This is a genomic window from Nitrosomonas sp. Is24, assembly GCF_033063335.1.
Lineage (GTDB): Bacteria > Pseudomonadota > Gammaproteobacteria > Burkholderiales > Nitrosomonadaceae > Nitrosomonas.
Genome location: NZ_JAWJZG010000001.1, coordinates 403700 through 634385 on the forward strand (window position 1 = coordinate 403700; position 230686 = coordinate 634385).

Annotated in this window: 204 protein-coding genes, 8 tRNA genes and 3 rRNA genes (1 of these 215 only partly in view); 134 read left to right on the forward strand and 81 right to left on the reverse strand. The window is 48.8% G+C overall.

All coding sequences use genetic code 11. The features are described from left to right. The first annotated feature begins 46 nt into the window (after positions 1 to 46). From R2103_RS01755 to R2103_RS01855, 21 genes are all read left to right on the forward strand, one after another. Positions 47 to 751: a flagellar assembly protein FliH gene (locus tag R2103_RS01755; protein WP_317529850.1), complete on the forward strand. Its 705-nt coding sequence runs from the start codon at positions 47 to 49 to the stop codon at positions 749 to 751. 1 nt (position 752) lies between these two features. Beyond that, complete coding sequence (gene fliI, locus R2103_RS01760) at positions 753 to 2159, forward strand: flagellar protein export ATPase FliI (protein ID WP_317532040.1); 1407 nt, start codon at positions 753 to 755, stop codon at positions 2157 to 2159. A gap of 16 nt (positions 2160 to 2175) precedes the next feature. Next, the gene (gene fliJ / locus R2103_RS01765; RefSeq protein ID WP_317529851.1) at positions 2176 to 2634 is read left to right on the forward strand and encodes a flagellar export protein FliJ; all 459 of its coding nucleotides are present in this window, start codon (positions 2176 to 2178) and stop codon (positions 2632 to 2634) included. An 83-nt stretch (positions 2635 to 2717) separates the two neighbouring features. Next, positions 2718 to 3893: a flagellar hook-length control protein FliK gene (locus tag R2103_RS01770; protein ID WP_317529852.1), complete on the forward strand. Its 1176-nt coding sequence runs from the start codon at positions 2718 to 2720 to the stop codon at positions 3891 to 3893. 326 nt (positions 3894 to 4219) lie between these two features. Further along, positions 4220 to 4705 carry a flagellar basal body-associated protein FliL gene (fliL, locus tag R2103_RS01775; protein WP_317529853.1) on the forward strand — a complete coding sequence of 162 codons (486 nt, stop codon included), beginning with the start codon at positions 4220 to 4222 and terminating at the stop codon, positions 4703 to 4705. A 7-nt stretch (positions 4706 to 4712) separates the two neighbouring features. Beyond that, positions 4713 to 5690: a flagellar motor switch protein FliM gene (fliM, locus tag R2103_RS01780; protein ID WP_292983577.1), complete on the forward strand. Its 978-nt coding sequence runs from the start codon at positions 4713 to 4715 to the stop codon at positions 5688 to 5690. Positions 5691 to 5709: 19 nt separating this feature from the next. Further along, complete coding sequence (fliN, locus tag R2103_RS01785; RefSeq protein ID WP_317529854.1) at positions 5710 to 6237, forward strand: flagellar motor switch protein FliN; 528 nt, start codon at positions 5710 to 5712, stop codon at positions 6235 to 6237. Positions 6238 to 6246: 9 nt separating this feature from the next. Continuing rightward, positions 6247 to 6684 (forward strand): flagellar biosynthetic protein FliO, encoded by a 438-nt coding sequence (gene fliO, locus R2103_RS01790; RefSeq protein WP_317529855.1) that lies wholly within the window; start codon positions 6247 to 6249, stop codon positions 6682 to 6684. An 82-nt stretch (positions 6685 to 6766) separates the two neighbouring features. Then, complete coding sequence (gene fliP / locus R2103_RS01795; RefSeq protein ID WP_317532041.1) at positions 6767 to 7513, forward strand: flagellar type III secretion system pore protein FliP; 747 nt, start codon at positions 6767 to 6769, stop codon at positions 7511 to 7513. Between the two features lie 13 nt (positions 7514 to 7526). Then, a complete protein-coding gene (gene fliQ / locus R2103_RS01800) occupies positions 7527 to 7799 on the forward strand; it encodes a flagellar biosynthesis protein FliQ (RefSeq protein ID WP_292668825.1) in 273 nt (90 codons plus the stop codon). 74 nt (positions 7800 to 7873) lie between these two features. Then, a complete protein-coding gene (gene fliR, locus R2103_RS01805) occupies positions 7874 to 8671 on the forward strand; it encodes a flagellar biosynthetic protein FliR (RefSeq protein ID WP_317529856.1) in 798 nt (265 codons plus the stop codon). Between the two features lie 210 nt (positions 8672 to 8881). Continuing rightward, complete coding sequence (locus tag R2103_RS01810; protein ID WP_317529857.1) at positions 8882 to 10795, forward strand: hypothetical protein; 1914 nt, start codon at positions 8882 to 8884, stop codon at positions 10793 to 10795. 416 nt (positions 10796 to 11211) lie between these two features. Continuing rightward, positions 11212 to 13035: a fatty acyl-AMP ligase gene (locus R2103_RS01815; protein ID WP_317529858.1), complete on the forward strand. Its 1824-nt coding sequence runs from the start codon at positions 11212 to 11214 to the stop codon at positions 13033 to 13035. Further along, positions 13025 to 13954, forward strand: a complete 930-nt coding sequence (locus tag R2103_RS01820; protein WP_317529859.1) for an NAD(P)-dependent oxidoreductase — start codon at positions 13025 to 13027, stop codon at positions 13952 to 13954. Before R2103_RS01815 ends, R2103_RS01820 begins: the two co-directional genes overlap by 11 nt. Positions 13955 to 13985: 31 nt before the next feature. Then, positions 13986 to 14240, forward strand: a complete 255-nt coding sequence (locus R2103_RS01825) for an acyl carrier protein (protein ID WP_090315398.1) — start codon at positions 13986 to 13988, stop codon at positions 14238 to 14240. Further along, entirely contained in the window at positions 14240 to 15424 is a 1185-nt protein-coding gene (gene spt, locus R2103_RS01830; protein ID WP_317529860.1) for a serine palmitoyltransferase, read from the forward strand. Before R2103_RS01825 ends, spt begins: the two co-directional genes overlap by 1 nt. 129 nt (positions 15425 to 15553) lie before the next feature. Beyond that, a complete protein-coding gene (locus R2103_RS01835; RefSeq protein WP_317529861.1) occupies positions 15554 to 16207 on the forward strand; it encodes a hypothetical protein in 654 nt (217 codons plus the stop codon). A 415-nt stretch (positions 16208 to 16622) separates the two neighbouring features. Then, entirely contained in the window at positions 16623 to 17138 is a 516-nt protein-coding gene (locus R2103_RS01840) for a peptidoglycan-binding domain-containing protein (RefSeq protein ID WP_317529862.1), read from the forward strand. Positions 17139 to 17587: 449 nt separating this feature from the next. Then, on the forward strand, positions 17588 to 18706 hold the full coding sequence (gene hpnH, locus R2103_RS01845) for an adenosyl-hopene transferase HpnH (RefSeq protein ID WP_317529863.1): 1119 nt from the start codon (positions 17588 to 17590) through the stop codon (positions 18704 to 18706). Between the two features lie 98 nt (positions 18707 to 18804). Next, a complete protein-coding gene (locus R2103_RS01850; RefSeq protein ID WP_317529864.1) occupies positions 18805 to 19884 on the forward strand; it encodes a glycosyltransferase in 1080 nt (359 codons plus the stop codon). After that, positions 19862 to 20500 carry an ABC transporter substrate-binding protein gene (locus R2103_RS01855; RefSeq protein WP_317529865.1) on the forward strand — a complete coding sequence of 213 codons (639 nt, stop codon included), beginning with the start codon at positions 19862 to 19864 and terminating at the stop codon, positions 20498 to 20500. The genes R2103_RS01850 and R2103_RS01855 overlap by 23 nt, the downstream gene beginning before the upstream one ends. Positions 20501 to 20507: 7 nt before the next feature. Here the strand turns inward: R2103_RS01855 and R2103_RS01860 are convergent, their stop codons facing one another. From R2103_RS01860 to purM, 4 genes are read right to left on the reverse strand one after another with little or no spacing between them, the layout of a single operon-like run. Further along, positions 20508 to 21815 (reverse strand): RsmB/NOP family class I SAM-dependent RNA methyltransferase, encoded by a 1308-nt coding sequence (locus tag R2103_RS01860; RefSeq protein WP_317529866.1) that lies wholly within the window; start codon positions 21813 to 21815, stop codon positions 20508 to 20510. 38 nt (positions 21816 to 21853) lie between these two features. Beyond that, the gene (locus R2103_RS01865; RefSeq protein ID WP_317529867.1) at positions 21854 to 22570 is read right to left on the reverse strand and encodes a DUF3108 domain-containing protein; all 717 of its coding nucleotides are present in this window, start codon (positions 22568 to 22570) and stop codon (positions 21854 to 21856) included. Further along, on the reverse strand, positions 22567 to 23205 hold the full coding sequence (gene purN, locus R2103_RS01870) for a phosphoribosylglycinamide formyltransferase (protein WP_317529868.1): 639 nt from the start codon (positions 23203 to 23205) through the stop codon (positions 22567 to 22569). Before purN ends, R2103_RS01865 begins: the two co-directional genes overlap by 4 nt. Before the next feature lie 25 nt (positions 23206 to 23230). Then, entirely contained in the window at positions 23231 to 24289 is a 1059-nt protein-coding gene (purM, locus tag R2103_RS01875) for a phosphoribosylformylglycinamidine cyclo-ligase (RefSeq protein ID WP_317529869.1), read from the reverse strand. Between the two features lie 70 nt (positions 24290 to 24359). On the opposite strand from purM, the gene R2103_RS01880 reads away from it, so the two are divergent. From R2103_RS01880 to R2103_RS01905, 6 genes are all read left to right on the forward strand, one after another. Beyond that, complete coding sequence (locus R2103_RS01880; protein WP_317529870.1) at positions 24360 to 24518, forward strand: hypothetical protein; 159 nt, start codon at positions 24360 to 24362, stop codon at positions 24516 to 24518. A gap of 27 nt (positions 24519 to 24545) precedes the next feature. After that, a complete protein-coding gene (locus tag R2103_RS01885; protein WP_317529871.1) occupies positions 24546 to 25400 on the forward strand; it encodes a C1 family peptidase in 855 nt (284 codons plus the stop codon). Between the two features lie 782 nt (positions 25401 to 26182). Beyond that, on the forward strand, positions 26183 to 27577 hold the full coding sequence (locus R2103_RS01890; protein WP_317529872.1) for an aspartate aminotransferase family protein: 1395 nt from the start codon (positions 26183 to 26185) through the stop codon (positions 27575 to 27577). Positions 27578 to 27584: 7 nt separating this feature from the next. Beyond that, the gene (locus R2103_RS01895; RefSeq protein ID WP_317529873.1) at positions 27585 to 28649 is read left to right on the forward strand and encodes an AI-2E family transporter; all 1065 of its coding nucleotides are present in this window, start codon (positions 27585 to 27587) and stop codon (positions 28647 to 28649) included. Between the two features lie 42 nt (positions 28650 to 28691). Further along, entirely contained in the window at positions 28692 to 29369 is a 678-nt protein-coding gene (gene hda, locus R2103_RS01900) for a DnaA regulatory inactivator Hda (protein WP_411172639.1), read from the forward strand. Continuing rightward, positions 29366 to 30028 carry an HAD family hydrolase gene (locus R2103_RS01905; RefSeq protein ID WP_317529875.1) on the forward strand — a complete coding sequence of 221 codons (663 nt, stop codon included), beginning with the start codon at positions 29366 to 29368 and terminating at the stop codon, positions 30026 to 30028. The genes hda and R2103_RS01905 overlap by 4 nt, the downstream gene beginning before the upstream one ends. A gap of 49 nt (positions 30029 to 30077) precedes the next feature. On the opposite strand, the gene R2103_RS01910 is transcribed toward R2103_RS01905, so the two are convergent. After that, positions 30078 to 33917, reverse strand: a complete 3840-nt coding sequence (locus R2103_RS01910; RefSeq protein ID WP_317529876.1) for a translocation/assembly module TamB domain-containing protein — start codon at positions 33915 to 33917, stop codon at positions 30078 to 30080. 17 nt (positions 33918 to 33934) lie between these two features. Next, positions 33935 to 35662 carry an autotransporter assembly complex family protein gene (locus R2103_RS01915; RefSeq protein WP_317529877.1) on the reverse strand — a complete coding sequence of 576 codons (1728 nt, stop codon included), beginning with the start codon at positions 35660 to 35662 and terminating at the stop codon, positions 33935 to 33937. A gap of 666 nt (positions 35663 to 36328) precedes the next feature. Between R2103_RS01915 and R2103_RS01920 the strand changes: the two genes are divergently transcribed. The 3 genes from R2103_RS01920 to R2103_RS01930 all read left to right on the forward strand — a co-directional run bounded on the left by R2103_RS01920 (position 36329) and on the right by R2103_RS01930 (position 38391). Then, positions 36329 to 36649 carry a helix-turn-helix transcriptional regulator gene (locus R2103_RS01920; protein WP_317529878.1) on the forward strand — a complete coding sequence of 107 codons (321 nt, stop codon included), beginning with the start codon at positions 36329 to 36331 and terminating at the stop codon, positions 36647 to 36649. Continuing rightward, the gene (locus tag R2103_RS01925) at positions 36639 to 37895 is read left to right on the forward strand and encodes a type II toxin-antitoxin system HipA family toxin (protein ID WP_317529879.1); all 1257 of its coding nucleotides are present in this window, start codon (positions 36639 to 36641) and stop codon (positions 37893 to 37895) included. Before R2103_RS01920 ends, R2103_RS01925 begins: the two co-directional genes overlap by 11 nt. Positions 37896 to 38139: 244 nt before the next feature. Further along, positions 38140 to 38391 (forward strand): helix-turn-helix transcriptional regulator, encoded by a 252-nt coding sequence (locus R2103_RS01930; protein WP_317529880.1) that lies wholly within the window; start codon positions 38140 to 38142, stop codon positions 38389 to 38391. A gap of 60 nt (positions 38392 to 38451) precedes the next feature. On the opposite strand, the gene R2103_RS01935 is transcribed toward R2103_RS01930, so the two are convergent. From R2103_RS01935 to lysS, 4 genes are all read right to left on the reverse strand, one after another. Then, positions 38452 to 38751 (reverse strand): type II toxin-antitoxin system RelE/ParE family toxin, encoded by a 300-nt coding sequence (locus tag R2103_RS01935; RefSeq protein WP_317529881.1) that lies wholly within the window; start codon positions 38749 to 38751, stop codon positions 38452 to 38454. Continuing rightward, entirely contained in the window at positions 38748 to 38975 is a 228-nt protein-coding gene (locus R2103_RS01940) for an addiction module protein (protein WP_317529882.1), read from the reverse strand. The genes R2103_RS01935 and R2103_RS01940 overlap by 4 nt, the downstream gene beginning before the upstream one ends. Before the next feature lie 118 nt (positions 38976 to 39093). Further along, positions 39094 to 39804 (reverse strand): hypothetical protein, encoded by a 711-nt coding sequence (locus R2103_RS01945; RefSeq protein ID WP_317529883.1) that lies wholly within the window; start codon positions 39802 to 39804, stop codon positions 39094 to 39096. Positions 39805 to 39895: 91 nt separating this feature from the next. After that, entirely contained in the window at positions 39896 to 41404 is a 1509-nt protein-coding gene (gene lysS / locus R2103_RS01950) for a lysine--tRNA ligase (RefSeq protein WP_317529884.1), read from the reverse strand. Positions 41405 to 41838: 434 nt separating this feature from the next. Here lysS and R2103_RS01955 point away from each other — a divergent pair, with 434 nt between their 5' ends. After that, positions 41839 to 42786 carry a response regulator transcription factor gene (locus R2103_RS01955; protein WP_317529885.1) on the forward strand — a complete coding sequence of 316 codons (948 nt, stop codon included), beginning with the start codon at positions 41839 to 41841 and terminating at the stop codon, positions 42784 to 42786. A gap of 115 nt (positions 42787 to 42901) precedes the next feature. Here the strand turns inward: R2103_RS01955 and R2103_RS01960 are convergent, their stop codons facing one another. Further along, on the reverse strand, positions 42902 to 44116 hold the full coding sequence (locus R2103_RS01960) for a diguanylate cyclase (protein WP_317529886.1): 1215 nt from the start codon (positions 44114 to 44116) through the stop codon (positions 42902 to 42904). A gap of 285 nt (positions 44117 to 44401) precedes the next feature. On the opposite strand from R2103_RS01960, the gene R2103_RS01965 reads away from it, so the two are divergent. The 5 genes from R2103_RS01965 (at position 44402) to metW (ending at position 48649) form a co-directional block, all read left to right on the forward strand. Beyond that, positions 44402 to 44806, forward strand: a complete 405-nt coding sequence (locus tag R2103_RS01965) for a PTS fructose transporter subunit IIA (RefSeq protein WP_317529887.1) — start codon at positions 44402 to 44404, stop codon at positions 44804 to 44806. After that, the gene (locus R2103_RS01970; protein WP_317529888.1) at positions 44796 to 45065 is read left to right on the forward strand and encodes an HPr family phosphocarrier protein; all 270 of its coding nucleotides are present in this window, start codon (positions 44796 to 44798) and stop codon (positions 45063 to 45065) included. The genes R2103_RS01965 and R2103_RS01970 overlap by 11 nt, the downstream gene beginning before the upstream one ends. Beyond that, complete coding sequence (gene ptsP / locus R2103_RS01975; protein WP_317529889.1) at positions 45062 to 46789, forward strand: phosphoenolpyruvate--protein phosphotransferase; 1728 nt, start codon at positions 45062 to 45064, stop codon at positions 46787 to 46789. Before R2103_RS01970 ends, ptsP begins: the two co-directional genes overlap by 4 nt. A 103-nt stretch (positions 46790 to 46892) precedes the next feature. Then, complete coding sequence (locus R2103_RS01980) at positions 46893 to 48020, forward strand: homoserine O-succinyltransferase MetX (protein WP_317529890.1); 1128 nt, start codon at positions 46893 to 46895, stop codon at positions 48018 to 48020. 8 nt (positions 48021 to 48028) lie between these two features. Next, the gene (gene metW, locus R2103_RS01985; protein WP_317529891.1) at positions 48029 to 48649 is read left to right on the forward strand and encodes a methionine biosynthesis protein MetW; all 621 of its coding nucleotides are present in this window, start codon (positions 48029 to 48031) and stop codon (positions 48647 to 48649) included. A 35-nt stretch (positions 48650 to 48684) separates the two neighbouring features. Here metW and R2103_RS01990 read toward each other — a convergent pair whose 3' ends face one another. Beyond that, positions 48685 to 49515, reverse strand: coding sequence for a ferritin-like domain-containing protein (locus tag R2103_RS01990; protein WP_317529892.1), 831 nt, complete (start codon positions 49513 to 49515; stop codon positions 48685 to 48687). 177 nt (positions 49516 to 49692) lie between these two features. Here R2103_RS01990 and R2103_RS01995 point away from each other — a divergent pair, with 177 nt between their 5' ends. Next, a complete protein-coding gene (locus R2103_RS01995) occupies positions 49693 to 50115 on the forward strand; it encodes an acyl-CoA thioesterase (protein ID WP_317529893.1) in 423 nt (140 codons plus the stop codon). A gap of 84 nt (positions 50116 to 50199) precedes the next feature. Here the strand turns inward: R2103_RS01995 and R2103_RS02000 are convergent, their stop codons facing one another. Continuing rightward, a complete protein-coding gene (locus tag R2103_RS02000; protein WP_317529894.1) occupies positions 50200 to 51912 on the reverse strand; it encodes a phospholipase D-like domain-containing protein in 1713 nt (570 codons plus the stop codon). Beyond that, the gene (locus tag R2103_RS02005; RefSeq protein ID WP_317529895.1) at positions 51902 to 52123 is read right to left on the reverse strand and encodes a hypothetical protein; all 222 of its coding nucleotides are present in this window, start codon (positions 52121 to 52123) and stop codon (positions 51902 to 51904) included. Before R2103_RS02005 ends, R2103_RS02000 begins: the two co-directional genes overlap by 11 nt. Before the next feature lie 98 nt (positions 52124 to 52221). Here R2103_RS02005 and R2103_RS02010 point away from each other — a divergent pair, with 98 nt between their 5' ends. Then, positions 52222 to 52614, forward strand: a complete 393-nt coding sequence (locus R2103_RS02010; RefSeq protein ID WP_317529896.1) for a hypothetical protein — start codon at positions 52222 to 52224, stop codon at positions 52612 to 52614. 68 nt (positions 52615 to 52682) lie between these two features. Here the strand turns inward: R2103_RS02010 and R2103_RS02015 are convergent, their stop codons facing one another. The 7 genes from R2103_RS02015 to R2103_RS02045 all read right to left on the reverse strand — a co-directional run bounded on the left by R2103_RS02015 (position 52683) and on the right by R2103_RS02045 (position 59208). Then, complete coding sequence (locus R2103_RS02015) at positions 52683 to 54377, reverse strand: AIPR family protein (RefSeq protein WP_317529897.1); 1695 nt, start codon at positions 54375 to 54377, stop codon at positions 52683 to 52685. 97 nt (positions 54378 to 54474) lie between these two features. Beyond that, a complete protein-coding gene (pgl, locus tag R2103_RS02020; RefSeq protein ID WP_317529898.1) occupies positions 54475 to 55149 on the reverse strand; it encodes a 6-phosphogluconolactonase in 675 nt (224 codons plus the stop codon). Between the two features lie 17 nt (positions 55150 to 55166). Continuing rightward, on the reverse strand, positions 55167 to 55808 hold the full coding sequence (locus R2103_RS02025) for an HAD-IA family hydrolase (protein WP_317529899.1): 642 nt from the start codon (positions 55806 to 55808) through the stop codon (positions 55167 to 55169). A gap of 2 nt (positions 55809 to 55810) precedes the next feature. Continuing rightward, positions 55811 to 56740, reverse strand: a complete 930-nt coding sequence (locus R2103_RS02030) for an NAD-dependent epimerase/dehydratase family protein (RefSeq protein WP_108697432.1) — start codon at positions 56738 to 56740, stop codon at positions 55811 to 55813. Between the two features lie 4 nt (positions 56741 to 56744). Further along, positions 56745 to 57683 carry a phosphoglycerate dehydrogenase gene (locus R2103_RS02035; protein ID WP_317529900.1) on the reverse strand — a complete coding sequence of 313 codons (939 nt, stop codon included), beginning with the start codon at positions 57681 to 57683 and terminating at the stop codon, positions 56745 to 56747. Beyond that, positions 57680 to 58450: an HpcH/HpaI aldolase family protein gene (locus R2103_RS02040; RefSeq protein ID WP_317529901.1), complete on the reverse strand. Its 771-nt coding sequence runs from the start codon at positions 58448 to 58450 to the stop codon at positions 57680 to 57682. Before R2103_RS02040 ends, R2103_RS02035 begins: the two co-directional genes overlap by 4 nt. Before the next feature lie 8 nt (positions 58451 to 58458). Then, a complete protein-coding gene (locus tag R2103_RS02045) occupies positions 58459 to 59208 on the reverse strand; it encodes a 3-deoxy-manno-octulosonate cytidylyltransferase (protein ID WP_317529902.1) in 750 nt (249 codons plus the stop codon). Between the two features lie 271 nt (positions 59209 to 59479). On the opposite strand from R2103_RS02045, the gene R2103_RS02050 reads away from it, so the two are divergent. The 9 genes from R2103_RS02050 (at position 59480) to R2103_RS02090 (ending at position 67088) form a co-directional block, all read left to right on the forward strand. Further along, on the forward strand, positions 59480 to 60745 hold the full coding sequence (locus tag R2103_RS02050) for a hypothetical protein (protein WP_317529903.1): 1266 nt from the start codon (positions 59480 to 59482) through the stop codon (positions 60743 to 60745). A gap of 94 nt (positions 60746 to 60839) precedes the next feature. After that, positions 60840 to 61571, forward strand: a complete 732-nt coding sequence (locus R2103_RS02055) for an FkbM family methyltransferase (RefSeq protein ID WP_317529904.1) — start codon at positions 60840 to 60842, stop codon at positions 61569 to 61571. A gap of 25 nt (positions 61572 to 61596) precedes the next feature. Then, positions 61597 to 62670 carry a glycosyltransferase family 2 protein gene (locus tag R2103_RS02060; RefSeq protein ID WP_317529905.1) on the forward strand — a complete coding sequence of 358 codons (1074 nt, stop codon included), beginning with the start codon at positions 61597 to 61599 and terminating at the stop codon, positions 62668 to 62670. Between the two features lie 65 nt (positions 62671 to 62735). Then, complete coding sequence (locus R2103_RS02065) at positions 62736 to 63929, forward strand: O-antigen ligase family protein (protein ID WP_317529906.1); 1194 nt, start codon at positions 62736 to 62738, stop codon at positions 63927 to 63929. Next, positions 63930 to 64916: a class I SAM-dependent methyltransferase gene (locus R2103_RS02070; protein WP_317529907.1), complete on the forward strand. Its 987-nt coding sequence runs from the start codon at positions 63930 to 63932 to the stop codon at positions 64914 to 64916. A gap of 24 nt (positions 64917 to 64940) precedes the next feature. After that, on the forward strand, positions 64941 to 65624 hold the full coding sequence (locus R2103_RS02075) for an O-methyltransferase (protein WP_317529908.1): 684 nt from the start codon (positions 64941 to 64943) through the stop codon (positions 65622 to 65624). A 182-nt stretch (positions 65625 to 65806) separates the two neighbouring features. After that, on the forward strand, positions 65807 to 66061 hold the full coding sequence (locus R2103_RS02080; protein ID WP_317529909.1) for a DUF2024 family protein: 255 nt from the start codon (positions 65807 to 65809) through the stop codon (positions 66059 to 66061). Between the two features lie 103 nt (positions 66062 to 66164). After that, positions 66165 to 66680, forward strand: coding sequence for an invasion associated locus B family protein (locus tag R2103_RS02085; RefSeq protein ID WP_317529910.1), 516 nt, complete (start codon positions 66165 to 66167; stop codon positions 66678 to 66680). 51 nt (positions 66681 to 66731) lie between these two features. Further along, positions 66732 to 67088 carry an arsenate reductase family protein gene (locus tag R2103_RS02090; protein ID WP_317529911.1) on the forward strand — a complete coding sequence of 119 codons (357 nt, stop codon included), beginning with the start codon at positions 66732 to 66734 and terminating at the stop codon, positions 67086 to 67088. A 111-nt stretch (positions 67089 to 67199) separates the two neighbouring features. Here R2103_RS02090 and rplS read toward each other — a convergent pair whose 3' ends face one another. The 4 genes from rplS to rpsP are packed head-to-tail and all read right to left on the reverse strand — an operon-like array spanning position 67200 to position 69201. Then, positions 67200 to 67598, reverse strand: a complete 399-nt coding sequence (gene rplS, locus R2103_RS02095) for a 50S ribosomal protein L19 (RefSeq protein WP_317529912.1) — start codon at positions 67596 to 67598, stop codon at positions 67200 to 67202. A 16-nt stretch (positions 67599 to 67614) separates the two neighbouring features. After that, positions 67615 to 68385 (reverse strand): tRNA (guanosine(37)-N1)-methyltransferase TrmD, encoded by a 771-nt coding sequence (gene trmD, locus R2103_RS02100; protein WP_317529913.1) that lies wholly within the window; start codon positions 68383 to 68385, stop codon positions 67615 to 67617. Positions 68386 to 68399: 14 nt separating this feature from the next. Further along, complete coding sequence (gene rimM, locus R2103_RS02105; protein WP_317529914.1) at positions 68400 to 68903, reverse strand: ribosome maturation factor RimM; 504 nt, start codon at positions 68901 to 68903, stop codon at positions 68400 to 68402. A gap of 31 nt (positions 68904 to 68934) precedes the next feature. Beyond that, on the reverse strand, positions 68935 to 69201 hold the full coding sequence (gene rpsP / locus R2103_RS02110; protein ID WP_317529915.1) for a 30S ribosomal protein S16: 267 nt from the start codon (positions 69199 to 69201) through the stop codon (positions 68935 to 68937). 130 nt (positions 69202 to 69331) lie between these two features. Here rpsP and R2103_RS02115 point away from each other — a divergent pair, with 130 nt between their 5' ends. The 13 genes from R2103_RS02115 to R2103_RS02175 all read left to right on the forward strand — a co-directional run bounded on the left by R2103_RS02115 (position 69332) and on the right by R2103_RS02175 (position 81727). Further along, the gene (locus R2103_RS02115; protein ID WP_317529916.1) at positions 69332 to 70666 is read left to right on the forward strand and encodes a (Fe-S)-binding protein; all 1335 of its coding nucleotides are present in this window, start codon (positions 69332 to 69334) and stop codon (positions 70664 to 70666) included. 85 nt (positions 70667 to 70751) lie between these two features. Beyond that, positions 70752 to 71378, forward strand: a complete 627-nt coding sequence (coq7, locus tag R2103_RS02120; protein WP_132424613.1) for a 2-polyprenyl-3-methyl-6-methoxy-1,4-benzoquinone monooxygenase — start codon at positions 70752 to 70754, stop codon at positions 71376 to 71378. 77 nt (positions 71379 to 71455) lie between these two features. After that, positions 71456 to 72016, forward strand: a complete 561-nt coding sequence (locus R2103_RS02125; RefSeq protein ID WP_121165895.1) for a YqgE/AlgH family protein — start codon at positions 71456 to 71458, stop codon at positions 72014 to 72016. Positions 72017 to 72029: 13 nt separating this feature from the next. Next, entirely contained in the window at positions 72030 to 72515 is a 486-nt protein-coding gene (gene ruvX / locus R2103_RS02130; protein WP_317529917.1) for a Holliday junction resolvase RuvX, read from the forward strand. Beyond that, positions 72496 to 73002 (forward strand): bifunctional pyr operon transcriptional regulator/uracil phosphoribosyltransferase PyrR, encoded by a 507-nt coding sequence (gene pyrR / locus R2103_RS02135; RefSeq protein ID WP_317529918.1) that lies wholly within the window; start codon positions 72496 to 72498, stop codon positions 73000 to 73002. The genes ruvX and pyrR overlap by 20 nt, the downstream gene beginning before the upstream one ends. After that, complete coding sequence (locus R2103_RS02140) at positions 72999 to 73958, forward strand: aspartate carbamoyltransferase catalytic subunit (RefSeq protein ID WP_317529919.1); 960 nt, start codon at positions 72999 to 73001, stop codon at positions 73956 to 73958. Before pyrR ends, R2103_RS02140 begins: the two co-directional genes overlap by 4 nt. Positions 73959 to 73968: 10 nt before the next feature. Next, positions 73969 to 75243, forward strand: a complete 1275-nt coding sequence (locus tag R2103_RS02145) for a dihydroorotase (RefSeq protein WP_317529920.1) — start codon at positions 73969 to 73971, stop codon at positions 75241 to 75243. Positions 75244 to 75298: 55 nt separating this feature from the next. Beyond that, on the forward strand, positions 75299 to 77392 hold the full coding sequence (locus tag R2103_RS02150; RefSeq protein WP_317529921.1) for a M3 family metallopeptidase: 2094 nt from the start codon (positions 75299 to 75301) through the stop codon (positions 77390 to 77392). 238 nt (positions 77393 to 77630) lie between these two features. Then, positions 77631 to 78413, forward strand: a complete 783-nt coding sequence (locus R2103_RS02155) for a VacJ family lipoprotein (protein ID WP_317529922.1) — start codon at positions 77631 to 77633, stop codon at positions 78411 to 78413. 225 nt (positions 78414 to 78638) lie between these two features. Then, the gene (locus R2103_RS02160) at positions 78639 to 79790 is read left to right on the forward strand and encodes an NAD(P)/FAD-dependent oxidoreductase (protein WP_317529923.1); all 1152 of its coding nucleotides are present in this window, start codon (positions 78639 to 78641) and stop codon (positions 79788 to 79790) included. 69 nt (positions 79791 to 79859) lie between these two features. After that, positions 79860 to 80474, forward strand: a complete 615-nt coding sequence (locus R2103_RS02165) for a septation protein A (RefSeq protein ID WP_317529924.1) — start codon at positions 79860 to 79862, stop codon at positions 80472 to 80474. Further along, entirely contained in the window at positions 80474 to 80776 is a 303-nt protein-coding gene (locus R2103_RS02170) for a YciI family protein (protein WP_132424640.1), read from the forward strand. The genes R2103_RS02165 and R2103_RS02170 overlap by 1 nt, the downstream gene beginning before the upstream one ends. Before the next feature lie 156 nt (positions 80777 to 80932). Then, on the forward strand, positions 80933 to 81727 hold the full coding sequence (locus R2103_RS02175; protein ID WP_317529925.1) for a peptidylprolyl isomerase: 795 nt from the start codon (positions 80933 to 80935) through the stop codon (positions 81725 to 81727). A gap of 51 nt (positions 81728 to 81778) precedes the next feature. Here R2103_RS02175 and alr read toward each other — a convergent pair whose 3' ends face one another. Continuing rightward, entirely contained in the window at positions 81779 to 82858 is a 1080-nt protein-coding gene (gene alr, locus R2103_RS02180) for an alanine racemase (protein ID WP_317529926.1), read from the reverse strand. A 266-nt stretch (positions 82859 to 83124) separates the two neighbouring features. On the opposite strand from alr, the gene lplT reads away from it, so the two are divergent. Further along, complete coding sequence (lplT, locus tag R2103_RS02185) at positions 83125 to 84399, forward strand: lysophospholipid transporter LplT (protein ID WP_317529927.1); 1275 nt, start codon at positions 83125 to 83127, stop codon at positions 84397 to 84399. A 16-nt stretch (positions 84400 to 84415) separates the two neighbouring features. Here the strand turns inward: lplT and R2103_RS02190 are convergent, their stop codons facing one another. From R2103_RS02190 to ispD, 6 genes are all read right to left on the reverse strand, one after another. After that, positions 84416 to 85144 (reverse strand): uracil-DNA glycosylase, encoded by a 729-nt coding sequence (locus R2103_RS02190; protein ID WP_317529928.1) that lies wholly within the window; start codon positions 85142 to 85144, stop codon positions 84416 to 84418. Beyond that, on the reverse strand, positions 85141 to 85596 hold the full coding sequence (gene rimI, locus R2103_RS02195) for a ribosomal protein S18-alanine N-acetyltransferase (RefSeq protein WP_317529929.1): 456 nt from the start codon (positions 85594 to 85596) through the stop codon (positions 85141 to 85143). Before rimI ends, R2103_RS02190 begins: the two co-directional genes overlap by 4 nt. Before the next feature lie 2 nt (positions 85597 to 85598). Further along, on the reverse strand, positions 85599 to 86270 hold the full coding sequence (tsaB, locus tag R2103_RS02200; protein WP_317529930.1) for a tRNA (adenosine(37)-N6)-threonylcarbamoyltransferase complex dimerization subunit type 1 TsaB: 672 nt from the start codon (positions 86268 to 86270) through the stop codon (positions 85599 to 85601). 88 nt (positions 86271 to 86358) lie between these two features. Next, on the reverse strand, positions 86359 to 86907 hold the full coding sequence (gene thpR / locus R2103_RS02205; RefSeq protein ID WP_317529931.1) for an RNA 2',3'-cyclic phosphodiesterase: 549 nt from the start codon (positions 86905 to 86907) through the stop codon (positions 86359 to 86361). Beyond that, positions 86900 to 87397, reverse strand: a complete 498-nt coding sequence (ispF, locus tag R2103_RS02210) for a 2-C-methyl-D-erythritol 2,4-cyclodiphosphate synthase (protein WP_317529932.1) — start codon at positions 87395 to 87397, stop codon at positions 86900 to 86902. The genes thpR and ispF overlap by 8 nt, the downstream gene beginning before the upstream one ends. After that, complete coding sequence (ispD, locus tag R2103_RS02215; protein WP_317529933.1) at positions 87394 to 88098, reverse strand: 2-C-methyl-D-erythritol 4-phosphate cytidylyltransferase; 705 nt, start codon at positions 88096 to 88098, stop codon at positions 87394 to 87396. The genes ispF and ispD overlap by 4 nt, the downstream gene beginning before the upstream one ends. 241 nt (positions 88099 to 88339) lie before the next feature. Here ispD and prfB point away from each other — a divergent pair. The 7 genes from prfB to R2103_RS02250 all read left to right on the forward strand — a co-directional run bounded on the left by prfB (position 88340) and on the right by R2103_RS02250 (position 96104). After that, positions 88340 to 89447 (forward strand): peptide chain release factor 2 gene (gene prfB / locus R2103_RS02220; protein ID WP_317529934.1). Its coding sequence is split into 2 segments (ribosomal slippage): positions 88340 to 88420 and positions 88422 to 89447, totalling 1107 coding nucleotides; the frame shifts between segments, so codons are not numbered across the junction. 329 nt (positions 89448 to 89776) lie between these two features. After that, positions 89777 to 91314 (forward strand): 16S ribosomal RNA (locus tag R2103_RS02225). A 105-nt stretch (positions 91315 to 91419) separates the two neighbouring features. Beyond that, a tRNA-Ile gene (locus tag R2103_RS02230) sits at positions 91420 to 91496 on the forward strand. Positions 91497 to 91503: 7 nt separating this feature from the next. Further along, positions 91504 to 91579, forward strand: a tRNA-Ala gene (locus tag R2103_RS02235). A 248-nt stretch (positions 91580 to 91827) separates the two neighbouring features. Then, a 23S ribosomal RNA gene (locus R2103_RS02240) occupies positions 91828 to 94751 on the forward strand. A 97-nt stretch (positions 94752 to 94848) separates the two neighbouring features. Further along, positions 94849 to 94961: ribosomal RNA gene (rrf, locus tag R2103_RS02245) — 5S ribosomal RNA — on the forward strand. Together the 16S, 23S and 5S rRNA genes with 2 tRNA genes alongside form the textbook arrangement of a ribosomal RNA operon. A gap of 198 nt (positions 94962 to 95159) precedes the next feature. Next, the gene (locus R2103_RS02250) at positions 95160 to 96104 is read left to right on the forward strand and encodes a S49 family peptidase (RefSeq protein ID WP_317529935.1); all 945 of its coding nucleotides are present in this window, start codon (positions 95160 to 95162) and stop codon (positions 96102 to 96104) included. A gap of 32 nt (positions 96105 to 96136) precedes the next feature. On the opposite strand, the gene rfbD is transcribed toward R2103_RS02250, so the two are convergent. Genes rfbD through R2103_RS02270 form a run of 4 tightly spaced genes read right to left on the reverse strand, consistent with a single transcriptional unit; the run spans position 96137 to position 100424 of the window. Continuing rightward, positions 96137 to 97033 (reverse strand): dTDP-4-dehydrorhamnose reductase, encoded by an 897-nt coding sequence (gene rfbD, locus R2103_RS02255; RefSeq protein ID WP_317529936.1) that lies wholly within the window; start codon positions 97031 to 97033, stop codon positions 96137 to 96139. After that, positions 97030 to 98088: a dTDP-glucose 4,6-dehydratase gene (gene rfbB / locus R2103_RS02260; protein ID WP_317529937.1), complete on the reverse strand. Its 1059-nt coding sequence runs from the start codon at positions 98086 to 98088 to the stop codon at positions 97030 to 97032. Before rfbB ends, rfbD begins: the two co-directional genes overlap by 4 nt. A 46-nt stretch (positions 98089 to 98134) precedes the next feature. Then, positions 98135 to 99529 (reverse strand): tRNA lysidine(34) synthetase TilS, encoded by a 1395-nt coding sequence (tilS, locus tag R2103_RS02265; protein WP_317529938.1) that lies wholly within the window; start codon positions 99527 to 99529, stop codon positions 98135 to 98137. Beyond that, the gene (locus tag R2103_RS02270) at positions 99456 to 100424 is read right to left on the reverse strand and encodes an acetyl-CoA carboxylase carboxyltransferase subunit alpha (protein WP_317529939.1); all 969 of its coding nucleotides are present in this window, start codon (positions 100422 to 100424) and stop codon (positions 99456 to 99458) included. The genes tilS and R2103_RS02270 overlap by 74 nt, the downstream gene beginning before the upstream one ends. Positions 100425 to 100617: 193 nt before the next feature. On the opposite strand from R2103_RS02270, the gene msrB reads away from it, so the two are divergent. The 3 genes from msrB to R2103_RS02285 all read left to right on the forward strand — a co-directional run bounded on the left by msrB (position 100618) and on the right by R2103_RS02285 (position 103174). Beyond that, positions 100618 to 101139, forward strand: a complete 522-nt coding sequence (msrB, locus tag R2103_RS02275) for a peptide-methionine (R)-S-oxide reductase MsrB (RefSeq protein WP_317529940.1) — start codon at positions 100618 to 100620, stop codon at positions 101137 to 101139. Between the two features lie 15 nt (positions 101140 to 101154). Then, positions 101155 to 102291, forward strand: a complete 1137-nt coding sequence (locus R2103_RS02280) for a cupin domain-containing protein (protein WP_317529941.1) — start codon at positions 101155 to 101157, stop codon at positions 102289 to 102291. Positions 102292 to 102961: 670 nt separating this feature from the next. Next, complete coding sequence (locus R2103_RS02285) at positions 102962 to 103174, forward strand: hypothetical protein (protein ID WP_292985480.1); 213 nt, start codon at positions 102962 to 102964, stop codon at positions 103172 to 103174. Between the two features lie 145 nt (positions 103175 to 103319). Here R2103_RS02285 and bamC read toward each other — a convergent pair whose 3' ends face one another. The 5 genes from bamC to R2103_RS02310 all read right to left on the reverse strand — a co-directional run bounded on the left by bamC (position 103320) and on the right by R2103_RS02310 (position 112941). Continuing rightward, positions 103320 to 104468: an outer membrane protein assembly factor BamC gene (gene bamC / locus R2103_RS02290; RefSeq protein ID WP_411172536.1), complete on the reverse strand. Its 1149-nt coding sequence runs from the start codon at positions 104466 to 104468 to the stop codon at positions 103320 to 103322. A 10-nt stretch (positions 104469 to 104478) separates the two neighbouring features. Continuing rightward, complete coding sequence (gene dapA, locus R2103_RS02295) at positions 104479 to 105366, reverse strand: 4-hydroxy-tetrahydrodipicolinate synthase (protein WP_317529943.1); 888 nt, start codon at positions 105364 to 105366, stop codon at positions 104479 to 104481. Positions 105367 to 105500: 134 nt separating this feature from the next. Further along, positions 105501 to 108092, reverse strand: a complete 2592-nt coding sequence (clpB, locus tag R2103_RS02300; protein ID WP_317529944.1) for an ATP-dependent chaperone ClpB — start codon at positions 108090 to 108092, stop codon at positions 105501 to 105503. Positions 108093 to 108157: 65 nt separating this feature from the next. Beyond that, positions 108158 to 111256 carry an EAL domain-containing protein gene (locus R2103_RS02305; RefSeq protein ID WP_317529945.1) on the reverse strand — a complete coding sequence of 1033 codons (3099 nt, stop codon included), beginning with the start codon at positions 111254 to 111256 and terminating at the stop codon, positions 108158 to 108160. A gap of 197 nt (positions 111257 to 111453) precedes the next feature. Beyond that, on the reverse strand, positions 111454 to 112941 hold the full coding sequence (locus tag R2103_RS02310) for an FMN-binding glutamate synthase family protein (RefSeq protein WP_317529946.1): 1488 nt from the start codon (positions 112939 to 112941) through the stop codon (positions 111454 to 111456). Positions 112942 to 113014: 73 nt separating this feature from the next. Here R2103_RS02310 and nadC point away from each other — a divergent pair, with 73 nt between their 5' ends. After that, positions 113015 to 113950: a carboxylating nicotinate-nucleotide diphosphorylase gene (gene nadC, locus R2103_RS02315; RefSeq protein WP_317529947.1), complete on the forward strand. Its 936-nt coding sequence runs from the start codon at positions 113015 to 113017 to the stop codon at positions 113948 to 113950. A 24-nt stretch (positions 113951 to 113974) separates the two neighbouring features. On the opposite strand, the gene cysG is transcribed toward nadC, so the two are convergent. The 6 genes from cysG to R2103_RS02345 all read right to left on the reverse strand — a co-directional run bounded on the left by cysG (position 113975) and on the right by R2103_RS02345 (position 121783). Continuing rightward, a complete protein-coding gene (cysG, locus tag R2103_RS02320; RefSeq protein ID WP_317529948.1) occupies positions 113975 to 115426 on the reverse strand; it encodes a siroheme synthase CysG in 1452 nt (483 codons plus the stop codon). Positions 115427 to 115574: 148 nt separating this feature from the next. Beyond that, the gene (locus R2103_RS02325; RefSeq protein ID WP_317529949.1) at positions 115575 to 116570 is read right to left on the reverse strand and encodes a PstS family phosphate ABC transporter substrate-binding protein; all 996 of its coding nucleotides are present in this window, start codon (positions 116568 to 116570) and stop codon (positions 115575 to 115577) included. A 179-nt stretch (positions 116571 to 116749) separates the two neighbouring features. Continuing rightward, entirely contained in the window at positions 116750 to 118111 is a 1362-nt protein-coding gene (gene glmM / locus R2103_RS02330) for a phosphoglucosamine mutase (protein WP_317529950.1), read from the reverse strand. A gap of 42 nt (positions 118112 to 118153) precedes the next feature. Continuing rightward, the gene (folP, locus tag R2103_RS02335; protein ID WP_317532042.1) at positions 118154 to 118939 is read right to left on the reverse strand and encodes a dihydropteroate synthase; all 786 of its coding nucleotides are present in this window, start codon (positions 118937 to 118939) and stop codon (positions 118154 to 118156) included. Between the two features lie 130 nt (positions 118940 to 119069). Then, complete coding sequence (ftsH, locus tag R2103_RS02340; RefSeq protein ID WP_317529951.1) at positions 119070 to 120992, reverse strand: ATP-dependent zinc metalloprotease FtsH; 1923 nt, start codon at positions 120990 to 120992, stop codon at positions 119070 to 119072. A 173-nt stretch (positions 120993 to 121165) separates the two neighbouring features. Continuing rightward, complete coding sequence (locus R2103_RS02345) at positions 121166 to 121783, reverse strand: RlmE family RNA methyltransferase (RefSeq protein ID WP_317529952.1); 618 nt, start codon at positions 121781 to 121783, stop codon at positions 121166 to 121168. A gap of 30 nt (positions 121784 to 121813) precedes the next feature. On the opposite strand from R2103_RS02345, the gene yhbY reads away from it, so the two are divergent. Continuing rightward, complete coding sequence (yhbY, locus tag R2103_RS02350; RefSeq protein ID WP_317529953.1) at positions 121814 to 122167, forward strand: ribosome assembly RNA-binding protein YhbY; 354 nt, start codon at positions 121814 to 121816, stop codon at positions 122165 to 122167. A gap of 12 nt (positions 122168 to 122179) precedes the next feature. On the opposite strand, the gene greA is transcribed toward yhbY, so the two are convergent. The 3 genes from greA to carA form a co-directional block, all read right to left on the reverse strand. Beyond that, positions 122180 to 122656, reverse strand: coding sequence for a transcription elongation factor GreA (greA, locus tag R2103_RS02355; protein ID WP_292982538.1), 477 nt, complete (start codon positions 122654 to 122656; stop codon positions 122180 to 122182). A 76-nt stretch (positions 122657 to 122732) separates the two neighbouring features. Further along, positions 122733 to 125942, reverse strand: a complete 3210-nt coding sequence (gene carB / locus R2103_RS02360) for a carbamoyl-phosphate synthase large subunit (protein WP_317529954.1) — start codon at positions 125940 to 125942, stop codon at positions 122733 to 122735. 27 nt (positions 125943 to 125969) lie between these two features. Continuing rightward, on the reverse strand, positions 125970 to 127124 hold the full coding sequence (carA, locus tag R2103_RS02365) for a glutamine-hydrolyzing carbamoyl-phosphate synthase small subunit (RefSeq protein ID WP_317529955.1): 1155 nt from the start codon (positions 127122 to 127124) through the stop codon (positions 125970 to 125972). Between the two features lie 421 nt (positions 127125 to 127545). On the opposite strand from carA, the gene R2103_RS02370 reads away from it, so the two are divergent. The 6 genes from R2103_RS02370 (at position 127546) to R2103_RS02390 (ending at position 133109) form a co-directional block, all read left to right on the forward strand. Further along, positions 127546 to 128022, forward strand: a complete 477-nt coding sequence (locus tag R2103_RS02370) for a PH domain-containing protein (protein WP_317529956.1) — start codon at positions 127546 to 127548, stop codon at positions 128020 to 128022. A gap of 156 nt (positions 128023 to 128178) precedes the next feature. Then, entirely contained in the window at positions 128179 to 130497 is a 2319-nt protein-coding gene (locus R2103_RS02375) for an EAL domain-containing protein (RefSeq protein ID WP_317529957.1), read from the forward strand. Between the two features lie 145 nt (positions 130498 to 130642). Beyond that, positions 130643 to 131308, forward strand: coding sequence for a hypothetical protein (locus R2103_RS02380; protein WP_317529958.1), 666 nt, complete (start codon positions 130643 to 130645; stop codon positions 131306 to 131308). Between the two features lie 115 nt (positions 131309 to 131423). After that, positions 131424 to 131564, forward strand: coding sequence for a hypothetical protein (locus tag R2103_RS14330; RefSeq protein WP_411172581.1), 141 nt, complete (start codon positions 131424 to 131426; stop codon positions 131562 to 131564). Beyond that, on the forward strand, positions 131545 to 131775 hold the full coding sequence (locus R2103_RS02385) for an EAL domain-containing protein (protein WP_317532043.1): 231 nt from the start codon (positions 131545 to 131547) through the stop codon (positions 131773 to 131775). Before R2103_RS14330 ends, R2103_RS02385 begins: the two co-directional genes overlap by 20 nt. 104 nt (positions 131776 to 131879) lie before the next feature. After that, positions 131880 to 133109 carry an IS256 family transposase gene (locus R2103_RS02390; RefSeq protein WP_317529959.1) on the forward strand — a complete coding sequence of 410 codons (1230 nt, stop codon included), beginning with the start codon at positions 131880 to 131882 and terminating at the stop codon, positions 133107 to 133109. On the opposite strand, the gene R2103_RS02395 is transcribed toward R2103_RS02390, so the two are convergent. The 5 genes from R2103_RS02395 to R2103_RS02415 all read right to left on the reverse strand — a co-directional run bounded on the left by R2103_RS02395 (position 133106) and on the right by R2103_RS02415 (position 141618). Then, positions 133106 to 135100, reverse strand: a complete 1995-nt coding sequence (locus R2103_RS02395) for a KAP family NTPase (protein WP_317529960.1) — start codon at positions 135098 to 135100, stop codon at positions 133106 to 133108. The genes R2103_RS02390 and R2103_RS02395 overlap by 4 nt on opposite strands. A 55-nt stretch (positions 135101 to 135155) precedes the next feature. After that, positions 135156 to 136982 carry a sodium-extruding oxaloacetate decarboxylase subunit alpha gene (gene oadA, locus R2103_RS02400; protein WP_317529961.1) on the reverse strand — a complete coding sequence of 609 codons (1827 nt, stop codon included), beginning with the start codon at positions 136980 to 136982 and terminating at the stop codon, positions 135156 to 135158. Positions 136983 to 137010: 28 nt separating this feature from the next. Beyond that, positions 137011 to 138429 carry an acetyl-CoA carboxylase biotin carboxylase subunit gene (locus R2103_RS02405; protein ID WP_317532044.1) on the reverse strand — a complete coding sequence of 473 codons (1419 nt, stop codon included), beginning with the start codon at positions 138427 to 138429 and terminating at the stop codon, positions 137011 to 137013. A gap of 157 nt (positions 138430 to 138586) precedes the next feature. After that, a complete protein-coding gene (locus R2103_RS02410; protein WP_317529962.1) occupies positions 138587 to 139897 on the reverse strand; it encodes a porin in 1311 nt (436 codons plus the stop codon). A 227-nt stretch (positions 139898 to 140124) separates the two neighbouring features. Beyond that, positions 140125 to 141618 carry a bifunctional metallophosphatase/5'-nucleotidase gene (locus R2103_RS02415; RefSeq protein ID WP_317529963.1) on the reverse strand — a complete coding sequence of 498 codons (1494 nt, stop codon included), beginning with the start codon at positions 141616 to 141618 and terminating at the stop codon, positions 140125 to 140127. Here R2103_RS02415 and R2103_RS02420 point away from each other — a divergent pair. The 3 genes from R2103_RS02420 to R2103_RS02430 all read left to right on the forward strand — a co-directional run bounded on the left by R2103_RS02420 (position 141617) and on the right by R2103_RS02430 (position 145462). Further along, entirely contained in the window at positions 141617 to 141766 is a 150-nt protein-coding gene (locus tag R2103_RS02420; protein WP_317529964.1) for a hypothetical protein, read from the forward strand. The genes R2103_RS02415 and R2103_RS02420 overlap by 2 nt on opposite strands. A gap of 290 nt (positions 141767 to 142056) precedes the next feature. Then, positions 142057 to 144114, forward strand: coding sequence for a di-heme-cytochrome C peroxidase (locus tag R2103_RS02425; RefSeq protein ID WP_317529965.1), 2058 nt, complete (start codon positions 142057 to 142059; stop codon positions 144112 to 144114). 73 nt (positions 144115 to 144187) lie between these two features. Next, positions 144188 to 145462, forward strand: coding sequence for a cytochrome P450 (locus tag R2103_RS02430; RefSeq protein ID WP_317529966.1), 1275 nt, complete (start codon positions 144188 to 144190; stop codon positions 145460 to 145462). Positions 145463 to 145659: 197 nt separating this feature from the next. Here R2103_RS02430 and R2103_RS02435 read toward each other — a convergent pair whose 3' ends face one another. After that, on the reverse strand, positions 145660 to 145851 hold the full coding sequence (locus R2103_RS02435) for a hypothetical protein (RefSeq protein WP_132424773.1): 192 nt from the start codon (positions 145849 to 145851) through the stop codon (positions 145660 to 145662). Positions 145852 to 146021: 170 nt separating this feature from the next. Here R2103_RS02435 and R2103_RS02440 point away from each other — a divergent pair, with 170 nt between their 5' ends. After that, complete coding sequence (locus R2103_RS02440) at positions 146022 to 146768, forward strand: Mut7-C RNAse domain-containing protein (protein ID WP_317529967.1); 747 nt, start codon at positions 146022 to 146024, stop codon at positions 146766 to 146768. Between the two features lie 191 nt (positions 146769 to 146959). After that, positions 146960 to 148123 carry a hypothetical protein gene (locus R2103_RS02445; protein WP_317529968.1) on the forward strand — a complete coding sequence of 388 codons (1164 nt, stop codon included), beginning with the start codon at positions 146960 to 146962 and terminating at the stop codon, positions 148121 to 148123. A 107-nt stretch (positions 148124 to 148230) separates the two neighbouring features. Here the strand turns inward: R2103_RS02445 and R2103_RS02450 are convergent, their stop codons facing one another. Further along, on the reverse strand, positions 148231 to 149958 hold the full coding sequence (locus R2103_RS02450; protein WP_317529969.1) for a methyl-accepting chemotaxis protein: 1728 nt from the start codon (positions 149956 to 149958) through the stop codon (positions 148231 to 148233). A gap of 39 nt (positions 149959 to 149997) precedes the next feature. Next, entirely contained in the window at positions 149998 to 150513 is a 516-nt protein-coding gene (locus tag R2103_RS02455; RefSeq protein ID WP_411172405.1) for a chemotaxis protein CheW, read from the reverse strand. Between the two features lie 601 nt (positions 150514 to 151114). On the opposite strand from R2103_RS02455, the gene R2103_RS02460 reads away from it, so the two are divergent. Then, positions 151115 to 151288, forward strand: a complete 174-nt coding sequence (locus R2103_RS02460; protein WP_317529970.1) for a hypothetical protein — start codon at positions 151115 to 151117, stop codon at positions 151286 to 151288. Between the two features lie 7 nt (positions 151289 to 151295). Here the strand turns inward: R2103_RS02460 and lspA are convergent, their stop codons facing one another. From lspA to R2103_RS02475, 3 genes are read right to left on the reverse strand one after another with little or no spacing between them, the layout of a single operon-like run. After that, a complete protein-coding gene (gene lspA / locus R2103_RS02465) occupies positions 151296 to 151787 on the reverse strand; it encodes a signal peptidase II (protein ID WP_317529971.1) in 492 nt (163 codons plus the stop codon). 39 nt (positions 151788 to 151826) lie between these two features. Continuing rightward, on the reverse strand, positions 151827 to 154622 hold the full coding sequence (gene ileS, locus R2103_RS02470) for an isoleucine--tRNA ligase (RefSeq protein ID WP_317529972.1): 2796 nt from the start codon (positions 154620 to 154622) through the stop codon (positions 151827 to 151829). Positions 154623 to 154640: 18 nt separating this feature from the next. Further along, complete coding sequence (locus R2103_RS02475) at positions 154641 to 155612, reverse strand: bifunctional riboflavin kinase/FAD synthetase (protein WP_317529973.1); 972 nt, start codon at positions 155610 to 155612, stop codon at positions 154641 to 154643. A gap of 216 nt (positions 155613 to 155828) precedes the next feature. On the opposite strand from R2103_RS02475, the gene slmA reads away from it, so the two are divergent. Further along, on the forward strand, positions 155829 to 156431 hold the full coding sequence (slmA, locus tag R2103_RS02480; protein WP_317529974.1) for a nucleoid occlusion factor SlmA: 603 nt from the start codon (positions 155829 to 155831) through the stop codon (positions 156429 to 156431). A gap of 35 nt (positions 156432 to 156466) precedes the next feature. Here slmA and R2103_RS02485 read toward each other — a convergent pair whose 3' ends face one another. From R2103_RS02485 to gpmA, 4 genes are all read right to left on the reverse strand, one after another. Next, a complete protein-coding gene (locus R2103_RS02485) occupies positions 156467 to 157222 on the reverse strand; it encodes a molybdopterin-synthase adenylyltransferase MoeB (RefSeq protein ID WP_317529975.1) in 756 nt (251 codons plus the stop codon). An 11-nt stretch (positions 157223 to 157233) separates the two neighbouring features. Continuing rightward, positions 157234 to 158667: a S41 family peptidase gene (locus tag R2103_RS02490; RefSeq protein WP_317529976.1), complete on the reverse strand. Its 1434-nt coding sequence runs from the start codon at positions 158665 to 158667 to the stop codon at positions 157234 to 157236. Between the two features lie 47 nt (positions 158668 to 158714). Beyond that, positions 158715 to 159794, reverse strand: a complete 1080-nt coding sequence (locus R2103_RS02495; protein ID WP_317529977.1) for a murein hydrolase activator EnvC family protein — start codon at positions 159792 to 159794, stop codon at positions 158715 to 158717. A gap of 178 nt (positions 159795 to 159972) precedes the next feature. After that, complete coding sequence (gene gpmA / locus R2103_RS02500; protein ID WP_317529978.1) at positions 159973 to 160722, reverse strand: 2,3-diphosphoglycerate-dependent phosphoglycerate mutase; 750 nt, start codon at positions 160720 to 160722, stop codon at positions 159973 to 159975. A 390-nt stretch (positions 160723 to 161112) separates the two neighbouring features. Between gpmA and R2103_RS02505 the strand changes: the two genes are divergently transcribed. The 9 genes from R2103_RS02505 to R2103_RS02545 all read left to right on the forward strand — a co-directional run bounded on the left by R2103_RS02505 (position 161113) and on the right by R2103_RS02545 (position 166449). Beyond that, positions 161113 to 161496 carry a rhodanese-like domain-containing protein gene (locus R2103_RS02505; RefSeq protein ID WP_308811223.1) on the forward strand — a complete coding sequence of 128 codons (384 nt, stop codon included), beginning with the start codon at positions 161113 to 161115 and terminating at the stop codon, positions 161494 to 161496. Positions 161497 to 161511: 15 nt separating this feature from the next. Further along, positions 161512 to 161769 (forward strand): glutaredoxin 3, encoded by a 258-nt coding sequence (grxC, locus tag R2103_RS02510; RefSeq protein ID WP_317529979.1) that lies wholly within the window; start codon positions 161512 to 161514, stop codon positions 161767 to 161769. A gap of 80 nt (positions 161770 to 161849) precedes the next feature. After that, a complete protein-coding gene (gene secB / locus R2103_RS02515; RefSeq protein ID WP_317529980.1) occupies positions 161850 to 162287 on the forward strand; it encodes a protein-export chaperone SecB in 438 nt (145 codons plus the stop codon). A gap of 31 nt (positions 162288 to 162318) precedes the next feature. Beyond that, on the forward strand, positions 162319 to 162801 hold the full coding sequence (locus tag R2103_RS02520) for an SH3 domain-containing protein (RefSeq protein WP_317529981.1): 483 nt from the start codon (positions 162319 to 162321) through the stop codon (positions 162799 to 162801). Then, entirely contained in the window at positions 162798 to 163790 is a 993-nt protein-coding gene (locus tag R2103_RS02525; RefSeq protein WP_317529982.1) for an NAD(P)H-dependent glycerol-3-phosphate dehydrogenase, read from the forward strand. Before R2103_RS02520 ends, R2103_RS02525 begins: the two co-directional genes overlap by 4 nt. A 237-nt stretch (positions 163791 to 164027) precedes the next feature. Further along, positions 164028 to 164300, forward strand: coding sequence for an HU family DNA-binding protein (locus R2103_RS02530; RefSeq protein ID WP_090315671.1), 273 nt, complete (start codon positions 164028 to 164030; stop codon positions 164298 to 164300). A gap of 15 nt (positions 164301 to 164315) precedes the next feature. Further along, positions 164316 to 164391, forward strand: a tRNA-Val gene (locus R2103_RS02535). Between the two features lie 19 nt (positions 164392 to 164410). Then, positions 164411 to 164487, forward strand: a tRNA-Asp gene (locus tag R2103_RS02540). 78 nt (positions 164488 to 164565) lie between these two features. Then, positions 164566 to 166449, forward strand: coding sequence for a SurA N-terminal domain-containing protein (locus R2103_RS02545; protein ID WP_317529983.1), 1884 nt, complete (start codon positions 164566 to 164568; stop codon positions 166447 to 166449). 33 nt (positions 166450 to 166482) lie between these two features. On the opposite strand, the gene fabI is transcribed toward R2103_RS02545, so the two are convergent. Further along, positions 166483 to 167268 carry an enoyl-ACP reductase FabI gene (gene fabI / locus R2103_RS02550; protein ID WP_107802711.1) on the reverse strand — a complete coding sequence of 262 codons (786 nt, stop codon included), beginning with the start codon at positions 167266 to 167268 and terminating at the stop codon, positions 166483 to 166485. Positions 167269 to 167406: 138 nt separating this feature from the next. On the opposite strand from fabI, the gene R2103_RS02555 reads away from it, so the two are divergent. The 27 genes from R2103_RS02555 (at position 167407) to R2103_RS02685 (ending at position 200029) form a co-directional block, all read left to right on the forward strand. Beyond that, positions 167407 to 169608, forward strand: a complete 2202-nt coding sequence (locus R2103_RS02555; protein ID WP_317529984.1) for an ABC transporter substrate-binding protein — start codon at positions 167407 to 167409, stop codon at positions 169606 to 169608. 5 nt (positions 169609 to 169613) lie between these two features. Further along, complete coding sequence (locus tag R2103_RS02560) at positions 169614 to 170591, forward strand: ABC transporter permease (RefSeq protein ID WP_317529985.1); 978 nt, start codon at positions 169614 to 169616, stop codon at positions 170589 to 170591. Positions 170592 to 170780: 189 nt separating this feature from the next. After that, a tRNA-Tyr gene (locus R2103_RS02565) sits at positions 170781 to 170865 on the forward strand. Positions 170866 to 170949: 84 nt separating this feature from the next. Further along, a tRNA-Gly gene (locus R2103_RS02570) sits at positions 170950 to 171023 on the forward strand. Positions 171024 to 171069: 46 nt separating this feature from the next. Beyond that, positions 171070 to 171144 (forward strand) — tRNA-Thr (locus tag R2103_RS02575). 51 nt (positions 171145 to 171195) lie between these two features. Next, positions 171196 to 172386 (forward strand): elongation factor Tu, encoded by a 1191-nt coding sequence (gene tuf, locus R2103_RS02580; protein ID WP_317529986.1) that lies wholly within the window; start codon positions 171196 to 171198, stop codon positions 172384 to 172386. A gap of 70 nt (positions 172387 to 172456) precedes the next feature. Next, positions 172457 to 172532: transfer RNA gene (locus R2103_RS02585), tRNA-Trp, on the forward strand. 146 nt (positions 172533 to 172678) lie between these two features. Further along, positions 172679 to 173023, forward strand: a complete 345-nt coding sequence (gene secE, locus R2103_RS02590) for a preprotein translocase subunit SecE (RefSeq protein ID WP_317529987.1) — start codon at positions 172679 to 172681, stop codon at positions 173021 to 173023. 21 nt (positions 173024 to 173044) lie between these two features. Further along, positions 173045 to 173578 (forward strand): transcription termination/antitermination protein NusG, encoded by a 534-nt coding sequence (nusG, locus tag R2103_RS02595; RefSeq protein ID WP_090322718.1) that lies wholly within the window; start codon positions 173045 to 173047, stop codon positions 173576 to 173578. A 92-nt stretch (positions 173579 to 173670) separates the two neighbouring features. Beyond that, complete coding sequence (gene rplK / locus R2103_RS02600) at positions 173671 to 174102, forward strand: 50S ribosomal protein L11 (protein WP_132429245.1); 432 nt, start codon at positions 173671 to 173673, stop codon at positions 174100 to 174102. Position 174103: 1 nt separating this feature from the next. Continuing rightward, positions 174104 to 174796 carry a 50S ribosomal protein L1 gene (gene rplA, locus R2103_RS02605; RefSeq protein WP_317529988.1) on the forward strand — a complete coding sequence of 231 codons (693 nt, stop codon included), beginning with the start codon at positions 174104 to 174106 and terminating at the stop codon, positions 174794 to 174796. A gap of 294 nt (positions 174797 to 175090) precedes the next feature. Then, positions 175091 to 175606, forward strand: coding sequence for a 50S ribosomal protein L10 (rplJ, locus tag R2103_RS02610; RefSeq protein ID WP_317529989.1), 516 nt, complete (start codon positions 175091 to 175093; stop codon positions 175604 to 175606). A 51-nt stretch (positions 175607 to 175657) separates the two neighbouring features. Next, on the forward strand, positions 175658 to 176041 hold the full coding sequence (gene rplL / locus R2103_RS02615) for a 50S ribosomal protein L7/L12 (protein ID WP_317529990.1): 384 nt from the start codon (positions 175658 to 175660) through the stop codon (positions 176039 to 176041). Between the two features lie 153 nt (positions 176042 to 176194). After that, entirely contained in the window at positions 176195 to 180268 is a 4074-nt protein-coding gene (gene rpoB, locus R2103_RS02620) for a DNA-directed RNA polymerase subunit beta (protein WP_317529991.1), read from the forward strand. A gap of 98 nt (positions 180269 to 180366) precedes the next feature. Further along, complete coding sequence (rpoC, locus tag R2103_RS02625; RefSeq protein ID WP_317529992.1) at positions 180367 to 184569, forward strand: DNA-directed RNA polymerase subunit beta'; 4203 nt, start codon at positions 180367 to 180369, stop codon at positions 184567 to 184569. A gap of 247 nt (positions 184570 to 184816) precedes the next feature. Next, positions 184817 to 186529, forward strand: a complete 1713-nt coding sequence (locus R2103_RS02630) for a multiheme c-type cytochrome (RefSeq protein ID WP_317529993.1) — start codon at positions 184817 to 184819, stop codon at positions 186527 to 186529. A 35-nt stretch (positions 186530 to 186564) separates the two neighbouring features. Beyond that, positions 186565 to 187557: a hydroxylamine oxidation protein HaoB gene (gene haoB, locus R2103_RS02635; protein WP_317532046.1), complete on the forward strand. Its 993-nt coding sequence runs from the start codon at positions 186565 to 186567 to the stop codon at positions 187555 to 187557. A 97-nt stretch (positions 187558 to 187654) separates the two neighbouring features. Next, positions 187655 to 188374 carry a cytochrome c-550 CycA gene (gene cycA / locus R2103_RS02640; protein WP_317529994.1) on the forward strand — a complete coding sequence of 240 codons (720 nt, stop codon included), beginning with the start codon at positions 187655 to 187657 and terminating at the stop codon, positions 188372 to 188374. Further along, on the forward strand, positions 188374 to 189066 hold the full coding sequence (locus tag R2103_RS02645; RefSeq protein WP_317529995.1) for a NapC/NirT family cytochrome c: 693 nt from the start codon (positions 188374 to 188376) through the stop codon (positions 189064 to 189066). Before cycA ends, R2103_RS02645 begins: the two co-directional genes overlap by 1 nt. 229 nt (positions 189067 to 189295) lie before the next feature. Further along, the gene (locus R2103_RS02650) at positions 189296 to 190774 is read left to right on the forward strand and encodes a DEAD/DEAH box helicase (RefSeq protein WP_317529996.1); all 1479 of its coding nucleotides are present in this window, start codon (positions 189296 to 189298) and stop codon (positions 190772 to 190774) included. A 204-nt stretch (positions 190775 to 190978) separates the two neighbouring features. Further along, the gene (locus R2103_RS02655) at positions 190979 to 192205 is read left to right on the forward strand and encodes a pyridoxal phosphate-dependent aminotransferase (RefSeq protein WP_317529997.1); all 1227 of its coding nucleotides are present in this window, start codon (positions 190979 to 190981) and stop codon (positions 192203 to 192205) included. A 94-nt stretch (positions 192206 to 192299) separates the two neighbouring features. Then, entirely contained in the window at positions 192300 to 193613 is a 1314-nt protein-coding gene (locus R2103_RS02660) for a homoserine dehydrogenase (protein WP_317529998.1), read from the forward strand. A 91-nt stretch (positions 193614 to 193704) separates the two neighbouring features. Further along, complete coding sequence (gene thrC / locus R2103_RS02665; protein WP_317532047.1) at positions 193705 to 195123, forward strand: threonine synthase; 1419 nt, start codon at positions 193705 to 193707, stop codon at positions 195121 to 195123. A gap of 98 nt (positions 195124 to 195221) precedes the next feature. Continuing rightward, a complete protein-coding gene (locus R2103_RS02670) occupies positions 195222 to 195800 on the forward strand; it encodes a hypothetical protein (protein ID WP_317529999.1) in 579 nt (192 codons plus the stop codon). Positions 195801 to 195883: 83 nt separating this feature from the next. Then, positions 195884 to 196603 (forward strand): DUF2971 domain-containing protein, encoded by a 720-nt coding sequence (locus tag R2103_RS02675; RefSeq protein ID WP_317530000.1) that lies wholly within the window; start codon positions 195884 to 195886, stop codon positions 196601 to 196603. 258 nt (positions 196604 to 196861) lie between these two features. Then, the gene (locus R2103_RS02680) at positions 196862 to 197731 is read left to right on the forward strand and encodes a hypothetical protein (RefSeq protein WP_317530001.1); all 870 of its coding nucleotides are present in this window, start codon (positions 196862 to 196864) and stop codon (positions 197729 to 197731) included. A gap of 150 nt (positions 197732 to 197881) precedes the next feature. Beyond that, the gene (locus R2103_RS02685) at positions 197882 to 200029 is read left to right on the forward strand and encodes a hypothetical protein (protein WP_317530002.1); all 2148 of its coding nucleotides are present in this window, start codon (positions 197882 to 197884) and stop codon (positions 200027 to 200029) included. Here the strand turns inward: R2103_RS02685 and R2103_RS14335 are convergent. Beyond that, positions 199981 to 200442 carry a transposase gene (locus R2103_RS14335; RefSeq protein WP_411172640.1) on the reverse strand — a complete coding sequence of 154 codons (462 nt, stop codon included), beginning with the start codon at positions 200440 to 200442 and terminating at the stop codon, positions 199981 to 199983. The two genes, R2103_RS02685 and R2103_RS14335, sit on opposite strands and share 49 nt — an antisense overlap. Further along, entirely contained in the window at positions 200373 to 200780 is a 408-nt protein-coding gene (locus R2103_RS14340) for a transposase (RefSeq protein ID WP_411172582.1), read from the reverse strand. Before R2103_RS14340 ends, R2103_RS14335 begins: the two co-directional genes overlap by 70 nt. Before the next feature lie 95 nt (positions 200781 to 200875). Between R2103_RS14340 and R2103_RS02695 the strand changes: the two genes are divergently transcribed. The 6 genes from R2103_RS02695 to odhB all read left to right on the forward strand — a co-directional run bounded on the left by R2103_RS02695 (position 200876) and on the right by odhB (position 207995). After that, positions 200876 to 201097 (forward strand): hypothetical protein, encoded by a 222-nt coding sequence (locus R2103_RS02695; RefSeq protein WP_317530003.1) that lies wholly within the window; start codon positions 200876 to 200878, stop codon positions 201095 to 201097. Between the two features lie 450 nt (positions 201098 to 201547). Then, positions 201548 to 202243, forward strand: coding sequence for a succinate dehydrogenase iron-sulfur subunit (locus tag R2103_RS02700; RefSeq protein WP_317530004.1), 696 nt, complete (start codon positions 201548 to 201550; stop codon positions 202241 to 202243). Further along, on the forward strand, positions 202240 to 202473 hold the full coding sequence (locus R2103_RS02705; protein ID WP_317530005.1) for a succinate dehydrogenase assembly factor 2: 234 nt from the start codon (positions 202240 to 202242) through the stop codon (positions 202471 to 202473). The genes R2103_RS02700 and R2103_RS02705 overlap by 4 nt, the downstream gene beginning before the upstream one ends. Positions 202474 to 202557: 84 nt before the next feature. Then, positions 202558 to 203859, forward strand: a complete 1302-nt coding sequence (gene gltA / locus R2103_RS02710; RefSeq protein WP_108697253.1) for a citrate synthase — start codon at positions 202558 to 202560, stop codon at positions 203857 to 203859. Positions 203860 to 203888: 29 nt separating this feature from the next. Further along, positions 203889 to 206732 (forward strand): 2-oxoglutarate dehydrogenase E1 component, encoded by a 2844-nt coding sequence (locus tag R2103_RS02715; RefSeq protein ID WP_317530006.1) that lies wholly within the window; start codon positions 203889 to 203891, stop codon positions 206730 to 206732. A gap of 12 nt (positions 206733 to 206744) precedes the next feature. Further along, positions 206745 to 207995, forward strand: a complete 1251-nt coding sequence (odhB, locus tag R2103_RS02720; protein WP_317530007.1) for a 2-oxoglutarate dehydrogenase complex dihydrolipoyllysine-residue succinyltransferase — start codon at positions 206745 to 206747, stop codon at positions 207993 to 207995. Between the two features lie 33 nt (positions 207996 to 208028). On the opposite strand, the gene R2103_RS02725 is transcribed toward odhB, so the two are convergent. Further along, on the reverse strand, positions 208029 to 208970 hold the full coding sequence (locus tag R2103_RS02725) for a hypothetical protein (RefSeq protein ID WP_317530008.1): 942 nt from the start codon (positions 208968 to 208970) through the stop codon (positions 208029 to 208031). After that, positions 208951 to 212439, reverse strand: a complete 3489-nt coding sequence (dnaE, locus tag R2103_RS02730) for a DNA polymerase III subunit alpha (RefSeq protein WP_317530009.1) — start codon at positions 212437 to 212439, stop codon at positions 208951 to 208953. The genes R2103_RS02725 and dnaE overlap by 20 nt, the downstream gene beginning before the upstream one ends. A 62-nt stretch (positions 212440 to 212501) precedes the next feature. Here dnaE and yegQ point away from each other — a divergent pair, with 62 nt between their 5' ends. Then, on the forward strand, positions 212502 to 213869 hold the full coding sequence (yegQ, locus tag R2103_RS02735) for a tRNA 5-hydroxyuridine modification protein YegQ (protein ID WP_411172583.1): 1368 nt from the start codon (positions 212502 to 212504) through the stop codon (positions 213867 to 213869). On the opposite strand, the gene R2103_RS02740 is transcribed toward yegQ, so the two are convergent. Next, positions 213825 to 214874 (reverse strand): hydrolase, encoded by a 1050-nt coding sequence (locus R2103_RS02740; protein WP_317530010.1) that lies wholly within the window; start codon positions 214872 to 214874, stop codon positions 213825 to 213827. The two genes, yegQ and R2103_RS02740, sit on opposite strands and share 45 nt — an antisense overlap. Positions 214875 to 215033: 159 nt before the next feature. Next, positions 215034 to 216779 carry a methyl-accepting chemotaxis protein gene (locus R2103_RS02745; protein ID WP_317530011.1) on the reverse strand — a complete coding sequence of 582 codons (1746 nt, stop codon included), beginning with the start codon at positions 216777 to 216779 and terminating at the stop codon, positions 215034 to 215036. Positions 216780 to 217332: 553 nt separating this feature from the next. On the opposite strand from R2103_RS02745, the gene R2103_RS02750 reads away from it, so the two are divergent. From R2103_RS02750 to R2103_RS02765, 4 genes are read left to right on the forward strand one after another with little or no spacing between them, the layout of a single operon-like run. Beyond that, positions 217333 to 218976, forward strand: a complete 1644-nt coding sequence (locus tag R2103_RS02750; protein ID WP_317530012.1) for an ATP-binding protein — start codon at positions 217333 to 217335, stop codon at positions 218974 to 218976. A 40-nt stretch (positions 218977 to 219016) separates the two neighbouring features. After that, positions 219017 to 219424, forward strand: a complete 408-nt coding sequence (locus tag R2103_RS02755; protein WP_317530013.1) for a response regulator — start codon at positions 219017 to 219019, stop codon at positions 219422 to 219424. 6 nt (positions 219425 to 219430) lie between these two features. Further along, positions 219431 to 220888, forward strand: coding sequence for a response regulator (locus R2103_RS02760; RefSeq protein ID WP_317530014.1), 1458 nt, complete (start codon positions 219431 to 219433; stop codon positions 220886 to 220888). Further along, positions 220881 to 221513: a response regulator transcription factor gene (locus R2103_RS02765; RefSeq protein WP_317530015.1), complete on the forward strand. Its 633-nt coding sequence runs from the start codon at positions 220881 to 220883 to the stop codon at positions 221511 to 221513. Before R2103_RS02760 ends, R2103_RS02765 begins: the two co-directional genes overlap by 8 nt. Positions 221514 to 221531: 18 nt before the next feature. On the opposite strand, the gene R2103_RS02770 is transcribed toward R2103_RS02765, so the two are convergent. The 5 genes from R2103_RS02770 to R2103_RS02790 are packed head-to-tail and all read right to left on the reverse strand — an operon-like array spanning position 221532 to position 225367. Next, on the reverse strand, positions 221532 to 222167 hold the full coding sequence (locus R2103_RS02770; RefSeq protein WP_317530016.1) for an alpha/beta hydrolase: 636 nt from the start codon (positions 222165 to 222167) through the stop codon (positions 221532 to 221534). Positions 222168 to 222200: 33 nt separating this feature from the next. Further along, a complete protein-coding gene (locus R2103_RS02775; protein ID WP_317530017.1) occupies positions 222201 to 222509 on the reverse strand; it encodes a (2Fe-2S) ferredoxin domain-containing protein in 309 nt (102 codons plus the stop codon). Between the two features lie 35 nt (positions 222510 to 222544). Next, positions 222545 to 223657: a spermidine/putrescine ABC transporter substrate-binding protein gene (locus R2103_RS02780; RefSeq protein WP_317530018.1), complete on the reverse strand. Its 1113-nt coding sequence runs from the start codon at positions 223655 to 223657 to the stop codon at positions 222545 to 222547. Positions 223658 to 223662: 5 nt separating this feature from the next. After that, positions 223663 to 224466: an ABC transporter permease gene (locus R2103_RS02785; protein WP_317530019.1), complete on the reverse strand. Its 804-nt coding sequence runs from the start codon at positions 224464 to 224466 to the stop codon at positions 223663 to 223665. A 4-nt stretch (positions 224467 to 224470) separates the two neighbouring features. Then, the gene (locus tag R2103_RS02790; protein WP_317530020.1) at positions 224471 to 225367 is read right to left on the reverse strand and encodes an ABC transporter permease; all 897 of its coding nucleotides are present in this window, start codon (positions 225365 to 225367) and stop codon (positions 224471 to 224473) included. A 227-nt stretch (positions 225368 to 225594) separates the two neighbouring features. Here R2103_RS02790 and R2103_RS02795 point away from each other — a divergent pair, with 227 nt between their 5' ends. Next, entirely contained in the window at positions 225595 to 226170 is a 576-nt protein-coding gene (locus R2103_RS02795) for a class I SAM-dependent methyltransferase (protein ID WP_317530021.1), read from the forward strand. A 74-nt stretch (positions 226171 to 226244) separates the two neighbouring features. Here the strand turns inward: R2103_RS02795 and R2103_RS02800 are convergent, their stop codons facing one another. From R2103_RS02800 to R2103_RS02815, 4 genes are all read right to left on the reverse strand, one after another. After that, positions 226245 to 227330 carry an ABC transporter ATP-binding protein gene (locus R2103_RS02800; RefSeq protein ID WP_317530022.1) on the reverse strand — a complete coding sequence of 362 codons (1086 nt, stop codon included), beginning with the start codon at positions 227328 to 227330 and terminating at the stop codon, positions 226245 to 226247. A gap of 164 nt (positions 227331 to 227494) precedes the next feature. Further along, complete coding sequence (locus R2103_RS02805; RefSeq protein WP_317530023.1) at positions 227495 to 228475, reverse strand: fatty acid desaturase family protein; 981 nt, start codon at positions 228473 to 228475, stop codon at positions 227495 to 227497. A gap of 284 nt (positions 228476 to 228759) precedes the next feature. Continuing rightward, entirely contained in the window at positions 228760 to 230274 is a 1515-nt protein-coding gene (ubiB, locus tag R2103_RS02810) for a ubiquinone biosynthesis regulatory protein kinase UbiB (protein WP_317530024.1), read from the reverse strand. A 135-nt stretch (positions 230275 to 230409) separates the two neighbouring features. Continuing rightward, positions 230410 to 230686 carry the end of an SCP2 domain-containing protein gene (locus R2103_RS02815; protein WP_317530025.1) on the reverse strand. 311 nt of this gene lie beyond the right edge of the window, so the window shows 277 of its 588 coding nt (coding positions 312-588); its start codon lies off the right edge, out of view — the gene reads right to left on this strand; the stop codon is at positions 230410 to 230412.

The following is a 230686-nucleotide window of genomic DNA, read 5'->3' on the forward strand; positions in this document are numbered from 1 at the left end:
CCAATGCGCAACAGCCCATGTTTATTACTGAATCGCAGGTATATCGATGATTGCAAGTAACTTTGTTCCCAAGGAAAAGCTCAGTGCTTATCAACGCTGGGAAATGGATTCCTTTGAAGCGGCGGATATGCCGCAAGAAACCCGGGAGATTGACGCTGAACCGGGCTTGCAGCCGGATGATGAGCCACAAGTTGCGCTGCTTGCCGAAGAAGTTGCGGCGGTTTTTCAGAATGCCAAAGATGAGGGTTATGCGGCGGGTTTGCAAGAAGGCCATGCGGCCGGGTATGCGGAAGGCAGAAGCATAGCGGAAGCTGAAGTTAAAACGGAAGTGGCGCATATTCAAGCGCTACTGCACAAGCTGGATCAGGATCTTCATGACATGGATCAGCATGTGGCGAATGACCTTCTGGAACTGGCCCTTGCGCTGGCAAAAAAAATAGTAACGGAGGCATTGAAATTACAGCCCGAGCTGATCATACCGATCGTGCAGGAAGCCATCCGTAACTTGCCCAGCACCATGCAGAATCCACGCCTTTTCTTACACCCGGAGGACGCCAAATTGGTGCTTGCGCATTTGAGCGGCCAACTGGAGCAGGATCATTGGAGCATCCGTGAAGACGAACAATTATCCCGGGGCGGTTGCCGCATTGAAGCCAGCGGCAGTGAAGTCAACGGAAGTCTGGAAGTACGCTGGCAACGAGTATTGTCAGCAATCGGGCAGCAAGACGCCTGGCTCGATAGGAAGAATTAATATGTCGCGCCATGAGCAATGGGGTGGTTTTTTAAAGAACTGCACACAACTGGTTCATCCCTCCAGCCCATTCCTATTAAGCGGAACCATTACGCGCGTTTCCGGACTGGTCATGGAAGCGGTCGGGTTGAAACTGGCCGTCGGTAGCAGTTGCACTATTTTCCTCTCGAATGGCCATAGCGTTTCAGCTGAGGTTGTGGGATTTTCCGGAGAACGTTTGTTTCTCATGCCATCCAGTGATGTGTATGGTTTGTCACCCGGCGCGAAAGTGGTGCCTGCCGAACTGATGGGTGAATTGCCTCGCCTCGGTAGTCTCCAGCATCCGCGCCGGCGCGCGGCGGATCGCGCCAAACATGTGTCCGTCGGCCCTGAGCTGTTGGGACGTGTGCTGAACGGTGTCGGTGAACCGCTGGATCGTCTCGGCCCTACCCATGCGGAACACAGCGTGCCGCTCTACAGCCGTCCCTATAATCCGTTGGAGCGCGTGCCTGTGACTGAGCCGTTGGATGTCGGCGTGCGAGCGATTAACACACTGCTGACGGTCGGGCGCGGGCAGCGGATGGGATTGTTTGCCGGTAGTGGCGTGGGTAAGAGCGTATTGCTGGGCATGATGGCGCGTTACACCACAGCCGATGTCATTGTGGTTGGTCTCATTGGTGAGCGGGGACGCGAGGTTAAGGAATTTATCGAGAATATTCTCGGAGAAGAAGGGCTTGCACGTTCCGTGGTGGTTGCCGCGCCTGCCGATACTTCGCCGTTGCTTCGCCTGCAAGGTGCGGCCTATGCAACGGCTATTGCCGAGTATTTTCGCGATAGCGGTAAGCATGTGTTGCTCATTATGGATTCATTGACTCGTTATGCCATGGCGCAGCGGGAAATTTCTCTGGCGATTGGTGAACCTCCGGCGACTAAAGGTTATCCGCCATCGGTATTTGCCAAATTACCGCAATTGGTTGAGCGGGCCGGTAACGGCAATCAGAATAGCGGTTCGATCACGGCCTTTTATACCGTGTTGGCAGAAGGAGACGATCAGAACGATCCGATCGCCGATAGCGCTCGCGCCATTCTGGATGGCCATATCGTGCTTACGCGGCGGCTGGCTGAAGCGGGACATTACCCGGCCATCGATATCGAAGCTTCGATCAGCCGGGTTATGACCAGCGTGGTGCCGCAAAAACAGACGGATATGGCGCGGCAATTCAAGAGTCTTTATTCGCGTTATCAGCGCAGCCATGACCTGATCAGCGTTGGCGCTTATGTCGCGGGCACGGATCCGGAATTGGACCGGGCTATCCGGCTTTACCCGTCAATGGAAAAGTTTTTACTGCAAAATATGCTTCAGCACGACAACTTTGCCGATAGTCTTGAAAAACTATCCAAATTGTTCGAGAGCGAAGGAATCCGCTAACCAAGGATAAATGATCATGCCAACAACGTCGTCGCTGAAACTGCTGCTGGAATTGGCTCAACAACAAACGGATGCTTCCGCCAGGCACTTGGGGAAGTTAAATTTTCAACAGCAGGAAGCGGAAAAGAAATTGAATTTACTTTTGCAATACCGCCATAGTTATCAATCGCATTTTCAGAATTTCACAAAAACGGGGATTGATCATATTGAATGGCTTAATTTTATTGCATTCATGGATAAGCTGGATGCTGCCATCACGGAACAACGTCAAGCGGTTTTACATGCGCAGAATAAAAGAAGCGTGGGTAACGATGAGTTTTTATCCTGCCAGCGTAAATTAAAATCCTTCGATACCTTATCTCAGCGTCAACAAAGTGCTGAGAATCAAAAGCAAATAAAACAAGAACAAAAGATGCTGGATGAATTCGCTCTGAATTCATTTCATCGTAATGCCTCTTCTGTCAAGGAAAGTTGATTACAACCATGGCAATAGCTGGATTGGTATAGATATTGCTTATTCATTCGTAGCATTAATTAATCGAACGAGACCATAAGCCTATGTTAAACATATCGGTTGCACCTCAAATCAAATCGTCGGGCGAAAGTACAGCAGCGCTGATAAGTGGTGGTTCATCAGGGACTAACACTAACGATGCGGTGACGGAAGACTTCGGTAAAGTCCTCGATCGTCAAGTATCGGAAGCAACAGACAAACAAGATAAGCATAAGCAGAATGATGCAACGAATGCTGCTGCTCAAGAGCGTTCGGATAATACTATTCCTGAAAAAGATAAGGATACGGATTCCGCTGCGGATGTTCCCGCGGATGGCACTAACAGTTTTATTCAAAGCTTGTTGACTGATGCGACTACGGCATACAAAACGACGCCGTCATTACAGGCTATGGGAACCGTAGTCAATCCGGATGCAATGATGGCGGCATCCACGTTGCCGCAGGGCGTAACCTCATTACCGGTCAATACAGCATTGCCTCAAGAAGGTGAACAAATTGCCCATGCCGTGACTCCGGCTGTCAATCAATTGCTGCAGCAAGGACAAAGCCAGGCAAATTCAGTCGCGGGCAACTCGGCTTCGTTACCCAATAATTATTGGCAATATTTGGGAACGGCAGATTCTGCCGCTTACGGCAAATTCTTGCCCCCTTCAGAAATGAAGGAAGATATTCAACTCGACAGTGCAACACCGATATTTAAGACCCAGGAAGAACCGATTACAACACAATCATTCGGCTTAAATAGCATCACAGCTGCAACTTCCCAGACTGCGGTTTCAATGGATGTCAAAGTCGATGCACCCGTAGGTCAGCACAGATGGGGCGGTGAATTTGCGCAAAAAGTTGTCTGGTTGACAACGCAACAGCACCAGGTTGCTGAAATTCGCCTGAACCCGGCTCATCTCGGACCGGTTGAAGTGATGTTGAGTATTACGCAAGATCAAGCGACGGCGCAATTCATATCGCCTCACTCAGCGGTGCGTGATGCTATTCAGGAAGCTTTGCCGAGACTGCGGGAGATGATGGCGGAGAGTGGGATTCAATTGGGTAATGTAATGGTTGGCGCTGATTCATTTCAACAGGAAAGTAAACAGCAACAAGCGCAGTATGCTGCAAAAGACACGGGCAGTATGAGTGGTGTGAGACAGGAAGTTACCGGCCAAATTCAAACGGCTGCCGTGCCAATCAGACATCAAGGTCTCGTCAATACTTATGCGTGAAGATCAATCCAGTCAGTTTTTTGTTACAAAGTATTAATTCCATATGTATCACCGGTCACGCTGATCAGTCTTGTATCAGTGTGACCGGTCTGGTTTCGATCAATTCATCTGGATTCCCGTGTCTGTGCGATTCAAACACGAACTGATCGTTTGCTTTAAACTCATCAATATTTCTTTGTTTTCAAGCCAAAAATCAGCGCATATGCGTTGAATTCCCCGCCAGCTTCCCTAGCTGAAAATAGCGACATTATTTCAGTGTTATTTGTGACATCGGTTTATGGTCATCTCGCCCATAATGGATTTCATTCAATGAGGAGTTGCGAAAAATGGCAAAAACGATGGAAGCACCAGCTGCAGAAGGTAAAAAGAGCAAGAAGGGACTGATTATTATCATCTTGATAGCAATCATTGCGATCGGTGCAGGCGCCGGTGGCGCATGGTACTTCATGAAGATGTCAGGCGGTGAAGAAGCCGAACCGGAAAAACCAAAAACTAAGCCGACTAAATTCATGGAGCTAGATATTTTCACGGTTAATTTGCAACCGGAAGATAACAGTCAATATCTCCAGGTCGGATTAACAGTCAAGGTTCGTGAAACCGAAGTCGTGCAAGAGATTACCAAACAAATGCCGGATATCCGCAACCGGATTCTGATGTTGCTGTCCAGCAAAAAAGCGACCGATATTGCAGGTATTCAAGGGAAACAATTGTTAAGCCAGCAGATCGTTGAAGAAATCAAGCAATCGCTGGGTTCGGAAGATCTGCAAGAAGATGTACGGGAAGTGTTATTCACATCATTCGTAATTCAGTAATCATTCCATGGCTGAAGATTTTCTTTCACAAGACGAGGTCGATGCACTTCTCAAAGGCGCCACGGGCGAGAGCGATGAAGTGCAGGAGGAAGAGGATCGTGGCGGGGTCCGGCCTTATAACCTCGCAACGCAGGAACGCATTGTTCGTGGCCGGATGCCGACCTACGAGATTATCAATGAACGTTTTGCGCGCTTCTTCCGCATCGGCTTGTTCAATTTCATGCGTCGCACAGTGGACATTGCAGTGGGTCCGGTCAAGGTGATCAAGTTTAGCGAATTCGTGCGTAACTTGGTGGTGCCGACCAATCTCAACATGGTACATATGAAACCATTACGCGGTACGGCGTTGTTTGTTTTTGATCCCAACCTGATTTTCCTGATTGTGGATAACTTGTTTGGCGGCGACGGCAGATATCACACGCGCGTGGAAGGAAGAGACTTTACCCAGACAGAGCAACGCATTATTCATCGTTTGCTCGAAGTGGTATTTGAAGATTATGAAAAATCGTGGAAATCAGTGTATCCGGTGAAATTTGAATACATCCGATCGGAAGTGAACCCTCAGTTTGCCACGATTGCCACACCGAACGAAGTCGTCGTGACCGTTACTTTTGATATCGATATGGGTAACCAAGGTGGTGAATTCCATGTCTGCATTCCTTATTCGATGATTGAACCCATCCGCGATACTTTGTATAGCGCGCTGCAAGGCGATCACCTGGAAGTTGACAAACGTTGGATCAAATTATTGTCACAACAAGTACAAGGGGCGGAAGTGGAATTGGTTGCTAATCTCGGGCAGACGAAAGTGACTTTTGAGCAGATTCTCAGCATGCAAACCGGGGATATCATCCCGTTGGAGATTCCTAAGTCCATTACCGCGCACATCGACGGGGTGCCGGTTATGGATTGCCGCTATGGCACCATGAATGGGCGTTATGCGCTGAGAGTCAACAATATGATTGCGCCGTCCGAGTCCGAATAATTTATTGGAGAGCAGTGAAATGTCTGAGACTACAGCAAACGATCAAACCGAAACCGACGACTGGGCTGCTGCGATGGCGGAACAGGCGGCGTCTTCGCACAATGATTCTGCAGGACAAGAAACGGAAGTAGACGATTGGGCTGCTGCGATGGCGGAACAAGCAGCATCCGATCAAGGTTCACCCGTTGCCGCGGAGAAACATGGTACCCCCATCATGGGTGCGCAGCCGGCATCCGCATCGGTTTTTCAGGAATTCTCAAAAGACGGTGTAGCGAATAATACTCGTCATGATATCGACTTGATTCTCGATATTCCCGTGCAGATGACGGTTGAGTTGGGCCGTACCAAGATTGCCATCAAAAATTTGCTGCAACTGGCTCAGGGTTCGGTGGTGGAGTTGGACGGCATGGCCGGTGAACCGATGGATGTATTGGTCAACGGGTGCCTGATCGCACAAGGTGAGGTCGTGGTGGTGAATGATAAGTTCGGTATCCGCCTGACCGACATCATCACGCCCAGTGAACGTATTCGCAAACTTAACCGCTAGAGTGCAGCCATGCTAATTCGCTATGGAATGTTCTTGCTACTGACACTGTCATTTTCCGCCCTTGCGGAAACCGGCAAACCCAGTTATGTGCCGCCTGCTCCGGTGATATCCACTGAAAGCACGGTGCAAATGATCGGTGCGTTATTGCTGGTATTGGCCGTAATCGTGGGAGGCACGTGGCTGCTCAAGCGCTTCTCATTGATACCCACAGCGGCATCGGGCGTTGTCAAGGTTGTCGCAGCTGCCGGAGTGGGTCAGAGAGAGCGGGTTGTTGTGGTCGAAATCGATCAAACCTGGCTGGTGCTCGGTGTGGCGCCAGGCCGTGTCAATAAGCTCCACACGATGACTAAGCCGGCATCCGATGCGCCCGGCACGAAGCCGGATCATCCTCCGGTGGAAACATTCGCCACGCAGCTTAATCAGAGTATGGAAAAAGAAAATGCATAACCGGTGTGTATCCGTCATTCGTTCCTTATTTCAATGGCATGGATTCAGAGCAGTTTTTGAGCGCGGCTGGCGTAACTTGAACATGCGTAACGCATTACGGGCCGTGTTGTTTTTGGCCGGTTTGATCGCTGTGCCTGCTTTCGCGCAGAAATCTGGTTTTCCGGCATTCACCAGCTCACCGAACGCGGACGGAAGCGCTACTTATTCGCTCAGCCTGCAAACGCTGATCCTGCTGACTTCGCTGACGTTTTTACCCGCGGTGATATTAATGATGTCGAGTTTCACCCGTATCATCATCGTATTATCGCTGCTCAGGTTGGCCCTGGGCACGCAATCTTCCCCTCCTAACCAGGTGCTGCTTGGTTTGGCGTTGTTTCTGACCTTTTTTATCATGTCGCCGGTTATAGACCGGGTATACAACGAAGCGTATTTGCCGTTTTCGCAAGACAAAATCAATATCATGGAGGCGGCCGATAAAGCCAGCGTGCCGCTGAAGGAATTCATGCTGCATCAAACCAGGGAAACGGATTTGGCGCTGTTTGTGCAGATCTCCGGCAGTGAAGAAATTGAAAGCCGCGACAAGGTGCCGTTGAAAATACTGGTGCCCGCATACATCACCAGCGAGTTGAAAACCGCATTTCAGATCGGTTTCGTTATCTTCATTCCCTTCCTGATCATCGATCTGGTGGTGTCAAGCGTGTTGATGGCGATGGGTATGATGATGTTGTCGCCGATGATTATTTCACTGCCGTTCAAATTAATGCTTTTTGTGCTGGTCGACGGCTGGCATTTAATTATCGGTTCGCTGACACAAAGCTTCTATACCTGAAAGGAAATTCATCATGACTCCAGAAAGTGCAATGACAATCGGGCGGCAAGCACTGGAAATTACCTTTATGATTTCTGCGCCACTGTTGCTTGCAGCGCTGGCAACCGGTTTGCTGGTGAGTATCTTCCAAGCGGCGACGCAGATCAATGAAATGACTTTGTCATTCATCCCTAAATTGCTGGTTATGTTTTTGGTCATCGTATTGGCCGGACCTTGGATGATTACCCTCATGACGGATTATATGCAGCGTCTTTTTACCAGCATTCCCTGGCTGGCGGTCGGTTGATCTTGAAAAAATCTCCGGTACTGTGTTTGCCAGGAAGCGGTCGTGCCGATCTCATTCATGAGTGATCGATTGCCATGATCAGTATTACCACTGCGGAATTAAACACGTTGCTGGCGGCATTCCTTTGGCCGCTCAGCAGAATCCTGGCATTGGTCGCAACCGCCCCGCTTTTGGGCAATCCCAGTGTTCCGGTGCGGGTCAAATTGGGGCTGGCAGTGATGATTACTGTGCTGGTTATGCCGCTGGTGGAAAAGTCATTGCCGCAGATTGATCCCGCTTCAGGCGTCGGTTTTGCCATTTTATTGCAGCAAATATTGATCGGCATTGCCATGGGTTTGGTCATGCGGATTGTTTTTGTTGCGGTGGAAATGGCGGGCGAATTGATCGGTTTGCAGATGGGGCTTGGTTTTGCAGTTTTCTTTGATCCGCAGAATTCCGGCCAGATCGATATCGTCGGCCGCTTTCTGGGTGTGATTGCCAGTTTGGCGTTTCTTGCCATCGATGGACACCTGATAATGATCGCGTTGATTTCGCAGAGCTTCAGCACCCTGCCCATTGGGTTGGAGGGAATGACGAACGCGACATTTACGACGCTTGCTAACTGGGGCAGTGAGATTTTTAAATCCGGCCTGCAATTATCGCTTCCCGTTCTCACTGCATTGTTGATCACTAACTTGGCTTTGGGTGTTTTGACACGCGTGGCGCCACAGTTGAATATTTTTGCGGTGGGTTTTCCCCTGACACTGTCCATCGGTTTGCTTGTGATGGCGCTGAGTATGCCTTTTTATGCGCCGATTCTGGAGCAGTTGGTACAGGACGGTTTGAATCTGATGATGGGGATTCTAAATGTCAATAAAATCAATATGCCATAGCTGTTTATACAATTTTCACAGCAGCAATGATCTGTAGATCTTTAAGTAAGCTGATTTTTTGCATATCGCCATATAAACAGACAATTTTCCCCTTCTTTTTCAATGCAAGCTATTTATTCAAAGCTGCTAAAGTGAGTATCTATAGTTCAAGAAAAGCTGTTGATTAATATATGAGCGTGTTCCAATAATTGCTGGTTTGGTTAATCATTTATGACATTTAAGTCGCGTTTATTCAATTCGTTGCGCAAGCTATCGACATCACCGGAGTCTCAATCGGGTGACGAGATTGTCGCATCTGATGATGAGTCGCAGCCCGATCACGTGGCTGATTCCAATCAACAATTTGCATCGGCCGATGAGATCAAGCAGCTGCTTGATTCCGCCTACCGTAACCGGTTGAGCGCGGAGGATCAGGCCATCAAAGAAGCTCATAAACGGATTGAGGCGGAAAATATTGCAAAAGTGGCCGCTGAAGCGCGGGCGAGAGCGGAAGCTAATGCCAGAATTGCAGCTGAAACCAGAATTCAAGCTGAAGCGATTGCTACCGATCAAGCCCGGGCCAGGGCCAAGCTGGAAACCCTGGCTATCAGAGAAGCCAATGCACGTCGTGAATTGGAGCTGAAAGGTAAGCTGCTGGCGGAAGAAAAAATCAAAGCCGAAAAAGCGTTGAGTGCTTTACTGGAAGCCAAAATCAGAGCGGAAGCTTCGATTGTGGAGAAAATGCAAAGGTGTGTTGAGCAAGAAGCGGCTGCTTTGGATCAAGCGCATGCCGCGGCATTAAAGGAAAGCGAAGCTGCGGAAGCTGCGCTGAATCGAAGCAAAGTGGCGGAGGAAGCGCAGCTTGCTGCGCAGGCCGCGATTGAAGCAGAAACCGGTGCAGCGGTACTGGCACAAGCGAGGATTCAGGAAGCGCAAAAACTGACGGCATTGGCTAAAGCGCGTGAGGAGATTGAGAAGCAGGCTATTGAAGATATGCAGGCCCGTTTGCAACTGGAAACGCAAGCGCTGGCGGAAGCCGACTGCCGTTTACATGAAGAAAGAAAAGCAAAAGAGAGAGAAGAAGACAGACTGAAAGCGGAGACTGCCGCGGTACAAGCGGCGCTAGAAAAAGCCGAAGCCGAGGCGATTGCAGCCGAGCAAGCCGGAAAAAGAGCCGGATTGGATGCGCAAGCCGCTATAGCGGCGCGTGATAGGGCCGATGCGGATAAAGTGGCTGCTGAAATGGCCGAATCGATCCTGGCAAAAGAGCAGGCCGCCGCCGATGCTGTGAAAGCCCGCTTGGCTGCCGAATCCGAGTTACTGGAACAAGCCAATCAGCGGATGCAAATTGAAGCCGATGCGCTCGCAGCAGCGGAAACGGCTTTGCGTGCTGAGAAAGAAGCTAAAGCAATGGCCAACGAGAGAAAGAAAGCGGAGGCCGCCGCAGCGAAAGAATATCAAAAACGAATCAAGGTGGATGAAGAGGCAATGAAAGAAGCTGAGGCTCGTGCTGAAGCGGAGAAAGCCGCAAGGAATGCAGCAAAAAGCAGGCTGTCAGCCGAATTGCGATTGAAAGCCGCTGCGGAGGCAAAGGCGCAGATGGATATGCTTGCGACTGAGGAAGCGAGCAGTAAAGCGGATTTGGAGCAACGTTTGCAGGAAGATGCGGAGATACGCACGAAGACGATAACCGATGCAAAACGGGCAGTGGCTGAGCGCCTTGAGATTGAGCAAAAAATTACAGGATTGGCAATTACCAGAGCGCAAGCGAAGATCATTGCAACGAATAAAGCCAGAGCGCAGCTCGAAGCCGAAAAGAATGCAACAAGAATCGCTTTGGAAAAAGCCAGAAAAGAATCCGCTGCGTTAGTTGCTATGCAAGAACGTGTTGCACTGGAATCAAAAGCCCTGGAAGCGGCGACGGCAAGAGAAGCCGTTGAAGTCATGGCGAAAGAAGCGCTATTTGTGCGTTCCCAGGCGGATAAGGAAGCAACTGCGGCTGCAACTGCGCGGATTCGAGCTGAGATTGCTGCTGCGGAACATTCCCGTAACCGGATTGCTTCTGCTCTGAAGAAGCAGCAATCAGATGATTTGTTACCCAAAATAGCAGTAAATGGTTCATCTTCCTATCGATCAAAGCGCTAAAAGAAGTTTGTTTTAGCGTGTCAGTAAATTGAGGTATTTTACTCAATCCAAGCTTCACTGAAGTTCTGTACCACGGTCATTCTCTTCTGTAAAAACATCTGCAAAAGGTGTTATCCGTTATAATCCGGAAACTATTTGATGTGCTGAAAATTGGTGATTAAACCGGTTGTTGTTTTGGTGCAACACCAGCTTAATATTGCCTTGACAGGGAAAAGCACCTTATATAAGCTGCGGATTGGTCAAATATGACACACTTATATTCATTAAGCAATGTCAGCGGTAAGCGTTTGAATGAAAATTTTCCAGCCAACAAAATGTGCATTATTTAAGATTAATAATCAGAGTTGGCACGCTCAACCAGAATTTCTTGCTAGTCAAAGCGAGATGACAAGTACTATTACTTCGAGGGGAAGATCTTGAGTTCGACAATAACCAAGTTGAACGCTCCGTTAACGCAAGCGTTTGATTTTCAACCTTCAAGCGAATTACAGTTAATGCCGACGCCGACGCTCAATACGCTAACACAGCAATTGGCTGGTTTTAATACTTTAACGAGTGCATTAGAGTATGCAGCGGAAGGGGTAACGGGGTATAACTTTTATGATGCGAGAGGCAACTTACGTTCGGTTTTGCCTTACAGCGCACTTCGGCATAACGCCCATACATTGGCTCGGCGTTTGTCGGGTTTTCATTTGCCGCGTGGCAGTCGAGTGGCAATCGTTGCTGATACTTCGCCTGAGTTTGTCGAGTTGTTTTTCGCATGCCGTTATGCCGGTTTAGTTCCTTTTGCGATGCCGATTCCAGTGAATCTTGGCAGCCATGCAATTTACGTTCAGCAGCTGAGAGGTATGCTTGAAAGTAGTCAGGCGAGTATCGCATTGGCGAATATTGATTATTTTGGTTTTCTGGAAGAAGCCGTTGCAGGAGTGACTCATATACAGTGGGCGGGTACTCCGGGAAAATTAAGTGAGTTGCCGACATTGGATGTCGAGTTACAATCCAATCATCCTGATGAAACTGCTTACTTGCAATTTACTTCAGGTAGTACGCGTACACCTAGAGGTGTAATTATCACCGAGCGGGCCTTGATGTGTAACTTGCAAGGTATAGTGCGCAATGGTTTGGAAATAAAACCTGATGATCGATCTGCATCGTGGTTGCCTTTTTATCATGATATGGGATTGGTTGGTTTGGTTCTGGCGCCTATGGTTACACAAATTTCTGTCGACTATTTGGCGACACGGGATTTTGCTATTAGGCCATTGCAATGGTTACGCTTAATCAGCCGTAACCGTTGTACCGTAGCTTTTAGTCAACCATTCGGACTTAAGCTTTGTACTCTCCGGGTAAGGGAATCGGATCTCAAAGAATTGGATCTGAGTTCTTGGCGAGCCGCTGGTATTGGAGCAGAAATGATTCGTCCTGAAACTTTGAGAAACTTTGCGGAAAAGTTTGCATCAGCAGGTTTTGATGGGAATGCTTTTTTACCTTGCTATGGTCTTGCAGAATCAACCCTCGCGGTTACTTTTTCAAAGATTGGTGAAGGGTGCAAAAGCATACAAGTTGATAGTAAAACACTGATTGATAAAAGAATGGCTGTGAGATTGCAAGCTGATGGGCGTAAGCAAAATGAGTTTGTGAATTGTGGGCAGCCGCTGCCTGGGCATATCGTGAAGATAGTCGATGAAGATGGCCAGCAATTATCAGAAATGATGGTTGGTAGTGTTCTAGTGCATGGTGATAGTGTGATGACCGGCTATTACAATAATCCGGAAGAAACTAATAAAGCACTGAAGTCTGGTAACTGGCTGGATACTGGTGATATTGGGTTTCTGTTTGAAGGTGATTTGTACATTACTGGACGTCGTACCGATGTCATCATCGTGAATGGCCGGAATATTCGCGCGCAAGATATAGAAGAGCTAGCGGAACAGCAACCGGAAGTTAGGTCACGTGAAGCCTCTGCATTTGGGGTGAATGATGAAGATGGCACAACAACTATTGTGCTTGTTATTGAATGCAGACTCACCTCTGTAGCAGAACGTCAGTCATTGACAACTAGACTGCAACAGCTTGTTTATATGGCATTTGGAGTTAATTGTGTTGTGGAATTGGTTCCGCCGCATACCTTGCCACGCACTTCTTCTGGAAAACTGTCACGTTTCGCAGCAAGACAAGGCTACATACAGAGGACAAACTTAACGGGTCAATTGTCTTTTGTAGAATCGGGTGATAGATAACGCGCGTACCAAAATAGTAGCCGTAACCGGTGCTACTGGCTTTATTGGTGGTGTATTAGTAAAAAAACTGATTCAGAGCGGATGGAGTATTCGTGCGCTCACCCGGAAAAATCAATCTTCAAGTCATGAGTCCATTCAATGGATTCAAGGCGACTTAGATAATTTGACAGCGCTGCATCATTTAGTCGATGATGCAGCGTTTGTTATTCACTGCGCTGCAACTGTAAGGGGCGGTTCTTTTCGTGAATTTTCACATATCAATATCACGGGCACCCAGAATCTCTTACGTGTTATTGCTCATAATAAACAATCCCCTCGGTTCTTACTAATCTCATCTCTAGCAGCACGCCAACCAGAACTATCCTGGTATGCGCAAAGTAAGCACTTGTCGGAGCAAGCACTCGTTACGAATTCAGAGTCATTGCGGTGGACAATATTCCGGCCAACGGCTGTTTATGGTCCCGGCGATAAAGAGTTAAAGCCCCTGTTTCAAGCAATGCATCGTGGGATATTTCCGGTTGTAGGAAAACTCAGCAACAGAGTCGGGTTAATTCATGTATATGATTTGGTTTCCGCTGTGGAAGCCTGGTTAGCCTCTGAGAATAACCACAATGGAATTTTTGAGCTGGATGATGGTACACCGGGAGGCTACAGCTATGAGGGTTTGGCTGTAATAGCGCAACGAGTATGGAAGCGTCCGGTGCATTGTATTACGATACCCAATATGCTTATTCGAAGCATCGCTTCAGCGAACCTTTGGCTTGCTCGATTGCTTCGGTATTCCCCCATGCTGACCCCAGGAAAAGTGAATGAGCTACAACATCCTGATTGGGTATGTGATAATGCGCCGTTAATCCATGCACTTCCCGCGTGGCGGCCGAGTATTCGTTTACAAGATGTATTATCTGAAGTAATCTAACTTCAAAATTTAACCACGCTGAATTTAATCTATGACTGAAAGTAATTACGATGAGATCATGCAAGTGCTCTGTGATCGCCTAAGTAGTTTAACCAATTCCAATGTGCAAATTACTCCCGAGACAAATCTGATAAGCCAATTATCCATTGACTCAATTAAACTTCTTAATCTGATCATGGAAATTGAAGATACTTTTGATGTTTCAATTCCGATCAACGCGCTAACAGATGTGCAAACTGTCCGTGAATTGGTCGACCTGGTCTATAAAATTAAATCAGCTTCATAATGAATCTACTCGAGAAAATTGATGCAGCGGCCGCTGCGAGAATAGCGCTTCTGCCTAATGGTGTGGGAGCTTTTGGCATTCCGATCGAAGAAGTGTATTCTGCAACAGAAGCCAGAATCGGAGATCGTCGTGTACTCCTGTTAGGTACAAATAACTATCTCGGTTTGACTTTTGCTCCGGAGTGTATCCAAGCCGCGCACGAAGCTATTGATAAGGAAGGTACCGGCACCACGGGGTCGCGAATGGCGAATGGCAGCTATTTCGGCCATCGTGCTTTAGAAAGGGAATTTGCCGATTTTTATCAATGCAGATCCAGCATCGTTTTTACAACAGGCTATCAAGCAAACCTGGGTACGATTTCCGGCTTGGTCGGGCCGGGAGATACGGTATTAATCGATGGCGACTCCCATGCGAGTATTTATGATGGCTGTATTCTCAGCGGGGCGGATATCATTCGCTTCAAGCACAATGATGCGGCTGACATGGAGAAACGCTTGCGTCGGCTGGGTAATCGCATTGAAACTACGCTGATTATTGCTGAAGGAATTTATAGCATGCTGGGCGATCAGGCACCTTTGGCGGAAATTGTCAGATTAAAGAATCAGTATGGCTGCCTATTGCTGCTTGATGAAGCGCACTCACTGGGTGTTTTGGGTGAAACAGGCCAAGGTCTGGTGGAAAAAACAGGATTATTGCAAGAAGTTGATTTTATTACCGGAACCTTCAGTAAAAGTTTGTGCAGTATCGGCGGATTTTGTGTGAGCAACCATCCGCAGCTCGAGCAATTGCGCTATATCAGCCACCCCTATATCTTTACCGCATCTCCATCTCCTGCAACGATTGCTTCAACCCGCGCGGCATTAGAATTATTGCGTAACGGAAGTCATCTGCGGAAACAATTGTGGAATAACTGCACGCAGCTTTATTCAGCGCTCAAGGAAGCCGGTTATGAGCTTGGCCCGGATCCTGGTCCGGTGATCGCAGCGGTTGTGGACACGCCGCAACAAGCCCTGTTGCTGTGGCAAAGACTGCTTGAGCATAATATTTATGTGAATTTGATTTTGCCGCCTGCCGCACCGGAGGGTAAATCGCTGGTGCGATGCAGTGTGAACGCGGCGCATACTCGCGATCAGATTCAGTATGTGGGCGATACGTTTACAAAATTATTTAAAGAAATAAACTGACATTTCTAAGTTCCGCGATGCTATGTTGTAACAACTGATTAACTTAGCAAAGAAACAAGAATTCTTGCTGAATACTGAGTTTGCCGATACGTAACGAGACCTGTACGGTCTTTTTCTGGAGGTGCCGCCATGAAAATGTTGCAAGGATTGGTATTCGCATTTTTTTCTTGCTTTATCCATAGCAATGCATACGCAATCAGCATCGTGTACCAAGGATTTGAATGTCTGAATGCCGTCAATACCGAAGATCCGACACCGGATAACGGCACGCCAGTGCAAAGCAGGTTTGAAGTCATTGAGGATTCTGGGGACGGAATATACCGTTTAAAGCTGACTGGCGGCATTCCTCGCTTCGTCAGTAACGACCGCACGGTATGCATTGATAAAGCGACGGCTATCGGGTATTCCGGAATTCCTGGCGATGTCTTGCCTCAGCCATTAGACGCGATCGACGCGACTGGTTATTTTGATGGAGAAGAACTGATAATTGTCATCAGTTCACTCTATACCGACTTAAGCGCTAGAAGAAATCCATTTTCGTCATTCACAACCAGTTTTATTTTTCCTTTTACAAATACGCTGATCTTTAAATTTAATTCTGCAGCGTCCTCATTTAGATTGAAGAAAGTCGTGCGTAACCGGGGATTTGTGCACACCAGTGGTTCCACGAACTCGATAACGCCATTTTTTGAAACAGTGCTGCCATCGTTTAACAAGGAAGCGCAGGATAAGCCAGTCATATTAACTCCGCTCTCTACGATAGAATATAAATTGGAGAAATGATTCGGTTGGCGCAAAATAATATCCAGTTGTGCTGATAACGATCTGCCAGTGTATTTTTACATTGTCAACTTCTGTTCTCCCTGCCTTGATGATCTAGCAATGAATGGCTTTTTAGCAAGCTTCCGGCAAGCATCAGTAGTGCTAAATATTGGAGTGATACCGTCTCCAGTCCATCATAAAAAATTAAGCTCATCAGCAATTAGTTTATTCGGATTGCGTTATGAGCCGAAAAGTGTGATAGTTCACATCGCAACATGATAAGTTAGTCCGCGTAACAATAAATAAAAAACATGTTGTGGTAACTTTAAGGACTAATTAAATAAGGCGCTGAAGTTAAACAAGTTTGTCATTGAAGTATGTTTTAATGTAAATTTAATGACGTTTCACATATACATTTTCACTATGGAGGGTAGCAATGAAATCTAGTAAGATCAGTAAGTTAGTGGCTTATACTATTCTTTTGTTATCATTGGGATTATTGTTTGGCTGTAAGCCAATTTTTGAAAAGAAACCAATTCCTAAAGATAACAAAGATGCGGCGGCAGCACCGGCTGCTCCGGCAGCAGCGCCAGCACCTGCTCCAGCAGCACCGGCCGCAGCACCTGCTCCAGCTGCAGCTGAGCCCGCAGCTAAAATTGAAGAAGTGCAAAGTATACAGAGCATAGAATCAGCAGCCTCGACTCAGGAAGCTCAGCCAAGTGCCGCAGCCGCACCATCAGTGGATGATGGTGATGATGTGGTGAAAGTGACCCCGGCAATTATGCGGAAAATACAGCAAGCACTGGCAAGTGCAGGGTTTAATCCTGGTCCGGCAGATGGTGTCAGTGGCGCTAAAACAGTGGCAGCTATCGAAAGCTTCCAGAAACAAAATAACATTCCAACCGGTAAAATCACCAAAAGAACGTTACGCGCATTGGGTGTTGATTTCTAAGCGGCAAATTACAGCATGAGATTTTATACACCAGGGATCTATGATCCTTGGTGTATTTTTATCAGCTGAGTAATTTTCAATAATCAGGAAATTTATTTAGCGTTGTAATATTATTGACGCTAGTTCTTAGTTTTCCGGTTGATTTAAAAATATTTGCTATACGAACAACCATGTTCTATAGTTAAATTTCAAATCCGGTTTCAGAGATTATTCAGGTAATTATAGATCTAAAGATGCTGAGCAATATCCATAGTCATTGGTTGTGATATCTACTTTAGTTTTAAATTCCTTAGCATAAGTTGAGTTTCGCTGTATGGCGCAAACTGTTTGCATGTATGTCAGCATTTTTCAGATAAAATTTGCGTTATATACACGATTGGTTTTGTTAAATTTTGTTTAGTAGCATTAGTCATTAATTTGCTTTTGAAGTACTTTTGGAGGTTTTGCTCATGGGAGTTCCTTTACGTCAACAGATTGCGGTTGGCACTTATCTAATTAAACAGAAGTTAAAAGGGGTTAAAAAATATCCTCTGGTGCTGATGCTGGAGCCTCTATTCCGCTGTAATCTGGCATGCGCCGGGTGCGGAAAGATTGCGCATCCGGAAGATGTTCTCGATCAACGTCTTTCGTATGAAGAGTGCATGGAGGCAGTCGATGAATGTGGCGCGCCCATGGTGTCAATCCCGGGCGGTGAACCGTTGCTTCATAAAGAAATGCCACAGATTGTTGCGGGCATTATTAAACGAAAGAAATATGTTTATCTATGTACGAATGCGCTGTTGTTAAAGAAACGGATCGATGACTATACACCGTCACCTTATCTGACTTTCTCCATCCATTTGGATGGTATGAAGGAACGGCATGATGCCTCAGTTTGCCAGGATGGCGTTTTTGATCGTGCGGTTGAGGCGATCAAGCTGGCATTGGAGAGAGGCTTTAGAGTGACAGTTAACTGCACGTTGTTCCAAGGCGAAACACCAGAGGATGTCGCTGAGTTTCTCGATTATGCCATGGAGCTGGGTGTTGAAGCCGCCACAATCGCACCGGGCTTTAGCTATGAGAAAGCCCCGCAGCAGGATGTGTTCATAAAAAGCCAGGACACCAAAGTATTATTCCGCGGCATTTTTGAATTGGGTAAAAAATTAAAGCGCAAATGGCGATTGAATCATTCCGCGCTGTATCTGGATTATCTGGCCGGAAATCAGGATTATGAGTGCACGCCGTGGGGAAATCCGACACGTAATGTATTCGGTTGGCAAAAACCGTGCTATTTGCTGTCAGATGAAGGTTATGCAAAAACTTTTAAAGAGCTTCTCGATGATACGCCGTGGGAAAAATACGGTACGGCAAATAATCCAAAATGCGCACAATGCATGGCTCACTGCGGATATGAAGCGACTGCGGTGGAAGATACTCTGCAACGGCCATGGAAAGCGATGGTGGCAGCGATGAGAGGACCCAAGACGAGCGGTCCTATGGTCGCTGAACCTACACCAAAGTGGGCAACTGAAGAAAGCAAAGCATCCAAGAAGCTTTCAGACATAGCGGTCACACTGATAGACAAATAACAGATGCAAGTACTGAGTTTGGTTTTTATTTTTAGAATCTATCTAGAATAATGGTGGACTTAGTACTATACACATCTGTTTTCGGTGCTATATGCTGGGTGGCATTGGCACTGCTCCCGTGGCGCCCCTGGAGCACGCGCGAGAAGATAGAAACGCCAGCATTATTCCGATCCGGTGAAGATCTGGGTGATATCACCGTACTGATTCCGGCGCGCAACGAAGGCCCTTATATCGGGCATACACTCAATGGTGTCAGAGCACAGGGTATCAATGTGCGCATCATTGTGATCGATGATCAATCCAGCGACGATACCGCTGAACAAGCAAGGCGCAGTGGTGCGCGGGTATTGTCCGGTACCGCGCCGCCTGCGGGGTGGAGCGGTAAATTATGGGCGCTGGAGCAAGGGTTGCGGGAAGTTAAAACCCCTTACACCCTGCTATTGGATGCGGATATCGAACTGGCTCAAGGAATTGCCGGTGAGTTACTGCGCAAAGCGCGCGCTGAGAATCTGGCTTTGGTATCGTTGATGGCTGAGCCGCCGATGATGAACTTCATCGAACGCTTACTGATGCCAGCCTTTATATTTTTCTTTAAACTGCTGTATCCTTTCGGTTTGGCGAATAAACCGCAATCCCGCATTGCAGCGGCAGCGGGTGGATGTATTCTGGTGGAAACACAAGCATTGCGTTCTACTGGGGCGTTTGCCAATCTGCACAATGCGCTGATCGATGATTGCACTTTAGCTGCTCATATCAAACGGGCTGGTTTGCATACTTATATCGGACTCAGTCATGCGGCACGGAGTCATCGGGGTTATCATGCATTGCAGCCGATTTGGGAAATGGTCGCTCGTACTGCTTTCACGCAATTAAAATACTCGCTGAATTTGCTCATCGTCTGCACCGTGTTAATGACTTCAATGTTTTGGGCTGCGCCGTTTGCATTTTTGCTGTCATCTGTAGAAGCCTATACGGTGAGCGCATTGGCATGGATGGCTATGCTTTTTACCTATGCGCCAACTTTAACTTATTATCATCGTTCTCCGCTCTGGGGGCTGGCATTGCCCGCAATCGGCACATTGTATCTTGCCATGACCTGGACATCGGCATTGCGCTACTGGCGCGGGGAGCGTGCTCGCTGGAAAGATCGTCATTATGAAAGTAAAACAAACTATTAAGTTGTTGCTGGCAGGATGCCTGATGCTGGCATTGCTATTATCTATCGCTCCGGTATTGAGCGCATCCGGCGCTGGTTCGGACAACCCGGAACAAGTTATAGGTCAATTGCAATCTTCGCTGCTCCAAGTCATGCGTGAAGGTGAGAAACTGGGGTATGAAGGGCGTTATAAATTTCTCGAACCGGTCATTGATCAGTCGCATGACATCGATCTGATCATCAAGACCATACTCGGTGCAACTTACTGGTCGCAGTTGGACAAAACGCAGCAAGACTTGATTGGTAGCACTTTCCGCCAATTGAGTATTGCCACTTACGCCAGCCGGTTTACCCAATATGAGGGAGAGCAGTTTAAGATCATCGAACAACGCACCTTACCGCGTGATCAAACCCTGGTGCGCAGCCAACTGACAAAATCCGACGGTGGTACGGTAAATTTTGACTATGTGTTACATCAGATGGAAGGACACTGGCGGATTGCCAATATCCTGTTTGACGGCGTAAGCGATCTTGCCATAAAACGCGGAGAATATCGTGCCGTTTTGCAACGGGATGGTTTTGCTGCATTGATAGAACTGCTGAAGGAAAAAATAACTTTAGCTCAGCAGCAGAACTAACTAACAATCAGACCGTCTCAGTTTCACTGACGGGCTCAGGTTTACTATCCGTTTCTGCTATTTCTGCACGAACTAAAGCGGCTGCAAAAAAGCCATCGGTTTGATGCAACCGAGGGGATAATTGTAAGAATTCCCCGGTGTTGAGCGGTATTTTCTGTTGCGATAGCAATTCTGCACAATTCAATAAAGTAAATTGCGGATGTTTGGCAAGAAAATCACCGATAACGGCTTGGTTTTCTTCCGGCAGGAAACTGCATGTCGCATAGACTAACCGCCCGCCGGGTTTAAGCAAACCGGCAGCGGCGGACAGAATAGCCGCTTGTTTTGCCTTCAATTCTTCAATGCTCTGCGCAGATTGGCGCCACTTTAGATCCGGGTTGCGCCGTAAGGTGCCGAGACCGCTGCATGGCGCGTCGACCAATACGCGATCTATTTTTCCCGACAATCTTTTGATCTTGCTGTCATTCTCATCCGCAATGCGCTGCGTATGCAAGTTCGACAAACCGGAGCGCTTGAAGCGGGGTTTCAGATTACTCAATCTTTTTTCCGAAACGTCAAACGCATAAAGACGTCCTTTTGAATTCATCAAAGCGCCCAATAGCAGCGACTTCCCGCCAGCACCCGCGCAGAAATCGACAACCATCTCGCCGCGCTTTGGCGCCAGTAAGTAGCCGAGTAACTGGCTGCCTTCGTCCTGTACTTCTATTTTTCCCGATAAGAAAAGCGCGTGGCGATTGATCGCAGGCTTCCCGGTGAGACGAATGCCGCAGGGGGAATAAGGCGTTGCCTGCGCTTCGATGCCTTCCTGCGCCAATGTTTCAAGCACTTCAGCGCGTTTGGCGAGAATAGTATTCACCCGCAGATCCAGCGGTGCCGGTTGTTGCAAGGAAAGCCCCAAATCAAGAATATCGCTATCCGGCATGCCGTGTTGCAATTTTTCCACCACCCACGCAGGAAATTCCGCCTGGATTGGCAACGGTAGCGTATCCGGTTTGCTGCCTTTGATTTCCGCCAGCCATTTGCTTTCCGTTTCGCTGATCAACGGTGACAATTCACGCAAGTTCATGCCTTGAAATTTAGCCAGATAAGCGAGCACCAAAGCGCGTGGTGTTATGCCGTTTGCCAGGCTTTCAAGAAAAAAACGGTGGCGTAAAATGCCAAAAACGGTTTCCGCGATGAATGCCCGGTCTTGTCCGCCAAGCATGGGGTTTTCCCGGAAAAAGCGGCGCATGATGGCATCGGCAGGATATTCCAGCGGCAGTACGGTACGCATGGCGACGATGGCCGCGTCCAATTGGGGAGGTGTTAAATGCATTGATTTCCAGTGTGTGAGCTATCAGCGAAGCAAATGAATTAATGATCCGGTTTATAGCTGATATTAACTTCGGTCACTATTTTGTCGATTTCCCGGCCATTATCCTCAACCGAGACAATACGTACGGGTAGCATGTGATTGTTCAGCGCGAGCCATATTTTCCTTTTAAGCTTGGAGTGCTTTTCTTCCTGCCGGGTTAATACTATTGTTTCCATTTTCCCGATCGGTGTGTTGAGGGTTTCTTTCGCGATGGTATAGCGTGTTAACCGCAGGTTATGGCCATTGGTAACGTACCGGTCAACATGGTGTTTCGGCAGCTCGGTAAACACAAAGTTGTACGATAAGCTGAGACGATCCAGCGTACCATCCGGCAACTTTTCCCTGGCATGATGACCTTGGTGATTCAGTGTGATGATATGGTTATGCCAGTCAAATTCTGCGACGCTGGGTTGTTTTTTACCGCGTTTTTCATAAGCGCGCATGGGCCGTAAACCATGTTTGGTGATGATGCCTTCGCTATGGCGCATGATGCTATTCGGTTCGATGAGTTTGTACATACCGGTGGCTTGCGCTTCGCTGTTGATCGAATAATGCGCCTTGCCGTCGACGTGCTTGATTTCCATCACTTCATCGATTTCCCCTTCGCCGATATCCGTCGTCACCGCATATTTAATTTCGATGCGTGACGGCATATCCGTCGCCATGACCGGGAAACTGAGCAGCCCCAGCAGAAAAAGCAATGCTGCACATTTCATTCCGGCAATCCTGGTGAGAAAAGTGCAACCTCACTAACGTTGGCGTCAGTCACTTCAGCTCGATTTCCATTCAGGCGGATCCGGTCTTCCATAAACCAGCGGACAGCCTGCGGATAAATGCGGTGCTCTTGCTGTAAAACCCGGGCAGCCAGGGTTTCTTCGCTATCTCCCGGTAATACCGGGACAGCCGCTTGAATCACAATCGGACCGTGATCCAGCTGCAATGTGACAAAATGCACCGTGCAGCCATGAATCCTGATGCCTTCTTGCAGCGCCCGCGCATGTGTGCCCAATCCTGGAAAAGCAGGGAGTAAGGAAGGGTGAATGTTCATTAACCGGCCTTGGTAACGTTGTACAAAGCGATCGCTAAGTATACGCATGAAGCCCGCCAGTGCAATCAGTTTTGGCTGGCAAGTGTCAATTTTTTCCGCCAATGCCGCGTCGAATGTCTGACGGTCCGGAAAATCGCGGTGATCCAGAATCAAAGTTTCAACACCCAGTTGCCGCGCAATTTCCAGCCCGCTCGCATGGGGATTGTTACTGATTACTGTAATGCGATCCACCTGCAATTTCGCTTCCAGCAACGCCTGCATATTACTGCCGCGGCCGGAAATCAGAATAACCAGTGATTTCATAGGATGCTGTTGCCGGAATAAGGGTTTACACGAGTACGGTGGCTGGCTGATTAGCCGTACGCGGCTTGATTCCCCCAATCCGCCATGCGGTTTCTCCCGCCGCATGTAAACTGCTCAGCGCGGTCTCGGCATGCTCGGGTGCGACAACGATCACCATGCCGATACCGCAATTGAATACGCGCGCCATTTCGTGATCGGCGACATTGCCTTGTTGTTGCAACCAACGGAACAATGGCGGCATTTCCCAGGCATCGCGCTGTAAAACCGCCATAAGCTGATCGGGTAAAATACGCGGCACATTTTCCACCAAGCCGCCGCCGGTGATATGCGCCAGCCCCTTGACCGGCAGTTGATTGATTAGCGCCAGCAACGGTTTGACGTAAATGCGTGTTGGCGCCATGATGACATCGGCGAGGGGCTGGCCGTGAAAATCTCCGGACAAGTCGGCGTGACTATGTTCGATGATCTTGCGGATCAGCGAATAACCGTTGGAATGCGCGCCGCTGGAGGCAACACCCAACACGATATCGCCCGCTTGTATCGCCGCACCGCTGATAATCCGCTCTTTTTCCACCGCACCCACGGCGAATCCGGCCAAATCGTATTCATCGTGCGGGTACATGCCCGGCATTTCCGCCGTCTCGCCGCCGATTAACGCGCAACCGGCCAGTTCGCAACCGCGGGCGATACCGCTGATCACTGCCGTCGCCGTTTCCACCTGCAATTTTCCGCAGGCGAAATAATCCAGGAAAAACAGCGGCTCTGCGCCTTGCACCAGAATATCGTTGACACTCATCGCCACCAGATCAATACCGATGGTGTCGTGGCGGTTAAGCTGGAATGCCAGCTTCAGCTTGGTGCCCACGCCATCGGTACCGGAAACCAGCACCGGGTTTTGGTATTTCTTGGAAATCTCAAATAATGCGCCAAAACCGCCAATGCCGGTGAGTACCTCGGGCCGCAGGGTGCGCTTGGCCAACGGCTTGATATTTTCAACCAGCCGGTCGCCCGCGTCGATGTCGACCCCGGCATCCCGATAGGATAATGGCGTTGTGTTCGGATGATCAGATTTGGATGAAGTCAACTTGGATTCCCATGCGGTTAAAATGAATGCTACCGGCAAAACTGGATTTTACCGCAAATGAGCGATGCGCATGGTGCGCGCAGATAAAAATCTCCGTCCGGCGATGGTGTTCCTGGGGATTGTTTGGATTGGCTCTATATTTTGCTATTGCACCGGTTTGACTTATACTCAAGAAGCAGTTGAAGTAAAAGAAGTTCTGTCAGTAAACAGTATGGCAAGGGTAGATTGATCAGCGTACTTTAATTGGAGGTGGAATATGAAAACAATTCACGGTCGTGGGCTGGGCTGGCATAGAGACCTGCCCGATATGCGGGATCACACGCAATCGACATCGGCGGTTGCAAAAGTTCTGGCAAAATCATCAGCATTGAAAAAAGCCGCGAAGACTTTACCGGCTTCGGTCGATCTGCGCAAATACTGTTCGCCGATCGAAGACCAGGGGCAGCTCGGTTCCTGTACAGCCCATGCGGGTGTCGGCATGGTGGAATACTTTGAACGCCGCGCTTTTGGAAAACACGTCGACGCATCGCGGCTGTTTTTATACAAAGTCACCCGGCAACTGCTGGGGTTCACCGGCGACGATGGCGCATATCTGAGAGACACCATGAAAGCGCTGGTGCTGTTCGGTGTTCCGCCGGAGAAATATTGGCCTTACGACGTCGCCAAGTTCAACGATGATCCTTCTAATTTCTGCTTTTCATACGCGCAGAGCTATCAAGCGATCAACTATTACCGGCTTGATCCACCCAATACACCCACAGCCACCGTGTTGAAAAACGTAAAAACCAGTCTCGCCGGGCAACTTCCCGCCATGTTCGGTTTCTCGGTTTACAGTTCCATGCCGCGATCCGGCGATGGCAAAGGGGAAATTCCTTATCCCACCGGCGGCGATACCTTGGATGGCGGGCACGCGGTACTTGCAGTCGGGTATGACGACCAGAAAAAAATCGGCTCCACGAAGGGCGCATTGTTGATTCGTAATTCCTGGGGGACGGACTGGGGTGATGGCGGCTACGGCTGGCTGCCGTATGCGTACATCGAAGATGGCCTCGCCGATGATTTCTGGTCGCTGGTCAAAGCGGAATTTGTCGATAGCGATTTGTTTAAGTAATCGTTTTAAGAATCTCAGAGTAAGAGAATCTTAATCAATGATTTATTCTCAATTTCAAGGAATGGAAAACAGGCAGTTTCAGAATTCAAGATCGGTTTCGTGAATTTTTTGTAATTTTTTTGTGAATAATTTGTGAACTTTTGTGATTTCTGATAATCTCATCATATGTTTTTAACTAACTATCAATGAGGAGAGAATCTTGGAACGATTAGGAAATGCTTATTTTGCAGTTATATTTATTCTGTTTGTGCTGATTACATTGGAATCGTTTTCGTAAGCAGTAATCGTTAATTTGAAATAGAGCATTTGCATCAAGAAATGCTCTATTTTTTTATGCTGTGCCGCTCAGCTGCGGTAAAGTTCAAATCCGGTATCAAATCGTACCGTGTTCTCAATGTAAGAAATCTACAGACATGCCACCCAATCATTCTTAAATTTGGGAATGCTTGGCTTAAGAAACTATTCATTAGCACTTCAAGTAGGATACTGATATATCCTTGTCATTTGGGCCTATTGCGGCTTTTCGGAAGAATGAAATTTCCTTCAAATAGGTTGTTTCCCGAAGGATTACATCGCTTACATCCAAATCCATCGGCTATGTCTTGGGATTTTCCCTACATTCAAATCACTCCATGTTTTTAACAGCAAAAATATGTGCAAGAATGGTATGATCTGCGCTAATTTTTGTTGTCGTAATACGGTTTTGCAGTAGTTTTTCTGGGTGGAGTCAATTAATCATTTTTCCAGCGTTGCTGGCTGGTTTTCCAACACCGGGGTAGTTCATGTCTTTCAGTATCGCTGATTTGTTATCGCAACATCGCACCGACAAATTTGATTTGCACGATCGTTACCTGAATGCGCAAATGGTCAGGGTACTGAAGACAATCGGCTATGACCGTAATTATGAGCGCGCGATCGGGCAGTATTTGTATGACGAGCAAGGGAACGAATATCTCGATTTGTTGAGCGGTTTCGGGGTGTATGCGTTCGGCCGCAACCATCCGGTCATCGTCAATGCATTAAAAGAAGTGTTGTCGCTCGAAATGCCCGATTTGGTGCAGATGGATGTGTCGATTCTGAGCGGCCTGCTGGCCAAGGAGATCTTGACCACGACACCGGATAATCTGGAACGCGCGTTCTTTTGCAATTCCGGCACCGAGGCGGTCGAAGCGGCGATCAAGTTCGCACGTTACTTTACCAAACGCAATCGCATTATTTGCTGCGATCATGCTTATCATGGCCTGACGATGGGCGCGTTATCACTGAACGGTGAACAGATTTTCAAGGATGGCTTCGGGCCGTTGCTGCAAGATTGCGGCTCGGTGCCATTCAACGATCTGGCCACATTGGAACAGGCGCTCAGCAGCCGCAACGTGGCGGCGTTCGTGGTCGAGCCGATCCAAGGCAAAGGCGTGAATATCCCGGACGATAATTACCTGCCCGAAGTCGAACGCATGTGCAAGAAATATGGCACCTTGTTTGTCGCGGATGAAATTCAGACCGGACTGGGGCGTACTGGTAAATTCTGGGCAGTTGAGCATTGGGGCGTGAAGCCCGACATGATTTGCATGGCCAAGGCACTGTCCGGCGGGTTTGTTCCGGTTGGCGCGGTGGCAATGACGCAACCGATTATGGACAGCGTGTTTAACCGCATGGACCGCGCGGTGGTGCATGGCTCCACGTTCTCCAAGAACAATATGGCGATGGCGGCGGGGCTGGCCAGTCTAGAAGTGATCAAAAGCGAAAAACTGGTCGAGAACAGCGCCAAGGTCGGTGCGGATTTGATCGCACGGTTGAATGCCTTAACCGGTCAGTTTGAATTCCTGAAGGGAGCGCGCGGCAAAGGATCGATGATCGCGGTGGAATTCAAATCGCCCGACAGTTTCTCGTTAAAAGCCGCCTGGATGATGCTGGAAGCGGCCAACAAAGGGTTGTTCTGCCAGATGATCACGATCCCGTTGTTCAAAGAACACCGAATCCTGACGCAGGTGGCGGGGCATGGCATGAATGTGGTCAAACTGTTACCGCCGCTGATCCTGACACAAAAAGATTGCGACCGCATTATCAGTGCATTTTCCAAGACGATCGCCGATACGCATCAAGTGCCGGGTTCCATTTGGGAGCTTGGCAAGAACCTGGCCAGCCATGCGTTAAAAGCGAAGGCCGGTCAAAGCTAGAATCCGCATGAATACCGAACACTCCAACGAACTGCATTATTTCTGGTGGCTGGCGCTGGCTTGTGTGTCGGGCGGGGTGCTGTACCTGCTCAGTCCGATTCTGACACCCTTTTTGCTGGCCGCAGTCATTGCTTATATCTGTAATCCGATGGTGACACGCATGGCGGGCAGAAATATCTCGCGTACCGCAGGCACGATATTGGTGATGTTCTTATTACTCGGCATGTTCGCGGCGCTGATTTTGATCATGGTGCCGCTGTTTGAAGAAGAAGCCCGGCGGATGCTGGACAAAATGCCGGTTTATCTCGAAGTGCTGCGGACCAAGGTGATTCCGTGGCTGGAAGCCCGGTTTAACATCAGCCTGCAACCGGACATGAATGTGCTGAAGCAAGCGATATCGGAACACTGGCAGAGCGCGGGTGGAGTGGCGGCGAAAGTGCTGCCTTCGTTGACCAGCGGCGGCATGGCGATTGTCGAGTTTCTGGTCAATATGCTGCTGGTGCCGGTGGTGTTGTTTTATCTGCTGCGCGATTGGGACATGTTGATCAAGCTGATCGATGAAATGATCCCGCGCTACTGGCACAAGCAGATTTCCCTATTGGCCCGGGAGACCGACCAGATTCTCGCGGAATTTCTGCGCGGGCAATTGTCCGTCATCGTACTGATGAGCATTTGTTACATTACCGGCCTCTGGCTGGCGGGATTGGAATTTGCATTACCGATCGGCTTGGTTGCGGGCATTCTGGTTTTCGTCCCGTATCTCGGCATGATCGTCGGCCTGACGCTCGCAACACTGGCCGCTGTGATGCAGTTTCAAGATTGGAGCGGATTGATACCGGTATGGATCGTGTTTGGTATTGGTCAATTGCTGGAGGGCATGCTGTTTACCCCTTGGCTGGTGGGTGACCGCATCGGCTTACATCCGGTCATGGTGATTTTTGCCTTGATGGCGTTCGGTCAATTATTCGGTTTTTTCGGCATCCTGCTGGCGCTGCCGGTGAGCGCCGTATTGCTGGTATGGCTGCGGCACCTGCATCAGCATTATCTGATCAGTAATTTCTATAATTCATAACCCTGCCGGTTTAGAGTCTGGCGGCATCCCTGAGTCATGATGATGCAACAATTGCTGCTCGATATTTTGCCGCCGCCGTCCCCCGCGCTGGAAAATTTTCAACCGGGAAAAAATGCCGAATTGCTGCACATGCTGACCGGCATTTTGTCCGGCCGGGAACAGGAACGTTTTGTTTATGTGTGGGGTAAGCCGGGGTGCGGCAAAAGTCATGTGCTGCAAGCGGTTGTTGCTGCGTATACACAAAGAAGCCTAAAAGCGGTATATTGCAGCGCCAAAAAGCAGAGTGAATTTCCGGTTGAGGATGACGTGAATTGCATTGCTATCGACGATATCGATGACCTGAATGCAGCGGCTCAGATCGGATTGTTCAATCTGTATAACCAGTTGCGCGACGAAGGCCATGCCTTATTGCTGCTGAGCGGCACAGTTGCGCCGATGTATCTGAATTTGCGCCAGGATCTGGTGACGCGTTTGGGCTGGGGGTTGGTTTTTCAGGTGCATGAACTGACCGAAGCGGAGAAAATCCAAGCCATGAAAACGCATGCTGCGGATCGCGGCTTTGAGATTTCGCAGGAAATTTGTCTTTATTTGTTGCGGCACGGGCGGCGCGATTTACCGTCGCTGATGATGACGCTGGATGCTTTGGACCGCTATTCGCTGGTGCATCAGCGTCCTATTACCATTCCTTTGTTACGAGAATTATTACAGGTGGCTTCATGAATTTAGCATTATTTGATTTGGATAACACGCTGATTGCAGGCGACAGTGATTTTCAGTGGGCGCAGTTTTTGATAGAAAAGAACGCGCTGGATCGTGAGTTGCACGAAGCGAAAAATATCGAATTTTACGAGCAATACAAAGCCGGGACGCTGGATATTCACGAATTTCTCGATTTTCAGCTTAAGCCGCTGGCGCGTCATCCGCGCGCGCAACTGGAAGCCTGGCGTAAGGAATTCATGACCCAAAGGATTACCCCGATAATCGCGCCCGGCACGCGGAAATTGATCGAGCAGCATATGCTGGATAACGATTTGTGCATCATTATCACCGCCACCAACAGTTTCGTCACCGCGCCAATTGCCCAGGCGCTCGGTATCGAGTACTTGATTGCAACCGAGCCGGAAGAAAAGAACGGTGAATTTACCGGCCGGGTTTCCGGCACACCGTCATTCCGCGAAGGAAAAGTCGAACGGCTGGAGAAATGGCTGGATGCGCACAATCTGACGTGGCTGTCGTTCCTGCGCAGCTGGTTTTACAGCGATTCGCTGAACGACCTGCCGTTGCTCAGCAAAGTCACGCACCCGGTCGCGGTCGATCCCGATCCGACACTGAAAAGCCACGCCGAGAGAAACAACTGGCCGATTATCAGTTTGCGTTAGTGTTAATCCGTGTGAATCGCCCATTGCTCTGCTGAGCTTTCGTTACGATTCAATCAAATTGCATGGAATAAAACAGATCGACCGCACTATCCTCACCGGCTTGCGTGACGATGGTAATTCTCGGTGTCAGACTGTAATTCAGCTTAGCGATACCAACCGTGGTTGCTGTTAGGCCCCGCTCGTAAGTCAAATAAGCGCGCGATGAAATGCGCTTGCCAATCACGCCGATCTGCCCGGTCAATGAACTGCCGAAACTTGCTTGTTTGAAAGTGATCTCGTCCACACCGAGCGCTTGGGTGATTCGATCGGTAATACCGCTGCCGGATTGACCGCCGAGTATCGATCCGGCGGCTGACAGCAGTACCGAGGTATCGAGGCCGCTGGCGTCGGGTTTTCTACCCAGTACGATCCAGGACAGTTTTTCGAGATCGGGTACCTCCGGTGTCGATACCAATCTTACCCGCGGGTGGCGTACCGATCCGTCGATTTCAACACCGGCCTCGACTGCCAGCCCCTCCCGCACCGCTAGTACGCTCAGATTGGGATCATCGAGCGGCCCCTGGAAACTGACGATGCCGCGTTTGACCGTCAAATTCTGCCCGTATGCTTTGAATGCAGTGTCCTGCGCAGCGATCACACCGGTGAGCTTGAGTTGCTGATTGTTGTCGTTGCGGACTTGCAGCTGGCCAGCCAGGCGGCCTTCCAGACCGGCGGCGCGGATATGGAATTTCTCCCCCAGATTAAAGTTCATCGCAAGATCCAGCGCCAGTTTCTGCGCACGTTGCGGTGCTGAGGTATTGACCAGAACGACATCGTCCGGCAAAGACGGGCGATCTTCCGGCGGTTGCATGATCAAACCGGCGTCGGCTCGTAAATCGCCGGCAATGCTGAGGCGGTTTTGCTGCAAACGGGCGGTGCCGCTGCCAGAAGAGACAATCCAGTAATCGGTTTTATGCGCCAGCGGCAGTTTCTCGATGGAGAAATCGAGGTGGCTTGGGCCGCCGGTTAATCCGGCCTTGCCGCTGACAGTCAGCGAGCCCGCCGTATCTTGCAGCGCCAAATTGCCGAACAAGCGGTTGTCCGGTGGCGGCCCATGAGGACTGGCAAAGTGCAGCCGGTCGATGTGCAAATCCGCTTGCTGAAAATGCGCGGTCAGGGTGCCTTGCTGCAGGCGAATGCCCTGTTCCAGTAAGGCCAGGCGTAAATTTGCGCCGGACACCGTGCCGCTGATATCGGGTTGCTGCAGCGTACCCCGGATTCCAGCTTGAATGTGTAATTCGCCATCGGCGTGCAGATTGTCACCGAACGCATTGAGCCACTTCAAGCTGGCGATGCTGGCTTGGATATCACCCTGCAACGGTGATTCTTTGACCATGGACCATTGTGCTTTCGTGGGTTGCAGCGGCATCGCCACTTCCGCCCGAACGCTGCCCAGTGTTTCGCTATTCAGCGTGAATTGTCCGGATAGTTTTCCTTGCCGTGCGGTTGCTTGCAGCTGTAATTGTTGCAATCCCAATGGCTGCGGTATGTCTCCGGGCAAATACCAGTCGCCGCGTTCGCGCTGGATGTGCAATTCGCCGCTCAGCTGCGTGGCGTTATCGAGATACCAGCGGCCGCCCAATTGTAACGGAGCTTCTTTTGCGCGCACCGGTGCGCCGGGCAGCAGCCCAATGCCGGTGAAATCACCGCTGGTTTTCAAACTGTCCGGAGTCCAGTGCAATTGCTCGATGCGGACCGATCCGCCGGAAAGCGAAAACCCGGCATCATGTAACAAAAACGATGTTGTGCTGGCCGCGAGTGTGGCCGGTGCCAGCAGGCGAAACGGCATGTCACCGGTAGCAGACAATCCGGTCAGTTGGCCTTGCCAGCGCGGCGGCTGCCCCGGTTTTGCCTTGCTCAAACCGCCGTTTGCCGCCAATCGTACTGCGACATCCCGGTTGATAGCGGCATTGACCATGAGGCGGTGGTGCCCGGTTTTACCGTCGAGGGTGGCGAGCAACTGCCTGATCGTTGCTTGCTCATGCGCGCGATAGGTATCGGCTGCCACGTTCAGCGCAATGGTGTCATCTTGCTGCCACCGCGCGCTGGCGGATAGGCCCGAGAATTGTTGTTTACCGGGTAATTCGAGATGTTTGCTGGTCAATTTCCAGTCGAGATCCGGTGTTTTTAGAGTGCCGCGGAAACTAAGCTGCGTCTGCAAATCGCCCGACACGCCCAAACCCAGCTGTGCCAATGCGGGGGCATTGACCGTCAATTGAACGTCGTGCCGTTCACCGTCCAGGCGGCCCTGCGCCAGCAGCCGGTTTGAGCCCGCCAGCAATTCAGCCTTGCCGCTGAAGCGCCCCGCGCCGGTGAATGCGATCTCTCCCGAGCCGCTGACCGGTGATTTCGCCAGGCGGCTTTTTTGCATAGCGTATTTCAAAGTACCGGTAACCGCCGGTAATCGTTGGCCGGATAACTGCAAGGTGGCGTTCAGGCTGGAGTCGACCGCTTGAATAAAATCCGCGCTGTTGAAATCAATCAACTCGCCCGACAATTCAAACGACTGATCCCCCGTCAACTGCAATTTGCCTTGACCGGCCAATCGCGACCGGTTGCGTTGCACAATGAACTGCTCGAGCACGAGTTGTTCCGGTGTGCGGGCAATGTTGGCAGTCAAACGCAACGACCGGTCGCGCAGATCGATGCGGGCAGATTGCTTTTCCGTACCGCCGCTGAGCTCGATCTTGCCGGAAACTGCGGCGGTTTGCAGGCGGCTGTCGAGCTGTTGGGGATCAAGCCGTTCAACCGCCAAATCCGCGGTGAGGGCGTGCTTGCGCCAATCCCAAACCAACGCTCCGCGTACAACGCCATCCTTTCCGGATTGCGCATGCAGATCCGGTAACGTTAGCGATTGCGGAGAAATTTGCACGCGAGAACGAATGGCGGACAGCGGAATACCGTCTTGATCGAACGGCGCGGTCGCATGATTTTCGATGTTGATGTTACCGGCCAATTGCCCGGCCTCGTTTTGCATCAACTGTGCCGACAGAGACAGCTGCGCTTGCGGCGCATTGGCCAGAAAATCGGCCGGATTCCACTGTTCCAGGATAGCGTGTAACTGCGTTAGCGGGTTCGCGGCAAACGGCTGCACTTGTGCTTGCAGTGTCATATGGGCGGCAGGCGGACGGCTGGCCGATTGAATCGTGAGCTGTTCCAAATTGCCGGTAACGGTTGTATCGATACCGCCCCATGAGCCGTCAGCGGTGATGCCGATACGGGCGGACAAGGCATACGGCGCGTTGCCCGCGAGTTCCGCCTGCGATTCGACAGTCGCCCAAGGCGTTGTGAAATTCAGCTGCGTGAACCGGTGATGCTTGCCGTCGCTGTCCAATGCCAGTACTAAATTGGATATGACCGGCGCAGCATTTTCCTGGCTTGCCGCATTAAGATGAATTGAAGCGGCAGTCAATTCCGCAATCGATAATCCGAACGGTAGCAGCAAACTGTCCGGCGGTTGCGGAGCTGCGGGCGTGGTCTCAGTCGTATGCTGATTGATCCAAATCGACTCCAACGCCAGCCGGTTGATACTGACCCGCCGCTGCAACAATTGCCCGGGATTCCAGTGCATGTGAAGATTTTGCAGCGTCAGCGCCAGCTCACCGTTGTCGAAATGAATATTTTCAATGTGCAGGTCTTGCAGCGTGCCGTGTACACCGTTCAATTGAACCGTGCCGCCGCTCCAACGGTTAACAGCGGTGGCCGTCGATTGTAATCCGGATGAGCTATACAACAACCAATAACCGGCAATTACCGTTAACACCAGCCAAAGCAGCAGACTGCCAGCCAACGTGTGATAACGCCGGGCGGTTTTCGGGGAGGGCGGGTTTATGGTGTTTTGCTCGGACATAAGCGATCCTCAGCCGGTCAGAAAGCGACGGCCATTGAGAAATGCACCCGTAGCGAACCGGTTTCATGGCCGCGCGCCAGATCGAGTGCGAGCGGTCCCGCCGGGCTGCGCCAGCGGACACCGGCGCCGTAGGCGAGAAACATCTGCATGTCTTGCCAGCGGTCGGCCGCGCTGCCAATGTCGGCAAACGCCGCCGCGCCCCATTGTTGTGTCACCCAATGGGTATACTCGGCGGTACCGGTCGCCATCACCCGTCCGCCGACGATGGCATTGCCTTCGTGGACACCGATACCTTTGAAATCGTAACCGCGCAGCGACTGAATACCACCGGCGCGAAACAAGTATTCCTGCGGAATGCCGAAACGTGACGATGCCAGGGTATAACCGGCTTCCGCGCGCAGGAAAAAAACGTCGCGCGATCCCACCGGCCACCAGCTCTGATGCCGCGCATACGTGCGGATAAAATCCTGATCCGACAGCAATTGCTGACTGCCGCCGCCGATGCGCACTTCGGTGGTGTGGCCGCGCCGGATATTGACCGGATCGTCGACGATCTGCCGCCGCCAGCGCCAATCCAGCACCAGCGCTTCGTTGATCTGATTGATCGCGCCGTCGGGTTTTTTATGTTCGCGCTGCCAATTCAAACCCAATTGCATGAATAGCGATGGCGTCTGGTAATTGCGCGAAATACCGATTTTCTGATCGACGGTTTGCAGGCCTTGAATATCGGTCATCTGCAGGCTGGCACCGAGCGAATAATTGATCTGGTTTTGATCGGGCAGGGTGTCGATTCCCGCGAGAAACGTTTGCCGCTTTTGCTCAAGACGCAGCAAACTGGTGAGATTCCAGGCGCGGTCCAGTAAATTATGATGATGGTAATTGACTTCGCCGCGTGCGCCATTGTTGGAACTGTAACCCACACCGAAAGCAAAGCGTTGTGCCTGCGCTTCCGTCAGCATGACTTTAACCGGCACCGACCGGTGTTGGGCGATATCGGGCGCGATACTGACTGAAACCGTGCTGAATTGGGGTTTTTTCTGCAATGCGAGTTGATATTGATGCAGTAAATCGCGTTGATAAATATCGCCGGGTTTGAAAGGCGCAAGCCGCGTGATCAGTGATGCATCGTAACGTTCCAGGCCGGAAACTTGAGTTTCTCCAAGATAGAAAACCGGCCCGGAATCGATAGTGACGGTAAGGTCAGCGCGCGCTGCGCCGGGATCGACGCTGGCCTGGCTGCCCGTGATGACGGCAGCGGCGAATGCTTGTTGGGTGATGCTATCAATTAAAGCGGATTTTGCCTGTTCCCAATCGGCGGAGCGGAAGGGCAACTCGGTCTTTAACGGCCACACAACGCGAAGCTGCTCGATGCGCTTGCGGTGTTCTTCATCGCCATTAGCGATATCGCCAGCAAATTCAAGGTTAACCGAACCTACGCGGGTCAATTCGCCAGGATCGATTTTGATCTCGATTGATTGTTCTGGCTCCGGTTTTGTTACGGAGATCATGGCATTGAAGTAGCCTTCAGTCGCCATGATTTCTTTGATTTCTTTTTGTAAGCGATGCACGAATATGTTTTCATCAAACTCGCTGGCGAATGACTCTGTAGGTAATTGAATATATTTATTGAGTAATTCTTGTACCGTTTGCGGCGCCGATAAGGAGACGATAGCCGGCTTACCGGGCAAATCGGAAGCTTCTTGCGCAACTGCGTGGAAACTCGATAAGACCAATAGTGCAATCATATAAAAACGGATATTACGGAATCGAATCAACTGATAATTAGATTAATAAATTTGAATGCTGAGAGATGAACTGCCGCCATGGTTCGAAAGGCTTATTCTATAAGTATTGGCACGGCTAAAGGGAAAGGGTTCCCTCAGGCAGGAAAATAATGAACTTACTTTTACGGGGCTTTTATTAGCATGAATGCACGGGCGGTACAGGAAAACCCCTTTGTCCGGTTGTTAAGAGCCTTTTGACGGCCATATGTTGTTTTTTCGTATGGAAACAAATGATTTCTCAAGAATCATTTGCAAGAAGAGAGAGTATCTACCGTGCTTGCTTACCTGATCGCAGCCGATGCGAAAATTTCAGGTGAGCAGCTAAGGAAGCGCTGATTAATTGACTGCACGAGCGAATTGCTTCGTTGCGCGGTACTCACTCCCTCGCCTATCAGATTTGATATGTCTCGGTTGTTGCGTTCCGTGCGCCTCGCCCTTCATCACGTTCGTTGAATTAATCAGCGCTTCCCTAAGTGTTTCGTTCTGCAAACGGGTCAAAGGTGCGCGGTGGGACTAAACAACTAACCACCGCATTCTGCGCAATGGATGCGCAAACATTCCCGATAGGGAATACTTTCTCGAGTAAGATAAGTTGAAGCATAATTTTTCCCGTTCAGGAAAATTAACTTGCTCAGATGTGCGCTTTGTTTCATAATTTCCCGAACGGGAAAAATAGGCAACGCGAAATTCATGATCCGCATCCACAGCACTCAATCGCTCGGACTCGCTCTGCGTGCAGCACGCAAGCAGCTTGGCCTGACGCAATCTCAACTGGCTTTGGCAGCCGGTGTCGGGCTGCGTTTTATGGTTGATCTCGAAGCGGGAAAGCCCACGTTGAGACTTGAGCAGGTTCTGCGGGTTATCGACGCCTTAGGCGGTGAGATCGTTCTTGCGGGCCTGCCGGAACAACAATCCGCGGTGATGAAGATAGACAGCGATGGCACATGAACTGGAGGTCTGGCTGTTCACCGATCACGTCGGCACCTTGTCGCTGCAGGAGGGGCGGCTCAGTTTCCGCTACCGCGAAAACTGGCTCAATCGTCCGGGAGCTGTCGCGTTGTCTTGCTCTCTCCCCTTGCAATTGGATGCATTCGATGACATCCACACGCGCCCATTCTTTGCCGGTCTGCTCCCCGAAGGTCATCTGCGCCGCTTGATCGCACAGCAGTTCCAGGTATCGGGTCAGAACGACTTTGCCTTGCTCGATCATATCGGTGGAGAGTGTGCCGGAGCCATTACGTTTCTGCCGCTTGGAACACCTCCTGCACCGCCCGGGGATGACCGCGTTCAGTGGCTGAACGATGATGAACTGATCGCCATCCTTGATGAATTGCCCCGCCGCCCGATGATGGCAGGCAAGGATGACTTGCGGCTATCATTGGCCGGTGTGCAGGACAAGCTGCCGGTTGTTTTTGACGGACAGCGCATTGGTTTGACACAAGGAGGGCAACCCAGCACCCATATCCTGAAGCCGCTCATCCAGGGCGTGGAAGACAGCGTCACCAATGAAGGCTTCTGCCTGGCCCTGGCTCGCGCCATGAAGCTGCAAGCCGCTCAAGCGCAGATCCGCGCCGACGCCAGCCGCCGCTTTCTGCTGGTGGCGCGTTATGACCGGCAAACCGATACGCAAAGCCGAGTAGCACGCCTGCATCAGGAGGATTTCTGTCAAGCACTGGGCGTGGTGCCCGAGATGAAATACCAAAACGAAGGAGGCCCCGATCTTGCCGCGTGCTTCAGCCTGTTGCGCCATGCTACCCGGCCTAGCGCACCGCAGGTGCTGCGTCTGCTCGATTACGTGGTGTTCAACGCCTTGATCGGCAATCATGACGCACATGCCAAGAATTTCTCCTTGCTCTACACCGGCGAGTTTCCGGTACTGGCGCCGCTGTACGACACTCTGTCGACGGCGATATACGAGAATCTCACGCCCAAGATGGCGATGAAAATCGGCAGCAAATACAAATTCAGTGAGGTGCAGGCCCATCATTGGGACCAGTTCGCCGAAAGCGCCGGATTGGGCCGGGCCCAAACCCGTAAGCGCATTCTGGAACTGGCGCAGATCCTACCGAAAACTGCCCGCCAGCTTCAATCGCAAAAAGAACCTGGATTCGCTGAAAACCCCTTGGTTGAGCAGATTATCGCACTGATAGAGCAGCGAGCCGCGCTGACGATACATCGGCTCACCGAGCCGTAAGGAAATGCACAGACTCGATGGACGTAGATTTGATTCTTATTGGGGGATTGAACCGTCTCGGAATGGTATAAATGTGTCCTCTGGGATTGACTGAAATTGGGGAAGGAACGAAAAATACCAAAGAATGGAGTGGCTACCATTCTTCAAGGTTAAACCAACAGTATCGGGTTATTTATCAAATCAACAACAATGAAGTTTATGTTCTCGTTGAACAAATTTCACCGCACGATTACCGGAGAAAATAATGGACGAATATCAATTGGCCAAAAAAACATGCGACGTGACAGTCGGCGAGTCGGTAAAAATTATCCGCGAACTCCAAGGATTAAATCAAAATGAATTGGCTGACCTTACCGGCATTCCGCAATCAACCCTCTCCGCCATCGAGCATGACAAAATCAACTTGGGAATTGAACGCACCAAAATATTGGCAAAAGCCCTCAAGTGCCACCCAGCAGTGCTGGTTTTTCCCGGCTGGGATTATTCTGCTGCATAACACTCTTGTGCAGTTTGATGTTGGGCTTTCTTCGGCAACCCACAACCTACCGTGCTTGATTTATTCTGCAATTCGATTGAGCCAGTAACCGGGTTTTCTGCTTTGATGCATCACGGCAACCACATAGATTTTTTCGTTTGATTGCCTGTAAATTACAGCAAATGGGAAGCGAGTAAGGATATAACGCCGGAATCCATTTCCGAACTGAGGCCATACACCGGGAAGCTCGGCGATGGCAGCATAAGCGCTTTCAAGCTCATTGATGAAATCACCGCCTAACCCTTTTGCCTGCGATTCATACCAGACGACCGATTCACGTATATCGCGCGCAACTTCAGGATGAAAGTAAACGTTTGTCACAACTCACGGTTCAATTTCAGCTTAATTTCTTCCCAGCTAACCGGTTTTACCGCACCCGATTCAAGTTGCGCAAACCGCTGTTCTGCGATTTGAATCCACACCTCATCGACATGTGCTTCGTTGGCGTTATCCAAACTTGAAATCAGGCAATGCGCGAGCGTCGCTTTTTCGTGGGGTGACAACGTCTTGATATTTTCCAGAATCCATTTCATTTTATCGGGCATGATAAACTCTCCGAAACCTTTATTAACAGACAGTTTATCATTGATATGACAGATTGGATTCCAGGTTTGATGCTTGAGAAATTTATCCTGGATGACGCTGGCTTATCCAAGCTACTTCCTACAACTTATTTCTGGCTGTCTCGCTTTCCAGATACTGCTTGAACCACCGCCATTTGTACTCTACAGACTCTGGATAATTTGCTGCCAGATTCTTCTCAATCACGTTAGAGTACTTGTCAAATGCTCGCTCTATAGCGCCATGCGAGGTATCTTGTATATAGTAATCATGTAGTACATTGACCATAAAGTGTTCCTCGTAATCCAAACACATCGTATTAGCAGAGCCTTCAGTACGATTCCAGAGTTCTTTAGCACCTCGGGATAATTCGACTCGTGGAACATCAGTTCTGGTTTCTATTTGATATGCTTCCTGATATGCAGTGCCAACGATATTTGAATCAGTATGCCAAACTTGCCCGACCGATATACCACCACGAATTAGATATCCCTTGGACAAAAGAATATGGCTGATCTGAATAACCCGCATGACCAAGATAGATAAGCCGCGGTAACTTGGCATTTTATCCGACGCAAGCGGAGCACTAAGGATAATACAATCCGATATGTAAATATGCTTCGGTATCAGATCTCGATGAATGCTTTGATCTACCGTGCCATCAAGGTTGGGAACAACACTTTCCAACATGCTAATTAGCTCTTCTAGTTCGCATAGTCCCTTGCCATCTTGCACTGCGGCACCGACCACTGACTTAAACCCAAGGATATCTATGAAAGCAACTGCTCGATTTTCAAATTTAATTTTCTGCATGCGAGCTCCGCATTAAGTGGTCAAGTTTGACATCACTTATCTACAATAGATGATGTGATGCATAAACATCGGTAAATTTCTCAACGTTCCCCTAATCTTCTCGCCTTAACTGCGGAAACAAAATCACATCCCGAATACTAGGGCTGTCGGTCAGCAGCATCACCAGCCGGTCGATGCCGATGCCCTCGCCTGCTGTCGGCGGCAGGCCATATTCCAGCGCGCGGATGTAGTCCGCGTCGTAGTGCATGGCTTCGTTATCGCCAGCATCTTTGGCTTTGGCTTGCTCCAGAAAGCGCGCTGCTTGATCTTCCGGATCGTTCAATTCCGAGAATCCGTTGGCGATCTCGCGTCCGGCGATGTACAACTCAAAGCGGTCGGTGATCTCGGTGTTGTTGTCGTTGCGTCGCGCCAAAGGGGATACTTCCGCCGGATAGTCGACGATGAAAGTCGGTTCGAACAGCAAATGTTCGGTGGTTTCGTCGAACAGTGAAAGCTGCAAGCCGCCGATGCCGTCGTTCGGGTTGTGATGAATGCCGAGTACTTGCAATTTGCTGATCAGAAAATCGCGATCGTTCAGTTGCGCATCGGTGTATTCCGGGTGGAATTTTCGGATGGCTGCGGTGATGGTCAGGCGGGCAAACGGTTTCGCCAAATCCATGGTTTTACCTTGATACGTGACTTCGGTCGTGCCCAGCACTTTGTGCGCGATTTCCGCCAGCATTTTCTCGGTGAAGTTCATCAGATAAGTAAAGTCCTGATATGCCTCGTAGAATTCCACCATGGTGAATTCCGGGTTATGCCGTGTGGAAATGCCTTCGTTACGGAAATTGCGGTTGATTTCAAACACTTTTTCCATGCCGCCGACCACCAGCCGTTTCAAATACAGTTCCGGTGCGATGCGCAAATACAGCGCCATATCGAGCGCGTTGTGATGCGTGGAAAACGGCCGTGCCGAAGCGCCGCCGGGAATCGGGTGCATCATCGGGGTTTCGACTTCGAGATAGCCGCGCGCCACGAAAAATTCGCGCATGGCCTGAATAATTTTCGAGCGCGCCGTGAACACCTTGCGCGCATCTTCATTGGTGATCAAATCCAGATAGCGCTGACGGTATTTTTGTTCCTGATCGGCCAAGCCGTGAAATTTTTCCGGCAGCGGACGCAGCGATTTGGTCAGCAACTGCAAATCCGTGACACGGATCGACAGTTCATTGGTTTTGGTTTTGAACAACGTGCCCTGTGCGCCAAAAATGTCACCCAAGTCATGGTGCTTGAACGCCGAATGCACGTCTGCGCCGGTGAGATCGTCCGAAATGTACAGTTGAATCCGGCCGCTCATATCCTGGATGGTGGCGAAACTGGCCTTGCCCATGACGCGCTTCAACATCATCCGCCCCGCCACTTTGACCGCAACCGGCGATTCTTCCAGTTGCTCCTTAGTTAAATCATCGTATTGCCGGTGCAGATCCGCCGCTAGATGTTCGCGCCGGAAAGTGTTCGGGAAAGCATTGCCCGCCTGTCGCCATTCGGATAATTTGGCGCGTCGTTCGGCGATAATTTGGTTCTCATCCTGGGGAATGGTTGATGGATTTTCCTGGGTCATGTTCTGGTTTGCGAAAGTAAGTAATCGATTAAATGGATGGATTTGTCTTTGGTCGCATATTATACGCTGCCAGCAGGGGATTCGTGCCAGAGTGTGCGGCTGCAACCCGGTTGCGGCTTTTATACCCGATTTGGCAAAACGCTAGTTTTCTGGCACGATGATTTCAAGATATCTTACATCAGCGGGACGGTTTATTTCCTGGGCAACCAAAAATGACTATCGATTGAATGATAAATGACATCTATTTATTAAAAATTAATTCAGTTACATTGATCATCGGTCAAAAAAGTTTGAGATCTTCCAACCGGTAAGGCGATAAGGAAAATGATTCAAGCCAATGGTTTAATCGCATGCAATGCGTGTTATGAAATAAAAAAGATGCTGCATATGGCCATGATCAATGATTTGAGCGCAGATCAACGATGTACTTAAGATTGAAACCATCCATTCTCCTTCAGCGTGCAAAAAAAGAGCAAGGAGATCAGGCGGCTTCCGCTACTGCCAATTCCGAACGGCGCCGGGACGAGCGCCGCCAGCAGGAGGACAGACGCAATTTGACGGTTCTGCGCGGACAGGCGCGCTATAACCGGCGTCGGCATGAACGGCGTGATGTGCTCATGCAGCGTGATCCGGCTTCCGGTTTGTCCATTGAGTCAGTAGCCAGGCGATTTGACGCAGACGGGCCGTCTGCGCAATGGAGTGCTCCTTTTTGTCTATGGATTGTTTCCGGGCGAGAGGATTTAACGGGCCAGTTGCAGAACTACGCGGAGAACGTGCCCGTTATCAGCGTTCTTTCGTACAAGCCCGATCAATTTAAAGAACACTACGAGGAATTGGAGGATTCCGGTTCCAATGTAATCCTGATCGATACCGCTTTACCCGAAGCCATTGTCATTGAGCAGTTGCGCGCCATCAGAAGAAGCCCGTCGGATGTGAAGATAATCTTGTTGTACGATAACGTTCTGCCCGATTTGGTCCAGGCTATTGTTGAATTTCGCGTATCGGGACTCCTGTTGACCGGAGTCAGCCAGGAATTTTTTTTGAAGGCGGTACATGCGGTGCATAAAGGGGAGTATTGGTTTCCCCGTCAACTCGTGAGCCGGATACTGAGTTTTTTCAGTGGCCAGCGGAATCAATCTACCAGTTTGCAGTCAGGCGATGTTGTTTTTACCGAATGCGAACAGAAAGTCATCAATTTGCTGGTTCAAGGGTTAAGCAACAAGCAGATTGCATTGCGTTTGGCCGTGAGTCCGGAAACGGTCAAGTCGCATCTGAAAGCCATTTTTGCAAAAACCGGTGTCACCAACCGCAACCGGTTGATCTCGCTTTGTCTTACCGGGATGCGCAGTGGCCGGTTGAATCTAACAAGTAGCGAGCGTTAATCTGCCGGGAGCCGTGCAAACGTTGTTTGTTGTGGTGATGATGGTCCGGCTGGTGAAGGTGCTAGTTGGGGTGCAAACAAGAATGTGATCTACAGCCGGATTCAGGGAGTTTCTTTCAACGATCCGTTCTGGCCACTTCAACCCGGTTACGGCCTTTGTGCTTGGCTTGGTAAAGCGCGTCATCGGCCCGTTGCAGCAGCAAATGTTCATCCAGTGATTCTTCACCGGTAGCGATAGCAACGCCCAGGCTGATGGTTACCGGAATCAATGTCTGGTTGGTGTTGATTTCCTCGCTGGCGATGGCTTTGCGGAATCGTTCCGCGGCTTTTACCGCGCCTTCCTGGCTAAACGGTGAAATGATCGCCAGAAACTCCTCGCCGCCATAGCGCCCGATGTATTCGTGCGAACGGGCCGATTGCGTCAAACGATTGGCGATTTCGCATAACACCGCGTCCCCGGCGGGATGGCCGCAGGTGTCGTTGATGTTTTTGAAGTGATCGATATCGATCATGATTACCGCGATGCCAAACCCGCCGCGCTTGGCGCGCAGAATCTGCTTGTGCAGGATGTCGAAGATGGCGGGACGGTTGAGCAAGCCGGTTAATGCATCGTGCGTGACACGCTGTTCCAATGATTTCTTCTGCGCGATGAGTTGTTTGTTGAGCTTAATGCCTTTGTAAAGCTGGGTTTTCTCGATGATCACGGCCAGTTGACTGGCGATTTGCAGCGATAAGTCCTTATGCAGGTTTTTATAGGCGTTTTTTTTGCGGCAGGAAAAGAAAAGAAAGCCAATGGGCTTTCCGTCTGCAATCAACGGACAAATCAGGCAGGAGCGGATACCTTCCTTAAAAATGGCTTGTGCCAGCCTGGATTCCGCATACCTTTGCAAATGGGTGTTCAAATCATCGATGATCAGCATTTCATTGAGATCGATGAGCGTATGTAAGCTGCGATCCGTCATGGGAATAGATAAACCGGAGATCAATTCCGGCTTGTCATAGCTTGCACGCGACCAATGCAGTTTCAGTTTGTTTCTGTCGCTCTCCAACAAAGCCAGACTGATCCGGTCGTAAGGCAAATGCGTCTGGAAAGATTCATAAATATGGTTCAGCACATCGATCAACTGCAAATTGAAGTTGCATTCAACCATGATTTTGTACAGCGACTGGCTTCTTTCCGATTGTTTTTGCAGGTAAGCGGATAACTCTTTGAGAGACTTGCCCAGGTTGCCGATGTCGTCGTCCCCGATGGGAATATCCGGTGCGAAATCACCGCGTGCCATTGCTTCAGCCGCTTTACGCAAAGCCAGGATCCGGTCATTTTTTTTCATCTTCTCACCAATCCGTTCAAATAGTGACGTGCTTCAGCTTAAACCATGCAATCATCCGCTCATATCAATTACTGCATCAGGGGCTTTGAGGTAATTTACAGTGTATTAATTCACAGGAAAAGATATAACGTAAATAAATATAGCGTATTAAGCCCTCAAATGGTTGGATATCATCAGCCGTAAATATTTTCATGATCATTCTGGTAACACGGCATATTAAGGCACTGTCAATGCTAAAATCCGGAATTAGCGCGTATTAAACCGGATAACAATATAACAAACAGAATGATCGGGATTTTAGTTCTTACACATGAAGATTTAGGCGAGCATTTGATTCGTTGCGCGAGCCACGTCGTCGGTATGAAACCGCCGCAACTACTGTACTTGGGCGTTTTTATTCAGGATGATCCCGATGCGGTGCTAATCCAGGCGCGTGAGTTGATTCAGCAGTTGGACAGCGGCGATGGTGTTTTGATATTGAACGATATGTTTGGCGCGACGCCGTGCAATATTGCCAGCCGCCTGGTGCGGCCGGGCAGGGTGGAATGTTTGAGCGGCGCCAATCTGCCGATGCTGGTGCGGGTGCTGACCTACCGCCATGAGCCGCTTGCGGCCGTGATCGAAAAAGGCTTGAGCGGCGGTCAACGCGGTGTGATACAAATTGATGCGGAACCTTGTCATGCAAATTAAAGAAGTCGAAATTATCAATAAACTCGGATTGCACGCGCGTGCTTCCGCCAAACTGACCAAACTGGCCAGTCAATTCAAGTGCGAAGTCTGGGCGACGCGCAATAACCGCCGTGTAAATGCGAAAAGCATCATGGGGGTGATGACGCTGGCGGCCAATAAAGGCTCGCTTATCCAGCTGGAAACCAGCGGCGATGACGAAATAGATGCGATGGCGGCGCTGGTTGCGTTGGTTGAAGATTATTTTGGCGAGGGCGAATGAGCTTTATATTGCAGGGTTCGGGCGTATCGGAAGGCATTGCCATCGGGCACGCGCATCTGGCTGCTCCGGCTGCATTGGAGGTGATGCATTACCTGATTCCCAAGCATCAGGTGGACAAGGAGATTGCCCGGCTGGATAGCGCTTTTGCAGTGGTGCGTAAAGAATTTGAGGCGCTGCAGAAAGCGGTTGCCGACGGGCATGCACGCGCTGAGTTCAGTGCGTTTCTCGATCTGCATTTGATGATTCTGGACGATCCGACCTTGTCGGACGCCACCCGCAACATGATTACGCACACGCTGTGCAACGCGGAATGGGCGCTGACGCAGCAGATGCAAGTGTTATTGGAGCAGTTCGAGGAAATCGAAGATGCCTATTTGCGTGAGCGCAAAGCCGATGTCATCCAGGTAGTCGAGCGTGTGCTCAAGGCGATGCTGGGGCATCCCGGTTATTTGCCGGTGGCGTCGCGCTTAACTGGCGACAGCATTCTGGTGGCGCATGATCTGAGTCCCGCCGACGTGATGCAATACAAGCAGCACCAATTCACCGCTTTCCTGACCGATCTGGGCAGCCAGACATCGCATACCGCGATTGTGGCGCGCAGCCTCAATATCCCTTCGATTGTGGCATTGCATCACGCGCATCAGCTGATTCTGGAGAATGATTGCCTGATTGTCGACGGCACGCAGGGCATCGTCATCGTCAATCCGGATAAATACGTGCTGGATGAATACCGCTTGCGGCAAAGCCAGCTCGAGCTGGAAAGAAAGAAACTGCAACGTATCAAGAGTATTGCGGCGATGACGCTGGATGGCACGCTGATCGATTTGTACGCCAACATCGAGCTGCCGGAAGATATCGCGCAGGTTAAAGAAAGCGGTGCGACCGGCATCGGTCTGTTCCGCAGCGAATTTCTGTTTCTGAACCGCGATGATTTGCCCGGCGAGGATGAGCAATTTGAAGCGTACCGCACGGTTGCGGTCAAAATGCACAAACAACCGGTGACTATCCGCACCTTTGATCTGGGCGCGGACAAGAACCTTAAAGGCAGCGAACAGGTGGCGGCCAACCCGGCACTGGGCTTGCGCGCGATCCGCCTGAGTCTGGCGGAACCGAAAATGTTTCATACGCAGTTGCGCGCGATTTTGCGCGCTTCCAAGTACGGCGATGTGCGTATCCTGGTGCCGATGCTGTCCAATGTCGCGGAAATCGATCAAACGCTGACGCATATCGAATATGCAAAACAGGCATTGCGCGATGACAAAATTGATTTCGACGAACACATCAAAGTCGGCGGCATGATCGAGATTCCGGCAGCGGCGTTGAGCCTGGATATTTTCATGCGCAAACTGGATTTTCTATCGATCGGCACCAACGATCTGATTCAATACACCCTGGCGGTCGACCGCATCGACGATACCGTGGCACATCTGTACGATCCATTTCATCCGGCGATTTTATGGCTGGTTTCGCATGTCATTCAAAGTGCCAATCGTGCCAAAGTGCCGGTATCGATTTGCGGGGAGATGGCGGGTGACAAGCAGTTCACACGGCTGCTGCTGGGCCTAGGGTTGCAGCAGTTTTCCATGTATCCGGCGCAATTGCTGACAGTAAAGAACCAGATCTTAAAGAGCAATTTGCCTGATATCATTCCGTTAGCGCAAAAAATCATCAAAGCTGATCAACCGGAAAAAATCGCTGCATTGATGGCCAAGTTGAATGATTAAAACGCGCTGTTGGGTTGAATCATGGTGTGTGCCTCTTTTTTTGGCGATATAATGACTGCCTGATATTCAGCCGTTTCTTCGGGATTATCCTAAGCTACTATACATGCAAGAATCAAAATCAGTCGGTGTGGTAACACCGCAGTACGTGCAAATCGACAAGCCGTTGCAGTTGAAAAGCGGATTGTCGCTGGAAAGCTATCACTTGGTGTACGAGACCTACGGCCAATTGAATGCCGCGCATTCCAATGCGATCTTGATTTGCCATGCGCTTTCCGGTAATCATCATGTGGCCGGTGTGTATGCCGGAAATGAAAAGAGCGTCGGCTGGTGGGACAATATGGTGGGTCCCGGCAAGCCGATCGACACCGATCGTTTTTTTGTCATTGGTGTGAATAATTTGGGTGGCTGTCATGGTTCTACCGGCCCGGCCAGTATCGATCCGCGTACCGGTAAGCAATATGGCGCGAGTTTTCCGGTGGTGACGGTGGAAGACTGGGTTGAGGCGCAAGCACAATTGGCCGAGCATTTAGGTATCGAACAATTTGCCGCCATCGTTGGCGGCAGCTTGGGCGGTATGCAGGCGATGCAGTGGACGCTCGATTATCCGGAAAGAGTGCGTCATGCGCTGGTGATCGCAGCCGCGCCCAAGTTGACCGCGCAGAATATCGCATTTAACGATGTGGCCCGCCAGGCGATCATGACCGACCAGGAATTTTACGGTGGTAATTTCTATGCCTACGACACCTTGCCGCGCCGCGGTTTGCGGCTGGCGCGCATGCTGGGGCATATCACTTATCTTTCGGATGATTCGATGGCGGCGAAGTTCGGCCGCAGTTTGCGCAAGGATGAGCTTTCTTTCGGTTTCGACGTGGAATTCGAAATCGAATCGTATTTGCGCTATCAAGGCGACAAATTCGCCGATTTGTTCGATGCCAACAGCTATTTGCTGATGACCAAGGCGCTCGATTATTTCGATCCCGCCGCGGCGTACGGTGGCGATCTGAGCGCGGCATTCCGCGCGGCCAAGGCGAATTTTCTGGTGGTTTCGTTTACCTCGGATTGGCGTTTCTCGCCGCAGCGTTCCCAGGAAATTGTCAAAGCGCTGTTGGATAACGAACTGAACGTCAGTTATGCGGAAATCAGCTCCAGCCATGGCCACGACTCGTTTCTGATGGAACCGTCCTGTTATCACCAGCTGGTACGGGCGTATATGGACAATATTGCGATCTGAGTAAAATCATGACTGATACCCCACCAGCACCTTCCACCCTTGCATTACGTCCGGATTTTGCCGCCATCGCCGAATGGATTAAACCCGGCGCGAAAATACTCGATTTGGGTTGCGGCGACGGTTCGTTGCTGCGTTATTTGCGCGATACGCGCAATGTGTTCGGTTACGGCGTGGAAATCGACGAAACCAATCTGCTGAAGTGTTTCCGTAACGGTATTAACGTGATCCAGAATGATTTGGAAACCGGGTTATCGAGCTTTGCATCGGATTCGTTCGATTATGTCATCCTGTCGCAGACCTTGCAGGCGACGCGGCATACCGAAGCGATCATCCAGGAAATGCTGCGCGTCGGCAAGGAAGGCATCGTGTCCTTTCCCAATTTTGGTAACTGGAAAAACCGCATGCAAGTCATTTCCGGCCGTATGCCGGTGTCGGAAACGCTACCGTACCGCTGGTACAACACACCCAATATTCATCTTTGCACCTTGGGTGATTTTGAAGAACTGTGCCAGCAATGCGACGCACGCATTCTGGAACGCAAAGTGATGAGCAATCATTACCGCCCGGTTAATTTTCTGCCGAATCTGCGCGGTATGCTCGCGTTTTACCGCTTTGAACGGCGGACATGATTTCTGACCGTTGAACACTTCTCAACGGTTGTAATTCACCGCGCCGTATTTCCACCCTGCGCTTTGGCGCTCCCCATCTGTTCCAACGCTTTGAGTTCCGCCACGGAAAAGCCCGCTTGCTGTCTTGCTTCGTAGTGGAACGGGCCCAACACTTGTCCGCTAAAGTATTGCCCGGCCAATGTATGAAATGTCTGTTCGGAATCCAGTCCGCGCCGCTGGCATAAGTACTTGAACCAGTGCGATCCGATGGCGACATGCCCGATTTCGTCGCGCAAAATGATCTCCAGCACGGCAACGGTTTTTTCGTCACCGGCCTGACGCAACCGCGCGATTATACCCGGCGTTACATCTAATCCCCTAGCTTCCAATACCCGTGGCACCAGCGCCATGCGCACCAACGGATCGAAAGCCGTGCGCGCCGCCATGTCCCACAAACTGTTATGCGCCGGAAAATCGCCGTAATCGCAACCGAGTTCGTTCAGGCGTCCACGCAGCAATTGGAAATGGTAGGCTTCCTCAACCGCTACGGTAATCCAGTCGTGATAAAACGCTTGCGGTAGATCACGAAAACGATACACCGCATCCCACGCCAGATTGATGGCGTTGAACTCGATGTGCGTGATCGCATGAATCAAAGCCGCTAACCCTTCTTTTGTGTTCAAACGGCGTTTCGGCACATCAACCGGCGCGACTAGCACTGGCTTCATCGGGCGACCAGGTTCTTCAACCGGTTCAGGCTTGCTGCGGGATTGCAGCGTTAACAGATCATCCCGCCATGCCTGCGCGGTTTGCCGGGTCAAATACAGTTTTGTTTCGATTTCACCGGCTGCAAGGCAGCGGGCTGCGGCATCAAACAAGGATTCCATAATTCAAACAGACCAAATAATTCAATCGCGCTATTTTCCCGTGTTTTAGACGGAATGGCCAATCCGGCGATGCGGAACCGGCGGTGGAAAAGAAATTCTGGTTCAAACGGAAAGATCATTGTATTCTTGGATGACAGAAGCTTTCTTTGATCACTATCCGTTGAGCGCTCATCTGCTATGACTAATATGCCGGGCGAACCATCACTTCAAGTTCACTTGCCGGAAGGGCAACCGGTATTGCGCACAGTGCCGATGCCAGCGAATACCAATTATGCCGGGGATATTTTCGGCGGCTGGATCATGTCGCAGGTCGATATGGCGGGCAGCATCCCGGCTATCCGCCGCGCGCGTGGACGGGTTGCGACTGTCGCGGTTAATTCCTTTGTATTCAAGCACCCGGTGTTTGTCGGCGATCTGGTCAGTTTTTATGCCGACATCGTCAAGATCGGGCGTACTTCGATTACCGTCGACGTGACCGTTTATGCGCAACGCGGTGTGCGTGAAGGCGGTGAGGAAATCTGCATCAAAGTGACCGAAGCGGTGCTGACATACGTCGCGATCGACAACAACCGCAAGCCAAGGGCTGTGCCGCAGGATTAACGTTGTCGCGTTGACCGGCGCGTTGCTGCGCTGCTTTATGGCCCAGCCGAAATCGATGAAAAGCATACTTTCCCATCTGCATATCTACGCGAACAATTCCCGATCGCGAATCTTCCGGGCGTCGGTGTAGTCCTCGTCCCACCAGGGCTTCTCACCGGGGGTCCGTGGCGGCTTGGCGAGCACAAATTGTTTCCGGGCTTTCTTGGCTTCCTGTTGCGCGACACGGAAATGGTGGTGGTCGAAAATGCGCAGCGCTTCAATCATGTAGGAGACGGCAATGCGGCGGTCCCGAATCAGCAGGAGGTTTTCCCCATTCTTGAGGTCCGCCGGGGAGGAAAAATTGTAAGAGCCGAGATAAACCCGGGCGCTGGGTTTATCGAAATCAATGACAACGAACTTGTGGTGCATGCGAATGCCGCTACCACCTGCTGGTTCGGCGGAGAACGGTTCAGGGACGTTTTTCGTCAGTGCGGAAGGAAAAACGGGGGCGACATTGCCGTTCGGTTTTTGCAAATCGAGACCGCCGACTTTGCGGTCGGAAATGCCATACACAAAGATATCGGCGTTACTGGTCACATTGGTGATCGCATCGAGAATCGGCCCGGGCGTCTGGTACAGGAACGCCAGCGAATAAAACAGCGACGATGTTGTCTTGCCGCCGATGTCGTTGGCCACCGTTTGCAATAGCGCGTTTGATCTGTTGTGGGGTGAAAACGCCACGCGCGCGTCGATCTTCGTCAGACCCAGATCGTTCCACTGCGCCGATGTTGTGCCAGCGAAATCTTTCGGTTTCTGCGACCAATAGCCCTCAAACGCCGCCAAGAATGGTTTGATCGCACTAGCCCCTTGCAGAATCATGGCGTTATTCGATTGCACGAAAAAACCTCGCCAACTGAAATTGGTCGAGCCGCATACGACCTTTTGAATGTTGGGGCCATCAGCCACGATGGTCTTATTGTGCTGGAGCGATAGCATGTGCTGCCGTTTCACGTTGCCGGTACCCGCCGAGACCGTGAGCCGCTGTGCCGCCAGATTTTCACTGGCATCCTCTTCGCCGTGTTCCTGGCTGTCGTCGATGATGATCTTTAAGCGCTTGCCGAGTTTCTCCAAGCGCGTCAGAACACCGGGTTCGTTCAGATCGTAAGCGACCACGCGAACCTGAGCCTGCGGGTCGGCAATGGCCTGATCGAGCACTTCGAGAATGGCGCTGCGCGCCTCGAATCCCATCCATGCGAGTGCTTCTTTGGTTTTGGGGTGGACCGGGGTGAAAGTCAATCCATCTGTTGCCTTCGCCGGTAATAATGTCGAAATGTCACCCGCCGATTCGTACCGGTCGACAAATGCCTGCGATGACACAAAGCCGCGCGTGAACGTGACGTTGAGCAATCCCGGATAAGTTTCGCGCCGCAGTTCGATGGCCACTTCCTGGGCGTCGCCATAACTCAGTTCATCGGCGGCATTCATAAACACCGGCGTGACTCTGTAGATGAATTCGCCTTCGAGTTCGGCGTTACGCGGAAAATGCACCCAGCGGAATTTTTGGATCGGCGAGAGTCGCGTCGATAATTGGGTGGGATTGAGCTTGCCATCGGCGCCGCGAAAACCGAGACGGTTTTTCAACGCGAAAAATCGATCGCCACCGGGTTCTTTGTACTCGATGGCAAAACCAACGAAATCCTGTGGCGGCCGGCCGTTCTTCCAATTCATGGCAATGAGCGCCATACCATCGCCGCGATGAAGCTTGAGCGTGAACAGTGCTGCCGCATTCTGACCACTGATCTGAAATTCATCTGTCATAACAACCTCCCGGTATGGATGCGATGGATAAGCCGATAGTAATGCACACCGCGATAGCCCCGCGCAACCTGACCGGATCCGCTATGCGATACCGGTTGGAGCAGGGTGTTTTATGATCATAATCCAATTCATGATCAATGTCTTGGTTTACAAAGCAGCCATCGAAGTGGCGCAAACTGATGCTCAAATAAAATTTTTTCGATATTTGCATCCATTAAAGCCATTGCTACGTATCTCTTAATGACGGCGCACTCGACAACATGGGTACACCGCGCATGGACCGCTTTAATCATTCAAGAGATACACATCATGAAATTCGCATTTAAAAAAACCAGCCCGCTCATCGCAGTATTTTGTTTACTCAGCGCCAGTGCCAGCCTGCACGCGTTCACCCTGCCGGAAGGCTATCAAAGCCGGTTTTTGGTGCCGCGCACCTTAGCGATTCAACCCGGCATCATCAATCCGGAAATTTATCCATCATCCGGCAATCCAACAGCGCAACCGAGATTTGAAAACAATATCACTCAGCAGGAAGGCTTACGCATCTGCTTCTATGAACTCGAAGTCGATGTGCGCAACTGCCAGCATGCGTTTCAGAATAATGTCGCGGGTTATAACGAATGCATCACCATGGCGGGGGAGTCGCACACCAGCTGTTTGACGTGGGTGCAAAAACTTCCGGTGGAAGAGAATAGTAATTAGGTGGTTGATGGGTTTTTGATGCGCCTCCTTCATTGGCGCATCCTACCGTGCTTAGGTTTGTTGCTGTACTAAGATTTTATTATTGTCCGTAGTTTTTCTTTTAACGATTCAACTAGATTTGGTCCCTTGGCAACTTTGTCATTTCCTCCCTTTTCTTTATACAAATCAAATGCCAGATGAATAGATTTGTCTATACATTCATCGGTAATTTGCTTAACGTCCAACTTTGCTACAGAATTATTATTTGGGTAAATGCTTTGAGTAAGTTGTGCTGTAACAGCATAAAGAACATAAAATTTAATATCGTTTATTTCTGTTGCTGTAAATTTTTTATTAGCCTTAAGTACTATTTCTATATTTCTACCCCATGAAGCTAATATATAATAAGTATCTAGATCATTGTTCTTGTGAAATAATTTGTTGTATGAATCATCATCTTCTAAAAGAGTAGAAGGCCTAGCCCTAGCATAATCTGGTTTTTGCATAAGGGAAGACATTAAACATTGAGACATGAAAGGGATGCTAATAATGTCTTTAGGCTTTTTTCCCTCATTTTTGTAATAATTCTTGCGCCTATCATAGAAAAGTCCTTTGAGTTTTAGGAATTCCTCAATTTGCCTATGCACCTGATCGGTTGCTCTCAACGGTGCTTTTGGAATAGGTGTTTGGCTATTTGTAGCACGTATAATCTTATCTCTGGTTTCTTCATTCTCCGGAACGATAACCCGAATTAGTACATCTCTTTTTTCATCATCTATCTTATGATTATTTCTTGAGAAATAGCGAAATATCTCATTAGAGGTCTGTAATCCGTTAACAATTTCAGGATTATGAATTACAAGTTCTTTTCCTCCTGGAGCAGATGCTTCGCTTGCCAAAATTGTTACGCCGTTGTTTAACCACCAAAATTCCTCTGTGCCGGGATTTTCTAAAGTATCTTGTATTTCATTGTTAACATTAGCCTTCCCTTGATAATCACGGACATTTGATTCAAAAATATGCTTTATTAATTTACCCTCCTCATCAGTGATAAATTTGTAGTATTCAGCTAAATTAGCTAGTGCAATAAATACTTGAGGGGTGGTCGAAAGTGGGTTCTCAGAAATTCTTAGTCTAAAAACATCATTTACTCTCTCTTGAGCGAGTTTCATTAATTGATCTGAACCAACGAATGAAGCTTCAACAATAGAGCCCGGGAGTTTTTCAATGATATCTTTTTTTAGGTCGCTAGCTTGACTCTGTACATTGGGGTGAACATCAATTCCTTTTGAAACATAGTAGATCGTAATTTTTAGTTTCGGTTTTTTGGTAATTAAACCCAAATACGTGGCTTTGAATAGCTCAAATGCAGAAAGGACTTTGTCATTGTATCTTCCTTCAAATTCAGTTCGATCAAAGTCCAAATCAAAAAGACTCCTGCAAAGCCTTGATAGTTTCAATAGTGTTTCTTCGTTAAATGAATTTTCGTATTTGGCTTGAATTAAAATGAACTCAATATCGACATTCTTTTTATACTTATCTTTAATATCTTCATCTTCTTTTACTAATTCGCCATTGACAAAGAGATAAATGGAATCAGCTCCCCCGTCATGGCTTTCACCGCAACGACCTGATTCAATTTCCTCGAAGCTCAGCTCAAAATCTTTTAGAACTTGCAATGAAGCATAAAACTCGAAGAAATCATTTACAGAACTGTCTTCTTCATAGTTTTCTAGTTCTTGCTTAATAATTTCTTCTAAAAGAATTTGATTATTTTTTGACATTTTTTCACTTTGCAATATAAGTACTTTAATTCGTGCCTATTTTTATGGCCTCAATAGACTGATCTGTTTCTTTACTAGAAATTATTTCAATTTATCTTCAGTTTGTTTCAAAAACAGTAATTGCTGCATTTAATCGTTGCATAAGCCATACCATTGGTATCTTTGAATCAGGGTGTTTACTTAATCTATTCAATAATTGTCGTTTACTCTTCCCCGTCACCACCAACGCAATCTGTTCACTGCTTGCCAGCAGTTCCAACGAAAGACTGACGCGCAGCGATGGCGCAACCGGTGGTGCGACCGCAATGCAGTGATGAATATCAGTTAAATCGGGATTCATACCGGGAAACAGCGAGGCAATGTGCCCATCTTCGCCCAGTCCCAGCACCGTCAAGCTCAATGGCAGCGGCAGCTTATCCAGGCGCTGGTGGATTGTTTCGATGGCGTCAAAGGCGTTGCCGTGATGGGTTTTGAGTCCCACGAAGGGAGTGTTCACGGGCAAGTGATTCATCAGGTGCTGCTTGACTAGCTGTTCGTTGGATTGTGCATCGTTGACATCGACCCAGCGTTCATCCGACAGTGTGACGGTGATCCGGTCCCACGGTAACTGACACTTCGCTAGTGCGGGCAGATAATGGCGCGGGGTATTGCCGCCGGGGACGACGAGGGTGGCTTGAGGTTTTCGGTTTAGAGTGTCGCGTAGTGCGGCAGCGGCAAATTCGGCGAAGCCTTGGCTTAACGATTCGATGTCCGGATAAACGCGTCTTTGCATCACGGAACTGCCAACGTTTATTGCACTAAGCTGCGTAAATCCGGGACGACTTCGATATGCGCCGGGAAAGGATTCGGGTCGCCGGGAAAGACGCGGCCCAGGAACGCGGTGTTGTTGGCTTGAGCGCCTTCCAGATCAGCCATGGCGTCGCCGATCATCAGCACTGCTTCTGGCTTCAAGTTATGCGCCGACAAGATCTCCGCGATGATGGTTTTTTTCAGCGCCGGTGCGCCGCGCACAGCGGTGAAATAAGGCGCCAGGCCGCGCCGCTCGACGATCACTTTGAGTTCGACTTCCGGTGTGCCGGAAGCGACGAACAATGGAATTTTTTGGGATTGCTGGCGGATCAGTTCGATCGCGCCGGGTACAGCTTCGGCAGCGATCACGGCTTCCACCACCAGTTCGGAAAAGCGGACATCTAGTTGTTTTTCTTCTTCCTCCGTCAGCGGCGGCTGGTTGAGAAAATGTTGCTGGAAGTGGCGGAATTTGCGGTAGCGCGACATGCCGCCGTTTTGCGTGTGAAATTGCACCACCGCCGCGACGATGTCGTCGCCGTACGCGCGGTACAGTTCCGCGAATGCCTGCGTTTTTATTTTGCCGGATTCGACCACGACGCCGTCGAAATCAAAAATGATCGCTTGCCAGTCAAAGTTTCTCATGGCTACGCGCGATTGTCCGACGTGGACGGCGTGGCATCGTCGTTTTCATCGCCATGCCGCAAGTCCTGGTGAATTTCCCGCAGGCAATCGAGGATGCCTTGTCCCAGATCGACGTGTTCATTGAGTACCAGCTTGCGTCCGATGCGCGGCTGAAACGCGTACGGGGTGATTTCATAGTGATGCACCGCATTGGCTTCGTCGAAATGCAATTCCACCGGCCACGGCAGGATTTCCGAGATCATCGTCATGACATCCTTGATGCGTAATCTTTCCTGGCCGGTCAGAATCATGTGCCGGTTGGCAAATTCGGGTGCTAATATTTGCACGCTCATGCGTGCCGCATCTTCCACATGGATATATTCACGCATGGCGTCGCCGCTGCCCTTATACGTGATGGAATGATGCGCAACCGCTTCGTGCAGCATGCGGTAGATGCCGTTGCGTTTGTCGGAGCGCCGCCCGTACAGCGAACCATAGCGCAGAATGCTGTAATCCAGGCCGTAGCGTTCGTGGTAGGTCTCGGTGAAACGTTCCGCAGCCTGTTTGCTGGCGCGGTAGAAAGAGCCGGATTCGGAATAGACATAAATGCTGCTGGCGAACACAAACCGGCGCGCCCCGGCGACACGCGCGGCTTCCAACGCGTGCATGTTGCCCAGCACGTTGATGGTGGCGGTCGGGATCGGTTTGTCGTTGGCTTCGTCGATATCGGCGATGGCGGCGAAGTTGTACACGATGGAAGTGCCCTTGGCGGCTTCGATCACTTGATCGAGATTCATGATGTCGCCGATGATCATTTCCTGATTGCTTTTCAGATACGGCGACGGACTGCGGTCGAATAGCCGTACCCGGTAACCTGCGGCCGATAATGCATCCGCGACGTGGCTGCCGAGAAATCCGCTGGCGCCGAATACCACAACCTGTTCATTCACCATAGTGTTATCCGTTATTGACGAGACCTGATTTGATTAAACCCTGCAGCAGATTTTCCGCCGCTTCGATTTCCATGCGCTGGCGCGATTCCCGCGCCAGAGAGCCGACATGCGAAGTCAGAATGACGTTGCCGCATTCGAGCAGCGGGCCGTGATACGGTTCCTGTTCAAAAACATCCAATGCCGCAGCGCTGATTTTGCCGGACTGCAATGCGGCCAGCAACGCGCTTTCATCGACCAATCCGCCGCGTGCCGCGTTGATGACGATGGCTTCCGGTTTCATCGCGGCGAATGCCTTGGCATCGAGCAGATGATGCATGTCCGCGCTATACGGGGTATGCAGCGTGATGATGTCGGCGCTGGCCAGCAATTGTTCCAGCGGCAGCATGCTGACGCCGTCCGGAATTTGGCTGGCATACGGATCATGCGCGACCACCGTGGCTTCAAACGCCTGGCACAAACGCGCGACGCGGCGGCCGATGTGTCCCAGGCCGATGACGCCGACGGTTTGTGCCGCAAACAAGCGGCCTTGCGTGCGCGGCCATTCGCCGTTGCGTACCGCCCGGTCGATCGGGTTGATTTGCCGCAATAAACTCAGGATGTAACCCAGCGTCAGCTCCGCCACGGCTTGCGCGGGCGCTTCCGGTGTATTCAGAACGTGAATGCCGCGATTCTTCGCTGCCGCCAGATCGACGCTATCCATTCCGGCACCGCAGCGCGAGATGACTTTCAGATTGGGTGCGGCTTGAAACACCCGTTCGGTCAAAGGCTCAATTCCGGCGATCAGACCGGTTGCGCCATCGCTCAGCAACGCAATGATTTCGTCTTCGGTGAGCTTGCGCTTGTGCGGATTGGTGATGACCTGAAAGCCTTGTTGCAACAAGTGCTGAATGGCCGGATTGTTGACGGTGTCGAACGACGAAGTGGAAATGACAAATGAACTCATGATGTTTTCAATGTTGCGCGGATGCTTTGTAAATGCGTGCGGCAGATGGAATCGAGAATGCGGATATCCAATCCATAACCGAGGAAATTAAAACCGGCTTGAATGCGTTGCTGCAATGCTTGCGGATCCGGCTCGATGACGTGAATGCCGCCAGGTTTTTGCGCGCGGCGGCCTGCTTCCAGCACTTGCGCGATGGCCGCTTGCACATCCGGGTGATTGAGATCGCCGGGGCGTCCCATCGAGCCGGACAAGTCGTACGGGCCGATGATATACGCATCAATACCGGGAACAGCCAGAATCTCGTCAATCGCTTTGACGGCGTCGACATGTTCGATCATCACGACGATCACCGCATTCTCTTCCAGCCACTGGCGGTACGCCTGGAAGCTTGCGCCGTAGCCTTGTGCGCGCGCCAGGCCGACGCCGCGTTGTCCGCGCGGCGGGTAGTACACGCCTGCGACAGCCGCTTCGGCATCGGCGGCGGATTTGATCATCGGCACCATGATGCCGGTGGCGCCAGCGTCCATGACGCGTTTGATCTGATCGGGATGATTCGACGTGAGGCGCACGATGGCCGGACATTGCTTGCCGTCCAGCACCTGGATAATGGCTTGCACTTCGCTGAGTTCCAGCACGCTGTGTTCCATATCCAGCACCAGCCAGTCAAATCCGGCGGATGCCATGATTTCGGCAATCGAAGGATGCCCCAATGTGACCCATGAACCGATGGTCAATTCAGACCGGTTCAATCTTGATTTCAATGACATAATGATTCCTAGTAGCGGGAAAGTAACGGGTCGGATTCCATCAGTTTTTCAACCCGCGCCAGATCGGCGGGGGTATCCACCGCTTGAGTATCGAATCCGGTAGGCACCATTTTCACCTGCATGCCATGCTCGAGCAGCCGCAGCATGTCGATCGATTCCAATTTTTCCAGTGGTGTCGGTGTCAAATGTGTGTATTGATACAAGGTGCTGCGGCGGAATGGGATGATACAGACCTGCTTGTACGCTGCGGTATCGGCAAAACCGCTTTTGGCGATTGTCGGAATCGGGCGGCGCGACATATACAGCGCGTCGTTGTGTTGATTCATGACGACCTTGATGGTATTGGCGTCGAGGTAATCGGCTTCGTGGTCGATTTTGCGTACCAGGTTGACACAGCCCAGCTCTGGATTATCTTTGAAAGGCGCCACGGCGGTATCGATCATATCGGGATGTGTCATCGGTTCATCGCCTTGCACCATGACGATCAGATCGGCATCCAGGTACACAACCGCTTCCGCGACGCGATCGCTGGCGCGTTCGTGCGTATCGGATGTCATGATCACTTTGGCGCCGAAACCTTCGGCGGCTTGACGGATTTCTTCATCACAAGTGGCGATGTACGTGGCGTCGAGCGATTTGCTCATGGCTACACGTTTATAGATGTGCTCGATCATCGGGCGTCCGAGGATTTTTGCCAGGGGTTTGCCGGGGAAACGCGATGAGCCCATGCGGGCCGGTATGACAGCGATTGTTTTCATGAAAATGTTGTGTGTATTGGTTAATGGTTGAGTACAAAAAGTTACCGTCTGAGGCGATGTGCTGATTATCCGGTTTTTCCTCTTTTCTGGGCAACACTTATTGTTAAATTTAATTGATTTTTTGGGTACTGTGGTTTTATCCCGGTTGGCGTGCTGGTAATTGGATAGTCGCAAGAGTAGAATGAGCGCGCTTTTCAGAATCTTTTGTTTAAACTGGGGAAATAGTAGAGATGCTGCGTATCCTGAATATTTTTGTTTTCGTGTCACAGCAATGAAAGCGCTTTTTTTTCTTCGTCACTATAACGATATCGATCATGTTACTCCGGTCATTTACAAATGGATAAAGTCCGGTCATCAATGTGATGTGGTATTAATCGGTTCCACCCAATTCCGCCGCGATTTCCGCGTTCAATACTTAAGTCAGCTCGAAGGTGTGCGCGTTGCGCATATGAAAGAGCTGTTTCCGTTGGCCGAGTATATAAAATGGCGTTTACAGATGCTGATGCTGACGCGCAATGTGCGGCGCATCAAAGTGATCGGCGGTCTGGCTGAGAAGCTGGCCGATCGTTACGATGAAAAACAGCGTGAGCCGTTGTGGCGGCATACAGCCGATTTTCTGCTTAACCGGTGTTTTGGCGCTACCGGCAAGGGTGTTGTGGCGTTTGACTGGATCGAACGCAATTCGGTGATTTGTCTGGAATGGGTTGAAGTGGTGATTGCCATGGCAAAAGAGCGCGGCCTGGGCACGATTTCACTGCCGCATGGCGATAGCCCGCATTACAGCCAATTGATCCGGCGCGGAGAAAGACGCGTGGAGCCCGATATTACATTCTCGGCGGCTACCATATTTGATAAGGTGGTGGTGCCTAATGAATTATGTTCCGTGCGTTTCCGCCCGTTTATGACGGATAACCAGCTCGCTGTATTGGGTTCGCCACGTTATTGTGAGGAATGGCTGAAAATACTGGCCGGATTGATGCCGCCTTCGCCGCTGATTCGTTCGGACAGCCGCCTTAAAATTGTCATGTTCCTGAGAAAAGCCAATTTCACGACATTCTGGGAAGAAGTGGGTGAAGTGGTGCATATGATCGCCGGGTTTCCCGGTGTCGAGTTGATCATCAAGCCGCATACCCGCAGCGGCTGGAAACAATCCCTGACCACCGACAGTTCGATCAAGAAATTGCCCAATGTGCGTGTTGCCAGCGACGATGCGCATTCGGTGCATTTGATGAACTGGGCGGATGTCATCATCGATCTGGCAACTTCCGTGGTGTTTGAAGCGGTCAGGGCGAAAAAGCCGGTTCTGGCGGCTGATTATTTGATCGCGGCGCGTTCGGCGGTGGCTTATTACATGCCGGAAACCGAGCTGAAATGCCGTGACGATGTGTATGAAAAAATCAATCATTTCCTGACCCAGGGCTGCGATGCTTTTTATATCGAAGAACACCGGCAGCGCTTCTTGCAGGAAATGCTGGATTACCCGGATGCCGATGTGCTGCCCCGTTACGTATCGCTGCTTGAACAGCTGGCGGATTGAAGTGCGGTTTCAAGCTGCCGTGCAGCGATCAGATGTACCGGTAAACCATGAGGGGGTGTGAGTGCGGGTAAAAGACATCTTGAATGAGTTGGTGGTGGCCGCTTACAAATTTAAAGGCGGCTATACCGATGTGCTGGTGAGGGGGCAGCGAATTTTAATTTCTGTCGATCACTTGCGTACGCTCAATCGTGCCAAGACGTATTCAAAAAAAGAACCGGATACCTTGGATTGGCTTGATAGCTTTGAACCGGGTTCGTGCTATTTCGATATCGGCGCCAATATCGGGCAATATTCGCTATATCCGGCCAAAAAATACGGCGATAAAGTACAAGTGTTTGCTTTTGAACCGCAAAGCAATAACTACTACGCGCTCAATAAAAATATCTATCTGAACAATCTGGGGAAAAATATTTTATCTTACTGCGTGGCGGTGTCGGGGCGCAGTGAATTTTCCAAATTGTATATTCCCAAATTCATTCCGGGTGGAAACCGTTCGCAGTTCGGGCAAGAAGATCTGGAGAACATGAAAATCCCGGCAACGCATATCCAAGGGATGTTCGGTGTGACGTTGGACGATCTGTGCAGCCAATGGGGATTTCCGGTGCCGAATTACATCAAAATCGATGTCGATGGCATTGAAATTCCCATTTTGCAGGGTGCATCGGCGGTTTTGGCAAACCCGGCGCTGAAATCCGTGATCATAGAGCTTGGTACGGATACCGAACAGGAAAAAGCCATTGCCATCATGAAACAGGCCGGTCTCGAAGTGAAACAAAGACCGTCAAAAAATTGGGGCGAAAGCTATTTGATTTTCGGCCGGGTGTGATGCAGTAAAATTTCTTAGGCAGAACATGACGAGTGAAACTGCTGCGCCAATCATTGATGTCGTAATCCCTGTTTATAATGCAGCGGAATTGACCAAGCGCTGCATTGATTCCGTCATCGACTACTTGGGTTCATCGATCAGAACGATCCATATCCAAGACGATGCATCGGGTGCCGAAACCCGCGCCATGCTGGACAATTTATCTTATCCGCAGCTGCATGTTTACCATGCGCCTGAAAATCAGGGGTATGGAAAGTCTGTCAACGATTCGGTAGCGCGTTCCGATGCCGACTGGGTGCTGGTGCTGAATTCCGATATCGAAGTATTGAATAATTTTCTGCCGTGGTTGTGCGGCGCCTTTGCCGCTGATCCTCAACTGGCGGTCATTAGTCCGATGGAAGGCGATAGTGCGGAAACACAAGCCAGCCGTTATGTGCGGCAGCCGGGCGGATATATCGCTACCTATCGTTTCAGAGGCTATGCATTTTTGATCCGTCGCGCTGTTTTTCAGATGATGGGCGGTTTTGATGCGCAATTTGGCCGGGGTTATTATGAAGATACCGATCTGGGGCGGCGGTTGGATCAACAAGGTTGGCGCATGGGCGTGCATCCGGATGCAACCGTTCGTCACGAAACCGGCGCATCGTTTGGGCGCGGGAAAGCTTACCGGGAATTAGTGCAACACAACCGGTCACTCTATCTGTCGCGTTATCCGCTGGCCCGGCAGAATGTGCTGACCGTTTCCGGCAACTCTACTTTGACCGACTTACCATCCAAGATCGCGGATCCGATGGAACAAGTGATGCGGCAAGGCGGGCGGCTGCATTGGCTGACACCAGCGCCATTGCCGCAGTTGTCGTGCTTGCAGATGCGGAATGGTACGGCCGGTTTCAAAACCATTACGAAACTGATGCTGCGCGGCTGGTTGCGCGAAGATAAGCGCATCAACGCTGTATGGATTTTGCCGGGTGTATCCGCAGGGTTGCGAATTTTATTGACACTTTTTGTTCGCCTGCGTCGGCTGGAAATGCGCGAGTGGCAGGGAGATCAGCGCGAATCTGCGCAGCAACAGGATGCTGACAAACGAGATACGGAATGACTGTGCTCCCAGGATTTTCTAAGCTGTTGTAGCGGTTTAAAAAAAAACTTCGATTGGCAGGTCTTATGCAAACATCTATCACACGGCAGGAATTATTTATCCGGTTTGCGTTGGTTCTTGTGTGCGCGGGGTTTTGGCGTGGCGAAGTGAATCTTCTTTCCATTCCATTGCTGGTTATTGCTTGGCTGATGGACGGTGGTCTATCTCGATTGAATCAAGCTCTTAAAGTGCCCTTAGTGCAGGCGATTCTACTGTTGTGTGCGCTGCTGCTGATCGGATTGTCATGGGGCGAATGGCTGGATAGCGGGCGGATGAAATGGGTGAAATACCTTACTTTGCTGATTCTGGTCCCGCTGTATTCGCTGCTGAATAAGGAACGCATACCGTGGATGATCGGCGGATTGGCCGCCGGTTATGTGATTGTCCTCGGTCTGGGTATTTATCAATGGCTGGCGATAGGAGAGCAGGGTATTCCGCTACTGAAAATGTCCTATCTGAGTTTTTCGGCGATGCTCGGCGCTGGCGCGATTGTATCCGCCGGACTTGCGTGCGTGAGCCGCTCGGTCATGCTGGGGATAGTGCTATGGATCGTGGCACTGGCGTTAATCTTTGTGCAATTTCATCAATATGGCAGAGTGTTGCTGCTGGCAACACTGATCGCTATCGTGTTCCAGGCTTATTTACGCTACAAAATAGACATCCGGAAATTCGCTGTCATTTTTATTACGCTATTGACGGCTGCCGGGATTTTTGCCTACAGCAGTCCTGCTTTTCAAGAACGGCTGCTGCTGGTGAAAAGCGATATCGAATTGCTGCAGCAGGGCAATTACAGTTCTAGTTTGGGTTATCGTCTGGCCATGTGGGATGTCGGCTTGCATGCGATTGCGGAACGACCGCTGACGGGTTATGGAACAGGCATGCCGGAGCGCTATTTCGACACGGCGATTGTGACGTATAAAAATGGTCTTTATAAGGACTTGCCGGCGTTTCAGAAAACTGCGCACTATCATAACGATTGGATTGAGATTGGCATGCATGTCGGCGTTCCTGGCATGTTGATCTTGCTGTTTCTATACTGGGGATGGTACCGGGCGTTTGAGAAAAACGGTCTGGGCATACTGGGCGCGGGTTTGGTAAGTTATATTGTGCTGGCGGGGTTGACCGATGCTTTTCTCATTTTTAGCCGGATGCCGTTGCTATTGCTGGCGATTACCGCGCTCGCCATGGTCTGGCAACAACAAAAACCGAAAGGGACTTAAATGACGATGTCAGCGGAGCGGATTGGCACCGAAACAAATTCAACTTGCTATTCGTGCGGCAAGCAAGGCGAAGTCCTGTATCGCGGTCTGACCGACCGGTTGTTTGGCGCGCCAGGCGAATGGACACTGAGAAAATGTACGGATGCCCAGTGCGGTCTGATTTGGCTGGATCCCAGGCCGGCGGTGGACGAGATTGGCAAGGCTTACCGCAATTATTATACGCACGGCCATGCGAATCATGCGCGGCAATCACGCGGGGTACGCATCGTTCGCGCCATTTTGCATACCATTAGTATTTATTTGCTGGGATTGCGGCGTGAACGGCGGCGTTATAAGCGTATTTATCTGGACAAAACACCGCCGGGACGATTGCTGGAAGTGGGCTGCGGTAATGGAAAACGGCTGGCGCGCATGCGCGCATTGGGCTGGGAGGTGATGGGGCAGGAAATCGACCCGGTGGCTGCGGAACATGTGCGTCACGTGAAAGGAATCCCGGTGCATTTAGGGCCGCTTGAAACCATCAAATCGGGTGAATATGATGTGGTGCTGCTGAGTCACGTCATTGAGCATGTGCACGATCCCGCGGCGATGCTGATGACTTGCCATCGTTTGCTGAAGCACAATGGTCTGCTGGTGGTGTTGACGCCGAACGCCGCGAGTTATGGGCACAGTCAGTTTGGCGCCGCCTGGCGCGGTCTTGAGCCGCCCCGGCATTTGCATTTATTTACCAGCCAAACGTTAAGCCAATTGGCGCAGAAAGCCGGTTTCAGCGATCCGCGTTGCTGGACAACACCGGTCGGTGCGTATGGCATTGGTCAGAGCAGTCCGCCATTGGTTGAAGCAGCAATCGGACAACAGTCCATTACGATCCGCGATGTCATGCGGGGGTTCAGGTTCCAGGTGGCTGCTAGCCTGGTTTTTCTGTTTGATAAAAACTCCGGTGAAGAGTGCGTATTAATGGCTTCAAAGAAAACAACTCCACCTTGATGTACGATCATGGAGGTGAAATCAGTGAACGATAGTCAGTCAGCGGTTATTCCTGAATCAGACGGACTCATTCCGGTAAATCCGGAGATTGAAGCGTATATGCGCACTTTGGTTACGCACAGCGATCACCCGGTGCTTGCTGAAATGGAGGAATTTGCACGGCTGAGAAATTTTCCGATTGTTGATCGCTTGGCCGGTATTTTTCTTGAAACCCAGGCGAAAATGATTAACGCCAGACGGGTATTTGAATTTGGCAGCGGGTATGGGTATTCGGCTTACTGGTTTGCCAGAGCGGTTGGTGCCGGCGGGTGTGTGATATGCAGCGATGCGGATGCCAATAATCGCGCGCGTGCCGAGAGATATCTTTCCGCTGCGGATGTGTGGCAACGAATAGAATTTTGCGTGGGGCTGGCGCAGGATGTTTTTGCCCAAACGGATGGGATATTCGATATTTGTTATAACGATGTAGACAAGGGCGATTATCCGGAAATCTGGCGGATGGCGAAGCAGCGTATACGCTCCGGCGGGTTGTATATTGCCGATAATGTGCTGTGGCATGGCCGTGTTGCGTTAAAAGGCCCGCAAGAGACGGTGCGCGGTTCGACTGAAGCGATTATGGAACATAACCGGTTGATTTTTAATGATCCTGATTTTGATGCGTTTATCAATCCAATTCGTGACGGTGTGATCGTTGCCAGAAAGAAATAATAGCCGTGTGTGCCTCTGAACGATGCAAATCCTGGTGCGGAGCTGATTTCCTGATCATGCAATTGGCATGGCGGTTTAATCAATAAATTGGTATAGTTAATATACTTTTCGTTTGCAATGCGGCACGTTTTTTAGGATGTGCACAGTGCTATAAATTATCTTTTTCAAGGAAATAAATTTTTATGCAAATTCATGTTTACGATACGTATGTTAAGGCAAAAGATGGACATACCATGCACTTTGATGTATTCACAGCGGTGAAAGATGATCAAAAAGCGGTTGACTATGCCAAGCAGTGGCTGACAACAATCGGTGAGAGCGATGCGGTTGTGACCAGCCGGGAATGCAGTTTTTGCCATAGCCAGAGTGCTCCGGCAAATGTGGTTGATGAAATCACTAAAAACGGTTTTTATATTTACAAGATGGAAGGCTGTTAATCATCTTGGCGGATGATTGGTCATTGGAATTGATGATGTTTCACTCTTGATACTGATCATTCGCTGAAAAATCGTATCGACAATACTTCTCAAGGTTTTCAAAATGAAGCGGAAATGTAGAAAATTGATATTGGCTGGTGTTATTTTTTCACTCTGTAATGCAGCGCAAGCTGCAGAGCCCAAACTGCTCGGTCAGCATGGTGACTGGACTGCCTATATGTTCATGGAGAACAATAGCAAAGTGTGTTACATGGTGAGCCAGCCGAAAAAATCGGAAGGGAATTATTCAAAGCGTGGCGATGTATTTGCGTTGATTACGCATCGCCCTGCGGAAAAGAGTAAAAATGTTTTCAGCTATATCGCCGGGTATCCTTATAAACCGGGAAGTGATGCGACGGTTACCGTTAACAATCAGAATTTCAAGCTGTTTACTCAGGATGATTCAGCATGGGCTCCCGATCAAGCAACCGATAATAAAATAACGGATGCGATCAAACGTGGAAGCTCTCTGGTGGTTAAAGGTGCATCGGCTCGTGGCACGGAAACCGTGGATACATTCGGATTGAGCGGTTCGACGTCCGCGCATAAGGCAATCTCGGCTGAATGTGGTGTGAAATAACGGTTTCTTATCGTGTAGTTAGAGAATCTCGATCCAGCAGGCGGGAAAAATATGAGTGACAAGATCGTTATTTATCAAAAAACAACTTGCAGTAAATGCAGGGCGACCCTATCTTTGCTCAAAGAGAGTGGTGAAGAGTTCGAGTCAATCAATTATTACGAGGTGCCTTTAACAGTGGATAAACTGTGCGAGTTGATCCAAAAACTTAACCTGCCTGTGCGTGATATTCTACGTCAAGATGAACCCGCAGCGCGTGACCTAAGTGCAGCATCGGACGATGAAATCCTGGTGGCTATGGTTAGAAATCCAGATCTGATTCAGCGGCCCATCGTGGTGCGGGGTAACCAAGCCAAATTGTGCCGTCCGCCGGAGAATGTTTTGGAACTGCTTAATAAGGTCAACAAGTAGGGGGCTGCTTGCCCTTGCATGTGTCAATCTGCAGCACGGTGCTTCTGAGATTAGGTAAGGATCAGTGCTGACATCGCACTGATCCTTATGTGATGTTTGTTGTACTGCGTCTTACTCTGCGGCTGCTGCGTTTTTGTTGTCACCTGAAGAAGCACGAGCTGGCAGTTTCTCGCGAATCCGGGCCGACTTGCCTGCGCGATCTCTGAGGTAATAGAGTTTTGCACGGCAAACGTCACCACGGCGCTTAATTTCTATGCTCGCTATCAATGGCGAATAGGTCTGGAAAGTACGTTCCACGCCTTCTCCGCTTGAAATCTTTCGTACTGTGAACGCTGAATTCAAACCACGATTACGTTTGGCTATTACGACGCCTTCGTAAGCCTGAACGCGTTTACGGTCGCCTTCAACCACATTAACGCTGACAATGACGGTATCTCCCGGAGAGAAATCAGGTATTTCTTTATTCAGGCGTTTAATTTCTTCTGCTTCTAATTGTTCAATAATGTTCATGATATTTCCCCTCTTTCTACCTGGATTTACAGGATTGTTTAAATTCTTCCAACAGTTTTTCTTCTTCCCGCGTCAAGCCATACGCAAATTTCAACTCAAATAAATCAGGACGCTTTAACCATGTTCTGCCGAGTGCTTGCTGTAAACGCCAACGGCGGATATAGGCATGATTGCCTGACATCAATATTTCCGGCACACGATCCCCTTGATACACCTCAGGGCGCGTGTAATGCGGATAGTCCAGTAATCCCTCCACAAATGAATCTTGATTCGCAGATTCGGGATCACCCAAGGCTCCCGGGATTTGCCGCACTATACAGTCAATTAGCACCATTGCAGCCAGCTCGCCGCCGGAAACCACATAATCGCCAATTGAAATCTCAATTTCAACTTGACGATTGATTAGGCGCTCATCCACGCCTTCATATCGCCCGCACAGCATAATCAGTCCTGGCATTTTGCTCAGCTGCGTCACCATTTGGTGGTCAAGCCGTTTTCCCTGGGGTGTTAGATAAGCAACCGTGGGTTTTTCAATCCCAGCAGCATGCTGTCTCGCTTTGGCTTGTATGATGGCATCTTCCAACGGTTGAGCCATCATGACCATTCCGGGACCACCCCCGTACGGACTATCATCGACAGTACGATAATTATTGCTGGTAAAGTCGCGCGGATTCCATGTATTGAGTTGAAAGATATTATTCTTGCTCGCTTTTCCTGTTATGCCATAGTGCGTGATGGCATTAAACATTTCTGGAAATAGCGTAATAACATCGCATTCAAAAGGCATCGCTCATTATTACCTTAATCGTCTTTGCTCCAATCTACCGTAATTCGAGAAAGCTTCAAATCAACTTTGCTGATGAACTGATCAACAAAAGGAATGAGAATTTCTTTTTTATCCTCGTTTCCATTTTGTATGCACAAAACATCATTTGCGCCCGTCTCAAGTAAACCAACAACCTTGCCTAATTCTTCACCCGCTAGATTTTGCACCGTAGTGCCGATCAAATCCGACCAATAATAACCGTCCATTCCATTTTCGGATAAGTCAGGAAGCTGGTCGCGCGGGACCGCTATCTGCATTCCGTTTAAGGCGAAGGCTTGCGTGCGATCGGTATATTCGGCGAATTTTGCATTTAGGATGCTACCGTTTATGCGACCAGAAACAACATGCACCTTTTGCCAGTTTTTACTATCTTTACTTAACCACCACATTGGATAATCCATTAATCCATCGATGTATTCTGTGTACGGATTAACTTTTACCCAGCCATAAACGCCAAATGGGCCGATAATATGGCCCATTATCACCATCGGTGTATTTTGTTCGCTTATTTTAGCTATTTGCTGGCACTGCTTTGCTGGTGGAAAATTGTTTGATTAACCGGGTTGCTGTTGACGATAACTGCGCACCTTGAGATTGCCAATAAGCAACGCGATCTAATTGAACGCGCAATGCTTCTTCGCCACCAGCGGCTCGTGGATTATAAAAGCCAATACGTTCGATAAACCGGCCGTCACGTGCATAGCGGGAATTAGCCACTACCATATTAAAAAACGGACGTTTTTTTGCACCACCCCTTGCCAATCTAATTATAACCATGTTTTTCCTATAAACCTGTCAGTCTAAAAGTGTGAAGCTTGAATTTAATTAACATTTAATTTTACAGTAATTGTTGCAATTCTGACAAGTGATAAAATAGCCATGTATTACCATGATGCTATTAAAGTAAGTGCGGATATCATGTCCAATTACAGTATTTCTGAAGCGGGATTATAAATTGCTCTCAAAGTTTTCCAAGAATTTGATTATCGCTGAATCAAACCAGTGCGTTTCATGTGGTTTATGTTTGCCGCATTGTCCAACTTATCGTGTGTTGAAATCGGAAGCGGATTCTCCGCGCGGGCGTATCGTTTTAATGAATGGTGTTGCCAATGGGCGGATTGCTTTGAATGCGCGATTTATTCAGCATATGGACCGTTGTTTGACTTGCCGGGCTTGCGAAGCGGTTTGTCCAAATAGCGTTTCTTATGGGCGTCTTATTGATGAAACGCGTGCTCTTATTGAGGATCAATCAAAGTCCGTGGCAGTAGCCCGGAGGTCAAACTGGCGCATTGCGCTGGAACGGCTATTGCTGACCCAGCCTGCGCGTTTGGACCGGTTACGCCGATTGCTACATTTCCTGCAAAAAAGAGAATGGCTGCGCGGGTTGCGGAAATCAGGTTTGATCGAAAAAAATCGAATATTTAAATTCATCGCTCAGCTTCCTGTAGTTAAGTTTCCCTATACAGCGGCTGCGGATGGGGGAAATGCTGCGAACGATAATAGTATTTGGCAGCAGGTTTATCCCGCGCAGGGCGAGAAACGTGGTGAAGTTGCATTATTTTTGGGATGTGTGGCGCGTGTGACCGATGTGGCTACCTTAAATTCGAGTATTTATGTATTGAATCGCTTGGGCTACACGGTCCATATTCCGCGCAATCAAACGTGCTGTGGCGCTATCTATCAGCATAGCGGCGCGCTGGAGCAAGCCAATGCGCTGGTGCAACGGAATAAAACGGTCTTTGCTGAATTTGATACGGTGATCAGTACCGCCTCGGGTTGCGGTGTGCAATTACTGGAATCCGGTGTTGCCAGTGAGCAGGGCAAAGTTATGGATATCAACCATTTTCTGGTGGCGGCAAAAGGGTGGGAAAGTATTGATATTGTCCCATTGGCGCAAAAAATCCTGGTGCACGAGCCTTGCAGTTTGCGATATGTATTGCGTGAGCAGGCATATCCTTATCAACTGATTGCCCGGATACCTGGCGCGGAAGCGGTGTCTTTAGCTGGTAATGACCAATGCTGTGGTGCTGCGGGTACTTACTTCATCGATCAACCCGAAATTGCGGATACATTGCTACAAAATAAGATAACTACGGTGCAGGAAAGCAAGGCTCAGTACTTGGTGACTTCGAATATCGGTTGCGCGATGCATATAGCCAATGGATTGTACGAAAACGGAATTCATGTCGAGGTGCTGCATCCGGTTACGCTGCTGGCTAGACAAATGGGGTTGAAATTATAACCGGGTGAATTTTAGTGTACCTAAATGCGGGCATATCGGCCTATAATGGCGCGTCAATTCTTATTCAAGGATGAAGTAAAAGACGATGATTACTATCGATAAGCTTATCATTGGTTTTGACAGCGCCCTGCGGACACTCTCGACACCGGCTCAGACTTTGCGGCCCGTGCCTGGCAATGAACTGCCGGAAGCTGAGATGACGGATGCGGAAAAACGATTATCGTGTGCGTTGATGCGGGTGAATCATGTCGGTGAAGTATGCGCGCAAGCGTTGTATCAGGGGCAGGGACTGACAGCACGCAATGAAACGGTGCAGCAAACGCTGATGCAGGCCGCGCGTGAAGAAACTGAGCATCTGGCTTGGACGGAACGCCGTATCGCTGAACTGGGCGGGCATAAAAGTTTCCTGAACCCGCTCTGGTACGGCGGATCTTTTGCCATCGGTGTAGTGGCGGGCATGCTGGGGGATAAATGGAATCTGGGTTTTCTGGCCGAAACGGAACACCAAGTCGGCGCCCACCTGGCCGGTCATTTGGAGCGTTTGCCCAATCATGACGAGAAAAGCCGCGCCATCGTGTCGCAAATGAAAATTGACGAAGCCAGTCATGCGACCATGGCATTGTCATACGGTGGCGCGGAACTGCCGTTGCCGGTGAAGTTAACCATGAAACTTGGATCGAAATTAATGACTCATACCGCATACTGGGTTTGAGCGCGGCATTACACTGGAAAGATATCGGATAAGAGAGAAACCAGAATAGTCAGGTCACCGGTCAAAACACATTCGCAATGAAAAGTATTAATCTGACACATCATTTTCTAATTGCAATGCCGGCAATGGCAGATTCCGTCTTTTCCAAAACATTGACGTATATTTGTGAACATAACGAGCAAGGCGCGCTCGGTATCGTCATCAACCGCCCCACCGATCTGACACTGATCAACCTGTTCAAACAATTGGGTATTCCACCGGCAGATTCTCTGGCGGATGCGGCGCCGGTGTTATTTGGCGGGCCGGTGCAACTCGACTGCGGATTTGTGCTGCATCAACCGGTCGGTAAGTGGCAATCCACGCTGGCTGTGAATGGGGAAGTGGGATTGACCACTTCGTTGGATATTTTAAAAGCCATCGCCAATGCCGAAGGGCCGGATCAAGTCTTGATCGCGATGGGTTATGCAGGCTGGGCCGCGGGTCAAATCGAACATGAATTGGCGCAGAATGCCTGGTTGACCGTGCCTGCATCAACCAATGTGATATTCGATATGCCAACAGAAGAAAGGCTACCGGCTGCGATGCAGCTACTGGGGATTCAGGACGCCAATCTATCCAATGAAGTTGGGCATGCCTAAATATTAGTTCTGTATGACGGAAAGTCTTCTCGATGAACCACCGGAAAATCATGCACCAGACCAGCTTCCAGCCGGAGCTGTGTTGGCCTTTGATTTTGGAAAAAAACGTGTCGGTGTGGCGATTGGTAATACGGCCGTGGGGGTGGCACACCCGCTGGCAACGGTGGACAGTGAAGTGACGGAACGGCGTTTCGCGCTGATTGGGCAATTGATCCAAACCTGGCAGCCGGTTTTACTGGTTGTGGGTTTGCCGCTGCATAGCGACGGCACGGCGCATGAATTGACGCAATTAAGTCAGCGTTTCGCGCGACGGTTGTCAGGCCGTTTTAATATCCAAGTGATCATGAAAGACGAGCGTTATACCAGCGAAACAGCCAGTGCAACGTTACGCGAAGCTGGTATCACGGGAAGAAAACAAAAAGCGGTATTGGATCAGATCGCGGCACAACAAATCCTTCAATCATTTTTTGATGAGCAGTATGCAATTACCAGACGCTGAGAAAGCATTCGACAGTCTTGCTAAAAAAATCCAAGCCGATGCGGGTAAGGATTTTGTGCTGATCGGTATTCACACCGGCGGGGTGTGGCTGGCCGAGCGCCTGCACAAAGCACTGGGGATCAAGCAACCGCTAGGAATGCTGGACGTTGCTTTTTATCGCGACGATTTCGATAAGATCGGTTTGCATGCGCAGGTTAAACCATCGGAAATACCGTTTGCTGTGGAAGGTGCGCATATTCTGCTGGTGGACGATGTGTTGCAGACGGGGCGTACCATCCGTGCTGCGATCAACGAGTTGTTCGATTACGGTCGACCCGCTTCGATTAGTTTTGCCGCTTTGGTCGACCGGGGCGGCAGGGAATTGCCGATAGCCGCGCAATATACCGGCATTATGCTGGAGTTACCGGCGGATAAAATGCTTGAGTTAAAGTGTGGAGAGAACGGAAAGTTAAGCTTTCATTTGTACGATAAGAGTCTTCCGGAATGATCAATAGGAACCCGCAGCTGGATGAAGATGGCGTGTTGCAGCATTTGCTGACAACCGAGGGATTACCCGCTTCTGTTTTATTGCATATCCTGGATACCGCAGAGTCATTTGTCGGTGTCACGGAACGTGATGTCAAAAAAATTCCCCTGTTGCGCGGGAAGTCGATATTCAATCTTTTTTTCGAACCGAGCACGCGCACGCGCACAACCTTTGAAATCGCCGCCAAACGCTTATCGGCGGATGTGTTCAATCTCAATATCGCCGTTTCCGCGCAATCCAAGGGCGAAACACTGCTGGATACGGTCAACAATCTTTCCGCGATGAATGCGGATATGTTTGTCGTGCGGCATGCGCAGAGCGGCGCGGCGCATTTGATTGCAAAACATGTGCAACCGGATATTCATGTGATCAATGCTGGCGATGGCAGTCACGCGCATCCGACCCAGGCTTTATTGGATATGTTTACGATCCGGCGCTACAAAAGTGATTTCCGCAACTTGCGCGTGGCGATTATTGGTGACATTTTGCATTCCCGAGTGGCGCGCTCCCAAATTCATGCGTTGACCACGCTTGGTGTGCCGGAAGTACGTGTGATCGCGCCTAAAACGCTGCTGCCCAAAATGGTGGAACGCTTGGGGGTGCACGTTTATCACGATATGGCCAAGGGACTCAAGGACATTGACGTGCTGATGATGTTGCGCTTGCAGAATGAGCGCATGAAAGGTGCGAATCTGCCCAGCCCGGAGGAATATTTTAAATATTATGGGCTGACCCCGGAAAAACTGTCGCTCGCCCGGCGCGATGCCATCGTGATGCATCCGGGGCCGATGAATCGCGGTGTCGAAATTGATTCGGAAGTCGCGGATGGCAAACAGTCGGTGATTCTCCCGCAAGTGACATTCGGCATAGCGGTGCGCATGGCGGTGATGTCAATTCTGGCAGGCAATCAGGTTTAGAGGCGGTTGCATGAAAATTCATATTAAAAATGGGCGCTTGATCGATCCAAAAAACGGTATCGATGCCGTGCAAGATATTTTTATTGCCAAAGGTAAAATCGTTGCCATCGGTGCGGCGCCGGATGAATTTCAAGCCAGCCGGGTGATCGATGCGCAATCGCTGATCGTGTGTCCGGGGCTGGTCGATTTGTCCGTGCGTCTGCGTGAACCGGGGCTGGAATATATGGCTACGCTGGAATCGGAAATGGCCGCGGCGGTTGCCGGTGGTGTTACGAGCATCGCCTGTCCGCCGGACACCGATCCGCCTTTGGACGAGCCGGGGCTGGTGGAAATGCTGAAACATCGCGCCAAAAGCCTCAATCAGGCGCATGTCTATCCGATTGGCGCATTGACACAAGGATTGAAAGGTGAACGCTTAACCGAGATGGCCGAACTGAACGACGCCGGATGCGTGGTTTTTGGGCAATCGGACGGGTTATTACCGAATTTGCGAGTGCTCATGCAGGCCATGTTGTATGCATCGACATTCGGTTTCAGCGTGTGGTTGCGTCCGCAGGAAATCACGCTGACCGGCGATGGCGTGGCGCATGATGGCGAAGTGGCAACCCGGCTGGGTTTGCTGACAGTTCCCGTATGCGCTGAAACGATTGCCATCGGCAATATTATTTTATTAACCAAGGAAACCGGCGTCAGAGTGCACTTATGCCGGATTTCCAGCGCTGAGGGCCTGGCGATGATTCGTACAGCCAGGCAGCAAGGTTTGCCGATCACCTGCGACGTGTCGATTAATCATCTGCACTTGTCGGATATGGATATCGGTTTTTTTGATTCCAATTGTCATCTGATGCCGCCATTGCGCAGCTCGAGTGATCGCGATGCATTGCGTCATGGTTTGCTGGATGGCACGATCAGCGCGATTTGTTCGGATCATGCGCCGGTGGATGAAGACGCCAAGTTATTGCCGTTCGGTCAATCCGAGGTTGGCGCGACGGGGGTGGAGTTGTTGCTGCCGCTCACTTTGAAATGGGGATCGGAAATGCGCTTGCCATTGCTCAACGTGTTATCCAAGATTACCTCGGATCCGGCCCGGATACTGGGGATAGACGCGGGGCATTTATCGCTCGGCAGTGCTGCGGATATCTGTATTTTTGATCCTGACCATTACTGGAAGGTGACCTCGTCAGCCATTCAAAGCCAAGGGAAGAACACGCCTTTTATGGGGATGGAAATACCGGGCGGTGTTAAATATACCCTGGTAAATGGTCATATTGTTTACGAGTGCTGAGTCTTCAGCAAAATTTCCCTATCATTTTTGTTTTTAACCGATCATTTGGAGCGCCATGTCAAACCCATTACTTGATTTTTCCGGACTGCCCTGTTTTGCAGAAATAAAGAACGAAGATATCACGCCAGCGATTGAAGCGTTATTACAGGAAAATCGCGCGGTGATTGACAAGGTGCGGGCGGATGACAAAGCATCTACCTGGCAGACTTTTGTGCAGCCGATGACCGATGCCAATGAGCGGTTATCCCGTGCTTGGGGACAAGTGTCGCATCTGAACGCGGTGATGAATACGCCGGAGCTGCGTGAGACCTATAATGCTAATCTGCCTTTGATCACGCAGTTTTATGCCGAGTTATCGCAAGATGTGCGGTTGTTTGAGAAATTTAAACAGTTACGTGCAAGTGCGGAATTCGATCAACTGACTCCGGCGCGGAAGCGAATCATCGACAATGAATTGCGCGATTTCCGTTTGGGTGGTGCCGAGTTACCGGCTGAAAAGAAACAACGTTTCTTGCAAATCCAGGAAGAACTATCCAAGTTGACGTCCACGTTCAGCGATAATTTACTCGACGCCACTAATGCTTATTCATTATTGATTGAAGATGCGGAGAAGGTGGCGGGTATTCCGGACGATGTGCTGCAATCGGCGCAACAGTTAGCCGTAGCGGATGGCAAAACAGGCTGGAAATTCACCCTGCACATGCCATCGTATCTTCCCGTGCTGCAATACGCCGATAACCGCGATTTGCGCGAGCAAATGTACCGCGCCTATGCAACGCGCGCCAGCGAGTTCGATAGTCAGGGTGATTCGAGCAAAGATAATATGCCGTTGATCAACAAAATACTGGAGCTACGCCGCGAAGCGGCGCAAATGCTCGGCTATGATAATTATGCCGAGGTTTCGCTGGCCACAAAAATGGCAACTTCTCCGCAGCAAGTTTTGGATTTCCTGACGAAGCTGGCTGCTAAGGCGAAACCATACGCTGTGGGCGATCTACAAGCATTGCAGCAGTTTGCCGCAGAGAAATTGAATCTGCCGGGACTTGAAGCATGGGATTTGGCGTATGTCAGTGAGAAATTGCGGCAAGAGCGCTACGCTTTTTCGGACCAGGAGGTTAAACAATACTTTCCAGAGGATAAAGTATTGACCGGTATGTTTAAAGTGGTGGAAAAGCTGTACGGCATCCGCATCACGCTTGCGGCGCCTGCACGCAATATTCAGCGCTGGCATCCCGATGTGAAGTTTTTTGATATTCATGACGCCAACGGTGAGCTGATCGGTCAATTTTATTTGGATCTCTACGCCCGGCCTACCAAACGTGGTGGCGCCTGGATGGATGACGCGATTACACGCCGCCGGATCGATCATCAGCACACGGGGAAATCCACCATACAATTACCGGTTGCCTACCTGACGTGTAATTTCTCGGCACCGGTTACGATGGATGATCAACCCCGTCCAGCTTTATTTACGCATAATGAAGTGATTGTGTTGTTTCATGAGTTTGGTCATGGTTTGCATCATTTGATGACCAAAGTGGAAGACTTGGGGGTATCCGGAATTAACGGCGTTGAGTGGGACGCGGTGGAGCTGCCAAGCCAGTTCATGGAAAATTTTTGCTGGGAATGGGATGTGTTGACCGGAATGACTCAGCACATTGAAACAGGAGAATCATTACCCAAAGCGCTGTTCGATAAGATGATAAAAGCCAAGAATTTTCAAAGTGGCTTGCAGATGCTACGGCAGATTGAGTTTGCGCTGTTCGATATGCATGTGCACTTCGATTTTAAACCGGACGGCGATCGGACGGTATTACAGTTACTGGATGATATCCGCAATCAGGTCGCGGTAATTATTCCACCGGACTTCAACCGTTTCCCCAACAGTTTCGCGCATATTTTTGCCGGAGGCTATGCCGCGGGCTACTACAGTTATAAATGGGCGGAAGTGCTTTCGGCGGATGCCTACAGCATGTTTGAAGAAACCGCTTCGGATGGTGTCGTGAATGCAGCGACGGGTTCGCATTTTCTGGAAGAAATTCTGGCTGTGGGAGGAAGCCGCTCCGCACTCGAGTCATTTATTGCGTTTCGAGGCCGTGAGCCGGAATTGGATGCGTTATTGCGCCATAGCGGGATGGAAACGGCGTAACCGGAGAATTGCATCGTTTTGTCCATGCTATTGTTGAATCCATAATTTATAAAGTGCGGGCATAATTTGTCGTATATTGAACGCCGGGCACCTGATGAATTGGAAACTTCCTAATTATTCCGCATAGTATCGATGGATGACCGCCTGAACAAAAATAGCACTTTGTGCGAGGTTGTATTGAACCTATCGTATAAATGTGGCAAGATCGACCGAAATTTTTATTAGAAGAAATAAGAACATGATTAATATTATCCGTACCGTAGCTATTGCTGTGCTGGTTTCTGGTTTGTTTTTAACGGGTTGTGCCTCAACGAAGACAGCGGCGAGCGCGAACGTGAACAACCAAAATAGTGTGAACGATCCTCTGGAATCCATGAATCGCGCTGTTTTTAATTTCAATGAAATGGTGTACGACAATGTTTTTGACCCTGTGGCCAGAGGCTATAAGCGGGTTACACCTGATCCGGTTGAACTGGTTGTTGGAAACTTTTTCTCCAATTTGAACGAAGTGGTGGTAATCACTAACTCCGTGCTGCAATTAAATTACGAGAGCGCGCTTGCCAGTAGTGCACGTTTATTGGTCAATACCACTTTCGGGATATTCGGCATGATCGATATCGCGAGTGATATCAGTGCTGTGAGCGATATTAATCTCAGCAAACGAAATGAAGATTTTGGTCAGACACTGGGACGCTATGGAGTCGGCAGTGGGCCTTACATTGTATTGCCTTTGCTGGGGCCAAGTTCTGTTCGTGATACATTCGGTATCGCTGTCGACAGCTTCTTTATGGATCCTGTGACGCAAGGGGTGACGGGTGTTTTTATGACCGGTGTTCCTTATCTTAATACAACGGCGCTACGTCTCCCTGTAGCTGCAGCGAGAACGGTTAATGCGCGGGCGCAATTCCTGGAACAAGATAAGACACTCGAGGAAGCTGCATTGGACAAGTATGAATTCGTGCGCGATGCTTATTTGCAAAGACGTACAAGTCTGGTGAACAACAAGGCTGAAGAAAAATAGATAGCGCGGGAATCTTTTTTGATCCCGGATGCGTGCCGCATCCGTGCGCATACAAATAGAGTAGATACAACAAGGCACATTGATTAGGAAGCGTACTCCGCTAATCAGTGTGCCTTGTTTTTTGTCAATCCAGGAAAAAAAGCCGATTGCCGCTATGCCGCTACGATGGCAGTCATAGGGTTAGCGTGAATGAGGTGGATTTAGTGATGGTGGAGATTTGAGTTAATGAAGAATTCCGTAGTTATTATAGGAAGCGGATTAGCCGGTTATGCGGTGGCGCGAGAATTACGTAAACTAAATACGGAATTTGATGTCATCATGCTATCTGCCGATCATGGTGGTTTTTATTCCAAGCCCATGCTGTCAAATGCATTGTCATCCGGGAAAACTCCCGAATCGATTGTCAACGGTGACGCCACTCAAATGGCATCACAATTGAAGATTTCCATTCGACCCCACTGCCGTGTCAGTGCGATTGATCAAGCCGCGCGCGCAGTGACATTGGCCGATGGTGAGAAAATTCCCTACAGTCAATTGGTTTTGGCGTTGGGCGCTGATCAAGTGCATTTGCCGCTTTCGGGCGATGGTGTGGCGAATATATTGACTATTAATGATCTTGATGATTATAAAAAATTTCGTATTGCACTGACAGGGAAAAAACGCATCAGCATTATTGGCGCGGGTTTGATCGGTTGTGAATTTGCCAACGATCTGGCAACCGCCGGTTACCATGTCGATGTGATAGATATCAGCGCGCAGCCGCTGGGGCGTCTTCTGCCGTCAGCAGGCGGGGCCTTTATACGGCAAAGGCTGGAAGCGGCGGGTGTGGTATTTCATTTGAACGCAACCACACAGTCCATTGATCAAGCGCAAGAAAGACTACGCCTGACATTCGCCGATGGAAGCGCAATTGAATCTGATATCGTTCTGTCCGCGGTCGGGTTACGCGCGCGTACGAAACTGGCCGCATCAGCCGGTATTCCTGTTAATCGCGGAATTGTCGTTAACCGCTTGTTACAAACACAGTTTGACGATATCTATGCCTTGGGCGATTGCGCCGAAGTTGCAGGAAAAGTGTTGCCTTTTGTGATGCCGATCACGCATGCAGCCCGGGCTCTGGCGGCAACGCTTGCAGGCAATCCGACAGAGGTTCGTTATCCGGCGATGCCGGTTATCGTTAAAACACCCGCATGTCCTGCGGTTGTTTCGCCGCCCGATTTCACTATAAAAGGTGAATGGCATGTGGAAGCCGATCAGAATGGCGTAAAGGCGCTCTATAAAGATGATACCGGTCGATTGCTTGGTTATGCTTTGTTGGGTGCGGCGACGCAGGAGAAAAATAGCCTCACTCCTCATTTACCTCCGGTATTGGAGTAAGAAACATTTCTTGCTTTTGATGATCTACTCTCGGACGAGCCATTTAAAAAATTCACGATACGTGCAGCGATGAAATTTCTCTTTGATCTATTCCCGGTAATTTTATTTTTCCTGGCGTTCAAGCTGTACGATATCTTCATCGCCACTGCGGTTGCGATAGTGGCAGCGATTGCACAAATAGTTTGGCTTTGGTTTCGCAATCGCCATGTCGATAAGATGATGTGGATCAATTTGGCTGTTATTGTCATTTTTGGTGGTGCGACATTAATATCCCAGGATGAGATGTTTATCAAATGGAAACCAACCGTGTTGTATTGGTTGATCGCAACCGTTTTATTAGGATCCAATGTAATTTTTAGAAAAAACCTGATACAGGCCATGCTTGAGAAACAGATGGTTTTACCGCCTTTTGTCTGGAGCAGACTCAATTTAAGCTGGGTGGGGTTTTTTCTCACGATGGGGTGTGTCAACCTTTATGTCGCGTTTAATTTTCCGGTAGATACCTGGGTTACATTTAAGCTTTTTGGTGCGACGGGATTGATGCTTGTTTTTGTTATCGGACAAGTGTTGATGTTGGGAAAATATTTGAAAGATGCACCGGCCACATTGACTGCGGATGCTCCTGCCGGTGAGCCGGATGATTTCAAGGGTGAAAGAGAAAATAAAGCGAACAAGGAACGATAATGTTATATGCCATTAATGGAGAAGATGTGCCGGATAGCTTGGGAAAACGGATGACAGTCCGTCCGGAGCATCTGAAAAGAATTCAAGTATTACAAGATGAAGGACGCTTGGTTTTGGCCGGTCCTTATCCGGCTATCGACAGTCAAGATCCTGGTCCCGCAGGGTTTTCCGGCAGTTTGATTGTAGCTGAGTTTGAGTCCTTGGAGGCAGCGCAGGCGTGGGCTAACGCCGATCCCTACGTGAGTGCGGGCGTCTATCAGAAAGTGACCGTAAAGCCTTTTAAAAAAGTGTTACCGGCGTAAGGCAACTGCAAAACCATTTCTTCAACAGTATCAAGTTATTCAATAGAAATAATGGGCTGTAGAGATTCACGTCGATTCAGTTAAGGCGTATACTTTCTCGCGGCGATATATTCTGGCGAATATAAATTTTATCTCAATCACAAAAAAGGAAATTCAATGCGTTTGACGAAATTCTCACAGGCAATGATGATTAGTGTTTTAGGAATGATGACGCTATCAGCTCAAGCCCAATCGACAGGTACCGTGGCTAAGGTGAATGGCGTAGCAATTCCGCAGTCACGTCTGGAATTAATGGTGAAGGCCAGTGCGGCGCAGGGACAGCCTGATGGTCCGGAAATGAGAAAGGCTTTGCGTGAAAATCTGATTGCTGAAGAGATCCTCGCGCAAGAAGCAGTGAAAAAGAAGCTGGATAAAGATCCCGACGTAATTGCACAACTCGAAATAGCTCGTCAGGCAGTGCTGGTCAGAGCTTTCCAAGCGGATTACATCAGAAATAATGTGGTGAGTGAAGAGACTTTGCGCAAAGAATACGAAGTTCTGAAAGTGCAAATGGGGGATAAAGAATACAAGGCACGCCATATTCTTGTCGCCAATGAAAATGAAGCCAAGGATATTATTGCAAAACTCAAAAAAGGCGGTAATTTTGCAAAAATAGCTGAAGAGAAATCGGTTGATGACGGCAGTAAAGAAAATGGCGGTGAGCTTAATTGGAGCCCACCGGCAGCTTATGTCAGACCATTTTCCGAAGCACTGGTGAAATTATCCAAAGGGGGATTGACGGAACAACCCGTGCAAACATCTTTTGGCTGGCACGTGATTCAGTTAATGGATATCCGTCCAATGGAAGTACCACCTTTTGAAGAAGTTAAACAAAATATTCAGCAACGTGTATTGCAGCGCGAATTTGGAACAGTGGTGCAAGAATTGCGCAGCAAAGCAAAAGTAGAGTAACACTTGCAATTGTGATGTGCCCTGGGTAGATCGGATTGCGATGCTGTGTTTTTACAGCGAAGCAGTCTTTTCTACCCGGGGGGATAGTGCGCAAAGCAACTCATAGCTGGTTGTACCGGCACTCTGAGCAACTTCATCAACATCCAATCCTTTGCCCCATAATGTAACGGGGCTATTCAGTCCGGCATTTTCAATACCGGTTAAGTCTACCGCAAGCATGTCCATTGACACCCGGCCCAACAACCGGCTGCGTTGATTATTGATCAATACTGGGGTGTTTGTTGGTGCGTGGCGTGGATATCCATCCGCGTAGCCGCATGCGACAATACCGATGCGCATTGGCTCGGCCGTTTGAAAAAGGCCGTGATAACCGACTCTGTCACCAACTCCCAAATCCTGTGTGGCAATAATTCTGCTCGAAAGCGTCATGACGGGCTGCAAGTGCAACTCTGCTGCGGTTTTATCCGTAAAAGGCGAGGCCCCGTAAAGCATAATGCCAGGGCGCACCCAATCGGTATGCGTGACAGGATAACGAATGATTGCTGCTGAATTTGCGAGTGAGCTGGGATAATGGCGGTACTCTTTCGTGATGGTTTCAAAGTACTGTAACTGCCCAATGACATTCTCTGCTTCGCCAGGTTCATCAGCGGAAGCAAAATGTGTCATCAATGTAATGTTTTTGTAGTATTGCTTCTCGATCAGTGTGCCGATGGCTTGTGAAAATTGCTGTGGCGCTAGCCCCAAACGATTCATCCCAGTATTAATCTTTATAAATAAATCAATGTTGTAATGCTTGGAAGCTGACAACATGGCAATTTGCTCAGCATGATGAACGACCGCGCTCAAACGGTATTGCTCAAAGATCGCTAATTCTTCGGTTGAAAAAAAACCTTCCAGGAGCAGGATCGGATGCTGGTAACCGGCATCACGCAGGCATATTGCCGCATCCAACTCCAGTAACGCGAATCCATCGGCATCTTTCAGGGCACTGGCGCTATGGAGTAATCCATGACCGTAAGCATTGGCTTTAAGGATTGCCATGATGCGCGACTGTGGGGCATGTTTGCGGACTATGGACAGATTATGAGTTAAAGCGGCAAGGTCGATAAAAGCTTGGGTAGGGCGTGGCATGAATTTAATGTTCAGAATAAGCAAGAGCGAGTATTATTCGCAAGTTTTTTTATAATAATCTAATTTTGTGATGCCGATTTAACTATTATGTCGACATACCTTAACATGCAAAGCGGCATGATATGCTAATCTAATCTTGTGCGCCCGACTGGAAGCGCTTGAATAGATCTGCAGTTGGTGATTTTGTTACACAGGTGATGTGTTGCATGAAAGAATGACTCAACACCTGAATTCACTCAGAAAAAATAAATATACAAGGAAATAGCTTGGAACGCGGTTTTTATACGATTATGGCAGCGCAGTTTTTCTCTTCTTTGGCAGATAACGCGTTGCTGGTTGTGGCGATTGCACTGTTGATTGATTTACATGCACCTGCCTATTTAACACCCATGCTGAAGTTTGTTTTCGTGTTGTTCTACGTGATTCTGGCTCCTTTCGTTGGCGCATTTGCGGATTCTATGCCGAAAGGGCGCGTCATGTTCATTAGCAACACCATCAAAATTACCGGCTGTGGATTACTCTTCATCGCCATGCATCAATATTTCGCATTGGCTGCGTACGCGGTAGTGGGACTCGGTGCGGCCGCTTATTCGCCTGCCAAGTACGGCATTTTGACCGAATTATTGCCCGCGGAGAAATTGGTGATCGCCAATGGCTGGATCGAAGGATTAACGGTAGCATCGATAGTGCTGGGTACGGTATTGGGCGGTGTGCTGATTACACCGGCTGTAGCAGGCACGCTGCTGCAGTTTGATTTTCCTGTGATCGACACGGGGATCGATAACGCATTGGAAAGCGGTATCCTGATCATCGCCGTCATTTACGCCATCGCCGCGTTGTTTAATCTGTATATCCCGAATACCGGCGTTGATCATCGCATTCCCAAAAAGAATCCTTTCTTTCTGATTCACGAGTTTAGACACTGTGTGAAATTATTATGGACCGACAAGCTGGGGCAGATCTCGCTTGCGGTGACCACGCTGTTTTGGGGCGCGGGTGCGACATTACAGTTTATTGTGTTGAAATGGGCCGAAGTGGCGATGAATTATCCGCTCAATCAAGCTGCGCAATTGCAGGGTGTGGTTGCAGTGGGAATTGCCGTGGGCGCTGTGATGGCAGCCCGGTGGATTTCGCTGCGGCAGTCCGTCAAAGTGATTCCATTGGGCATTGCGATGGGCATTGTGGTGATGGCGATGATTCTGGTAAAAGATTTATGGATCGCAATCGCATTGCTGATGCTGATTGGCGGCCTGGCAGGATTCTTCGTGGTACCGATGAATGCTTTACTGCAACATCGCGGACATATTTTGATGGGTGCGGGGCATTCCATTGCGGTGCAAAATTTCAATGAAAACCTGAGTATTCTGGCGATGTTGTTACTCTATGCATTGCTGATATGGTTTGAAGTGCACATCTATATTGTGATTGCCGCTTTCGGATTATTTGTTTCGGTCATGATGGCATTGATACGGAAATGGCATTTATTAAATCAAAGTAAAGAAGACTCGCTTCATTTGATCGGGGCAAAGAAAATACACTGATCATGAAGGGCAGATGCTATCGCAGTGATTGCATCGTTGTTTGTGCGAAACACAAATCTTTCCAAGCTTTTGCTTTTTCAGGCAGAGAACGTAGCAGATAAGCCGGATGGTAGGTAACAATCAACGGTATGCCTGAATAATCGTGTACTTTGCCACGCAAACTGGAAATGCTGTCGTCGCACTTTAAAAGATTCTGCGCGGCAACCTTGCCTAACGCGACGATGAGCTTGGGTCTGATTAATGTGATCTGCCGGGTTAAGTAAGGTTCGCATTGCAGCGCTTCATTCGAGCTCGGATTTCTGTTATTGGGCGGGCGGCACTTGACGATATTGGCGATATAAACGTGCTCGCCGCGCTTTAAGTGTATCGCGGCAAGCATTTGATCCAGCAGCTTGCCGGCTTGACCGACAAACGGTTCTCCGATTTCATCTTCGCGCGCGCCGGGACCTTCTCCAACGAATAGCCAATCGGCATTTTCAGCGCCAACGCCAAATACGGTCTGGGTGCGTGTTTGGCTTAAAGGGCATGCAACACAATGTGCTACCGCCGCCTTCAACTGATCCCAATCCATCTGAGTTATGGGCGACTGTGCCGTACTTTTCTCAGACTCGGACGGCAGCGGTAAATTTCCGCTTTCAGCAACATGTGGTTCAGCTGCTTCGCTGTGCTGCGTAGTGTCTGATTTTAACCGCCACACCGGCAGCAAATTCAACTCCTTCAGTATTTGCCTGCGCCGGGTATTCATAACATCAGCCGCATAACAAGCGCATCTTCGCGTCCGCACATGGCGGGGTAGTAGCCTTTGCGTGTGGCGATATGCTGAAAACCCATTTGTTTGTATAGCTGTGCGGCACCTTGATTGGATTCGCGCACATCCAGGAAAATCGATTTTGCGTTTTGTTCTTTGGCATGCTGAATGAGGAATTGCAGCATTTTTTTCCCCAAGCCCTGTTTTTGCCAGTTGGCGGCAATGCCGAGGGTGAGGATATGGCCTTCTTCAGGACTCATCATCATGATTCCGTAACCCATCAGCGCATCGGTTTGTTGCAGAACCCGGCACACATATCCGGTTTTGATGGAATCGGCAAAGTTTCCCAGTGACCATGGAAACAGAAAGATTTCCCGCTCGATCAGGATAATACGATCCAGATCGGAAAGTTGCATCGGTCTGATTTCAATAGGTTGTTGCGCTGCCATGTTCATCGCTCGTTTTCCTTTAGCGCGACTTTGTTGCGGATATATACGGGCATTGCATGAGCCGGATCAATACATGCGCCATCGCGGAATTTAGGAAGCGCAAGTTGCGCCACTTCTAGTGCTCGCGGGTGTAGTCCATGATGGATCTGTTCAATATGTTCGCGATACAACTGTGATAAATCCGGATAAACATCAAAGCCGCTGCCGCATCCATGCCACCCATTACCGGAAACTGCTGGCGCTTGTTGCGGCAGGCAGAGTGCGGGCGGGTTGATAATTATCCAGCCGATATGTGCCGATTTCTGATAGGCGGCATAATAAAGCTCGCCCATACGGGCATCAAGGGCTACGATCACTTTCTCTGCGTCAGTTTGTTGTGCGACGGCTTCCAGTGTGCTGATTGCCGCAACCGGGAGGCCGGTGGCGTAAGCCAAACCTTGCGCAACGCCGCAGGCAATGCGTAGACCGGTAAAAGATCCGGGACCTGCGCCGAAAGCGATGCCATCCAATTGTTGCAATGCTAATTCTGCTTCGGCCAGGAATTTTTGTACCATCGGGAGAATCATTTCAGAATGCGTGCGTCCGGCAAGGATTTCCTGACCGGATACTGTGCCGTCCAGACTGAGTGCGACGGAACAAAATTCAGTAGAAGTTTCGAGAGCGAGAATTTTCAAGTTAATTGCGGGCCGAGGTATGTGGGAGTTTTACTGTCAATGCGATTGAGAAATAAGTTTGATCTATGGAGTTCTTGCTGCTGGCTGCTTATTTTAACCGCCAGTGACCGAGTGGAACATAGTCAACGCCTGTTTGTGTTGGTTTCGATTGCAACAGAATCCATTCACTGACAGGCCAATGAATCGGATTGATCAGCTCCGTATTGACTGGATGCGCGGCTTTCCGGAAGAGCGTAAGGTGCGGTTTGTACACCCGGCGGTCAAATGGGAATCCGGCTTCTGACAGAGTTGATTGTAATGCAGCAACCAGATCGAACAGTTCAGCCGGGAATTGCTTCGCGTGGAGGTAAATAATTTGATTGTGTTTCCAATAGCTGATCTTATCCAAACAAAGCGCAAATTTCTGTGCTGCTATATTTCTCATAATGTGACGGAGCGTTTCGATGCGATGAACGCTGACATTACCCAGAAATACCAGCGTGAGGTGAAAATGCGGTATCACGATTTGTCGCCCGTCGCAAATGGGCGCCAGTAATTCTGCCTGGTGCGTCAGCTGTCTTTGTACAATTTTACTGGGAGAAATAGCAAAGAACACACGAATGGATTTTATTTCCGGATCAGCATCTTGTTTAGTCAATCTTACTTTCCGCGCGGTCGATCAGGCATACGACTTCGGCTGCGATGCCTTCTTTGCGGCCGATCGCGCCCAGATGTTCGGCTGTTTTGGCTTTAATATTGATGTTGCGTGCTGATGTTTGTAGATCTTGTGCAATATTGGCGATCATTGCCGGGATATGCGGTGCCATTTTTGGGGCTTGCGCAATAATGGTTGCATCGAGATTGACGATTTTGTAATGATTATTTTCCAGCAAACTGTATACATTGCGCAGCAGCACGCGGCTATCAATATTTTTGTAGCGCGGATCGGAATCGGAAAAGTGTTGTCCGATGTCTCCCAACGCCGCCGCACCTAACAGTGCATCACAGATGGCATGCAATAACACATCCGCGTCCGAGTGGCCAAGCAGGCCTTTTTCATGCGGGATCGTAACGCCGCCTATGATCAACTGACGTCCTTCAACCAGTTGATGAACGTCAAAACCTTGTCCTATTCTTATCGTGCTCACGGATGATTCCTTTTTTGTATGATCAATTCGGCCAAAGCCAAGTCTTGGGGGTAGGTTACTTTAAAATTGTACGTATCGCTAGACACCAGTTTGGGGTGAAGCCCTAATGCCTCAACGGCACTGGCATCATCCGTCACACTAATATTTGTCGCATTTTGCAGTGCCCGGGTGAGTAGCTCGCAGCGAAACATTTGCGGTGTTTGCGCTTGCCATAGATTATCGCGTGATTCAGTTTGTCTCACGTGGTTGTCTGCGTCACTGCGCTTCAAAGTATCGGCTACAGGTACAGCCAATAATCCACCTACTGCGTCACTGGCTAATTCACTGATCAATTTATCCAGTTGATCTAATGTTAAGCAAGGTCTGGCAGCATCGTGCACCAACACCCAGTCTTGTGGATTAATCAGGTTCTTTTGCTGTGCGGCGGTAAGGCCATTGAGCACGCTGTCCGCCCGGGTTGCGCCACCGCACTGTAATACTGTTAATTTTTGAGAAAATTCGGACCAATCGGATTGAGACCAATGGGTGTCGCCGGGTGCCAGTACGATAAATACCCCCGCAATCGACCGATTGTTACATAATGTTTTGATTGCATGATAGATCATCGGTTTGCCGCATAACGGCAAGTATTGCTTGGGGAGTTCGTTCCCCATGCGTGAGCCTGAGCCAGCGGCAGGAATTAAGGCAAAGAATTTGGACATTATTTAAGCGGTGACGAGATCGGTTTTAAAAAATAGGTTAGCGGATAAAAGTGTGCGGTCAGCTAACCATATATATAAGCCGGTCATTATAATTTTTTATTAATCGCTTGTTTGAAATTGTTACCAATCGTTCTTGCGTGTTATCGGGAATATATATGCAATGACTGGATTGGCGGACGGCGCCCGGAACTAGAATCCAGTAAACGGTATAATCAGTAAATTCAAACTAAAGGTGAAATATATGGAAGCAGAACAAATTAATGCAATTTCTAATCATCTCCAGGATCTGGGCAATCGTGCCGGTGAATTACGGAGGTTTCTTTGACTTCGATGCTAAACAGACTCGATTAAATGAGTTAACGCGTTTGCTTGAGGATCCGGCAATCTGGAATGATAGTAAGCGCACTCAAGAAATTGGACAAGAAAAAAAGCTGTTGGAAGATATTGTGGTGACATTGGTATCAATGGAGCAGCAGTTGCAGGATGCGGAAGAGTTATTTCAAATTGCGAAGGAAGAAAGCGATGAAGCGGCGCTTGAGAGTATTGACGTTGATGTCAATAAGGTAGAGCAGGTCATTGCAAATCTGGAGTTTCGCCGTATGTTTTCCGATCCGATGGATCCAAAGAATTGTTTTGTCGATATTCAATCGGGTTCGGGTGGAACGGAAGCGCAAGATTGGGCTGCCATGCTTGAGCGTATGTATCTGCGCTATTGTGAAAGGCAAGGATGGGCAGTTGAAGTTTTGGAAGAGTCACCGGGGGATATTGCCGGCATCAAGAGTGCTACCTTGAAAGTGACAGGTGAATATGTGTATGGATATTTGCGCACTGAAACAGGTGTGCACCGTTTGGTTAGAAAATCACCGTTTGATTCCGGTAACCGGCGTCATACCTCATTTGCAAGTGTTTTTGTTTATCCTGAAGTCGACGATACGATAGAAATTGAAATTAATCCGGCCGATTTGCGCATAGATACATTCCGCGCATCGGGTGCGGGAGGTCAACATATCAATAAAACCGATTCCGCTATTCGCATTACTCACAATCCGACGGGGATAGTTGTGCAATGTCAAAGCGGACGTTCGCAACATAGAAACAAAGCAGATGCGATGGTTATGCTGAAATCGCGTTTGTATGAAGCGGAGCTGCGTAAACGTAACGAAGAAAAGCAAGCCATAGAAGAAACGAAGACAGATATTGGTTGGGGTCATCAAATCCGATCTTATGTATTAGATCAGTCTCGCATAAAAGATTTGCGGACAAATGTTGAAATCGGGAACACGCAAAGTGTTTTAGATGGAGATTTGAACAGCTTTATTGAAGCGAGCTTGAAACAGGGTGTGAAATGATAATTTAAATAAAAAAAGATGAGCAGCATGAGTGACTGTAATTAAAGGAATTTTCTCAGTAGGCAAGCTTCTTGAGGTTATTTAATTAAAATTATCTGCAGAAATTGCTTGACCGGTCTTTTAGACTCTGTATAATTCCGCTTCTCGCTACTGCGCAACATTAAAAACAAGTAGCAACGCTCTTTAAAAAATTACAATCGATAGGTGTGAGTACTTAAATTGAGATTAGATTCGAAAGAATCAAAAAATTTAAATACTCGCAAGAAATAATAGATATTGGTTTTATTAATCAACATCATAATACGTCAAGCGAGAGTTTTACCAGAATTAAACTTAAGAGTTTGATCCTGGCTCAGATTGAACGCTGGCGGCATGCTTTACACATGCAAGTCGAACGGCAGCACAAGTGCTTGCACTTGGTGGCGAGTGGCGGACGGGTGAGTAATACATCGGAACGTGTCCTAAAGTGGGGGATAACGCATCGAAAGATGTGCTAATACCGCATAATCTCTGAGGAGAAAAGTAGGGGATCGAAAGACCTTATGCTTTTGGAGCGGCTGATGTCTGATTAGCTAGTTGGTAAGGTAATGGCTTACCAAGGCGACGATCAGTAGTTGGTCTGAGAGGACGACCAGCCACACTGGGACTGAGACACGGCCCAGACTCCTACGGGAGGCAGCAGTGGGGAATTTTGGACAATGGGCGCAAGCCTGATCCAGCAATGCCGCGTGAGTGAAGAAGGCCTTCGGGTTGTAAAGCTCTTTCAGTTGAAAAGAAAAAGTTGTGACTAATAATCATGACTCATGACGGTATCAACAGAAGAAGCACCGGCTAACTACGTGCCAGCAGCCGCGGTAATACGTAGGGTGCAAGCGTTAATCGGAATTACTGGGCGTAAAGGGTGCGCAGGCGGTTCTGTAAGTCAGATGTGAAATCCCCGGGCTTAACCTGGGAACTGCGTTTGAAACTGCAGAGCTAGAGTGCAGCAGAGGGAGGTGGAATTCCATGTGTAGCAGTGAAATGCGTAGAGATATGGAAGAACATCGATGGCGAAGGCAACCTCCTGGGCTAGCACTGACGCTCATGCACGAAAGCGTGGGGAGCAAACAGGATTAGATACCCTGGTAGTCCACGCCCTAAACTATGTCAACTAGTTGTCGGGTCTTAATAGACTTGGTAACGTAGCTAACGCGTGAAGTTGACCGCCTGGGGAGTACGGTCGCAAGATTAAAACTCAAAGGAATTGACGGGGACCCGCACAAGCGGTGGATTATGTGGATTAATTCGATGCAACGCGAAAAACCTTACCTACCCTTGACATGTCAGAAAATTTTCAGAGATGAATTTGTGCCCGAAAGGGAATCTGAACACAGGTGCTGCATGGCTGTCGTCAGCTCGTGTCGTGAGATGTTGGGTTAAGTCCCGCAACGAGCGCAACCCTTGTCATTAATTGCCATCATTTGGTTGGGCACTTTAATGAGACTGCCGGTGATAAACCGGAGGAAGGTGGGGATGACGTCAAGTCCTCATGGCCCTTATGGGTAGGGCTTCACACGTAATACAATGGCGCGTACAGAGGGTTGCCAACCCGCGAGGGGGAGCTAATCTCAGAAAGCGCGTCGTAGTCCGGATCGGAGTCTGCAACTCGACTCCGTGAAGTTGGAATCGCTAGTAATCGCGGATCAGCATGTCGCGGTGAATACGTTCCCGGGTCTTGTACACACCGCCCGTCACACCATGGGAGTGGGTTTCACCAGAAGCAGGTAGTCTAACCGCAAGGAGGGCGCTTGCCACGGTGAGGTTCATGACTGGGGTGAAGTCGTAACAAGGTAGCCGTAGGGGAACCTGCGGCTGGATCACCTCCTTTCAAGAGTATCTCGTTTAAGTACTCACAACCTATCGATTGTTTATAGGCAAGACTAAAAAAATCAAAAGCTTGTGCTAATGTTTGAGTGGAATTTGGGCTCATCAAGGGTCTGTAGCTCAGTTGGTTAGAGCACACGCTTGATAAGCGTGGGGTCGGTGGTTCAAGTCCACCCAGACCCACCAACATATAGGGGGTGTAGCTCAGCTGGGAGAGCACCTGCTTTGCAAGCAGGGGGTCATCGGTTCGATCCCGTTCACCTCCACCAATTTATAGTTCTTAAGCGCTGGTATTAGTAAAAACTATTTTTTATCATCATAAGCTTGTGTGATATATTTCTTGCCTGTTGAAATTAATTTTGTTCTTTAAAAATTTGGAAAAAGTAAAATATTTATTTGTATCAAATAATCGTAAATTTTTTGATTATTTGTGAAATAAATTATGGGTTAGATTGTATCTTAAAAATAATGCAACAAGTATAGAGACTATAATTTCATTAAGTTATTAAAGTTATAGGATCAAGTGAATAAGTGCATGTGGTGGATGCCTTGGCGATTACAGGCGATGAAGGACGTGGAAGCCTGCGAAAAGCTTCGGGGAGCTGGCAAACAAGCTATGATCCGGAGATATCCGAATGGGGAAACCTGACTCTTGCTTAATTAGTTTTGATTTTTATTAAAATTAATTGAGCAGGAGTCAACCTTAGCTGAATATATAAGTTAAGTGTAGCGAACCTGGAGAACTGAAACATCTAAGTAACCAGAGGAAAAGAAATCAACCGAGATTCCCAAAGTAGTGGCGAGCGAACTGGGATCAGCCTTCAATATTTAGTATTTGAATTAGTCAAATTTTCTGGAAAGTTAAACCGTAGTGGGTGATAGTCCCGTAGGCGAAAATTCAAATATAGAACTAAGATTGAGATAAGTAGAGCGGGACACGTGAAATCCTGTTTGAAGATAGGGGGACCATCCTCTAAGGCTAAATACTCGTAATCGACCGATAGTGAACCAGTACCGTGAGGGAAAGGCGAAAAGAACCCCGGAAGGGGAGTGAAATAGATCCTGAAACCGCATGCATACAAACAGTGGGAGCCCGTAAGGGTGACTGCGTACCTTTTGTATAATGGGTCAGCGACTTACATTCAGTAGCAAGCTTAACCGGATAGGGGAGGCGCAGCGAAAGCGAGTCTTAATAGGGCGTATAGTTGCTGGGTGTAGACCCGAAACCAGATGATCTACTCATGGCCAGGATGAAGCGAGGGTAACACCTCGTGGAGGTCCGAACCCACTAATGTTGAAAAATTAGGGGATGAGCTGTGGGTAGGGGTGAAAGGCTAAACAAATCTGGAAATAGCTGGTTCTCTCCGAAAACTATTTAGGTAGTGCCTCATGTATCACCTTTGGGGGTAGAGCACTGTTATGGCTAGGGGGTCATTGAGACTTACCAAACCATTGCAAACTCCGAATACCAAAGAGTGCGAGCATGGGAGACAGACATCGGGTGCTAACGTCCGGTGTCAAAAGGGAAACAACCCAGACCCTCAGCTAAGGTCCCCAAGACACAATTAAGTGGGAAACGAAGTGGGAAGGCATAGACAGTCAGGAGGTTGGCTTAGAAGCAGCCACCCTTTAAAGAAAGCGTAATAGCTCACTGATCGAGTCGTCCTGCGCGGAAGATGTAACGGGGCTCAAATTGTGCACCGAAGCTAGGGATTTACATTTTATGTAAATGGTAGGAGAGCGTTCCGTAAGCCTGCGAAGGTAGTTTGTAAAGACTGCTGGAGGTATCGGAAGTGCGAATGCTGACATGAGTAGCGATAAAGGGAGTGAAAGACTCCCTCGCCGAAAACCCAAGGTTTCCTGTGCAACGTTAATCGGCGCAGGGTGAGTCGGCCCCTAAGGTGAGGCAGAAATGCGTAGCTGATGGGAAACTGGTTAAAATTCCAGTACCTTTGTTCAATGCGATGTGGGGACGAAGAAGGTTAACTCAGCCGGGTGTTGGATGTCCCGGTTCAAGCGTGTAGACGTGCTGTTTAGGTAAATCCGGATAGCTTAGTTGAGACGTGATAACGCAACACTCTTAGGAGTGCCAAGTGAGCGATACCATACTTCCAGGAAAAGCCACTAAGCTCTAGTTGAATAGAGACCGTACCGTAAACCAACACAGGTGGGTAGGATGAGAATTCTAAGGCGCTTGAGAGAACTCAGGAGAAGGAACTCGGCAAAATAGCACCGTAACTTCGGGAAAAGGTGTGCCCTCTGTATGTGTAGCGCCTCGCGCGTGAAGCAGAACAGGGTTGCAATGAATTGGTGGCTGCGACTGTTTAATAAAAACATAGCACTCTGCAAACACGTAAGTGGACGTATAGAGTGTGACGCCTGCCCGGTGCCGGAAGGTTAAATGATGGGGTGCAAGCTCTTGATTGAAGCCCCGGTAAACGGCGGCCGTAACTATAACGGTCCTAAGGTAGCGAAATTCCTTGTCGGGTAAGTTCCGACCTGCACGAATGGCGTAACGATGGCCACACTGTCTCCTCCTGGGACTCAGCGAAGTTGAAATGTTTGTGAAGATGCAATCTCCCCGCGGCTAGACGGAAAGACCCCGTGCACCTTTACTGTAGCTTTACATTGGACTTTGATAACATTTGTGTAGGATAGGTGGGAGGCTTTGAAGTGAATTCGCTAGAATTCATGGAGCCATCGTTGAAATACCACCCTGGTGTTGTTGAGGTTCTAACCTAAATCCATTATCTGGATTGGGGACCGTGTATGGTAGGCAGTTTGACTGGGGCGGTCTCCTCCCAAATTGTAACGGAGGAGTACGAAGGTACGCTAGGTACGGTCGGAAATCGTGCTGATAGTGCAATGGCAAAAGCGTGCTTAACTGCGAGACTGACAAGTCGAGCAGGTGCGAAAGCAGGTCATAGTGATCCGGTGGTTCTGTATGGAAGGGCCATCGCTCAACGGATAAAAGGTACGCCGGGGATAACAGGCTGATTCCTCCCAAGAGTTCATATCGACGGGGGAGTTTGGCACCTCGATGTCGGCTCATCACATCCTGGGGCTGTAGCCGGTCCCAAGGGTATGGCTGTTCGCCATTTAAAGTGGTACGTGAGCTGGGTTTAAAACGTCGTGAGACAGTTTGGTCCCTATCTGCCGTGGGCGTTGGAAGTTTGAGAGGACCTGCTCCTAGTACGAGAGGACCGGAGTGGACGCACCTCTGGTGTACCGGTTATGACGCCAGTCGTATCGCCGGGTAGCTATGTGCGGACGAGATAACCGCTGAAAGCATCTAAGCGGGAAACTCTCCTCAAGATAAGACTTCCCGAGGGTTTAACCCTCCTAAAGGTTCGTCGAAGACTACGACGTTGATAGGTCGGGTGTGGAAGCATAGTAATATGTTAAGCTAACCGATACTAATTGACCGTGAGGCTTGATCCTATAACTTTGATAATTTTTGTTATTAATATACTCTAATCCATTTTACTTTTTCCTTTTTGAATAATATTTGTTTAATATTATTCAGTTTCAAGTTACGCTTGGCGGCCATAGCACTTTGGACCCACCTCTTCCCATCCCGAACAGAACCGTGAAACGAAGCTGCGCCGATGATAGTGTGCATTCGCATGTGAAAGTAGGTTACCGCCAGGCACTCTTATTTAGAAACCTCTCATCAAGATTTAATTTGATGAGAGGTTTTCTGTTTTCTACTTCCCGGATTTGTAAAACTGCAAAATTTCTTCAATAGTCTTGTTGCTGATAATAATCGACAAGAGCTTCCTTAGAATCTAGATTGCAATTGTCTGCAATATTTTCAATAATATTCATTTCTGATTTAAGTGGATGGCTATGAGTGAATCTGAAGTTAAGAAAGAGGATTGGGAAAGAGATCTAATTGAAAACCTTGCTCTGGCATCTCTTCGTGAGCAGCGACGCACGCGCAATTGGGGGATATTTTTTAAGCTAATCACTTTTTTATATCTTTTCATTTTGTTATTTTTTGCCCTAGGCTGGATAGAAGATGGCAGAGTTCGAATTGCCGAGAAGCATACTGCACTTATTGATTTACGCGGCATGATTACTCCCGATAGCATGAGTAATGCCGATAAAGTTAATGCTAGCTTGCGTTTAGCGTTTCAAGATAAAAACACCAAGGGTGTAGTATTACGTATAAATAGCCCTGGTGGAAGCCCAGTTCAAGCTGGATATATCAATGATGAAATACGCCGATTGCGAACTAAATATCCGGATATACCGCTTTATGCTGTAGTTGGAGACATTTGTGCTTCGGGTGGATATTACGTAGCTGTAGCTGCTGATAAAATTTTTGTTGATAAAGCCAGTCTGATTGGCTCAATTGGTGTGCTGATAGATGGCTTCGGCTTTACCGGTACCTTAGAAAAATTAGGCATTGAAAGGCGATTACTTACTGCTGGCGAGAATAAAAATTTCCTGGATCCTTTTGCACCTTTAGATCCTGTACAAAAGGAACATGCGACACATTTATTGCGTGAAATACACGAACAATTCATTCACGTAGTAAAACAAGGCCGAGGTGAACGTTTAAAAGATGTTCCGGAGATATTCAGCGGAATTGTCTGGACAGGTCAGAAAAGTATTGATTTAGGGCTTGCCGATGAAATGGGCAATGCTGAATATGTTGCACGCGAGATTATTAAGGCAGAAGACCTGGTTGATTTTACGCCGAACGAAGGTCTATCAGGCTTATTTAGCAAACGATTTGGTCAAATAGTTTTTAATATGCTTTCTGGCCATGCACTGACAATGCGGTAAGAGACACATTTTTACTTGACCGCATTTACAGATTATTTATTGAGTAGCTCTGTTAGCGTTCGCGCTGCTCCGGTTTGCCATGATGGCAAAGTGAGATCAAAAGTTTTTGTCAGTTTTCCAGTATCGAGACGAGAATTGAACGGACGTTTTGCTGGCAGAGGAAAATCACTGCTAGCGATTGGTTTCAATGTGCTGGATTGGATTTTGAGCTGGTAATTCATGCGTTCTGCATTTTCCAGGATAAATTTAGCAAACCCATACCATGAAGTGCTTCCACCGGCAGTCAAGTGATACAAACCGGATATCGCGGGTTTTTCCTTAATCATAAGCAATGCATGAGCAGTAATATCGGCAATTAGCTCTGCTCCGGTTGGCGAACCGATTTGATCATCCACTATGGTTAATTTGTCGCGCTGCTGCGCCAAGCGAAGTATTGTTTTGATGAAATTATTTCCATAAGCGGCATAAACCCAGCTGGTACGAAAAATCAAATGTGAGCAGCCGGAATTGAGGATGTTTTTCTCACCTTCCAATTTAGATTTGCCATAGACATTGAGTGGATCGCAATCATCAGTTTCAAGATAGGGTTGACTGCTATGGCCATTGAAGACGTAATCGGTTGAATAATGGATCAGCCATGCACTGAGTCTTTTTGCTTCTTGTGCCAGCACAGCAGGTGCTTCAGCATTGAGTGCATAAGCCCGTCCAGGCTCACTTTCAGCTTTATCGACCGCAGTATAAGCTGCTGCATTGACGATGATATCGGGCGAGACTTGCCGCAAGGTTTGTTGTATCCCGGAGAAATCGGTCAAATCACCGCAAAATTCTTCACTGCTGGAACTTAGTGCGATTAATTCACCCAGTGGCGCGAGACTGCGCTGTAATTCCCATCCGACCTGACCGTTTTTGCCGAATAATAGAATTTTCATGATTGCAATCCGGCATAGTGCGTTTTGATCCATTCCTGGTAAGCGCCGGTTTGCACATCAGTTACCCATTGCCGGTTGCTCAAGTACCACTGGATCGTTTTTCGTATGCCGGTAGCGAATGTTTCCACCGGTCTCCAGCCGAGCTCGCGTTCGATTTTCGTCGCATCGATGGCATAGCGTCTGTCGTGTCCTGGCCGATCCTGAACGTACGTGATGAGGTTATGAAAATTTGTGCTGGGATAAGATTCTTCTAACAGACCGCAGATGGTCTGAACGATTTCTATATTAGGCTTCTCGTTCCAGCCGCCTATATTATAAGTTTCTCCCGGAGCGCCGCGTTCCAATACACGCCGGATTGCGCTGCAGTGATCGGTGACATAAAGCCAGTCGCGCACTTGCTGGCCATCTCCATATACCGGCAAGGATTTTCCTGCTAACGCATTCACGATCATTAAAGGAATCAATTTTTCCGGAAATTGAAACGGGCCATAATTGTTAGAACAATTGGTAGTCAGTATGGGTAACCCATAGGTATGGTAATAGGCGCGAACTAAGTGATCGCTGGATGCCTTGCTGGCTGAATAGGGGCTATTGGGTTCATAACGATGTGCTTCGGTAAATGCGGGATCATTTTTTCTCAATGAACCGTAAACCTCATCGGTTGAAACATGAAGAAAGCGGAAACTTTGTTTTGCAGCAGATTCCAGCTCGCGCCAGTAGGCATGTGTTGCTTCCAATAAGCGAAACGTACCCAGAATATTGGTTTGAATAAAATCTTCCGGTCCGAGAATGGAACGATCAACATGGCTTTCAGCAGCCAGGTTGATGATTGCGCGCGGCTGATACTGAGTCAGCAATTGTGAAATCAATCGGGTATCGCTGATATCGCCTTTTACAAATATATGCCGCGAATCTTGAGACAATGGCGCTAGATTTTGTAAATTTCCGGCATAAGTCAATTTATCAAGATTGATGACCCGCTCATCCGATTGTGCTAACCAATCGAGAACAAAATTACTGCCAATAAATCCTGCGCCCCCTGTGACTAAAATCATGCAATTTTCCAGTTGAGTCAATCGATAATCTGAATTCCGGTCTTGTTCATGCTGAATCCCACAGCGGTAAAACTCCCGTTTCTCCCGATTTTACTTGAAATTCACAATCGATGCCGATTCCCGGAACCCATACCAGCTGTTCGCCGCAGAACAGTAATGGTAGGGTATTGCGTTGCCAGGGTGGAATGGATGCTTCTTGCAGTAAGTTTTTCAAGCTTCTGCGCGGGCGATTGCAAGCCGGCATGAAGCGTTCGCCGCCTTGCCGGGAACGAACGGTTACCGGTGCATTTGATAATTTTTGTTGGTTGATACCCTGATTCTCTACGTGCGTAAAGCGGATGCTGCCGCTCAGATGTCGCAACGCTAAACACGGTTCTCCTTGCCATGTGAATTGTTCCGGATTTTGCAGTGAAGATTGCTTAGGCAGGATATGAACGGCACCTTTGAAACAACGAATTTCGCTATGACCAAAGATGATGTGGAGCCGGTTGTCCTTATTCGCGGACAAAAGCTGATTCACAATATCTTCCAATTTTGCCGTGCTGGGAAGTAGCGCACCCTGTTGCGACAACCTATAGCGTAGGAGATTTTTTGCACGTGCAAAACTGAGCTTGCGTATGCGCTCGACTTGCAGCAAGCCGGAGACAACGCAATTTTCACTGTCCATTGCAGCCAGTTCGTCCAGTAATAACGATGCTTCAGACAAGTGACGGCTGGTGCGCAGCAATGTTTTCGGATAACTGGGATAGCGTTTCTTCAGTAAGGGCAGAATCTCGTGCCGCAGGAAATTCCGATTGAAACCGGTGTCGTCATTGCTTTCGTCGTTGATCCAGGTTAATTGATTTTTATGAGCGTAGGCTTCGATTCTACTACGGGAAATTTCCAATAGCGGGCGGAGAATTTGCGGCGCGGTATCGGAATCTTGCTTTCTGATCAGCGGCATCGCGCTCAACCCCCGGATTCCAGCACCGCGAAATAATTGCAGTAGCAGTGTTTCGGCCTGATCGTCCAGGTGTTGCGCAACAACCACGTAATCCGCATGCATGCGGCTGAAGATGCGATAACGTTCTTCCCGGGCAATAGCTTCAAGGCTAACTCCGGCTTCTTTTTTTAATTGCAGAGAAGCGATATGAATAGAAATGCCATAAGCTGCGCAGAGATGGTTGCAAAATTTGCTCCAATCGACTGCATTGCGGCTGATACCATGATTCACATGTACAGCGGAAAGTGTAAAGGGTATCTGTTGAGATAATTGAGCGAGTACATCCAGCAACACGACTGAGTCGATACCGCCGCTCAGAGCAATGGTGAGATGATCGCCAGGTTTTATATGCGCAAGTAATACTGCTTCAGCGTCACTTAGCAGGCTATTCGATTTTGACTTCCTTGAATGAGCCATATGCCATAAGCCGGTCCAGACGTTTTGCCAGTAGCGTTTCACTGGAATGATCCTGAAATTTGCGCAGTGATTCCTGCAACACGGTTTTTACCGATTGCATGATAGCCGGGTAATCCCGGTGGGCGCCCCCGATCGGTTCCGTGATGATACTGTCGATCAAATTCATTGCCTTCAAGCGATCAGCCGTAATACCCATGATTTCTGCGGCTTCCGGTGCTTTGTCGGCGCTTTTCCACAAAATGGAAGCGCAGCCTTCCGGCGATATGACGGAATAGGTGGCATACTGCAGCATGTGTATCACATCACCAACGGCAACAGCTAAAGCACCGCCAGAACCGCCTTCACCGATAACGACGCAGATAATAGGAATTTTTAATTCCGCCAGGACATAAAGATTTCTGCCGATGGCTTCGGATTGTCCGCGCTCTTCCGCATCAATACCGGGATATGCGCCGGGTGTATCGATAAAAGTAATCAGCGGAATTGAGAATTTTTCCGCCAAGCGCATTAAGCGCAATGCTTTGCGATAGCCTTCCGGTTTCGGCATACCAAAGTTGCGGTAGATTTTCTCCCGAGTGTCACGCCCTTTCTGATGGCCGATCACCATAACGGTTTGGCCGTTAAATCGCGCTAAACCGCCGACAATCGCATGGTCATCCGAGAAATTCCGGTCGCCATGCAGTTCTTCAAAGTCGGTAAATAGATGCTCTATGTAATCCAATGTATAGGGGCGTTGCGGATGGCGGGCCACTTGCGAGATTTGCCAAGGTGTCAGTTTTGCGTATACATTTTTTGTCAGGGATTGGCTTTTTGCTTGTAAGCGTGCAATTTCAGCAGAGATATCCAAGGCCGAATCATCTTGCGCAAAGCGTAGTTCTTCAATTTTTGATTCAAATTCTGCGATATTTTGCTCAAATTCCAGAAAAGTGATTTTCATGTGGGCTAAGATATAATCCTAAAAACGAAATGATACAGGATTTGCGGTTAAATCTGCACCGCTGGATGCAGCAAAATCTTGGTTAGCTAGACCTGAGTATTGAACGTTTTAATGCAAACTTGTCTGCTGAATGGACATTCTTTTTCGATGTGATGAGGCCGACGGGCCGCTTGGATGATATAAGGGTTTTTTAATGAACCGGCGCAATTTTCTGCAACGGATGAGCGTATTGGCCGCGTTACCTGCCGTTTCGCTGATGTGGCCGTTGCGGCTCGCAGCAACAGGCATCAATCCGGCGATTGTGACGCTCAATAAGCCGCACGAAGCATGGCGCGGATTAGTCGCGCCGGAAGCTTACCGGATTTTGTTTGAAGAAGAGACCGAAGAGCCCGGCAGTAGTGAATTGAATAGCGAAGCGCGTGACGGGACATTCGTTTGTGCCGCTTGTTACTTACCGCTGTTTGAGAGCCGGAATAAATATGAAAGCGCAAGCGGCTGGCCAAGTTTTACGCAACCGATAGCCGGGCATGTCGGCACCAAACCGGATTATCAGTTGATTTTTCTCCGCACCGAGTACCATTGCGCGCGTTGCGGAGGGCATCAAGGACATGTTTTTAAAGATGGCCCGCCGCCCAGAGGGGAGCGCTGGTGCAATAACGGATTGGCGCTGAAATTCGTACTGCAAACTGAATCATTGCCGGCATTGAGAAACTGAGAAATGGTAAGGAGATTGAACATCAGTAAAATAAAAACTATTTCCTTGGGCGATGTGACCCCGAAGAATTTTTTGCGTGATTATTGGCAGAAGCAGCCTCTGCTGGTGAGGAATGCTTTACCGGGTTTTAATGGCTTATTGACACGCGAAGAATTGATGGCATTGGCGTGTGATGAAGACGCGCAATCCCGTCTTGTGATACAGAGAAGCGGCAAATGGCATCTCACGTATGGTCCGTTTAGCGACCATGATTTGGCAAAGCTGCCAAAAAAACAATGGACATTGCTCGTGCAAGATGTGAATCATTTTCTTGCTCCGGCGCGCGATTTATTATCAAAATTCCGCTTCATACCGCACACCCGGCTGGATGATTTGATGGTGAGTTATGCTCCTAAGGGCGGCGGGATCGGGCCGCATTTCGATTCCTATGACGTGTTCTTATTGCAAGGGATGGGTTCCAGACGGTGGCAGATATCCGCGCAATTGGATGATGAATTTATCGCCGATGCGCCGCTCAGGATTTTGAAGAATTTTCAACCTGAGCAGGAATGGGTGCTAAACCCCGGCGATATGCTTTACTTGCCGCCAAAATACGCGCATAACGGTATTGCCGTGGATGACTGTATGACATATTCCGTAGGTTTTCGTGCTCCCAGCCAGCAAGAATTGATAACGCAATTTCTCGTTCATTTGCAGGATACTATTTTAACGGATGGGTGGTACTCCGATCCCGATTTGCAATGGCAATCGCACCCTTCAAAAATCAGTGCTGCAATGCAATCCCAGGTTAATGTAATCTTGAAGAAGATTAACTGGGGGCGCGATAACATCGAGGATTTTCTGGGTATTTATCTCTCGGAACCTAAATCACATGTTTTTTTTGCGCAACCCGCTAAACCATCGTCATCGCGTGTTTTTCTCAAGCGGATTAAAGAAAATGGCGTGCAGTTGGATTTAAAAAGCAGAATGCTGAGTGGCCGTGATAAATTCTTTATTAATGGTGAGACTGTTGAAGTCGGTGCTGATGCATACAAGACATTGATTGAGCTGGCTGATAATTATGAATTGCCGCCCGCTTGCGAATTGGATAAAGAAACTGAGGAAATTCTTTATCAGTGGTATGTCAATGGTTATATTCGAGATAAAAACTAAGTACTGTCAAAGTAAAGTTTTTGTTCAATCAAATCGTTGGTTAATCTTCTCTGCAATCACTTGTTACTGCATTGTATTAATTGAACAATGCGGCGATTCTGGAGCAGAATTTCTTGAATCAAATTTGTATAATCGGATGAGTTCGATTATCCTATTGGACGTAAATGTAAATGAAAAAACGGGAGATTGAATGTTTAGATTTTCACTGGTAGTAATCGCTTTTGCTATATTGACATTAAGTGCTTGTGAAGGAAAGAAAAGTCTTGATGGTTATCCAATGGATAAACCACCTCCATCCGCTTATGGACCTAGAGATTCCGAACCTCAAGAATCAAAATAAAAAGGATTAGCAAATAGCAGAGTTATTGCGAAAATATTATCGCAGTAATCGTCAAAAGCTGTTTAGAAACGCACTTCTTGAGTCACACATTCTCGCAAGGAAATTTGTGACTTGCTGATTGATTATAAAAAGATAAATTTGCTGGATATTGTTGGCAGTTTGTTTTTTTGTGCATCAATCAAAATCTCTGGTTTCCATTTCTCACTGCTATACTCAAGTAACAGGAAATGGATTTTCAGAAAACAGGGATCATTCAGATGCTTTTATTGTCTGGATGATTAAAACCTGAATGGCAGATATGAATGGATTACTTTCGGCTAAGTAAAAAGCTTGAAAGATGAGTTAAATTTGTTATATACTGCATTGTTTATTTTAAGAACTTTTTATAAGGAAAATCATATGAAATATGCTCTTCTGGCTGCATTTTTACTATCGGTAACTTTATCAGCATGTGGTGGAAAACCTAGCCAAGCACTGCCTGAAACTGAAAAAGCAAACTACGAAAAAATCATGAGTGGTGGCGAAGCAGATAGTAAAAAATAATTCTTCTGCTTGGAAGGATTAAAAAAACCGCCTTAGGGCGGTTTTTTGTTTGTAAATTTGTTTCTATTTTTTGTGCTCTTTAATAAGAGAAGAGCAACTACAAAACTAACGCCTCAAAAATCTCATCCAGGCTGAATTGCTACTGCTATTTAAGCTGCTCGTGCAATAGCTTTAGAATGCGGCTTGCAGTAGCGGAGCCTACAGTTGTTCCATCATCATTCAGCAAAGTGACATTACTGGTGTTTGTGCCGGTGTTGTGTACCTGTATACGGTATTTTTCGGCTTTCGCGCTATCTTTATCCCCGCTGCGCCAAAACATGATATTGGAAAGAATACCTTCGTCATCGCCTTTTTTCTTACTGTCTTTATCAGGGCTGACGTAACGTACAAAATAGATGCCTTGCTCTCGATTGCGATCCTCAACGGTGAAGCCAATTCGATCCAGTGCCAAGCCGACTCGCCGCCATGACCGGTCAAATGCTTCGTTAACGACCAGCGAAGTACCCTCTGAATTGATGAATGCGCGTTCCGTGGTCGAGCTTCTGCCGGTGGTTAACTCCAGTTTTGCCTTTTGTTCCTCGACACCAAAGCGCATCATCAAACGGGATAGCATTTCGGCTTCCAAATCAGGATCGGCCGGGCGCGGTTGCCAGACCGTGCGGTTGAGACTACCGCCTTCCAGCACCTCAGTCATGCCGCGATGGCTGATATACACCTCGGTGGTCATGTCGTTGCGTTCCAGCCGGGTACGGAATTTGTCGCGTTCAGCGGTTGAATAAATGCTATCCAAAAAGGTGGAGAGAAAAGTACGAATAATATCTTGCGGAATCTTGGCCCGATTCTCAGCCCAATCGGTTTCCATAATACCGGCTTCGGGGACTTCCATTTTGATCAGGAAACCCAGTTCTTGCCAGAATTCCTTAACCACCGGCCAAACAGCTTCGGGAGGTTGAGGAATCACCAGCCAGCGCTGCGTTCCGGCACGTTCAATATGCACATTCTGAATGGATAGCGGTATTAAGGAGGAATTGGCGGTTTTTTGCTGTCCACCCCCTCGTTCGTTGTTGTAGCTGGAGAAAGTCGTGCTGCCGGATGAATTCACTTCGGGAATTGCATAACGTTCATCAATAGCCGGTTGAATCAGATCGGGTGGAATTTCTAAAGGCGGCAGTTTTCCTGCTGACTTGTAATCGATGGTTTTAGTTTCCGGGAACAGGTCGATCATTTTACAACCTGTACTTGCCAATGAAAGCGTCAATACCAGAGACGGTATAGTGACTTTCCGCCATTTCATTTTTGACATCTTACCTCTTCAAATCGTGGATATTGGCTGACTGCATTGCTTCGCGAATAAGTTGGTGGTACTGGCTGGATAAAGGTGTGAGTGGCAGGCGGATTCCGGGACCGATCAGTCCCATTTGTTCGACAGCCCATTTTACCGGGATAGGGTTGGCTTCAACGAACAGATCGATGTGCAAGCGCAAAAGCTTATTATTGAGCGCGCGCGCGGTATTGAGGTCGCCTGCAAATGCCGCGGCGCACATGTCGTGCATCATCCGGGGCGCTACATTGGCCGTGACTGAAATGACACCATGCCCGCCCAGCAGCAAAAACACCAGTCCACTGACATCATCCCCGCTATAAATGAAGAAATCGGACGGTGCGCGTTGTAATAGATCGGAACCGCGCCCAATATCGCCGGTGGCATCTTTAATGCCGACGATGTTGGGAATCTGCGCTAAACGTAACGCCGTATCGTTGCGGATATCGGCCACTGTCCGGCCCGGAACGTTATATAAAATGTGCGGGATATCAACCGCCTCGGCGATTGCTTTGAAGTGTTGATACAGCCCTTCCTGAGTCGGCTTATTGTAATAAGGTGCAACCGAGAGGCAGGCATCAACGCCAGCATTCTTGGCGTAAATCGATAAATCGATCGCTTCTCGTGTTGAATTGGCGCCGGTGCCGGCAATCACCGGTATGCGTCCGGCCACATGATCGACCGCGGTACGCATCAACAGATGATGTTCCTCAAAGTCTACTGTCGGGGATTCGCCTGTCGTACCAACGATGACGACACCGTCGGTACCCTGGTCTATGTGGAAATCGAGCAGCGCGCGAAAGCGATCCAGATCCAATCCGCCTTCTTCATCCATCGGGGTGACGATAGCAACCAAGCTACCTTTAAACATGACAATCTATCCGGTAAAAAGAATACATTTTACCCGAATCTCATAGCGTGTAAGTATATTCACCACGTCTCCCGGTTTATTTTTTCTGACTGCTCGTTTCCAATCGCATTTTGGAATTCATTGATAGCATGCCGCTATCCGCTCACACGCGTGAAACGGATCGTGTCATCGCTGAGATCAACCTTAATCGTATCTTTTGCAACAAATTTTCCTTCCAGTATCTCTTTGGCCAATGGATTTTCAATTTGTGTCTGGATCGCGCGTTTTAACGGACGTGCGCCGAATACCGGATCAAAGCCAACTTCCGAGATAGCTGACAATGCGGCATCGCTGACCTCAAGTTTCATTTCCAGTTTGGCCAATCTGGCTTCAAGATACTGCAACTGAATCTTAGCGATGGATCGGATATGCCGCTGATCCAGCGCATGGAACACGACTACTTCGTCGATACGATTAATGAATTCCGGTCTAAAGTAGGTTTTTACCTCACCCATCACAGCCTGTTTGATAACTTGATAATCGTTACCCGACATTTCCTGAATCATTTGCGATCCCAGGTTGGATGTCATGACGATCACGGTATTTTTAAAATCAACCGTGCGTCCTTGGCCATCGGTCATGCGCCCGTCATCCAGAACTTGCAATAACACATTGAATACATCGGGATGCGCTTTTTCCACTTCATCCAGCAGTATGACCGCGTACGGTTTTCTGCGTACAAGCTCGGTCAAGTAACCGCCTTCCTCGTAGCCGACATAGCCCGGCGGTGCGCCGATCAAACGTGCAACCGAGTGTTTTTCCATAAATTCGGACATATCGATACGGATTAAATGATCTTCCGAATCGAACAGAAAACCGGCCAAGGCTTTGCACAACTCGGTCTTGCCCACACCGGTCGGGCCCAGGAACAGGAACGATCCATACGGCCGGTTCGGATCGGCCAGCCCGGCACGGGAACGGCGGATCGCATCCGATACCAGGCGCACAGCTTCATCTTGCCCGACCACGCGGTCATGCAGCTTTTGTTCCATCAGCAGCAGTTTTTCGCGCTCACCTTGCATCATTTTCGATACCGGAATGCCGGTCGCGCGCGATACCACTTCGGCGATTTCCTCCGCGCCAACTTGCGTGCGCAGCATTTTGGGTGCGACCACAGCGCCTTGCTCGATATCCTCGCTGTGTTTTTTTAGCTGTGCTTCCAATTGCGGAAGGCGACCATATTGCAATTCCGAAGCTTTTTGTAAATCACCCTTGCGGGTAGCCGCTTCTATTTCCAGCTTGATTTTTTCCATTTCTTCTTTAATTTGCTGGAATCCTTGCACCTGGAATTTCTCGGTTTTCCAGATTTCGGCGAGATCGGCATACTCACGCTCTTTCTGTCTTATTTCTTCTTCCAGCAATTGCAGCCGCTTTTGCGATGCTTCGTCTTTTTCTTTTTTGATCGCCTCACGTTCAATCTTGAGTTGGATTAAACGGCGGTCCAGTTTATCCAGCGCCTCCGGTTTGGAGTCAATTTCCATGCGGATGCGTGCCGCGGCTTCGTCGATCAGGTCGATTGCTTTGTCCGGCAGAAAACGATCGGTAATGTAACGGTTGGATAACTCCGCAGCAGCAACGATAGCGGGGTCAGTAATATCAACACTGTGATGTAACTCATATTTCTCCTGTAGACCACGCAATATCGCGATGGTGGCTTCCACACTCGGTTCTTCCACCAAGACTTTTTGGAAGCGCCGTTCCAGTGCAGCGTCTTTTTCAATGTATTTGCGGTATTCGTCCAGGGTTGTCGCGCCGACACAGTGCAATTCTCCGCGCGCTAATGCGGGTTTTAGCATGTTACCGGCGTCCATCGCGCCTTCCGCCTTACCAGCACCCACCATGGTATGCAGCTCGTCGATGAAAACAATGGTTTTTCCTTCGTCTTGCGCGAGTTCTTTCAGTACCGACTTGAGACGTTCTTCAAATTCACCGCGATATTTGGCGCCGGCCAGCAGGGCGGCCATATCCAGAGAGAGAACGCGTTTGTCTTTCAGGCTTTCCGGCACTTCCCCGTTGACTATGCGCTGCGCCAAGCCTTCAACGATGGCGGTTTTGCCCACACCCGGCTCACCGATCAGCACCGGGTTGTTTTTGGTGCGCCGTTGCAGCACTTGTATTGCCCGGCGGATTTCATCGTCGCGCCCGATCACCGGATCCAGTTTGCCTTGACGCGCGCGCTCGGTGAGATCCAGCGTGTATTTTTTCAAGGCTTCGCGGCTGCTTTCCGCTTCCGCGCTGCTGACCTGTTCGCCGCCACGGATGGCGTTGATGGCGCGTTCCAGTGCTGCGGCATTGGCACCATGCTGTTTGAGTAATGCGCTAATCTCGCCTTTGTCCTGCAAACAGGCCAGCAGGAACATTTCTGAAGCGATGAATTGATCATTGCGTTTCTGCGCCTCCTTATCCGCCAGGTTGAGCAGATTGTTCAGGGGGCGTGAGATACTCACTTCCCCGCCCGCATTTTCCACTTTCGGCAGGCGCTGCACGCTCTGTTTGACACTCTCCAACAGCGGCGTGGTATTGACGCCGGAGCGTTGCAGTAAAGAAACGGTACTGCCATCGTCTTGTTGCAGTAACGCCAACAGAAGATGCTGTGGTTCGATGACCGGATTATCCTGACCGACGGCGATACTCTGCGCATCCGCGAAGGCTTGTTGAAACTTAGTGGTTAGTTTGTCAAAACGCATTAAATTCTCCCATCGTAGGTTGTTGTAGCCTACGTGGGGGAAATGTGTGAAATTTCAAGAGTGGATTAACCGGCCGAACGGATGGCGTGAATCTTTCTATAGTGTGGTGCAGGTTTAATGAGCATGTGCTCGATTTCAGCGGCGGAGACCGGCTTGCTGAAATAATAGCCTTGATAGTGATTGCAGTGCTGAGTGCGCAAAAGATTGAGTTGTTCCTCTGTTTCTATGCCTTCCGCGATGACATCCATTTCCAGGCTGTGCGCCATCGCGATAATCGTTGCGACAATGGTGTGGTCGCTTCTGTCGGTGACGATGTCGCGCACAAAGCTGCGGTCGATTTTGAGCGTATGAATCGGAAAACGCTTCAGATAACTGAGACTTGAATAGCCGGTGCCGAAATCATCAATTGAGATACGGATGCCCATGGCGTTGAGACAATTGAGTGTTTCCACGACTTTCTCAATATTATCGATCAGCATGCTCTCGGTGATTTCCAGCGTGATGTACTGGGCTGCTACACCGGTTTCATCCAAGATACGCGCAATATTATTGATTAACTCCTTATCACGGAATTGCCGGGCCGACAGGTTAATCGCTACTTTGGGCACACGGTAGCCTTGCGCTTGCCACGTTTTGATTTGCTCGCACACTGTTTTCAATACCCATTCACCGATCGGAATAATTAAACCGGTTTCTTCCGCCAGGTTAATGAATTTATCCGGTGCGATCAGCTTGTGTTGCGGATGCCGCCAGCGCAGCAGGGCTTCCACGCTATGCAGCCGATGATCCGGCATATCCATGATCGGCTGGTAATGTAAAACTAACTCATTGCGCTCCAGCGCATAGCGTAAGTCAAGACTGAGCGTGTGCCGTTCATGCGCTGATTTATTGAGATCATCGGTGAAGAACTGATAGTTGTTCCGGCCGTTTTCCTTAGCGTGATACATCGCTACATCGCTGTTCTTCAGTAAAGTTTCCGCATTTGCGCCATCATCCGGGAAAACGGCGATGCCGATGCTGCCGCAGATATGTAATTCATTTTTGTGAATATAGTAGGGGCGCATCAATGCATCGAGAATTTTCTGCGCCACTTTGGCCGCATCCAGCGATTCCGCGATCGCATTCAGTACCACAATAAATTCATCGCCGCCTTGCCGGGCCACGGTATCTTCGCTGCGCACGCAAGTCAGCAATCTTTCCGCGACGGCTTGCAGCAGCAGGTCACCGATATCGTGACCGAGTGAGTCATTGATGGTTTTGAAATGATCCAGATCGATAAATAACACCGCCATCTGCTTTTGGCTGCGTGTATCGTGCACCAGCGCTTGTTCGATACGGTCTTGCAGCAAATGCCGGTTGGGCAGGCCGGTCAAGGCATCGTGCGTGGCCATTTCGATGATGCGTTTTTCCGCTTCTTTACGCTCGTACCAGCGGCTCAGGTCATGCGCCACAGTATCGATGAGATTTTGCTCGTAGGGCAGAGAGAACGGGAAGTCTTGCGTATAGGATATTCTTAACCGCCCGCACACCTCCCCATTGGCGATAATCGCCGCGCTGATTGCATTGGGAAGATCGGCTTGATAGCCAGCGGTGGCGAACTGTTTGCCGCCCAAGGCGATAAAAGCGACGGCTGCTTCAGAAAATTGCAATGCCTGCGTCAGCGATTTGAGTATGTTCTGGCAAGTTTTTTCTGTGTCTTGATCTTGTTCCAGATAGTTGCGTACCGCATGTAAACAATTGCTTTCCTTCAGGCGCTCGCTGAGGTCGATGTCTTTTTGCTTACGTGCGGTAATATCCACTTTCACAGAGAGGTAACGATCAATTTCTCCACTTATCCCGACAAGCGGTACGATGGTGGAATCGACCCAATAAAGCTTACCCGATTTACTGCGGTTGCAAATTTCCTGGTGCCAGGTTTGACCTTTGGCGATCGCAGCCCACATGCCGGTAAAAAATGACGGCGGATGCGTGCTTGAGTTTAATATGCGGTGATCCTGCCCAATCAGTTCCTCGGGCGAATAACCGCTGATTTCACAAAATTTTTCATTGACTTGGATAATCTTGCCCTTAAGATCGGTAATCGAGATTAAAGCGAGCTTACCAATCGCGTTTAAATAAGCGGTTAATTCGGATGAGATTTTTTCAGCGTTGTTTTTGGCTTGAATGAGTTTATGGTGTGCCTCAACCGAATCATTTTGGGAGTTGATTGTTTTATGAATGAGCGGTTTGATCAGCCAATACACAACAACCATGCCGGCGGCGACCAGTAAGCCTAAATACAATGAAATGGTTTTGATCTGGCTGGAGAGATTGCTATACAGTTCTTTCTCATCGATCTTGAGTACCGCGCCCAATCCATAAGCAACCGGTGAATAGGCTGCAACCACATCGATTTGCCGGTAATCCTTGGTGAATTTAACACCCTGTTGTCCTTCCAGTGCAAAATGCAGCGGTAATGGGCTATTGGACATGATGCGCTGCATACGCTGAAATTGGTTTCCACCGATCGCGCGTATGAAGCAATCCATCTCGAGATGACTTTCCTTGACCGGTGCGCACAACAGAAAATCACCGGTTTCTCCGATCAAGACGGCTTCTTTGAATATCCTGGTCAGATCGGGAGCAAGCTCTTCGGTGATGATGCTGCCAATGAATTGATTGTTCTCATTGAGGATACGCAAGGAATTGCGGATAACGAACTGTTCCTGCCACAATAATGCCGTGCTGATAGCGGCGCCGGTGTTCAGCTCGATGCGCGAATTCGAATGACTGGAATGGACTCCTGCATCGAGTATGAGATTGTCTTTGGAGTCATAGATGCTGATACCGGAGAAATGAGTAGTCAGTATTTTTTCCGCGACTCGTTGCAGCTCGGCGATTCCTTCTTGCCTGGATTCATCCGTATGCGTTTTTTCCAGGCTTTGAGTCAGCAAGGTGCTGGTGGCTACGATTTTAGTATTGGATATGGAATGCGAGATCTGATTTTCGATCAATTTCACCGTGTTTTCCAGCGCCATTCTGAGCCCGGAAGTCGTCATCGCCTCCGTTTGCGGCTGCATGACACTATACACAGAGAATCCCGCTGACAAGATGAGTACACTCAGTGTCAGTCCGCTGATAACACGGATCTTTTTGTCATCCTGATTGATAAAAAAGTGAAACATTATGTGTCGTATGGCTACCTGCTGGTCTGTAGGAATGGTATAAGGCGTAAGGCATGTATTATCGGTAGTCAGATAATAGACTTAAGCTTAATTTAGAGGGCTTTTTTTCCCCTAATTCTCAGTATGATAGGCGAAGCTTACAGGGGAGGATTTTTACATCGGACGGGAAGCTTAGGTGCCATTGTGAATCTGTCAATCTATGTTTTTTTCTTCAGCGGTTCCGGGTAAGGGTACAGAATATTCAGCGCTACGCTTTTGCCGGCGGTTTCGACAATGCGCACGTGCTCGCGCTTAAATTGCCGTGCGTGACGTAAGCCGCACGAATGCGCAATCATGTTGATTTCTTTGTTGACGTTCCGGGCGTAGTTCGCAACCCGCAGATATTTTTCTTCCACCACTAGACCGTTTTGCAGCCGTTCGTCGTGCGTTGTAATGCCGGTGGGGCAGGTATTTAAATGACAGCGCATTGCCTGAATACAACCGAGTGAAAACATAAAGCCGCGCGCGGTGTTGACAAAATCGGCACCGGCACAGAGCGCCCAGGCACCCTCTGCGGATGTCACCAGTTTTCCGGCAGCCACCACATAAATGCGTTTTTTCAGATCGGATTGCAATAAAGCATCGACAACGCGCGGCAGGGCTTCCGCAATTGGCAAGCTGACGTGATCCATCAGTGTTTGCGGTGCCGCACCGCTGCCGCCTTCGCCACCGTCGATGGTCAAAAAGTCCGGCGCATAGTCGAGTCCGCGGCGGTTGATGCTGTCGCATAATTCATTAATGAAATTCCAGCCGCCAATCGCCGTTTTGATCCCGACCGGGCGACCTGTCAGTTCGCGGATGTAATGGATTTTATCGAGCAGCTCGTCGATGTTGTTGATGTCCTTGTGGCGGTTCGGGCTGATCGAATCCTGATTGACCGGAATGCCGCGAATCGCGGCGATCTCGCTATGTACTTTACCGGCCGGCAGCAATCCGCCTTTGCCGGGCTTCGCACCTTGCGACAACTTGATTTCAAACGCCTTGACCACTTTGCTCAATTCTTTCGCGCGCAGCGGAGAAAAATTGCCATGCTCGTCGCGGATGCCGTATTTTGCGGTGCCGATTTGCATGATCACATCGCAGCCGCCTTCCAGGTGATACGGCGCCAAACCGCCTTCGCCGGTATTCAGCCAGCAACCGGCTTGCGCGGCGCCGAGCGACAACGCGCGTACCGCAGGCTTGGAAATGGCGCCGTAACTCATACCGCTGATATTGATGATCGATTTCGCCTCGAACGGCTGCTCACAGTAGCCCTCGCCGATATGCAACGACGGTGTGGGCAACTGATCTTCTTCCTGAATTGGGAAAGCGGCGTTGACAAAAATGATCGAACCCGGCTGGCGTAAATCATTGGTCGAACCGAAACCCACCACACTGCCTTTATTTTTGGAATTCTTGTAAATCCAGCCGCGCGTGGCGCGATTGAATGGCATCTCGTCGCGATCGTTGGCAAAGAAATATTGCCGGAAGTATTTGCCCTGGATCTCGAAAAAATAGCGTAGGCGACCAATGACCGGATAATTGCGCAGGATCGAGTGCTTTTTCTGCGTCATATCCTGGATGAACCAGACGGCGATCATACCGACGGTCACAACACCCAGCATCGTGGCAATACTATAAATGATCAAATCAATCGCGCTGGACATACAATCTCCTGGTTATGCTGGGCACCCTATATACTATCTGTTCGATGGATGTAAGTGAACTGTACGGGATAGTATGAAAAACCGCCGGAAATACGGCGATGCCAGTCGGGTACCCTATAATGCACTCTTCGTTGAAAATAAGGGTACAAAAGAATTGAGAGATTTACACAATGAAATTTACGCCAACGTGCAACGCGCGCTGCAAGAGGATATCGGCACGGGTGATTTGACGGCGTCGCTGATTCCCAGCAGCAAGATTCTGACGGCGACGGTGATCAGCCGGGAAGCTGCGGTTTTGTGCGGTGTACAGTGGTTTGAGGCGTGTTTTGTATCGCTGGCGGCGGACACCGAGATCGAATGGTTCGCCAAGGATGGCGATTTTGTTCCGGCCGGGCAGACATTATGCGAGATCAAGGGAAATGCCCGCGCGCTGCTGACAGCAGAGCGTTCGGCGTTGAACTTCCTGCAACTGTTGTCCGCCGTGGCGACGCAAACCAAACGGTATGCCGATGCCGTCGCCGGTACCCGGGCGGTGATCGTCGATACGCGTAAAACCTTGCCGGGTTTGCGGCTGGCGCAGAAATACGCGGTGACGTGCGGCGGTGGGGCGAATCATCGCATCGGGCTATACGACGGGATTCTGATCAAGGAGAACCACATTATCGCCGCCGGAGGGATTCAACCGGCTTTAAGCAGGGCGCGCGAAATCGCGCCGCCGGGTGTGTTTATCCAGATCGAAGTGGAGTCGTTGCAGGAATTGCAGGAAACATTGGCAGCGGGCGCCCGCATGGTGTTGCTGGACAATTTTACGCTGAATCAGCTAGCGGATGCGGTGACGTTGACTCGCAAGCAAGCGGGTGAGGCTGTGATATTGGAGGCATCCGGCAACATTGCCTTGGATAATGTGCGGCAGGTGGCGGAAACAGGGGTGGATCGAATATCGATTGGTGGCTTGACCAAAAATATCCAAGCGATCGATTTATCGATGCGGTTTGCCGAGCCGGGATAAAACCGTGGTGTGCCAGCGGTTTCTTTATTCGAGCGGCTGCTTGCTTTCCAGGTCCAATGCTACGATGTTCGCTGGCGCATTTTCTGCACCCAAAACCGGTTCAAACCAAGCCAGATTCTCATGCAGTTTGACGACTTCTCCGACGATGATCAGTGTGGGCGGAGTCAAATGGGCGGCTTCCGCCAGACCGGGCAGTGTGTGCAGGGTTCCGGTGACAATCCTTTGTTTTTGCGTGGTGCCTTGCTGGATGATGGCGGCAGGTGTGCTGTCTGGCAGGCCGTGTGCGATCAACTGCTGGCATAGTACGGACAATCCCAGCAGTCCCATATAGATCACGATAGTTTGATGAGGGCGTGCGAGATACGGCCAGTCGAGATCGATGCTGTTATTTTTCAGGTGGCCAGTGACAAAAATGCACGATTGCGCGTAATCGCGGTGCGTGAGCGGGATACCGGCATAAGCCGCAACGCCAGAGGCGGCGGTAATGCCGGGTACTACCTGAAAGGGGATATGGTGCGCAGCCAAGGTTTCGATTTCTTCGCCGCCACGGCCGAAAATAAAAGGATCACCACCTTTCAGCCGCAATACCCGCTTACCTTCTTGCGCCAATCGCACCAGCAACTGGTTGATCGATTCCTGCGCCAGGGTATGACGGTTGCGTTCTTTTCCGGCATAAATGCGCGTGGCGTCACGGCGCACCATGTCCAGAATCGCCGGTGAGACCAGGCGGTCATAAACCACGACATCGGCTTGTTGCATCAGGCGCATGGCGCGAAATGTGAGTAAATCGGGATTTCCCGGACCGGCGCCGACCAGATACACTTCGCCTTGCGGCGGCTCATCTTTCTCTTGTTGCAACGATTGCAACAAATAATTCTGCGCCGCTTGATCCTTTCCGGCCAATACCATTGCCGCAAATTGGCCTTGCAGCGCTTTTTCCCAGAAGATGCGCCGTTTCTCCGGGTGCGTGAAATTCTGCTTGACCTGATTGCGGAAATTGCCTGCCATTGCCGCCAGCCGGGCATAAGCCGCCGGTATCATGGTTTCCAGTTGCGCACGCAGTAACCGTGCGAGAACCGGCGATTGCCCGCCGCTGGAGATGGCGATCAACAGCGGTGAACGGTCGACGATGGAGGGCATGATGAACGTGCATAATTCCGGATCATCCACGACATTGACCGGAATTTGCCGCTGCTGTGCCGCTGCGGAAACTTGCCGGTTGGTGTCGCGATCATCGGTTGCGGCAATGACTAAAACGATATCTTCCAGATGACCGGGCTGAAAATATTCAGCACGGTGTTTGATTTTGCCTTGTGCGTGGAACTCATTTAATGCGTTACTTAGCTCTGGCGATACCACCGAAACACGCGCTCCGGTCTGAAGCAAAAGCATAACCTTGCGCGTGGCGACCTCGCCGCCACCGACGACCAGGCAAGCTTTGTTTTTGATGTTGAGGAAGACCGGCAGAAAATCCATGATGTTTCGAAGAGTTTTTAATCCCAATAATAAAGGAAGCGCTGATTAATTCTAAGCCAAATACCGGCTTATGCGTTAATCAGCGCTTCCTAGAGTTGAGGCTATTTTCTACAGCGATATCCGTGTAGAAGTTTTTACCGGGTGAAGGCTATAAACTGGATTCCAGTTTAAGTATATCTTCCAGCTTGATGTTTGTTCCGGTTCCTTTGAACACAGTGCCTACCTTCTTCTTGTTCAGATGCTCGATGTTGAGGTTGTAGACTTCTTTTGAGAGCGGGAAATATTTGACTTCCGTCACCAGCGCCGCGGCATTCTGCATATAGAAATTAACAAATTCATGAACTTCGGGTTTTTCGGTGGATTTGGCGTTGACATAGATGAATATCGGGCGCGATAACGGTTTATAACTATTGTTTTCTACCGTGGCAGCGGAGGGCAGCACGCCGCCGTTGCCGTTATCAATCGCGACAGCACTGATTTTTTTGCTGTTTTCGATGTAATAAGCGAAACCGAAGAATCCTAACGCGTAAATGTCGCTGGCGACGCCTTGCACCAGCACGTTGTCATCTTCCGATGCGGTGAAATCGCCGCGGCTTGATTTGGCTTTTCCGACAACGGCTTCAGTGAAGTACTCGAAGGTACCGGAATCCGCGCCGGGGCCGTAGAGTTTGATTTTTTTGTCCGGCCATTCGGGATTGATTTGATTCCAGCTGGTGATTTTACCTTGCGCACCCGGTTCCCAGATTCTCTTCAGCTCGTCGACGGTGATGGTTTTGCTCCAGGTATTTTTTGGATTTACAACGACGGTCAAAGCATCAAATGCGATGGGCATTTCGATATATTGCACGCCTGCTTCCTTACAGGCTTCCATTTCCAGTTGAGTGATGGGACGCGAGGCATTGACGATATCGATTTCATTGCGGCAGAATTTTTTGAACCCGCCGCCTGTTCCGGAGATACCGACGGTGACACGAACCGCGCCGCGCTTGGCAATCTGGAAGTCTTCGGCGACCGCTTCGGTAATGGGGAAAACCGTGCTGGAACCATCGATCTTTACGATCGGGCTGGCGATTGCTGTTGTGATAGCGGACGCGCTCAACAGTGTAGCCGCTAAGAATGTTCTGAAGTTAAACGAGGTCAACATGAATATGTTCTCCAGGTGAGTCAATAAAATGGTCATGAAAGATTGTGCAACCGGTGCGGTATCTTATTTCAGAATTGTTACAGGATTATGACAATCATTTTTTTGTCTTAAGGCCGGTGTGCGTGTGCTGATTTTTTGCGCATTTATGCAAAAAAGCTGCCGGTAAAAATGATGCCGCATTAAGAATTGCTGGCAGTCTGGATGGTTTCAGCGATACGCTCAGCCCAGTGATTAATTTTATGTTTCGATTCCCCTTCAACCATGACGCGAATCAATGGTTCTGTGCCCGATGCGCGAATCAGCACACGGCCTTTATCGCTCAAATCGGTCTCGGCTTCTTCGCGCACGGCTTGGACTGCTTTGTTGGCGCTGAAATTGAACGGTTTGGGAGTTTTCACGTTGATCAAGCGTTGCGGGTAAAGCGAGACGCCGCGCATGAACTCGGCCAGGGTTTTATTTGTATCTCGTAATGCATACAGCACTTGCAGAGCGGAAATAATGCCGTCGCCTGTAGTATGCTTATCCATGCAGATGATATGTCCGGAATTTTCACCGCCGAGCTGCCATCCTTTCTCTTGCAATGCCTCCAACACGTAGCGGTCACCGACGTTGGCGCGAAGAAATGGAATATTCATTTTTTTGAATTGCGCTTCGATCGCCAGATTGGTCATCAGGGTACCGGCAACCCCGCCAGTCAGCATTTTATTCTGCTGGCGGTGTTTGGCGATAATATAAATCAGTTGATCGCCATCATAAATCCGGCCATTTTTGTCGGCCATCATGAGCCGGTCGCCGTCGCCATCCAACGCGATACCTAAGTCGGCGTGGTGCTGTTTGACAGCTTTTTGCAACGTCGCGCAATGCGTCGCGCCGCACTCAAAGTTGATATTCAATCCATTGGGTTGCACACCGATGGGTATGACATCCGCACCCAATTCATGCATGACGTGACCGGCGATATGATAAGCGGCCCCGTGCGCGCAATCGACGACGATACGCAGTCCGCGCAGGTCAAGGTGATAGGGGAAAGTGCTTTTACAAAATTCGATATAGCGTCCGGCGGCATCGTCAATACGCTGTACTTTCCCTAATTGAGCGGAAGGCTTGGTTTCGATCGGCGCATGGATGCCGCTTTCGATTTTGTGCTCTATTTCGTCAGGCAGCTTTCTACCTTCGGCAGAAAAGAATTTGACGCCGTTGTCCTCGAACAGATTATGCGAAGCCGAAATCACGATCCCGGCTTGCAGCCGCAAGGCGCGGATCAGGTACGCGATGGCCGGGGTCGGCATCGGTCCGGATAGAATGACATCCACACCGGCGGCGCATAATCCTGCTTCCAACGCGGATTCCAGCATATAACCCGATACCCGGGTATCCTTACCGATCAGAACGGTCGGGCGTTTGCCTTGCATCAAATGCCAATCGGCAGCAGCGAGAACTTTACCGGCGGAATAGCCTAGATGCAGAATAAAATCCGGCGTGATGGGTGCTTTGCCGACACGTCCGCGAATACCATCTGTTCCAAAATATTTTTTAGTCAATTTGAGCGGTGTTTAATTGCGATGAGATGCGGTTGAATGGGTTTACTGTATGTCACAATTTTTCATTGCCGCGTAGACAGCGAGCGCTTCCTTGGTGGCTCTGACATCATGCACACGCACAATTTTGGCACCTTTGACTACTGCAAGCAAGGCTGCCGCGATACTTTCATGAATACGGTGATTTGCGCTGTTTCCCGTGATGGCGCCGAGCATGGATTTGCGCGATAAGCCTGCTAACAATGGAACACCAAGTGTAGTCAATTGATCCAGCTGATTTAACAGGGTGAAGTTATGTTGCAGCGTTTTGCCAAAACCAAAACCCGGATCGATCACCAACCGGTCTTCCGCTATACCGGCGGCGGCTGCTGCCTGGATGCGTTGGTGCAAGAAATCTTTCACTTCATGAACGATATTCTGGTATTGCGGGTTTGCTTGCATCGTCTGCGGCGTGCCTTGCATATGCATTAAGCAAAGCTGCACATGATTGCTTTGTGCGACGGCTTCCAATGCACCGGGGCTGCGTAACGCATTCACGTCATTGATCATGAAAGCACCCGCAGCTATGGCGTGTTTCATCACTTCGGGCTTTGAAGTATCGATCGATATAGGAATTCCGGTATCGGCAAGCGCTTCCAGTACAGGGATAACACGACTTATCTCTTCGTCAATGCTGACTTGCTGACTTCCCGGGCGCGTTGACTCTCCGCCAATATCGAGGATATCGGCGCCTTCATCGATCAAATGCTTGGCGTGGGTAATCGCTTGCTGTGCCGATAAGTACAGCCCGCCATCCGAGAAAGAATCGGGTGTTACGTTAATGATGCCCATGATCAACGGGCGATTGCTGGACAGGATTGGGTTTTGCGCGAATGAAGACACAGTGGAATGAAAGGAGTTATAGAAGTGAAAACGGGATACGATTTTATGGTCGTATCCCGTTCATCCCGATTACTGATGATTAATCAGCTTCTTTTGCAATCTCTTGCGGTGCAGCGGGTTCTTTGGGTTCATCCGTTTTTACCGCAGTAGATGGTCCTTCGTTTGCCACTGTGGAAGACATTGATTGAGGCGGTTTGGGTGGACGTGGCGGACGGCCGTCCATAATATCGTTGATTTGATCGCTATCGATCGTTTCCCATTCCAGCAATGCTTGTGTCATTGCTTCAATCTTATCTTTGTTTTCTTCAATGAGTTTACGAGCAATCGCATACTGTTCATCCACAATGCGGCGAACTTCTGCATCAACGGCTTGCATCGTTTTTTCACTCATATTTTTATGCGTGGTGACTGAACGGCCAAGAAAAACCTCGCCTTCATTTTCACCATAAACCATCGGTCCAAGTACGTCAGACATCCCCCACTGGGTAACCATTTGCCGCGCCAATTCGGTAGCGCGTTCAAAATCGTTGGATGCGCCCGTGGTCATTTGATGCATGAAAACTTCCTCGGCAATACGGCCGCCAAACATCACGGAAATTCTTTGCAGAATTTCTTCACGTTCCATGCTGAAACGGTCTTCCGTCGGCAGTTGCATCGTTACACCCAAGGCGCGGCCACGCGGAATAATCGTTACTTTATGCACCGGATCGGTTTTTGGCAGCAATTGAGCTACTACCGCATGACCTGATTCGTGGTAAGCAGTATTGCGGCGTTCATGTTCCGGCATGACCACCGAGCGGCGTTCCGCACCCATGAAAATTTTGTCTTTGGCACGTTCAAAATCTTCCATATCGACCAGACGCTTGTTGCTGCGCGCGGCAAACAACGCTGCTTCATTGACCAGATTGGCCAGATCGGCACCTGACATACCTGGAGTGCCACGCGCCAGAATATCCGCTTTGACATCGGGTGAAAGCGGTACTTTGCGCATATGCACGTGCAGAATTTGCTCGCGTCCGCGGATATCCGGTAACGGTACCGTAACTTGACGGTCAAAACGGCCAGGACGTAACAATGCTGGATCCAATACATCAGGACGGTTCGTTGCTGCGATTACGATCACGCCCATGGCGCCTTCAAAACCATCCATTTCCACCAGCAGTTGGTTGAGCGTTTGTTCGCGTTCATCGTTTCCGCCACCCAATCCAGCACCGCGTTGACGGCCAACCGCATCAATCTCGTCAATAAAGATAATGCAGGGTGCATGTTTTTTAGCTTGCTCGAACATGTCACGCACACGGGATGCGCCCACACCGACAAACATTTCAACGAAATCCGAACCGGAAATGCTGAAGAAAGGTACTCCCGCTTCTCCTGCGATGGCTCGCGCCAGCAATGTTTTACCGGTACCTGGACTGCCTACCATCAAAACCCCACGGGGGATTCGTCCGCCAAGTTTCTGGAATTTGGACGGATCACGCAGGAATTCAACCAGCTCTGCTACTTCTTCCTTTGCTTCCTCGCAACCTGCAACGTCGTTGAAAGTCACTGTGTTGGCTGATTTATCCAACATTCGCGCTTTGCTTTTACCAAACGAGAATGCGCCGCCATTGCGTCCACCACCCTGCATTTGCCGCATGAAGAAAATCCATACCGCAATTAGTAATAGCATTGGGAACCACGAGATGAAAATACTCATCAGCATGGATGGTTCTTCTTCCGGTTTAGCTTCAACAATGACGCCGGCTTTGAGTAAATCACTGACCATCCATGGATCGGATGGCGCATAGGTTGTAAAGCGTCTGCCATCGGATTTCGTACCTTTCAGGGTCCGGCCTTCAATGACAACTTTGGCAATTCTGCCTTGATTCAATTCAGAAATGAATTGAGAATATTCCATCGGTACTTGCGTCGGTTGACGTACGCTGAATTGGTTAAATACGGTCATCAACACAAGTGCAATTACCAGCCAAATGGCCATGTTTTTAATTAAGTTATTCAAGATAGCTCCTTGGTTTGCACCTTAAAAATCATTGATTGGACATTCTAACTCTATTTTGTCAAATAGAACAGAACAGTTCATGTTATAGAAATTTGCTATCAAACTATCATCCTACTCTTTACATTCGCCTTAATCACTGGGGGGATCCATTCATTTCTCAGTGATTGCCGTTGTTACTTTTTTCCGAGTCCTAATAAATATAATTCGTTGCTGCGATTACGCGAGGCTTCCGGTTTTCGCACCGCAACGCTTTTGAATCCGGCGCGCATGTCGCGATGAAACTGATCAAAATCCCTGCCTTGAAAAACTTTGACTAGGAAATTTCCGCCATAGTTCAGTTGTTCCATCGAGAACGCCAGCGCTAGTTCAGCCAAGTACATACTTCTGGCTTGATCGCTGACTTCAATACCACTCATATTGGGTGCCATGTCTGAAATGACAAGATCCGGCTGCCGCTCTTCCAGATGTTTTCTTAATTCAAACAGTGCGCGCTCTTCTCTAAAATCATCCTGAATAAATGCCACACCGGGCAAAGGCGCCATTTCCAGGATATCCAATGCAATTACTTTTCCATGCTGGCCTATTTTCTGGCTGGCGACTTGAGACCAGCTGCCGGGTGCAGCACCTAAATCGACAACAATCATACCGGATTTAAATAGATGATCCCGCTCGGCGATCTCAAGCAGCTTGTAAGCGGCGCGAGAACGATAACCTTCTTTCTTGGATTGCTTGACGAAAAAATCATTAACATGTTCTTTCATCCAAGCTTTGCTGGTTTTAGCCCGTTTCATCAAGTAAAATAATACGTTTAAAGAGAATTTATGTTAACACTAACAATTGCCCAGCGGCGTGAATTGAAAGCGCAAGCACACGCGCTAAATCCGGTCGTCATGATTGGGAAGTCGGGATTATCCGCCACGGTTATCGAAGAATTGGAGCGCGGGCTTACCAGTCATGAACTGATTAAGGTTAAGGTTCAGGTGGACGATCGGATCGCAAGAAATACGCTTTTTGAAGAAATCTGTGAGAAGCTGAGTGCCGCACCGGTGCAGCATATCGGGAAAACTTTTGTTATCTATCGCCCCAAGCCGGAAGAGGCGGGTAAAAAAACCGAACGTTCCCCGCAAAAAAAGAAGCGCGAGCCATTTCGTACCAAACGCAGTTATCAGAATTGAGCTTTAACGGCATCAAATGTATTTGACATCCAATATTTCGTATTCGCGTATTCCGCCGGGTGCCTGAACTTCGGCGATATCGCCCGCATATTTGCCGATTAAGGCGCGTGAAATGGGGGAGCTGATGGAAATTTTTCCATTCTTGATGTTGGCTTCATCGTCGCCGACGATTTGGTAGGTAACCGTCTCGCCGCTTTGCAAATCTTCCAGTTCAACCGTGGCGCCGAAAACACAAGCACCGTCGGCGTTAATCAGTGCAGGATTAATGATCTGAGCGCTGGAGAGTTTGCTTTCCAGTTCGGCAATGCGGCCTTCAATGAACCCCTGTTTTTCCTTGGCAGCATCATATTCGGCATTTTCGGACAGATCGCCGTGCGAGCGCGCTTCTGCAATCGCCGCGATGACTGCGGGGCGATGTACGGTTTTCATTTCGTGCAGTTCTTTGCGTAGCGCTTCCGCTCCGGCTACTGTTAAAGGGATCGTGCTCATTGTAGTTGTTTGCCTTTCATTTTCATTCTCATTCTATTCCGTGATAATCAGAGAAAACCGGAAGTTATTCTTTTACTTATGCCTTAAGTTGTACATGTAATTTCTGCAAATTGTACGCTTGCAGTTCACGCTTGCTGGTAATGCCTACACACGCCGCGCGTGCGCCTGCTAGTGTCGTATAGTAGGTCACCTTTGCCTGCAGCGCGGCATGGCGGATCGAATACGAGTCCTTTATCGCGCTGCGTTGGTTTTTTACGGTGTTGATGATCAAGTTGATTTCACCATTTTTGATCATATCGACAATATGCGGGCGGCCTTCCGCTACCTTATTGATAATGATGACGTCGATCCCCGCTTCGGTTATAGCCGCGGCAGTACCGCGCGTAGCATAAAGGGTGAAGCCAAGTTCTGCAAGGTTGCGCGCGATTTCAACCGCGTGAGGTTTGTCCGATTGGCGCACACTGATGAAAATTTTACCCGAAGTGGGAAGACGGACATCGGTGGCCAATTGGGATTTCACAAACGCTTCGGCAAAAGTGGTGCCCATGCCCATGACTTCGCCGGTCGACTTCATTTCTGGCCCCAGTATCGTATCAACGCCAGGCAGCTTGATAAAGGGGAAAACCGCTTCCTTGACCGAATAATATTCAGGAATCACTTCTTCGGTAACATCTTGATCAATCAAGCTCTTGCCGGTCATGCAACGCGCCGCAATTTTGGCCAGTTGCAGACCGGTAGCCTTGGAAATGAAGGGTACCGTGCGCGATGCCCGAGGATTGACTTCAAGGACATAGACGGTGTTGTCTTGAATCGCAAACTGCACGTTCATCAATCCAACCACATGGAGCGCCCGCGCCATTTCGGCAGTCTGGTAGCGCAACTCGTCGAGCATTTCCGGTTGCAGATTAAACGTCGGCAACGAACATGCGGAATCTCCCGAATGCACGCCAGCCTGTTCAATATGTTCCATGATGCCGCCAATCAGCACGGTTTCTCCGTCGTAAATGGCATCGACATCCACTTCCGTAGCATTGGTCAGGAAATGATCCAATAATACCGGGGAATCGTTGGAAACTTTAACCGCTTCACGCATGTAACGTTCCAGATCGGCTTTTTCATGCACGATCTCCATCGCGCGGCCGCCCAATACGTAGCTGGGCCGTACTACCAGCGGATAGCCGATTTCCTCGGCGGCGATCAGAGCGGCTTCCGGATTGCGTGCGGTGCGATTGGGCGGTTGCCGCAATCCCAGTTGTTGCAGCATTTGCTGAAAGCGCTCGCGATCTTCCGCGCAATCGATCATATCCGGGCTGGTGCCGATAATCGGCACACCGTTGGCTTCCAGATCGCGTGCAAGTTTAAGCGGTGTTTGCCCGCCATACTGTACGATCACGCCATCGGGTTTTTCCACTGCAACGATTTCGAGCACGTCTTCCAGTGTCAGCGGTTCAAAATATAAGCGATCCGACGTGTCGTAGTCGGTTGAAACCGTTTCCGGATTGCAATTGACCATGATGGTTTCAAAACCGTCTTCGCGCAGCGCCAGAGCCGCATGCACACAGCAATAATCGAACTCGATGCCTTGCCCGATGCGATTAGGACCGCCGCCCAGCACCATGACCTTCTTATTACCGGTTGGACGGGACTCACACTCATCTTCATAAGTGGAGTACATATACGCCGTACTGGTCGCGAACTCGGCCGCACAGGTGTCGACACGTTTATAGACTGGGTGCAGATTGAATTGATGGCGGCGCGAACGGACTGCGGTTTGCCCGGTATTGAGCAGCTTGGCCAGGCGCCGGTCGGAAAAACCACTGCGTTTCAATTTGCGCAGCGACAGATAATCCAGAGCTTCCAGCGCCGTACCGGTTAATGCTTGTTCCTGTTTGACCAAATCTTCGATTTGCGCCAAAAACCAGAGATCGATGTGTGTCAACTGATGCACTTCATCGAGTGACAAATGGCAGCGGAACGCATCGGCGATAAACCAGATCCGCTCGGGGCCGGGATTGGCCAGTTCGGTGTGGATGGTTTCCAGGTTGTCGGTTTTTTCGTCCAGACCGTCAACCCCCGTTTCCAGTCCGCGCAGTGCTTTTTGCAGCGATTCCTGGAACGTGCGGCCAATTGCCATCACTTCACCGACCGATTTCATTTGCGTGGTCAGACGGTCATTGGTTTGCGGAAACTTTTCAAAAGCAAACCGCGGCACTTTGGTGACGACATAATCAATGGTGGGCTCAAAAGAGGCCGGGGTGATGCCGCCGGTAATATCGTTACCCAGCTCGTTCAGCGTGTAACCGACGGCCAGTTTGGCGGCGATTTTTGCGATGGGAAAGCCGGTTGCTTTCGACGCCAGTGCGGAAGAGCGCGACACGCGCGGATTCATCTCGATCACTAGCATGCGGCCATTATCCGGATTGATCGCGAACTGCACATTGGAGCCGCCGGTTTCCACACCGATTTCCCGCAACACGGCGATCGATGCATTACGCATCAATTGATATTCTTTGTCGGTGAGCGTTTGCGCCGGTGCAACGGTGATCGAATCACCGGTATGCACGCCCATTGGGTCGAGGTTTTCGATCGAACAGACAATGATGCAGTTATCGTTTTTATCCCGCACCACTTCCATTTCGAACTCTTTCCAGCCGATCACGGATTCTTCGATCAGCAATTCCTTGGTGGGAGAGATTTTCAATCCACGTTCGCAAATGTCGAGAAATTCTTCGCGATTATAAGCAATGCCGCCACCGCTGCCACCCATCGTGAACGAAGGGCGGATAATGGCCGGATAACCCAGCATGGCTTGAACCTGCATGGCTTCTTCCAGACTGTGCGCCACGGCGGAGCGTGCCGAGCCTAAGCCGATACGAGTCATCGCCTGTTTGAATTTTTCCCGGTCTTCCGCCATATCGATGGCTTCGCGCGAAGCACCGATGAGCTCGACACCGTATTTTTCCAGCACGCCATGCTTGACCAGGTCGAGCGCGCAATTCAGCGCCGTTTGCCCGCCCATCGTGGGCAGTAGCGCTTGCGGCCGTTCGATCGCAATGATTTTCTCAATCATGGTCCAGGTGATCGGCTCGATATACGTCGCGTCGGCCATTTCCGGATCGGTCATGATGGTGGCGGGATTCGAGTTCACCAAAACGATGCGATAGCCTTCTTCACGTAAGGCTTTGCAGGCTTGCACGCCGGAATAATCAAACTCACAGGCTTGGCCGATAATGATCGGGCCGGCACCGATGATGAGAATGGACTGAATGTCGGTACGTTTAGGCATACTCTCTAGCGGATGAACATGGCGTAATTATTGGGAATGCTGGCTTTTATAGCGCTGCATCATGGCGATGAATTTATCAAACAAATAATCCGCTTCATGCGGCCCTGGGCTGGCTTCCGGGTGACCCTGAAAACAGAAGGCCGGTTTATCGGTTAACTCAAATCCCTGCAGACTGCCGTCAAAGAGCGAAACATGGGTGATCCGCGCGGTTGCGGGCAACGTATCGATATCGACGGCGAAACCGTGATTCTGGCTGGTAATAATTACCTTGCCATTGGCTACATCCTGCACCGGATGGTTGGCGCCGTGATGGCCGAATTTCATTTTAATCGTGCGCGCGCCGGTAGCTAACCCAAGCAATTGATGGCCCAGGCAGATGCCGAACAGCGGGATATTCTTTTCCAGCAAGGTTTGCGTGGCGGAGATGGCGTAATCGCACGGTTCCGGGTCACCGGGACCATTGGACAGAAAGATACCGTCAGGGTGTGTTTTCAGAATTTCCTCAGCCGGGGTTTGCGCCGGGAATACCGTCACTTTACAGCCGCGCTGCGCCAGTTTGCGCAAAATCGTGCGTTTGATACCGAAATCGAAAGCGGCAACGTGAAATCTGGGATTGTCCTGAGTCCGGAAACCGGATTCGAGCGACCATTCACCTTCTGTCCATGTATACGGCTGGCGGCAACTCACCACTTTGGCGAGATCCATCCCGGCCAGTCCGGGGAATGCCCGGGCAGCTTGCAATGCTTTTTCCTCGTCGATATTGCCCGCCATGATGCAGCCGGCTTGCGCGCCTTTTTCGCGCAAAATTCGCGTCAATTTACGCGTGTCGATTTCGGCGATGGCAACGACATTCTGCTCTTGGAGAAACTCCGGTAATGTGCGGGTTTTACGAAAACTGCTGGCCATGAGCGGCAAATCACGGATCACTAAACCGGCGGCGTACACTTTATTGATGTTACCGGATTCAAAATCTTCAGGATTGGTGCCGGTGTTGCCAATATGCGGATAAGTCAGGGTAATGATTTGCTGGCAATACGACGGATCGGTCAAGATTTCCTGATAACCGGTCATTGCTGTATTGAACGCCACTTCCCCGGTATTGATGCCTTCAATGCCAATAGACACGCCACGAAAAATTGTTCCATCGGCAAGTGCGAGGATGGCGTGCGGTCGTTGTGACACAAAAAACTCCTTGGAAACTGACAAGATCTGGAAAATGGACCGGAGTTATTCATTGAAATACCCCAGCTATTGAAGACCGAATTATACGTGAAAAAGGTTTGTTTTTGTATGTGCATGGTTTTGCATGCGACAAAGTTGTCCATGCGTTCCCGATAATCGAGTGGACGGATTGTGCACTCGATGCAGTAAGGGAGAAAGTAAGCCCCGGTTTCCTTGCGTTTGTTTGCATTGATCATCAATGCAATAATCGTCACAGGAATCTTTTAAAGTAATGCTGGTGCAAGTTTTGTTTTTAAAACGATAATAGGGCAAAATTTGCTGATTTTTTTAACCGGGATTCGCAGTGCGGCAATTCATTGCGATCAAAACGAAGTAAGTTTTGTGTGCTATCACCGAATCAATATTATAAGAATGAATAATCATGCATGTCTTCAAGTCTAAAATCGATAACTGGGTACTGATTTGTTTGTTGCTATCCGTCTCCGCCTGCCTGCTGGGCGCATCCGTTCCGCTGATGATCGGCGGAATAACCAATTATGTGTTTGCGGCGATCATACTGATTGCGGGCGCTGGCTTCCCGGTTTGGATCTATGTTTCGACCCGGTACATCGTCAGCGGTGATGATCTCAAAATCATCAGCGGTCCGTTTACATGGAATATTCCCATTCAGTCGATCATATCCCTACAGGAAACCCAGATCGCGGCGACAAGCCCGGCTTTGTCGTTCGATCGCCTGGAAATTACTTACGGAGAGGATAAAGTCATTATCGTCTCGCCGGTCGATAAAGAAAAATTCATCCAGAAATTGGGTAAGGAAAAATTAATCGGTAGTGCTCAGCGGGACGGAACAAAAGCCGCAGCTAAGGATGCCAGAAAAAAGCTAAGAAAAACAAAATAAACCGGAACAATCCATAGGTCATGATGGCGAGCAGACAGGACTCAATGGCAGAGTGCTGCCATGCGATGCTTGCCGGGATCATGTCTATCCATCATCACTTGCAAAATCCTAATTTAGATGGTTATCTTCGCATATTGATTTATCATTGAGGTAACCATGGGTAATGCCAAGCAAACCAAGTCTCAGCTATTGGAAGAACTGCAACAGTTGCATTCCGAATTGGCTGCCGTCGAGTTGATGACCGAAAAACGTACCCATGAGCTTTATGTCAGTGAGGAGCGGTTTTCGTTGGCGATGCGCGGTGCAAACGATGGACTGTGGGATTGGAATCTGGAAACGGATGAAGTGTATTACTCGCCGCGCTGGAAAAGCATGCTGGGTTATGCGGAGAATGAGCTGGCGAATCAAATCAGCACCTGGGAGAACCTGGTTCATCCCGATGACAAAATCGTCGTGCTGGAGAGAGTGCAGGATTACTTCGATGGCCGCAAGGATTCGTTTGAAGTCGAAATGCGCATGCGCCATAAAGATGGCCACGAAGTTTTTGTGCTATCGCGCGCATTTCTGGTCACGCGCGCGTCGGACAGTAAGCCGTTACGTCTCATTGGCACGCATGTCGATATCACCGAACGCAAAAAAGCCGAAACCTTTGACAATCAATACGCCGAAATACTGGAGATGATTGCGATAGGGTGTCCCGCGCCGGATATTTACAATGCTATTGCGCTCATGTACGAAGCCCGCCACCCCGGCATGCGCTGCTCGATGCTCGAATTGAACGGTAATAAACTGCTGCACGGTGGCGCGCCCAGTTTGCCGCAAGCTTATTGTGAAGCCGTGCACGGCCTGGAAAACGGGCCCAGTGTCGGTTCCTGCGGGACATCCACTTTTACCGGGCAGCGGGTGCTGGTGGAAAACATCGAAACCGATCCGAAGTGGGCGGAAATCAAACACTATGCGTTACCGCACGGCATGCGGTGTTGCTGGTCCGAGCCGATCAAAAGCTCCAGCGGAAAAGTTTTGGGCGCATTCGGCATGTACTACAATCACCCCGCACTGCCGGACGAGAAAGAGTTAAAAGATCTGATATCCGCTGCCCGGCTGACGGGGATCGTCATGGAACGGGATCAGGCGCAAAAGCGCATCCGCGCGCTGGCGTATACCGACGAGCTGACCGGACTCGCCAGCCGCGCCTCGTTCATGCAACACATGGAAGAAATCACCAAATCATCCAGCCGGCACGGCCGCCGCTTCGGGTTGCTGTACATTGATCTGGATAACTTCAAATACATTAACGATAGTCTGGGACATGACGCCGGTGATTTGTTGCTCAAAACCATTGCAGCGCGATTGATCAATACCTGCCGCGACATTGACTTCATTGCCCGGCTGGGCGGCGATGAGTTCTGTGTCCTCATTGAAGAAGTCGAAGCGGATTATGCCGCCAATGTGGCGAAACGCTGTCTTGAAGCCATATCTCAACCGATCGGGATTTATTCCAGAAAAATCGCTCCGGCTTGCAGTATTGGCATCGCCTATTACCCCGATGACGGCGAAAATCTTTCCGCTTTATTGAAGGCGGGCGATATCTCGCTGTATACCGCCAAGGAGAATGGAAAAAATCAGTATGCATTTTATAAAGCCGAGCTGACTCACAAGGCCGAGTATCGTTTTCAAATCGAGCAAAACCTGCGGGAAGCCATCGAAAAACAGCAACTGTCCTTGGTGTATCAACCGCAAATCAATATCAAGAGCGGGGAAATTTTTGGTGTTGAAGCGTTATCGCGATGGCATCACCCGCAATTAGGGCAAGTCCCGCCCAATGATTTTATCGTCATCGCCGAAAGAATCGGCATGATCAAACCGCTCACCGAATGGGTGCTACGCACCGCGTGCAGCCAACTGGTGGCCTGGAAGCAAGAAGGTTTCCGCACGCTACGCATGGCCGTCAATATTTCCCCCAGTCTTTTTCTGGACAAAGGATTTGTGTTGCTGGTTAAACGTATCATCGATGAAGTTGGCATCGCGCCAGCCGAATTGGAACTCGAAGTCACGGAAGGCATCGTGCAAACGGATCCGCGCAATCTGACCATTTTTCAAGACTTGAAAGACCTGGGCGTGTTACTGTCCATCGACGATTTCGGCACCGGTTATTCCTCTTTTGCCTCGCTTAAACACCTGAAAGCGGATTACCTGAAAATCGACAAATATTTTGTTGACGACATGCTGACCGACAAGAAAACACTGACTCTGGTCAGCTCCATGATAGAAATGGGACAAAAACTCGGCTACGGTATCATTGCCGAAGGCGTGGAAACGCCAGAGCAACTGAATATTCTCAAGAACCTTGGCTGTGAAATGGTGCAAGGCTATCTGTTCAGTAAACCGGCCGCTGCCGCCAGTATTTCAGAATTTCTGAACAGTCAAACGCATAAAGCGATTCTTATTCAAGGCCGGTTGGGTGAGACTGTGTAGCTGATGATGCTGTGCGGGTGGAGCTGCTGCTGTCAATTCTTGTAAACTGTAAAGTAAGGCCTGATGTTTTTGGTATCCTCATCTTCTTATTCGACCAATGAATCAACGCTTCCCTAATCGACATTGCTTAATTGGCGTTCTATTGTTGTGGTGTTGGGCATCGTTTGCCGCAGCGAATGAAAAAATTGTTCATGTCATCGATTTTTCCGGCAATGTGAATGGCAGTGCCGTTTCCTGGCTGGAGGAACGAGGATTCGAGCTTCAGCTGGATGCAAAAAAACTGAACCCCAGATTTGAAAATGATGCCCTGGTGATCAGCGCGGACGGCGAGATGGCCGGGTTGTTTGGTTTGCAGCTGAAGCAACAGCACTTTATTCACAATGTTAAGCGGGTGGAAATCGTTTGGGGCGTGAACAAGTATCCCCAGGGTGCGAACTGGAATGCGGGAGTTAACAGTGTGCCCATCGCCGTGATGTTGTCATTTGGAACCGAAAAGCATTCAAGCGGTTTGCCGTTGGGCATCTACGCGGCACCCTATTTTTTGAGCGCCTTTATCGGCAAAGCTGAAGAACTGGGCCGCATGTATCTGGGCAAGCTATGGAAAAAGGGCGGACGATATTTTTGCGTGGCTTCCGGCAATCCGCCGGGCACAGTCATTACTACCGATTTTGAGGTTGATGAAAAATTCCGTACCACTTTCAAGCACCCTAAAACACCGCCGATCACAGGGATTGCTTTTCAGGCCAATACCAACAATACCCAAGGCGGCGCCGAGGCGTTTATCAAGAAGATTACTTTTTTATCTCGTTAAGCAGCAGGCATTTCGTCTGCCGGACATGAAGCGTAGCCTCCGTTATTCAGGTTCACTCAAGATCTGGTCCTGCTGGGAAAATGCCTCGTAAATCCGGCTTTAAGCCGCTGGCGTATTGCTCTCGATCGACAATTTTGGCATCGGTTATTCGTCGTTTGTCTCGCTGAAACACCTTGAAGCCGACTACCTGAGAATCGACCGGTATTTATTGACGACATACAGGCTAACCCGAAAACCTGTACCTTGGTCAGCTTGATGATAGAAATCGGACGGAAACTGGGCTACGGCTCGTGGCCGAAGGCGTCGAAACTCCCGCGCAATTGAATATTCTCAGAAACCTGAACTGTGAAATCGTGCAAGGTTACCTGTTCAGCAAATCGGCCGCCGCCGATAGCATCTCAGAATTGTTGAACAGTCAGACGCAAAAAGAAATTTTCGAGCGGTGCCGGTTGGATGAGGTGATGTGAATGGCAAAAGAAAGGATTTAAGCAGACAAAGCTGATGAGGGTGTAAATAATTTTGTGTAAATGGTCATATTGCAGGAAACTGCTTATATATTTTTGGAGTAAAAATGACCACACCCAAACCCCTGCCGGCCGGCTTAATTGATAGCCTGCTGGCCGATTACAAAAAGCCAGAAGATTTAATCGGTGAGCATGGTCTTCTCAAGCAACTCACCAAAGCGTTGGTTGAACGTGCCTTGCAAGCAGAAATGGCCGATCATCTTGGTCACGATAAGCACGAAACGGTAGTCAATGCCACTGGCAATACCAGAAATGGTAAAAGCCGTAAGACCCTGAAAGGTGAATTCGGTGAGTTACCCATCGAGATCCCCCGTGACCGTGAGGGCAGCTTCGAGCCTCTGATCATTTCCAAGCATCAGACCCGCTGGGCGGGCTTTGATGACAAGATCCTCTCGCTGTATGCCCGTGGCATGACAGTGCGTGAAATCCAACAGCACCTCACTGAAATGTATGGCGCCGAAGTATCGCCTACGCTCATTTCTACGGTCACTGATGGCGTAATGGATGAAGTGAAGCAGTGGCAATCCCGGCCTCTCGATGCGGTGTATCCTGTGATCTATCTCGATTGTATCCATACCAAAGTTCGTGACGCTGGTAGCGTTCGTACCAAAGCGATTTACCTGGCGATCGGCATTAACATGGAGGGCCATAAAGAAATACTGGGCTTATGGATTGCTCAGACCGAGGGTGCCAAGTTCTGGCTCAGCGTTGTCACTGAACTCAAAAATCGTGGCGTGCAAGATATCTTTATCGCCTGTGTCGATGGCTTAAAGGGCTTTCCCGAAGCGATTGAAACCGTCTATCCACATGCCATTGTACAACTCTGTATCGTGCACATGGTTCGTAACAGTCTCAACTACGTCAGCTGGAATAAACGCAAGGAAGTAGCTGCTGATCTACGTTTGGTCTATAGCGCCGCCACGATTGATGAGGCTGAGCACGCGTTAGCCGGCTTTGAAGATAAATGGAACAATGCTTATCCACCGATCGCCCGATCTTGGCGCAATAACTGGCAACGCATCATTCCATTCTTCGACTACCCGCCTGAGATACGGCGCATTATTTACACCACCAATGCGATTGAGTCAGTCAATATGAGCCTACGCAAAGTCAGCAAAAACCGTGGATCGTTTCCCAACGATGAAGCCGTGATCAAATTGTTTTATTTGGCTCTCAGCAATATCGCCAAAAAATGGTCTATGCCACTAAGAGATTGGAAACCGGCACTAAACAGGTTTACTATTCAATTTAACGAAAGAATGCCTCGGCATTATTAACCACCGTTTACACAAAATCTAGGACACCCCCCCTTGTAGGAAGAGGTTTCAAGTGACGATGCATCCTTTCCCTTAATAGATTGGATAATACCCTGCATTAATTCGTTAGTGGCATGATCTAAACTTTCTTGGGTAAAGATTTTTAGAAAAGCAGCCAATCCTTCTTCCGTTTTGCACATTTGATCAATCGCTGCATAAGATTCAGAATTATCATTGTCATTTAATTGTGTGAAGCGATGTAAGATTAAATGAAGATAGATTTCTTGAAACAAATTGTTTTCCCGAATGGATTTTCTTACTTGATCGGACCAATTTTTAGTCGTATGATTTTCTTGGTTTTTCTCAGCGATAAATAGCACTATTACAGAAATAGACAATGGTGAATTATTTACAATGTCTTGAAAGCATTGTTCATAATTCGGCTGCTTTAATCGCAGTAGGCATATCATTAAATCGGTGATGCCACGTGCAAGTTCTTTGGTTAGCAGGGAGTCGCTAGTTAGTTTTTGTGAAATTTTCGTTAGTTTATTAATACATCCTCTGATATCCGGTTTCTCACACGACCGTGCGTAATTGCTCAACCAATTCAACAGAAACAGTTTTCCCTCGTCGTCTTCACGATTCAATTCTTTTTCTAGCTCTTCCGGTTCCATCAGAAATTTATGGATATCTGTAGCTTCAGGAACTTCTTCAATTGAAGTTAATGAAAGTAAGCGAGCTAACCGATCCGGGTCAGCTATTCTTAATTGATCTTCAAATTCGAAATCGTAACCGTCTTTAGAATTTTTTTCAAAAAGAAACAAACAGGTTTTGTTTGCGATTTGAAGATCATGTTCACCATCTTTTGGTAGATGTTTTAACCAAGTCTGTTCTGCTTCATCTTCTCTTGATCCAAGGGATACGCCCCAATAAAATGCATCTTGCTCACTGATTAGATCACCTCGAAAGAAATGCCCAGTGAAATCAGCCGAATGTTCAAGAACAGCTTTCCGAATTGCAGGAAAACGTTGAGTAAGTGCTTCAAACGCGATAACGTCAGCAGCATTGACTTCACCTTGCGTAGCGGGTAGGCTCAGATAAAGCCTGTTTGTGATTCTGATGACATCGCGGGGATGACGTGATAGCTGAATCATCAAGACGATTGCTTCTTCATAACGATCTTTCTCGTATGTTCGCAGCGTGATATTTAATTGCTTTAAAAGCTCTTGTATTTTTCCGTCAGCAAATCGCTTGAGTTGCCGCCTTGATAGCGGTGGGAGCGGATAAGCAACTTGTACAATTTTTTCTAAATAGAAAAGACCGGATTTTTCATTTTCAGCAAGAGCCCGGGCAATAATGTTTGGATCATAGGCCAGCAGGTAGGTGATTTGAGGAAAATCGGCCACAGCTTTGATTGCCTGAATCATGATCCGTACTTCTTCAGCAGGAAGACGATCAAGGTCGTCGACAATAACAATAATTGAATGTTCTGATTTTTGTAATGCTTCAATAACTTCGTTCTTTTTCTGAGCTAAATCCAGATTGGGTAATAGTTTTCTTATGCCGTCAAGTGCTCCTTGTGCAGCTTTGATGGCATCTTCAGCTGTGAGACCAATCCAAGAAAATCCTGGAATATATTTCAGTGATATTAGTAAGCTGGCGTAGTTGAGCAATTTCTGACTAATGTCGATTCCATTTTGACCTTCATTGGTGTTCTTGTTAATCGAAGCTGCAATCTGCCCAATCAGAGCTTCAACCAAGGCGCTGGTAGCGCTAACCATCCAAGGATTGAAATCGATAACGATCGTTCTTTCGTTTTCTCTGAGATTCTTTGCAATGAATCCAATTAACGTGCTTTTACCCGAGCCCCATTCTCCTTCTATACCAACAACCAATCCAGGACTGCTGTTTGGCAGAACAAGAGAGTGTGCTAATCGTTCTGCAAAATGTTCACGTCCAAATGCATCATTCGCAGCTGGTAGATCATGAAGAAAGCTGGGGTTTGTTGTCATGACCTGTGTCATTTTTTGAATACATGCTTTGCGGGATCACGGTAGTAAATTGAAATCACGTTATCCCAATCTCAATCAACACCTCATTCGGATTGACCGATTCGCCTTTGATCACGTGCACAGCTTTGACGGTGCCGCTGATCGGGGCGGTGATTTCGGTTTCCATTTTCATCGCTTCGGTGATCAGTACCGGTTGTCCGGCGGTGACTTTCTGGTCGATTTTGACGAGCACGTCGAGGATGTTGCACGGCATGCTGACGACGACATCGCCTTCGTTTGAGGGACTGCGGCGTTTGCTGGCGATGGCGCTTTTGACGGCGCCTTGGGTGCCGCCGTCGAGCACGATTTCATCGAGGGTTTCGACGACGATTTCTTCCGGCATGCCGTCGACCATGAAATAGAAATGCCGCAGCGACTGATTTTTCGGGCTGGTGCCGGTGACTTTGACGTGGTACGACTCGCCGTGCAGCGCGACGTTGAATTCGGTCGGCGCTTTTTGCACACCGTTGACGGCTGTTGTTGCCATCTCTAACGGCTCGGGTACCAGGTTGCCGGTTGAGCGTAGTTCCAGAAACTGTTTGCCGACTTCCGGAAACATGGCGTAACTCAGCACGTCTTCGTCGTTCGATGCCAGATGGCCGATTTCCTGGCGCAGGTGGTCGAATTCCGGTTTCAGCAGATCGGCGGGGCGGCAGTCGATGATGTCTTCCTTGCCGATGGCGCGTTTTTGCAGTTTGGCATCGATCGGCGCCGGTGCTTTGCCGTAGCCGCCTTGCAGATAACGCTTCACTTCGTTGGTGATGGTGTCGTAGCGCTTGCCGGTCAGCACGTTGAGCACCGCTTGGGTACCGACGATTTGCGACGTTGGCGTGACCAGCGGCGGATAACCCAAATCTTTGCGCACGCGCGGAATTTCCGCGTAAACCTCGCTGATGCGATCCAGCGCGTTGCGTTCCTGCAATTGATTGGCCAGATTCGAGATCATGCCGCCGGGCACCTGAAACACATGCACCCGGGTGTCGACGCCGGTGAATTCGCTCTCGAAACGGTGGTATTTTTTGCGGATTTGCGCGAAATAATCGTTCACTTCTTGCAGTTTTTGCAGATTCAGGCCGGTGTCGTGATCCGTGCCTTGCAAGGCCATGACCAGGCTTTCGGTTGGCGGATGACTGGTGCCGCCCGACCACGACGATAAGGCGGTGTCGATATGGCGGCAACCGGCCTCGATCGCTTTCAGCTGGCACATTTCCGCCAAGCCGGAAGTGGCGTGCGAATGCAGATGAATCGGCAGATCGGTGGTATTTTGCAGCGCCTTGACCAATTCGCTGGTCGCATACGGGGTTAACAGGCCGGCCATATCCTTGATCGCGATCGAATCGCAACCCAAAGCAGCCAAGTCTTTGGCCAGTGTGACGAAACTTTTGACGTCGTGCACCGGACTGGTGGTGTAGCAGATCGTGCCTTGCGCGTGTTTGCCGGATTCCTTGGCGGCTTCGATGGCGGTTTTGAGATTACGCACGTCGTTGAGCGCGTCGAAAATGCGGAACACATCCATACCGTTGGCCGCAGCGCGTTTGACGAACGCGCGCACCACATCGTCGGAATAATGCCGGTAACCGAGCAGATTCTGTCCGCGCAGCAGCATTTGCAACGGTGTGTTCGGCAGCGCGGCTTTCAGTTTGCTCAAGCGTTCCCACGGGTCTTCTTTCAGAAACCGCAAACAGGCATCGAATGTCGCGCCGCCCCAGCATTCCAGCGACCAGTAGCCGATGCTGTCGAGCATTGAACAAGCCGGCAGCATGTCTTCGGTGCGCATCCGCGTGGCGATCAGGGATTGGTGCGCATCGCGGAGAATGACGTCGGTAATGTGAACTTTTTGCATAGCGTATCCTTGATTGACCAGTGAATCCCTACAGACCCGTGTGCGAAGCGACGACCGCGGCAATCACGCTGGCCAGCACTTCCGGGCGGGGTTTATCTGAATATTGAACGAGGTTCGGGTTTTGTTCGACGAAACCGGTATTGAATTGACCCGTGCGGAATTGCGGATGTTTCAGAATCTTCAAATAATACGGAATCGTGGTTTTGATGCCGAACAATCCCATGTCGCGTAACGTGCGCTCGCCGCGCTTGATCACATCTTCCCAAGTCAGCGCGCTGACGATGACCTTTGCGACCATGGAATCGTAAAAGGGCGGGATTTCGTAACCGGTATAAATCGCCGTATCGGTGCGCACGCCCGGGCCGCCCGGCGCATAATAGCGGGAAATACGGCCAAAACTGGGCAGGAAGTTATTTTTCGGATCTTCGGCGTTGATGCGGAACTGGATCGCATAGCCGCGCCGGACAATTTCTTCTTGCTTGAAGCGCAACGGAAAGCCCGCCGCCACCCGGATTTGTTCTTCGACGATGTCGACGCCGGTGATCGTTTCGGTGATGGTGTGCTCGACCTGCACACGGGTATTCATTTCCATGAAATAAAACCGCCCGCTGTCGTCCAGCAGAAACTCCACCGTGCCCGCGTTGGTGTAACCGACCGATTTCGCGGCAATCACGGCCAGACCGCCGATATATTGGCGCTGTGCTTCGTCCAATTGCGGCGACGGCGCGATTTCAATGAGCTTTTGATTGCGGCGCTGAATCGAACAATCGCGCTCGTAAAGATGGATGACATTGCCGTGATGATCGGCCAGTACTTGCACTTCGATATGTTTCGGATTGACGATGCATTTTTCCAGAAACACATCGGCGCTGCCAAATGCTTTGGTCGCTTCGGAAATCACCCGCACATAATTGCGTTTTAATTCCTCGGCATTATCACAGCGCCGGATACCGCGCCCGCCACCGCCGGATGTCGCTTTCAGCATGACCGGATAACCGATTTGTCCAGCAACTTTGAGTGCTTCGTCGACCGAGTGCAAATTACCGTCCGATCCCGGTGTCACCGGAATACCGGCCGCGATCATCGCCTTGCGCGCCTCGGTTTTATCGCCCATGCGATGAATCACGTCTGGCTCGGGACCGATGAAAATCAGTCCACGCTCTTTACAGGCGCGCGCGAATTGCGCATTTTCGGATAGAAAACCATAACCCGGATGTATCGCATCGCAACCGGTCGCTAGCGCCAGATCGACCAACGCATGAATGTTCAGATAACACGACATCGGCTCGCTGCCGATGCAATACGACTCATCCGCTTTCTTGACATGCAGCGCGAAACGATCCGCTTCCGAATAAATCGCCACCGAGCGGATGCCCATCTCGGCACACGCCCGAATGATGCGCACCGCAATCTCGCCGCGATTGGCAATGAAGATTTTACGTAACATCATTTTTGGGGCCGCTTTGAAAAACATAATGGCGGTATTCTACCTGATCGATTCCGGTTAGGGCGTTTGAAAGGAAACTTGAGAAACTGCTGTGCTGATCGTCTTCTAGTAATTGCTCGTTTTTGTTTTCCGGGTTTCCTTGGGTTGACGTCTATTTTTAAAAAGGAATCATCGCATCCAGCGAGAATAAAAACTGATCCTTTTTGCCGTCGAACGGGTGGAAAGCCGTATTGATGCCATCTACCCGGTCGTAGCGGATATTCTTGCGGATATTGAGATTGCGCACCGGCTTCCAGCCTTTATTCCAGTGCATCGCCGGTTTCCAGTTCATACCCAGGGTAACGGCGTAATAATCCGCAGGCGCGCTGGCGAAAGGAATATTCCCGGCATAGCTGACGCCCTTATTGTTCATTGCCGACAGAATACGATAAGGGGAAAACACCCGCCAGCCATTGCGGTCGTGAAACCGTTCGGCGCGAATGCCGATCGACAGGTTTTTTTGCAGATCGTAAGTCAGGTGGGTATTAATGCTATACCAAGCAGCGTTGCTGATTCCTCCGGGCAGGCTGATATCGGCCGCCCAGCCATGCGTATGCTGTAATACGCCGTGCATCCTGGGAGTGAGCCAATGTTGCAGCACCACGCTGTACATCATCCATGGTTGATTCACCGCCGTTTGGCCATAGGTGCCGCCCAACGCCATACTGGTTCTTTTATCGTCGCTATTCCATGTTAGATTGGCCAATCCGCCCCAGTTGTCGAGCTGTTTGTCAAAGCCGCCGTCCCATCCGCCAGTGGCGCTGCCGGTGGTCGCCGCGCCCTGGATGGTCCAGTTTTTATCAATGTTATAAGTGCCTAGAAAACCGGTGTGCGTGAACGGCTCGCCGCTGTTCAGGATATATGCGCGGGTGTAAAAAAAATTGTCAGGCGCGGGAACGCTTTCATAACCCAGCGGCGTATAAAAATGTCCCGCCTTGATGTTCAGGCCGTTGCCGACCGGTACGTGCGTTTCCAAATAAGCTTGCGGCAGCGCGATGCCATAGGTGCGCGTCGACTTGCAGCAGAGATTCAAATCCCAGTTGCCTCGCTCCGATGGTTCGCCGGTATTTTCGTCGAACGCGGAAATACCGAAGGCCTGAGTGTAAATGGCATCGGTTCCGAACAGGAAATCGAAGCGCCCGCCAAGACTCCAATTGGAAGCATCCGTTTCGACGCTGCGTTCGATAAAGAGATTTAGCTGATTCAATTGAAACCGGTTGGCGCGATCGGCGAAGGTAACCGCGCCGTTGAAACCATCCGACGGATTATTAGCATTGTAGGTTGCGCCGCCATTGATCCAGCCGCCAATTTGCAAGCCGCTGCGTTTATAGAGTTCCGGTAAGCTGTTGGCATGAGCTTGGTCAAGCGTGATGATTGCCGATAAAACTATTCCGAGTACTGTGCTGATCGTGTTCATGTAGTAATTCATATTGTTGTTCCTGATGTTTAGTCAAAACAACTCAAAGTTGGCATGCTGCGCGAAACGATTCGCTTCGGAATAAAACGTAGCCGGACGGATCGATTATTCAATCAATCCGGACAAGTTTATGCTGCATTTTCAATTGGAGTTGTTTAGGAAAGCCGTTATTGTGTTTGAAATGTAGAGCTCACAACCGATCCCGAAAAATATTTCAATTATCGATATTGCCGGACTTCTCAATTATTCTTCAGCTGATCAATCACCACTTGGCGGATATCATAATTATCTCCTGGATTAACAATGACAAAATCTGGGCTGCCCGGTTTCAGATAATCCAAACCGCGATCTTTGCCGGAAGCGAGAAAGTCGTTGATCGCGAGTTTGTAAATTTTTTTGGTATCCAGTGGTTTGCCGTTAATTTTCCAGGCGCCGTTGACCTGTTGCGTGTTCGCGGATTGCAGAAAGCCGCCTGCACCGGCATTTGCTATCCCTTGATTCAGCGCCTTTAACAGCAAACTGCCTTTGATCGCGGCCAGTTGCACTTTGCCGCCGAACGGCAGTACCCGTATAACATCATAGACGGTGATTTGACCTGCGGGCAGCACATCGTCGATGCGGATCGAACCGCTGTTGTAGAGCGAGAGTTCGGCTTCCGGGTAGGGGCGCAGCAGGCTTTGGGCGATCAGTTCGGTCAGGTTGGTTTTGCGGGTGCGCACATTCGATTCGAGCCCGTCCAATGCTTCCGTGGTGGTCGTGACCACCGCTTCGGGTTCAAATCCTTGCTGCCGGAAGGCATCGAAAGCGATGTTCATCCATTTGTCGACCACGGTTTTGACGGCGGGATCTTCGGCCAGAGTGCCGTTGATCGGCACAAACGTGGGTTTGACTTCGGTTTTGCCGGTTTGCGGATCGAAATAAAGATCGACTACGTACACCGAGCGTACATTGGCGTCGCCTTTCAGCAAGGGAGTGAAATTGCCGCGCCAGTTTTGATAGTTGACATGTTCATGCCCGCCCAGCAGTAGGCCGATTTGCGGAAATTTTTGCAGCAGTTCGATGTCGTCATCAATGGCTTGATGCGTCAGGGCGATCATGAAATCGGTTTGCCCATTGAGTTGTTTGATTTGCTCGGCGGTGGCTGCGATGGGGTCGGAGTAGCGCACGTAGCCGGGGTTGTTTGCGGCCAGTGTTAAGCCAAACATACCGATTCTGAAGGTTTTTCCGCTTTTTTTATCCGCAATGGGAATCACCAGATTCTGTTTGACGCCGGCATAAGGCTGACCATCAGCGGCAAAAACATTGCTCGATACCCAGGTGAATTTCGCTTCTTTCATGCGCTGGTTGAATTGACTTTCTTTGACATCGAATTCATGGTTGCCGAAGGTGGCATAGTCGAGTGCAAAGTGATTCAGCACATCGACCATCTGCCGTCCGGCCAGCCGGTCGCCTTCATACTGGGCGGTGCCGATTGCGGATGGGCTGAACAGATCGCCGCCGAGTGTGGTGATGGTATTGGGGTTGCGCGCCAGCAATTGCTTGCGCAAGGTGGCGACCCGTGCAATGCCGCCTTCCTTGCCGCCGCTGACCGGGGTGATTTCGTAAATATCGTTAAAGTGCAGAATGGTCACGTGAATGCGGTCATCACCGGCGGGTGCGGTGGGCGCTGTGGCGCAGGCAGTCAGTGCGAAAACAAAAACGATCGAAAGTAAAACGGCGAATGGATTTTTCATGATAACGCCCTGTATTTTGATGGTGGTTGTATTTAAGGTGCCGCTCAATGCCAATGTATGGCCCATAGCGGGAAACCCGTTGTTGCCAATTTGCTTTCCCGTCCGGGCTCTTGGGTTGCTGACAAACGGTTTCAAGCCGGTGCAGTGAGAAAGCTAATGCGATTCCTTAAGGTTATACCGTAAAGTTGCTGTTTGTATCAAATATGTTTCTGAGATGTGCGAGTATTGCTATGATCAGCAAAGGATTGTGAATATAATCGGGAACTGCCAATAAGAAAAATACAATCCGCCAAGATTGAGCGTTAGCGTCAAGCACGGGCCTCGAGAAGAAATAATCCAAAGTCAGGTAATGTAAGGAGCAGGAGTTTACGGGTATTAGTAATGCACATTGTCCTTAACAATGCTGATTAAACAAATTCAAATGAAAGGGGATTTATCGTGAAACAATATTTCATTTCGTCAGAAAAACGATCTTTATTTTCTTATGTAGCTTCGATGCTTTCCATCGGCATACTATCCGCCTGCACCCTTATCCCGGGAAACGAACCTGATGATCGCCACGCGGTTACTGTTGAGAAAGATCATCTTGGCGATAGCTATACAAAGGTGCAATACCTTGATCAGGGTTGGAATTCTGTCGACAGTTTGTGGTTTTACTACACTACACAGGGATCAAACTTGATGCCCTATGATTTCTTTCTGGCGTTGGAGAAGCCGGGACAGTCCCAGCTTTTCCGTTCCGATGAGAATATGAATTTTTACCGGTATTTACCTCAGAAGGCTTCATCGGCAAACCCGGATGCATTGCCGGTCGGTTGGGTTAAAGATAAGTACAAAGGCAAGGAATATGTCGGTTTAACTTGCGCGGCTTGCCACACCGGGCAGATAAACTATAACGGTGTGGGTATCCGCATTGATGGTGGTCCGGCTAGCGCGGATATGGAAAACATCATGATCGATCTGGCAAAAGCCTTGAAACATACGCGCGAAGATGCGGAAGCCAAACAGCGGTTTGTCAAAAATGTATTGGCCAGGGGGAATTACAAGTCGGAAGCTGATGTGCTCGCTGATTTAAGTAAATATGAACAGCGCATATACAGTTATACCTATATCAATGCCAGTCAAACTTCTTATGGCTATGCACGGCTGGATGCCTTCGGACGCATATACAACCGTGTGCTTGAACACACCATTAACGCAAGAGAGCTGAGAGAGATACTGAGCGACCGGAAGATAATGGATGATAAAGTGATGACGAAGGAGCAAATCGATGAAATCCTGGCAAAAATTGATAATGTGATTACGGGAGAGCAGCGTGATCATTTGATGGAACGTCTGAGTAAGTATCTGACATTTGAGCAAATAGCGCTGTTGAATAATGAGATTTTCAATCGGCCTGATGCGCCCGTTAGCTATCCTTTCTTGTGGGATATTGCGCAACACGATTTTGTGCAATGGAATGGGATCGCTGACAATGCCGGGCTGGGGCCGATTGGCCGGAATACCGGTGAAGTGATTGGCGTATTTGGCACGCTTGACTGGAAAGAAGAGAAAGGGACGTCATTGACATCGATTCTCTTCCAAGGTTCTGGCAATACGCGCGTCAAATTTGATTCTTCCGTTGATGTGCAAAACTTGCACAGAATTGAATCGCACTTGAAGAAATTGAATTCTCCGGTATGGCCGCAAGAAATTCTAGGAAAAATCAATGAGGAGCAAGCTGCAAAAGGCAAACTATTATTCGATGAATATTGTGCGGCCTGCCATGCCAGAATTGATCGTGACGATCCAAACCGGCGCGTCGTTGCTCATATGACGAAAGTCAGCGCGATAGGAACGGATTCCACGATGGCAGAGAATAGCTTCAAATATCAGGGGTATTCCGGCATTTTGCGCAACCAGTATGTAGGATTGGAAGTGGGTAATATTTTGCTGGATAAGGAAGCGCCCGTTGCAGCCTTGCTGACTCAAGCAACAAAAAATGTAGTGGCTACTCCTGATCCTGATAAGTGGTTTTTCCAACGTTGGACGGATTGGGCAGCCAATCTTGTAACAGCCTATGCGGAAAATGAGATTAAATCCTCAATCAAAAATGGTAACTATGACCCGGATACTACAGTCAATCCATTGGCCTCACTCAATGCCTACAAGGGACGGCCTTTGAATGGAATCTGGGCAACCGCGCCGTATTTGCACAATGGTTCTGTTCCATCATTGTATGATTTGTTATTACCCAAAAAGCGTGAAGGTGATCCGGAAGATGGGGAATACCGTCCTGATCAATTTGAAGTGGGTTCACGCGAATTTGATCCGGTCAAAGTGGGATTAAAAAGTAGCGGGTATAAAAGCTTCACTTTTGATACCAGTTTTCCTGGCAATAGTAACGCCGGACACGAATATGCATCCGGTAAAACAGCGCAACCGAATGGTGTAACTTTAAGACCGCTGAACAAGGATGAAAAACTCGACGTGCTGGAATATCTTAAAACTCTGTAATCTGGAATCATTCTTAACCTGCGATTCCCCGTGGTCTTGCTGCGGGGATGCTTATTGAACAAGGAGTATTGAAATGAGTACAAGCTATCTTGAACGGTATGATGCGACTCCCGATGCGGAAAAATTTCCATTGGTGCGCCGCTGGATGGATACGGAACCTTTACCTTTTTTTAAGGAATTGCGCACTAAGCGTCCAATCCTGGTGACGCCGGATTGCACCTTGGTGACCCGGTTTGACGATGTCAGGGAAATACTGCTGATGTACAAAGTATTTACCGTCAAGCCGTACGTTCCCAAAATGGACAATTACCTAATGGCGCACGATGACGATGCACTGCATACCCGTGAGAAATCGCTGATGCAATTTATGTTGAATCGTGATGATTTGCCCAGAGTGCGCAATATGGTTGCGGATATCGCCGGTGGCATTCTCAGTAACGCCAGTGGGCAGATCGAAGTTGTGAATAAATTTTGCCGGATGGTTCCCGCGACATTGGTGCAAAAGTATTTTGGACTGACGGGCGCTAACAGGGAAGACTTGATCGAATGGTCTTACTGGAATCAATACGATACGTTCCATAATCAGCCATTCGATTTACTGCCTCCGGAACTGTCAAAACGCATTATCGATCGTCATAATGAAACTTCCAAAAAACTGGGAGACTACATCACGATGCTGATTGCGAAGCGGTTACTGGCGGTGAAACTGGAGAAATTGACGTTTTCAACAATCGTCCGATTGGATGATGATATCGTCACCCGGATGCTACGCACCAGTTTTGCTAAAGAACTGGATTTTGATATCAAACGGCTGGGTGTGAATGCCGGCGGCTTGTTGATCGGTGCGATCGAGACCACTGCGCAAGCTGTAGCGCAAGTGCTGCAATATTTGTTCCAGCATTCGCAATGGCTGGCGGCGGCAAAAGCGGCTGCACAGAAGGAAGATACAACCGAGTTCGACGGTATCGTATGGGAAGCATTGCGTTTTGTTCCGATCACATCGTATTTATTCCGCACTACGGTGAGCGATTATGCGGCGGCGAAAGGAACAGACCACGAAACAGTTTTGCGTGCCGGTACTTATGTTCTGCCGGTGACGTTATCCGCGACGTTCGATGAACGGGCATTTGAGTCGCCGGACGAATTTATCCCGCAACGTAACTGGTATAACTATTTCCACTTTGGATTCGGCAACCATGAATGCCTGGGGCGTTACGTGGGTATGGTGATGATTCCTGAAATGGTCCGGCAAGTATTGCTGAAGAAAGATGTGGAACCGAAAGGTGATATAGACTACAAATCCGGACCGTTCCCCGAAGCATACGACCTTTCCTGGGCAACAGCGTAGAACAGGGTAGGTTGCTGGTTTTGTGGCGGCCGTTAAAGTGTGCGGAGCAGGCGGATAACTTGGCTAAGGCGCCCGGCCGGTGTTTTCTCTGTACTGTGTGTAAGTAATTTCTTCTTGTGTGATAAAAAGACAGTGCTCTACAGCCTCAGTTGCTTGTGATTTTCAACCATAGAGCACTGTCCACCCTCTAGCAAACTTTAGTAATTCGATTTTTCTTCAGTCGATCTGGCTTTTCCGCCACCTTCCTGATCGCCCGATGGTATTTGATGGAAAGGCTGAATGGTTTTACCGTAAGCATCCGGATCAGGTGATTCCGGCGCTGTTGGCTTTCCACCGCAGGCAACTAGAACTAAAACCGCCGATACTGCTAAAAATTGTGTAATTCTCATATAGAACCTTCTGAATGTTATTTGTTAATTGATTTTGTATGACGCTGATTCGCAGAATACCGTTTACAGTTACGCGAAATATTGATCTTGATCAAATTAAATTCACCTTGACATCAAACACCTGCAGGCAATCCGAATCTAAACAATAACTCATGCTGGAAATGTAATCAGTGGCGCAGATCGGAATACGCTTTTATCAATCGTTGAATGATTTTCTTGCACCCGGGCAGGGCGATACGGAGATTATTCACAACTTTGAGCGGAAAGCTTCGATTAAGGACATGATCGAATCGTTCAATGTGCCGCACCCGGAAGTTGAACGAATTTCGGTGAATGGTATTGCAGTAGATTTTAACTATACTGTGCGGGATGGCGATCATATCGAGGTTTTTCCGCAGAGTGAGGATTTTAACGGTATACCGGCACAGCGACTGAGGGCGGAGTTATTGCACCCACCCCTGTTCGTGGTCGATAGCAATCTTGGAAGATTGGCGCGCTATTTGAGGTTGCTTGGATTCGACTGCCTTTATCGTAATGATTACGACGATGGCGCGGTGGTAAGAATAGCCAGTGAGCAACGGCGCGTCGTGCTTACCAGGGATCGTTCGTTATTAAAACGCAGGATCATTACGCACGGGTATTTTGTGCGTGCGGATAGACCGAAAATTCAAACCCGGGAAGTTCTGAAAAGATTTGCGTTGTATTCCCTGATCAGACCGTTAACGCGTTGTACCCAGTGCAATGGAATATTGACAGAAACCGGCAAGAAACCTATTGAACATCGTTTGGAGCCGTTGACAAAGCGGTATTACGATAAATTTCTGATCTGCCCGGAATGCGATCGGATCTACTGGCAGGGGAGTCACACTATGCGCATCAAACAGCTGCTTAACGAATTCGTTAACGAGAAAGCGTAATCAACACCTTAAATCGAGGCTGATATTCATCACATTTTGTTCAGATTTTTATTCAGTATGCATTCAGATTTACCTCGTTATGATGGTGTCAAATAGCAGGTGAGGTGGGTTGATGACTGAGGAAGCCTGAGGTGTTGTTTAGAGATTTGATTAACGGATAAAAGTTGTAGTGAATTCTGATTGAGGTTGATATGAATAAATATAAATTAGCGTGCTTGGCTATCGCCCTCTGCGGAATATTTTCAGTGAATCCAGCAAGCGCTGAGGGAGATGGCGGCGGGTTCGATGGCGGTGATTTCGGCGGTGACTATGGTGGCGATTTTGGTAGTGACTACGGTGGTGATTATGGCGGTGATTTCGATTCGGGTGGATATTCGGATTACTCCGATCAGGGTGGTTTTGACCAAAACGATGCTTTCGACCAGAACGATGAGTTTAACCAGCCGGAAGATTTTGGGTCGGCCGATGATGCGTTCCAGGGAAATGATTTAGAGCAAACCGATGCAGTGAGTCAACCAGATGACTTTACTACGGAAAATACGCCGGATAACAGCACTGATACGGCATCCGGTAGTGATGGTCCTGCGGATGAACCCTTGAAAAAAGAGCTAACGGATCAATCTGTTGATGCTGCTTCCGATCCAAGCCAAGGTGCTCAAGCGGACGCTCAGGGCCAACACAATGATTCGAGTCCGAATGCGGAAGCTACCGATCCAACTCAATCTGCAGGAACAACGGATTCTGCTGGATCTGCCGAAACTGCTTCTAATGCGGGTGACCAATCCGCCCAGAATGGCAGTACTGCCGTTCAAGACGGTTCCTCCACGCAAAATGTGAATATTCAGAATAATACGAATGTAAATCAAAATACTACAGGGAATGATTATGACCATCATCACGGGGGAGGGCATCATCATCACGATAACTTTGGTTTGGGATTCGGCTTAGGTCTGGGAGTGGGATTAGGATTCGGGTTTGGACCATTTGGTTATTACAGTCCGTTTGTTCCCTTTGGTTATTATGGCTTCGGCGGGCCATTCAGCAGCTTTGGTTTTTACGGCGGACGGGGTATTGGCGTTGGATTCTATAATAGCTATGCCGGTTTTGGCCCTTACCGTTATTTTGAACCGTATTATCCCTTGGGCGGATATCTGGCTGGCTCGCCGGTGTTTTCGTCACCCATGGCATTCGCTCCGGCCAGAGCACCTACCTATGTTCAACGTAATGAAGTTTCCGGACCCGCGCCTGTGCAGCAAAGAAACTATTGGTATTACTGCCGCAAGCCCGAAGGATACTATCCCTATGTGAAGCAATGCTCAGGCCAATGGATCAAAGTTCCTCCACAACCTTCCTGAGTTTTTGACTCCGCAAGCGCTCTGATCAAGAGTAAGCGGGCTTACGCATCATTAAGGCGATACCTGAGTTACCCCAGGTATCGCCTTATTTCAATCAATCCTTGTTGTTAAAATTCTTCCCAATCTTCTTTACCGCCTGATGCAACCTTGCGAGTTGGCATCGCTAATTTCTCGGGTGCTGTTTCAGCCTTGGTATTAACCGCAGCTTTCCTGGTTGCTGATCCACGATTAGGCAGCCGTGTCACTACACCAGGGTTTTTTGTTGCCGGTACGACTGCCGTTTGTTCACCATGGTTCGCGAATTTGAACACACTCACTGCTTGAATTAATACTTTGGATTGGTCCTTCATTGATTCAGCAGCGGCGGAAGCTTCTTCTACCAAGGCCGCATTTTGTTGCGTCACCTCATCCATTTGCGTTACTGCCTGGTTGATTTGCTCTATCCCGGAGCTTTGCTCCTGCGATGCGGCCGAGATTTCACTCATGATATCGGTTACACGTTTTACAGCGGTAACGATCTCGTCCATGGTTGATCCCGCTTCATCCACCAGTTTGGTGCCTTCATCCACTTTTGTCACGGAATCATTGATCAATTCTTTGATCTCTTTGGCTGCCGCTGCTGATCGTTGCGCCAGTGTCCGGACTTCTGTCGCCACCACTGCGAAGCCTCTTCCTTGTTCTCCAGCGCGGGCTGCTTCCACTGCGGCATTCAATGCCAGTATATTGGTTTGGAATGCAATACCATCGATGACGCTGATAATCTCAACCACTTTTTTCGAACTGTCATTGATCGAGCTCATCGTTTGCACCACTTGTCCAACTACAGCACCACCTTTCATGGCCACTTCAGATGCACCTACGGCCAGTTGATTCGCTTGACGCGCATTATCCGCATTCTGTTTCACGGTTGATGTCAATTCTTCCATCGAAGACGCTGTTTCCTCCAGACTCGAAGCCTGTTCTTCGGTGCGGTGGCTTAAATCCGAGTTACCCGATGCAATCTCGCTGGACGCGGTTGCTATGGATTCCGTGCTATTGCGCACTTTACCTACCAAATCCAGCAAATTGTCGTTCATTGTTTTCAGTGCTTGCAGTAAACGTCCTGTTTCATTGGTTGAATTCACTTCGATTCGAGTAGTCAAGTCACCCGAAGCCACGGCATTTGCAATAGCAACGGCCTCATTCAGCGGTCTGATGATGGCACGTATCAGTAAGAGTCCTGCGATTACAGCCAGAATTAGGCCAAGTACAATCATGCTATTACTAATCGTCAGTAATCCCTGGTATGCTTGATGTGCTGCTTTGTATTCATTGGATCCCAGTACCCGCTGCATATCGAGCAATTTGAACATGGTGGTATGCGCCGCATCAAATTTGGCAAACATATCATCATGCAGATTTTGTTGTGACGCCTTAAATTCTTTGTTCAGCGCCAGGCTCATCGAATGATCGACGGATTGTGACAGACTTCTCCATTGTTGCTCGAAATCCTTGGCTAATGCGGCTTCTTCAGTAGTTAACTTCGTTGCCATATATTTCGGCCATAGTGTGGCTATTTCTTCAGCTCTCTGATCACTTAGTGATTTTCTTTCAGACACAATGGCCGGGTTCTCAGAATAACTTGAAATTACAGTATTAAAACGGATACGTTGAATGCGATCCAACACCACTCCTAGGTCGCCCAAAGGCAAAACACGATCGTCATAAACACCTTTGAATGCGCTATTCATTTGGTTCATACCGTAAATTCCCATACCACCAATGCTAACTAGCAGAGCAGAAAGAAATCCAATGACAACGATCAATCGAGATTTAATGGTCATGTTTTTAAACATTATGTTTCTCCTTCAAGAATATTTTATGAAATTTGTAGATTAATTAATGTTATGTGTAATAAAGCCCATGTCGCTTCGGCTCATTAGCTTTTCGATGTCGATCAATATCAGCATCCGCTCATCCACCGTACCTAAGCCCATGATATATTCCGTGTCGATTACCGAACCTAAACCCGGTGCTTGACGCATTTGCTCATCCGTTAGCGTAATCACGTCTGATACCCCATCAACCACAATTCCCATCACTCGGCCTGCTACAGTGAGTATGATGACCACCGTGAATTGATCATATGTTGCCTGACCCAGATCAAACTTTATTCGCATGTCGATGATTGGAACGATGATGCCGCGCAGATTAATCACACCCTTGATATAGTCTGGCGAATTGGCAATATGCGTGATGGAATCGTAACCTCGGATTTCTTGTACTTTCAGAATCTCAATCCCATATTCCTCGCTTCCCAAACGAAACGTCAGAAACTCATTCGTGACCAGATCGACTGCCATCGCCGGCACTCCGGTTACGCTATTTGCTTTCAGTTCTTGCAATGACATTGATTCCTCCACTCGCTGTAATAAAATCTGATTCATACTCTTAATCAATTGGATGATTCTTTGAAAAAAACACATTGCTGCGTTGGAATGAACTATACCTGCGAGGACTTGCTGAATTGTTGAGAGAATGTAAACTCTTTGCAAACTATCAGACACAAAGAAACGACCATCGCATGACCACAAGAAGTGGTGCGGTATATCGATGGCAGCTAGGGATATCGCTTTCGTTGCGGCGTGGATAGGATAATGCTGTTGGTTCCTATGGCAATGCGCCAGCTGGTGCAACTTGATGCAAGCTAGAAAGTATCCGGAAAGCTCTAGGGAAATGCTGATTAATTGGCTATACGAGCGAATCACTTCGTTGCGCGGTACTCGCATCCTCGCCTATCTTATTGATATGTCTTGGTTGCTGTGTTCCGTGCGCCTTGTGCTTCATCTCGTCTGCCGAATTATTCAGTGTTTCCCTAGCAACCGCGAATGTTGAGAAGTGTTTTTACGGCGCGTGCGGAGTGGTTGTAAGCGCGTTGGATAATCTGTAATCTATAGCCAGTGCGCCAGTCTGCTGGAATAATTGAAGTTTTATTTTTTACCGGAATCAATAATGAAGAAAAAACAACTATTAACTCTGATTGCTTTCTTGCCGGTCATACCGCTGTTATCCGGTTGCTGGACGTTAGTGGCCGCCGGGGCGGGGGCTTACGGGGGGTATAAAATGAAGGAAAACGGTTATACCCTGCAAAACCCGATTACCAAGGAAAAAAAATCCAACAAATGAGATTGGGTTATTTCACTTTTTTTGCTGAATCTTCCGGATTTTCTTTTTTACGGAAGCTGTCATAAATCATCAACGCGGCGCCGATAAAAATAGCGGAATCGGCGATGTTAAACGCCGGCCAGTGGTAATTTCCAATATAAAAATCCAGGAAATCGACGACATGACCCAGCGTAATGCGATCGTACAAATTTCCCAGTGCGCCACCCAGAATCAAACTCAGCGATACACAAAACAATTTTTCCTGCCGGTATTTATTGAGCAAAAAGATTATCACTAAGGCTGCACTGCCTGCGATTCCGCTCAGGAACCAGCGTTGCCAGCCGGGTTGCTCGCTGAGGAAACTGAAGGCGGCGCCGGGATTGTAGGTTAGCACCAAGTTGAAAAAACCGGTGAGCGGGATGCGTTCACCGAATTCCAGCGTGGATTCGACCCAGTATTTACTGGCAAGATCCAATATCAGAACAATCAAAGCGATGCTCAAGCTGATGTAGAGTTTCATAATAAGACAGTTTTCTGTTCAGTGATTAACCGTGAAGCTTCATGCAAAGTGCCGTTCTTCGCCGCTGCCATGCAAATTGGCAACGCAGCGAGCGCATAACGTGGGGTGTTCCGCATGCTGGCCGGTATCCTGGCGATAGTGCCAGCATCGCTCGCATTTCGTATGCGCACTGGATGTCACGGTCATGCCTTCCTGCTGCGGGTCATTGACTGGAATCAGGCGGACTTCGGAGACGATCAATACGAAACGCAAGTCGTCGCCCAGTGCACTTAGTAAGGCGAAATCTTCCTGATTGGCGCGTATTTCTACCGCAGCTGCTAATGAGGAACCGATTTCTCCTTGTGTGCGGGAATCTTCCAGTTTTTTCAGCACGTGCGAACGCAGCAAACGGATTTTTGCCCACCGTTGCTGCAATGATTCGGTATCCGGTTGTGCTGGGAGGTCGTGCCACGTATGAAACAACACACTATCCTGAGTATCGCCCGTCAAATGCTCCCAGACCTCCTCCGAGGTAAAACTCAAAATCGGTGCAAACAGCCGCACCAAACTATGCGCGATATGGTGTAGCGCAGTTTGTGCCGAACGGCGCGGAAGACCTTTGGCTGCTGCCGTGTACAGGCGATCCTTGAGGATGTCCAGATAAAATCCTCCCAGGTCTTCAGAGCAGAAATTGTGCAGTTTATGCACAACCTGATGGAATTCATAGCGTTGATAGCTGCGCGTTAAATCTTCCTGAAAGGCTTGGGTCAATGCCAGCATATAGCGGTCGATTTCCAGACAATCTGCCACGGCAACGGCGTCTGTGTGCGGATTAAAGTCCATCAGATTTGCCAGTAAGAAGCGTAGCGTATTGCGGATCCGCCGGTAGCTTTCCACCACACGTTTCAGAATTTCCTCGGAAATGGAGAGTTCGCCGGAATAATCGGTGGAAGCGACCCACAACCGTAAAATATCGGCGCCGGAAGTATCCATCACTTTTTGCGGGGCGATGACATTACCCTTGGATTTACTCATTTTGTGACCGCTGCCATCGACCACAAATCCATGCGTGAGCAATGCATCGTAGGGTGCACGGCCATCAATGGCGCAACCGGTCAGCAATGAAGACTGAAACCAGCCGCGATGCTGATCGGAACCTTCCAGATACAGATCCACCGGGAATTTGAGTTGCGCATCCGCTTTGACAACGGTGTCATACGTGGTGCCGGAATCGAACCAGACATCCAGCGTATCGGTCAGTTTCTTATACGTTTGTGCTTCGCCGCCGAGCAATTCGGCGGCGTCGAGGGCAAACCAGGCTTCGATACCTTGTTGCTCGACTTTTTGCGCGACTTGTTCGAGTAATTCGAGTGAACGCGGATGCAGCGCATGGGTATCTTTATGCACAAAGAGGGTCATCGGAACGCCCCAATTACGCTGGCGGGATACACACCAGTCCGGGCGGTTTTTGATCATCGCTTCCAGGCGCGCTCTGCCCCATGCCGGATAGAATGCGGTGGAATCGACGGCTTGCATGGCCAGATCGCGTAACGTTTTATCTCCAGCACTCGCGGTTGAACTGTGCAGATTCATGCCGATGAACCATTGCGGGGTGGCGCGGAAAATGATGGGGGTTTTGTGCCGCCAGCAGTGCGGGTAGCTGTGGTCGATTTTTTTCAGGCAAAACAGATGCCCGCTGGTTTTGAGCGTATCGATGACAATATCGTTGGCTTTCCATACCGAAAGCCCGCCCACCAAAGGTGTACTGGCAATAAACTTGCCGTTGCCATCCACCGGGCTGTCACTCGGCAGGCCGTAATTCTGACCGGCAAAATAGTCATCCAAACCGTGCGCGGGCGCGGTGTGCACCAGTCCGGTACCGGCTTCCAGGGTGACATGCTTGCCACAAATGATTTTTACCGTGCGCGGCTCAAATGGATGTTGCAGGGCCAGATGTTCTAATGCCTGGCCTTTGCAGGTGCCGAGCGTTTCACCGGTTAAATCATAGCGTGCTAGACAAGCTTGCTGTAATTCATTGGTAAGAATCACCAGACCGCGTGCAGTTTGCACCAGCGCGTAGTCGAAATCGGGATGCACGCTGACCGCTTGGTTAGCCGGTAATGTCCACGGTGTGGTGGTCCAGATGATGGCGTAAGCTTGCGCATTTTCAGGAATGACGACGCCGAAGATGCTGCTCAGCGATGAGCGCGCGGACTGAACGGCAAATCCCACATCAATCGCCGGTGAAGTTTTGTCTTCGTATTCCACTTCCGCTTCAGCCAAGGCAGAGCCGCAATCGATACACCAATTGACCGGTTTTTGTCCCTGATACAGATAGCCGCTTTGATAAATTTTTCCCAGTGCGCGGATAATACCGGCTTCGGTTTTGAAATTCATCGTGAGATATGGATTATCCCAGTCACCTAGGACACCCAGGCGAATGAAATCGGCTTTTTGACGCTCCACTTGCTCTTGCGCAAAGGCGCGGCAGAGTTCTCGTACTTTGTCGGCAGGCAAATGTTTGCCGTGTTTCTTTTCGATCTGATGCTCAATCGGCAAGCCATGGCAATCCCAGCCGGGAACGTACGGCGCATCAAAACCGGATAGTGTCTTGCTCTTGATGATGATGTCCTTGAGGATTTTGTTGACGGCATGACCGATGTGAATGTCACCGTTGGCATAAGGCGGGCCGTCATGCAGAATGAATTTGGGACGTCCTTTGCTGACGGCGCGGATTTTTTGATACAGGTTTTTGTCTTGCCAGGCTTTCAGCATACCCGGTTCTCGGCTGGCCAGATTGCCACGCATCGGAAACGGTGTGTCGAGTAAATTGAGCGTTTTCTTATAATCAGTCATGAAAGTTCAATGGATGGGTTAAAGGGCGTTGCGCATGCTATTGGAATGAATCGGGGTAGTCATAAAAAAGCTTTTGGCTTGCGCGACATCTTTCTCGATTTGCCGGATGAGTGTGTTGATATCCACATATTTTTCTTCGTCGCGTAATTTGTGCAAGAAGTTAACCTGTAATTGCTGTCCGTAAATTTTCTGATGAAAATCGAACAAATGAACCTCCAGCACAGGCCTGCCATTATCATGGGTCGTCGGCCGCACACCCAGACTGGCAACACCTCGCAGCGGAGTAGCGGGTGAGGATGGTATGGCACCGTACACGGATACGACAAAAATACCCGAAAGCGGCGGGCGGTTATGCTGCAATTGAATGTTCGCGGTGGGAAATCCAAGTTGCTTGCCTAATTTATCCCCATCTACGACCCGTCCGCTGATGCTGTAAGGTCTGCCGAGCAATTTCCTGGCGGTGTCGAGATCGCCGTTGGCAAGCGCCTGCCGGGTTGCGGTACTAGAAACGCGCTGCCCGTCGATGGTAACACTGGGCATGGCTTCGACAGAAAAGTTATTTTCTGCTGACAATGCTTGCAACATGGCGAAGTCACCGGTGCGCCGCGCGCCAAAACGGAAATCATCGCCGACCAGCAGCCAGCGCACTGCAAGTTCTTTATTCAGGATGTCCGCGATAAATTGTTCCGCGCCGATTCTGGCAAAATCGTAATTGAAACGGCAAATGTGGATACAGTCGACTTCTGTCTGAATCAAGCAGGTTAATTTTTCCCGTAAACTGGAGAGCCGGACAGGTGCTTGATCCGGCGCGAAAAATTCACGCGGATGCGGTTCAAAAGTCATGACACAGGCCGGAAGCCCTAGCCGGCTGGCGGTGTCTTTCAACCGGGAAAGCATGGCCTGGTGGCCTAAATGGACCCCGTCGAAATTGCCTATGGTCAGTGCAACCGGTGTTTTGGCACCGGATGGCACTTTTCGCCATGTATGCATGCGCTCGAACCCAAAAAATTAGCAATTCTAGCGTGTTTAAGGTGAACAGGTCTAGCTTGCACTGCGCTGCCGCGCATATTGAACTCAAATAATTATAGATACTTACTGGAAGGAGCGAAGCAGGGAAAATTGACGGTAGGATAGATTAATACTCGCGTTGATTTATTAATTTGGTTATATTCCTGCAATCGTTTTTGTTATGTTGCGGCCAAATAATTGAAGCATTCAAATCATTCAATCAAATCAAGCGAAAGAGAAGACCGGATCCTGCAAGCGCTGGCTGGGATGCTGGAGTATCCGCAGCGAGTTAAGATCACCACGGCTGCATTGGCAAGGCAGTCGGGAATCTCGGAATCAGCGATCTATCGCTGTTTTTCCAATAAATCGCACATGTTTGCGGCTTTAATTGAATTCATTGAGAAAACATTATTTGTGCTGATCAATAAAATTCTGCAAGAAGAACAGCCGAATGCCAAGCAGATTGAAAACTTGTTACTGCTACTGCTAGGTTTTTCGCAAAAAAATCCGGGCATGACGCGGATTCTGATTGGCGATGCGCTGGTCAATGAGAACGATCATTTGCAATTGCGCATTCATCAGCTGCACGACCGGCTGGAAGCGACTTTAAAACAGGCATTACGGTTCGCCGTTAGCGAGCAACGGCTGAAAGCGGACGTGGATATTGCGGCGCAAGCCAATTTATTCATGTGCTTCGTGATTGGCCGCTGGTATCAGTTTGTTAACAGCGGATTCAGGCGTGATCCGCTGGCCAATTGGGAAACGCAACGATTGATTTTGTTGCCGAAGGAACTACTTTAAAGTGCAATAACCATCAGTTTCTGATGCATTATTTTTTACCGGTCATTGCGCCGGCATACCGGGCAGAGCGGGTCCTTATTTAATCTGACCGAGCGCCAGTTCATTGCGAGACCATCCAGTAGCAGCAGACGGCCGTTCAGACTCTGGCCGATATTCAATAGAATTTTTAGCGTTTCCGCGGCTTGCATGCTGCCGATGATACCAACCACAGGCGAGAATACACCCATAATTGCGCACGGCATATCCTCCTGGTCTCCATCAAGCGGATATAAACAATGATAGCAAGGACTGCTGTCATGGCGTAAATCGAACACACTGATTTGACCGGAGAATTGCACCGCGGCACCGGAAATTAGCGGTTTCTTATGAGTGACACAGGCCCGGTTCACATGATGGCGGGTACTGAAGTTATCACTGGCGTCAATGACCGCATCGGCTTGCGGGACCAGCTGCGACAATTCTTCTGCATCGACATGCGCTTGAATTGTAGTGATATGGGTTGCGGGATTGATTCTGTGCAGCGTTTGTTTTGCCGACTGTGTTTTGGCTAAACCGATGGCGCCGCTATCATGGATGATCTGACGCTGCAAATTGGTTAAATCAACTTGATCGCCATCACAAATGGTCAGATGGCCAATTCCGCTGGCGGCGAGATACAAGGCGGCGGGAGAACCCAGGCCGCCTGCACCGATAATTAATACATGCGATTGATTGAGTTTTTCCTGCCCCGCAATGTCGATTTGCGGGAGCAGGATATGACGGCTGTAGCGAAGTAACTGCTGGTCATCCACGATTCCTGAGATCAGCTCTTGGTTTCGTCGCTTTTTTTCTCGGGTGATGGGGTAATGCCCTTGAAGTAATTCATAGCTTGTTTCAACAGGAGATCTTCCTCGGAGCCGAATTCCATAGGGGCTTTATTTTTGTCTTTGTTTTTCTTTTCTTTCTTCTCTTTTTTGTCGCTAGCGGGTTTCAAAGCGGCTTTTTCAGCTTCGGAAGCAGCTTTTTTCTCCGTTTTTTTGCCATTGGACAAATGCCGGTTTAGGTCCGCTTCCCGCAAACGTTGCTCATCGCCGCTGTCGGTTTCATCCAGTACATCGGGTGTGATTCCTTGCGCCTGAATAGATTGGCCATTCGGTGTGTAATAGCGCGCGGTAGTCAGTTTGATCGCGGTATTGTTACCTAACGGCAGAATTGTTTGCACCGATCCTTTACCAAACGTTTGCGATCCCATCACGATGGAGCGTTTATGGTCTTGCAACGCTCCCGCAACAATTTCCGATGCGGAAGCGGAACCGCCATTAACCAGGGTGATCATCGGTACCGTTTTAACCGCGGATGGCAATCCTTTCAAATAATCTTCATCCGGCCCGCGCAGATAGTATTCCGGGTTGGCGTGCAATTTCATTTTTGCATCCGGACTACGGCCTTCGGTATAAACGACCAGAGCATTTTCTGGCAGAAAGGCAGCCGATACGGCGACAGCGCCATTGAGCAATCCACCCGGATCATTGCGTAAGTCCAGGATTAATCCTTTCATTGCGCCGCTGTTTTCGGCAAAAAGCGTTTTGATAGCTTGCGCCAGATTTTCACCGGTTTGTTCTTGGAACTGCGTGATACGGATATACGCATAACCCGGTTCGATCATTTTCGATTTAACGCTTTGGATTTTGATGATATCGCGCACCAGATTAAAGACCAGCGGTTCTGTTTCTCCTTCCCGCACAATCGTGATCTTGATCGAAGTGTTGGGCTTGCCGCGCATCAGCTTGATCGCATCATTCAGTGTCATACCCTTGACGACGGTATCATCCAATTTGACGATAAGATCGCCGGTTTTGATACCCGCGCGGAACGCCGGCGTGTCTTCGATCGGCGATATGACTTTTACGACACCATCTTCCATCGTCACCTGAATACCTAAACCGCCGAATTCACCTTGTGTGCCGATTTGCAGCTCTTTGTATTCGTCTTTATCGAGGTATGACGAGTGCGGATCCAGTCCGATCAGCATGCCATTGATCGCCTCGGTAATCAGTTTCTTGTCTTCCACGGACTCAACATAATCGCTTTTGATCCGGCCGAACACTTGGGCAAAGGTTCGCAATTCTTCGATCGGCAGCGGATGAATCGCCTCGATACTTTCTTTTTTGGCAATAGCAGAGAAATTCAAACTGAGCATCATTCCAGCAATTGCGCCAATCAGAATTAAACCTGTTTTTTTGATTACGTTACTCATTTAAGCTATCTCCGCACTGATCAAATTTATGTAAATGGCTGTTGCGTTCATTCTATTTTTATCCACGTCAACGGGTCAAACGGCTTTCCTCCGTGACGAAGCTCGAAATATAAACCTGAATCGGCATTACCGCCGCTATTTCCAACGGTTGCAATCGTTTCGCCGCCGCGAGCCGGCTCGCCAACTTGTTTGTGAAGTGTTGCATTATTGCCATATAAGCTCATGTAGTTGTTTCCGTGATCCAAAATTATCAAATTACCAAAACCTCTTAACCAATCCGCAAATACGACCCGGCCTGCGGAGATTGCTTTGACTTCACTGCCATCAGGTGATTGTATGAATAAACCTTTCCATGTCACATGTTTACCTGAACGTTGACCACCAAAAGTGTTTACAAGTTTCCCGCGCACCGGCAAATTTAATTTACCCTTTAACGTTGAGAATGCCGCGCTCGTAGTCGAAGCATCCGGAAGTTTGTTGTTAATTATTGTCGTGTTGGATTTTTCTTGCGCAAGCAATTGATTAATTTCGTTCACTAGATTCGTTAAGCGTTTTTCATCCTGTTCGAGTTTACTGATTTCCTGTTGCTGCTGAGAAATTTGACTGGATACTTGCGTAAGCAATGTTTGCTGCTTGGTTTTTTCTTGTTGAAGTTTTTTTCGTTGATCGAAATATTCCGCTTGGATAGCGGCAATTTCGTCTTTCTTTTGACGGCTGGTTTGTGTCAGAGTCTCGATTTCATGTTGATTGTACTGGAGATTCTTGATGCTATCCGAACGGGCGAGTGAGAGTTGCCGGTAATAATAAATATCGCGCGCGATCTGATGCGGATTTTGCTGATTCAACACCAACCGCAAATAATCTTGTTGTCCCCCGATATATTGTTGATAAAGCAATTTTTCCAGTTGATTTCGTACGATGCCGATTTCATCGCTGAGTTTTTTGTGCTGTGCTTGCAGCTGCTTGTATTCTTCTATGGCTTGCCGGTCGTGCTCAATCAGTTTGGTCATTTTTTGCGTGATGGCACTGATTGCCCGCTCAGTTCCTTGTAATGCATCCGCTGCGCTCTGTTTTAGCGCTTCTTTGTTGGCTAAATCTTTTTGTAATGATTGGATGCGTTCACGCAACAGTTTTAGATTTTCCTGATTGCTTGAGAATGCGGATGACGGGCAAAATAAGATAAGCGCCCAAATCGCCAGGATTGACCGGTAATGTTTTATGTGAATTGAATTAAACGTATGATTTCCAGATTGATAAGATTTATTCGAATCGCGCGCCCGGTTACACTAAAGAATGGATTATGTTTTAAGCACTCGATTTACCTTGGTTAGCGACGGTTTGCATTGCTTCCTGGATTTCAGCTAAGTTACCAAGATAATAATTTTTAATCGGTTTCAGATTATCATCTAATTCGTAAACTAATGGAACGCCGGTCGGTATATTGCAGTTTAGAATAGCTTCGTCGGAAATGTTATCCAGATATTTGACAAGTGCACGCAAGGAGTTGCCGTGTGCGGCGATGATGACGCTCTTGCCCGCCTGAACTTGCGGTGCGATGGTTGCGTTCCAATAGGGCAGGAATCGAGCAACCGTATCTTTAAGGCATTCTGTTACAGGGATATCGTTCTGCGCCAGGTTTTTATAACGCGGATCGTTACCTGCATAGCGGATATCATCAACGGTTAATGCGGGCGGTCTGACATCATAGCTGCGCCGCCAAATGAGGACTTGTTCGTCACCATATTGCGCCGCAGTTTCCGCTTTGTTCAGTCCTTGTAGTGCGCCATAGTGCCGCTCATTCAGGCGCCAGGTGTGTTGGATAGGAATCCACATTTGATCCATTTCATCCAGCACGATCCATAAAGTGCGGATAGCCCGTTTGAGGACGGATGTATAAGCAATATCAAATGCAAACCCGTGTTCGCGTAATAACCTGCCGGCACTTTGAGCTTCCTGTATGCCTTGAGGCGTTAAATCAACATCTGTCCAGCCAGTAAATCGATTTTCTTGATTCCAGGTACTTTCTCCATGCCGCAGGAGAACAATTTTCTTCATATTGGCCTTTTGATAAAAAGGAAATGAGTATCGTCAAGCAGATTAAAAAACGCAGCTATTTTATTATACTTTTGATTGTAAACACAGCATTAGACTGATTCTTTGGCATGAAAAAAATAAAAATACTTTTTTTTCATGAAAAATGATGACAGATTTTTGTATTTCTTGTTAAGTTAATTAAAGATGGAATAGGTGAAGTATTCGTGGATTTGAATGCGATAAGTCGGTGAGCATGATGCTATGATGTGCGAAGTCAAATGTCTGGCAGCAGAGAATCCCTTAACTTTTCAGTTTCTGATAAAATTCAGAGTTTAAAAAATCTAATAAAATAAAGCTTATATGGAATTGTCATTATTACAAGATCATTTTCTTCTCAGGTTAGAGAATTTATTGTTCGTTATCACCGCGGTTATCAGCGGTTCATTATTGGTATGGTCGATGGTAACGCAGGGCGGCATCAAAGAAATCGATACTCGCACTGCGGTACAGTTCATCAATTACCAGGATGCGTTGGTATTGGATGTGCGCGACGATAGCGAATTTGCCGCAGGGCATTTGCCGAATGCCAAGCATATTCCGGCGGAGAAAATTGAAGAACGTTGGACGGAATTACAAAAATTCAAGGAAAAGCCCGTCGTGGTGGTTTACCGGGGTGGTATTCGATCCAATAATGCCAGTCTGGTTTTGAAGAAAAATGGTTTTTCCCAAGTAGTTAATCTGATGGGTGGGATCGATTCCTGGAAGCGCGCCGGCTTACCCATGGTTAAACGATAAAGGAAGTGAACGTAAATGCCACGGGTTATCATGTATACCACTGGTTTTTGCCCCTATTGCAAGATGGCGGAAAGCTTGTTGCGTGCAAAAGGAGTTCAGGAAATTGAGAAAATCCGCGTTGATCTGGAGCCAGAGCAACGCATCGAAATGATGGAAAAAACAGGGCGTCGCACAGTCCCGCAAATCTATATTGGTGAAAAGCATGTGGGTGGGTATGATGACTTGGCGCAATTGGATCGAGCGGGTGAGCTGTCGGCTCTGCTGGCGAGTTGATTTCAGCCGCGTTGATTGACGCGATAGCAATTTGTATTTTAGGTTTATTTTATTAATTCACTATATTGGACAAGATCAATATGAGCGAGCAACAGCAACCGGTTTTTGCCATAGAAAAAATCTATGTGAAGGATTTATCCCTGGAGATTCCCAATGCACCGAATATCTTTCTGGAAAGAGATACGCCGGAAATTAACTTGCAGCTGGGAACCAAGAGTCAAGGGATCGGTGAAGGATTATATGAAGTATTATTAACTGCAACGGTGACGGCTAAGATAAAAGACAAGAACATGTTTTTGGTGGAAGCCCAGCAAGCGGGAATTTTCCGTATTCGGAATATACCGGCTGGAGAGATAGATCCGGTGTTGGGAATTGGTTGTCCCAATATTCTCTTTCCTTATTTGCGGGAAGTGGTGTCGGACGTTGTGACGCGCGCCGGATTTCCACCGGTAATTCTCAATCCGGTTAATTTTGAGGCCATTTATCAGCAGAAAAACGCGGAAACAAAACCGAATTAAAAGTAACCGCGTGCATGGAGATGAAAATCGCATGAAAAAAAGCTCACTGATTGATTCATGCTGGTTAAAAAATAAAGTAGGAATTTTTCTGACCGGTATTTTTTTGCAGTCTCCCGGTTATGCAGTCGCTGAAATGGAGTTTTTCTCAATCGCCGACAGTGCGGTTGTCATGTATGACGCGCCATCGCTGAGAGCCGATAAACTGTTCGTGGCGGATCGTCATCTTCCCGTTGAAGTCGTGGTGGATGTCGATGGCTGGGCAAAAGTTCGCGACAGTAGTGGAAGTCTTGCTTGGGTTGAAAAGAAAGCGCTGAGTCAGCAGCGCTTTGTGGTGGTGACGGTGCCGTTGGCCAGTATCCACAAATCAGCCGATGCAAACTCGGAACTCGTGTTTCAGGCTGAGGAGAATCTTGTCTTGGAATGGTTGGACTCCGATAGCAAAGGCTGGGTCAAAGTGCGGCACTCTGGCGGTCAAACGGGTTATGTCAAAGTCAATCAGGTTTGGGGGTCATGAAAATTGCGGTACTGGGCGCGGGTGCATGGGGATCCGCCTTAGCGATTAACCTATCAACGCGCCATCAGATTCATCTATGGACAAAGGATCCGGATCATGCAACTGAGATGGATCGTCAACGAATTAATCAAGCTTTCCTACCGGGTCACTCATTGCCTGAATCCCTGAAGATTACTGCAACGCTGGATGAGGCGTTGGAGGGTGCCAATCTGGCGCTAATAGTTGTGCCTGTTGCCGGTTTGCGTGACACATTGCGGGCCATCGTTGCCAGTAAGATCAAGGTACCGGTCATTTGGGGATGCAAAGGGTTTGAATCGGAAACTACTTATCTGCCGCATCAAATTGCTACTGAAGAATTTTCCGGTCGATTACCGCCTTGCGGTGTGCTATCCGGACCAAGTTTCGCGGAAGAAGTGGCTCAAGGTCTCCCAACAGCTTTAACACTGGCATCTGATGATATTGATTTCGCCAGTAAAATGGCCGCTGAGTTGCACAGTGCAAGGCTGCGCATTTATACCAGTGAGGATGTTGTCGGAGTGGAAACCGGGGGGGCGGTAAAAAATGTGATCACCATCGCAGCAGGTATTTCTGATGGCATCGGTTTTGGACATAATGCTAGGGCAGCACTGATTACACGAGGATTGTCAGAAACTATGCGATTGGGGCTTGGCTTGGGAGGGGATATGAAAACCTTCATGGGACTGGCTGGAGTTGGTGACTTGATTCTGACTAGTACGGGAGATTTATCCAGAAACAGACAAGTCGGATTGATGCTGGCTGAAGGAAAATCGCTGGCGGATATTTTAAATGCATTAGGGCATGTCGCCGAAGGTGTGCACACGGCGAAATCGGTTTTGCAATTAGGCAAGCAATTGAAGATTGAGATGCCCATCACTCAAGCGGTTTGCGATATTTTGCATGGCGTAGTATCCGCCAAGAAAGCAGTCGAAGTGTTGTTAAATCGCGAACAGAAGTCGGAAATTTATTAGTGTAGAATTTATCCAGATAGCTTCAAGTTGATTCTGTTTCTGGTGACTAGTTATTTGTTTTTATGAAATTTTATAACTGATGCAGTTGGTAACCTTCCTCTGAAACGGTTGATTTGCTTGATAAATGGTGTGGCAAGAGCGCGCTAATTCGCTTGACCAGCCGTTAACAGCTTGATATAAGAGCGTCTGCAGTACTTGCTTGTGATTTAATTACCATTAACCAAGAAGGGGAATTATATGAACAAATCCGAACTCATCGAAGCTATCGCAAAATCGGCTAAAATTTCTAAAGCTTCCGCGGGCAGCGCATTGGATGGCGCATTAGCAGCAATAAAAGGGGCACTCAAAAAAAATGAAAGTGTTACTTTGGTCGGATTTGGGACTTTTAAAGTAGGCACAAGGGCTGCACGTACAGGCCGTAATCCCCGTACGGGTGCTGCAATTAAAATCAAAGCAGCGAAGGTTCCTAAATTCAGTGCTGGTAAAGCGCTTAAAGATGCAGTAAACTAGCGCACTTTCTTGACCGGGTGCTTAGCTCAGCTGGTAGAGCGTCGCCCTTACAAGGCGAATGTCGGCGGTTCGATCCCGTCAGCACCCACCAGTCAAATTTGCTAGTTCTAGGAGTGGTAGTTCAGTTGGTTAGAATACCGGCCTGTCACGCCGGGGGTCGCGGGTTCGAGTCCCGTCCACTCCGCCAAATTAGGTTTATCAGCTTACGATAAGTAAAAAGTTATTTGATCGTCATTTCACTTTCTAGCATTCTCAGGTTCTAATTGTGTTTGATTTCGTCAACCGTAAAAAACGTGTCGTGCAAGTCTTTATGGGCTTGTTAATATTACCCTTCTTATTTTGGGGTGTTGAATCGTATCGTACGATGGGTGGCGAAGGTTATGTTGCGGTAGTGGATGGTGAAGAAATTCCACGACGTGAATATGAGCAAGCATTACGTGATCATCATGAAAGAATGCGCGCGATGCTGGGTGCAAATTTCGATAGTGCGATGCTGGATACTTTTGAGGTAAGAAACTCGGTGCTGGAAAAACTCATTCAGCAGAGACTATTACACCGGGAAGCTGTTAGCAATGGTTTTACCGTACTGGATTCACAGCTAATAAAAACTCTCCGTGAAGCCCCCGCATTTCAAAAAGATGGTAATTTTTCCAAGCAGCAATACGAAGAATTACTGCGCAATCAAGGACTAACTCCAGCAGTATTTGAGTCGCGTGTGCGTCAGGAGCTTCTGCTTCAGCAATTATTGGAAGGTTACAGCGACAATGCGTTTGCTCCCCAAGTAGTTGCTGAGAAAGTGCACTACCTCACTGAAGTTAAGCGCGAGATCAGTCAATCGCAGATCGCTCCTGAACAATTCCTATCGCAAGTGACACCGGAAGAATCCGACATTACCAGTTATTATGACAAGCATAGAGCTGACTTTGATTTGCCGGAACGTGCGCGAGTTGAATATTTGGTGTTATCGCTGGATGCAGTAGCAAAAAATGAAACAGTGAGTGACGAAGCGATTAATACTTATTTTTCCGAGCATCAGAATGAATTTGGTAAAGCCGAAGAACGCAAAGCCAGTCATGTTTTGATCAGTATTGCGGCTGATGCCACAGATGACGAGAAACGCGCAGCAAAAGAAAAAGCTGAAAGCATTCTGGAGAAAATTAAGCAAAATCCGGAGCAGTTCGCAGAAATTGCCAAGCAAGATTCAGATGATCCAGGTTCGGCAATGCGTGGTGGAGACCTCGGTTTTTTTGGTCGTGGTGTCATGGTTAAAGCCTTTGAAGATAAAATTTTTTCAATGCAACTGGACGAAGTGAGCGATATCGTGGAAACGAATTTTGGCTTCCATGTAATCAAGTTGACCGCTATCAAGGAAGAGAAACGTCCTGATCTGGAAGAAGTGCGGGAGCAGATTGCAAATAAGCTTAAATTAGAGATGGTGAGCAGTATTTTTGGGGAAATTGCTGAAGACTTCAGTAATATCGTTTATGAACAAGGCGATAATCTGCAAGCTGCGGCAGAAAAGTTTGAACTATCCACACAAGAGAGTGATTGGATAACAAGAGATAAGGCAGAGCCATCCATTCTTGCAAATGAGAAACTGTTGTCAGCAATTTTCTCAGCGGATGTGATTTCAAACCACCGTAATACTGAAGCAATTGAAGTGAAACCCGACACATTTGTGTCAGCCCGCATTCTTGAGCATAAGCCAGCCACGACGCAATCGCTTGAGGTTGTTAGAGAGCAGATCGTGGGAAGGCTTAGAAAGCAAATGGCTGAAGCGAAAGCGGTGGAAGAAGGACAAGCAAAGCTCGTGCGCTTACAAGCTGGAGAAGAGGTAAGTGATGTCATCTGGGACGAAGCCAAGCAGATCTCTTATATGCAGCCGCAAGGACTGGATCATGAAACATTAAGAGTTGTTTTTAGAGCGAAGACTAGTGCTCTGCCAGTGTATACGGGAGCAGTCAATCCAAAAGGCGGATTTAATCTGGTACGAATCAATAAGATCGTTGAATCCGAATCTGCAGATAAGACTAAACTGGATAGTTTTACCAAACAACTCCAGCAAATGATCACACAAGAAGAAGTCTCGTCATACTTAGCTGCACTCAGGCAGCGCTACGATGTAAAAGTTAAACAAGACAGCTTCTAGTTTCCTGAATTTGTTGCCCCTTGTGTTTAATAGCTAATCGTTGAGATTAAACGCAACGGTGTTGAATCCTGCATCGACATAAGTTATTTCCCCGGTAATGCCACTAGCAAGATCGCTGCATAAGAAAGCTGCAACGTTGCCGACCTCATCCGTGGTTACATTGCGGCGTAATGGTGAGACCTTCTCGGTATAACCTAACAACTTTCCAAAATTTCCAATACCTGCTGCGGCTAGTGTCTTGATTGGACCGGCGGAGATAGCGTTGACGCGGATACCTTTCGGGCCCAGGCTGGAAGCCATAAAACGGACATTTGCTTCAAGACTGGCTTTAGCCAGGCCCATGACGTTATAGTTCGGCATGACCCGGACAGCACCCAAGTAACTCAATGTCAGAAAAGCGCCGTTGCGGTTTTGCATTAGCGGTAGTGCGGCTTTGGCAAGTGCAGAAAAACTATAGGCGCTGATGTCATGCGCGATACGGAAAGCCTCCCGATTGACGCTTTCCAGGTAATCGCCGGTTAATGCTTCGCGCGGCGCGAAAGCAATGGAATGCACAATACAATCGAGTGAATCCCAGTGCTTCTGTAAGTTCTCGAAACATGCAGCGATTTCATTGTCATTGGCGACATCGCAAGGAAATAACAGATTACTATCAAATTCTGCCGCCAGCTTTTCCACCCGGCCACGAACTTCTTCGCCCTGATAAGTGAAAGCCAGTGACGCGCCTTCTCGTTTCATAGCTTTTGCAATACCGTAAGCAATGGAGCGGTTGCTGAGCAGCCCGGTGATGAGAATGCGTTTATTTGCCAGAAACCCCATATAAATTCCTTGTAGAATTGAGTCAATTGTCAAATTATAGCCGATGGGTGGCATAAGATGGAATTGTGTGAAGGAAGATATATAAGATGGTTGCGTCATTTTTACTTAAAACATGGATTCCATCGAATCAAAATTGCAATGGATAAACGGATTCTCTTACCTGGATTGCTGATACTTTTGGCTTGGCTTACCGCATGCAGCGGGCATCAATGGAATAATCCCTATGCAGCGGAGGATGCGGGAAAAAACATTCTCTATACAGTATTCACAGAACGGCCTAAACATCTGGATCCGGTGCAATCCTATAGTTCAAACGAAATTCAATTCACTGCGCAAATCTATGAGCCTCCACTGCAATATCATTATTTAAAACGGCCATTCGTGTTGATTCCAGCAACAGCGGAAGAAATGCCCGTGGTGCAGTACTGGGATGTTCATGGTAATCAACTGCCGGGTGATGCGCTACCGGATGATATTGCCTATAGCGTGTATGAAATTACAATCAAAGCGGGAATACATTTTCAACCACACCCGGCATTTGCCCGCGATGCGCAAAGTCACTGGTTGTATCATGATCTAAACCGGCAGGAAATGGCGTCCGTGCGGAAACTTGCGGATTTTTCGCAAACCGGTACCAGGGAATTGGTGGCGGAAGATTATGTATATCAGATCAAGCGTTTAGCACATCCAAAATTGCATTCGCCGATTTACGGACTGATGGCTGATTATATTGCCGGACTCAGGGAATATGCCGATGTATTAAAGCAAGCCGATAAGGATCGGCCGGAAGAAAAAACATTCCTGGATTTAAGAGATTATCAATTGGAAGGCGTGCAAGTTGTAGATAGATATACTTACCGTATCACAATAAAAGGCAAGTATCCGCAATTTGTGTATTGGCTGGCGATGCCTTTTTTTGCTCCGATTCCGTGGGAGGCTGATCGTTTTTATTCGCAGCCAGGATTAAAACAAAAAAACATTACATTGGATTGGTATCCAGTTGGCACTGGCCCCTATATGCTGACCGAGAACAATCCAAATTCACGAATGGTATTGGAAAAGAATCCCAATTTTCATGATGAATACTATCCTGAACAAGGTATGCCGGGAGATGAGGAAAATGGACTTCTCATGGATGCCGGAAAGAAATTACCGTTCATTGATAAAATTATTTTCACCCGGGAAAAGGAAAGTATTCCGAGATGGAATAAATTCCTGCAAGGTTATTACGATGCCAGTGGTATTGGCTCGGATAGTTTTGATCAAGCTGTGCAGCTGGTAGGGCAGGGTGAGGCGACGGTGACCGAGGCGATGGCTGAACAGGGGATACGGTTGGAGACGGCGGTGGCGGCATCGACATACTACATGGGATTTAATATGCTCGATCCGGTCGTCGGTGGCAGAAATGCACGAGAGCGCGAATCGGCCAGAAAGCTGCGCCAAGCGATTTCGATCGCCGTGGATTACGAAGAGTTTATTTCGATTTTTGCCAATGGCCGTGGAATGCCGGCCCAAAGCCCTATTTCGCCAGGCATTGCAGGTTACCGAGAGGGTGAGGAAGGCATCAATCCGGTGGTGTACGATTGGGTAAACGGTGAGCCGCAGCGTAAGTCAATTCAAGCTGCAAAAGCATTGCTGGCTGAGGCGGGTTATCCGGATGGAATAGATCAACGAACCGGCGCGCCGCTCATTTTATATTTTGATGTCACTGCGCGTAGCGCTGAAGATAGATCCAGATTGGATTGGATGCGTAAGCAATTTCAGAAATTAAATATCCAGCTGGTCGTGAGAAGTACTGATTACAATCGCTTTCAAGACAAGATCCGCAAAGGGAATGCACAGATTTTTGAATGGGGCTGGAATGCCGACTATCCGGATGCGGAAAATTTTCTATTCTTATTGTATGGACCGCAGCGTAAAGTAGGAAATAGCGGCGAAAATGCGGCAAATTATCACAATGCGGAATATGACCGCCTATTTGAACACATGAAAAATATGGAGGATGGGCCGCAGCGGCAACTGATTATTGACCGCATGGTTGAGATTCTACGCTTCGATGCGCCGTGGTTATGGGGGTATCATCCGAAGGATTATGGCTTGTACCACGCTTGGTATCAGAATGTAAAATCCAACCGGATATCAAATAATAATCTGAAATATTTCAAAATCGATACTGCTTTGAGAACGAGCAAGCGCGCTGAATGGAATGAACCGGTTATATGGCCTGTCGTGTTGATTTTGGCTGTGCTGGCAGTCAGCTTTGTTCCCGCTGTGAATGCTTTTCGCCGTCACGAGAGCAGTACCGCAGTGCGTGCAGCTTCTTCTGACGTTACAGGATAAGTTAAATGTTGAGTTATATCATCAGGCGCATTTTTTATGCGATTCCGATCTTGATCGGAGTTAATCTCATTACATTCGTGTTGTTCTTTGTCGTGAATACACCCGATGACATGGCGCGGATGCAGCTTGGCATTAAGTATGTAACACCTGAAGCGATTGAAAAATGGAAGGCGGAGCGAGGTTATGATAAGCCGCTGTTATTCAATCAAGAAGCGGAAAATCTGAATAAATTGACCAATACGGTTTTTTTTGAGAAATCGGCATCCATGTTTATTTTTGATTTCGGCAAAGCGGATGATGGCCGGGATATTGCTCAGGAAATCAAGTCGCGCATGCTGCCAAGTCTGGCAATTGCTTTGCCGGTTTTTGTGTTGGGTTTGCTTGTGTATATTACTTTTGCGTTGCTGATGGTTTTTTTTCGTGCCACTTACATCGATTTCCTGGGTGTGGTTTTATGCGTGGCATTGATGTCAATTTCCAGCTTATTTTATATCATCGTCGGACAATTCTTGATCAGTAAACTTTGGCATTGGGTGCCAATATCCGGTTACGAAACCGGACTGGATGCTGCGAAATTTTTATTTTTACCGGTTATCATTGGCGTGATCAGTAGCGCGGGATCCAATATACGCTGGTATCGCACTATATTTCTGGAAGAGATGAACAAAGAATATGTGCGTACAGCCAGAGCCAAGGGACTATCCGAACGCATTGTGCTATTCCGGCATGTGCTTGGGAATGCGTTGATTCCAATTTTAACCGGTGCGGTTGTTGTGGTGCCTTTATTATTTCTCGGCAATCTGCTGGTTGAATCGTTTTTTGGTATCCCTGGATTGGGCAGCTACACCATTGATGCGATTAATTCGCAGGATTTTGCGATTGTAAGAGCAATGGTTTTTCTAGGTTCTCTTTTATATATCGTAGGTTTGGTTCTGACTGATATATCGTACACATTGGTCGATCCAAGAATTCGCTTGGCCTAATGAGTTAAGAATGAAATTCACTATTTGTTTTCAAATTATGAAGTTTTGTGGCATCGAAACATGCACTAACCTCTGTAATGTGTTCTTTTCAAAAACTGTGGATAGTATTAATCCCTATCTATCTACAACTTCCCGTTAAAACTAGATTGACTTATCAGTCCAATATATTCATAATCGCCAGTTTCGTTCGGAGGGGTTCCCGAGCGGTCAAAGGGATCAGACTGTAAATCTGACGGCTCTGCCTTCGAAGGTTCGAATCCTTCCCCCTCCACCAATTTTGGAAATGCAGTAGAAGAGCAGGGCGATAGCTCCTGCTAATATGGGTTTAAGTTGTGCTTCTTGCAAGTAGCGAACTAGTGCGGGTGTAGCTCAATGGTAGAGCAGAAGCCTTCCAAGCTTACGATGAGGGTTCGATTCCCTTCACCCGCTCCAAATGGGAATTAGCAGGTAAAACGGTAAAGTAGAGTTGTTTATGCTTGCCCATGTAGCTCAGTGGTAGAGCACTCCCTTGGTAAGGGAGAGGTCGCCAGTTCAATCCTGGCCATGGGCTCCATAGGTTGTATGTAAAATTGTATGGTTAAAGCACGCAAAGGGGAAACAAGACATGGCAAAGAGTAAATTTGAGCGGTCGAAGCCACACGTAAATGTTGGTACGATAGGGCACGTGGATCATGGTAAGACGACGCTGACGGCGGCGATTACGACGATATTGACGAAGAAATTTGGCGGAGAAGCGAAGAGCTACGATCAGATTGACTCAGCACCGGAAGAGCGTGCGCGTGGGATTACCATTAATACGGCACACGTGGAATACGAAACGTCGAATCGTCATTATGCGCATGTGGACTGTCCTGGGCACGCGGATTATGTGAAAAACATGATCACGGGTGCGGCACAAATGGATGGAGCCATATTGGTGGTGTCGGCTGCCGATGGCCCAATGCCGCAAACACGAGAACATATCCTGCTGGCGCGCCAAGTAGGCGTTCCTTACATCATTGTGTATATGAATAAAGCAGATATGGTGGATGACGCCGAGCTCATAGAGCTGGTGGAAATGGAAATACGCGAACTATTATCCAAATATGACTTTCCGGGTGATGACACTCCGATTATTGTCGGCTCGGCGCTGAAAGCGCTGGAAGGCGATCAAAGCGATATCGGAGAGCCTTCTATATTAAAATTGGCGGAAGCGCTGGATAGTTACATACCACAACCGGAACGCGCAATCGACGGCGCATTTATCATGCCGGTAGAAGATGTTTTCTCGATTTCGGGCCGTGGAACGGTTGTAACGGGACGGGTTGAAAGAGGCATCATCAAAGTAGGTGAAGAGATAGAGATCGTAGGTCTTAAACCCACACTGAAGACAGTATGCACGGGCGTTGAAATGTTCCGTAAACTATTGGATCAAGGTCAAGCCGGTGATAATGTGGGAATACTGCTACGTGGCACGAAACGTGAAGAAGTAGAACGCGGACAAGTGCTGGCAAAACCGGGTAGCATATCGCCACATACCAAATTCACAGCGGAAATATATGTATTGAGCAAGGAAGAAGGTGGAAGACATACCCCATTTTTTCCTGGTTATCGCCCACAGTTTTATTTCAGAACGACGGATGTTACGGGGGCGATTGAATTACCGGCGGGTACGGAAATGGTGATGCCCGGGGATAACGTATCGGTAACGGTCAATCTGATAGCGCCGATTGCGATGGAAGATGGGCTGCGATTTGCGATACGGGAAGGTGGACGTACGGTTGGTGCAGGCGTCGTCGCAAAAATTATTGAGTAGATTGTTGTGATAATAAAAGCAGAATAGTAATTGTTTTTTGTGGTTTTAGCTTCAGATTATTTCAGTTAAAAGGCCAGTAGCTCAATTGGCAGAGCGTCGGTCTCCAAAACCGAAGGTTGGGGGTTCGATGCCCTCCTGGCCTGCCATTAACTGGATTGCTTTGATAATAATTAAGAGACTTTTAGCTAGTAAATAGCGGTTTTGATTGTGGCAATAAAATGAGCTAATTCAGCTTTATAGTGCAATCAAATGTTTTTACACAATCGCAAAGGAATAAAAGGATTCAATAGACGTGAATAAATTGAAGCTTGGGCTTGTATTTGTATTTGTTATTGCTGGTGTGGCAGGTTTCATTTATTTAAGTGAGAGCGCCATGGTTGTGCGCATATTGTCTATCCTGGCAGGATTTTTGCTAGCTGCGGTCACTGCAAGATTTACAACTCAAGGTCAGGAATTTTATGTGTTTTGCAGAGAATCTTCTGAAGAAGCGAAGAAAGTAGTTTGGCCTAGCCGCAAGGAAACACTGCAAACATCGGGTGTGGTGTTTGCTTTTGTCATTGCCATGGCACTGTTTTTATGGTTGATTGATGCTGGGTTGATGTCACTTGTAAAAGTTATGATGAATCCGGATGCTTGATCACGTCTCTCAGAGGAAAGAATGGGTATGAAATGGTATGTGGTTCACGCTTATTCGGGTTATGAGAAAAGTGTACAGCGCGCATTAAAGGATCGTATTGAGCGAGCTGGCATGCAAGATAAATTTGGTCAAATTCTAGTGCCGGTTGAAGAGGTGATAGAAATGAAAAGCGGCCAAAAAAATATCAGTGAGCGTAAATTTTTTCCGGGCTATGTGCTCGTAGAAATGGAGATGTCTGATGATTCATGGCATCTGGTTAAGAATACCGAGAAAGTGACGGGTTTTGTCGGTGGTTCCGCTATGAAGCCTACACCGATAAGTCAGAAGGAAGTCGATAATATACTCCATCAAATTCAAGAGGGTGTTGAGAAGCCAAAACCAAAAATTCTATTTGAAATTGGTGAAGCAGTTCGCGTTAAGGAAGGACCGTTTACAGATTTCCATGGCAATGTGGAAGATGTCAATTATGACAAAAGTAAACTCAGAGTCTCGGTTTCCATATTCGGACGTCCAACACCAGTTGAGTTGGACTTCAATCAAGTAGAGAAATCCTAGTAGGATAGTTAATTAAAGTTTTTTAGTTGTTTTTATTGTTTATAAGCGGGGAGAACGCATAGTCGTTCGAACGTACCCATCAGGAGAATGTAGTGGCAAAGAAGATTATTGGCTATATTAAGTTGCAGGTGCCTGCCGGAAAAGCTAATCCAAGCCCACCTATTGGACCGGCGCTCGGTCAGCGGCAGTTAAATATTATGGAGTTCTGTAAAGCGTTTAACGCGGCTACCCAGAAATTGGAGCCGGGTTTGCCTGTTCCCGTAATTATTACTGCGTATGCTGATAAAAGTTTTACGTTTGTAATGAAAACAACTCCTGCATCGGTCTTAATCAAAAAGGCTGCAGGTGTTGGAAAAGGAAGTCCTAGGCCGCATTTAGACAAAGTAGGGAAATTAAGCCGTAGTCAAGCCGAAGAGATTGCCAAAACAAAAATGCCGGATTTGACAGCGGCAGATTTGGATGCTGCTGTACGTACGATTGCTGGAAGTGCAAGAAGTATGGGCATAGAAGTGGAGGGTATATAAGATGGCACGTTCATCGAAGCGCTACAATGCTATTGCAGGTAAAGTAGATCGAAATAAGACATATCAAATTGACGAAGCGTTGGGGCTCGTTAAAGAAGCTGCAACAGCAAAATTTGATGAATCTATTGATATTGCAGTGAACTTGGGTATTGATGCGAAGAAATCCGATCAAGCTGTGCGCGGCTCGGTAGTTTTGCCCGCAGGTACAGGAAAAACAGTGCGCGTTGCTGTATTTGCGCAAGGCGATAAAGCAAAAGAAGCGCAAGAAGCAGGAGCAGACATTGTTGGTTTTGATGACTTGGCTGCTGAAATTAAAGCTGGAAATATCAACTTTGATGTTGCTATTGCAAGTCCGGATGCGATGCGCGTCGTGGGTCAATTGGGTCAAATTCTGGGGCCACGCAGTTTAATGCCAAATCCAAAGGTAGGTACTGTGACTGCGGATATTGCTGGTGCGGTTAAGAATGCGAAAGCTGGGCAAGTACAATTTAGAGCAGACAAAACAGGCATCATTCATTGCACAATTGGCCGTGCGTCGTTTGGTGTGGATGCATTAAAACAAAATTTGAAAGCATTGATTGAAGCGCTGAATAAATCCAAACCGGCTTCGTCAAAAGGCATTTATCTGAGAAAAGTGTCCGTTTCAAGTACTATGGGCATTGGTATACGGGTAGATCAAACAAGCATAACGTAACAAAAGAACTTTGGGCCATCGAATACAATTTGTATTTGAGGATTATCAAAGACCGTTGGGGTGTGCTGAAAGTGAGTGAAATACTGACTGGATAACACTTAAACACTCGACTATGCAGAAGAAAGATTATTGAAATTTTTAGTTTCTTTTCTGCGATATCTTGAGAACCCAGCGTAGATGGTGAACCCAGACAGGAGTTTTTTTTCCTGGTTTAAGGTCACCAGTGTGTAGTGTTCGATGATGGGAAATTTATTCATGAGTCGAATGCTATTTTTAACTGATGGAGAGTGAACCTTGAGTCTTAATCTTGATGAGAAAAAAGCAATAGTAGCTGAAGTGAGCGCTCAAGTAGCTAACGCTCAAGCGATTATTATTGCAGAGTATCGAGGGATGGAAGTTGGTCAAATGACGCAACTGAGAGCGAAAACTCGCGAGTCAGGAGTTTATTTTCATGTCATAAAAAATTCATTGGTTCGCCGTGCTGTCGTAGATACGCCTTATGCAGAGTTAGCCAAGCATATGGTTGGTCCGCTTGCTTATGGCATCAGTACCGATCCGGTAGCAGCCGCGAAAGTGCTGCATGAGTTTTCTAGAGACAATGAAAAATTCGTAATCAAAGTTGGTGCAATCGGCTCACAAGTGATATCGCGTGATGAGATTACTGCACTCGCAGTATTGCCAAGTCGTGATGAATTGCTGGCAAAATTGTTGGGAACAATGCAGGCACCTATTGCCAAGTTTGTACAAACATTGAATGAAGTACCTGCTCGTTTTGTACGTGGCTTAGCCATGGTACGAGATAGCAAATAGCGTTCTTCAAGCTTCCTTAATACGTAAACAGAAAATAACCAGGAGAAAATAATGGCTGTAACAAAAGATGAAATATTAGAAGCAATTGCGAGCATGACCGTACTAGAATTATCGCAATTGATTAAAGAAATGGAAGAAAAATTCGGCGTATCTGCAGTTGCAACCGCTGCTGTTGCTGTTGCCGCACCGGGTGGTGGAGGTGCTGCTCCTGCTGCTGCGGAGCAAACTGAGTTCACCGTTATTCTCTCATCTGCTGGCGAAAGCAAAGTCAATGTGATCAAAGTGGTAAGAGCAGTAACCGGACTCGGTTTGAAAGAAGCAAAAGACTTGGTTGATGGTGCACCAAAACCAGTTAAAGAAGGTGTATCCAAAGAAGATGCTGCTGCAATTCAGAAACAGCTGGTAGAAGCTGGCGCTACATGCGAAGTTAAGTAATAAAAATTATAAATTTTCCAGGCTGGTAGGCTATTGTAGCCGCCAGCCTTTGATATTTTGACCATTTGATGTGTCATTTTGGGCATCTGAACAATTGATAGTTATCTGGCCTCAGTCCTTCAATCCTCTGTCTTCTTCTCTCGGAGAAAATTCATGAGCTATTCGTTCACAGAGAAAAAACGTATCCGCAAAAGTTTTGCCAAACGTGCGAGCGTATTGCCTATACCGTTTCTTCTTGCTACTCAGCTCGAATCATACGCAGCTTTTTTACAGGAAAATGTCGCGCCTAATAAGCGTCAAAACCAGGGATTACAAGCTGCCTTTAATTCAATATTCCCAATCGAGAGTCATACTAAAAATGCGCGTCTTGATTTTATCAGCTATGAACTCGGAGCGCCGGTATTCGATGTTAAGGAGTGTCAGCAACGCGGGCTAACCTATGCATCGCCACTACGTGCCAGAGTAAGACTGACGATTATGGATAAGGAAATATCCAAACCGACTGTCAAGGAAGTGAAGGAACAAGAAGTCTATATGGGTGAAATACCCCTGATGACCGATACCGGTTCTTTTGTCATCAATGGCACTGAGCGGGTGATTGTGTCACAGCTGCATCGTTCACCTGGCGTGTTTTTCGAGCATGATCGCGGTAAAACCCATTCTTCAGGAAAATTATTATTTTCTGCACGGATTATTCCTTATCGCGGATCGTGGCTGGATTTTGAGTTTGATCCGAAAGATTGTCTGTTTTTCAGGATTGATCGCCGCCGCAAGATGCCTGTGACAACTTTGTTAAAGGCAATCGGTTGCACTTCCGAACAGATACTGCAAGAGTTTTTCATTTTTGATTGCTTTCATTTCTCAGATAAAGGTATTCAATTTGAACTCGTGCCGGAACGCATGCGTGGCGAGGTAGCGAGTTTCGATATTACGGCTAAAGGCAAAAAGGTCATTGTTCAAAAGGATAAGCGCATTACCGCTAAACACATACGCGAAATGCAGGAAGCCAAGATCGATCAATTGGACGTGCCGGAAGATTTCTTACTGGGACGCATACTGGCGCAAAATATTGTTGATAAGGAAACAGGCGAGTTAGTCGCGCTTGCCAACGACGAGATTACCGAAGATACATTGGCTAAAATTCGTAAAGCCAACATCAAAAAAATTCACACACTGTATGTAAACGATCTTAATTATGGCGCTTATATCTCACAAACGCTGAAGATCGATGAAACGACCGATGAAATGAATGCGCAGGTTGCGATCTACCGCATGATGCGTCCGGGTGAGCCGCCGACCGAGGAAGCTGTTAAGGCATTGTTCGCCGGTTTATTCTATTCGCCCGAACGCTATGATTTATCCGTTGTCGGTCGAATGAAATTTAATCGCAGAGTGGGCAGAACCGAGTTGACCGGTGCGCAGACACTATCGAATGAAGATATTATCGCGGTTATTAAAATTCTGGTCGAGCTGCGCAATGGCCGCGGCGAGATCGATGATATCGATCATCTTGGTAATCGCCGTGTACGTGCGGTCGGTGAACTGGCGGAAAATCAATTCCGGTCGGGATTGGTGCGTGTTGAACGTGCGGTGAAAGAGCGTTTGAGTCAGGCAGAATCAGAGAACTTGATGCCGCACGATTTGATTAATGCGAAACCGGTTTCAGCTGCGGCTCGTGAGTTCTTTGGCTCCAGCCAATTATCGCAGTTCATGGATCAAACCAATCCGCTATCTGAAATTACCCATAAACGTCGTATCTCGGCTTTGGGGCCAGGTGGATTAACGCGGGAAAGAGCGGGTTTCGAAGTGCGTGACGTGCATCCGACGCATTATGGCCGGGTATGCCCGATTGAAACACCGGAAGGTCCGAATATCGGCCTGATCAATTCGCTGGCATTGTACGCGCGCACCAATGAGTATGGTTTTATCGAAACACCCTATAGCAAAGTGAAAGATTGCCGGGTGACGGAAGAGATAGATTACCTGTCCGCAATTGAAGAAGGTAATTATATGATTGCGCAGGCAAATGCTGAGCTTGATGAAAATCATCAGCTGATCAGCGATATCGTTTCCTGTCGCTACAAAAATGAGTTTGCATTATCGTCACCGGAACGTATTGAATACGTGGATGTGGCGCCGGCGCAGATTGTTTCCGTGGCTGCTTCGCTCATACCATTTTTAGAGCATGATGATGCGAACCGTGCGTTGATGGGATCGAACATGCAGCGTCAAGCCGTTCCATGCTTACGAGCTGAAAAACCATTTGTCGGTACAGGTATTGAACGCGTCGTGGCTGTGCATTCAGGAACTACTGTGAGAGCCAAGCGCGGCGGTATTGTAGATTATGTTGATGCCAGCCGGATAGTCGTACGGGTGCATGACGCGGAAACGCGTATGGGTGAAGTGGGTGTGGATATTTATAATCTGATCAAATACACCCGTTCAAACCAAAATACCAACATTAATCAGAGGCCTCTGGTTAAAGTTGGGGACAATATCAGTAAAGACGACGTGATTGCCGACGGCGCTTCGACCGATATGGGAGAGCTCGCGCTCGGACAGAATATGCTGGTCGCTTTTATGCCATGGAATGGTTATAACTTTGAAGACTCCATTCTGATATCCGAACGGATCGTTGCGGAAGATCGTTTTACCTCGATACACATTGAAGAACTTTCCGTTGTGAGCCGGGACACCAAGCTGGGTACGGAAGAGATAACGGCTGATATTCCCAATTTATCGGAGCACCAACTGGGCCGTCTCGATGAATCGGGCATTGTTTATATTGGCGCAGAAGTAGAAGCCGGTGATGTATTGGTTGGGAAAGTTACACCTAAAGGTGAAACGCAGCTGACACCGGAAGAAAAATTATTGCGTGCAATATTCGGTGAAAAAGCATCAGACGTAAAAGATACTTCGTTGCGGGTGCCATCGGGTATATCCGGAACCGTCATCGACGTGCAAGTGTTTACGCGAGAAGGAATTGAACGTGACAAACGCGCGCAAAAAATTATTGATGATGAGTTGGACCGTTATAAAAAAGATCTGGCCGATCAGTTGCGTATCGTGGAAGAAGATGCATTTCAACGTATTGAACGCTTGTTGATTGGTAAGATCGCAACTGGCGGTCCTCATAAGCTGGTCAAAGGGAAAGAGATCACGGCTGAATATTTGCATAGCTTTGATCCGCATTATTGGTTTGATATCCGTCTGGCCGATGAAGATGCGAGCATACAGCTGGAGCAAGTGCGCGAAAGTATGGCGCAAAAGCGCAAAGCGTTCGATGCGGCATTCGATGAGAAAAAGAAAAAACTCACACAGGGAGATGAACTGGCCCCCGGTGTGCAAAAAATGGTTAAGATTTATATCGCGATTAAACGGCGATTGCAACCAGGCGATAAGATGGCAGGGCGGCATGGTAATAAAGGCGTGATTTCGAAAATAGTACCGTTGGAAGACATGCCTTATATGGCGGATGGAACGCCAGTCGACGTCGTATTGAATCCGTTAGGTGTGCCTTCCCGGATGAACGTGGGGCAGATTCTTGAAGTTCATTTGGGTTGGGCAGCAAAAGGACTTGGCAGAAAAATCGACGAGATGTTGCAAGCTCAACAGAATGCGAATGAGATCAGGGAGTTTCTGAATAAGATTTACAACGGAAGCGGTAAAAAAGAAGATATTGCTTCGTTATCGGAAAGTGAAATCTTATCGTTAGCCGAAAATTTAATCGAAGGGGTTCCATTTGCAACGCCAGTATTTGACGGAGCAACCGAGCATGAAATTAAAGATATGCTAGAACTTGCTGGTTTACCGCAATCAGGACAAATTACCTTATACGATGGACGGACGGGAGAAGCTTTCGACCGGCCAGTCACGGTTGGCTATATGCATGTTCTGAAACTGCATCACTTGGTGGATGATAAGATGCATGCACGTTCAACTGGTCCTTATAGTTTGGTGACACAGCAACCATTGGGCGGTAAAGCGCAATTTGGCGGACAACGTTTTGGTGAGATGGAGGTCTGGGCGCTGGAGGCGTATGGCGCAGCCTACACCTTACAGGAAATGTTGACTGTGAAATCCGATGACGTGACCGGGCGTACTAAAGTATATGAAAGTATTGTGAAGGGTGATCATAAGATTGATGCTGGCATGCCGGAATCATTTAATGTACTGGTAAAAGAAATACGTTCATTGGGAATGGATATCGATTTAGAACAAAATTGATATTCATGGGCTTGAATGATAGAACGCGATTCTATTCTGCCATTCATACTTTAGATTTATACAATTTTTTATTGCCCCCTGATTGACAGGAGTGACAAATGAAAGCACTGCTAGATTTATTTAAACAAGTTACTCATAAAGAAGAGTTCGATGCCATCAAGATTGGCCTTGCATCTCCTGAGAAAATACGCTCATGGTCGTATGGTGAAGTAAAAAAACCGGAAACGATTAATTACCGTACTTTCAAACCAGAAAGAGACGGTTTGTTCTGCGCTAAAATTTTTGGGCCAGTAAAGGATTACGAGTGCTTGTGCGGCAAGTACAAACGTCTGAAGCACCGTGGCGTTATTTGTGAAAAGTGTGGTGTTGAAGTTACTTTATCCAAAGTGCGTCGTGAAAGGATGGGGCATATCGAACTTGCTTCTCCAGTTTCGCATATCTGGTTTCTCAAATCGCTACCGTCTCGTCTGGGCATGGTACTGGACATGACCTTACGTGATATTGAGCGGGTGCTTTATTTTGAAGCTTACGTGGTTACCGATCCCGGGATGACGCCACTAACGCGTTGCCAGCTGTTGACTGAAGATGATTATTTAATCAAAACAGAAGAGTATGGCGATGATTTTAGTGCCAGTATGGGTGCGGAAGGTATTCGCGATTTATTGGGTAACCTGGACATCACCGCAGAGATAGAAATTCTGCGGCGTGAAATGGAAAGCACGGGATCCGAAACAAAAATCAAGAAAATCTCTAAGCGTCTCAAACTACTCGAAGCATTCAATAAGTCCGGTATTAAACCGCAATGGATGATATTGACGGTGCTGCCGGTATTGCCGCCGGATCTTCGTCCGTTGGTGCCGTTAGATGGCGGACGTTTTGCAACCTCCGATTTGAATGATCTGTACCGGCGTGTCATCAATCGTAATAACCGCTTAAAGCGTTTGCTGGAACTGAAAGCTCCGGAGATTATCGTTCGTAACGAAAAGCGAATGCTGCAAGAAGCGGTTGATTCGTTACTGGATAATGGCCGCCGCGGTAAAGCGATGACGGGTGCGAATAAACGTGCGCTCAAGTCCTTGGCCGATATGATCAAGGGTAAAGGCGGGCGCTTCCGTCAGAATCTGTTGGGCAAACGTGTGGATTATTCCGGACGTTCAGTGATTGTGGTCGGACCACAGCTTAAGCTCCATCAATGCGGATTACCGAAAAAGATGGCACTCGAGCTGTTTAAACCATTTATTTTCAATAAATTGGAGATAATGGGAATCGCAAGCACAATAAAAGCTGCTAAGCGTGAGGTTGAAAATGAAAGTCCAGTAGTCTGGGATATATTGGAAGATGTCATTCGCGAGCACCCGGTCATGCTGAATCGGGCACCAACGCTGCATCGATTGGGTATTCAGGCGTTTGAACCGGTACTGGTTGAGGGCAAGGCAATTCAATTGCATCCGTTGGTATGCGCAGCTTTTAACGCTGACTTTGACGGGGATCAAATGGCTGTCCATGTACCGCTTTCGTTAGAAGCGCAAATGGAATGCCGCACTTTGATGATGTCAACCAATAATGTGCTGTCTCCCGCCAATGGCGAACCGATTATCGTGCCGTCGCAGGATATAGTGCTCGGGCTTTACTATACAACGCGGGAAAAGGTAGGGGCGCGGGGTGAGGGCATGATATTTCAGAATGTGGGCGAGGTTTCGCGCGCTTATGAAACCCGTAATGTCGAGTTAAATGCCAAAATCACAGTGAGAATCAAGGAGTATGAAACTAACGCCGATGGCGAGCGCTGTGAAAAGATTACTCGCTATGAGACAACTGTGGGAAGAACTTTATTATTTGAGATTTTCCCGCCGAGCTTACCTTTCTCACTATTGAACAAAACTCTCAAAAAGAAAGAGATTTCAAAGCTCATCAATGCGAGCTTTAGACGTTGCGGATTACGCGAGACGGTTATCTTTGCAGATAAACTGATGTATTCGGGCTTCACATATGCGACACGCGCGGGGATATCAATTTGCGCGGATGATATGCTGATACCGACGCAGAAGGGCGATATCATTGCGGCAGCGGAAAAAGAAGTGAAAGAAATTGAAGGTCAATATACTTCAGGTCTGGTGACGCAAGGTGAACGCTATAACAAAGTAGTCGATATCTGGGGGCGCACCGGCGATCAGGTTGCTAAGGCGATGATGAATCAACTCGGCGTGGAAGTAGTGCAAGATCCAGCTACGGGTAAAGACAAATTGGGTGAAGATGGTAAGCCATTGGTGCAAGAATCATTCAATTCGATCTATATGATGGCGGATTCCGGTGCACGCGGTTCGGCAGCACAAATACGGCAGCTCTCGGGTATGCGTGGACTGATGGCGAAACCGGATGGATCGATCATTGAAACCCCGATTACCGCTAATTTCCGTGAAGGATTGAACGTTTTGCAGTACTTCATTTCGACGCATGGTGCTCGTAAAGGTTTGGCGGATACCGCATTAAAAACTGCAAACTCGGGTTATTTGACACGGCGCTTGGTTGACGTTACGCAAGATCTTGTAGTTACAGAAGAAGATTGCGGCACCGGTAACGGTGTGGTGATGAAGGCACTGGTGGAAGGCGGTGAGATTATTGAAGCACTCCGCGAGCGGATTCTTGGTAGAGTTGTGGCAAACGATTTAATTAATCCGGAAAATCAGGAAGTCGTATTTGCTTCGGGCGCATTATTGGATGAAGATGCTGTTGATTTAATCGAATCCTTGGGTATTGATGAAGTTAAAGTACGCACGCCATTAACTTGTGAGACCCGGTACGGATTATGCGCTAAATGTTATGGCCGGGATTTGGGGCGTGGCACACCGGTCAACGTGGGCGAAGCCGTCGGTGTCATCGCCGCGCAATCGATTGGCGAACCAGGCACGCAATTGACAATGCGTACTTTCCATATCGGTGGTGCAGCATCCAGAACGGCCGTCGTCAGTCAAGTTGAGAGTAAATCAAGTGGTGTAGTGCATTACTCTTCTACAATGCGTTACGTGACGAATGCGCAAAATGAATTAATCGCCATCTCGCGCAGTGGTGAAATCATCATTCAAGATGAAAATGGCCGTGAGCGTGAAAGACATAAAGCATCGTATGGTGCGACATTGATGGTACGAAACGGCGAGGCGGTAAAAGCCGGTCAAATATTGACCACGTGGGATCCGCATACACGGCCAATTATCACAGAATATACCGGTAAAGTACGATTTGAGAATGTCGAAGAGGGTGTAACGGTTGCCAAACAGATCGATGAAGTGACCGGATTGTCGACATTGGTGGTCATTGATCCGAAACGACGTGGTGTTTCGCAGTCGAAAGGTTTGCGTCCATTGGTTAAATTCCTGGATGATGATGGTAATGAAATTAAGATGGTTGGCAGCAATCAGTCGGTGAGCATTACTTTCCAGATCGGTTGTATTATTACAGTACGTGACGGACAGCAGGTGAGTGTTGGCGAAGTGTTGGCAAGAATACCCCAGGAAACATCGAAAACGCGTGATATTACCGGTGGCTTGCCGCGTGTGGCTGAGCTGTTTGAAGCACGATCACCAAAAGATGCCGGCATGTTAGCTGAGGTAACAGGCATCGTGTCGTTCGGAAAAGATACTAAAGGTAAGCAGCGGCTTGTCATTACCGATCTAGAAGGCACCGTTCATGAATATCTAATTCCCAAAGATAAGCATGTTATGGCGCATGATGGGCAAGTTGTTAACAAAGGGGAAATTATCGTTGACGGTCCGGCTGATCCTCGTGACATATTGCGTTTACAGGGTGTTGAAGCACTGGCACGTTATATCACCGATGAAGTTCAGGACGTATACCGGTTGCAAGGCGTTAGGATAAATGACAAGCATATTGAAGTTATTGTGCGTCAGATGTTAAGACGAGTGCAAATTACTAATGCGGGTGATTCGACGTTTATTACCGGTGAGCAAGTCGAGCGTGCCGATCTGTTGATAGAGAATGAGCGGCTGATTGCTGAGAAAAAAATGCCTGCTACGTATGAATTCCAGTTGCTTGGTATTACAAAAGCATCATTGTCTACCGACTCATTCATTTCAGCGGCATCTTTCCAAGAGACAACGCGCGTGTTGACTGAAGCTGCCATCATGGGCAAAAAAGATGATTTACGTGGCTTGAAGGAAAATGTGATCGTAGGAAGGCTAGTTCCAGCGGGGACGGGACTGTCTTTCCATAGCAAACGCAAGAATCAAGGAAGAATATCCGAGTTAGGTTTGGAATCAAGCATTTCAATCGATAGCACAGTCTAGAAAATAGAAATTTAATAATCGATCATCTACAGTCCCCTTGACAGTGGTGAGGTGACTAAGTAGTCTAGAAGATGCTTACTGCCTGTGGGATGAGGAATTGTATGGGCAGAGGGAATGGATAGATAAAGGAAGTAAAAGCTCTGGATACTGAGTATATGAAGGGTATTCATGGTGGAAGAGAACAAGAAGAAGAGCAAAGTAAAGAAGAGGCAAGGAAGAAACTTATGGAAAACCAAAGGAGAGAGAGATGAAAGGCAAGCTATGGCCGAGGATAGTAGCGGTACTGTTAGGAGGGATGCTGATAGGAGCGGCCCAGGCTGACATACCGAGCGTACCGAACGAACTGTATGAAGCGTTGAAACTGGACCGTACGAAAGTAACGCCGAAGGAACTGCACGAAGCGCTGGTTAAGCGCTACAAAGATCCTGCGCAAGGAGCGGGACGCGGCACACTGGCGCAATACTGGGAACCGATCCCGTACGGAATTTACCTGGATCCGGCGACATTTTACAAATCACCGACCACGAACAAAGAAGTAGCAAGCCGTAAAGAATGCGTGGAATGCCACACCGACGAATCACCGGTATGGGTACAAGCATGGAAGAGAAGCAGCCATGCGAACCTGGACAAAGTGCGCAACCTGAAACCGGGCGAACCTACTTTTTACAAGAAAGCCAAACTGGAAGAAGTCGAAAAGAACCTTCGCTCGATGGGCAGACTGGCTGAAGGCGAGAACCTGAAAGAAGTTGGCTGTATCGACTGTCACGTAGACATTGGTGCGAAGAAAAAAGCCGACCACACCAAAGACATCAGAATGCCGACGGCCGACGTATGCGGCACCTGTCACTTGGCAGAATTTGCGGAACGTGAATCGGAACGCGACACGATGATCTGGCCGCACGACCAATGGCCGGATGGACGCCCATCGCACGCACTGGACTACAAAGCTAACGTGGAAACCACCGTATGGGCAGCGATGCCACAACGTGAAGTGGCCGAAGGCTGCTCAATGTGCCACACCAACCAAAACAAATGTGACTCATGCCACACCCGTCACGAATTCTCAGCAGCGGAATCCCGCAGACCGGAAGCCTGCGCAACCTGTCACAGCGGTGTAGACCACAACAACTGGGAAGCGTACTCCATGTCCAAGCACGGCAAAATTGTCGGCATGCTGGGCAACCAATGGAACTGGGAAGCACCGTTAAAAGACGCCTATGCAGTAGGCGGACAAAGCGCACCAACCTGCGCCGGCTGCCACATGGAATACGAAGGCGAATATAGCCACAACATGGTCAGAAAAATCCGCTGGGCGAACTACCCGTTTGTTCCTGGAATTGCGGAAAACATCAAGAGTGAATGGTCGGAAAAACGTCTGGACTCATGGGTAGTCACTTGTACCCAATGCCACTCGGAACGTTTTGCCCGCTCCTACCTCGATCTGATGGACAAAGGCACATTGGAAGGACTGGCTAAATACCAAGAAGCCAATGCAGTCGTACATCAACTGTACAAAGAAGGCCTGCTGACCGGTCAAAAAACCAACCGTCCTGCACCACCTGCACCGGAAAAAGAAGGCTACGCCTACTTTGCCCAACTGTTCTGGTCGAAAGGCAACAGCCCTGCAGCCATCGAACTGAAAGTGCTGGAAATGCATGAAAACGACCTGGCCAAGATGCACGTAGGCCTAGCGCACGTTAACCCAGGCGGCTGGACCTACACCGAAGGCTGGGGTCCGATCAACCGCGCTTATGTTGAGATTCAAGACGAAAACACCCGCATCCGTGAAATGGTTGCACTGCAAGAACGTGTTAAAAATCTTGAAACCAAGAAAACCAGCCTACTCGACTTAGACGGCACAGCAGAGAAAATCTCTCTGGGCGGTTTAGGCGGTGGCATGCTGCTAGCCGGAACACTGGCACTGGCAGGCTGGCGCAAACGTAAACAAAGCGAAGCTTGATAAGCGCTAACGCAGAAGATCGCACTGCCAAGGCAGTGCGATCGTCAGACAAGCTACTCCCGTCATTAGGAATCATCCTAGTGACGGGAGGTTTGCTTTTATTGGGCTGGTTTGCGTATTTATGGTTTAAACCGGTACCGGCCCCCTATCAATATCAACTGGTCGCGGAAGGCGACAGCCAGAAGTTCAGCAAAATGGACCTATCGGGCTGGCCCGAACTCAAGCTAAGCCAATACAAAGTACAAGCGGACGGCGTAGCCAAACCCATCGCCGAATTCATCGTCGCAAGACAAAAGGATGAAGCACCGGTACTAATTTACTGGAAGAACAGCACCAACGAAATACTCTACAACTTTGACCGCAAACCATCGGAACTTAGCACCCTGGCAGCGGCGATAGCCAAACACGCCCCGAAAGACGCCCTGATACTCTCATGGTGGGACACATCGCGGCAAATCAAACTGCTCACCGGCCACGACACACTCTTTACCAGCCACCTGAACGAACCGCTGATGATACCGGTCCCCTGGTTGGAACAAAGCGAAGCCATCCAAGCCTATGAAAAACAATTCTGGGGAAGCAAAGCCAGTCAAAAAGAACGGGAGCAATTCAAACGTTTCAGCGAAGCCCTGACGGCCCCTGCGGAAGAAGGCGTCAAGCAACTGCGGGAACTGATAGGCTCAGACCGGGAAACCTATGTCATTGTACATGTCACCGACCTGTATAAAGCAGGACTCATGCACCCCGACAGAATCGGCGTAGCGTTTCAGAACTTCCCGATGACCGGCAACATGCACGGCATGATCAACCAGATGAAAGTGCAACTGAAGGAAAACGACTTTGACACCTACACCCTGCAATCGGTCGCGGACGAAGAAATCAGAGTATTCTTCCTGAGTGACGAAAAGAGCAGCCAAACCCTACTGGCGAGGATGTTACCGTTTGTAGACAAAAAAGCCCCGACCGAACTGGACGTAGCGCAACTGATCTATCAACAAGGCGGCTACTGGGTATACCGGCTACCGTAAACGGAAACGCCAGCGAAATAGCCATTTACACAAAGCGGCGATAGCGTACAATACGAGCCATCAAAAACTTGAATTAAAAAAGCATAAAGGAGGAAGGATGAAACACCCAATAACCTATCTACTGGCTGTTCTGGCAGCAGCCGCATTTTTCTCAGGCGCAGCGATAGCGGACACTTTTGAAGGACGCGCGAAATGCAGCTCCTGCCACAAATCGCAAGCTAAAGCATGGAAAGACACCGCGCACGCCAAAGCGATGGAATCGCTGAAACCTGGCGCACGCAAAGAAGCCAAAGTTAAAGCCAAACTGGATCCGGAAAAAGACTACACCCAAGACAAAGACTGCGTAGGCTGTCACGTAGACGGCTTCGGCAAGAAAGGCGGCTATACCATAGAAGCAGCGAAGAAGCCCCTAGCGGCAGTAGGTTGTGAATCGTGCCACGGACCTGGTAAGAACTACCGTGGCGACCACCGCAAGGCAGGACAAGCATTTGAAAGCAAAGGCACCACCACACAACGTAAAGTGGTTGCTGACAAAGGCCAAGACTTCCACTTTGAAGAAGCCTGCGCAGCTTGCCATTTGAACTACGAAGGCTCACCCTGGAAAGGCGCGAAAGCCCCTTACACCCCATTCACCCCTGCAGTAGACCCTAAATACACCTTTGACTTTGACAAGATGGTCAAAGACGTCAAAGCAATGCACGAGCATTACAAACTGGACGGCACTTTCGTAGGCGAGCCAAAATTCAAGTACCATGACGAATTCCAAGCCAGCGCAAAGGAAAAGACAGGGGACAAAAAAGATAAAGGAAAAGAGTAATGACAGGCATACAAAAAGGAGCGATAGGCACGCTGCTGACAGGTGGTCTGCTGGGCATCGTACTGGTAGCGGTCGTATTTGGCGGGGAAGCGGCACTCTCGACCGAAGAATTCTGCACCAGCTGCCACTCGATGACCTATACGCAAACGGAATTAAGACAATCGACGCACTATGGTGCGTTGGGTGTCAATCCCAGCTGTAAAGATTGTCATATACCGCAAGGCTTCAAGAACTTTCATTTAGCGGTGTATAGCCACGCAGTGGATGGCGCGAGAGAACTGTATCTGGAACTGATGAATGACTACTCGACGCTGGAGAAATTTAACGAACGCCGCTTGATCATGGCGCACGATGCGCGGATGAACCTGAAGAAATGGGACAGCATCACCTGCCGTGACTGCCATAAGAACCCGAATCCACCGGGAGCTGACGCCCAAGAAGCGCACAAGAAGATGAAGACGGAAGGTGCGACGTGTATAGACTGCCATCAGAACCTGGTACATGAAGAAGTACCGAAGACCGACCTGAATGCGAGCTTGAAAGCTGGCAAGCTGGTTTTGGTGAAGGAAGAAGATGAAGGCGGTAGTGGAGAAGACGAAGACGAGGAAGAAGACGAGGGTGAAGGATCTGCTGGCGGATCAGCTGGCAGCGCGGAAGCCCAGAGTGATGATGAAGATGAGGATGAAGAGTAATTTAACTTTTTACGCTCAGTTTTTATTTACTTTTCAGAGTGTTTTGAAATTCTGAATAAGGCTAATGATGTAACTAGAAGAGAACCCGCACAAAATAATTTGTGCGGGTTCTTTTGTTTGTTGGAATCGTATAACTATCATTAAAATAATGAATCTTTTTTTCTCGAAAACTTCAATGATGAATTATGAATATAGCAAATAAATCAGGAAATTTTCAGGAGCAGTAAATATGTCATTCGAGCAACTCGGTTTATCTGCCGAATTATTGCGCGCTATCTCTGATCAGGGATATATCAATCCGACACCGATACAAGAACAAGCAATACCAGTTATTTTAGAAAAAAAAGATGTGATGGGAGGGGCTCAAACGGGTACCGGCAAAACGGCGAGCTTTACCCTTCCCATGTTGCAAAGGCTGGAGATTCATGCAAACACCAGCATGTCACCCGCTAGGCACCCCATCCGTGCATTAATTTTAGTTCCAACGCGAGAACTTGCTGTGCAAGTGCATGATAGTGTCAAAACATACGGAAAGCACTTGACACTCAGATCGACGGTTATTTATGGCGGGGTAAATATCGATTCTCAAATCGATATTGTTCGTTCTGGCATAGAGATTTTAGTAGCAACACCGGGACGATTGCTGGATCATATTCAGCAAAAAACTTTAATGCTGACAAAAGTTGAGATATTGGTTTTGGATGAGGCTGATCGAATGCTGGATATGGGATTCATGCCCGATATCAAACAAATTATTCAGTTACTTCCTGAACAGCGTCAAAACTTGATGTTTTCAGCGACCTTCTCGGAAGATATCAAAAAACTTGCAGGTAAGATATTACGAAACCCGGTACTGATCGAAGTGGCCAAACAAAATTCAGTGAGTGAATTAATAACTCATGTCGTTTATCCGGTTGATGCCACTCGAAAGCAAGAATTACTTATCCAACTGATTAAACAAAAAGATTTGCAACAAGTGTTGGTATTTACACGAACCAAACAAGGCGCGGATCGTTTAGCGCAGCGGCTCAACAAGCACGATATATCAAGCGAAGCGATACATGGCGATCGAAATCAGCTGCAGCGTACCAAAGCATTGGATAATTTTAAACAAGGTTTGATTCGTGTACTGGTTGCGACCGACGTTGCTGCACGGGGTCTTGATATCGACGAATTATCTCATGTGATTAATTTTGAGTTACCCAATAATCCCGAAGATTACGTGCATCGCATTGGTAGAACAGGGCGTGCCGGAACAAAAGGATTTGCCATTTCGTTAACCAGCAAGGAAGAAAATAATGCACTGGCTGATATCGAGAAATTATTGGGAATCAAAATTAATACAGAACAAATCGAAGGATTTGAATCAAAAGAACCGCAGATTCGCGATGCCAATAAAAAAGTAATGACCGGTGAGCAGAGATCCAAGCATGGTGGATCATCCAAGCAAAATAAGAAACCCAATTCATGGGTGAAAAGTGATGAAAAAGTTGTTCACTTTGGTAAAGAAATAACCGCCCAACATACCCGACGTGCCAAGAAGGCCGAAGATCCGCTATTTACGCAGCCCTATGTTTCTAAATATTCCGATGCGAATGCCTTGACGGCAGATTCCAATGGATTACATAAGAAAACAATGCACCGGCATCATGCCAGTAGACCAATTCCAGCTTTGTTTATGACTCCCGTAGCCAACAAAGAGAAATAGTACAGATTCCGGGATTCATGCGCTGTTTCTTCCAGGTAATAAATGACAGGAAACTAAATTCGCACGAGAGGCATAGCGTATTTCCAGTACGGAAGTGCGGGGATAACATATATAATGCTGGGGTCAATTTAATCGGAAAATTTCAGTATTGCAAGGTTTGGGGTTTGGTTTCTTATTCCATCTCAATAGATTCCGTTGCTTATCATGCGTCCAATTTTAAAATCCAGTAAATTAACCAATGTCTGTTATGACATTCGCGGCCCTGTGCTTGAACGGGCGCGGCAAATGGAAGAAGAAGGGCATCACATTATCAAGCTGAATATTGGCAATCCTGCTACGTTCGGTTTCGATGTACCCGAAGAAATTCTGCAAGATGTCATCCGGAATTTATCAGATGCTTCCGGCTATTGCGATTCCAAAGGATTGTTCGCCGCGCGCAAGGCGATCATGCATTACACCCAGGAAAAGCAAATTCCTAATGTACAATTGGACGATATCTTTATTGGTAACGGTGTGTCCGAGCTGGTTGTGTTGACGATGCAGGCATTGCTGGATAATGGCGATGAAGTGCTGATTCCCATGCCGGATTATCCATTATGGACTGCCGCGGTAGTTTTGTCGGGAGGTATTGCCAAGCATTATCTGTGTGATGAAGCATCGGGCTGGTTGCCGGATCTGGACGATATCCGCGCGAAAATCAGCTCCAGAACTCGAGCCATTGTTATCATCAACCCGAACAATCCAACCGGTGCGCTATATCCCAAGGAATTGCTGCTGGAGATCATTGAAATTGCCCGTCAGCATCAGTTAATCGTTTATGCCGATGAAATTTATGACAAAATTCTATATGAACACGCCGAACATACGTCAATTGCTTCATTAGCAGACGATGTCTTATTCGTGACGTTCAATGGTTTGTCAAAGAATTACCGCGCCGCCGGTTTTCGTTCTGGTTGGGCGGTGGTTTCCGGGGAGAAAAGTCATGCGCGAGATTATATCGCCGGGCTCAATATGTTGGCTTCGATGCGGTTATGCGCCAATGTACCGTCGCAATTCGGTATTCAGACCGCGTTGGGTGGTTATCAAAGTATTTACGATCTGACATTACCGACTGGCCGGTTGATGCGGCAGCGCGATGTTGCTTGGAATTTGCTGACGGAGATCCCAGGCGTGAGCTGCTTTAAACCCCAAGCCGCGTTGTACTTGTTTCCGCGTTTGGATCCGGAGATTTATCCGATCGAGGATGATCAGAAATTTGCGCTGGATTTGTTATTGGAAGAGAAAGTTTTATTGGTTCAGGGTACCGGTTTTAACTGGAAGCGTCCGGATCATTTTCGCGTGGTATTTTTACCCAATGTCGACGATTTGACGGAAGCGATGGGACGCATTGCCCATTTTCTACAACGCTACCGCAAACGGTATGGAACATAATCAAGAAGCTCTCAAGTAATTTTTTCTCGCTTTCCGGTTCCTGTCATCCGGTAAGTACTACAATCACACACTGTTTTTTATATTGATAAATGCTATGAAACCCATCCATATTGGTTTATTAGGAATTGGCACTGTCGGTGGCGGCACCTACACTGTTCTGAAACGTAACCGCGAAGAAATTGCCCGCCGCGCGGGCCGTGAAATTATCGTCACCATGATCGCTGATAAGGATCTGGAAAAAGCGCGCGCACTGGCGGATAGCAATGTGATTGTCACTGGTGATGCGCATGAGATCACGACCAATCCCGACATCGATATTGTCGTCGAACTGATCGGTGGACAAACCATCGCTAAGGACTTGATCCTGGAAGCACTGGCGCACGGCAAACATGTCGTAACAGCGAATAAAGCACTGCTGGCCAACCATGGTACGGAAATATTTGCAGCCGCGCGTGCTAAGGGTGTGATCATCGCATTTGAAGCCGCGGTAGCTGGTGGTATCCCGATCATTAAAGCATTGCGCGAAGGCTTGACGGCCAACCGCATTACCTGGATTGCTGGGATTATCAACGGCACTTCGAATTTTATTTTGTCGGAAATGCGTGAGAAGGGATTGTCCTTTGAGCAAGTGTTAGCGGAAGCGCAAAAGCTGGGGTATGCCGAAGCCGATCCGACGTACGATATCGAAGGCATTGATGCCGCGCATAAAATTACCCTGATGTCGGCGATTGCTTTTGGCATTCCGGTACAATTCAGCAAAGTGTATACCGAAGGCATTACCAAGTTGACCGGTGAAGATATTCGTTATGCCGAACAACTCGGTTACCGCATCAAGTTGCTCGGGATTACCAAACGGGTGGAAAAAGGTATCGAATTGCGCGTGCATCCCACACTCATTCCGGTACGGCGCTTGATTGCCAATGTCGAAGGTGTGATGAACGCCATCGTGGTCAAGGGTGATGCCGTCGGTGCTACGCTTTACTACGGCGCCGGTGCCGGTGCGGAACCAACCGCCAGCTCGGTCATCGCCGATCTGGTCGATGTGACGCGTCTGCATACCGCCGATCCGATGCATCGCGTGCCGCCGTTATCATTCCAGCCCGATTTGCTGTCCGATACGCCGGTGATTCCGATGGAAGAAGTGGAAACCTCGTATTACTTGCGCATACAAGTCATCGATAAACCCGGTGTGATGGCGGAAATCACCCGCATTGTCGCAGACAATCATATTTCCATCAGCGCCTTGCTGCAAAAAGAAGCGAGCGACGAATCCGAACAAGTCAGTGTCATCATGCTGACGCATTTGACGGTGGAGAAAAACATCAACGCGGCGATTGCCCGCATTGAAGCGCTGCCGGTGGTCAGCGGCAAAGTATTCCGCCTGCGTATTGAAGAACTTAACAACTAAAGCGATGGCCGGTCCGGAGAAAGCGGACTGCTCTGCGGGCGTCTGCCGTGCCCCCGGTCTCTCGCTGTTGCATAACCTGAAGAAACCAGCCATGCGTTATATTTCTACCCGCGGCGGTATGCCGCCCAAAACTTTCTCTGAAATCCTGTTGAGCGGTCTGTCGCCGGACGGCGGACTGGCCATTCCGGAAACTTACCCCAGAATCACGGCAGCGGAACTGGCGGCCTGGCGGAATTTAAGTTATCCGGCGCTCGCGTTCGAGATCCTGTCGCGCTTCGTCGACGACATTCCGGCGGACGATTTGCGCAGCATCATCCATCAAACTTACACCGCCGAAGTGTTCGGTACCCCGGATATCACACCGCTGAAAACACTGGAACCGGGTCTGCATATTTTGGGATTGTCCAACGGGCCAACCCTGGCGTTCAAAGACATCGCGATGCAATTGCTCGGCAATTTGTTTCAATATCAATTGGCCAAAACCGGCGATGAATTGAACATTCTCGGCGCGACTTCGGGTGATACCGGTTCCAGCGCCGAATATGCGATGCGTGGCAAGCGCAGCATTCGCGTGTTCATGTTGTCGCCGCTCGGCAAAATGAGCCGCTTCCAAACCGCGCAAATGTTCTCGCTGCAAGACAAGAATATTTTCAACATCGCCATCCGCGGCGTGTTCGACGATTGCCAGGACATCGTCAAAGCGGTCAGCAACGATCATGCTTACAAGGAAGCGCACCGCATCGGCACGGTCAACTCGATCAACTGGGCGCGCATCGTCGCGCAAGTGGTGTACTACTTCAAAGGCTATTTCGCCGCGACCAAAAGCAACGACGAGCAAGTATCGTTCGCCGTGCCGTCCGGCAATTTCGGCAACATCTGCGCCGGGCATGTTGCCCGCATGATGGGACTGCCGATTAAACGCCTGATTCTGGCGACCAACGAAAACGACGTGCTCGACGAATTTTTCCGCACCGGTGTGTACCGCCCGCGTGCCACCATCGAAACCCAGCATACCAGCAGCCCGTCGATGGATATTTCCAAAGCCTCCAACTTTGAGCGCTTTATCTTCGACCTGACCGGACGCAACGCGCAACAGGTCAGGGAATTGTGGTCAGCAGTTGATCAAGGCAAACCTTTCGATTTGTCGCAAACGCCGCTATTCGCCAAAATCCAGGACTACGGCTTCGTCTCCGGCAGCAGCAACCATGCCGCTCGAATTGCCACGATACGCGACATTTATCAACGCTATCAGGTGCTGGTCGACACGCACACCGCCGACGGCCTCAAAGTCGGCCAAGCACACCGCGAAACCGGCGTGCCGCTGATTTGCCTCGAAACCGCATTGCCGGCGAAATTCGCCGAAAGTATCCAGGAAGCCATTGGCCAAGAACCGGAACGGCCGGCCGGGTTCGAGAATCTGGAGAGCTTGCCGCAACGGTTTGTGGTTAAGGATGCGGATGCGCAGGCGGTGAAAGGTTATATTGATGAGCAGTGCAGAGTGGTTTTATAGAGTGAAATTCCAATAGTTCTAAGCCGTGAATGGAACAGTTTTGTTGATAAGTTTTTATTTATTCGAAAGAAAGAATAAAAGTATCAACATGAGAGCTGATGCTGTTGATTGTACAAGGAATCAAGGATCGAGTTTTGAATATTGGTGAAGAATTAGTAGCTTCATATTTGGAGCACATTAAAGGTTGCGATTTTATTCAGAAGAATCTTTACACTCCCGATGTTCAAGGTGAAATTGATGTTGTGGGAATTAATCTGAAAGAACGTAAGGTATATATTTGTGAGGTTGCTATTCACCTCGCGACAGGACTCAGGTATGTAAAAGATAGGCGGCCAAATAATGCGCAGAAACTAACTGAGAAGTTTTCGCGCGATATTGAGTATGCCAATAAGTATTTTCCCCATTATGAGCGACATATCATGTTATGGAGCCCAATAATTAAGGGCTCGAGAGAGAACTCAAAATACAGCCAAGAAAAGGATATTGCGAAAATTCGAGCAAATATTAAAGCTAAGTATGGTTTTGATATCGAATTTGTCATTAACGAGAGATTTCTTGATTGTTTCAATGAGCTTCGTAAATTTGCAAGGACGAAAACTGAGGAACTGAAAAATCCCGTATTACGGTTGCTGCAAATAGAAGAATCACTGTTAAAACATGTGGGTGCGAAGGGATAACGATTATGCAAGCTTGAATATCAGCAAAGTGAGGTGCAATGCACTTTGTTTATCAATGCTTGCTGGTTGCAGGTAATTTGCTCATGATTATTTATCACTTTACTTCCTCCGAATTCGCCCTAAGAGCCCTGCGTGACCGCCGGTTGAAAATTGCACGCATCAATGAACTGAGCGATCCGTTTCAATTGTGTGCTGCCGATTTTTCCGGTAGCGATACACAGCCCAAGCTGGAAGCCTTCAGAAATCAAATGAATGAGGGCTACGGCGTCATTTGTCTTACAGAACACTATCGAGATCCCGTGCTATGGAGTCATTATGCCGATGGTCATCGCGGTGTTGCGTTGGTATTTGAAATTCCGGATGATATGGCGATCCGCGTCAGTTATCAACCGGAGCACGTCAAGCTGTATGTCGACGCTGCATGGCAGCGCGGCGGTTTTACCGAATCCGATTTAACCCAATTAATCTCGATCAAATTCTCAAGCTGGCAGTATGAAAGCGAGGTGCGAATGATGTGCCGCCTGAACGATCATTTCTGCCAGATCGATTCAAAGGGAATAAAAGTCTATTTTGAGTCATTAAGTCTGGAGTCTTACGGTGTGGATGCGTTGAAACTAATCGGATTGATCCGCGGCGTCCGCTGTGATTTGAAACCTGCGGATATCGCGAGCGAATTGCTGGCGGTCGATACCTTGCCGGTTCAGGATGCCCGATTGGATGTGTCGTCCTTTCAAATCGTTGCCGGTGAAACTTACCCGGTCAATGGCGTGCGGTCATTTTCCGCTTGCTGCTTTAGGGTTTGATCAGGCTGGGGTTGACATAGCTGCCCAGCGGTACGAAGGTGGTGTAATAAGCGAGTGTTACCAAATGAGCACACAAAGCCGCACTGCAACAAACGTAAATAATCAGCATTTTATTCTTCATATCCAAGCATCGCTTCCATACTATTAAATCGTAAATAAAGGACAAAGCTTGCTTTGTTCTAAGCTTTTTCCCATTTCAATCGCCGGTAGTATGGCAACAAAAAATGACCAGGTTGTTGTTTTAATGAGGGAAAAGAGATGAATAGAGAAGCTATCTGTGGTTTCTGTAAAAAGTTTCTAAGCCTGTTTCTTTTGTCCGTTTTCGCAACGAGTTCTGAAGCTGCGGGAGAAATGAATATTCCCGATGGCGTACAAATTCAGCCGCCAATAAAGTTTGTATGGACAAGAAATAATATCGATACCCGCGGTATGACGGAATATCAATTCGGATTAAATAGTGGTGCGTATCCTTACTCTCAGTCTTATCAGCAAGCGCTTGATCCACTCCGAAGGGCAACATGTTTAGAGTATGGTGGCGCATGGCTATGCCATCCGATTACAGAATATCCCTATTACCCGAGCTATAACGGCTGGATCAAAGGGTATAAATTTTGCCGGTCATACGAACCTGATTACTGTGGTTGGCATACATCAGCGATGGAAGGTATTTGTCCCGGGAATTTAGCCGGATACAGCATCAAGGATATTTATAACGTCGACCGTTATGGCTACATCGCATGCCCCGTTCCCTCGTATCCGGATGGTGAAAAAGATCTAACCAAACCTGAAGAATGCGGTGATAGGACACCGAATCCGGTTTATCTGGCATTAGGACGCAAGGAGCTGACGATACCGATTTATCGAATTGGTGGCAGTAGTTTTCCAATAGATTTCCAACTATTTTATCAACACAACGATACAAGAAGATCGAGTACAGCCTGGCGTCATACTTACTATAAATTCATAGTTCTGGATGGATTACCCAATCCGGTGAGTGCACGTATTTATCGCGGTAAGGGAGCTGTAGTATTTAATAAGAATCAGACGACTGGGGAATGGCATGGCGACATTGATACCAATGACTCATTGATCGAATTGTTCGATGATGTTAATAACCGCTTAGGCTGAGTATATCGGGATAGCTTGAATGACAGGATAGAAAAATATGATGCCTCGGGCAAATTATTATCTGTTGAAGATAAAAGCGGAATAACTCATACACTGGTTTATAGCGCAAAGGGGAATTTGTTAAAAGTAACTGACTCACTCGGAAATGTGTTGCAGTTCACTCATGATGATTATGGTAACTTTGCCACACTTACTGATTTAGCTGGGAATCTTTATCGATTCACTTATCAAAGCAACGGCAATCTGACTTCAGTCGCCTTTCCTGACGGGAGAGCCCGTACCTACCATTACAACGAATCTGCCTACACCAGTGGAGCCAGTTTGCCGAATGCGCTAACCGGCATTACCGACGAGAACGGCGTGCGTTTCGCCACTTATACTTACGATGCACAAGGCCGTGCAGTCGTTACCGAGCATGCGGGGAGCTTAGAGCGGTATGTGCTCAGCTATAGCACCGATGGTGGTTATACGCGTGTGACCGATCCGCTGGGTAGTCAATATACGCACCATTTCCAAACAATTTTGGGGATAGCCAGAAGCACCGGTCAATCGCAGCCTGCTGGTTCGGGTTGTAGTGCTGCTTCCAGTACAACAACCTATGATGTGAACGGCAATGTTACCAGCCGTGCCGATTTCAATGGTAACAAGACTTGCTATGCGTATGATCTGAGCCGTAATCTTGAAATCACCCGAGTTGAAGGAGTGAGCGTTGGTAGCAACTGTCCCGGTGATTTAGCGAGCTATACACCGGCACCCGGCAGCAACGAGCGCAAAATTCTCACCGATTGGCATGCGAATTTCCGCTTACCGGTCAAAATCACTGAAGCCGGACGGGAAACCGGTTATGTTTATGACACGTACGGCAATGTCTCGCAATATCAAATCAAAGATACTGCTACCAGCGATACGCGTACTTGGAGTACGAGCTATGTTTATCATTCCGGTATTCCGGGGGTGATTTTGCAAAAAATAGAGGACGGGCCGCGTACCGATGTGGTTGATATCACCACGACGGATTATTATGTCTCCGATGCTGCCTGTGCCGGAGGGCATTCCGGTTGCCGCGGGCAAATCGCCAGCATCACCAACGCGCTTGGCCATACTACGCAAATCACGCGCTATAACGCGCACGGCCAGCCGGAGGAAATCATCGAGCCCAATGGCTTGATTACGAACCTCACTTACGATGTTCGCCAGCGTCTACTCAGCCGCACAGTTGGCACGGAGATTACCCGCTATCAGTACGATGGTGTCGGGCAGCTCAAGAAAGTCACCTTGCCCGATGGCAGTTTCTTGAACTATAACTACGATGCTGCGCATCGCCTGACAGGGATTGCCGATAATTTGGGTAATCGCATGCAGTACACGCTCGATAATATGGGCAACCGCATCAAGGAAGAGCTGTTCGATTCCAGCAATAATCTGGCTCGAATCCAGCAACGCGAATTCGATGCTTTAAGCCGGTTATGGAAAGACATCGGCGCACAAAGTCAGACCACGCAATATCAGTACGATGCGCAAGGCAACCTGAAACAGATCATCGATCCGTTGCTGCATACCGCCACCTATCAGTTCGATACGCGCAATCGTCTCAAAGGAACCATCGATCCGGCCAATGGCCATATCCAGCAAACGCTGGATGCGCGCGATCAAATCACCCGCATATCCGATCCGCTCGATATCGCCACGACCTACACCTACAATGGCTTCGGCGATGTGATTCAGGAAGTCTCAGCCGATCGCGGCACGACCGCGTACACGTATGATTCGGCGGGAAACTTAAAAACCGTACTGGACGCGCGCGGCGTTAAGCACACCTACAGCTGGGATGCGTTAAACCGGCCCATTCAACGTGCGCATTCCGTGCCAACCGGTGTGGCCGCTACAGCTAGCATCGCTTGGAGTTACGATACTGGACCCAATGGCATCGGGCGGCTGACCGGCATGACGGATGAATCCGGTTCGACTGCCTTTGGCTATGATCCGTACGGCCGTCTGCTTACCAAAACACAAACCATCAAGTTAGTGAGTGGCAACGGTAATGCTATCAACTACATTCAAACGTTGAGCTACCAATACGACAGCGCTGGCCGTGTCAGTCAGACGACTTATCCTTCGGGCGTGCAAATCAGTACCCTGTATGGTGCCGATGGCCGCCCAGTGGAGATTCGCGTCAACGGCGAACTGCTGATCGGTAACATTGCGTATCAACCATTCGGTGAACCGAAAAGCTGGGTATGGGGTAATAGTCAAGCGTATACGCGTAGTTTTGATCTAGGGCCTGTTAACACAATCTGATTGCTTCGACGATGAAGGCAAAGTGGATGAAGGAAATGAAGATGACATCGAGCTTGTCGAATCTGGATAAGATGCGGCGAAATCCTTTGAGCCTTCTGAACAATCGTTCGATCTCGTTGCGCTTTCTGTACAGAGCACGGTTGTATTCTCAGGGCGACAAACGATTTGCCTTGGGTGGAACAACTGGGGGATGTAGCCCAATCTAGTGCCAGTTGGCGGGTTTTGTCGCCTTCATAAGCACGATCCATCAACAAGTAGGTGAGCATACTGACGGGACCGAAGGAAAGCAAAAGTTGCCTGCCCTCGGGCGCGTCGTGGGCGTGACCGGGTGAGAAGGCGAAGCTTATGGTTGTTCTGGAATCTGCGGCAACCAGATGAATTTTGGTGGTCCATCCACCTCGAGATTTTCCGATGGATTGGGGGCCGTTTTTTTTAACGCACCCGTGCCGTCGGGATGGACTTTGATGCTGGTGCTGTCCAGCGAAACAGTTTCAATACGGATACGGATGATTTGCTGATGCTGAAGTTGCCCAAATACATGGCTCAGTACACCACTCTTTGCCCAGCGATTCATGCGGGTATAGATGGTATGCCAGTTGCCGAATCGCTTGGGCAGTCCTCGCCACTTGCAGCCATGCTCGGCAACGTAAAGAATGGCATTGAGAACTTGCAGATTGGAATGGCTGACGTTGCCACGCTGACGCGGCAGGCAGTGCTCGATCTGTTGATATTGAGTTTCGGTGATTTCCATCACCAAATTATATCAAATAGCGTTAACAGGCCCTAGTACAACTTTTTTTAAGGGAAGCTAACTGCAAGAAAACTCGAAAAGGAGAGTTATGCAATTTGGAATTTGATCCAATTTTTTCATCACAAGATGCTGCAGCAATGGAAATAACAATAAATTCATTAGAGGACAATAATATTATCGTGCGGTTTATTTATCCCCCCAATGGTATAAAGATAAATTTACTGTTTCAACTTGAAAAAACTAACGTCGGCTGGCGAATCGATGACATTGTATATGGAGAAAATGCCGTTTCTTTGAAAATGATTCTTTCTCGCTAACAAAGTAGCTTAAGTAAGCTTGTGCGCCATCTGAAAAAACATGGGATAAATCGAGTATTGCTAATGAAAAAACTAGCAATGCACAAGCCCAATGGCTATCGAATCAAACCGGCAAGAAAGAAATATTCGGTTACCCCCAACTGAAGTTGATTAGGGATTTGCCGCGAGCGTAGGCACCGGTACGTACTACTGGTGGAGTGATGACATTGGCAAGAATAATACTGTAAGTGATGGGTGTGGAGCCAATAGAATAAAAAGTAAAAGGTTCCGATCGGTTAGTTTCGTTCCTTCGGGTAGGTCAGAGCGGCTTGTGGTAATGCTCTACACAGATCCTGTTATCAATAAATCCCAATCAAGCTGTACCAACTTGACTTCAAATCTGTATACTTTGCAGTGTTCTGAGTTGTTTCTATCGATTTAAGCCGTATTCAAACCATCCGGAGCCAGCCCATGAAGTTTTCGATTTACCGCTACGATCCCGATAAAGATGAAAAACCTTACATGCAGGATTACGACATTCAGCTGGCGCCGACCGATAAGATGTTGCTGGATGCGTTGCTGCGCATTAAATCGATCGATGACAGTTTGAGTCTGCGCCGTTCCTGCCGCGAAGGGGTGTGCGGTTCGGATGCGATGAATATCAACGGGCGCAATGGGTTGGCGTGCATTACGCCGGTCCGCAGCCTGAAAGAGCCGGTGGAAATACGGCCGTTGCCCGGATTGCCGGTGATTCGCGATCTGATCGTGGATATGACGCAATTCTTTCAACAGTACCATTCGATCAAACCTTATTTGATCAACAACGATCCGCCGCCCGAAACGGAGCGGTTGCAGTCGCCGGAGGAAAGAGCGGCGTTGGACGGTGTTTATGAGTGCATCTTATGCGCGTGCTGCACCACTTCCTGTCCGTCGTTCTGGTGGAATCCGGATAAATTCGTCGGCCCGGCGGGGTTACTACAGGCGTACCGGTTTCTGGCCGATAGCCGCGATCAAGCGACCGCTGAACGGCTGGATAATCTGGAAGATCCTTACCGCTTGTTTCGCTGCCATTCCATCATGAATTGCGCCGATGCCTGTCCTAAAGGCTTGAATCCTACCGAGGCAATCGGCAAAATCAAGGACATGATGGTCAAAAGAACGGTATGAAGGAATTCGAACGCGCCCGCTGGCGTTGCCGGCGCGGCTTGCTCGAATTGGATATTATTTTGCAGCGTTTTATGGATCAGCATTACGCGCAATTGGATCAGCAAGAACTGGAACAATTTGAACGATTACTGTCCTTACCGGATAATGATCTGTGGGATTTGATTGCAGCAAAGCAAATCAACCGCGATAGTGACTTGCAGGCAGTTTTGGAATTACTACAAAAGAGTTAGGTTTCCAGTGGTATTCTGGCAGCTCTGGAACCTGATAACAGTGCATACTCATCAAATCATACGCAACACAAGTGGAGAAGTCATATGGCACAAAAAGGCACAGCGACTCTGAATCTGAATAACGGCAGCGCGCCAATCGAGCTGCCGGTTTTATCCGGAACTATGGGCCCGGATGTGATCGATATCCGTAAGCTGCACGCACAGAGTGGCTTGTTTACTTATGATCCCGGTTTTTTGTCAACCGCGAGCAATAGCTCGACGATTACTTTCATCGACGGCGACAAGGGCATATTGCTGTATCGCGGCTATCCGATCGAACAGCTGGCGCTGCATTGCGATTTCATCGATGTTTGCTATTTGTTGCTGCATGGCGAATTACCGGCGCCTGAGCAGAAAAAAACCTTTGATGGTGCGATCAAAAGCCATTCGATGTTGCACGAACAGCTGGTGCGGTTTTATAGCGGATTCCGCCGTGACGCCCATCCGATGGCGGTGATGGTCGGCGTGGTCGGTGCGTTGTCGGCGTTTTACCATGACGCATTGAATATTTCCGATCCGTCGCACCGCGAACAATCGGCATTCCGCTTAATCGCCAAATTGCCGACGATTACCGCAATGGCGTACAAATACAATATTGGGCAGCCGTATGTTTATCCGCAAAACAACTTGAGTTATGCGGAAAATTTCCTGCACATGATGTTTTCCGTGCCGACGGAAAAATACGAAGCCAATCCCGTCATTGTGCGTGCCTTGGATCGGATTCTGATTTTGCACGCCGATCATGAGCAAAATGCGTCCACCTCGACCGTGCGTCTGGCGGGTTCCAGCGGGGCTAATCCGTTTGCCTGTATTTCCGCGGGTATTTCCTGCTTGTGGGGCCCTGCGCATGGCGGCGCGAACGAAGCCTGCCTGCATATGCTGGAGGAAATCGGCGATGTGTCGCGCATTGATGAATTCATCCGGCGCGCTAAAAACAAAGACGATAATTACCGACTCATGGGTTTCGGCCACCGGGTTTACAAGAACATGGACCCGCGCGCGAAACTGATGCGCGAAACCTGCCACGAAGTGTTGAATGAGCTGGGGTTGCAAAACGACCGCTTGTTCAAACTGGCACTGCAACTGGAAAAAATCGCCTTGGAAGACGATTATTTCATTTCGCGTAAGCTCTATCCGAACGTCGATTTTTATTCCGGTATTGTGCAGCGGGCATTGGGCATCCCGACCAGCATGTTTACCGCGATTTTCGCGATGGCGCGTACCGTCGGCTGGGTGGCGCAATGGAGCGAAATGGTGTCCGATCCGGATTATAAAATCGGGCGTCCGCGTCAGCTCTATACCGGCACGACGATGCGCGATGTGCCCAGTTCGTACATTAAAAAATAGCCGTTCATTTATTCGAGGCTGCTGACCTTATGAACAAGCCGTTGTTGGATGATACGCTCTTGTCCGGCGCGAATGCCGCGTTTGTCGAGGCGGTTTATGACGAGTATCTGCATAATCCCAATTCGGTCGCGCTCGCCTGGCGTGAATACTTTGACCAGCTCGCGAAACAACCGGAAGCTGCCGCAACCCGGCAAACGCAACCGCCAGTGAGTGGTTCGACGGCTGCCGCTCCCACCGCGAAATCTTCCGGCAGAGAAACACAAACCGTATTGCCCGAAGCGGTGGCCGCGGATACGGACGATCGCAAGCAAGTTGCCGTGCTGCAACTGATCAACATGCACCGCTATCTGGGTTTGAATCAGGCTAAGCTGGATCCGCTCGGACTGAAACAGCAAGCGGATGTGCCCGAACTGAATCCGGCGCATTACGGTTTTACCGAAGCGGATATGGATAAGGTATTCAACACCGGTTCATTGGTCGGCCCGGAACATGCCCAGTTGCGCGAGATATTGCAGATTCTGCGGGAAACCTATTGCGGTTCGGTCGGCGCCGAATACATGTATATCTCTTCGGTGGAGCAGAAACGCTGGATTCAGGCGCGGCTGGAAGGTCAGCGATCGAATCCGGATTATTCTGCGGATTATAAGCGCCATATTCTTGAACGGCTCAATGCTGCGGAAGGATTGGAGAAGTATCTGCACACTCGCTATGTCGGGCAAAAACGCTTCTCCGGCGAAGGCAATGAAAGCCTGATCCCGCTGCTGGATAATCTGATTCATAGAGCGGGTAAAACCGGTGTGCAGCAGATCATCATGGGCATGGCGCATCGCGCCCGGCTCAATGTGTTGGTCAATACGCTGGGAAAAATGCCCGCCGATCTGTTTCGCGAGTTTGAAGGAAAGCAGCCGGAAGCGTTACCATCCGGCGACGTGAAATATCATCAAGGATTTTCATCCGCGATCAAGACCGCGGATGGCATCGTGCGCTTGGCGCTGGCGTTCAATCCGTCACACCTTGAGATTGTCAATCCGGTGGTCGAGGGTTCGGTGCGCGCACGCCAGCATCTGCTGAACGACAAATTGGGTGATCGAGTGCTGCCGGTGCTGATCCATGGCGACGCGGCTTTTGCCGGGCAAGGCGTGGTGATGGAAACGCTGAATTTGTCGCAAACCCGTGGTTATGGCACCGGCGGCACGGTGCATATCATCATCAATAACCAGATCGGTTTTACTACATCCGATCCGCGCGACAGCCGTTCGACCTTGTACTGCACCGATGTCGCCAAAATGATCGAAGCGCCAATTTTTCACGTCAATGGTGACGATCCCGAAGCGGTGGTGATGGTAGCCGAACTGGCGCTGGATTTCCGCATGCGTTTTCATAAGGATGTCGTGATCGATATGGTGTGCTTCCGCCGCCTTGGTCACAATGAACAAGATGAACCGATGGTGACGCAACCGCGCATGTATCAAATCATCAATCAGCATCCCGGCACACGCAAACGCTATGCCGATAAGCTGATTGGAGAAGGCGTGATCAAACCGGAAGACGCGGATCAGCTGGTGCAAGCATACCGCGAAGCGATGGATGAAGGCGTTAACCCAAACAAGACGGTGTGCTATGACTATAAGTCGCCATATGCCATCAATTGGGAGCCTTTTGTCCAACCCTGCAAATGGAACAAGAAGGTTAAAACCGGTGTTGCACTGCAAACGCTGAAACAGCTTGCATTGCGGCTGACGGATATTCCCGAAGGCTTCAAACTGCATTCACGGGTGGAAAAAATCATTGCCGACCGGCGCTCGATGGGAAATGGCGATTTGCCGCTGGATTGGGGCATGGCGGAGAATCTGGCTTACGCATCCTTGTTGAAGGAAGGGTATCCGGTCAGACTGTCGGGACAGGATTCGGGCCGCGGCACATTTTTTCACCGCCACGCGGTATTGCATGACCAGGTAGCCGCCGATCAGAACGAACGGATTTATGTGCCGTTGCGCCATTTGTACCCCGAACAACCGGATTTTGTCGTCATCGACTCGATGCTGTCGGAAGAAGCAGTGCTGGGTTTTGAATACGGTTACGCCACCACGCAACCGACCGAATTGGTGATCTGGGAAGCGCAGTTTGGCGATTTTGCCAATGGCGCGCAGGTGGTGATCGATCAGTTCATTGCTTCGGGCGAAGCCAAATGGGGCCGCTTGTGCGGCTTGGTAATGATGCTGCCGCACGGTTACGAAGGGCAAGGGCCGGAACATTCTTCCGCGCGGCTGGAGCGGTATTTGCAATTATGCGCGGACTACAATATTCAAGTGTGCGTGCCTTCGACCCCGGCGCAAATGTTTCATGTGCTGCGGCGGCAGATGATCCGCCCGATCCGCAAACCGCTGATCATCATGAGTCCGAAAAGCATGCTGCGCCATAAGGAATCGGTGTCCAGTCTGGACGAACTGGCGCATGGACATTTTTATCCGGTTATTTCCGAAACTGAAAATCTGGATTCCAATCAAGTAAAACGCATTATCGCGTGCAGCGGGAAGATTTATTACGAGCTGATGGCGTACCGCAAAGAGCAGCAAATCTCAAATATGGCCATTATCCGCTTGGAACAGCTTTACCCGTTCCCGCACGAGGAATTTCAAGCTGAGATTGATCGCTTCGGCAACGCCAAGGAAGTGGTGTGGTGTCAGGAAGAACCGGGTAATCAAGGCGCATGGCATCGCATTCAACACTATTTATTGCGCCATATGAAACCGGATCAGGTGCTGGGCTATGCGCTGCGCGCATCTTCGGCTTCCCCGGCAGTCGGTTATACGGCAAGACACAAATTTACACAGAATGAGTTAATCGTCGCAGCATTCCGAGAAAAAATTTAGCACGAGGGCGCCATGCTAGTTGAAGTCAAAGTTCCCGCATTATCCGAATCCGTAGCGGAAGCTACGTTAATCTCCTGGCACAAGAAAGCGGGAGACTACGTCAACCGGTCGGAAAATCTGATCGACATCGAAACCGATAAAGTCGTGATGGAACTGCCCGCACCCAGTGCCGGTGTATTGGCTAAAGTGCTGAAAGGGGATGGCGCAACCGTCGTCAGCGGCGAAGTGATCGCGATGATTGAAACCGAAGCGGCCGTTCAACCGGAGAATGAAGTCAAACCGGCTCCCGCTGCAAGTCAGCAGGCGCAAGCCCCTGCTGCGCTGAACGCAGAAAAATCAAGCGTTGAAGCAGTCGATACCGCAATTCCGATGCTGATGCCGGCAGCACGCAAACTGGCGGAAGAAAATAATCTGAAAGCGACGGAAACGTCGGCGATCAAGGGCACCGGCCTCGGCGGGCGCATTACCAAAGAGGATGTGCAAGCATATATGGCTAGTAAATCCGGTGTGGCTGCAAAAGTTGGAATTGAATCCACCGCAACGGGTAAACCAGCAACAGGAACGCGCACCGAACGCCGGGTGGCTATGTCGCGCTTGCGCCAGCGCATTGCGGAACGTTTGGTAGAGTCACAATCGACCGCAGCGATTCTGACCACGTTCAACGAAGTCAATATGCAGGCGATCATCGATCTGCGCACGCGCTATAAAACCGAGTTTGAAAAGGAGCACGGCGTCAAACTCGGCTTCATGTCGTTCTTCGTCAAAGCGGTGATTGCCGCATTAAAGAAATACCCGATCGTCAATGCCTCGGTGGAAGGCAATGAAATTGTCTACCACGATTACTACGACATCGGCATCGCAGTCGGCAGCCCGCGCGGGCTTGTCGTGCCGGTTATCCGTGACGCGGACAGATTGTCGCTGGCGGAAATCGAACTGCAAATCGCCGACTTTGCCAAACGCGCGCAAGACGGTAAACTCACCATTGAAGAACTCAGCGGCGGGACCTTCTCGATCACCAACGGCGGCGTTTTCGGCTCGATGCTGTCGACCCCGATCATCAATCCGCCACAAAGCGCCATTCTCGGCATCCACGCCACTAAGGAACGTGCAGTCGTCGAAAACGGCCAAATCGTCATCCGCCCGATGAATTATTTAGCGCTATCGTATGATCACCGCATCATCGACGGCCGCGAAGCGGTGCTGTCGCTGGTGGCGATGAAAGAAGCGCTGGAGTATCCGATGAGTCCGTTGTTGGAGAAGTGAGAAAGCAACTAAATTGTCAAATTAACAATTCGGTCAAGCAGTGAGAGGCGGCGAATTTTTTGTGAACTTTATCAGCTCGACTTGGCTTTGCTCACTGTCATCATAAAGAGTTGCAACATATTCTTCGTCACAAGGTAAGAAACTTCTGGGTAACGGGTTTTTGGCATAAGGATTGTGAATTAGTGCAGATGATTCTTGATTGCCACTGATTTTGCTTGCATTAAAGTCAACCGCCCAGATTGCACTGATCATCGTATTAGATTGATCGAGAAAAGAGTCGGTGGGTACTGATGCGCCGTTTAGGTTTTCGATTGTGAAACGTTCCTGGTGCCCGCTACTAATGATCAAAAGTTTTTCCTTGTCGATTGTTAATTGGCGAGGACCAATTGCAAAAACAGCTTCAATTGCATATGGAAACCCGCTAATGCCATGAAGACTAAGAAAAGGGCCATGTCTCATTTGACATCCGTTTACGGCAATTACATAGACATCCGAGTTTGAAACTATTCCTTTACTTAACCATCCTTCTTTTTTTCTATCAGCGGCTCCAAGTAATTTCTCTTTCTTTTCTTTAATAGCACTTGTCCAGTGTTGAAGAATTTCATTGTGAGGAAGTTTGCTTGCAAGATTTGGTTGGATATTAAGCCAACTTTTTGGGACTTTTGTTGGTTCTGGGCATATTACTTCAATCCATATATTGCGGTTTTCTGAATGTAGTAAGAAATCTGGGCCGATTCCTGGGGGCGGGCAAACTATAAGTTCCTTATGTTTAATTTGCTCAAAAATGAGTGCTTCAGATATACATGACCAGAATTTTGTATTACTACCAGAAGTAAGTTCGCTCAAAAACTTAGAATCTGCGAAGCCTGATTTAATAAATACATCACAGACCCGAGCCAGTTCTTCGCGATATTTCTTGCAAAGTCCATCACCAGGAAATCTGCGATTGATGTGTTCAATATATGATCTCAACATTACTATCCCTGAAATGCGCCTTCAGCGATTCCAGTAAATCGCTGTGCAAATACACCCGCCAATCATTCCCCAATTCCAGTTCCCCGCTCGCCAAATCATTGCTATAGACGACTGTAACCGGGCAGTAATTCGCATAGTTTTTTTGCACCTGAGAGATGAAAGGTGTCAGTAAGGCTTTGAGGCTGGAGATTTGTCCGATGGTGTTAGCATCGCAGCGAATTCTGAGTTGTCTGGCGAAGCGTGAGCGGATGCCGGCGAGGTCGTAGAGTTGTTCGGCGGTGATGCGGAGTTCGTCGCCTTCTTCGCCGTTGTAGTTGCGGTTGCTGATTTTGGCTTCGGCGATCAGTAGTTGATCTTCTTTTAACCAAGCGCGATTGGCGTCGAACAATTCGCTGAAAACAACCAGTTCGACGCGTGCTTTGCCATCGTCCAGATTGATGACGCACATCCGGCCGCGGCGCGTCATTTGCACGCGCACCGAGTGGATGATACCGGCGATCAGTTGCGGTTCGCGGCTTGGATTCAGCCGGTCGAGCCGGGTGCGGATGAAGCGTTTCAATTCCGCTGCGTAGGTATCGAACGGATGACCGCTGAAGTAGTAGCCCAGGGCGATTTTTTCCTGGTGCAGCTTTTCCCGCTCGGACCAAGCTTCGGTTGGAATCAGTTGCGTTTGCAGATGCGAGTGGTCGCCGGTTTCACCGAATAAATTGGTCTGACTGGCAGCGCGGCTCATCTGTTCGGCGGATTCGATCGCCACACCGACGGAAGCGATCAGGCTGGCGCGGTTGGTGTCGATGGTATCAAACGCGCCAACGCGGATCAGCGATTCCATCACGCGGCGGTTGGCGATGCGCCGGTCGACGCGGTTACAGAAATCGAATAAATCGCTGAACGGGCCGGTTTGTCCGCGTACCGCGACGATCGAGTTGACCGCAGATTCTCCAGTGCCTTTGACCGCGCCGAGACCAAAGCGGATGGTTTTGCCGTCCACGGGAACAAAACGGTAGTCAGATAAGTTGATGTCGGGCGGGAGAATCGTCAAACCGTTGGCGATGCTGTCCTCGACGAAAATTTGCACTTTATCGGTGTCATCCATGTCGGCGGATAAACACGCCGCCATGAATTCGGCCGGGTAATGCGCTTTCAGGTAAGCGGTTTGGAAAGCGATCAGCGCGTAAGCGGCGGCGTGCGACTTGTTGAAACCGTAACCGGCGAATTTCTCCATCAAGCCGAACAGTTCGGTGGCTTTTTCTTCGCTCAAGTTGTTGTTGACTGCGCCGGAAACGAAAATGTCGCGCTGCTGCGCCATTTCCTCGACTTTTTTCTTACCCATGGCGCGGCGCAGCAAATCCGCGCTGCCCAGGCTGTAGCCGCCGATCACCTGCGCGATCTGCATGACCTGTTCCTGATAAATCATGATGCCGTATGTCGGCCCGAGGATCGGCTCCAGACGGGGATCGAGATACTCGATCGTTTTCCGGCCATGCTTGCGGTCGATAAATTCCGGAATCAGATCCATCGGGCCGGGGCGGTACAACGCGACCAGCGCGATGATATCCTCAAAGCGATCCGGTCTGGCTTTTTGCAACAGGTCGATCATGCCGCGCGATTCAAACTGGAAAATGCCGACCGCGTTACCCTTGCGCATTAATGCATACGTCGCTTCGTCATCGAGCGGCAGCGTTTCCAGTGAAAAGGGTTGAGCCGGGGTCGATCCGCTGTTCTGATGCGACTGACGGATGTAGCCGACGGCACGATCCAGAATGGTCAGCGTGCGCAGTCCGAGAAAGTCGAATTTCACCAAGCCGATTTTTTCGACATCGTCCTTGTCCAGCTGGCTGACCACCGAGTCAGCTGACTCGGTGCAGTAAATCGGACAGAAATCGGTGATCTCGCTCGACGCGATCAATACACCGCCTGCATGCATGCCGATGTTGCGGGTGATCCCTTCGAGGCTTTCCGCCAGCTCCAGCAGATTGCGCACATCTTCTTCTTCGGCAGCGCGCTGATTGAGTTGCGGTTCGAGCTGGCGCGCTTTTTTGAGCGTCATGCCGATCTCGAACGGTATCAATTTGGCGAGTTGATCGACAAAGTTGTACGGCAAATCCATCACCCGGCCGATATCGCGGATCACCGCCTTCGCCGCCATCGTGCCAAAGGTGGCGATTTGCGAGACTTTGCCGGTGCCATAGCGCTGCTTGACGTATTCGATCACCAATTCGCGCCGATCCTGGCAAAAGTCGATATCGAAGTCCGGCATCGAAATGCGCTCGGGATTGAGGAAACGTTCAAACAGCAAATCGTAGCGCAGCGGGTCAAGATCGGTGATGCCCAATGAATACGCCACCAGCGAACCGGCGCCGGAGCCGCGCCCGGGACCGACCGGCACGTCGTTGTGTTTGGCCCAGTTGATAAAGTCGGCCACGATCAAGAAATAACCGGGAAATCCCATCTGAATGATGGTTTTTACCTCGAACTCGAGGCGCGCCTGATATTCCGGCAGCTTGTCGGCACGTACTTGGGCATCCGGAAACAGTTCAGCCATGCGTTTTTCCAGACCGATTTCAGCTTGGTCGCGTAAATACTCATCGAGACTTTCGTTGTTGGGCGTAGGGAACAGCGGCAGGCGGTTGATGCCGAGTTCCAGCACCAGATTACAGCGCTTGGCAATCTCGATAGTATTCGCCAGTGCGCTGGGGATATCGGCGAACAGTTGCGTGATCTCGGCCTGGGTTTTGAAATATTGCTGTCCGGTGAAATTTTTCGGGCGGCGCTTGTCATCCAGGGTGTAACCTTCGGCGATACACACCCGGGCTTCGTGTGCGCGGAATTCTTCGGCATTGAGAAACTGTACTGCCTGCGTGGCCACGACGGGTAAGTTCAATTGGCGCGCTAGCGCCAGCGATTGCTGCACCAGCATGGCTTCATTCGGGTGGCCGTCGCGTTGAATTTCAAGATAAAAACGCTCGGGAAACAAACCGGCCCATTTGCGAGTCTGAATTTCCGCTTGTTGCGGATTATTCTGCAAAATGGCCAGGCCGATGTCGCCAAAGCGGGCGCCTGACAGCGCGATGAGTCCTTGTGTGCCCCATGCATCGGGATGTAGCCACGACTCTCGGATTTCGGCCCGGCCGTGATATTGATTCTCCCGGTAAGCGCGTGATAGCAAGCGCGATAATAGCAAGTAACCGTCGCGCGACTGGCACAGCAATAACAACCGGATCGGCTTGTTGCGGTCGGATTCGTTGGTGATCCAGACGTCGCAGCCGAGTATCGGTTTGATGCCGTTTTTATGGGCACTTTGGTAAAATTTCACCAGCCCGAACACATTGGCGAGATCGGTTAGCGCCAGTGCCGGCATTTGATCCGCTACCGCTTTGGCAACGACATCTGGAATCCGGATGGTGCTATCCAGAATGGAGTATTCGCTGTGCAGCCGTAAGTGAATGAAAGCAGGGTGAGCGGGCATGGTGGTACAATTCGAGTTCGCGGAAACTCTGTCATTTATACAATCGAGCGTTATTCTACCTTATGTTGAAATCACCTGAACTTTTACTTCCAGCCGGTTCTTTGGACAAAATGCGCATTGCTTATGCGTTTGGCGCCGATGCGGTGTACGCCGGGCAGCCGCGTTATTCGATGCGTGCGCGTAACAATGAATTCGCGTTGGAACAACTGCAAACCGGGATAGCGGAAGCGCATGCGCTGGGGAAAAAATTCCTCGTGGCCAGCAATATCATGCCGCATAACGCCAAAGTGAAAACGTATCTGGACGATATGGCGCCGGTCATTGATATGAAGCCGGACGCGCTGATCATGGCCGACCCGGGATTGATCATGATGGTGCGCGAAAAATGGCCGGATGTGCCGATTCATTTATCGGTGCAGGCTAATACCGTGAATTACATGGGTGTTAAATTCTGGCAGAAAATCGGTCTGACGCGGGTGATTCTGTCGCGCGAATTGTCGCTCGATGAAGTGGCGCAGATCCGCGATTATTGCCCCGACATGGAACTGGAAGTTTTCGTGCATGGCGCGTTGTGCATTGCGTATTCCGGGCGCTGCTTACTGTCGGGCTATTTCAACCACCGCGATCCGAATCAGGGTACCTGCACCAATTCGTGCCGCTGGGATTATAAAGTGAAATCTGCCGAAGAGAATCCGAGCGGAGACATTCAGGAAATCGGCAAGATCGATTTTGATTTCGGTCAGGCGATGCAGCAATCCGAACAATCGGCCCTGTCGGGCGGGTGCGGTTCGATTCCACGGCATCCGGCCGCCGATCAGGTGTATTTGATCGAAGAAAAAGAGCGTCCTGGCCAGCTGATGCCGATCATGGAAGACGAGCACGGCACGTACATCATGAATTCCAAGGATTTGCGCGCGGTCGAGCACGTCGAGCGGCTGGTCAAGATCGGTGTCGATTCACTGAAAATCGAAGGACGCACCAAATCGCTATACTATGTGGCGCGCACGGCGCAGGTTTACCGCAAGGCAATCGATGATGCCGTGGCCGATAAACCGTTTGATCTGGCCCTGTTAGGCGAGCTGGAAGGCTTGGCGAATCGTGGCTATACCAGCGGTTTTTATCAACGTCATAGCACGCAGGAAACGCAAAACTACCTGCGCGGACATTCGGAATCCAACCGCAGCCAGTACGTCGGCGATATCACCGGTTTTGATGAAACCAACGGGATGGCGGAAATATTGGTGAAAAACCGCTTCCAAGTCGGCGACCGGCTTGAAATTATTCATCCCGAAGGCAACCAGGTTGTCGAGTTGTCGCACATGCTGGATGGTGCGGGACGGCCAGTGCAGATTGCGCCCGGCAGCGGCCACCGCGTCAAGATACCGTTAGCCGGAAATGTGCAGAACGCTTTTGTCGCGCGCTTTTTCTGAGTCGACGTGCTGGCACTGGTGATGGAAGAAACTGAGAATCTTTTGCGGTAGCCAGCTTAGTTTTCCCGGGAACGGGCCTTGCATGAATCCGGCGTGTCCGCCTTCTTCCGGAAATTCCAGTGTAACCATGGGCGATACTTCAGTCTGCGCGGGCAGTACCGATGCCGGCATAAATGGGTCGTTACGCGCATTGATCACCAGTGTGGGTACCTGTACATGTGGCAGCCATTGCTTGCTGCTGGATTGCCGCCAGTAATCATCGGTATCGCGGAAACCGTGTAAGGGTGCTGTGACGATATTGTCGAAATCATAAATCGACGCGCATTTTTTCAGCGCATGGGCATCGAACAAACCTGGAAATTGTTTTAATTTATCAGAGGCTTTGTCTTTGAGTGTATCTAGGAAATGGCGCGTGTAGACTTGATTAAAGCCCTTGTCCAGAGCCGCGCCAGCCGCCGCCAGATCGAGCGGCACGGATACTGTTGCAACCCCAGCTACTAGCTCTTTGGCGCGCTCTCCTTGCTCTCCTAGCCATTTTAACAGCGCATTTCCGCCCAGCGAAACGCCCATCACATACACCGGTTGCACTGTGTCAGTTGTTTGCGCCTGAGTCGTGATCCGCCGCAGCATCCAGTCGATTTCACTGGAATCACCGGCATGGTAGGCGCGCGATAAGCGGTTAGGCTCACCGGAACAACCGCGGAAGTGAATGACGGCGCTACGCCAATGATGGCGTTTCAGGCTGTTGATCATACTGAGAATATAGTGGCTTGATGAACCGCCTTCCAGACCATGAAAAAATACGACCAGAGGAGATTCGTCCGAACCATCGCTCCAGTCGACATCGATAAAGTCCCCGTCATCCAGTTCCCAGCGCTCGCGCCGGTAGGTAAACCGTTGTGCCGGTTTATTGAAGTAAGGGTAGAGTGTTTGCAGGTTGCCACCGGGCAGCCAGGATGGTGCTGTGTAGTGCGCTGTATACAAAGGAATTGTGTTTCCAGGCATGGGTATTATTTTACGCTGCGGCATTCGGGTTGTTTATCGCTGTTTAATTTCAGTGAATATACCCTAACTTGCACGGATTCTAAAACAACAATGGCCAGCTGTTCAGGCTGGCCATTGTGGTGAGGCCGGGGATAAACTAGAGAAGGGGCACGGCTTCTACTAGAATTCACTCCATTGGTTATTGTGATCGCCGACAGCGATTTTAGCTCTTCTTGGTGATTTGGATCTGGCGCTACGCACTGTAGCATCGCCAGTCAGTCCATCATGCTCCGTGCTGTTCTTGTCAGCCAGTTGAACCACGGTTGCCGGTTTTTTGCTGCTGCTCTGTGACAGGTGGAAAATAGAAATAGCGCCGACCAATTCGTAGGCCTGCTGCTCCAGTGAAGCGGCTGCAGCGGCGGCCTGTTCGACCAGCGCTGCATTTTGCTGCGTGACTTCATCCATTTGCGATACCGCTTGCGTGACTTGCTCGATACCGGTGTTTTGCTCTTTGGAAGCGGAAGTGATGTCCGACATAATTTCGGTTAAATTTTTGATGGCCATGACAATTTCATTCATGGTTTGTCCGGTTTCATTGACTAATGCAGCGCCTTGATCGACTTTTTTTACTGAGTCATCTATCAAAGTTTTGATTTCTTTCGCCGCCGTAGCGCTTCGCTGCGCCAGATTACGCACTTCGGTTGCTACCACGGCGAATCCGCGGCCTTGTTCACCGGCTCGCGCAGCCTCAACGGCGGCATTGAGTGCCAGGATGTTGGTTTGAAACGCTATGCCATCGATGACACTGATAATGTCTGCAATTTTGCTTGAGCTTTCGCTGATGGATGACATTGTCGAGACCACTTCCTGCATCATTTCGCCGCCTTTGGTGGTGATGTTGCTGGCGGTCATCGCGATCTGATTGGCATTGATTGAATTATCCGTATTTTGACGCACGGTCGCGGTGAGTTCCTCCATGCTGGATGCTGTTTCTTCCAGTGAAGAAGCTTGTTCTTCGGTGCGCTGTGAGAGATCCAGGTTACCCGAAGCGATCTCTCCAGTAGCTAGACGTACCGACGCAGCATTTTTCTGCACATCCAGCACCGTTGCGCGCAGGTTAACCCCCATCTGACTCAACGCTTTCAGTAGTTCGCCAAATTCATCGCCGCGGCTCACCGAGAATTTGTGCGTCAAATCGCCACCGGCCAGTTTATTGGCGATATCAATCGCTTGTTGTAGCGGTACCAGGGTATTTTTGACCATGCCGTAGGCCAGATAGGCTATTAATGCGATCCCGGTTGCTGTTATTGCGGCAATCATGCCACTGAGTGATGCGGATGCCTGAGTTTGCGACAACTCCCACCAGCCTATACCGCCGACCGTCAATAAAAATAGAGCGGGTATTGTCATTGCAAGTGCAATGCGTTTTCTGGTGGTCATTTTCAGGAATGCTTGCAGTTTTCCGATGAAATCGGTTCGTACAATTTGCCCTTTCTCGATTTTCAGATTTTTTGCTTTACCTTCGAGAATTTGCTGATAAGCTGGTGCTGCTTGCTCGATTGCCGTCTGTGATGCTTTGGTGCGAACTGATAAATAACCGGTGATCTGGCCATTTTCTATTAACGGTGTTGCATTGGCGTTGATCCAGTAAAAGTCGCCATTTTTACGGCGGTTTTTAACCAAGCCGGTCCAAGGTAAACCTTGTTTTAATGTGGCCCATAAATCTTCAAATGCTTCAGAAGGCACGTCCGGATGGCGCACGATATTGTGTGCTTTGCCGATCAGTTCTTCTTCTGAAAAACCACTGACCTCAACAAATGTGGAATTGATATAGGTTATCCTGCCTTTAGTATCCGTTGTCGATACGATTAACGTATCATCATCGATGGGATACTCGGTGTTTGTCACCGGAAGATTCAGTCTCATGATTTATCCTTGAGGTTTGTTCGTATGAGACTGGATTTACGGTATATAAAAAAATATATTCTGTCGGCCGATTCTTTTTTTATACGAAAAATGTTCTTCTTGTTATGTAGGAATTATCTTATATATTGGAAAAATTATTGTAAAGTGGGATTAGAAGAGCATATAACATATGTTTTATTAGTTGAATTTCTTCCATTGCTTTTAAATAAGTTAGTAAATTGCCTTATTTCAGAACAATAGCTTGGTAATTTTTCAGGTTAATATGTAATTGAGAAAAATTGCTTATAAAAAAGATTTTGATGAACGGAATTTTGATTTGAGCAATCCTCGCGATGGCAAGATTCTCATATTTAGATTATTCTTATTAGGTGTGATGAGGGGAATTAACGCAATGATCAGAAAATACAATCAGAATATTCCTATAGTTTTTAACGCTCCAGGCAGATACTATTGACGGTTATCAATATTAGTAAGTATCCAACCGGAATGGCAGCTAATGATTGAGATGGTAGCGATGATCAGATATCTGAATATATGCATGGATTGATGGTGAATGAATGCACGGAAAGAATCCGGTTGGATAAAAAAATTTTCTCCAGATGTGCTCTGGGATGCACCGGATAATCAAGGGATTCATTCCGGGGCGAAATCAATTGCAAAAATGCCAGCGCATGGAATGCAACTGCTTTCATGCATATCTCATGATGGCAACGATCATTCAGAAATCGCCGAAATCAAGACGCAGGAGAGACTGACTAAACTGGCGTGTTTATATGAAATTTCACGCGCCATGTTGCGGATACATTCTGTTGATGAACTGTGCCAGCAGCTGATTGAACACATGCGGCTTGCGTGGCAGTCGTATGATCTGATTTTTCCTTTCATAGAAATTGATGGCAATTTTTATGCAGCAGGCGAACCCGGGTCTTTGTTGATTCATAAATTTTCTGTCCCGCTGCTGGTAAATGGCGATGTTGCCGGTCAAGTGGGCGTACTTTCCGAGGATATGCGTGTTACCAGCTGGCCGGAAAATGAAGACACGTTATTTTTAAAAAATATCGCCAGTGACCTCGGATTATGGCTGGAACAAAAAAAGCTTGCTGACGCCCAAAATGCATTAGTGCATGATGTCCGGATGATCGAAAGCGCATTTAACGCTCACTCCATCGTTGCGATAACCGATAAAACCGGAAAAATACGCTATGTTAATGAAAATTTTTGCCTGGTTTCCAAGTACTCGGCCAGTGAATTAATCGGGCAAGATCATAGCATTGTTAATTCCGGCTACCATTCTAAAGAATTCATGAAAGACTTATGGGTTACTATCACCCAGGGTCAGGTCTGGCGAGGAGAAATCAAGAATCGCGCCAAAGACGGCACGTACTACTGGGTCGACACGACGATAGTGCCTTTTCTTGACGGTGACGGATTGCCCTATCAATACGTGGGGATACGGACTGAAGTAACGAATTACAAGCAACTGGAACAAAAAATGGAAGAGCAAGTAGCGGAATTAGCCCGCTCTAATGATGAGCTGGAACAATTTGCGTATGTTGTTACGCATGATCTGCAAGAGCCGCTCCGTGCCATTAACAGCTTCGTTCAACTACTTAAAAAATATTGCGATCAGCAACTGGATGAACGCGCCAGGGAATTGATTACACATGCGGTGGCCGGTACCAACCGGATGCAAATCCTCATTGATGACTTGCTGACATATGCACAAGTCAATGCATGCCAAACGCTCGCAGAAATTGATTGTGAGCTGCTGTTGGAGAATGTGTTGACTGACTTATCCGTCATTGTGGGCGAATGCAACGCGGTAGTGACCCACGATAAACTTCCCGTGATCAAAGGTATTCGCTTCCAGTTTATTCAGTTGTTTACCAATTTGATCAACAATGCGCTCAAGTTTCGCAGAGATCAATTGCCCCAAATCCATGTCGGAGTAGAAGAAAATCAAAGCGAATGGATTTTCTCGGTCATCGATAACGGCATAGGCATTGAAGAGCAGTATCTGGAACGTATTTTCCGGGTATTCCAGCGTTTGCACAGCCGTCGCGAATATGCCGGTACCGGGATTGGTTTGGCCATTTGCAAGAAAGTGGTGGAACATCACGGCGGGAAAATCTGGGTCAAATCAGCGCCCGGCATCGGTTCTTCGTTCTATTTCACAATTCCGAAAGTTAGTTATTAAGATGCAACAAAAAAGAAATGTTGATCCCAGAATGATCCTGATGATCGATGATAATCCGACCGATGTGTTATTGATCAAAGAGGCTTTTGCATTCTGTGAAGGAAATTGTGAAGTGTATGTCGCTGAGGATGGCGTTTACGCACTGGAGTTTTTAAGGCGGCAAGGGGAATTTCTATCTGCACCGCGTCCGGATATCATCCTGCTGGATTTAAATATGCCGAGAAAAAGCGGGTTGGAAGTTTTAACCGAGCTGAAATCAGACCCCGATTTCAAGAGAATTCCCGTCATCGTTTATACCTCTTCCGTGACAAAAGAAGATATCAAAGCGGCGTACAACCATCATGCCAATAGTTATATCAGAAAATCGGTGGATTTTGACGATTGTATAAGAACTGCAAAATCGATCAAGGATTTTTGGTTTACTTCTTCTATTTTATCAGAGCCTTGATTAATCATGACTTCATCTAAAATTCATATTTTGTTGATTGAAGATAATGAAACGGATGCCATACTCGTACAAAATGATTTACAGCTCGCGATGGGCGATCAGATTACCGTGGTTCATGCCGAACGATTAAGTTCCGCGCTCGAATTAATCCGCAAGCAGCCGTTTGATTTAATTCTGTCCGATCTGACATTGCCAGATAGCGATGGGGTTACGACAATCAACCGGCTGCGTGAAAGTGCCGCGAGTATTCCTATTGCAGTTCTGTCATTTAGAGATGATGAAAAACTGGCGATCAAAGCGATCAAGGCGGGTGCGCAGGATTATCTGGTGAAAGGCAGTCTGACCGAAGGGGTTCTGGCGCGTGTCATCCGGTATTCAATCGAACGGAAGCGCTTGGAAGAGGGGAGCAGAAAGGCGCAAAAGCGGTTCCAGACAGTGTTTGAGAAAGCGCCGCTGGGAATTGCCCTTATCAACTTGCAGACAGGAAAATACTATGATGTCAATCCAATGTATGCCTGCATTGCGGGCCGCAGCGTAGACGAGCTTCTCCACCTCAATCAATCGGACATTATTCACCCGGACGATGTGCTGTCCTACCGGAGAGAAATCGAGCTTTTCATTCATCATCAATCGCACGATAGCAAAATAGTCAAAAGAGTGTTGCGGACGGATATGTCCATCATCTGGATCGAGATGTCCCTGGTGCCGTTTGAATCCATGGATGGCCAGGAAATCTGTTATTTATGCATGATTGAAGACATTACGGAACGTAAACGGATGATCGAGAATCTGCGCCATTTAACGACGCATTTGCAGGATGTCCGGGAAGAGGAAAGAACCCGGATCGGCCGGGAAATACACGATGTTCTGGGCGGCACATTGACCGTTCTGAAAATGGATCTGGATTGGCTGTCAAAAAAAATTACGGCGGATCCCATGCATGAGCGGATAAAATCGCTGTATGCCTTGACGGGCGAGGCAATTGAGACTGCGCGCCGGGTGTCAATCAATTTGCGGCCTAATGTACTGGATAATCTCGGGTTGTATGGTGCCATCGAATGGCTGGTGCGTGAATTTGAACAGCGTACTAATATAAAATGCTACTTGGAATCCGTCATATCGGCCATATCTTGTAATAACAAGAACTTTGAAACCAGTATTTTTAGAATAATTCAGGAAATATTTATCAATATCACCCGGCATTCGCGCGCCACGAGAGTGGATATCGAACTCATTGAAGATGATACGGATATTGTGATTACCATTAAAGATAATGGCGTTGGCATTACGGAATCACAACTGCTGAATCCCGAGTCATTTGGAATTATAGGCATGAAAGAGAGAACACAACAGTTTGGCGGTACGCTGGAAATAGCCGGTACTCCCCTTCAGGGCAGTGTCGTAACACTCAAAATACCGCTGACCATTGCGGTAACCAATGTCGGGGAATTAGTTCATGATTAACGTTCTGATTGCGGATGATCACGCTTTATTTCGTGATGGCCTGAAAAGGATATTTAACGAGACGGACGATATCAATGTCGTTGCGGAAGCCATAGACGGTAAGGATATTCTAAAGAAAACACGGGAATTCGACTGGGACATTGCGTTGCTGGATATTAACCTGCCCGATATCAACGGTCTGGATATTCTGAAGAGAATATTAACGACCAATGCTTCGTCATGTGTGTTGGTGCTCAGTATGTATCCGGAAGAGGAATATGCGATCCGCGCGATCCGCTCCGGTGCTTCCGGATATTTGACCAAAGACAGTCCTACGGATCAGTTGATTAACGTGATTCGCCGTTTGGCGAAAGGTGGAAAGTACGTCAATCCGGAATTGGCCGAGAAGCTGTTATTCAATCCGGTGATGGAATCGGATAAATTAACCCACACGACCTTTTCGGATCGCGAATTTCATGTGTTTAAACTGATTGTTGCCGGTGAATCGTTAACTGCCATCGCCAATAAACTGTCGCTCAGTGTCAAAACGGTCAGCACGTACCGCTCGCGCATTCTGGAAAAGATGAATATGAAGAATAATGCGCAACTGGTACGGTACGCGATACAACACCGGCTGGTGGAATAAAATCCGCTGCGGGTTTTATTAAAGCTGGTTGGAAAAGTAGTTGAGTATCAGCTGCTTGAGTATCGTCAGCTTGCCATGAAAGAAGTGCCCGGCGCCGGGTATGAAAACAATGGGTTGCGATACGGGCGCCGCCCATGTCAACACCGCTTCAGGTAATACAATATCATCCTTGTCCCCTTGCACGATCAAAGCGCATCGCGTCGTTTCAGGCACTGGCGGCGCTTGCAGATTAACCACCGAGGGTGCGACCAGAATCAAAAACTCCGGAGCCAATTGCTTGGCAACGTGCAGTTGAATCGCTCCACCGAATGAAAATCCCGCCAGCAGCAGCGGAATATCCGCAACTTGATGACTGAATTGATCACGGATTGTCTGCGTGACTGCCAGCACATCGTCGATCTCACCGCTGCCATGATCGAACTGACCTTCGCTCAAGCCCACGCCCCGGAAGTTGAATTTAGCGGTAATAAATCCAAGTCCCAGCAAAGTCGTGAATAAGGTATGTACCACTTTGTTGTCCATGGTTCCGCCGTGCAGCGGGTGCGGATGTGCGATGACGGCAATTCCCTTGGGAATCGATTGAGGTTCGCCTAGAACGGTCTCGAGCCTGCCCGCAGGGCCGTCGATGAAAAACTTTTGCGTAGCCAGTGCCAAGTTATCGGCCTCAATGTGTGCCAGTAAAGCGGATCAGATTTTCAGCCGCTCTACGACATTACCTTTGATCAGATGTTCGTCGATGATTTCGTCGATGTCGTCCTTGTCGATATACGTGTACCACGTTTCTTCCGGGTAAATGACGATCACCGGGCCTTCGTCGCAACGATCCAGGCATCCGGCGTTGTTGATGCGAACTTTTTTCTGGCCGCTCAGCTTCAGCGATTTAATGCGCTGCTTGGCATAATCGCGCAGTTCCTGCGCACCGAAATCGTTGCAGCATTTGGCGCCGCCCTCGCGTTGATTGGTGCAGAAAAAAACATGGTGCTGATAATAACTCATGAGTATTCCCGGAAAGAATGTGAAAGAAGGTAAGTTTAACGCAATTTTATTTCCGTCCACATACGGCTGAGCACCCGGCGCTGTTGATGGTTCAAGTCCGTGATCATCTCCAGCCGCGATAATGTATCCTCGCTGGGAAAAATCACTTCGTTGCGCACTAGCTCGGGCCGGATGAATGGCTTTGCCGCCGTGTTCGGATTGCCGGATCCGATCAGGTTGGTCAGCTCGGCGGAATTCTTGCCATCGAGCATGAAATTAATAAATTGATGTGCTAAGTCAGTATGTTTTCCGCTTTTATGCAGCACCATGCTATCCAGCGACATCACTGCGCCTTGCTTGGGAATGGCATAATCGATGATGAAATGCCGTCCGGTTTTTTGCGCATCCATGGCTGCCTGAAATAAATCGTTGGAATAACCGTGCACCACCCATAAATCGCCGATGGCAATCTCGCGGATGTAGCTGGTGTTACTGAATGCAGCCCAGTAAGGTTTGGCGCGGATGATCAGTTCCTTGGCTTGATTCCAATGCGCCTCATCTTGATCGTTCGCGGCATAACCCAGGTATAACAACGCCGCCGCCATCAACTCGCGCGGACTGTCCAGCACGGTCACGCGCCCTTTTATTTTCTGCAGGTATTCCGGTTCGAAGATAACGGCCCAGGTATCCACCGGCAAACCCAGTTCGCGCATTTTGTGGGCATTGAATCCCAGTAATGTCAGCGTGTAAGCATACGGAACGGAATAGCGATTGTCCGGGTCGAAGCGTGTCTTCAGGTAAGCGGGATGAATGTTTTTCAGGTTCGGCAGCAATGCTTTATCCAGCGGAATCAGAACGCCTTGGCGTATCAGGGTATCCAGGGCGTTGCCGGTTGGTACGATCAAATCATAGCCAGTCGCGCCCGCAGCGAGTTTGGCGAGCATTTCCTCATTGTCGGAAAAATAATCTTGTTCGACGCGGCAATCGCATTGCGCTTCAAAGCGCTCGATCGTTTCCGGCGCGATGTAATTGTTCCAGTTGAATAGTTGCAGGACGCGCGCAGCCGCTTGATCGTGCACGGCATCGTCTGATTGCGGCGCGCATCCGGCTACCACGACGAAGAATAATGTCACACTCAAACGAACCCAACGCGGCAACGAATCGATCATGACGATTAGGATTTGCCCAGCATGCTGTTATCGAAGCGCGTGGCGATGATAATCAGCGTTAATGTCAGCAGCATCAATAAAGTGGAGACGGCGTTCACTTCCGGCGTGACCGCCACTTTGATCATCGTATAGATTTGGATCGGCAGAATCGGATCACCCACGCCTTTAGTGAAGAAGGTGATGACGAAATCGTCGATCGATAGCGTGAACGACATTAATGCACCCGCGATGATGGCAGGTCTGATCAGTGGCAGCGTGATTTGGCGGAAAGTCTGCCATGGTGTTGCGCCCAGGTCTCGGGCCGCTTCAAAAATGGACTCATCCATTCCCTGCAAACGTGCACGCACGATAATCGCGACAAACCCAATGCAAAAAGTCGTATGGGCGATGATGATGGAGAGCATGCCCAGTGTCAGGTTGAGTACTTGCAGAAAAAACAGCAGCAATGAAACGCCCAGCAGGATTTCCGGCATAGCCACCGGGGTAAAGGCTAGAACCGGTAATACTTTGAGTTTGTAGCGATGAATCGCCAAACCGGCCATGGTGCCCAGCACGGTGGCAAGAAAACTGGCGCTGACCGCGATGATCAATGAATTACGCGCGGCTTCCAGCATTTCATGATTGTGCAATAACGCTTTGTACCAATGAAATGTAAATCCCACCCACTCGGCATTGAGCTTCGAATCGTTGAATGAAAATACAACCACAATGATCAACGGAATGTACAAAAAGGCATACACCAGAATCGAGACGATCCACAAAGCGGTCAGGCGGTGCGATGAGGATTGTTTTGCACGAAAATTAGGCATGGCTTTATGTAATTCGGGTGACCGGTTTGGCAAGCCAGGAAAATAATCCGGCGATGCCCAGTACCGCCAGCGTCAGCATGATGGAAAGCGTCGAACCGAACGGCCAATCGCGCGTGCCGAGAAATTGATCCTTGATGAGGTTGCCGATCATGATATCGCCCGTTCCACCCAGAATGTCGGGAATGGCGAACATGCCGAGAACAGGAATGAAAACCAGCGCCGATCCGGAAAATATGCCGGGCAGCGACTGCGGCCAGGTGACGTACCGGAAGCGCTGCCAACAGTTCGCACCGAGATCCTGCGCGGCATCCAGCAGAATGGGGTCGTGTTTTTCCAGATTGGTGTACAACGGCAGGATCATGAACGGTAAGTGCACGTAAATCATCCCGATCAGCACCGCGAACGGAGAAAACAGCAGGGTGACCGGCGCCATGCCGAAAACTGCCAGTACGCTGTTGATCATGTGACTGAGCGCGGATTCCGGGCCGAGGATGATCATCCAGGCATAAATACGGATCAGAAAATTACTGGCGAACGGCAGCACCACCAGCATGATCATCAAGTTACGGAATTTCTTCCCGCTGCGGGCGATCAACAACGCCAGCGGATAAGCCATGGCGATGCAAATGACCGTGGTGAGGGCGGCCACCGTGAACGATTTGAGGAATATCTCGAAGTAGATAAAATCGCTGAAGAAAAATCGATATGTTTCAATCGTCAAACCGGAATCTTCGACTGTATTTCCCGGCAGGATATGAACCGGCGCCAGTCCGCCAAATTCACCCGGCAGGCGGAATGAAGTAAAGATCATGATCAAACTCGGCGCGGCAAAGAATATCAGCAAGAAAGCGAGCGGCGGTGCGCTGATGAGCCATTTCACGAGGCGGCTGGATGTTTGCATGTTTTTAATTGGGCTATTGATCCAGTGGAATGCAGCTTGAAGTTTCCGTGCGATTATTTTACACCAGGGTCATGAAAGGGATTTTTAATTAATATAGGCATCGATTCGATGTACAGCGACCAGGCCGGTACATTTTTTGGTATAAAACGCATTTATTTTTCCCCTATACTTAGACCCCGTGAAAACTTATCAATCAATTGACGTGAATCCCATCAAAGGAAAAGAAAATGCCATTTAGCTATAGTAATCAGCTCAGCACAATCGTTGGTTTCGCTGAGCAGCAGAATCCGGAATCAATTCTCGATATTGGCATTGGAATGGGACAGTATGGATTTTTGCTGCGCACAAATTTGGAAAATGTAAATCTTTTTGAAATTGACGGTTCAAATGGACGCCAACGCAGTAGGGATCAATGGAAGATTAGAATCGACGGGATTGAAGGTTTTGCAGGCTATATTACTCCGGTGCACGAGTATTCATACACCAATTTGTTCATCGGCGAGGCGCTGAAATTGCTGCCGACGCTAGGGGATAAAATTTACGACTTAGTGCTTGCCATCGATATTCTGGAGCATTTTGATAAAGAGCAGGGTGTCATTTTTCTAAAAGAATGCCGGCGGGTATGCAAGGGTTCTGTCGTGATCAGCACGCCGAAGGAATTTATTGAACAAGAAGTCCAGGCAAATCCCCTGGAGAATCATCGATCGCATTGGACTGAGGAGGATTTGAAGCTTTGTGGTTTCGATCATTTTTTACCGAATCCATTGAGCCTGATTGCGATCGCAAACAATAAGAGCGAATAGTATCGCGGCCGATGCAATCCGGCTTGCGCAGAATCCTGTTTCTTTTGCTTGCAAGGAATAAACCCGGAATTGGGTCAATCAGGCAAAAATTGCGCGGATTGTTCTTGCCAGCTGATAACTACGGAATCGCCGATGTCAAAAAGCTTGGCATGACCTGGTACGGAATTGGGAAGCAATGCTTCGATCAATGTGCCGTTGGCCAGTGCGATGATATACGTGGTGACATCGCCGATATACAGGAAATCCTTTATTTTTCCGAGTAATTGCGATTCAACCGCTGTCTCCGGGGATTGTGCAACGATCCGGACTTGTTCTGGACGCACGGCGAAAACACCTTGATCGCCCGCTTTGACTTGGCCGCTGACCGGCACCATGACTTCTCCCAGTCCTGTCACTGTTAATTTTAAATCCGAAGCGGAAACCTCGATCACCCGGGCACTCAGCAGATTGATCTTGCCGATGAAATCGGCCACGAAACGGTTGACCGGAAAATTGTAAATCCGGGATGGTTCGTCGATCTGTTCGATTCTGCCTTGATTCATCACGGCAATGCGATGCGACAACGCCAAGGCTTCGTTCTGAGCGTGCGTGACATAAATGAACGTGACACCGGCGTTGGCTTGCAAATTGATCAGCTCGCGTTGCATGTTTTCCCGCAACTTTTCGTCCAGAGCGCCCAATGGTTCATCCAGCAATAATAGCCGCGGTTGATTGATGAGCCCCCGGGCAAATGCCACGCGTTGTTTTTGCCCGCCGGATAATTCATGCGGGTAACGATCGGCGAATGGAGTCAGCTCGACTTCCGCCAAAGTATCGGCCACCCGGGTTTTAATTTCCGCCGGTGTTTTACCCGCCATTTTCAGCGGAAATCCGATATTGCTGGCAACCGTCATATGGGGGAATAAGGCGTAGCTCTGGAAAACGGTATGAAACGGGCGTTGCTCCGGCGGTAAGCTGACGATGTCTTCACCGTCCAGCAGAATTTTCCCGCCGTCGGGCGCGTCGAACCCAGCGATCATGCGTAACAATGTCGTTTTGCCGCAACCGGACGGGCCCAGCAGCGTAAAGAATTCACCGGCTTTAATGGCTATGCTGATGTTATCGACGGCAGTGAATTGTCCAAACCGCTTGGTCACATTTCGGATTTCGAGCAGTGCCATTACGTTTCCCGGTGAGAAAACTGATACTTTATCAAAGTTTATTGCCGTGCTGAATGTATAAATTCAATGGCCGATCGTGCTGGTTAAATTGATGGAGCATGTACCAAACCTGCCAGCATTGGGCTGTTATTCCTGATCACAGGGATCGGGAATAATTAAATCGATTAATTATTTAGAGATGTGTCAGTGGGAGCGGATGGTGAATCAGCATCTGCTGATGTAGTGTTCCGTTTTTCATTGCGTACGATATTCCGTCGCAAACTTTCCGGTCCATTGATCATGGCATCCAAGAAAACCGCACAGTAGCTTTTATCGATAATGGCATTCTGGCGGTTAATTTCCGGCAGCATGAGCACATGCAGTTTCTGAAGGTTGTACCAAGGTACCGCAGGGTATACGTGATGCCCGATGTGATAATTAATATTGTTCCAGAACCATGAATTCATCGGATTGCTGATAATGGTGCGGGTACCGGCAAGCTGACCGGCATTCCAGGGCGTTCCATAGTGTTCCGCCACAAAACGGACGCTATTGAAAAATCCAAAGAAAATGAGCGGCCAGAACCATAGTGCGAAAACCTCAGCCGCAATTCCCTGACTGCTGGCCCATTCAAAAATACTGACGGTAATCACCGCATGCAGCGCTATTTCGCTCCAATGCGCGAGGGCTTTCGCGCCCCGTAATTTTTGGATGGGAAAAATAATAACGAACTGAATGGCTGTCAGCAGTACGCCAATGACGGCATAGGCATAAAAGAGAATGTGATCACCGATCCCTCGCTTGCCCATCGTGAATGCATCCGGATCTTTAGCGGAACGGTTAAAACGATGATGAAGAAGGTGATCTTCTTTGAAAGCGGTGAATGAAATGACCAGCGGTATCATGGTGAAAACGCCGAATACCCAATTCTTCCACTTGGCCTTAAACAGCACGCTGTGTGTGCAATCATGCATAAAAGTCACGATGCCCATCTGCATGTAACCCATCGCCAGATAACAAAGCCAAACGATGGACCAATGCGGGGCTTGCCAGGCGATGATACCGAGCCCTATCCATATGCCGTAAAACAGAGGAATTTTTAGGTTGGGTTGCCAGCGATGCTGATAGAGTGCTTTCAGCTCGGCTTTATCAATAGAATTTGCCATAGCGATGCAGGGACTGTAACACAGTAATGGCCCGGAAACCCTGTATCTTGAAAATAAACTTACAAATCCAGATTTTAGTACGTGATTTGTTTAATGATTATGGCGAACAGGGGGAGAGCAGGAAGGAGGAGGGAAGAGGGACGTCCGTGTATACTATTTTTGCGGTCAGACTCCGGTGTCTGGAATTTCCGGGTGTGCTATAAATTTTTTGTTTTCGTCACAGGGCGTGGAACAGGTTACGAATTGAGGCGATATCGTTGGGCTTGGATTAATGGCGTTTGTGATTATTGAAATATCTGCCAAGCCAGCAATCCGGCCAGCAGAATCGCGATGAGCGCCAGCAGACGGTTCTGCCGTTTCTCTTCAATGACCAGATCGGTCATTCTTTTTTCCAGTTCGTGATTGCGGTTCTCGGACAGCATCTGATGGACCAGGCGGGGAAATTCCGGCAGGATGACAGCCCAGTTGGGTGCTTCTTTTTGTACCCGGCTGGCAAATCCGCGCAAGCCGATTTGTTCCGACATCCAATTTTCCAGGAAAGGTTTCGCTGTTTTCCACAGATCCAGATTCGGATCCAGGTCGCGCCCCAGGCCTTCGATATTGAGCAGGGTTTTTTGCAGCAGTACCAATTGCGGCTGGATTTCGACATTGAATTGCCGCGAGGCCTGGAATAATTGCAGCAGTACCCGTCCGAACGAAATTTCTTTCAACGGTTTGTCAAAAATCGGTTCACAGACAGCCCGAACAGCGGATTCGAAATCGTCTACCCGGGTATCCTTAGGCGCCCATCCGGCCTCGACGTGCGCTTGCGCAACACGCGCGTAATCACGGCGGAAAAAAGCCAGGAAATTCTGTGCCAGATAATTTTTGTCTTCATCGCTGAGCGTTCCCATAATGCCGAAGTCGACCGCAATGTAGCGGCCATCCTTGCCGACAAAGATGTTTCCCGGGTGCATATCGGCATGGAAATAACCATCGCGGAATACCTGGGTGAAGAATATTTCCACGCCAACGCGCGCCAGTTGCGGGATATCGGTGCCTTGCGCGATTAATTCGTCGACATGGCTGATCGGAATGCCTTTGACGCGTTCCATCACCATCACGCTGTTGCGGCAGTAATCCCAATACACTTCGGGCACCAGTAACAGTGGAGAATCCAGGAAATTGCGGCGTAACTGGCTGCAATTGGCCGCTTCGCGCATCAGATCCAGTTCGTCATCTAGGTGCCGGGCGAATTCCGACACGACTTGACGCAATTTCAAGCGTTTGCCGTCGGACCATAGCGCTTCAGCCAGCCAGGCGCCGGTGTCCATCAACGCAATGTCATGGGCAATGACTTCTGCGAGATTGGGACGCAATATTTTAACAGCGACTTCGGTGCCGTCATGCAACACCGCCAGATGAACTTGCGCGACCGATGCGCTGGCGATGGGTGTCGAATCGAACTTGAAAAAAACTTCTTCAACCTTCTGGCCGTATTCTTTTTCCAAGATGGTAAATACCAAGTCGGAAGCAAAAGGCGGCACCTGATCCTGAAGCTTGGCCAGTTCGTCGGCGATATCCTGCGGCAATATATCGCGCCGGGTCGACAGCATTTGGCCGAATTTCACGAAAATCGGGCCTAACGTCGCCAAAGCCAGCCGTAACCTTACGCCGCGTGGTTTATCCAGATTCCGCCAGAAGGTTAATGTCTTGACAATGACGCGCAGGAATCTTAGCCGGCTATGGCTCAGGACAAATTCGTCCAATCCGAATTGGAACGCGACGTATTGAATTTTTAGGAGGCGGAATAGGCGCATGGATGATGAGAAAGCGGTGGTGAGAGAAGCCTGGCGGGGCCGTTAAAACAACGCCAATGGATTGTTATTCATGTCTGATGGGTATTCCGTTTGCTGCGAAAGAGAGCATGTATGCGCATTTGATTTTTCACTGTTTCAGATGTTTTGCCGGGTAAGCCGGTTTAATCGTTGTTCCAATTGCTCGGCATCGAATTGCAAGTTTTGCACTTCTTGTGCAAAGTATTCGATAGCCGCGGGTTTTGTCAGAAAACCGCTTTCCTCGGTCCAATATTCAGCAAGCGCCTGCGACAAGCGCTCAACATTTTCAACCGGCCATCGTATGAGATGTTCGCTTGCTTGCCCAACACGATGGGCGGGAATATCACCGATCGTTTTGCTCAGATCCTGCTCAAAAATGACACGAAGATCGATT

Bases quoted from the DNA above. Each gene is read 5' to 3' on its own strand.
- R2103_RS01755 (WP_317529850.1), top strand. From the start codon at position 47: ATGATTGCAAGTAACTTTGTTCCCAAGGAAAAGCTCAGTGCTTATCAA.
- fliI (WP_317532040.1), top strand. From the start codon at position 753: ATGTCGCGCCATGAGCAATGGGGTGGTTTTTTAAAGAACTGCACACAA.
- fliJ (WP_317529851.1), top strand. From the start codon at position 2,176: ATGCCAACAACGTCGTCGCTGAAACTGCTGCTGGAATTGGCTCAACAA.
- R2103_RS01770 (WP_317529852.1), top strand. From the start codon at position 2,718: ATGTTAAACATATCGGTTGCACCTCAAATCAAATCGTCGGGCGAAAGT.
- fliL (WP_317529853.1), top strand. From the start codon at position 4,220: ATGGCAAAAACGATGGAAGCACCAGCTGCAGAAGGTAAAAAGAGCAAG.
- fliM (WP_292983577.1), top strand. From the start codon at position 4,713: ATGGCTGAAGATTTTCTTTCACAAGACGAGGTCGATGCACTTCTCAAA.
- fliN (WP_317529854.1), top strand. From the start codon at position 5,710: ATGTCTGAGACTACAGCAAACGATCAAACCGAAACCGACGACTGGGCT.
- fliO (WP_317529855.1), top strand. From the start codon at position 6,247: ATGCTAATTCGCTATGGAATGTTCTTGCTACTGACACTGTCATTTTCC.
- fliP (WP_317532041.1), top strand. From the start codon at position 6,767: ATGCGTAACGCATTACGGGCCGTGTTGTTTTTGGCCGGTTTGATCGCT.
- fliQ (WP_292668825.1), top strand. From the start codon at position 7,527: ATGACTCCAGAAAGTGCAATGACAATCGGGCGGCAAGCACTGGAAATT.
- fliR (WP_317529856.1), top strand. From the start codon at position 7,874: ATGATCAGTATTACCACTGCGGAATTAAACACGTTGCTGGCGGCATTC.
- R2103_RS01810 (WP_317529857.1), top strand. From the start codon at position 8,882: ATGACATTTAAGTCGCGTTTATTCAATTCGTTGCGCAAGCTATCGACA.
- R2103_RS01825 (WP_090315398.1), top strand. From the start codon at position 13,986: ATGACTGAAAGTAATTACGATGAGATCATGCAAGTGCTCTGTGATCGC.
- spt (WP_317529860.1), top strand. From the start codon at position 14,240: ATGAATCTACTCGAGAAAATTGATGCAGCGGCCGCTGCGAGAATAGCG.
- R2103_RS01835 (WP_317529861.1), top strand. From the start codon at position 15,554: ATGAAAATGTTGCAAGGATTGGTATTCGCATTTTTTTCTTGCTTTATC.
- R2103_RS01840 (WP_317529862.1), top strand. From the start codon at position 16,623: ATGAAATCTAGTAAGATCAGTAAGTTAGTGGCTTATACTATTCTTTTG.
- hpnH (WP_317529863.1), top strand. From the start codon at position 17,588: ATGGGAGTTCCTTTACGTCAACAGATTGCGGTTGGCACTTATCTAATT.
- R2103_RS01855 (WP_317529865.1), top strand. From the start codon at position 19,862: ATGAAAGTAAAACAAACTATTAAGTTGTTGCTGGCAGGATGCCTGATG.
- R2103_RS01860 (WP_317529866.1), bottom strand. From the start codon at position 21,815: ATGCATTTAACACCTCCCCAATTGGACGCGGCCATCGTCGCCATGCGT.
- R2103_RS01865 (WP_317529867.1), bottom strand. From the start codon at position 22,570: ATGAAATGTGCAGCATTGCTTTTTCTGCTGGGGCTGCTCAGTTTCCCG.
- purN (WP_317529868.1), bottom strand. From the start codon at position 23,205: ATGAAATCACTGGTTATTCTGATTTCCGGCCGCGGCAGTAATATGCAG.
- R2103_RS01880 (WP_317529870.1), top strand. From the start codon at position 24,360: ATGGTGCGCGCAGATAAAAATCTCCGTCCGGCGATGGTGTTCCTGGGG.
- R2103_RS01885 (WP_317529871.1), top strand. From the start codon at position 24,546: ATGAAAACAATTCACGGTCGTGGGCTGGGCTGGCATAGAGACCTGCCC.
- R2103_RS01890 (WP_317529872.1), top strand. From the start codon at position 26,183: ATGTCTTTCAGTATCGCTGATTTGTTATCGCAACATCGCACCGACAAA.
- R2103_RS01895 (WP_317529873.1), top strand. From the start codon at position 27,585: ATGAATACCGAACACTCCAACGAACTGCATTATTTCTGGTGGCTGGCG.
- hda (WP_411172639.1), top strand. From the start codon at position 28,692: ATGCAACAATTGCTGCTCGATATTTTGCCGCCGCCGTCCCCCGCGCTG.
- R2103_RS01905 (WP_317529875.1), top strand. From the start codon at position 29,366: ATGAATTTAGCATTATTTGATTTGGATAACACGCTGATTGCAGGCGAC.
- R2103_RS01910 (WP_317529876.1), bottom strand. From the start codon at position 33,917: ATGTCCGAGCAAAACACCATAAACCCGCCCTCCCCGAAAACCGCCCGG.
- R2103_RS01915 (WP_317529877.1), bottom strand. From the start codon at position 35,662: ATGATTGCACTATTGGTCTTATCGAGTTTCCACGCAGTTGCGCAAGAA.
- R2103_RS01925 (WP_317529879.1), top strand. From the start codon at position 36,639: ATGGCACATGAACTGGAGGTCTGGCTGTTCACCGATCACGTCGGCACC.
- R2103_RS01930 (WP_317529880.1), top strand. From the start codon at position 38,140: ATGGACGAATATCAATTGGCCAAAAAAACATGCGACGTGACAGTCGGC.
- R2103_RS01940 (WP_317529882.1), bottom strand. From the start codon at position 38,975: ATGCCCGATAAAATGAAATGGATTCTGGAAAATATCAAGACGTTGTCA.
- R2103_RS01945 (WP_317529883.1), bottom strand. From the start codon at position 39,804: ATGCAGAAAATTAAATTTGAAAATCGAGCAGTTGCTTTCATAGATATC.
- lysS (WP_317529884.1), bottom strand. From the start codon at position 41,404: ATGACCCAGGAAAATCCATCAACCATTCCCCAGGATGAGAACCAAATT.
- R2103_RS01960 (WP_317529886.1), bottom strand. From the start codon at position 44,116: ATGAAAAAAAATGACCGGATCCTGGCTTTGCGTAAAGCGGCTGAAGCA.
- R2103_RS01965 (WP_317529887.1), top strand. From the start codon at position 44,402: ATGATCGGGATTTTAGTTCTTACACATGAAGATTTAGGCGAGCATTTG.
- R2103_RS01970 (WP_317529888.1), top strand. From the start codon at position 44,796: ATGCAAATTAAAGAAGTCGAAATTATCAATAAACTCGGATTGCACGCG.
- ptsP (WP_317529889.1), top strand. From the start codon at position 45,062: ATGAGCTTTATATTGCAGGGTTCGGGCGTATCGGAAGGCATTGCCATC.
- R2103_RS01980 (WP_317529890.1), top strand. From the start codon at position 46,893: ATGCAAGAATCAAAATCAGTCGGTGTGGTAACACCGCAGTACGTGCAA.
- metW (WP_317529891.1), top strand. From the start codon at position 48,029: ATGACTGATACCCCACCAGCACCTTCCACCCTTGCATTACGTCCGGAT.
- R2103_RS01990 (WP_317529892.1), bottom strand. From the start codon at position 49,515: ATGGAATCCTTGTTTGATGCCGCAGCCCGCTGCCTTGCAGCCGGTGAA.
- R2103_RS01995 (WP_317529893.1), top strand. From the start codon at position 49,693: ATGACTAATATGCCGGGCGAACCATCACTTCAAGTTCACTTGCCGGAA.
- R2103_RS02000 (WP_317529894.1), bottom strand. From the start codon at position 51,912: ATGACAGATGAATTTCAGATCAGTGGTCAGAATGCGGCAGCACTGTTC.
- R2103_RS02005 (WP_317529895.1), bottom strand. From the start codon at position 52,123: ATGCAAATATCGAAAAAATTTTATTTGAGCATCAGTTTGCGCCACTTC.
- R2103_RS02010 (WP_317529896.1), top strand. From the start codon at position 52,222: ATGAAATTCGCATTTAAAAAAACCAGCCCGCTCATCGCAGTATTTTGT.
- R2103_RS02015 (WP_317529897.1), bottom strand. From the start codon at position 54,377: ATGTCAAAAAATAATCAAATTCTTTTAGAAGAAATTATTAAGCAAGAA.
- pgl (WP_317529898.1), bottom strand. From the start codon at position 55,149: ATGCAAAGACGCGTTTATCCGGACATCGAATCGTTAAGCCAAGGCTTC.
- R2103_RS02025 (WP_317529899.1), bottom strand. From the start codon at position 55,808: ATGAGAAACTTTGACTGGCAAGCGATCATTTTTGATTTCGACGGCGTC.
- R2103_RS02030 (WP_108697432.1), bottom strand. From the start codon at position 56,740: ATGGTGAATGAACAGGTTGTGGTATTCGGCGCCAGCGGATTTCTCGGC.
- R2103_RS02035 (WP_317529900.1), bottom strand. From the start codon at position 57,683: ATGAGTTCATTTGTCATTTCCACTTCGTCGTTCGACACCGTCAACAAT.
- R2103_RS02040 (WP_317529901.1), bottom strand. From the start codon at position 58,450: ATGTCATTGAAATCAAGATTGAACCGGTCTGAATTGACCATCGGTTCA.
- R2103_RS02045 (WP_317529902.1), bottom strand. From the start codon at position 59,208: ATGAAAACAATCGCTGTCATACCGGCCCGCATGGGCTCATCGCGTTTC.
- R2103_RS02050 (WP_317529903.1), top strand. From the start codon at position 59,480: ATGAAAGCGCTTTTTTTTCTTCGTCACTATAACGATATCGATCATGTT.
- R2103_RS02060 (WP_317529905.1), top strand. From the start codon at position 61,597: ATGACGAGTGAAACTGCTGCGCCAATCATTGATGTCGTAATCCCTGTT.
- R2103_RS02065 (WP_317529906.1), top strand. From the start codon at position 62,736: ATGCAAACATCTATCACACGGCAGGAATTATTTATCCGGTTTGCGTTG.
- R2103_RS02070 (WP_317529907.1), top strand. From the start codon at position 63,930: ATGACGATGTCAGCGGAGCGGATTGGCACCGAAACAAATTCAACTTGC.
- R2103_RS02080 (WP_317529909.1), top strand. From the start codon at position 65,807: ATGCAAATTCATGTTTACGATACGTATGTTAAGGCAAAAGATGGACAT.
- R2103_RS02085 (WP_317529910.1), top strand. From the start codon at position 66,165: ATGAAGCGGAAATGTAGAAAATTGATATTGGCTGGTGTTATTTTTTCA.
- R2103_RS02090 (WP_317529911.1), top strand. From the start codon at position 66,732: ATGAGTGACAAGATCGTTATTTATCAAAAAACAACTTGCAGTAAATGC.
- rplS (WP_317529912.1), bottom strand. From the start codon at position 67,598: ATGAACATTATTGAACAATTAGAAGCAGAAGAAATTAAACGCCTGAAT.
- trmD (WP_317529913.1), bottom strand. From the start codon at position 68,385: ATGCCTTTTGAATGCGATGTTATTACGCTATTTCCAGAAATGTTTAAT.
- rimM (WP_317529914.1), bottom strand. From the start codon at position 68,903: ATGGGCCATATTATCGGCCCATTTGGCGTTTATGGCTGGGTAAAAGTT.
- rpsP (WP_317529915.1), bottom strand. From the start codon at position 69,201: ATGGTTATAATTAGATTGGCAAGGGGTGGTGCAAAAAAACGTCCGTTT.
- coq7 (WP_132424613.1), top strand. From the start codon at position 70,752: ATGATTACTATCGATAAGCTTATCATTGGTTTTGACAGCGCCCTGCGG.
- R2103_RS02125 (WP_121165895.1), top strand. From the start codon at position 71,456: ATGAAAAGTATTAATCTGACACATCATTTTCTAATTGCAATGCCGGCA.
- ruvX (WP_317529917.1), top strand. From the start codon at position 72,030: ATGACGGAAAGTCTTCTCGATGAACCACCGGAAAATCATGCACCAGAC.
- pyrR (WP_317529918.1), top strand. From the start codon at position 72,496: ATGCAATTACCAGACGCTGAGAAAGCATTCGACAGTCTTGCTAAAAAA.
- R2103_RS02140 (WP_317529919.1), top strand. From the start codon at position 72,999: ATGATCAATAGGAACCCGCAGCTGGATGAAGATGGCGTGTTGCAGCAT.
- R2103_RS02145 (WP_317529920.1), top strand. From the start codon at position 73,969: ATGAAAATTCATATTAAAAATGGGCGCTTGATCGATCCAAAAAACGGT.
- R2103_RS02150 (WP_317529921.1), top strand. From the start codon at position 75,299: ATGTCAAACCCATTACTTGATTTTTCCGGACTGCCCTGTTTTGCAGAA.
- R2103_RS02155 (WP_317529922.1), top strand. From the start codon at position 77,631: ATGATTAATATTATCCGTACCGTAGCTATTGCTGTGCTGGTTTCTGGT.
- R2103_RS02160 (WP_317529923.1), top strand. From the start codon at position 78,639: ATGAAGAATTCCGTAGTTATTATAGGAAGCGGATTAGCCGGTTATGCG.
- R2103_RS02165 (WP_317529924.1), top strand. From the start codon at position 79,860: ATGAAATTTCTCTTTGATCTATTCCCGGTAATTTTATTTTTCCTGGCG.
- R2103_RS02170 (WP_132424640.1), top strand. From the start codon at position 80,474: ATGTTATATGCCATTAATGGAGAAGATGTGCCGGATAGCTTGGGAAAA.
- R2103_RS02175 (WP_317529925.1), top strand. From the start codon at position 80,933: ATGCGTTTGACGAAATTCTCACAGGCAATGATGATTAGTGTTTTAGGA.
- alr (WP_317529926.1), bottom strand. From the start codon at position 82,858: ATGCCACGCCCTACCCAAGCTTTTATCGACCTTGCCGCTTTAACTCAT.
- R2103_RS02190 (WP_317529928.1), bottom strand. From the start codon at position 85,144: ATGAATACCCGGCGCAGGCAAATACTGAAGGAGTTGAATTTGCTGCCG.
- rimI (WP_317529929.1), bottom strand. From the start codon at position 85,596: ATGGCAGCGCAACAACCTATTGAAATCAGACCGATGCAACTTTCCGAT.
- ispD (WP_317529933.1), bottom strand. From the start codon at position 88,098: ATGTCCAAATTCTTTGCCTTAATTCCTGCCGCTGGCTCAGGCTCACGC.
- R2103_RS02250 (WP_317529935.1), top strand. From the start codon at position 95,160: ATGAGTGAATCTGAAGTTAAGAAAGAGGATTGGGAAAGAGATCTAATT.
- rfbD (WP_317529936.1), bottom strand. From the start codon at position 97,033: ATGAAAATTCTATTATTCGGCAAAAACGGTCAGGTCGGATGGGAATTA.
- rfbB (WP_317529937.1), bottom strand. From the start codon at position 98,088: ATGATTTTAGTCACAGGGGGCGCAGGATTTATTGGCAGTAATTTTGTT.
- R2103_RS02270 (WP_317529939.1), bottom strand. From the start codon at position 100,424: ATGAAAATCACTTTTCTGGAATTTGAGCAAAATATCGCAGAATTTGAA.
- msrB (WP_317529940.1), top strand. From the start codon at position 100,618: ATGAACCGGCGCAATTTTCTGCAACGGATGAGCGTATTGGCCGCGTTA.
- bamC (WP_411172536.1), bottom strand. From the start codon at position 104,468: ATGAAATGGCGGAAAGTCACTATACCGTCTCTGGTATTGACGCTTTCA.
- dapA (WP_317529943.1), bottom strand. From the start codon at position 105,366: ATGTTTAAAGGTAGCTTGGTTGCTATCGTCACCCCGATGGATGAAGAA.
- clpB (WP_317529944.1), bottom strand. From the start codon at position 108,092: ATGCGTTTTGACAAACTAACCACTAAGTTTCAACAAGCCTTCGCGGAT.
- R2103_RS02305 (WP_317529945.1), bottom strand. From the start codon at position 111,256: ATGTTTCACTTTTTTATCAATCAGGATGACAAAAAGATCCGTGTTATC.
- R2103_RS02310 (WP_317529946.1), bottom strand. From the start codon at position 112,941: ATGTCCAGCGCGATTGATTTGATCATTTATAGTATTGCCACGATGCTG.
- nadC (WP_317529947.1), top strand. From the start codon at position 113,015: ATGAAAAACCGCCGGAAATACGGCGATGCCAGTCGGGTACCCTATAAT.
- cysG (WP_317529948.1), bottom strand. From the start codon at position 115,426: ATGGATTTTCTGCCGGTCTTCCTCAACATCAAAAACAAAGCTTGCCTG.
- R2103_RS02325 (WP_317529949.1), bottom strand. From the start codon at position 116,570: ATGTTGACCTCGTTTAACTTCAGAACATTCTTAGCGGCTACACTGTTG.
- folP (WP_317532042.1), bottom strand. From the start codon at position 118,939: ATGGGCATCATTAACGTAACACCCGATTCTTTCTCGGATGGCGGGCTG.
- R2103_RS02345 (WP_317529952.1), bottom strand. From the start codon at position 121,783: ATGAAACGGGCTAAAACCAGCAAAGCTTGGATGAAAGAACATGTTAAT.
- yhbY (WP_317529953.1), top strand. From the start codon at position 121,814: ATGTTAACACTAACAATTGCCCAGCGGCGTGAATTGAAAGCGCAAGCA.
- greA (WP_292982538.1), bottom strand. From the start codon at position 122,656: ATGAGCACGATCCCTTTAACAGTAGCCGGAGCGGAAGCGCTACGCAAA.
- carB (WP_317529954.1), bottom strand. From the start codon at position 125,942: ATGCCTAAACGTACCGACATTCAGTCCATTCTCATCATCGGTGCCGGC.
- R2103_RS02370 (WP_317529956.1), top strand. From the start codon at position 127,546: ATGCATGTCTTCAAGTCTAAAATCGATAACTGGGTACTGATTTGTTTG.
- R2103_RS02375 (WP_317529957.1), top strand. From the start codon at position 128,179: ATGGGTAATGCCAAGCAAACCAAGTCTCAGCTATTGGAAGAACTGCAA.
- R2103_RS02390 (WP_317529959.1), top strand. From the start codon at position 131,880: ATGACCACACCCAAACCCCTGCCGGCCGGCTTAATTGATAGCCTGCTG.
- R2103_RS02395 (WP_317529960.1), bottom strand. From the start codon at position 135,100: ATGACAACAAACCCCAGCTTTCTTCATGATCTACCAGCTGCGAATGAT.
- oadA (WP_317529961.1), bottom strand. From the start codon at position 136,982: ATGCAAAAAGTTCACATTACCGACGTCATTCTCCGCGATGCGCACCAA.
- R2103_RS02405 (WP_317532044.1), bottom strand. From the start codon at position 138,429: ATGTTACGTAAAATCTTCATTGCCAATCGCGGCGAGATTGCGGTGCGC.
- R2103_RS02410 (WP_317529962.1), bottom strand. From the start codon at position 139,897: ATGAATTACTACATGAACACGATCAGCACAGTACTCGGAATAGTTTTA.
- R2103_RS02420 (WP_317529964.1), top strand. From the start codon at position 141,617: ATGATAACGCCCTGTATTTTGATGGTGGTTGTATTTAAGGTGCCGCTC.
- R2103_RS02415 (WP_317529963.1), bottom strand. From the start codon at position 141,618: ATGAAAAATCCATTCGCCGTTTTACTTTCGATCGTTTTTGTTTTCGCA.
- R2103_RS02430 (WP_317529966.1), top strand. From the start codon at position 144,188: ATGAGTACAAGCTATCTTGAACGGTATGATGCGACTCCCGATGCGGAA.
- R2103_RS02435 (WP_132424773.1), bottom strand. From the start codon at position 145,851: ATGAGAATTACACAATTTTTAGCAGTATCGGCGGTTTTAGTTCTAGTT.
- R2103_RS02445 (WP_317529968.1), top strand. From the start codon at position 146,960: ATGAATAAATATAAATTAGCGTGCTTGGCTATCGCCCTCTGCGGAATA.
- R2103_RS02450 (WP_317529969.1), bottom strand. From the start codon at position 149,958: ATGTTTAAAAACATGACCATTAAATCTCGATTGATCGTTGTCATTGGA.
- R2103_RS02455 (WP_411172405.1), bottom strand. From the start codon at position 150,513: ATGTCATTGCAAGAACTGAAAGCAAATAGCGTAACCGGAGTGCCGGCG.
- R2103_RS02460 (WP_317529970.1), top strand. From the start codon at position 151,115: ATGAAGAAAAAACAACTATTAACTCTGATTGCTTTCTTGCCGGTCATA.
- lspA (WP_317529971.1), bottom strand. From the start codon at position 151,787: ATGAAACTCTACATCAGCTTGAGCATCGCTTTGATTGTTCTGATATTG.
- ileS (WP_317529972.1), bottom strand. From the start codon at position 154,622: ATGACTGATTATAAGAAAACGCTCAATTTACTCGACACACCGTTTCCG.
- R2103_RS02475 (WP_317529973.1), bottom strand. From the start codon at position 155,612: ATGCATACATGGCGAAAAGTGCCATCCGGTGCCAAAACACCGGTTGCA.
- R2103_RS02490 (WP_317529976.1), bottom strand. From the start codon at position 158,667: ATGAGTAACGTAATCAAAAAAACAGGTTTAATTCTGATTGGCGCAATT.
- gpmA (WP_317529978.1), bottom strand. From the start codon at position 160,722: ATGAAGAAAATTGTTCTCCTGCGGCATGGAGAAAGTACCTGGAATCAA.
- grxC (WP_317529979.1), top strand. From the start codon at position 161,512: ATGCCACGGGTTATCATGTATACCACTGGTTTTTGCCCCTATTGCAAG.
- secB (WP_317529980.1), top strand. From the start codon at position 161,850: ATGAGCGAGCAACAGCAACCGGTTTTTGCCATAGAAAAAATCTATGTG.
- R2103_RS02520 (WP_317529981.1), top strand. From the start codon at position 162,319: ATGAAAAAAAGCTCACTGATTGATTCATGCTGGTTAAAAAATAAAGTA.
- R2103_RS02525 (WP_317529982.1), top strand. From the start codon at position 162,798: ATGAAAATTGCGGTACTGGGCGCGGGTGCATGGGGATCCGCCTTAGCG.
- R2103_RS02530 (WP_090315671.1), top strand. From the start codon at position 164,028: ATGAACAAATCCGAACTCATCGAAGCTATCGCAAAATCGGCTAAAATT.
- fabI (WP_107802711.1), bottom strand. From the start codon at position 167,268: ATGGGGTTTCTGGCAAATAAACGCATTCTCATCACCGGGCTGCTCAGC.
- R2103_RS02555 (WP_317529984.1), top strand. From the start codon at position 167,407: ATGGATAAACGGATTCTCTTACCTGGATTGCTGATACTTTTGGCTTGG.
- R2103_RS02560 (WP_317529985.1), top strand. From the start codon at position 169,614: ATGTTGAGTTATATCATCAGGCGCATTTTTTATGCGATTCCGATCTTG.
- tuf (WP_317529986.1), top strand. From the start codon at position 171,196: ATGGCAAAGAGTAAATTTGAGCGGTCGAAGCCACACGTAAATGTTGGT.
- nusG (WP_090322718.1), top strand. From the start codon at position 173,045: ATGGGTATGAAATGGTATGTGGTTCACGCTTATTCGGGTTATGAGAAA.
- rplA (WP_317529988.1), top strand. From the start codon at position 174,104: ATGGCACGTTCATCGAAGCGCTACAATGCTATTGCAGGTAAAGTAGAT.
- rplL (WP_317529990.1), top strand. From the start codon at position 175,658: ATGGCTGTAACAAAAGATGAAATATTAGAAGCAATTGCGAGCATGACC.
- rpoB (WP_317529991.1), top strand. From the start codon at position 176,195: ATGAGCTATTCGTTCACAGAGAAAAAACGTATCCGCAAAAGTTTTGCC.
- rpoC (WP_317529992.1), top strand. From the start codon at position 180,367: ATGAAAGCACTGCTAGATTTATTTAAACAAGTTACTCATAAAGAAGAG.
- R2103_RS02630 (WP_317529993.1), top strand. From the start codon at position 184,817: ATGAAAGGCAAGCTATGGCCGAGGATAGTAGCGGTACTGTTAGGAGGG.
- cycA (WP_317529994.1), top strand. From the start codon at position 187,655: ATGAAACACCCAATAACCTATCTACTGGCTGTTCTGGCAGCAGCCGCA.
- R2103_RS02645 (WP_317529995.1), top strand. From the start codon at position 188,374: ATGACAGGCATACAAAAAGGAGCGATAGGCACGCTGCTGACAGGTGGT.
- R2103_RS02650 (WP_317529996.1), top strand. From the start codon at position 189,296: ATGTCATTCGAGCAACTCGGTTTATCTGCCGAATTATTGCGCGCTATC.
- R2103_RS02655 (WP_317529997.1), top strand. From the start codon at position 190,979: ATGCGTCCAATTTTAAAATCCAGTAAATTAACCAATGTCTGTTATGAC.
- R2103_RS02660 (WP_317529998.1), top strand. From the start codon at position 192,300: ATGAAACCCATCCATATTGGTTTATTAGGAATTGGCACTGTCGGTGGC.
- thrC (WP_317532047.1), top strand. From the start codon at position 193,705: ATGCGTTATATTTCTACCCGCGGCGGTATGCCGCCCAAAACTTTCTCT.
- R2103_RS02670 (WP_317529999.1), top strand. From the start codon at position 195,222: ATGCTGTTGATTGTACAAGGAATCAAGGATCGAGTTTTGAATATTGGT.
- R2103_RS02675 (WP_317530000.1), top strand. From the start codon at position 195,884: ATGATTATTTATCACTTTACTTCCTCCGAATTCGCCCTAAGAGCCCTG.
- R2103_RS02680 (WP_317530001.1), top strand. From the start codon at position 196,862: ATGAATAGAGAAGCTATCTGTGGTTTCTGTAAAAAGTTTCTAAGCCTG.
- R2103_RS14340 (WP_411172582.1), bottom strand. From the start codon at position 200,780: ATGGAAATCACCGAAACTCAATATCAACAGATCGAGCACTGCCTGCCG.
- R2103_RS02700 (WP_317530004.1), top strand. From the start codon at position 201,548: ATGAAGTTTTCGATTTACCGCTACGATCCCGATAAAGATGAAAAACCT.
- R2103_RS02705 (WP_317530005.1), top strand. From the start codon at position 202,240: ATGAAGGAATTCGAACGCGCCCGCTGGCGTTGCCGGCGCGGCTTGCTC.
- gltA (WP_108697253.1), top strand. From the start codon at position 202,558: ATGGCACAAAAAGGCACAGCGACTCTGAATCTGAATAACGGCAGCGCG.
- R2103_RS02715 (WP_317530006.1), top strand. From the start codon at position 203,889: ATGAACAAGCCGTTGTTGGATGATACGCTCTTGTCCGGCGCGAATGCC.
- odhB (WP_317530007.1), top strand. From the start codon at position 206,745: ATGCTAGTTGAAGTCAAAGTTCCCGCATTATCCGAATCCGTAGCGGAA.
- R2103_RS02725 (WP_317530008.1), bottom strand. From the start codon at position 208,970: ATGTTGAGATCATATATTGAACACATCAATCGCAGATTTCCTGGTGAT.
- dnaE (WP_317530009.1), bottom strand. From the start codon at position 212,439: ATGCCCGCTCACCCTGCTTTCATTCACTTACGGCTGCACAGCGAATAC.
- yegQ (WP_411172583.1), top strand. From the start codon at position 212,502: ATGTTGAAATCACCTGAACTTTTACTTCCAGCCGGTTCTTTGGACAAA.
- R2103_RS02740 (WP_317530010.1), bottom strand. From the start codon at position 214,874: ATGCCTGGAAACACAATTCCTTTGTATACAGCGCACTACACAGCACCA.
- R2103_RS02745 (WP_317530011.1), bottom strand. From the start codon at position 216,779: ATGAGACTGAATCTTCCGGTGACAAACACCGAGTATCCCATCGATGAT.
- R2103_RS02750 (WP_317530012.1), top strand. From the start codon at position 217,333: ATGAATGCACGGAAAGAATCCGGTTGGATAAAAAAATTTTCTCCAGAT.
- R2103_RS02755 (WP_317530013.1), top strand. From the start codon at position 219,017: ATGATCGATGATAATCCGACCGATGTGTTATTGATCAAAGAGGCTTTT.
- R2103_RS02760 (WP_317530014.1), top strand. From the start codon at position 219,431: ATGACTTCATCTAAAATTCATATTTTGTTGATTGAAGATAATGAAACG.
- R2103_RS02765 (WP_317530015.1), top strand. From the start codon at position 220,881: ATGATTAACGTTCTGATTGCGGATGATCACGCTTTATTTCGTGATGGC.
- R2103_RS02775 (WP_317530017.1), bottom strand. From the start codon at position 222,509: ATGAGTTATTATCAGCACCATGTTTTTTTCTGCACCAATCAACGCGAG.
- R2103_RS02780 (WP_317530018.1), bottom strand. From the start codon at position 223,657: ATGATCGATTCGTTGCCGCGTTGGGTTCGTTTGAGTGTGACATTATTC.
- R2103_RS02785 (WP_317530019.1), bottom strand. From the start codon at position 224,466: ATGCCTAATTTTCGTGCAAAACAATCCTCATCGCACCGCCTGACCGCT.
- R2103_RS02790 (WP_317530020.1), bottom strand. From the start codon at position 225,367: ATGCAAACATCCAGCCGCCTCGTGAAATGGCTCATCAGCGCACCGCCG.
- R2103_RS02795 (WP_317530021.1), top strand. From the start codon at position 225,595: ATGCCATTTAGCTATAGTAATCAGCTCAGCACAATCGTTGGTTTCGCT.
- R2103_RS02800 (WP_317530022.1), bottom strand. From the start codon at position 227,330: ATGGCACTGCTCGAAATCCGAAATGTGACCAAGCGGTTTGGACAATTC.
- R2103_RS02805 (WP_317530023.1), bottom strand. From the start codon at position 228,475: ATGGCAAATTCTATTGATAAAGCCGAGCTGAAAGCACTCTATCAGCAT.
- ubiB (WP_317530024.1), bottom strand. From the start codon at position 230,274: ATGCGCCTATTCCGCCTCCTAAAAATTCAATACGTCGCGTTCCAATTC.